At 59.9% G+C, this 211,857-nt stretch carries 184 protein-coding genes, 2 tRNA genes and 1 pseudogene (1 of these 187 only partly in view); 106 read left to right on the plus strand and 81 right to left on the minus strand.

Annotated elements, in window-relative coordinates; translation table 11 throughout:
• The 5 genes from glgA to ACQZ60_RS23220 form a co-directional block, all read left to right on the plus strand.
• A protein-coding gene (gene glgA, locus ACQZ60_RS23200) for a glycogen synthase GlgA (protein WP_035263405.1) crosses the window boundary here: on the plus strand, positions 1–1,227 show its 3' portion. Its footprint begins 216 nt before the window's first position; 1,227 of the gene's 1,443 nt are visible here — the last part of the coding sequence; its start codon lies beyond the left edge, outside the window; it ends in the stop codon at positions 1,225–1,227.
• Between the two features lie 4 nt (positions 1,228–1,231).
• The gene (locus ACQZ60_RS23205; RefSeq protein ID WP_020809756.1) at positions 1,232–2,860 is read left to right on the plus strand and encodes an alpha-D-glucose phosphate-specific phosphoglucomutase; all 1,629 of its coding nucleotides are present in this window, start codon (positions 1,232–1,234) and stop codon (positions 2,858–2,860) included.
• Positions 2,861–2,966: 106 nt separating this feature from the next.
• The gene (gene glgX / locus ACQZ60_RS23210) at positions 2,967–4,922 is read left to right on the plus strand and encodes a glycogen debranching protein GlgX (protein ID WP_448736207.1); all 1,956 of its coding nucleotides are present in this window, start codon (positions 2,967–2,969) and stop codon (positions 4,920–4,922) included.
• A gap of 54 nt (positions 4,923–4,976) precedes the next feature.
• Positions 4,977–5,465: a MaoC family dehydratase gene (locus tag ACQZ60_RS23215; protein ID WP_080853869.1), complete on the plus strand. Its 489-nt coding sequence runs from the start codon at positions 4,977–4,979 to the stop codon at positions 5,463–5,465.
• A 23-nt stretch (positions 5,466–5,488) separates the two neighbouring features.
• Entirely contained in the window at positions 5,489–6,532 is a 1,044-nt protein-coding gene (locus tag ACQZ60_RS23220; protein WP_448736208.1) for a DUF2332 domain-containing protein, read from the plus strand.
• Here the strand turns inward: ACQZ60_RS23220 and ACQZ60_RS23225 are convergent.
• From ACQZ60_RS23225 to ACQZ60_RS23245, 5 genes are read right to left on the minus strand one after another with little or no spacing between them, the layout of a single operon-like run.
• Positions 6,529–7,083, minus strand: a complete 555-nt coding sequence (locus ACQZ60_RS23225) for a sarcosine oxidase subunit gamma (RefSeq protein ID WP_196378915.1) — start codon at positions 7,081–7,083, stop codon at positions 6,529–6,531. The two genes, ACQZ60_RS23220 and ACQZ60_RS23225, sit on opposite strands and share 4 nt — an antisense overlap.
• Complete coding sequence (locus tag ACQZ60_RS23230; protein WP_448736209.1) at positions 7,076–10,036, minus strand: sarcosine oxidase subunit alpha; 2,961 nt, start codon at positions 10,034–10,036, stop codon at positions 7,076–7,078. Before ACQZ60_RS23230 ends, ACQZ60_RS23225 begins: the two co-directional genes overlap by 8 nt.
• A complete protein-coding gene (locus ACQZ60_RS23235) occupies positions 10,033–10,347 on the minus strand; it encodes a sarcosine oxidase subunit delta (protein ID WP_003508553.1) in 315 nt (104 codons plus the stop codon). The genes ACQZ60_RS23230 and ACQZ60_RS23235 overlap by 4 nt, the downstream gene beginning before the upstream one ends.
• 11 nt (positions 10,348–10,358) lie before the next feature.
• Positions 10,359–10,769 carry a hypothetical protein gene (locus ACQZ60_RS23240; RefSeq protein ID WP_448736210.1) on the minus strand — a complete coding sequence of 137 codons (411 nt, stop codon included), beginning with the start codon at positions 10,767–10,769 and terminating at the stop codon, positions 10,359–10,361.
• Positions 10,769–12,022: a sarcosine oxidase subunit beta family protein gene (locus ACQZ60_RS23245; RefSeq protein ID WP_003522141.1), complete on the minus strand. Its 1,254-nt coding sequence runs from the start codon at positions 12,020–12,022 to the stop codon at positions 10,769–10,771. Before ACQZ60_RS23245 ends, ACQZ60_RS23240 begins: the two co-directional genes overlap by 1 nt.
• A 316-nt stretch (positions 12,023–12,338) precedes the next feature.
• Here ACQZ60_RS23245 and rpsU point away from each other — a divergent pair, with 316 nt between their 5' ends.
• Together rpsU and ACQZ60_RS23255 are read left to right on the plus strand one after the other, a co-directional pair.
• Entirely contained in the window at positions 12,339–12,566 is a 228-nt protein-coding gene (gene rpsU / locus ACQZ60_RS23250) for a 30S ribosomal protein S21 (protein ID WP_003508541.1), read from the plus strand.
• A 133-nt stretch (positions 12,567–12,699) separates the two neighbouring features.
• Complete coding sequence (locus tag ACQZ60_RS23255) at positions 12,700–13,596, plus strand: tetratricopeptide repeat protein (RefSeq protein WP_003508539.1); 897 nt, start codon at positions 12,700–12,702, stop codon at positions 13,594–13,596.
• Positions 13,597–13,668: 72 nt separating this feature from the next.
• Here the strand turns inward: ACQZ60_RS23255 and ACQZ60_RS23260 are convergent, their stop codons facing one another.
• The gene (locus ACQZ60_RS23260; RefSeq protein ID WP_035239160.1) at positions 13,669–13,935 is read right to left on the minus strand and encodes a DUF6074 family protein; all 267 of its coding nucleotides are present in this window, start codon (positions 13,933–13,935) and stop codon (positions 13,669–13,671) included.
• Between the two features lie 340 nt (positions 13,936–14,275).
• On the opposite strand from ACQZ60_RS23260, the gene ACQZ60_RS23265 reads away from it, so the two are divergent.
• Together ACQZ60_RS23265 and ACQZ60_RS23270 are read left to right on the plus strand one after the other, a co-directional pair.
• Complete coding sequence (locus tag ACQZ60_RS23265; protein WP_059756990.1) at positions 14,276–14,554, plus strand: exopolysaccharide production repressor protein; 279 nt, start codon at positions 14,276–14,278, stop codon at positions 14,552–14,554.
• A gap of 110 nt (positions 14,555–14,664) precedes the next feature.
• On the plus strand, positions 14,665–15,654 hold the full coding sequence (locus ACQZ60_RS23270; RefSeq protein WP_448736211.1) for a glycosyltransferase family 2 protein: 990 nt from the start codon (positions 14,665–14,667) through the stop codon (positions 15,652–15,654).
• A 188-nt stretch (positions 15,655–15,842) separates the two neighbouring features.
• Here the strand turns inward: ACQZ60_RS23270 and ACQZ60_RS23275 are convergent, their stop codons facing one another.
• On the minus strand, positions 15,843–16,811 hold the full coding sequence (locus ACQZ60_RS23275; protein ID WP_448736212.1) for a polysaccharide pyruvyl transferase family protein: 969 nt from the start codon (positions 16,809–16,811) through the stop codon (positions 15,843–15,845).
• Between the two features lie 52 nt (positions 16,812–16,863).
• A complete protein-coding gene (locus ACQZ60_RS23280) occupies positions 16,864–17,829 on the minus strand; it encodes a glycosyltransferase family 2 protein (RefSeq protein WP_448736213.1) in 966 nt (321 codons plus the stop codon).
• Positions 17,830–17,947: 118 nt separating this feature from the next.
• Here ACQZ60_RS23280 and ACQZ60_RS23285 point away from each other — a divergent pair, with 118 nt between their 5' ends.
• From ACQZ60_RS23285 to ACQZ60_RS23330, 10 genes are all read left to right on the plus strand, one after another.
• Positions 17,948–19,426 carry a lipopolysaccharide biosynthesis protein gene (locus ACQZ60_RS23285; RefSeq protein WP_448736214.1) on the plus strand — a complete coding sequence of 493 codons (1,479 nt, stop codon included), beginning with the start codon at positions 17,948–17,950 and terminating at the stop codon, positions 19,424–19,426.
• A 372-nt stretch (positions 19,427–19,798) separates the two neighbouring features.
• Entirely contained in the window at positions 19,799–20,947 is a 1,149-nt protein-coding gene (locus tag ACQZ60_RS23290; protein WP_003522134.1) for an acyltransferase family protein, read from the plus strand.
• A 4-nt stretch (positions 20,948–20,951) separates the two neighbouring features.
• Positions 20,952–21,743 (plus strand): endo-1,3-1,4-beta-glycanase ExoK, encoded by a 792-nt coding sequence (gene exoK / locus ACQZ60_RS23295; protein ID WP_035260305.1) that lies wholly within the window; start codon positions 20,952–20,954, stop codon positions 21,741–21,743.
• 61 nt (positions 21,744–21,804) lie between these two features.
• Positions 21,805–22,986 carry a glycosyl transferase family 1 gene (locus ACQZ60_RS23300; RefSeq protein ID WP_448736215.1) on the plus strand — a complete coding sequence of 394 codons (1,182 nt, stop codon included), beginning with the start codon at positions 21,805–21,807 and terminating at the stop codon, positions 22,984–22,986.
• Positions 22,987–23,003: 17 nt separating this feature from the next.
• Positions 23,004–24,002 (plus strand): glycosyltransferase family 2 protein, encoded by a 999-nt coding sequence (locus tag ACQZ60_RS23305; RefSeq protein ID WP_060723808.1) that lies wholly within the window; start codon positions 23,004–23,006, stop codon positions 24,000–24,002.
• The gene (locus ACQZ60_RS23310; RefSeq protein ID WP_003508511.1) at positions 23,999–24,943 is read left to right on the plus strand and encodes a glycosyltransferase family 2 protein; all 945 of its coding nucleotides are present in this window, start codon (positions 23,999–24,001) and stop codon (positions 24,941–24,943) included. The genes ACQZ60_RS23305 and ACQZ60_RS23310 overlap by 4 nt, the downstream gene beginning before the upstream one ends.
• On the plus strand, positions 24,943–25,938 hold the full coding sequence (locus ACQZ60_RS23315; RefSeq protein ID WP_448736216.1) for a glycosyltransferase family 2 protein: 996 nt from the start codon (positions 24,943–24,945) through the stop codon (positions 25,936–25,938). The genes ACQZ60_RS23310 and ACQZ60_RS23315 overlap by 1 nt, the downstream gene beginning before the upstream one ends.
• 67 nt (positions 25,939–26,005) lie before the next feature.
• Positions 26,006–26,911, plus strand: a complete 906-nt coding sequence (locus ACQZ60_RS23320) for a UTP--glucose-1-phosphate uridylyltransferase (protein WP_003508507.1) — start codon at positions 26,006–26,008, stop codon at positions 26,909–26,911.
• 107 nt (positions 26,912–27,018) lie between these two features.
• Positions 27,019–29,367 carry a polysaccharide biosynthesis tyrosine autokinase gene (locus ACQZ60_RS23325; RefSeq protein ID WP_448736217.1) on the plus strand — a complete coding sequence of 783 codons (2,349 nt, stop codon included), beginning with the start codon at positions 27,019–27,021 and terminating at the stop codon, positions 29,365–29,367.
• A 246-nt stretch (positions 29,368–29,613) separates the two neighbouring features.
• On the plus strand, positions 29,614–30,558 hold the full coding sequence (locus tag ACQZ60_RS23330; protein WP_448736218.1) for a 2-hydroxyacid dehydrogenase: 945 nt from the start codon (positions 29,614–29,616) through the stop codon (positions 30,556–30,558).
• Positions 30,559–30,575: 17 nt separating this feature from the next.
• Here the strand turns inward: ACQZ60_RS23330 and ACQZ60_RS23335 are convergent, their stop codons facing one another.
• Complete coding sequence (locus ACQZ60_RS23335; RefSeq protein ID WP_448736219.1) at positions 30,576–33,551, minus strand: PAS domain-containing protein; 2,976 nt, start codon at positions 33,549–33,551, stop codon at positions 30,576–30,578.
• Positions 33,552–33,915: 364 nt separating this feature from the next.
• Here ACQZ60_RS23335 and ACQZ60_RS23340 point away from each other — a divergent pair, with 364 nt between their 5' ends.
• The 3 genes from ACQZ60_RS23340 to ACQZ60_RS23350 all read left to right on the plus strand — a co-directional run bounded on the left by ACQZ60_RS23340 (position 33,916) and on the right by ACQZ60_RS23350 (position 37,076).
• The gene (locus tag ACQZ60_RS23340) at positions 33,916–34,914 is read left to right on the plus strand and encodes an ABC transporter substrate-binding protein (protein WP_035263625.1); all 999 of its coding nucleotides are present in this window, start codon (positions 33,916–33,918) and stop codon (positions 34,912–34,914) included.
• A gap of 220 nt (positions 34,915–35,134) precedes the next feature.
• A complete protein-coding gene (locus tag ACQZ60_RS23345) occupies positions 35,135–36,022 on the plus strand; it encodes an ABC transporter permease (protein ID WP_035263623.1) in 888 nt (295 codons plus the stop codon).
• On the plus strand, positions 36,015–37,076 hold the full coding sequence (locus tag ACQZ60_RS23350; protein WP_448736220.1) for a quaternary amine ABC transporter ATP-binding protein: 1,062 nt from the start codon (positions 36,015–36,017) through the stop codon (positions 37,074–37,076). The genes ACQZ60_RS23345 and ACQZ60_RS23350 overlap by 8 nt, the downstream gene beginning before the upstream one ends.
• On the opposite strand, the gene ACQZ60_RS23355 is transcribed toward ACQZ60_RS23350, so the two are convergent.
• Complete coding sequence (locus ACQZ60_RS23355; protein WP_448736221.1) at positions 37,068–38,312, minus strand: TIGR03862 family flavoprotein; 1,245 nt, start codon at positions 38,310–38,312, stop codon at positions 37,068–37,070. The two genes, ACQZ60_RS23350 and ACQZ60_RS23355, sit on opposite strands and share 9 nt — an antisense overlap.
• Positions 38,313–38,365: 53 nt before the next feature.
• On the opposite strand from ACQZ60_RS23355, the gene ACQZ60_RS23360 reads away from it, so the two are divergent.
• The 3 genes from ACQZ60_RS23360 to ACQZ60_RS23370 all read left to right on the plus strand — a co-directional run bounded on the left by ACQZ60_RS23360 (position 38,366) and on the right by ACQZ60_RS23370 (position 40,397).
• Complete coding sequence (locus ACQZ60_RS23360; protein WP_448736222.1) at positions 38,366–38,953, plus strand: IMPACT family protein; 588 nt, start codon at positions 38,366–38,368, stop codon at positions 38,951–38,953.
• A gap of 140 nt (positions 38,954–39,093) precedes the next feature.
• Positions 39,094–39,762: a pseudouridine synthase gene (locus ACQZ60_RS23365; RefSeq protein WP_174058399.1), complete on the plus strand. Its 669-nt coding sequence runs from the start codon at positions 39,094–39,096 to the stop codon at positions 39,760–39,762.
• Between the two features lie 8 nt (positions 39,763–39,770).
• Positions 39,771–40,397 (plus strand): class I SAM-dependent methyltransferase, encoded by a 627-nt coding sequence (locus ACQZ60_RS23370; RefSeq protein WP_448736223.1) that lies wholly within the window; start codon positions 39,771–39,773, stop codon positions 40,395–40,397.
• Here ACQZ60_RS23370 and ACQZ60_RS23375 read toward each other — a convergent pair whose 3' ends face one another.
• The gene (locus ACQZ60_RS23375; protein ID WP_003508485.1) at positions 40,398–40,583 is read right to left on the minus strand and encodes a hypothetical protein; all 186 of its coding nucleotides are present in this window, start codon (positions 40,581–40,583) and stop codon (positions 40,398–40,400) included.
• A 185-nt stretch (positions 40,584–40,768) separates the two neighbouring features.
• Here ACQZ60_RS23375 and ACQZ60_RS23380 point away from each other — a divergent pair, with 185 nt between their 5' ends.
• On the plus strand, positions 40,769–41,995 hold the full coding sequence (locus ACQZ60_RS23380) for a PQQ-dependent sugar dehydrogenase (RefSeq protein ID WP_448736224.1): 1,227 nt from the start codon (positions 40,769–40,771) through the stop codon (positions 41,993–41,995).
• A gap of 104 nt (positions 41,996–42,099) precedes the next feature.
• On the plus strand, positions 42,100–43,116 hold the full coding sequence (locus ACQZ60_RS23385) for a DNA topoisomerase IB (RefSeq protein WP_448736225.1): 1,017 nt from the start codon (positions 42,100–42,102) through the stop codon (positions 43,114–43,116).
• 3 nt (positions 43,117–43,119) lie between these two features.
• Here the strand turns inward: ACQZ60_RS23385 and ACQZ60_RS23390 are convergent, their stop codons facing one another.
• Together ACQZ60_RS23390 and ACQZ60_RS23395 are read right to left on the minus strand one after the other, a co-directional pair.
• Positions 43,120–43,842, minus strand: a complete 723-nt coding sequence (locus ACQZ60_RS23390; RefSeq protein ID WP_448736226.1) for a response regulator transcription factor — start codon at positions 43,840–43,842, stop codon at positions 43,120–43,122.
• 1 nt (position 43,843) lies between these two features.
• The gene (locus ACQZ60_RS23395; protein ID WP_448736227.1) at positions 43,844–45,079 is read right to left on the minus strand and encodes a GAF domain-containing sensor histidine kinase; all 1,236 of its coding nucleotides are present in this window, start codon (positions 45,077–45,079) and stop codon (positions 43,844–43,846) included.
• A 304-nt stretch (positions 45,080–45,383) separates the two neighbouring features.
• Between ACQZ60_RS23395 and ACQZ60_RS23400 the strand changes: the two genes are divergently transcribed.
• The 6 genes from ACQZ60_RS23400 to recX all read left to right on the plus strand — a co-directional run bounded on the left by ACQZ60_RS23400 (position 45,384) and on the right by recX (position 51,476).
• Entirely contained in the window at positions 45,384–46,400 is a 1,017-nt protein-coding gene (locus ACQZ60_RS23400; RefSeq protein ID WP_448736228.1) for a substrate-binding domain-containing protein, read from the plus strand.
• 111 nt (positions 46,401–46,511) lie between these two features.
• Positions 46,512–47,975, plus strand: coding sequence for an ATP-binding cassette domain-containing protein (locus ACQZ60_RS23405; protein WP_448736229.1), 1,464 nt, complete (start codon positions 46,512–46,514; stop codon positions 47,973–47,975).
• Entirely contained in the window at positions 47,972–48,913 is a 942-nt protein-coding gene (locus ACQZ60_RS23410; protein ID WP_080838912.1) for an ABC transporter permease, read from the plus strand. Before ACQZ60_RS23405 ends, ACQZ60_RS23410 begins: the two co-directional genes overlap by 4 nt.
• The gene (locus ACQZ60_RS23415) at positions 48,910–49,857 is read left to right on the plus strand and encodes an ABC transporter permease (protein WP_059755932.1); all 948 of its coding nucleotides are present in this window, start codon (positions 48,910–48,912) and stop codon (positions 49,855–49,857) included. Before ACQZ60_RS23410 ends, ACQZ60_RS23415 begins: the two co-directional genes overlap by 4 nt.
• A gap of 35 nt (positions 49,858–49,892) precedes the next feature.
• On the plus strand, positions 49,893–50,813 hold the full coding sequence (locus tag ACQZ60_RS23420) for an SMP-30/gluconolactonase/LRE family protein (RefSeq protein ID WP_448736230.1): 921 nt from the start codon (positions 49,893–49,895) through the stop codon (positions 50,811–50,813).
• Between the two features lie 72 nt (positions 50,814–50,885).
• Positions 50,886–51,476: a recombination regulator RecX gene (recX, locus tag ACQZ60_RS23425; protein ID WP_448736231.1), complete on the plus strand. Its 591-nt coding sequence runs from the start codon at positions 50,886–50,888 to the stop codon at positions 51,474–51,476.
• 3 nt (positions 51,477–51,479) lie between these two features.
• Here the strand turns inward: recX and ACQZ60_RS23430 are convergent, their stop codons facing one another.
• The 6 genes from ACQZ60_RS23430 to ACQZ60_RS23455 all read right to left on the minus strand — a co-directional run bounded on the left by ACQZ60_RS23430 (position 51,480) and on the right by ACQZ60_RS23455 (position 58,648).
• Entirely contained in the window at positions 51,480–51,878 is a 399-nt protein-coding gene (locus ACQZ60_RS23430) for a c-type cytochrome (RefSeq protein WP_448736232.1), read from the minus strand.
• A 95-nt stretch (positions 51,879–51,973) separates the two neighbouring features.
• Positions 51,974–52,501: a DUF992 domain-containing protein gene (locus ACQZ60_RS23435; RefSeq protein WP_035263596.1), complete on the minus strand. Its 528-nt coding sequence runs from the start codon at positions 52,499–52,501 to the stop codon at positions 51,974–51,976.
• A 248-nt stretch (positions 52,502–52,749) separates the two neighbouring features.
• The gene (locus ACQZ60_RS23440; protein ID WP_035263594.1) at positions 52,750–53,559 is read right to left on the minus strand and encodes an ATP-binding cassette domain-containing protein; all 810 of its coding nucleotides are present in this window, start codon (positions 53,557–53,559) and stop codon (positions 52,750–52,752) included.
• A 34-nt stretch (positions 53,560–53,593) separates the two neighbouring features.
• Positions 53,594–55,558, minus strand: coding sequence for a Fe(3+)-hydroxamate ABC transporter permease FhuB (gene fhuB, locus ACQZ60_RS23445; RefSeq protein ID WP_020809225.1), 1,965 nt, complete (start codon positions 55,556–55,558; stop codon positions 53,594–53,596).
• Positions 55,555–56,457: an iron-siderophore ABC transporter substrate-binding protein gene (locus ACQZ60_RS23450; protein ID WP_448736233.1), complete on the minus strand. Its 903-nt coding sequence runs from the start codon at positions 56,455–56,457 to the stop codon at positions 55,555–55,557. The genes fhuB (ACQZ60_RS23445) and ACQZ60_RS23450 overlap by 4 nt, the downstream gene beginning before the upstream one ends.
• 28 nt (positions 56,458–56,485) lie before the next feature.
• Positions 56,486–58,648, minus strand: a complete 2,163-nt coding sequence (locus ACQZ60_RS23455) for a TonB-dependent siderophore receptor (RefSeq protein WP_448736234.1) — start codon at positions 58,646–58,648, stop codon at positions 56,486–56,488.
• A 157-nt stretch (positions 58,649–58,805) separates the two neighbouring features.
• Between ACQZ60_RS23455 and ACQZ60_RS23460 the strand changes: the two genes are divergently transcribed.
• The 5 genes from ACQZ60_RS23460 (at position 58,806) to ACQZ60_RS23480 (ending at position 64,157) form a co-directional block, all read left to right on the plus strand.
• Positions 58,806–59,717, plus strand: a complete 912-nt coding sequence (locus ACQZ60_RS23460) for a LysR family transcriptional regulator (RefSeq protein WP_059756184.1) — start codon at positions 58,806–58,808, stop codon at positions 59,715–59,717.
• A 242-nt stretch (positions 59,718–59,959) separates the two neighbouring features.
• The gene (locus ACQZ60_RS23465; protein WP_059755951.1) at positions 59,960–60,223 is read left to right on the plus strand and encodes a spike base protein, RCAP_Rcc01079 family; all 264 of its coding nucleotides are present in this window, start codon (positions 59,960–59,962) and stop codon (positions 60,221–60,223) included.
• Between the two features lie 187 nt (positions 60,224–60,410).
• Complete coding sequence (locus tag ACQZ60_RS23470; protein WP_448736235.1) at positions 60,411–62,078, plus strand: phosphoethanolamine transferase; 1,668 nt, start codon at positions 60,411–60,413, stop codon at positions 62,076–62,078.
• Between the two features lie 65 nt (positions 62,079–62,143).
• Positions 62,144–62,797 carry a response regulator transcription factor gene (locus ACQZ60_RS23475; RefSeq protein WP_020010073.1) on the plus strand — a complete coding sequence of 218 codons (654 nt, stop codon included), beginning with the start codon at positions 62,144–62,146 and terminating at the stop codon, positions 62,795–62,797.
• Positions 62,798–62,819: 22 nt separating this feature from the next.
• The gene (locus ACQZ60_RS23480; RefSeq protein ID WP_174058388.1) at positions 62,820–64,157 is read left to right on the plus strand and encodes a sensor histidine kinase; all 1,338 of its coding nucleotides are present in this window, start codon (positions 62,820–62,822) and stop codon (positions 64,155–64,157) included.
• A gap of 62 nt (positions 64,158–64,219) precedes the next feature.
• Here the strand turns inward: ACQZ60_RS23480 and ACQZ60_RS23485 are convergent, their stop codons facing one another.
• Entirely contained in the window at positions 64,220–65,524 is a 1,305-nt protein-coding gene (locus tag ACQZ60_RS23485; RefSeq protein WP_059755960.1) for an MFS transporter, read from the minus strand.
• 290 nt (positions 65,525–65,814) lie between these two features.
• Here ACQZ60_RS23485 and ACQZ60_RS23490 point away from each other — a divergent pair, with 290 nt between their 5' ends.
• The 5 genes from ACQZ60_RS23490 (at position 65,815) to ACQZ60_RS23510 (ending at position 71,470) form a co-directional block, all read left to right on the plus strand.
• Complete coding sequence (locus ACQZ60_RS23490) at positions 65,815–66,924, plus strand: RHE_PE00001 family protein (RefSeq protein WP_448736236.1); 1,110 nt, start codon at positions 65,815–65,817, stop codon at positions 66,922–66,924.
• A 250-nt stretch (positions 66,925–67,174) separates the two neighbouring features.
• The gene (locus ACQZ60_RS23495; RefSeq protein WP_020809209.1) at positions 67,175–67,405 is read left to right on the plus strand and encodes a helix-turn-helix domain-containing protein; all 231 of its coding nucleotides are present in this window, start codon (positions 67,175–67,177) and stop codon (positions 67,403–67,405) included.
• A 230-nt stretch (positions 67,406–67,635) separates the two neighbouring features.
• On the plus strand, positions 67,636–68,880 hold the full coding sequence (locus tag ACQZ60_RS23500; RefSeq protein WP_448736237.1) for an adenylate/guanylate cyclase domain-containing protein: 1,245 nt from the start codon (positions 67,636–67,638) through the stop codon (positions 68,878–68,880).
• 240 nt (positions 68,881–69,120) lie between these two features.
• Positions 69,121–70,113: an inositol 2-dehydrogenase gene (gene iolG / locus ACQZ60_RS23505; RefSeq protein WP_026363582.1), complete on the plus strand. Its 993-nt coding sequence runs from the start codon at positions 69,121–69,123 to the stop codon at positions 70,111–70,113.
• Positions 70,114–70,585: 472 nt separating this feature from the next.
• Positions 70,586–71,470, plus strand: coding sequence for a DMT family transporter (locus tag ACQZ60_RS23510; protein WP_448736238.1), 885 nt, complete (start codon positions 70,586–70,588; stop codon positions 71,468–71,470).
• 10 nt (positions 71,471–71,480) lie between these two features.
• Here ACQZ60_RS23510 and ACQZ60_RS23515 read toward each other — a convergent pair whose 3' ends face one another.
• Positions 71,481–72,536, minus strand: a complete 1,056-nt coding sequence (locus ACQZ60_RS23515; protein ID WP_448736239.1) for an ornithine cyclodeaminase — start codon at positions 72,534–72,536, stop codon at positions 71,481–71,483.
• A 13-nt stretch (positions 72,537–72,549) separates the two neighbouring features.
• A complete protein-coding gene (gene rocF, locus ACQZ60_RS23520) occupies positions 72,550–73,470 on the minus strand; it encodes an arginase (protein ID WP_035264543.1) in 921 nt (306 codons plus the stop codon).
• 129 nt (positions 73,471–73,599) lie between these two features.
• Between rocF and ACQZ60_RS23525 the strand changes: the two genes are divergently transcribed.
• Both ACQZ60_RS23525 and ACQZ60_RS23530 read left to right on the plus strand, forming a co-directional pair.
• Complete coding sequence (locus ACQZ60_RS23525; RefSeq protein ID WP_003508428.1) at positions 73,600–74,037, plus strand: Lrp/AsnC family transcriptional regulator; 438 nt, start codon at positions 73,600–73,602, stop codon at positions 74,035–74,037.
• Between the two features lie 123 nt (positions 74,038–74,160).
• Positions 74,161–74,234, plus strand: a tRNA-Gln gene (locus tag ACQZ60_RS23530).
• Between the two features lie 75 nt (positions 74,235–74,309).
• Here the strand turns inward: ACQZ60_RS23530 and ACQZ60_RS23535 are convergent.
• From ACQZ60_RS23535 to bioB, 5 genes are read right to left on the minus strand one after another with little or no spacing between them, the layout of a single operon-like run.
• A complete protein-coding gene (locus ACQZ60_RS23535) occupies positions 74,310–75,296 on the minus strand; it encodes a beta-ketoacyl-ACP synthase III (protein ID WP_448736240.1) in 987 nt (328 codons plus the stop codon).
• Between the two features lie 56 nt (positions 75,297–75,352).
• Entirely contained in the window at positions 75,353–76,648 is a 1,296-nt protein-coding gene (locus ACQZ60_RS23540; protein WP_035264539.1) for an adenosylmethionine--8-amino-7-oxononanoate transaminase, read from the minus strand.
• Positions 76,645–77,283, minus strand: a complete 639-nt coding sequence (gene bioD / locus ACQZ60_RS23545) for a dethiobiotin synthase (RefSeq protein WP_448736241.1) — start codon at positions 77,281–77,283, stop codon at positions 76,645–76,647. The genes ACQZ60_RS23540 and bioD overlap by 4 nt, the downstream gene beginning before the upstream one ends.
• The gene (locus ACQZ60_RS23550) at positions 77,280–78,425 is read right to left on the minus strand and encodes an 8-amino-7-oxononanoate synthase (RefSeq protein ID WP_035264560.1); all 1,146 of its coding nucleotides are present in this window, start codon (positions 78,423–78,425) and stop codon (positions 77,280–77,282) included. The genes bioD and ACQZ60_RS23550 overlap by 4 nt, the downstream gene beginning before the upstream one ends.
• On the minus strand, positions 78,422–79,456 hold the full coding sequence (gene bioB, locus ACQZ60_RS23555) for a biotin synthase BioB (RefSeq protein WP_035264533.1): 1,035 nt from the start codon (positions 79,454–79,456) through the stop codon (positions 78,422–78,424). Before bioB ends, ACQZ60_RS23550 begins: the two co-directional genes overlap by 4 nt.
• Positions 79,457–79,688: 232 nt before the next feature.
• Here bioB and ACQZ60_RS23560 point away from each other — a divergent pair, with 232 nt between their 5' ends.
• The 9 genes from ACQZ60_RS23560 (at position 79,689) to ACQZ60_RS23600 (ending at position 86,727) form a co-directional block, all read left to right on the plus strand.
• Complete coding sequence (locus ACQZ60_RS23560) at positions 79,689–80,135, plus strand: acetyltransferase (protein WP_035264531.1); 447 nt, start codon at positions 79,689–79,691, stop codon at positions 80,133–80,135.
• Between the two features lie 99 nt (positions 80,136–80,234).
• Positions 80,235–81,134, plus strand: a complete 900-nt coding sequence (locus tag ACQZ60_RS23565; protein WP_035264528.1) for an AraC family transcriptional regulator — start codon at positions 80,235–80,237, stop codon at positions 81,132–81,134.
• 85 nt (positions 81,135–81,219) lie between these two features.
• On the plus strand, positions 81,220–82,176 hold the full coding sequence (locus tag ACQZ60_RS23570; protein WP_035264527.1) for a hypothetical protein: 957 nt from the start codon (positions 81,220–81,222) through the stop codon (positions 82,174–82,176).
• A 134-nt stretch (positions 82,177–82,310) separates the two neighbouring features.
• Positions 82,311–82,721: a hypothetical protein gene (locus ACQZ60_RS23575; protein ID WP_035239141.1), complete on the plus strand. Its 411-nt coding sequence runs from the start codon at positions 82,311–82,313 to the stop codon at positions 82,719–82,721.
• Between the two features lie 87 nt (positions 82,722–82,808).
• The gene (locus ACQZ60_RS23580) at positions 82,809–83,039 is read left to right on the plus strand and encodes a hypothetical protein (RefSeq protein WP_448736242.1); all 231 of its coding nucleotides are present in this window, start codon (positions 82,809–82,811) and stop codon (positions 83,037–83,039) included.
• On the plus strand, positions 83,036–84,526 hold the full coding sequence (locus ACQZ60_RS23585; RefSeq protein WP_448736243.1) for a TolC family protein: 1,491 nt from the start codon (positions 83,036–83,038) through the stop codon (positions 84,524–84,526). The genes ACQZ60_RS23580 and ACQZ60_RS23585 overlap by 4 nt, the downstream gene beginning before the upstream one ends.
• A 14-nt stretch (positions 84,527–84,540) precedes the next feature.
• Positions 84,541–85,890 carry a multicopper oxidase family protein gene (locus ACQZ60_RS23590; RefSeq protein WP_035264521.1) on the plus strand — a complete coding sequence of 450 codons (1,350 nt, stop codon included), beginning with the start codon at positions 84,541–84,543 and terminating at the stop codon, positions 85,888–85,890.
• A 52-nt stretch (positions 85,891–85,942) separates the two neighbouring features.
• Positions 85,943–86,419, plus strand: a complete 477-nt coding sequence (locus ACQZ60_RS23595) for a cupredoxin domain-containing protein (RefSeq protein ID WP_003522074.1) — start codon at positions 85,943–85,945, stop codon at positions 86,417–86,419.
• Positions 86,420–86,442: 23 nt separating this feature from the next.
• A complete protein-coding gene (locus ACQZ60_RS23600; protein WP_003522073.1) occupies positions 86,443–86,727 on the plus strand; it encodes a copper-binding protein in 285 nt (94 codons plus the stop codon).
• A gap of 87 nt (positions 86,728–86,814) precedes the next feature.
• Here ACQZ60_RS23600 and ACQZ60_RS23605 read toward each other — a convergent pair whose 3' ends face one another.
• Positions 86,815–87,342 carry a phosphatase PAP2 family protein gene (locus tag ACQZ60_RS23605; RefSeq protein ID WP_448736244.1) on the minus strand — a complete coding sequence of 176 codons (528 nt, stop codon included), beginning with the start codon at positions 87,340–87,342 and terminating at the stop codon, positions 86,815–86,817.
• A 481-nt stretch (positions 87,343–87,823) separates the two neighbouring features.
• Between ACQZ60_RS23605 and ACQZ60_RS23610 the strand changes: the two genes are divergently transcribed.
• The 9 genes from ACQZ60_RS23610 (at position 87,824) to fhuB (ACQZ60_RS23650) (ending at position 98,658) form a co-directional block, all read left to right on the plus strand.
• Entirely contained in the window at positions 87,824–88,522 is a 699-nt protein-coding gene (locus ACQZ60_RS23610) for a response regulator (protein ID WP_003522071.1), read from the plus strand.
• The gene (locus ACQZ60_RS23615) at positions 88,519–89,676 is read left to right on the plus strand and encodes an ATP-binding protein (RefSeq protein ID WP_448736245.1); all 1,158 of its coding nucleotides are present in this window, start codon (positions 88,519–88,521) and stop codon (positions 89,674–89,676) included. The genes ACQZ60_RS23610 and ACQZ60_RS23615 overlap by 4 nt, the downstream gene beginning before the upstream one ends.
• Positions 89,677–89,806: 130 nt before the next feature.
• Positions 89,807–90,760 (plus strand): DUF535 family protein, encoded by a 954-nt coding sequence (locus ACQZ60_RS23620; protein WP_448736246.1) that lies wholly within the window; start codon positions 89,807–89,809, stop codon positions 90,758–90,760.
• Positions 90,761–90,931: 171 nt separating this feature from the next.
• Entirely contained in the window at positions 90,932–91,450 is a 519-nt protein-coding gene (locus ACQZ60_RS23625; protein WP_035264557.1) for an RNA polymerase sigma factor, read from the plus strand.
• On the plus strand, positions 91,447–92,424 hold the full coding sequence (locus ACQZ60_RS23630) for a FecR family protein (RefSeq protein WP_448736247.1): 978 nt from the start codon (positions 91,447–91,449) through the stop codon (positions 92,422–92,424). Before ACQZ60_RS23625 ends, ACQZ60_RS23630 begins: the two co-directional genes overlap by 4 nt.
• Positions 92,425–92,605: 181 nt before the next feature.
• On the plus strand, positions 92,606–95,011 hold the full coding sequence (locus tag ACQZ60_RS23635) for a TonB-dependent siderophore receptor (protein WP_448736248.1): 2,406 nt from the start codon (positions 92,606–92,608) through the stop codon (positions 95,009–95,011).
• A gap of 2 nt (positions 95,012–95,013) precedes the next feature.
• Positions 95,014–95,802, plus strand: coding sequence for a siderophore-iron reductase FhuF (gene fhuF / locus ACQZ60_RS23640; RefSeq protein WP_448736249.1), 789 nt, complete (start codon positions 95,014–95,016; stop codon positions 95,800–95,802).
• Positions 95,795–96,679: an iron-siderophore ABC transporter substrate-binding protein gene (locus ACQZ60_RS23645; protein ID WP_448736250.1), complete on the plus strand. Its 885-nt coding sequence runs from the start codon at positions 95,795–95,797 to the stop codon at positions 96,677–96,679. Before fhuF ends, ACQZ60_RS23645 begins: the two co-directional genes overlap by 8 nt.
• Positions 96,679–98,658: a Fe(3+)-hydroxamate ABC transporter permease FhuB gene (gene fhuB, locus ACQZ60_RS23650; RefSeq protein ID WP_448736251.1), complete on the plus strand. Its 1,980-nt coding sequence runs from the start codon at positions 96,679–96,681 to the stop codon at positions 98,656–98,658. Before ACQZ60_RS23645 ends, fhuB (ACQZ60_RS23650) begins: the two co-directional genes overlap by 1 nt.
• A gap of 22 nt (positions 98,659–98,680) precedes the next feature.
• Here the strand turns inward: fhuB (ACQZ60_RS23650) and ACQZ60_RS23655 are convergent, their stop codons facing one another.
• Positions 98,681–100,201: an MFS transporter gene (locus ACQZ60_RS23655; protein WP_448736252.1), complete on the minus strand. Its 1,521-nt coding sequence runs from the start codon at positions 100,199–100,201 to the stop codon at positions 98,681–98,683.
• Positions 100,202–100,331: 130 nt separating this feature from the next.
• Here ACQZ60_RS23655 and ACQZ60_RS23660 point away from each other — a divergent pair, with 130 nt between their 5' ends.
• Entirely contained in the window at positions 100,332–101,186 is an 855-nt protein-coding gene (locus tag ACQZ60_RS23660; protein ID WP_003522061.1) for a LysR family transcriptional regulator, read from the plus strand.
• Positions 101,187–101,206: 20 nt separating this feature from the next.
• Here ACQZ60_RS23660 and ACQZ60_RS23665 read toward each other — a convergent pair whose 3' ends face one another.
• Positions 101,207–101,818 carry a 3'-5' exonuclease gene (locus ACQZ60_RS23665; RefSeq protein ID WP_448736253.1) on the minus strand — a complete coding sequence of 204 codons (612 nt, stop codon included), beginning with the start codon at positions 101,816–101,818 and terminating at the stop codon, positions 101,207–101,209.
• Positions 101,819–101,900: 82 nt separating this feature from the next.
• On the opposite strand from ACQZ60_RS23665, the gene ACQZ60_RS23670 reads away from it, so the two are divergent.
• Genes ACQZ60_RS23670 through ACQZ60_RS23680 form a run of 3 tightly spaced genes read left to right on the plus strand, consistent with a single transcriptional unit; the run spans position 101,901 to position 105,352 of the window.
• A complete protein-coding gene (locus ACQZ60_RS23670; RefSeq protein ID WP_137396280.1) occupies positions 101,901–102,995 on the plus strand; it encodes a PspA/IM30 family protein in 1,095 nt (364 codons plus the stop codon).
• The gene (locus ACQZ60_RS23675; protein WP_448736254.1) at positions 102,995–103,654 is read left to right on the plus strand and encodes an OB-fold-containig protein; all 660 of its coding nucleotides are present in this window, start codon (positions 102,995–102,997) and stop codon (positions 103,652–103,654) included. Before ACQZ60_RS23670 ends, ACQZ60_RS23675 begins: the two co-directional genes overlap by 1 nt.
• A gap of 6 nt (positions 103,655–103,660) precedes the next feature.
• Positions 103,661–105,352 (plus strand): flotillin family protein, encoded by a 1,692-nt coding sequence (locus tag ACQZ60_RS23680; protein ID WP_448736255.1) that lies wholly within the window; start codon positions 103,661–103,663, stop codon positions 105,350–105,352.
• A 138-nt stretch (positions 105,353–105,490) separates the two neighbouring features.
• Here the strand turns inward: ACQZ60_RS23680 and ACQZ60_RS23685 are convergent, their stop codons facing one another.
• Positions 105,491–106,042, minus strand: coding sequence for a TetR/AcrR family transcriptional regulator (locus tag ACQZ60_RS23685; protein ID WP_448736256.1), 552 nt, complete (start codon positions 106,040–106,042; stop codon positions 105,491–105,493).
• 78 nt (positions 106,043–106,120) lie between these two features.
• Between ACQZ60_RS23685 and ACQZ60_RS23690 the strand changes: the two genes are divergently transcribed.
• Together ACQZ60_RS23690 and ACQZ60_RS23695 are read left to right on the plus strand one after the other, a co-directional pair.
• The gene (locus tag ACQZ60_RS23690; protein WP_448736257.1) at positions 106,121–107,002 is read left to right on the plus strand and encodes an alpha/beta hydrolase family protein; all 882 of its coding nucleotides are present in this window, start codon (positions 106,121–106,123) and stop codon (positions 107,000–107,002) included.
• 161 nt (positions 107,003–107,163) lie between these two features.
• Entirely contained in the window at positions 107,164–107,946 is a 783-nt protein-coding gene (locus tag ACQZ60_RS23695; protein ID WP_448736258.1) for a pyrroline-5-carboxylate reductase, read from the plus strand.
• A gap of 54 nt (positions 107,947–108,000) precedes the next feature.
• Here the strand turns inward: ACQZ60_RS23695 and ACQZ60_RS23700 are convergent, their stop codons facing one another.
• The 6 genes from ACQZ60_RS23700 to ACQZ60_RS23725 all read right to left on the minus strand — a co-directional run bounded on the left by ACQZ60_RS23700 (position 108,001) and on the right by ACQZ60_RS23725 (position 114,346).
• Positions 108,001–109,599, minus strand: coding sequence for an MFS transporter (locus tag ACQZ60_RS23700; protein WP_448736259.1), 1,599 nt, complete (start codon positions 109,597–109,599; stop codon positions 108,001–108,003).
• A complete protein-coding gene (locus tag ACQZ60_RS23705) occupies positions 109,596–110,036 on the minus strand; it encodes a DoxX family protein (protein WP_448736260.1) in 441 nt (146 codons plus the stop codon). The genes ACQZ60_RS23700 and ACQZ60_RS23705 overlap by 4 nt, the downstream gene beginning before the upstream one ends.
• A 196-nt stretch (positions 110,037–110,232) precedes the next feature.
• Positions 110,233–112,215, minus strand: a complete 1,983-nt coding sequence (locus ACQZ60_RS23710; protein ID WP_448736261.1) for an amidohydrolase — start codon at positions 112,213–112,215, stop codon at positions 110,233–110,235.
• Positions 112,215–112,505, minus strand: a complete 291-nt coding sequence (locus ACQZ60_RS23715) for a XapX domain-containing protein (protein ID WP_003523921.1) — start codon at positions 112,503–112,505, stop codon at positions 112,215–112,217. The genes ACQZ60_RS23710 and ACQZ60_RS23715 overlap by 1 nt, the downstream gene beginning before the upstream one ends.
• A gap of 72 nt (positions 112,506–112,577) precedes the next feature.
• Positions 112,578–113,270 (minus strand): hydrolase, encoded by a 693-nt coding sequence (locus ACQZ60_RS23720; RefSeq protein ID WP_448736262.1) that lies wholly within the window; start codon positions 113,268–113,270, stop codon positions 112,578–112,580.
• 143 nt (positions 113,271–113,413) lie between these two features.
• The gene (locus ACQZ60_RS23725) at positions 113,414–114,346 is read right to left on the minus strand and encodes a VOC family protein (protein WP_448736263.1); all 933 of its coding nucleotides are present in this window, start codon (positions 114,344–114,346) and stop codon (positions 113,414–113,416) included.
• 119 nt (positions 114,347–114,465) lie between these two features.
• On the opposite strand from ACQZ60_RS23725, the gene ACQZ60_RS23730 reads away from it, so the two are divergent.
• On the plus strand, positions 114,466–115,365 hold the full coding sequence (locus ACQZ60_RS23730; protein ID WP_080853932.1) for a LysR family transcriptional regulator: 900 nt from the start codon (positions 114,466–114,468) through the stop codon (positions 115,363–115,365).
• 103 nt (positions 115,366–115,468) lie between these two features.
• Here the strand turns inward: ACQZ60_RS23730 and ACQZ60_RS23735 are convergent, their stop codons facing one another.
• The 3 genes from ACQZ60_RS23735 to ACQZ60_RS23745 are packed head-to-tail and all read right to left on the minus strand — an operon-like array spanning position 115,469 to position 118,220.
• Positions 115,469–116,548, minus strand: coding sequence for an alpha/beta hydrolase (locus tag ACQZ60_RS23735; protein WP_448736264.1), 1,080 nt, complete (start codon positions 116,546–116,548; stop codon positions 115,469–115,471).
• Positions 116,549–116,571: 23 nt separating this feature from the next.
• Positions 116,572–117,036: a cyclophilin-like fold protein gene (locus tag ACQZ60_RS23740; RefSeq protein ID WP_448736265.1), complete on the minus strand. Its 465-nt coding sequence runs from the start codon at positions 117,034–117,036 to the stop codon at positions 116,572–116,574.
• Positions 117,033–118,220: an MFS transporter gene (locus ACQZ60_RS23745; RefSeq protein WP_448736266.1), complete on the minus strand. Its 1,188-nt coding sequence runs from the start codon at positions 118,218–118,220 to the stop codon at positions 117,033–117,035. Before ACQZ60_RS23745 ends, ACQZ60_RS23740 begins: the two co-directional genes overlap by 4 nt.
• 126 nt (positions 118,221–118,346) lie before the next feature.
• On the opposite strand from ACQZ60_RS23745, the gene ACQZ60_RS23750 reads away from it, so the two are divergent.
• The 6 genes from ACQZ60_RS23750 (at position 118,347) to ACQZ60_RS23775 (ending at position 132,907) form a co-directional block, all read left to right on the plus strand.
• A complete protein-coding gene (locus tag ACQZ60_RS23750) occupies positions 118,347–119,240 on the plus strand; it encodes a LysR family transcriptional regulator (RefSeq protein ID WP_448736289.1) in 894 nt (297 codons plus the stop codon).
• A gap of 757 nt (positions 119,241–119,997) precedes the next feature.
• Positions 119,998–122,940 (plus strand): ice nucleation-like protein, encoded by a 2,943-nt coding sequence (locus ACQZ60_RS23755; protein ID WP_448736267.1) that lies wholly within the window; start codon positions 119,998–120,000, stop codon positions 122,938–122,940.
• Positions 122,941–123,034: 94 nt separating this feature from the next.
• The gene (locus ACQZ60_RS23760; protein ID WP_448736268.1) at positions 123,035–124,000 is read left to right on the plus strand and encodes a glycosyltransferase family 2 protein; all 966 of its coding nucleotides are present in this window, start codon (positions 123,035–123,037) and stop codon (positions 123,998–124,000) included.
• A gap of 219 nt (positions 124,001–124,219) precedes the next feature.
• Positions 124,220–126,265, plus strand: coding sequence for an O-linked N-acetylglucosamine transferase, SPINDLY family protein (locus tag ACQZ60_RS23765; protein ID WP_448736269.1), 2,046 nt, complete (start codon positions 124,220–124,222; stop codon positions 126,263–126,265).
• A gap of 102 nt (positions 126,266–126,367) precedes the next feature.
• Positions 126,368–127,525: a UDP-galactopyranose mutase gene (glf, locus tag ACQZ60_RS23770; protein ID WP_448736270.1), complete on the plus strand. Its 1,158-nt coding sequence runs from the start codon at positions 126,368–126,370 to the stop codon at positions 127,523–127,525.
• A gap of 195 nt (positions 127,526–127,720) precedes the next feature.
• Positions 127,721–132,907: a beta strand repeat-containing protein gene (locus ACQZ60_RS23775; protein ID WP_448736271.1), complete on the plus strand. Its 5,187-nt coding sequence runs from the start codon at positions 127,721–127,723 to the stop codon at positions 132,905–132,907.
• A gap of 102 nt (positions 132,908–133,009) precedes the next feature.
• On the opposite strand, the gene ACQZ60_RS23780 is transcribed toward ACQZ60_RS23775, so the two are convergent.
• The 11 genes from ACQZ60_RS23780 to ACQZ60_RS23830 all read right to left on the minus strand — a co-directional run bounded on the left by ACQZ60_RS23780 (position 133,010) and on the right by ACQZ60_RS23830 (position 147,154).
• On the minus strand, positions 133,010–134,437 hold the full coding sequence (locus tag ACQZ60_RS23780) for an FAD/NAD(P)-binding protein (RefSeq protein ID WP_031234087.1): 1,428 nt from the start codon (positions 134,435–134,437) through the stop codon (positions 133,010–133,012).
• A gap of 183 nt (positions 134,438–134,620) precedes the next feature.
• Entirely contained in the window at positions 134,621–135,724 is a 1,104-nt protein-coding gene (gene sfnG / locus ACQZ60_RS23785; RefSeq protein WP_020811336.1) for a dimethylsulfone monooxygenase SfnG, read from the minus strand.
• Positions 135,725–135,746: 22 nt separating this feature from the next.
• Complete coding sequence (gene msuE, locus ACQZ60_RS23790) at positions 135,747–136,337, minus strand: FMN reductase (protein ID WP_020811337.1); 591 nt, start codon at positions 136,335–136,337, stop codon at positions 135,747–135,749.
• 307 nt (positions 136,338–136,644) lie between these two features.
• Positions 136,645–138,588, minus strand: a complete 1,944-nt coding sequence (locus tag ACQZ60_RS23795) for a methyl-accepting chemotaxis protein (protein ID WP_020811338.1) — start codon at positions 138,586–138,588, stop codon at positions 136,645–136,647.
• Positions 138,589–138,917: 329 nt separating this feature from the next.
• Positions 138,918–140,807 carry a M48 family metallopeptidase gene (locus ACQZ60_RS23800; RefSeq protein ID WP_448736272.1) on the minus strand — a complete coding sequence of 630 codons (1,890 nt, stop codon included), beginning with the start codon at positions 140,805–140,807 and terminating at the stop codon, positions 138,918–138,920.
• 8 nt (positions 140,808–140,815) lie between these two features.
• Positions 140,816–142,852 (minus strand): DUF4034 domain-containing protein, encoded by a 2,037-nt coding sequence (locus tag ACQZ60_RS23805; RefSeq protein ID WP_448736273.1) that lies wholly within the window; start codon positions 142,850–142,852, stop codon positions 140,816–140,818.
• 128 nt (positions 142,853–142,980) lie between these two features.
• Positions 142,981–143,307, minus strand: coding sequence for a hypothetical protein (locus ACQZ60_RS23810; RefSeq protein WP_448736274.1), 327 nt, complete (start codon positions 143,305–143,307; stop codon positions 142,981–142,983).
• Positions 143,308–143,427: 120 nt separating this feature from the next.
• Entirely contained in the window at positions 143,428–144,204 is a 777-nt protein-coding gene (locus ACQZ60_RS23815) for an ABC transporter permease (RefSeq protein WP_003523941.1), read from the minus strand.
• Positions 144,191–144,958, minus strand: coding sequence for an ABC transporter ATP-binding protein (locus tag ACQZ60_RS23820; protein WP_448736290.1), 768 nt, complete (start codon positions 144,956–144,958; stop codon positions 144,191–144,193). The genes ACQZ60_RS23815 and ACQZ60_RS23820 overlap by 14 nt, the downstream gene beginning before the upstream one ends.
• 63 nt (positions 144,959–145,021) lie before the next feature.
• A complete protein-coding gene (locus tag ACQZ60_RS23825) occupies positions 145,022–146,023 on the minus strand; it encodes an ABC transporter substrate-binding protein (RefSeq protein ID WP_448736275.1) in 1,002 nt (333 codons plus the stop codon).
• Positions 146,024–146,071: 48 nt separating this feature from the next.
• Positions 146,072–147,154 (minus strand): 4-oxalomesaconate tautomerase, encoded by a 1,083-nt coding sequence (locus ACQZ60_RS23830; protein WP_448736276.1) that lies wholly within the window; start codon positions 147,152–147,154, stop codon positions 146,072–146,074.
• Positions 147,155–147,259: 105 nt separating this feature from the next.
• On the opposite strand from ACQZ60_RS23830, the gene ACQZ60_RS23835 reads away from it, so the two are divergent.
• A complete protein-coding gene (locus ACQZ60_RS23835; RefSeq protein ID WP_003510199.1) occupies positions 147,260–148,156 on the plus strand; it encodes a LysR family transcriptional regulator in 897 nt (298 codons plus the stop codon).
• A gap of 107 nt (positions 148,157–148,263) precedes the next feature.
• Here ACQZ60_RS23835 and ACQZ60_RS23840 read toward each other — a convergent pair whose 3' ends face one another.
• A complete protein-coding gene (locus tag ACQZ60_RS23840; RefSeq protein WP_448736277.1) occupies positions 148,264–148,809 on the minus strand; it encodes a MarR family winged helix-turn-helix transcriptional regulator in 546 nt (181 codons plus the stop codon).
• A gap of 148 nt (positions 148,810–148,957) precedes the next feature.
• On the opposite strand from ACQZ60_RS23840, the gene ACQZ60_RS23845 reads away from it, so the two are divergent.
• Positions 148,958–149,293 carry a cupin domain-containing protein gene (locus tag ACQZ60_RS23845; RefSeq protein ID WP_003523945.1) on the plus strand — a complete coding sequence of 112 codons (336 nt, stop codon included), beginning with the start codon at positions 148,958–148,960 and terminating at the stop codon, positions 149,291–149,293.
• 27 nt (positions 149,294–149,320) lie between these two features.
• On the plus strand, positions 149,321–149,725 hold the full coding sequence (locus tag ACQZ60_RS23850; protein ID WP_020808394.1) for a VOC family protein: 405 nt from the start codon (positions 149,321–149,323) through the stop codon (positions 149,723–149,725).
• A gap of 83 nt (positions 149,726–149,808) precedes the next feature.
• On the opposite strand, the gene ACQZ60_RS23855 is transcribed toward ACQZ60_RS23850, so the two are convergent.
• On the minus strand, positions 149,809–150,651 hold the full coding sequence (locus ACQZ60_RS23855) for a LysR family transcriptional regulator (protein WP_448736278.1): 843 nt from the start codon (positions 150,649–150,651) through the stop codon (positions 149,809–149,811).
• An 89-nt stretch (positions 150,652–150,740) separates the two neighbouring features.
• Here ACQZ60_RS23855 and ACQZ60_RS23860 point away from each other — a divergent pair, with 89 nt between their 5' ends.
• Entirely contained in the window at positions 150,741–151,142 is a 402-nt protein-coding gene (locus ACQZ60_RS23860) for a tautomerase family protein (RefSeq protein WP_448736279.1), read from the plus strand.
• A gap of 64 nt (positions 151,143–151,206) precedes the next feature.
• Here ACQZ60_RS23860 and ACQZ60_RS23865 read toward each other — a convergent pair whose 3' ends face one another.
• Positions 151,207–151,980, minus strand: coding sequence for an SDR family NAD(P)-dependent oxidoreductase (locus ACQZ60_RS23865; protein ID WP_448736280.1), 774 nt, complete (start codon positions 151,978–151,980; stop codon positions 151,207–151,209).
• Positions 151,981–152,067: 87 nt separating this feature from the next.
• Between ACQZ60_RS23865 and ACQZ60_RS23870 the strand changes: the two genes are divergently transcribed.
• Positions 152,068–152,697 (plus strand): TetR/AcrR family transcriptional regulator, encoded by a 630-nt coding sequence (locus ACQZ60_RS23870; protein WP_448736281.1) that lies wholly within the window; start codon positions 152,068–152,070, stop codon positions 152,695–152,697.
• Positions 152,698–152,782: 85 nt separating this feature from the next.
• Here ACQZ60_RS23870 and iolE read toward each other — a convergent pair whose 3' ends face one another.
• The 7 genes from iolE to ACQZ60_RS23905 form a co-directional block, all read right to left on the minus strand.
• Positions 152,783–153,712 (minus strand): myo-inosose-2 dehydratase, encoded by a 930-nt coding sequence (gene iolE, locus ACQZ60_RS23875; RefSeq protein WP_196378834.1) that lies wholly within the window; start codon positions 153,710–153,712, stop codon positions 152,783–152,785.
• Positions 153,713–153,764: 52 nt separating this feature from the next.
• On the minus strand, positions 153,765–154,067 hold the full coding sequence (locus ACQZ60_RS23880; protein WP_425645641.1) for a MurR/RpiR family transcriptional regulator: 303 nt from the start codon (positions 154,065–154,067) through the stop codon (positions 153,765–153,767).
• Positions 154,068–154,122: 55 nt separating this feature from the next.
• Complete coding sequence (locus ACQZ60_RS23885) at positions 154,123–155,142, minus strand: Gfo/Idh/MocA family oxidoreductase (RefSeq protein ID WP_448736282.1); 1,020 nt, start codon at positions 155,140–155,142, stop codon at positions 154,123–154,125.
• A gap of 26 nt (positions 155,143–155,168) precedes the next feature.
• Positions 155,169–155,960, minus strand: a complete 792-nt coding sequence (locus ACQZ60_RS23890; protein WP_031233306.1) for a TIM barrel protein — start codon at positions 155,958–155,960, stop codon at positions 155,169–155,171.
• Positions 155,961–156,042: 82 nt separating this feature from the next.
• Positions 156,043–156,831 carry an ATP-binding cassette domain-containing protein gene (locus ACQZ60_RS23895; RefSeq protein ID WP_003523955.1) on the minus strand — a complete coding sequence of 263 codons (789 nt, stop codon included), beginning with the start codon at positions 156,829–156,831 and terminating at the stop codon, positions 156,043–156,045.
• The gene (locus ACQZ60_RS23900) at positions 156,831–157,952 is read right to left on the minus strand and encodes an ABC transporter permease (protein WP_031233308.1); all 1,122 of its coding nucleotides are present in this window, start codon (positions 157,950–157,952) and stop codon (positions 156,831–156,833) included. The genes ACQZ60_RS23895 and ACQZ60_RS23900 overlap by 1 nt, the downstream gene beginning before the upstream one ends.
• Before the next feature lie 127 nt (positions 157,953–158,079).
• Entirely contained in the window at positions 158,080–159,033 is a 954-nt protein-coding gene (locus ACQZ60_RS23905; RefSeq protein ID WP_003523957.1) for a sugar ABC transporter substrate-binding protein, read from the minus strand.
• Positions 159,034–159,214: 181 nt separating this feature from the next.
• Between ACQZ60_RS23905 and ACQZ60_RS23910 the strand changes: the two genes are divergently transcribed.
• Positions 159,215–160,225, plus strand: a complete 1,011-nt coding sequence (locus ACQZ60_RS23910) for a LacI family DNA-binding transcriptional regulator (protein ID WP_031233310.1) — start codon at positions 159,215–159,217, stop codon at positions 160,223–160,225.
• A gap of 191 nt (positions 160,226–160,416) precedes the next feature.
• Here ACQZ60_RS23910 and ACQZ60_RS23915 read toward each other — a convergent pair whose 3' ends face one another.
• Positions 160,417–161,316, minus strand: coding sequence for a LysR substrate-binding domain-containing protein (locus ACQZ60_RS23915; RefSeq protein WP_020808405.1), 900 nt, complete (start codon positions 161,314–161,316; stop codon positions 160,417–160,419).
• Positions 161,317–161,520: 204 nt separating this feature from the next.
• Here ACQZ60_RS23915 and ACQZ60_RS23920 point away from each other — a divergent pair, with 204 nt between their 5' ends.
• The 6 genes from ACQZ60_RS23920 (at position 161,521) to ACQZ60_RS23945 (ending at position 167,961) form a co-directional block, all read left to right on the plus strand.
• Positions 161,521–162,366, plus strand: coding sequence for a transporter substrate-binding domain-containing protein (locus ACQZ60_RS23920; protein ID WP_031233311.1), 846 nt, complete (start codon positions 161,521–161,523; stop codon positions 162,364–162,366).
• A 100-nt stretch (positions 162,367–162,466) separates the two neighbouring features.
• A complete protein-coding gene (locus tag ACQZ60_RS23925; protein WP_080850844.1) occupies positions 162,467–163,153 on the plus strand; it encodes an aspartate/glutamate racemase family protein in 687 nt (228 codons plus the stop codon).
• A 19-nt stretch (positions 163,154–163,172) separates the two neighbouring features.
• On the plus strand, positions 163,173–163,832 hold the full coding sequence (locus tag ACQZ60_RS23930; RefSeq protein ID WP_020808408.1) for an amino acid ABC transporter permease: 660 nt from the start codon (positions 163,173–163,175) through the stop codon (positions 163,830–163,832).
• Positions 163,833–163,851: 19 nt separating this feature from the next.
• Positions 163,852–164,628: an amino acid ABC transporter ATP-binding protein gene (locus tag ACQZ60_RS23935; RefSeq protein ID WP_031233313.1), complete on the plus strand. Its 777-nt coding sequence runs from the start codon at positions 163,852–163,854 to the stop codon at positions 164,626–164,628.
• A gap of 194 nt (positions 164,629–164,822) precedes the next feature.
• A complete protein-coding gene (locus ACQZ60_RS23940) occupies positions 164,823–166,076 on the plus strand; it encodes an NAD(P)/FAD-dependent oxidoreductase (RefSeq protein WP_031233315.1) in 1,254 nt (417 codons plus the stop codon).
• 130 nt (positions 166,077–166,206) lie between these two features.
• A complete protein-coding gene (locus ACQZ60_RS23945; protein ID WP_020808411.1) occupies positions 166,207–167,961 on the plus strand; it encodes a thiamine pyrophosphate-binding protein in 1,755 nt (584 codons plus the stop codon).
• Between the two features lie 196 nt (positions 167,962–168,157).
• On the opposite strand, the gene ydiJ is transcribed toward ACQZ60_RS23945, so the two are convergent.
• The 4 genes from ydiJ to hglS are packed head-to-tail and all read right to left on the minus strand — an operon-like array spanning position 168,158 to position 175,436.
• Positions 168,158–171,193, minus strand: coding sequence for a D-2-hydroxyglutarate dehydrogenase YdiJ (gene ydiJ, locus ACQZ60_RS23950; RefSeq protein ID WP_020808412.1), 3,036 nt, complete (start codon positions 171,191–171,193; stop codon positions 168,158–168,160).
• Between the two features lie 23 nt (positions 171,194–171,216).
• Entirely contained in the window at positions 171,217–172,452 is a 1,236-nt protein-coding gene (locus tag ACQZ60_RS23955) for a pyridoxal phosphate-dependent aminotransferase (protein ID WP_020808413.1), read from the minus strand.
• A gap of 9 nt (positions 172,453–172,461) precedes the next feature.
• A complete protein-coding gene (gene amaB / locus ACQZ60_RS23960; protein ID WP_020808414.1) occupies positions 172,462–173,994 on the minus strand; it encodes an L-piperidine-6-carboxylate dehydrogenase in 1,533 nt (510 codons plus the stop codon).
• A 47-nt stretch (positions 173,995–174,041) separates the two neighbouring features.
• The gene (hglS, locus tag ACQZ60_RS23965) at positions 174,042–175,436 is read right to left on the minus strand and encodes a 2-oxoadipate dioxygenase/decarboxylase HglS (RefSeq protein ID WP_020808415.1); all 1,395 of its coding nucleotides are present in this window, start codon (positions 175,434–175,436) and stop codon (positions 174,042–174,044) included.
• A gap of 108 nt (positions 175,437–175,544) precedes the next feature.
• On the opposite strand from hglS, the gene ACQZ60_RS23970 reads away from it, so the two are divergent.
• The gene (locus ACQZ60_RS23970; protein WP_031233316.1) at positions 175,545–176,468 is read left to right on the plus strand and encodes a LysR family transcriptional regulator; all 924 of its coding nucleotides are present in this window, start codon (positions 175,545–175,547) and stop codon (positions 176,466–176,468) included.
• 101 nt (positions 176,469–176,569) lie between these two features.
• A complete protein-coding gene (locus ACQZ60_RS23975; protein ID WP_196248057.1) occupies positions 176,570–178,933 on the plus strand; it encodes a response regulator in 2,364 nt (787 codons plus the stop codon).
• Between the two features lie 22 nt (positions 178,934–178,955).
• On the opposite strand, the gene ACQZ60_RS23980 is transcribed toward ACQZ60_RS23975, so the two are convergent.
• Complete coding sequence (locus ACQZ60_RS23980) at positions 178,956–179,639, minus strand: response regulator transcription factor (protein WP_020808418.1); 684 nt, start codon at positions 179,637–179,639, stop codon at positions 178,956–178,958.
• Between the two features lie 289 nt (positions 179,640–179,928).
• Between ACQZ60_RS23980 and ACQZ60_RS23985 the strand changes: the two genes are divergently transcribed.
• From ACQZ60_RS23985 to ACQZ60_RS24015, 7 genes are read left to right on the plus strand one after another with little or no spacing between them, the layout of a single operon-like run.
• Positions 179,929–180,870 (plus strand): ABC transporter substrate-binding protein, encoded by a 942-nt coding sequence (locus ACQZ60_RS23985; protein ID WP_020808419.1) that lies wholly within the window; start codon positions 179,929–179,931, stop codon positions 180,868–180,870.
• Positions 180,867–181,766, plus strand: coding sequence for an ABC transporter permease (locus ACQZ60_RS23990; RefSeq protein WP_020808420.1), 900 nt, complete (start codon positions 180,867–180,869; stop codon positions 181,764–181,766). The genes ACQZ60_RS23985 and ACQZ60_RS23990 overlap by 4 nt, the downstream gene beginning before the upstream one ends.
• 1 nt (position 181,767) lies before the next feature.
• The gene (locus tag ACQZ60_RS23995; RefSeq protein ID WP_020808421.1) at positions 181,768–182,592 is read left to right on the plus strand and encodes an ABC transporter permease; all 825 of its coding nucleotides are present in this window, start codon (positions 181,768–181,770) and stop codon (positions 182,590–182,592) included.
• Between the two features lie 17 nt (positions 182,593–182,609).
• Entirely contained in the window at positions 182,610–183,671 is a 1,062-nt protein-coding gene (locus ACQZ60_RS24000) for an ABC transporter ATP-binding protein (RefSeq protein ID WP_020808422.1), read from the plus strand.
• 36 nt (positions 183,672–183,707) lie between these two features.
• Positions 183,708–187,103, plus strand: coding sequence for a molybdopterin-dependent oxidoreductase (locus ACQZ60_RS24005; RefSeq protein WP_448736283.1), 3,396 nt, complete (start codon positions 183,708–183,710; stop codon positions 187,101–187,103).
• A gap of 10 nt (positions 187,104–187,113) precedes the next feature.
• Entirely contained in the window at positions 187,114–187,485 is a 372-nt protein-coding gene (locus tag ACQZ60_RS24010) for a recombinase family protein (RefSeq protein ID WP_059762667.1), read from the plus strand.
• Positions 187,416–187,847, plus strand: a complete 432-nt coding sequence (locus tag ACQZ60_RS24015; protein ID WP_323131567.1) for a zinc ribbon domain-containing protein — start codon at positions 187,416–187,418, stop codon at positions 187,845–187,847. The genes ACQZ60_RS24010 and ACQZ60_RS24015 overlap by 70 nt, the downstream gene beginning before the upstream one ends.
• Here the strand turns inward: ACQZ60_RS24015 and ACQZ60_RS24020 are convergent.
• The 6 genes and pseudogenes from ACQZ60_RS24020 to ACQZ60_RS24045 form a co-directional block, all read right to left on the minus strand.
• Positions 187,797–188,124, minus strand: a pseudogene (locus ACQZ60_RS24020) (class 1 fructose-bisphosphatase); the annotation flags it as partial. The gene ACQZ60_RS24015 and the pseudogene ACQZ60_RS24020 overlap by 51 nt on opposite strands.
• 247 nt (positions 188,125–188,371) lie before the next feature.
• Positions 188,372–189,334, minus strand: coding sequence for a sugar phosphate isomerase/epimerase family protein (locus tag ACQZ60_RS24025; protein WP_020808424.1), 963 nt, complete (start codon positions 189,332–189,334; stop codon positions 188,372–188,374).
• A complete protein-coding gene (locus ACQZ60_RS24030) occupies positions 189,331–190,335 on the minus strand; it encodes a Gfo/Idh/MocA family oxidoreductase (RefSeq protein WP_020808425.1) in 1,005 nt (334 codons plus the stop codon). The genes ACQZ60_RS24025 and ACQZ60_RS24030 overlap by 4 nt, the downstream gene beginning before the upstream one ends.
• A gap of 110 nt (positions 190,336–190,445) precedes the next feature.
• Positions 190,446–191,414: a sugar ABC transporter substrate-binding protein gene (locus tag ACQZ60_RS24035; RefSeq protein WP_448736284.1), complete on the minus strand. Its 969-nt coding sequence runs from the start codon at positions 191,412–191,414 to the stop codon at positions 190,446–190,448.
• A gap of 90 nt (positions 191,415–191,504) precedes the next feature.
• A complete protein-coding gene (locus ACQZ60_RS24040; protein WP_031233325.1) occupies positions 191,505–192,515 on the minus strand; it encodes an ABC transporter permease in 1,011 nt (336 codons plus the stop codon).
• Positions 192,515–194,086 (minus strand): sugar ABC transporter ATP-binding protein, encoded by a 1,572-nt coding sequence (locus ACQZ60_RS24045; protein WP_020808428.1) that lies wholly within the window; start codon positions 194,084–194,086, stop codon positions 192,515–192,517. The genes ACQZ60_RS24040 and ACQZ60_RS24045 overlap by 1 nt, the downstream gene beginning before the upstream one ends.
• Before the next feature lie 162 nt (positions 194,087–194,248).
• Here ACQZ60_RS24045 and ACQZ60_RS24050 point away from each other — a divergent pair, with 162 nt between their 5' ends.
• Positions 194,249–195,283, plus strand: a complete 1,035-nt coding sequence (locus ACQZ60_RS24050) for a LacI family DNA-binding transcriptional regulator (RefSeq protein ID WP_020808429.1) — start codon at positions 194,249–194,251, stop codon at positions 195,281–195,283.
• Positions 195,284–195,579: 296 nt separating this feature from the next.
• On the opposite strand, the gene ACQZ60_RS24055 is transcribed toward ACQZ60_RS24050, so the two are convergent.
• From ACQZ60_RS24055 to ACQZ60_RS24070, 4 genes are all read right to left on the minus strand, one after another.
• Positions 195,580–196,392, minus strand: a complete 813-nt coding sequence (locus ACQZ60_RS24055) for an oxidoreductase (RefSeq protein WP_020808430.1) — start codon at positions 196,390–196,392, stop codon at positions 195,580–195,582.
• Between the two features lie 232 nt (positions 196,393–196,624).
• On the minus strand, positions 196,625–197,212 hold the full coding sequence (locus ACQZ60_RS24060; protein WP_020808431.1) for a glutathione S-transferase family protein: 588 nt from the start codon (positions 197,210–197,212) through the stop codon (positions 196,625–196,627).
• A gap of 144 nt (positions 197,213–197,356) precedes the next feature.
• Positions 197,357–200,470, minus strand: a complete 3,114-nt coding sequence (locus tag ACQZ60_RS24065) for an efflux RND transporter permease subunit (RefSeq protein ID WP_020808432.1) — start codon at positions 200,468–200,470, stop codon at positions 197,357–197,359.
• Positions 200,470–201,579: an efflux RND transporter periplasmic adaptor subunit gene (locus tag ACQZ60_RS24070; RefSeq protein ID WP_020808433.1), complete on the minus strand. Its 1,110-nt coding sequence runs from the start codon at positions 201,577–201,579 to the stop codon at positions 200,470–200,472. Before ACQZ60_RS24070 ends, ACQZ60_RS24065 begins: the two co-directional genes overlap by 1 nt.
• Before the next feature lie 98 nt (positions 201,580–201,677).
• On the opposite strand from ACQZ60_RS24070, the gene ACQZ60_RS24075 reads away from it, so the two are divergent.
• The 4 genes from ACQZ60_RS24075 to ACQZ60_RS24090 all read left to right on the plus strand — a co-directional run bounded on the left by ACQZ60_RS24075 (position 201,678) and on the right by ACQZ60_RS24090 (position 205,036).
• Positions 201,678–202,265 carry a TetR/AcrR family transcriptional regulator gene (locus tag ACQZ60_RS24075; RefSeq protein ID WP_020808434.1) on the plus strand — a complete coding sequence of 196 codons (588 nt, stop codon included), beginning with the start codon at positions 201,678–201,680 and terminating at the stop codon, positions 202,263–202,265.
• A 162-nt stretch (positions 202,266–202,427) separates the two neighbouring features.
• Positions 202,428–203,723 carry a beta-ketoacyl-ACP synthase II gene (gene fabF / locus ACQZ60_RS24080; protein ID WP_080657418.1) on the plus strand — a complete coding sequence of 432 codons (1,296 nt, stop codon included), beginning with the start codon at positions 202,428–202,430 and terminating at the stop codon, positions 203,721–203,723.
• A 51-nt stretch (positions 203,724–203,774) separates the two neighbouring features.
• Complete coding sequence (gene ftsZ, locus ACQZ60_RS24085) at positions 203,775–204,782, plus strand: cell division protein FtsZ (RefSeq protein ID WP_020808436.1); 1,008 nt, start codon at positions 203,775–203,777, stop codon at positions 204,780–204,782.
• Between the two features lie 65 nt (positions 204,783–204,847).
• A complete protein-coding gene (locus ACQZ60_RS24090; RefSeq protein ID WP_020808437.1) occupies positions 204,848–205,036 on the plus strand; it encodes a hypothetical protein in 189 nt (62 codons plus the stop codon).
• Positions 205,037–205,071: 35 nt separating this feature from the next.
• Here the strand turns inward: ACQZ60_RS24090 and ACQZ60_RS24095 are convergent, their stop codons facing one another.
• Positions 205,072–205,548 (minus strand): MarR family winged helix-turn-helix transcriptional regulator, encoded by a 477-nt coding sequence (locus ACQZ60_RS24095; RefSeq protein WP_137396244.1) that lies wholly within the window; start codon positions 205,546–205,548, stop codon positions 205,072–205,074.
• Between the two features lie 165 nt (positions 205,549–205,713).
• Here ACQZ60_RS24095 and ACQZ60_RS24100 point away from each other — a divergent pair, with 165 nt between their 5' ends.
• From ACQZ60_RS24100 to ACQZ60_RS24115, 4 genes are all read left to right on the plus strand, one after another.
• On the plus strand, positions 205,714–207,129 hold the full coding sequence (locus ACQZ60_RS24100; protein ID WP_020808439.1) for an MATE family efflux transporter: 1,416 nt from the start codon (positions 205,714–205,716) through the stop codon (positions 207,127–207,129).
• A 306-nt stretch (positions 207,130–207,435) separates the two neighbouring features.
• Entirely contained in the window at positions 207,436–207,645 is a 210-nt protein-coding gene (locus ACQZ60_RS24105; protein ID WP_155246231.1) for a hypothetical protein, read from the plus strand.
• Positions 207,646–208,093: 448 nt separating this feature from the next.
• A complete protein-coding gene (locus ACQZ60_RS24110; protein WP_020808441.1) occupies positions 208,094–209,095 on the plus strand; it encodes a recombinase family protein in 1,002 nt (333 codons plus the stop codon).
• A gap of 430 nt (positions 209,096–209,525) precedes the next feature.
• Positions 209,526–209,885 (plus strand): hypothetical protein, encoded by a 360-nt coding sequence (locus tag ACQZ60_RS24115; RefSeq protein ID WP_432431252.1) that lies wholly within the window; start codon positions 209,526–209,528, stop codon positions 209,883–209,885.
• On the opposite strand, the gene ACQZ60_RS24120 is transcribed toward ACQZ60_RS24115, so the two are convergent.
• From ACQZ60_RS24120 to ACQZ60_RS24130, 3 genes are all read right to left on the minus strand, one after another.
• The gene (locus tag ACQZ60_RS24120) at positions 209,862–210,128 is read right to left on the minus strand and encodes a type II toxin-antitoxin system ParD family antitoxin (RefSeq protein WP_020808443.1); all 267 of its coding nucleotides are present in this window, start codon (positions 210,126–210,128) and stop codon (positions 209,862–209,864) included. The two genes, ACQZ60_RS24115 and ACQZ60_RS24120, sit on opposite strands and share 24 nt — an antisense overlap.
• Positions 210,129–210,337: 209 nt before the next feature.
• On the minus strand, positions 210,338–211,594 hold the full coding sequence (locus ACQZ60_RS24125; RefSeq protein ID WP_448736285.1) for a tyrosine-type recombinase/integrase: 1,257 nt from the start codon (positions 211,592–211,594) through the stop codon (positions 210,338–210,340).
• Positions 211,595–211,760: 166 nt separating this feature from the next.
• A tRNA-Met gene (locus ACQZ60_RS24130) sits at positions 211,761–211,837 on the minus strand.
• Between the last annotated feature and the right edge of the window lie 20 nt (positions 211,838–211,857).

Genomic DNA, 211,857 nt, shown 5'->3' on the forward strand with positions numbered 1-211,857 from the left:
GTGCGGCATGAGGGGCTCGACCTCCTCATTCTCGATGCGCCCGCCTATTACGAGCGCTCCGGCGGCCCCTATCTCGACCAGACCGGCAAGGATTATCCTGACAACTGGAAGCGTTTCGCGGCGCTTTCGCTGGCTGCGGCCCGCATTGCCGCCGGTGCGCTTCCCGGCTGGCGGCCGGATATGGTGCATGCCCATGACTGGCAGGCCGCGATGGCGCCGGTCTATATGCGTTATGCCGAAACGCCCGAGATTCCGAGCCTTCTCACCATCCACAACATCGCCTTTCAGGGCCAGTTCGGTGCGAATATTTTCAGCAAGCTTGCATTGCCCGCCCATGCCTTCGGCATGGAAGGCATCGAATATTACAACGATGTGAGCTTCCTGAAGGGCGGCCTGCAGACGGCAACGGCGCTCAGCACCGTCAGCCCGTCCTATGCCGAGGAAATCCTCACCCCGCAATTCGGCATGGGCCTGCACGGCGTCATCGGCAGCCGCGCCCATGTGCTGCACGGCATCGTCAACGGCATCGATGCCGATGTCTGGAACCCGGCGACGGACCATCTGATCCACGACAATTATTCGGCCGCCAATCTCAAGAACCGCGCGCTGAACAAGAAGGCGGTCGCCGAACATTTCCGCATCGACGATGATGACAGCCCGCTTTTCTGCATCATCTCCCGCCTCACCTGGCAGAAGGGCATCGACCTCATGGCGGAAGCCGTGGACGAGATCGTTTCCCTCGGCGGCCGTCTGGTGGTGCTGGGCGCCGGCGATGTGGCGCTGGAAGGCGCGCTTCTGGCGGCGGCATCCCGCCACCATGGCCGCGTCGGCGTTGCCGTCGGTTATAACGAGCCGTTGTCGCATCTGATGCAGGCGGGCTGCGATGCGATCATCATTCCCTCGCGTTTCGAACCCTGCGGCCTCACCCAGCTTTATGCGCTGCGTTATGGCTGCATTCCGGTCGTCGCCCGCACCGGCGGCCTTGCCGACACGGTGATCGACGCCAACCATGCCGCCATCGCCAATAAATCGGCGACCGGTGTGCAATTTTCACCCGTCACGCTCGATGGTCTGAAACAGGCGATCCGCCGGACCGTCCGTTATTACCACGACCCGAAACTATGGACACAAATGCAGAAACTCGGAATGAAATCCGATGTTTCCTGGGAAAAGAGCGCCGGTCTTTACGCCGCGCTTTACAGCCAGCTTATTTCGAAAGGCCATTGAAACAATGATCAAGACCGTTCAGACGAAGCCCTATCAGGACCAGAAGCCGGGCACATCCGGCCTGCGCAAGAAGGTGCCAGTCTTCGCCCAGGAAAATTACGCCGAGAACTTCCTCCAGTCGATCTTCGACGCGCTTGAGGGCTTTCAGGGCCAGACGCTGGTGATCGGCGGCGACGGCCGTTATTACAATCGCGAAGTCATCCAGAAGGCGATCAAGATGGCCGCCGCCGCCGGTTTCGGCAAGGTATTGGTCGGTCAGGGCGGCATTCTCTCGACGCCTGCCGCCTCCAACGTCATCCGCAAATACAAGGCCTTCGGCGGCATCGTGCTTTCCGCCAGCCATAATCCCGGCGGCCCGAACGAAGATTTCGGCATCAAATACAATATCGGCAATGGCGGTCCCGCACCGGAAAAGATTACCGATGCGATCTATGCCCGCTCGAAGGTCATCGACAGCTATAAAATCTCCGACGCCGCCGATATCGATCTCGACAAGGTGGGCAGCTTCAAGGTGGACGAGCTGACGGTCGAGGTGATCGATCCGGTTGCCGACTACGCCGCCCTGATGGAAGAACTGTTCGATTTCGCCGCCATCCGTGCGCTGATCGCCGGCGGTTTCAAGGTCGTGGTCGACTCCATGAGCGCCGTCACCGGTCCCTATGCCGTGGAAATCATCGAAAAGCGTCTCGGCGCGCCGAAGGGCTCCGTCCGCAACGCAACGCCGCTGCCGGATTTCGGCGGCCATCACCCTGACCCGAACCTTGTCCATGCCAAGGAGCTTTATGACGACGTCATGAGCCCGGAAGGCCCTGATTTCGGCGCCGCTTCCGATGGCGATGGCGACCGCAACATGGTGGTCGGCAAGGGCATGTTCGTCACCCCGTCCGACAGCCTCGCCATCATCGCCGCCAATGCCAAACTGGCCCCCGGTTATGCCGCCGGCATTTCCGGCATCGCCCGCTCGATGCCGACCAGTGCGGCAGCCGACCGTGTGGCCGAAAAGCTCGGCCTTGGCATGTATGAAACGCCGACCGGCTGGAAATTCTTCGGCAATCTCATGGATGCCGGCAAGGTGACGATCTGCGGCGAAGAAAGCTTCGGCACCGGCTCCAACCATGTGCGCGAAAAGGACGGCCTGTGGGCCGTGCTCTACTGGCTGAACATCGTCGCCGCGCGCAAGGAAAGCGTGAAGGACATCGTCACAAAGCACTGGGCCGAATATGGCCGCAACTATTATTCCCGCCATGACTACGAGGAAGTGGATTCGGACGCCGCCAACACGCTGGTCGCAACCCTGCGCGAAAAACTCGCCACGCTTCCCGGCACCAGCTATGGCAATCTGAAGGTCGCGGCGGCGGATGATTTTGCCTATCACGATCCGGTCGATCAGTCGGTGAGCAAAAATCAGGGCATCCGCATCCTGTTCGAAGGCGGTTCGCGCATCGTGCTGCGCCTCTCCGGCACGGGTACTGCGGGCGCCACGCTTCGCCTCTATGTCGAGCGTTATGAGCCGGATGCGGCCCGTCACGGCATCGAAACGCAGGAGGCGCTTGCCGACCTGATTTCCGTTGCCGATACGATCGCCGGCATCAAGGCCCATACCGGCCGCAACGCACCGAGCGTTATTACGTAAGGGCTTGCCGCCCGCTCATGAGGGACGCACTGAAAGCGTCCCTCACTCGGCCTTGCCTCCCTTTTCCATTCTGGAAGAGAAACACCGTTCCCCGGAGAGACAGACCATGCAGACACCTTCCGTTTTCCCCAAAGGTGCAATCCAGACGGAAAACGGAACGGAATTCACGGTCTATTCCCGGCACGCCTCGCAGATCGATCTCTGCCTTTTCGATACCAAGGGCGAAAAAGAAACGGCCCGTTTGCCGATGACGCGCGGTGAAGATGACGTTCACCGGTTGATCATCTCCGACGCCGGCCCTAGCACAAGATACGGCTTCCGCGCTCACGGCATTTACGCTCCTGAACACGGCCTCTGGTTCGATCCTGCGAAACTGCTGCTCGACCCCTATGCCACGGAGATCGACCGCCCCTTCCGGCACGATCCCGCGCTTTACGCCTTTGGTGCGGAAACCGGCGGGATCATGCCGAAGGCGATCCTTTCGCAGCATGAGCCGGTCCGGCGTCAACCGCCGTTTTTTGCCGAAGGCGGACTGATTTACGAACTCGCCGCCAAATCCTTCACCCGGCTGCATCCTGAAGTGCCGGAAGAGATCAGGGGCACCGTTGCCGCCCTTGCCCATCCCGCCATTGTCGCGCACTTGAAAAAAATCGGCGTCGATGCGGTGGAGTTGATGCCGATCACAGCATGGATCGACGAGCGCCACCTGCCGCCGCTCGGCCTTTCCAATGCCTGGGGTTATAATCCCGTCGGTTTCATGGCGCTCGATCCGCGCCTCTGCCCCGGCGGCGTGCGGGAATTGCGGGATACGGTTGCGGCACTGCATGCGCAAGGCATCGGCGTCATTCTCGATCTGGTCTTCAACCATACCGGCGAAAGCGATATCGAAGGTTCTATCCTGTCGTTGCGCGGGCTCGATAACCTCACCGCCTTCCGCCACCCGCCGGGAAAGCCGGGCGTGCTGATCAACGATACCGGCACCGGCAACACGGTCGCCTGCGATCATCCCTATATTCGCCAGCTCATCGTCGATTCCCTCCGGCATTTCGTTCTGAATGCCGGCGTGGATGGCTTCCGTTTCGACCTCGCGCCCGTGCTCGGGCGAACGGCCAATGGCTTCAACATGGCGAGCGAAACGCTCGCGGCCATGCATTCGGACGCCTTGCTTTACGACCGCCTGCTGATCGCCGAACCATGGGATATCGGCCCCGGCGGATATCAGCTCGGCAATTTCCCCGAGAGCTTTCTGGAATGGAACGACCGCGCCCGCGACGATATGCGCCGCTTCTGGCGCGGCGACGCCGGCACCACCGGGGCGCTGGCCGATGCGCTTTCCGGGTCTTCGCCGATCTTTTCCCGCCATGGCCGCTCGAACAGCCGCAGCGTCAACTTTCTCGCCGCCCATGACGGCTTCACCCTGTTCGACCTCGTCAGCCACGAACACAAGCACAATGAGAAAAACGGCGAGAACAATCGCGACGGCCACAATGAAAACCACTCCTGGAACAATGGTTTCGAAGGCCTGACGGATGACCCTGCCATTGTCGCCGCCCGCATTGCGGATGTGAAGGCGCTGCTTTCCACCCTGTTCGTCAGCCGCGGCGTCTTGATGCTGACCGCCGGCGATGAGGGCGGCCGCAGCCAGCATGGCAACAACAACGCCTATTGTCAGGACAATGACATCACCTGGGTCGACTGGTCTTCGCTTGTCCCCGAACTGATCGACCACACCGCATTTCTCGCAGCGCTTCGCAAACGCTTCGACGTCTTTTCCCAGACCAGCTTCTTTTCCGGCAGCGGCGATGTAACATGGCTTGCTCCGGGCGGGGAGCCCATGACGATTACGGACTGGGAAAGCCCGGATGGACCGGCCTTCGCCATGGTGCTTTCAACATCGGACCGGGAAACGGGCGACGAGGTCGAGCTTGCGGTTCTCATCAATCGCGGTCGCGAGGTCGTTCCTTTCACGCTGCCCGGCGATGGCTGGTGCGCCATCGGCACGGATTTCGGCAATCCCGCCTTCCTGCCCGCCCGTTCCGTGGTGTTTTATCTGCGCAGTTGATCCCTTCGCGTCGCCAGCCGTATAAGTCCCTGGAAACAATGCGGACGAGGTAACATGACAAAAGAAATTGCGCTGGCGGAGATGAAAAATCTGGTCGGCACGGAAATGGGCGTCTCCGACTGGATCACCGTCGATCAGACGATGATTGACGCCTTCGGAAAGGCGACTCTGGACGAACAGTTCATCCACACCGACCCGGAGCGCGCCAAAGCGGAAAGCCCCTTTGGCGGCACCATCGCACATGGATTCCTGACGCTGTCTCTGCTTTCGGCGCTGAATTACGATGCCCTGCCCCGCATCCGCGAACAGACCATGGGCATCAATTACGGCTTCGATGCCGTTCGTTTCGTTACGCCGGTCAAAAGCGGTGCGCGGGTGCGCGGCCGCTTCACGCTGGCGGAGGCGCGTTTTCGCGGCGCGGCCATGTTGATGACGACCTATGACGTGACGGTGGAAATCGAAAACGAGAAAAAGCCGGCGCTTACCGCCCGCTGGACCACCATCAGCCAGTTCAACCCGGAGGACAGGCCGGAAGACGCCTGAAACCGCCGCAAGGGAGAGACCGCATGCATGACGAAGCCGTAAGGAATGCGTTTCTCGTGCAGGCAAGAGCCTGCGACAGCCTCGGCTCGCCCTTTACCGCACGGCTCTGCCGCGCCATGGCAGCAAGGCTCGACCGCCATACCGAGGTGGGCGAGCGGATTTTATCCTGGCCCGGCGATGCCGGCCCCGCGGGCGATTCCGTTCCCCTGCGGCTGGCGGGCGCCCTGCATGCGCTCGCCATCGAGGAAAAGATCGCGCCGCTTGCCGAAATCCCGCCGGAAGACGAAGAAGCGCTCTGGCAGGCCTGCGCCAGCGCCCTGCGTTTTCATTCCCCCTTCATCCTCGAAAGGTTGAAATCACCGCCGCAGACCAACGAGGTTCGCCGTTCCGCCGTTCTGCTGCCGGGCTTTCTTTCGATTGCGGCACTGACCGGCAAGCCGCTGGTGCTTTCCGAAGTCGGAGCCAGCGCTGGCCTCAACCTGCAATTCGACCGTTACCGATATCGCCTCGGCGATCTCACCTGGGGTGAGCAATCCGATGTTTTCCTGTCGCCGGAATGGCGCGGCGACACCCCGGCCCATGAGCAGATCGAGGTTATCGAGCGCGCCGGCTGCGATCTCAACCCGCTCGACCCGTCATCCGCCGAAGATCGCCTGCGGCTGATGTCCTATGTCTGGGCCGATCAGACAGACCGGCTGGAGCGAACCGCCGCCGCCCTGCGGATAGCGGTGGAGCATGGCCTGCATGTCGAGAAGGCGGACGCGGTCGACTGGCTGAAACGCCGCCTTGCCACGCAATATGCGGGTGCTGTCCACGTCGTCTATCACTCAGTCGCCTGGCAATATCTGCCCGATGGACTGAAACAGGCAGGCGAGGCTGCGATTGCCGAAGCTGGAACCCGCGCCATGCCGGATGCCCCGCTTGCCCGGCTGCAAATGGAGGCGGATGCGACGCCGGGCGGTGCCGCCATTACCCTGCAGATCTGGCCGACCGGCGAGAAACAGGAAATCGGCCGGGCCGATTTCCATGGGCGATGGGTGGAATGGCGGGGCTGGATGGCAGGTTAAACCGCCACGTCCTCAGCCGCCTCCTGCAGCAGCCCGCCGACATATTCCGCAAAGGAACGCCAGCATTCCACCCGGAACGTATCGTCCGCCGTGCGCAGCAGCACCACTTCCGCCTTGCCGAAAACGGTGCGCGAGCAAGCGCCAACGGGGAACTTTGCGAGAGAAAGATCCTGCGGGCAGCCGGCATTGAGTGCCGCTTCCGCACCGGCGCCGGAGACGATGACGGCCGTGTTGCGGTGGGAAATATCGGTTGCAGAAAACAGGCCGGAAACGCCGGCGAGAGCCGCCATCAAGTCGCTCTCGCCCTGATCGATCACCAGCCATTCATCCGGGCCGAGCCACAAAGCGGACCGCAGGCCCGAGGTGACGGAGCTTTTCGGGCTGGCAGGCAGGGCAAGACCGAGCGCTTCCGAAAGTGCCGGCAGGGCGCTTTCCCGGGCGCGCAGCGACAGCCGCGATGCGGAAGCAGCGGGTTTCAGCGAAACGAAGGGAGAGCCGCCGTGAAAATCCTCGAGCACGGATTTGCGTTTTGCGTGAAGTTTGTCAGCCATTGAGACGGGCTCCTTCCTTGTCGAGGAAGACCATGTCGGTCACTTCGACGGCAATGGTTTTATCGGCGAGCGGAATATAGAGCGTTTCGCCCATGCGCGCCCTGCCATCCGCCACCAGCGCGAAAGCGATGGAATGGCCGAGATTTTCCGACCAGTAGGCGGAGGTGACATGGCCGAGCATGGTCATGGGTTTCGGCTGGTTTGGATCGACAACGATCTGGCCGCCCTCGTCCGGAACGATCAGCCGGTCTTTCGTCTTCAGGCCGACAAGCTGTTTGCGGCCGGAGCGCGTGAGATCGGGGCGTTTCAGCCCGCGAATGCCGACGAAATCCGTCTTCTTCTTGGAAACGGCCCAGGCAAGCCCGGCATCGTCAGGCGTCACAGTGCCGTCCGTATCCTGGCCGACGATGATATAGCCCTTTTCCGCACGCAGGATATGCATGGTCTCGGTGCCATAAAGGCAGCCGCCGACGGCTTCCGCTCTTTCGCGGATCGCGGTCCAGACAGCTGCGCCATAGTCCGCAGGAACATTGATTTCGAAACCGAGTTCGCCGGTAAAGGACACGCGGAAAAGCCGCGTCGGCACGCCGCAGAATGTGCCTTCGGCCACCGCCATATGCGGGAAGGCCTCCGGCGAGAGATCGATGCCCTCGACGAAGGGCGCGATAACCTCGCGCGCCTTTGGCCCCTGCACGGCAATCACGGCCCATTGTTCGGTGGCCGAGGTGAGCCAGACATTGAGATCGGGGAATTCGGTCTGGAGATAATCTTCCATGTGCTGGAGAACGCGCGGCGCACCGCCCGTGGTCGTCGTCACATGGAAACGGTCTTCGGCAAGACGCCCGACGACGCCGTCGTCGTAAACGAAACCGTCTTCGCGGGTCATGATGCCGTAACGGCAGCGGCCGGGTTTCAGCGTGTCCCAGGCATTGGTGTAAATGAGGTTCAGGAACTTCGCCGCATCCGGGCCGACCACCTCGATCTTGCCGAGTGTGGAGGCATCGAACACGCCAACGCTTGTCCGAACCGTCTTGCATTCACGGTTGATCGCCTCATGCATATCCTCGCCCGCCCGCGGGAAGAACCAGGCGCGTTTCCAGTTGCCGACATCCTCGAACACCGCACCGGCAGCCAGCTCTTCCTCGTGCATCGGCGTCTTGCGGGCCGGATCGAACAGCGCGCCGCGCGAATGGTTGATGAGCGTGCCGAAGGTGACCGGCGTATAGGGCTGGCGGAAGGTGGTGAGACCGACCTTGGGCAAATCCCGGCCAAGCGCCTCCGATGCGATGGCAAGGCCGTGCATATTGGACATCTTGCCCTGATCGGACGCCATGCCATTGGTGGTGAAGCGCTTGATATGCTCGACGGAATGCATGCCCTCGCGCACGGCGAGGCGGATATCCTTGGCGCAGACATCGTGCTGGAAATCGATGAAAGCCTTGACGCCGGTGCCTTCGCCCGCGCCTTCGGCCGCGCCGATCATGCCGCCTGTCCAGGTCCGCGCATTCTCGCCGGAAAACTCCACGCCGCCGCCACCGGCAGCCGCAGCCTCGGCAATCAGCGCGGAAAGATCGTCCGTGCCGTTGCAGGCGCCGATGGAGACACCGTTCTGCACATGGATATCCGGCAGGAAACGCTGGTTAGCCGCGTCAAACTTCAGCTTGCCGCGCGATTGCGAGAAGAGATGCACCGAAGGCGTCCAGCCGGCCGAAACCACAAGCGCATCAATGGCGATCTTGCGCTTGTTGGAGCCGCCATTGCGGCCAACGGTCATCGAGGAGACGCGCAGGCGGCCGGCGGTGTTGTAAACGCCATGGCCCGCCAGCACTTCGATGCCGAGCGCCCGCGCCTCATCCAGCAGGCGCTGATCCGGGTTCTCGCGGCAATCGACGATGGCGGCGATTTTCACCCCGGCCTTCTTCAGATCGAAGGCCGTCTCATAGGCCGAATCATGGGCGGTGTAGACCCCGACATTTTGGCCCACGGCGACGCCGTAATGGTTGAGATAGGTGCGTGCGGCCGAGGCCAGCATGATGCCGGGGCGGTCATTATTGGCAAAGACCATGTGGCGTTCAATCGCACCCGCCGCCAGCACGACCTTTTTGGCGCGCACCTGCCACAGCCGCTCACGCGGCTGGTGTCTGGCGGGCGTGGCGAGATGATCGGTCACCCGCTCGGCCAGCGCCACGAAATTGTGGTTGTAATAACCAAAAGCGGTGGTGCGGGTCAGAACCCGCACATTGGGCAGGGACTTCAGTTCGGCAAGAACCTTCTGCGCCCATTCGTAACCGGGCAGGCCGTCGATGACAGTACCGGTGTCGAAACGCAGCGCGCCGCCGACTTCGGCATTTTCATCGACCAGAATGACGCTGGCGCCGGTTTTCGCGGCAGCAAGCGCCGCGGTCAGACCAGCGACGCCGGCGCCGGCCACCAGCACGTCGCAATGGGCATAACGGCCGGAATAATGATCCGCATCCGGCTCGCTCGGCGCCTTGCCGAGACCGGCGGCGCGGCGGATCAACGGTTCGTAAATCCTGTGCCAGGCGGCCTTCGGCCACATGAAGGTCTTATAATAAAACCCGGCCGCGAACATCGGCGAAAGGAGGTCGTTGATTGCACTCAGATCGAAGGATAGCGACGGAAAGCGGTTCTGCGAGGCGATGATCGCGCCGTCGAACACTTCCTGCACCGTGGCGCGAACATTGGGCTGCTTGCGCAGGCTGTCCCGCGACACATCGATCAGCGCATTCGGCTCTTCCGGCCCGGCGGAAAGGAAGCCGCGCGGCCGGTGATATTTGAACGAGCGGCCGATCAGATGCACGCCATTGGCCAGAAGCGCGGAGGCGACCGTGTCCCCCTCCAGCGCCGGATAAATCTTGCCATCGAAGGTGAAGCGCGCGGTTCTGGCCGGGGTGAGACGACCGGCCCCCTTGATACGATAATCGCCGCTCATTGCCCGGCTCCCTTTTCTGCGGAAAGGACCGTCTCAGTATCGGGTTTCGGCTCACCCGCCTTGTAGGTCATCAGGAATTTGTCGCTGACCGAATCACGGGCGGCGTTGAAGAAGCGGCCGCAGCCGTGAATGTGACGCCATCGCTCGAAAACGAGGCCCTTGTCATTGTCGCGAATGAAGAAATATTCGGCGAAGGCCTCGTCGGAAATATCGGCGATGTTTTCCGGCCGGGCGATATGGGCTTCGCCCGCCCAGCGGAATTCCAGTTCGGAACGGTCTTCCCCGCAATAGGGGCAATGGATCAGAAGCATCGTCGCTCCACCTAGAGAGAATTTTCCGGAAGCGCTGTTCCGGCGGGTTGGTCACACAGCCGCTTTCCCATGGCTACGAAAGGGGAAAGCCGCTTTAAAAGCTGCTCGAAATTATCGAAAGGGCGTAGCGCCGAAGCCCGGCCCATATTGACGATGGCAACCGCCATCATGTCGGTGTCGATCGCAAAGGGGTAATCCTGCTCGCCATCCTCCTTCTCGCCGACAAAATAAACCATCTTGTTCGCGAGACTCGGAGCACAGAGAAGCAGGCCTTTTTCCGCCACGAAGGGCCAGTCTTTCTCACCGTGCATCTTCGCAATCTTCTGGCTGCGAAAATCCTTGGCCTCGGGAATGACGCTGCCGACGGGCACGGCGGCGGCCGCACCTGATATGTTGATCGCAAGCATGGCCGCCGCCAGCATCAATGCGCCACCGCGGCAGCGGCAGCCTCATCGATAAGACGGCCGGTGCGGAACCGGTCGAGCGTCAGCCCCGCCGCCAGACGATGCGGTTCGCCCCGCGCGATGAGATGCGCGAAAAGATTGGCCGAACCCGGCGTCGCCTTGAAGCCGCCCGTGCCCCAGCCGCAATTGACGAAGAGGTTCGGCACCGGCGTCACGCTCTGGATCGCCGAGCGGTCAGGCGTGTTGTCGGTAATGCCGCCCCATTGCCGCATCATCTTGACGCGGCGGAAGATCGGGAACAGCTCGCAGATGGCGTCGAGCGTGTGGGTGATGATCTGCAGGCCGCCGGTCTGGGAATAGGAGTTATATTGATCGGTGCCCGCGCCGATGACCAACTCGCCCTTGTCGGATTGCGAAATATAGGCGTGGACCGTGTTGGACATCACCACGCAGGGGAAGATCGGCTTCAGCGGCTCCGACACCAGGGCCTGCAGCGGGTTGGAATGCAGCGGAACGCGCACATCCGCCATTTTCATGATGACGGAGGAATGACCGGCGGCGGAAACGCCGATTTTCTTCGCACCGATGAAACCGCGATTGGTCTCCACACCCGTCACCGCCCCGTCCGGCCCACGGCGAATGCCCGTGACCTCGCAGTTCTGGATGATGTGCACGCCGCGGTCGGAGGCCGCGCGGGCATAACCCCAGGCCACCGCATCGTGGCGCGCCGTGCCGCCGCGGCGCTGGAGCGCTGCGCCATTGATCGGATACCGCGCATTGCCGGAAATATCGAGCGGCGGGCAATAGGCTTTCGCCTGCTCCGGCGTCAGCCACTCATTGTCGATGCCGTAAAGACGGTTGGCATTGATATGGCGGCTGAAGGACTGCCGGTCATGGATATTGTGCGACAGCATCATCACGCCGCGCGCCGAATACATGACGTTGTAATTGAGATCCTGGCTCAGGCCTTCCCACAGTTTCAGGGAATGCTCGTAAATATCCATGCTCTCTTCATAGAGATAGTTGGAGCGGATGATGGTGGTGTTGCGGCCAGTATTGCCGCCGCCAAGCCAGCCTTTTTCCAGAACTGCGACATTGGTAATGCCGTGTTCCTTGGCAAGATAATAGGCAGCCCCGAGCCCGTGGCCGCCGCCGCCGATGATGATGACATCGTAATCCTTGCGCGGTTCGGGCGAGGCCCATTGCGCATCCCACCCCTTATGACCCCTGAGCGCCTCACGCGCCACGGCAAAAACGGAATATTTGCGCATTCGCAATCTGCTCCTCAAGAACCGGCCAGAGGCCGGAAACATGGCTTCGGCCCTTATCATACACATGGCAAATCGGGATGGGAGGCAATATCCATTTTGCGACGCCGCAATGATTTTGTTTCGACATCGCAGGCAGAAATCCGGGCAAGCCGCATTTTGCTGGGTGATTATGCGCTACCGGCTGGACTTGCTGCAAATGATCTGTTATTGCACGTCACCAATCGCCCGGCTCGACAGCCGAACGAACGATTTTTTATTTGCGTGCGAATGCCTTATTCACATAGCAAATTAACCAAACCAAAGGAACGGGATTCACGTGCAGGTACTAGTCCGCGACAATAACGTTGATCAGGCGCTCCGCGCCCTGAAGAAAAAGATGCAGCGCGAAGGCATTTTCCGTGAAATGAAAATGCGCGATTACTACGAAAAGCCCTCCCAGAAGCGCGCTCGCGAAAAGGCTGAAGCCGTTCGCCGCGTTCGCAAGCTGGCACGCAAGCGTGCACAGCGCGAAGGTCTGGTTGCAGGCCCCCGCGCAGGCCGTTAATAGGCCGTCTTTTGGACGTTTTTGAATGCTTGTTGGGCGGGGGCGATCAATTCGCCGCCGCTCTTTGTGTTTGTGGCCGGAGAACGCTCTTGAAAACGACCGTGAGACCGGCCTGCGAGGGAACCCACACCGAATGATCGCTGTCGACGCCTGTGTTGTGAAAAACTCCGATGCCTCCACGCGCCGGGTGCCATTGAAAAACAACAGAGGGTTCCGCGCTTCTCTGGTCGTCTGTACCGTCCTTGCCGGTCTTTCCGGCTGCGCGACATCCAACCAGACGGAAGATGTATTCAGGATCGACCGTGCCCAGGGTTCGCAGGAAAACATCGCCTCGCTCACCTCGGTCATCAACGCCAATCCGCAGGATCCCGAAGGCTATAACGTCCGTGGCTCGGCTTACGGCCGCGCCGGCGATTCGCGCCGCGCCATCGAGGATTTCAACAAGGCGCTGCAGCTCAACCCGCGCTTTTATCAGGCCTATGCCAACCGCGCGCTGGTCTATCGCAACTCCGGGCAGCAGCAGCAGGCCCTGCAGGACTACAACGCCGCCCTGCAGATCAATCCGAGCTACGATGTGGCACTGATCGGCCGCGGTAATCTTTACCGCCAGTCCGGGCGTGTGAACGAAGCCTTCAACGATTTCTCCCGCGCCATCGAGCTTGAAACCACCGACGGACGCGCCTGGCACAATCGCGGGCTGATCTACCAGCTGCGCAACCAGCATGCCCAGGCCATCGAGGACTTCTCCAAGGCAATCTCGCTGTCGTCGACCTCGCCGGAGCCCTATAACGGCCGCGGCCTTTCCTATGTCGCCTTGAACGACGATGAAAACGCCTTCGCCGATTTCAACCACGCCATTTCGCTGGATGGCAATGTGGCGGAATCCTGGGCCAACCAGGCGCTTGTTTATGAGCGTCGCGGCGAGATGGCCAAGGCCGCCAAGTCCTATGGCCATGCGGCCCGGCTCGATCCGAAATACAAGCCCGCACTCGACGGCGTTGCCCGCACACGCGGCGCCGGCGCTTCCTGATCAAACGGGTATGAACAAAAAAGCCGGCAGGTTTGACACCTGCCGGCTTTTTTTATGGAAAACGCTGAGGCCTCAATGGCTGTCGCGGCGTGCCTCTGGCGTGGCATCGCCCGCCCACAATTCAGCCTGCACGGCGTTTTGAAATTCCATGACCTCGCGCCGCATGGCGGCGTCCTCATAACCAAGCGCCATCAGACGGGCGGCCAGCTCACGGCACTCCCTGCGCCAGAAATCATTCGCCTCCACACCATGCAGCCGGTCGAGCATGGTTGCACATCTTTTTACGTCGGCAATACGGTTCTTTGCCGGAAAGGCGATTACTTCTGAACTCGTTGTCACGCGGGCACCTTGCTCTTGCTGAGGAATCAATACCGACTTTTTAAAGGCGAGATGGTTAACGAAGTCTGCAGAGGGCGTAAGACAGCCGACAATGGCCGCAAGAGAACGATTTTACGCCTCTCAAAAGCAGGAAATCGCCTGGTAAGGCAGCCCCGATTGGGGGAAGTCATCGATTACCAAGGAATTTACCAATCAAGATTACCGAAATTTCATGCCGCAACCGTTAGAAGAAGTATATGTGTGTTGAAACAGCACCGGTCTCATCGTATATTTCTTGCAAAGAAGAAAAATGCCGCAGCGCAGTCAAAAATGGAGAAATCGTTCTCGGGAGGAGAGCACCATGTATGCACCTCGTGTTTTTTTCAGCATGATCGGTGCATTGCTTACCTTTGCGGTTGCGACATATTTCATCCACGGCTCGTTCTATACGGCATTCATCCAGACCCTCATCTGCGCGGTCATTCTGCAAGTCGGTTATTTTGTTGGGATTCTCGTTCTGGTCGCCCGGGAAAAGCGGCGCATGCGCGAAACCTTCGCGCGGGACCGTGGCGCCGAGGCAATGCAGGCGGACGCCGTAAAAAGCCCGCCGCCGCACGGTGCGAAACTGACCGATATGTGAGCTTTCACGCAGCTTCATTTATTGCGTCGCAAAAAAATCGCTTGCATCCATACCCGTGACACTTTCTGCTGGCCAAATCCTGACGGTTGGTCAAAGCAGAAGGACAATACATGGTGAGCGGTTCACAGCCCATTTGCGTCATCATCGCTGCGAAAAATGCATTCGAAACAATCGATATCGCCATACGTTCCGCCCTTGTGGAGCCGGAGGTCGGCGAAGTCGTGGTAATCGACGATGGTTCCACCGACACGACGAGCGATGTGGCGCATGCGGCGGATGACGGCACGGGCCGTCTGCGGGTCGTGCGATTCGAGGTCAATCGAGGCCCTTCGGCTGCACGCAACCACGCCATCTCGATTTCATCGGCGCCGCTCATCAGCATTCTCGATGCGGACGACTTCTTTTTCCGGGGTCGTTTCGCCGCCATGCTGGCCGATGACGACTGGGATCTGGTGGCCGACAATATCGCCTTCATCCAGCAATCGGTCCCCGGCGCATCATCCATGCAGCCGGCCCGCTTCGAACCGCAGGCACGATTTCTGTCGCTGACGGAATTCGTGGAAGGCAATATTTCCAGGCCCGGCGTCGAACGCGGGGAAACCGGGTTTCTGAAGCCAGTCATACGCCGCGCTTTTCTCGACAAACATGCTCTGCGTTACGATGACGGCCTGCGGCTCGGTGAAGATTACGAGCTTTACGTGCGGGCGCTGGCCGCCGGTGCGCGCTACAAGGTCATCCGTCATTGCGGTTACGGCGCGATCGTGCGCGGCAACTCGCTGAGCGGCCGCCATCGTACCGAAGATCTTCGCCGCTTATATGAGGCGGACAAGGCCATTCTCGCCGGTTGCCGGCTTTCGGCAGAGGAAACGTCGATCCTGCGCGAACATGAAAAACACATTCGCGCCAAATTCGAGCTTCGCCATTTTCTCGATGCGAAAAAGCAGAAGGGCATGGGCGGCGCGCTGAGCCATGCCTTTGCGCGGCTCCCCGCCCTGCCCGCCATCACACGCGGCATCTGGAGCGACAAGACCGCCCGATTCCGTAAATCGCCGCCGGTGCGGGATGTGCGTTATCTGCTGGACGGTACGCCGGTTTCGTAGGGGAAAAGACGACCTGCGACAATTCCTCTCCGTCATCCTCGGGCTTGTCCCGAGGATTTACTCACGTATCGTATGATCGGTCGGTTGCAGATGCTCGGGACAGGCCCGAGCATGACGATAGAGACCCTAGAGATGGCATCCTCAAGCGAAGGCGGCAGAAAATTCTCTGCCGCATTCACTCTTCGCCATCAGAGATAATCCCGCTTCACCGTTTCCAGAACGGCGGCAAAACGCTCCTTGCGCTCCTCCAGCCGGCCATCCGGGCTGAGACGCGGCTCCGCGCGGCTTGCCTGCCAGAGCGCCAGCGTGGAAGGCGCGGCCAGCACCTGCTTGGCCAATTTGCGCAATGACCGGGACTGCGTTTCCTGCGGCCGCACCAGCACGTCACCCTCATGCGCCGGGCCTTCATGCGCCGGAACAGAACCGGTCTCGGCAATGACGGGGCCGGGCGGTGGCGGGAAGCTCATGCCCCAGAAGCGCGAGCCCTTTTTCGCCGCCTCGGCGCGGGTCGAAACCGGCACATAGCGCGGCTGATATTCGACACCCACGCTGCCGGCCCAGTCGCTCCATTTGAAGCTGTTGATCGACGGCGAGGTGCTGACCGCGACCCATGGCACGCGGAAGGCATCGGCAAGGATTGCGCCATGCATGGATTCGGCAACGATGAATTCCGACTGGGCGATGGCGCGGATCACCGCTTTCGCCTCGCCGCGCGGGTCGAGATAGGTCAGTCCCGCCGGTTCGCAGACGGTTTCCCACATGCCGAATTCCGCCGATTCCCAGTGCGGAACGAAGGTCTTCTTGTAGAGCTTCGGCAGGCCTTTGAAATCGGGCATCTCGGTGACCATGACGGCCGGGTCGACAATGCCCTTTTCGGGCGCGAGCCCCAGCTTGGCGGCGGTTTTTTCGCCGCGCACGCAACGAATATCCCAGAACTCGGTGCTGGTATCCGGCACCGCGCCATAACCATAACCGCTGCCGATCACCAGCTTGCGCTGCTTTGCGGGCAAAAGAACGTCGTTCAGCACGGTGCCGACGCCGACGAGCATGACATCGTCATGCACATCGCGAAGGCCCGGAAGCAGAAAATCCCACAGCCACAGGTTGAGATCGTCACCGAAATTTCCGTGATGAGATTCCCAGTGGTAAGGTTTCATGAGGTCACTCCTGGGTGAAAAAACATATAAATTCTTGCGGGCGAGAATTCGCTCATCTGGAGCGGACGATTTTTCCAGCACCAAGCTCGAAAGCGGCGCGCAGCAGTGCCGGATCGCGCATCGCCCATTTCAGGAGCAGCCCGAATTCGGGCGCCTTGCGCCGTTTCAGATTGCCCGCCTGGCTCCACAGCGCCTGTTTACGCGCCGTGTTTTTATAGGAAGCGATGGAGGCGACATCGTCCGGCCGGCGTGAAAAACGCCCCTCCAGCGTATCGAGCGCCACCCAGGTATTGAACTGCTGGCGCAGGAATTCCGGCGAGGTGTTGTCGATGCTGTGGAAGATATTGACCCCCATGCCGCGCATCGCGCCGGCGTCGTCACAGAGAAGCGTGCGCTTCGATGCGAGGATGGAATCGCAGAAAAACAGCACGTCTTCCGCCGCCAGACGAAGCGCCGGGTCAAAGCGGATTTTCTCAAAAAGAGGACGGCCGATCACCATGCAGGAGAGATGCAGGAAGCTCCAGTTGCGCAGCATCACACTTGCCAGATCCGGCAGCTCGATCACCAGCGGCCTCTCGGAAAGCCTTGCCGCACCCTCATTCTTCTCGAGTTCGGAAATGGCAAAATGATAATAAAATTCGTCACTTGCCTGCATGGATGCCCAGTAGCACTCGCCGCCATAGGTCTGAAGCGCAAAGGCCGCATTCTGCAGATGATCGGGTGTCCAGATATCGTCGGAATCAAGAAAGGCGACATAGTCGGTGCCGTCAGGCACATTGTCCAGACCGGTGTTGCGGGCGCCGCCCGGGCCGGCATTGGCCTGTTTAATGACGAGAATCCGGTCTTTCTCACCCTGCGAAAGTTCCGCAAGTTCCTGATCGATCGGGTATGGCGATTCGTCATCGACGATGACAAGATCGAAATCCTGGTAAGTCTGCGCAAAAACCGATGCGAGTGCACGTCCCAAGACACCGTGCTGCTTTTGGTAGTAGGGAATGACGACAGTAAATCTTGCCATTGTTTCGCCCCTTGCGTTGATCAAGAAGTGTCGGGCCCGATCCTAAAAGCGGCCCCGATGGTATCGGCAACTCCCAACCGGCTTTCCTCCCGCCGGCCTCCAGAAACAGGATGCTTGTATGCCCCCAGCGCCAAATGTAAAGACCATCACCACGAATGTCGGCTGGAGCGTTTTATCAAAAACAGGGACATTCGGGCTTAAATTTGTCACGGTCCCAATTCTCGCAAGACTGCTTTCCCCGGAGGAATTCGGGGTGGTTGCGGTAGGACTAACGGTTGTACAGTTTCTGACCATGATCGCCGGCGCGGGGCTGACCTCTGCCCTGATCGTCGAAAAGGAAGAGGATATGGAAACGATCCATACCGTCTTCTGGGCCAATCTCGCCATCTCCTGCACCATGGCCGCCGTCCTCTACATCTGGGCGGAATTTTTCGGCGGGCTGCTGGGTGCGGTGGAGAGTGCCTATCTGCTGCGCATCATGGCCTTCCTCATTCCGCTGCAGCTCGCAGGCGATGTCGCCTATTCGCTGCTCGCCCGGCGCATGAACTTCAGCCAGGACGCGGTGTGGAGCATGGCGTCGGAAAGCATCGCGGCGGTCGTCGCCGTCGCTCTCGCCCTTCTCGGCTTCGGCGTCTGGGCGCTGATCATCCAGCTTTTTGCCGCGGCCCTCATCCGGCTTGTCGGGCTTTATGCCGTTTCCCGCTATTGCCCGCGCTTCGTCATGAAACCGCGCCGGCTGGTGCCGCTTCTCGGCTTCAGCTCGGGGCTGATGGGCTCGGAAATCGCCAATTTCGTTACCTTCCAGTCGCCGATGGTGGTCATTGCCCGGCATCTTGGGCTGGCGGATGCCGGCGCCTATTCCGCCTCCAACCGCTTTGCCAGCATTCCCAATCAGGTGGTTCTGTCGGCCGTCATGGGTGTCCTGTTTCCCGCCTTCAGCCGCATGATGGACGACCCGCAACGCCGGCGCGATGCGCTGATGTTCAGTACGCAGGTACTGACCGTGCTCCTGGCACCGATGATGTTCGGCCTCTGGGCCGTGGCGGAGCCGGCCATGCTAGTCATCTTCGGACAGAACTGGGCCTATGCCTGGCCAGTCCTCGGTCTGCTCGCCCTCTCCAAAGCCATTTTGACGCCGTGCAGCACCTTCATCCCGTATTTGAAGGGAGCAGGTTACGGCCGCGTGCTGTTCTGGTCGGCAACGATCCGCGCCATCGTCACCACCGTCGCGGTCTGGCTTGCCGCGCTTTATGGCACCCTTATCGACGCGATGGTGTGGCTCTGCATCGTCAATGCGGTAACGCTGGTCGCCTATTCCTGGGCGGTGTTCAAGGCGAGCGATACGCCCTTCTTCCGCGGCCTTTATGTCAGCAGCCGGCCGATGATCGCAGCGCTGGTGATGGCCGTTGCGGTGCGTTATCTGCTTCACCTTCTGGCTGAGCGCGTTCCCAATGCCACGCTTCAGGTTCTCATCGGCGCTGCCGTCGGCGGCGTCATCTATGCGGTGCTTATCCTGCTGACCGAACGGGCGCTGCTCGGGAAAATTCTCGGAATGGTCAAATCGCGGCGCATGCGGGATACTGCAACCCAAGGTTAGTTCAACCGAAGAAAAACGCGCCTCATTTCCGCCGTTAACCGGCCTTTTCCGCGGTGATTTTCCTCGCTGCGGCAGGGCCGGATGGCGGTTCTTTTTGCAGCGCAATATCACGACAAATGACAATTTCACACGCTTCGGCGATTTTTAACGACGACCAGATTTACAAAAATGTCAGTAATTTCAGATATTTGAATTTTCACAGCAACAGGAATGGCCGGAACGCCAGACATTCACCCGCAAAATCTAAGCTTGTGTTTTTCCCGCGTCGCCACATTTTATCCCAAAGTCGAAACCAGACTTTCCAGTGCGGGCTTAAGTTCGCTCTGGTTGCAACGCGGCGTGGGTGGACGCCGCCCAATAGGGGTGACTGATGTGACTGTCGATCAGAACCTATCCTCCCGTATCAATTTGATGCGCATATTGCTGATCTCCGGGATCGTGTTCGTCCATGTGCCGCACGATGCCGAAACCAGCCCTTTTCTTGGCCTTTACGGTTTCTTCGACTGGCTGCGGGTTTTCCTGGGCGATGCGCTGTTTCGCATCGGCGTGCCCTGTCTCAGCGCCATTTCCGGCTATCTGCTGTTTCGCCGCGGCATGAGCGGTTTCGATTATCCGGCGACGATCCGCTCCAAGTCGAAAACCGTGCTGCTGCCCTTCCTTCTGTGGAACGGCGCGCTGTTTGCCGCCGTATTGCTGATCCAGCTCTTCGATGTCGGCGTGGGGTATTTCCCCGATCTGTGGAATGCGAGCCCGCGTGAAATCATCAGCCACGGAACGGCGCTTGAGGAACTGCCGGTGAATGTGCCGCTTTATTTCCTGCGAGACCTCTTCGTCTGCATCCTGCTGTCGCCGGTGCTCGCCTTTCTGATGCGCCGTTTCGCCCTGCCGACGCTCGCCATCCTGCTCTTCATCACCGCCATGCCAGACCTGACGATTTTCATCGTCCAGAAGAAATCCATTCTTTTCAGCTTCTCGCTCGGCATCGCGCTCGCGCTTCATCGTATCGACGTCAAGGCGCTGGACCCCTATGCCGTGCCGATCATGGCGCTGACCTTTGCCGCCTCGGCCATATTGGCGACGGGACTTTATTTCACCGGCCCGGAATTCACCTTCTGGCTCAACATGTCGCGCAATCTGCTTGCCGTCTTCGGCGCGCTCGGTTTCTGGGCGTCTTCTGCGCTGTTGATCCGCAGCCGGCTTGGTCAGCGGCTTGCCGAAACCGGCAGCCTGAGCTTCTGGATTTTCTGCGCCCATTATCCGCTGCTCGTCATAATGTGGATGGTGTGGAACAAGGGCGGGCCGGATTTCTACCCCGCTTTTTATATCAGCGCGACGCTTTCCGCCTTCGTCATTCTGGTGGTCAGCAATGCCCAGACCCGCAAATACCTGCCGGCCGTCTATGCCGTGCTGACCGGAAGCCGCAGCGGCAAAGGCAAGACGAAGGCCGATTTTGCGGCAAAACGGGCCGCCATGATCGGTCCGCCGACATCCGAAACGCTTTATTCGCAACGACAGAGGTGAACCAATGACAACATTTGTCACCCGCGTTCAGACACGCATTCTTCTCGCCGCGGCCCTTCTGGCCGCACCTTTTGCGACGCCGGGCCAGGCACAGGAAGGCAATGGCGCATCCTTCATCGAGAACTTCGATTCCATGGACAGAAGCTTCTGGTACGTTTCCGACGGCTGGAACAATGGCGCGCATCAGAACTGCACCTGGTCGAAGAAACTGGCGACGGTGGAAAACGGCCAGCTGACACTCGGTTTCGAAGAAACCAAGGCTGGAGACCGCAAATTCGCCTGCGGCGAAATCCAGACCAAGGGCCGTTATCGCTACGGCACCTATGAAGCACGCATGAAGGCCGCCACCGGCTCGGGCCTGAACTCCGCCTTCTTCACCTATATCGGCCCGACCGACAAGAAGCCGCACGATGAAATCGACTTCGAGGTTCTGGGCAAGAACACGGGCAAGGTGCAGCTCAACCAGTATATTTCCGCCAAGGGCGGCAATGAGAAGCTGGTGCCGGTGGAAGGCGGCGCCGATGCCGGCTTCAACGATTATGCCTTCGTCTGGGAGCCCCAGCGCCTGCGTTATTACGTCAACGGCAAGCTCGTCCATGAAGTGACGGATGAGTCGAAAATTCCCCAGAATGCCCAGAAGATTTTCTTCAGTCTGTGGGGCACCGATACGCTGAAGGACTGGATGGGCGCCTTCTCCTATTCCGGCGCAACGCAAATGATCGTCGACCGGTTTGCCTTCACGGCGCTCGGCGACAAATGCCAGTATCCGGAATCCATTGCCTGCGCCCTCAACTGATTTTTTTGAACCAAACCGTCATCCGCGGCGTCTCTGACGCATGAACCAACCGGACCCTTGCATGACCCATGTTCTATATCTCGCGCATGATCTGTCGGACCCCGCCATTCGTCGGCGGGTGCTGACCTTGCTTGCGGGCGGGGCACGGGTCACGCTGGCCGGTTTCCGGCGTGGGCAGAACCGGCTGGCGGAGATTGAAGGCGTCGTGCCCGTTGTGCTCGGGGAAACCGCCGACGGGCAGTTTTTACAGCGCATGGCGGCGGTGGCGAAAGCCAGCCTCTCGCTGAGCAAGACCCTGAACGACATCCCCGCGCCCGATGTCATTCTTGCCAGAAACCTGGAAATGCTGGCTTTGGCAAAGCGGGCCATGTCGATCTATGCCGGGCAGCCGGCACTGGTTTATGAATGTCTCGACATTCACCGCCTGCTTCTCAACAAGGGCAAGCCCGGGCAGATGCTGAACGCCGCCCAGCGTTATTTCGCCCGCGACGCGAAACTGCTGATCACCAGTTCTCCGGCCTTTGTGGAGCATTATTTCAAGCCCGTGTCCGGCCTCGACCTTCCCGTCCTGCTGCAGGAAAACAAGGTGCTGGCGCTCGACACCGCCGTTGCCGCCGCACCGCAACCGCGCCCGCCCGCCCCCGGCGAGCCGTGGAAAATCGGCTGGTTCGGCGCGCTTCGCTGCCGCAAATCACTTGAAATCCTTGCCGAATTTGCCGGACGCATGGAAGGCAGGGTCGAAATCATCCTTCGCGGCCGGCCGGCCTATTCGGAGTTTTCAGATTTCGACGGTTTCGTAGCCGCCGCCCCGCATGTGCATTTCCACGGGCCTTACAAGAACCCCGAAGACCTCGCCGCCATCTATAACGAGGTGCAGTTCACCTGGGCGATCGACTTTTTCGAGGAAGGCCAGAATTCGAGCTGGCTTCTGCCCAACCGGCTTTATGAGGGTTGCCTTTATGGCACCCTGCCGATTGCACTTGCCGGCACGGAAACTGCGCGTTTCATCGAAAAGCGTGGTATCGGCTTTGTCCTGCAGAATGCCGACGCTGACGATCTTGCCGCCCTGTTTGCGGAGATGACCCCGCAAATCTATGCGGACGCCTTCAACACCCTCTCGACAACAGACAGGAAACAATGGCTGACCGACCGCGACGATTGCCGTCAGCTGGTCCAGCACTTGTCCTCTCTCGCCAAATCCGCCTCCGGCCACGCCCGCGAAGCGCAGTTTTCACCCGTGTAGTGCGTAGGGGGCAAATCATGGAAGGTCTTGGTCATTCCGGCATCAGAACGCTGATCGTCATACCCTGCCTCAATGAGGCGAAGACGATCGAGGGGCTGCTTGTCAAATTTACCGATGCGATGCAGGGGCGTCTCTTCCGCATCGTGGTCGCAGATGGCGGCAGCACGGATGGAACCCGCGATATCGTTTCCGCCTTTGCCGCAAAGGACGATCGCGTCACGCTTCTCGCCAATCCGAAGCGCATCCAGAGCGCCGGCATCAATCTTGCCGTCGCCACCTTCGGCGAGGATTTTGATTACCTCATCCGCATCGACGCCCATGGCGATTATCCCGATGATTATTGCCAGAGGCTGATCGAGGACGCCGAGCGCACCGGCGCGGATTCCGTCGTCGTCGCCATGGATACGGTCGGCCACGGCCTTTTCCAGAAGGCGACGGCCATCGCCCAGAATTCCAAGCTCGGCAATGGCGGCTCCAAGCACCGCGAAGGCGCCAAAGGCCACTGGATAGACCACGGCCACCACGCGCTGATGCGGATCGCCGCTTTCGATGCGGTGGGCGGTTATGACGAGAGCTTCAGCCATAACGAGGATGCCGAACTGGATTTCCGGCTACGCAAATCCGGTTTCCGCCTCTGGATGACCGACAAGACCCGCATGACCTATTATCCGCGCGCAAGCGTCATGCCGCTGTTCAGGCAATATCTCGCCTATGGCCGTGGCCGGGCAAAGAACCTCCTGAAACATCGCTCGATCCCGAAAATCCGCCAGATGATTCCGCTCGCCGTCCTGCCGGTTTTCATCCTCGCGCTGCTGTCACTCGTGCATTGGGCCGCACTTATTCCGCTCGGCCTCTGGATCGCCGCATGTGTGGGTTATGGCTTGTGGATGGCAATAGGTCAGCAAAACCCATACGGCCCGCTCGCTGCCTTTTCGGCGATGGTGATGCATCTGGCCTGGTCCACCGGCTTCTGGCTGGAACTCCTGAAATTCCGGGGAAGAAAGGCTGTCTCATGACCGACAACACCGTCACCGGCACGCAAAATCTCAAGACCGTCGATATCGGCATCTGCACCTACAGACGCCCGGCGCTCGTCGCCACACTTCTGTCACTCTTCGAGCTGGATGTGCCGGAAGGCGTGAAAGTTCGCCTGATTGTGGCGGATAATGATGAAGAGCCGAGCGCCAAGGCAAGCGTCGATCGCCTGCGTGAAACCGCACCCTTCGAGATCACCTATGTTCATTGCCCGAAATCGAATATTTCGATTGCCCGCAATGCCTGCCTGTCGGAATGCAGCGCGGATTATCTGGCCTTTATCGATGATGACGAGACCGCCCCGCCGCATTGGCTGGCCGCCCTTCTGGAAAAAGCCGACGAGACCGGTGCGGAAACCGTCCTCGGCCCCGTGACGGCGGTTTACCGGGACAATGCGCCGGGCTGGATGAAACGCGGCGATTTCCACTCGACAGTTCCGGTGTGGGTGAATGGCGAGATCATCACCGGCTATACCTGCAACACGCTGCTCAAGATGGATGCGCCCTCGGTGAAGGGCCGGCGCTTCGCGCTGGCGCTCGGCCAGAGCGGCGGCGAGGACACCCATTTCTTCTCGCATCTTCACGCCGCAGGCGGCCGTATTGTCTTTGCTGAAGACGCCGTCTTGTCGGAGCCGGTTCCGGAAAATCGGGCAAGCTTCATGTGGCTTGCCAAACGCCGCTTCCGCTCCGGCCAAACCCACGGCCGCGTGCTGGCTGAAAAGAAACCCGGCGCACGCCGTGTGGTTCAGGTGCTGAAGGCAGGTTCGAAAGTCCTGTATTGTGGCGTATTCGCCGCCTTGAGCGGCTTCAACGCCGTGCGCCGCAACCGTTATGCGCTGCGCGGCGCGCTGCATATGGGCTCGATGAGCGGCGCTTTCGGCGTGCGCGAAATCCGCCAGTATGGCGCGGTGGAGGCAACCTGATGGAAAATCTCACCTCCCCGCCCGATGTCAGCTTCGTCATTGCCGCCTATAACGCCGCCGATACGATCGAAGCCGCCGTTCAAAGCGCTCTCGACCAGCAGGGTGTGACGCTGGAAGTGATCGTCGTCGACGACCGTTCCGCCGATGACACCATCCCGTTCGTTGAGGCGATTGCCGCCATCGATCCCCGCATCCGCCTGCTTGCGCTCGAAGAAAACCGCGGTCCGGGTGGTGCACGCAATGCCGGCATCGAGGCCGCGACGGGACGCTGGATCGCCGTGCTCGATTCCGACGACGTCATCCGCCCGGAGCGTTCTGCCTGCATGATGTGCCGGGCGGAGGCCGCGAATGCTGACATCGCTGTCGATAATCTCGATGTGGTCTATACCGACGGCAGGCCGATGGAGACGATGTTTCCGGAAGAGTTTCTGGAGGAACGATCCACCCTCACGCTTGAGGACTTCATTTCCTCCAACATCCTGTTCCGTTCCACCTTCAATTTCGGCTACATGAAACCGATGTTCCGGCGCGATTTCCTCAATAGCGAGGCACTGCGCTTCCGCGAGGATATCCGCATCGGCGAGGATTATATCCTGCTCGCCTCGGCGCTCGCCGCCGGCGGCCTCTGCGTCATCGAACCGAAGCCGGGTTACATTTACAATATCCGCGAAGGCTCGATTTCGCGCGTGCTCGAACTTCATCACGTCGAAGCGATGATGCGGGCGGATCAGGAATTCCTGAGCCATTACACTCTGCTGCCCGCCGCCATGGATGCGCAGCAGGCGAGAGCCCGCAGCCTGCGGCTGGCGCATAATTTTTTGACATTGGTGGAAAACATCAAGCGCCGCTCGGTACTGGGCGCCTTGAAGACCACAATCCGAGATCCTGCCGTGCTGGGGCACTTAAGAATGCCGATTGCAGTGCGGCTGAGGAGGCTGCGGGACGCCATGTTTGCGCCCGGAGCGAATACAGGGGTGAAAAGACAGATTTCGTGAAATTTACGCGTAGACGAAATCTGCGCGGGGACTGGGGACAGATCAAACCTTGATGAAGGAGAACGCGATGGACCTGAACAAAACTGTCAGAAAAGCCGTCATTCCGGTAGCCGGCAACGGCACGCGGTTTTTGCCCGCCACCAAGGCGATGCCAAAGGAAATGCTGACGATCGTCGACCGTCCGGTCGTGCAATATGCCGTCGACGAGGCCATGCAGGCCGGTATCGAACACATCATTTTCGTCACGAGCCGCAACAAGACCGCCATCGAAGACTATTTCGACAGCGCGCCTGAACTCATCAATACCCTCACCCGTTCCGGCAAGACCGTGCAGGTGTTGCAGCTTGAAAAGATGCTGCCGGTTGCCGGCACCGTCAGCTATACGCGCCAGCAGGTGCCGCTTGGTCTCGGCCACGCCGTCTGGTGCGCGCGCGAACTGGTGGGCAAGGAGCCTTTCGCGCTGCTTCTGCCTGACATGGTGTCCTATGGCGCACGCGGCTGCATTGCCGGGCTGATGGAGCTTTATGACGAAGTCGGCGGTAATATTCTCGGCGTCGAGGAATGCCTGCCGGAGGAAGTGTCGTCCTATGGCGTCGTCGGCGTCGGCCAGAAGGTCAATCACGGCTTTGCGGTCACCGAAATGGTCGAAAAGCCGGAACCATCCAAGGCGCCTTCGAATTATTACCTGAATGGCCGTTACATCCTGCAGCCGGAAATCTTCGATATTCTCGCCAAGCAGGAGCGCGGCGCGGGCAATGAAATCCAGTTGACCGACGGCATGAGGCGGCTTGCGGAAAAGCAGTCTTTCCATGCGCAGAAATATAGCGGTCGCACCTTCGACTGCGGCAGCAAGCAGGGCTTCATTGCCGCAAACGTCGCCTTCTCGCTGCTGCGCGCGGACATGGAAGCCCAGGTTCTCGCTTCGGTGAAGGAACTGGTGGCGAACCACGAAAGCCGCGTCCAGGCGGCCTGACTTTAATCGCGCCGCCGGGGGAGGCGGCCGGCGCACCAATAACGGGGGGCGGGAAGGCGAGTTTATTCGGCTTCCCGCGTACCATTTTTAATTCACAAGGTAGGTCCATGCACCACAAGACCTTTAAATCCAATATCGGTTTTCCGGAGTCCGGCAAGGATTCCGACACGTTCATCGACCTCGACCGCCTGTGGGCCGCCGTGGTGCGTCGTGCCAATGTCATTGCCGCTTCGGTCATCGCCGCCGTGGTTCTGGCCGGCCTTTATCTGGTGCTTGCGACCCCCGTTTACACCGCGATGACGCAGGTGCTCCTGGATGAAAGCCTTTCCCGTTATGCGGAAGAGGAATCGCCGGTGCCCGCCGCGCAGATCGTCGACAACCGCATCGCCAGCGCCGTGGAAATTTTAAAATCCAAGGAAATGGCCCTGACCGTGGTCGACAAGGCAAGGCTTTACGAGAACGACACCATCGTCAATCCGCCGATGTCGCCGGTCGAACTCGTCAAATCCTCCGTGCGCGGCATTCTCGATCTCGTCCTGCCGGGCGATCCGCCGGTCTCCGAAGCCGCAATCCGCGCCGGACGCAGAGAAAAGGCCGCCGCCGTTCTGCAGCAGTCGCTGACGGTGGAACGTGTCGGCCGCAGCTCGGTCATCGCCATCTCCACCCGCTCGACCGACCGTCAGCTGGCCGCGCAGATCGCCAAGACCTATGCGCAGGCCTATCTCACCGAACAGCTGAACGCCAATTTCGACGCCAGCGAGCGCGCTTCGGTATGGCTGCAGGAACGCATGACGGACCTGAACCAGCGCGCCCAGGCAGCTGAACTGGCGGTGCAGAAATTCAAGTCGGACAACAACATCGTCTCTTCGCGCGGCGAGCTGATGTCCGAAGGCCAGCTTGCCGACCTGAACGGCCAGCTGATCGCCGCTCAGGCCGATGCCGCGACCGCCTCTGCCCGCTATAGCCAATATAAATCGATCATCGACCGGGGACCGGACGCGGCTGTCGACAATGCCGTGGTTTCGGCCCGCGACACCGATAATTCGGTCATTCAGGATCTGCGCAAACGCTACATCACCATTTCCGACCGACAGCAGGGCATCGTCCAGCAATTCGGCGCTGATCACCCGCAGGCGATCGCGCTGGATGCCGAGAAGAAAGAGGTTTCGCGGCAGATCTATCAGGAACTACAACAGCTGACCGGCAGTCTGAAGAACGAATACGACGTCGCCAATTCCCGCGTGCAGTCCCTGCGCGACAATATCGAAGGTGTTGCCGGCCGCAATTCGCAGGCCAACATCACCATGGTGCAGCTGCGCGAACTCGAGCAGCGGGCAACGGCGCTGCGCACCCTCTACCAGTCCTATCTCGGACGCTTCGAGGAGGCTTCGCAGAAACAGTCGCTGCCCATCGCCAAAGCACGCATCATTTCCGAAGCGGGCCTGCCGACATCGCCTTCCAGCCCGAAAAAGACCATGACCATGGCGCTTTCGGTCGTTCTCGGCCTGATGCTCGGTGGCGGTATCGCAGCGCTTCTCGAATTCCGGGATCGCTTCTTCCATACCGGCAACGATGTGCGTGACAATCTGCGCATGCGTTTTCTCGGTTACCTGCCCTTCATCGGTGAAAGGGGCGTGGAAAACGCCAAGGCGGGCAACAGCGCCGCCACCCCCGGCGGCGAGAACGCCACGCTTGACGAGAGCGGACAGGTCTCGTTCCAGAAAATGCTGCGCCTGGCCGTGGACAGCCCGCGTTCCAGCTTTGCGGAAACGCTGCGTAACGTGAAGCTGACGGCGGATGTCGTCATTCAGGAACGCCAGTGCCGGGTCATCGGCGTGATTTCCTGCCTGCCGAACGAAGGCAAGTCGGTCGTGGCGCTCAATCTCGCCGGGCTGATCGCCTCCACCGGCAAGCGCACGCTGGTGGTGGATGCGGATATCCGCAACCCCGGCCTCAGCCGCATGCTGACGACACGCCAATCCGCCGGCCTCGTCGAAGTGGTGCTCGATGAAGTTCCGTGGACGCAGGCGGTGAAGGTGGATACGCGCACGAAAATGGGCATCCTGCCGGTTTCCACTAGCAACCAGTTCGCCCATTCGAGCGAGCTGCTCTCCTCCTCCGGCATGCGCAAATTCATCGACTCCGCCCGCGAGGCCTGCGATTACATCATCGTCGACTTGGCGCCCGTGGTTCCCGTCATCGACGCCAAGGCCTTTGCGCCGCAGGTGGACGGTTTCGTCTTCGTCACCGAATGGGGCAAGACGCCGATCCAGATGGTGCAGAACCTGATGGCCAACGAACCGCAGATCGCCAACAAGACGCTCGGCATCGTGCTGAACAAGACCGACATGACGGAATTGCAGCGTTATGCCGGCCCCGGCGGTTCGGAGCATTATCACGAGAAATTCTCGGCCTATTACGGCGATGCGAAGCCGCCGGTAAAGGAAGATGCGTAATGGTGGAGATTTAACAGGCCGGTTGCATCCACACTCCGTCACCCCGGCCCCCGAGCCGGGGTCCAGCCAGCCCAAGTCCTTGGGCTGAAAAGAAGTCTTGGCGCCGCGCAGACGCGCGGCGGCTGGATGCCGGATCTAGTCCGGCATGACGGAAGAATCACAAATTCCCCCATTCCACCCATGGTATTGCCCGCCGAAATTGCGCATTGATGGCGCGACGCTAAAATCGCAAGCAGGATCAGTCCCATGCCATCACCCATCGCCTTTGTTTCACGGATGAATGCGGAAACGGAAGCCGTCTGGAAACAGGCGCTACGCGCCGCAATGCCCCAGGAGGAAATCCTTTCCTTCGCCGAATTGACGGGCGAGCAGCGACGGGCAGTGGATTTCGCCATCGTCGCCAATCCCGATCCGGCCGATATCGCGGCACTTCCGGGCCTCAAATGGATCCACAGCCTGTGGGCGGGTGTCGAGCGGCTGGTGCTGGAACTGGGCGATAAGGCTCCCCCCATCGTTCGCCTGAAGGACCCGGAGCTTTCCCGCGTCATGGCCGAAGCCGTGCTGGCATGGACCTATTACCTGCAGCGCGACATGCCCGCCTATCGCGAAAACCAAAAAAAGGCGCTCTGGCAGGAGCTGAACTATCGCCACCCCGGCGAGATGACCGTCGGTCTCCTCGGCCTCGGAGCGCTCGGCACGGCTGCGGCGGAACGCCTTATCCATGCCGGTTTCAACGTTGCAGGCTGGAGCCGCTCGGCCAAGGCGATAAAGGGCGTGGAAACACTGACCGGCGATGACGGACTGCAGGCATTGCTGGAAAAGAGCGACATTCTCGTCTGCCTCGTGCCGCTTACCGATGCGACGCGCGGTCTTCTCGATGCCGGCCGTCTCGCTGCAATGAAACAGGGCGCGGCACTCATCAACTTCGCCCGCGGTGCCGTCATCGTCGCCGATGAACTGATTGCGGCACTTGATTCCGGCAGGCTTTCGCACGCCGTTCTCGATGTCTTCGAGCAGGAGCCGCTGCCCGCCGCTTCCGCCTTCTGGCAACACCCCAAAGTTACGGTCCTGCCGCATATTTCCGCGCCGACAAGCCGGGAAAGTTCGGCCCGGATCGTCGCCGGCAATGTCCGCACATGGCGGGAAACGGGCGGGCTGCCGGAGACGGTCGACATGGCCCGCGGCTATTGAACAGGCGGCAAGGCGGCCTATTCGGCCGCCACCGACTTGCCCGTATGGGCCTGTTCAACGGCGGAGACGATCTGCTGTTCGTCATAGGGCTTGGTCAAGAGAACCGCGCTTGCCGGCGCTCCTTCCGGCAAATGGCTGTCTCCCGTCGCAAACACAATGGCAAGCCCCGGCTTGCGGCGCAGGGCCTCCACCGCCAGCTCGCCGCCCATCATATCGGGCAGGCCGATGTCGGTGACAAGAACGTCGATCTGATCCGCTTCGATAGCCTTCAGCGCCTGCGCCGCATTTCCAGCCTCGACGACGGCAAAGCCGCTCTCCGAGAGCATCTCCGTCGAATTCATCCGGATCAACTCATCATCCTCGACGAGAAGAACGCGTATGGACCGGTTTTGATTTTCGACCGCCCTGACCGGTTCGGAAAGTTTCGAAGGACCCGGCGCCGATGTCGGCCGCGCTCTCGACAGCGAAACCTGTTTGCGGTTGGCGATGACGTGGCGGATACGCCGCGCCAGCGCTTCGCGCGTATAGGGTTTGGAAAGCAGCTCCACCCCGGCATCCAGCTTGCCGCCATGCACGATGGAGTTTTCGGTGTAACCCGAGGTGAAGAGAACGGCGAGGTTGGGCAGCCGTTCCTGCGCGCGGCGCGCCATTTCCCGGCTTTTCAACGGTCCGGGCATCACCACGTCGGTAAAGATGACATCGATCGGAATGCCGCTTTCCACCACCGTCAAACCGGCCTGCGCATCGCGGGCGGTGAGCACGCGGTAACCGAGATCGCTCAAGGTCTCGACGACGGTGTTGCGCACTTCCTCGTCATCTTCCACCACAAGAATGGTTTCCGTGCCGCCCTCCACGGGGCCGGTCGGCATCACCACTTCCCTGTCCTCATCGGCGGCGGAGCGCGGCAGATACATCTTCACCGTCGTGCCCTGCCCCACCTCGCTATAGATGTTGACGTGGCCGCTAGACTGTTTCGCAAAACCATAGACCATCGAAAGCCCGAGGCCGGTGCCCTTGCCTTCCGGCTTTGTCGAGAAGAACGGCTCGAAGACCTTTTCGAGAATTTCCGGCGACATGCCCGAACCCGTATCGGTGACGGCGAGCATCACATATTGCCCCGCTGAAACTTCCGAGTGCTTGCGAGCATAATCGCGGTCAAGAACCGCATTTCCGACCTCGATGGTCAGCTTGCCCTGCCCTTCCATGGCGTCGCGCGCATTGATGGCCAGATTGAGAAGAGCGTTCTCCACCTGGTTGGGGTCGGCATAGGTGTTCCAGAGACCACCCGAGGTGATGACCTCCACCTCGATCGCCTCGCCGAGCGAGCGGCGAAGCAGATCGTCCATGCCGGTTACGAAACGGGCGATATTGATGACGCGCGGCTCCAGCGCCTGGCGGCGGCCGAAGGCCAGAAGCTGGCTGGCCAGCTTTGCGCCGCGATGAACGCCGGCAAGCGCGTTTTCCAGCCGCCGCTCCGCACGTTCATTGCCGATCACATCCTTCGACAGCAATTGCAGATTGCCGGCGATAACTTGCAGCAGATTGTTGAAATCATGCGCCACGCCGCCGGTGAGCTGGCCGATGGATTCCATTTTCTGCGCCTGCTGTAGCGCCTTTTCGGTCTGGCGACGCTCGGCCATTTCCGCCTCGACACGCGCCTCGAGGCTCTCGTTCAATTGCCGAAGCTGCTCTTCCGCCCGGATGCGGTGGCGAATTTCGCGCTCAAGATTGCTCGCATGTTCCTTGAGGGTGTTTTCGGCCCGCCGCTGTTCGGTGACATCCGTATGGACGCCGACCCATTCGGCAATGGCGCCGGCCTTGTCGAAAATCGGCACGCCACGGATCGCAAAAGTGCGGTAGACGCCGTCATGGCGGCGCACCCGATGTTCCCAGATATAGGTCGACTTTTCCGCGACCGCTTTGTTCCAGCTGTCGACAGACCCCTGCCTGTCCTCGGGATGGACCGCGTCCGCCCAGCCAAAACCCTGATAGTCTTCCGGAGTCTGGCCCGTCAAAGCGCTCCAGGCGGGTTGTTCGCCCAGCATCATTCCTTCGGCGCTGTTGGTCCACAGCACGCCGTGCACGGCATCCACCGCAGCACGGAAACGATTGTTGCTGATGAGGATTTCCCGCTCCGAGCGCTTGCGCTCCTCGATATCGATGATCAGCACATAGATGCCGTCGATGGAGCCATCGGCAATGTAACGCGGAACATAGCGGATTTCGGCGGCGCGCGTGCTGCCGTCCGGTCTGCTGATCACGGTATCCGAAACGATCTTCTCGCCGCTGAGTGCGCGGTCGAGATAGGCCCTGCGGGCCTCGAAAAACGCCTCGCCGACGATTTCGGGAACGCTGCGGCCGATCACCTCCTCGGCGCGGCGACCGAACCATTCCAGATAGCCGTCATTGGCGAATTTATAAACGTAGTCACGGTCGACATATCCGACCAGAATGGGCAGGGCATTGGTAAGCCGGCTCAGTTCCTTGCGGCTCTGTTCCAGCGCCTCCACGGCTTTCACCTTGTCGGTATTTTCAAGCACGGTGCATAAAACGCCGTCTACCGTGCCGCCTTCATTATAGATCGGCGTGTAGAACAGATCGAAGATCACCTCTTCCGGCAGGCCATGTCGCATCAGCGTCATCGGCTGGTCGCGATAGGCCATGACCTCACCGCGAAAACCGGCTTCGAGAATGCGGCTGTTCCAGTCCCATATTTCCGGCCAGATGCCGGGCACGGTTCCGCCCAGCGCCTGCGGGTGATAATTGCCGGCGATCTCCGCATAGCCGTCATTATAGATCATCACATGATCCCTGCCCCACATCAGCACCTGCGGAATGGGCGAGTTGACGACGGAATTGGCTTTTTGCCTCAGATTTTGCGGCCAGTCGCAAATAGGACCGAGCGATGTCTTCGACCAGTCGAAGCGGCGCACAAGCTCACCCGTTTCACCGCCACCGATCGGCCATACCGGCGCAGCACCAAGATTGGTCATTCAACATCACCACAAAAACCGAGAGAAAATCTCCCGTAATACAGAACAGGATAAAAGTCCAAGAAAACAGAAACTTCCGCTTATTGTTCCCAAGCTTTTCAGAAAATTGAAAAAGTTCCATCGCGGCGTAAATGTCGCAAGGCGAGTGCTAAACCATCAGACATTTCAGGACCTTCGTGCGAGAAATTTCTCCAATATATCCTTACGACCCCGCCTTCGTTTGACAATTGGCATCCTCAATACGCCAGAAATTGCCGCAAACGGGATGGCGACAAAGGAATTATTAAGCCTCAATAAGGGTGCTGGCGGTCGCGGTGCCGTCAGCGCCCGGGTCTTCGCCACACCGCGACCAGAGGGAACAACAATGAAAATACTTTTGGGTGCCACAATTCTTTCCGCCGGCTTCGCCTTTTCAGGCGGCGCGGCCTATGCCGCCGACTGTGGAAACGTGACGATCGCCAGCATGAACTGGCAATCCGCCGAAGTCGCCGCCAATCTGGACAAGCTCATTCTCGAAAAGGGCTACGGATGCTCCGCCGAAATCGTCACCGGCGATACCGTGCCGACTTTGACCTCCATGGCCGAAAAAGGCCAGCCGGATATCGCGCCTGAGGCATGGGTCAGCCTGCAGCCGGAAATCGTCAAGCAGGGGCTGGAAGGCGGCAAGGTCGTTGCAGCCGCCAAGATCCTCTCGGACGGCGCGGTCCAGGGCTGGTGGATTCCGAAATATGTCGCCGACGCCAATCCCGATCTCAAGACCATTCCGGACCTCTTCAAACATCCCGAACTCTTCCCCTCGCCCGAAGACAAGTCCAAGGGCGCCGTGTTCAACGGCCCGCAGGGCTGGGGCGGCACTGTCGTCACCGCGCAGCTTTTCAAGGCTTTCGGCGGTGAAAAGGCCGGCTTCACCCTCGTCGACACCGGCTCCGCCGCGGGTCTCGACGGCTCCATCGCCAAGGCTTACGAAGCCAAGCAGCCTTGGGTCGGTTATTACTGGGCGCCCACCTCGCTGCTCGGCAAATATGAGATGGTGAAGCTCGGCTTCGGCGCCGACTACGATGCGGCTGAATGGAAGCGCTGCACATCCGTCGCCGACTGCGCGGACCCGAAGCCGAACGCATGGCAGGTGGATGACGTGCAGACGCTGGTGAGCAAGACCTTCGCCGATCGTGCCGGCCCGGCCATGGACTATCTGAACAAGCGCGCCTGGACCAATGACACCGTCAACAAGCTGATTGCCTGGATGACGGACAACCAGGCGACCGGTGAAGACGGCGCCAAGCACTTCCTGAAGGAAAACGAAGCGCTGTGGACGGGCTGGGTATCTCCTGACGTCGCGGAAAAGGTCAAGGCCGCCCTTTAAAAGCCGGTCCCTGCATATCTGCCCGGCAAACGGCGTCCGCCAGCGGCGACGCCGCGCCCGCATCGGCCCTGGAATGCCTCCCGGCTTTCCGGTGACGATGCGCCGGTTCAACAGAGCGTTCCGCCCTGCGTCCTGACGGATGCGCGGCGCTCTGACGATTTTACTCCCGGAGTGCGGAGGATATCGATCCCCGCCTCCGGTTCGTCATGGAGAACAGGATATGGAATGGCTTTTCAAATTTCCGACCATGAATGACGATGCTCTGCGCGCGCTGAAAAAAGTCATCGACGAGGGGTTCCGGGCTTTCACCCGAACCTATGGCGGCGCAATCGAGGGGTTGTTTACTCCCCTTCAGAGCTTCCTCATCTGGGCGGAAAGGCTTTTGATCGGCGCACCCTGGCCGGTCGTTATTCTTATTGTCGGCGCGCTTGCCTGGTTCGGCAGCCGCAGCGCCACCATTGTTTCGCTCTGTTGCGGCATTCTCTTCGCCATCGGCTGGTTCGGCATGTGGGAAGACACGATGAAGACGGTCTCGATGATCTTCGTCTGCGCCGTGTTGTCCATCGTCGTCGGCCTGCCCATCGGCATCGCCATGGCGCGCTCCAACCGCCTGCAGAGCGTGGTCAATCCCGTTCTCGACGTGATGCAGACGATGCCGAGTTTCGTCTATCTCATTCCCGTCGTCATGCTGCTCGGCATCGGCCGCGTGCCCGGCGTCATCGCCGTCGTCATCTATGCCATTCCGCCGATGATCCGGCTTACCAATCTCGGTATCCGCATGGTCGACCGCGACGTGCTGGAGGCGGCCGATGCCTTCGGCTCTTCCAAGCGCCAGAAGCTTTTCAAGGTGCAGCTGCCGCTCGCACTGCCCACCATCATGGCCGGCATCAACCAGACCATCATGATGGCGCTCGCCATGGTCGTCATCGCTTCCATGATTGGCGTGCAGGGCCTCGGTCAGCCGGTGCTGAAGGCCATCGCCAACCAGTATTTCACGCTCGGCGTGTTCAACGGGCTTGCCATCGTCGGCATCGCCATCATCTTCGACCGCATCAGCCAGGCCTATGGCCTTCGCCTGCAAAAACACCGGGAAGTGGCGCATGGCTAGTCAATCGATCGAAATTCGCAGCCTCTACAAGATTTTCGGCCCCAGGGCGGCCGACTATGTCGAACCCGTCAAGGCCGGCATGTCCAAGGCGGATCTCAACGCCAAACATGGTCATGTGCTCGGCCTGCGGGATATCAACATCACCATGCCGGGCGGGCAGATCACCGTCATCATGGGCCTTTCCGGCTCAGGCAAATCGACACTGATCCGCCACGTCAACCGGCTGATCGACCCGACCGCCGGCGAAATCCTCTATGGCGGCACGGACGTGTGCCGCCTCAACGAAGCGGATCTGCTGGAGTTTCGCCGCCACAAGACGGCGATGGTGTTCCAGAAGTTCGGTCTGCTGCCCCACCGCAACGTGCTGCAGAATGTCGTCTACGGTCTCGAAGTGCAGGGCGTCGACAAGCGCGAGCGGGAAGAAAGGGCGGAAGTCTGGATCAGGCGCGTAGGGCTGGAAGGCTTCTCCAGCCATTATCCGAACCAGCTTTCGGGCGGCATGCAGCAGCGTGTGGGTCTGGCGCGGGCGCTCACCAACAATGCCGAAATCCTGTTGATGGACGAAGCCTATTCGGCGCTCGATCCGCTCATTCGCGTCGATATGCAGACGGTGCTGCTGGAACTGCAGAAAGAACTGAAAAAAACCGTGGTCTTCATCACCCATGATCTCGATGAGGCGCTGCGGCTGGGCGACAAGATCGCCATTCTGCGCGACGGCGAAATCATCCAGCAGGGCACGGCGGCCGAAATCGTCATGTCGCCGGCTGACAGCTATATCGAAGCCTTCGTGGAGGAGGTCAACCGCGGCCGGGTCATTCGCCTCGGCGCCATCGTCCAGCCGGAATTTTCCGGCCAGTCACGGCTTCAGCTCGATGCGGATATGACGGTCGAAGAGGGCCTGCGTGCGCTCGTCCGGGAAAATGTCAGCAGCGCCACAGTCGTCGGTGAAAACGGCAAATCGCTCGGCGCCGTCACCACCGATGCCATCATGCGCTGCCTCGTCAGAACCGCACATGGTGAGGAAGCAGGCACGGCTGAACGCTTGTCAGGCTGAGCCTTCAAGCCACGCGGCCATGCCCTTTGCGGCGGCCATGCCTGTGGCGAAACAGGCGGTCAAGAGATAGCCGCCGGTCGGCGCTTCCCAATCCAGCATTTCCCCGGCAGCAAATATGCCGGGGAGCTTTTCCAGCATGTAGTTCTCATCGAGACCGCTCCACGCGATACCGCCGGCCGATGAAATCGCCTCGGCAATCGGTCTCGTCCGCATAAGCGGTATCTCGGCATGTTTTATTCTCGCGGCGACGAAATCGTCCGGCATGGCCGCGATGTCGGGAAAGATTTCCCGCAGAAGCCCGACCTTCACAGCCGACAAGCCGGCCGCCTTGCGCATGCGGTTTGCAAAACTCTCCTTCCGTCCGAGTTTCGCCAGATCGCGGCTGAGGCGTTCGACCGTACGTCCCGGCGCAAGATCGATTGCGAGCGACACTTTGCCCGCCTCTTCCAGCCGGTCGCGCAGTGCGGCGGAATGGGCATAGATCACGCTACCCTCAATACCATGCTTCGTGATGACGAATTCGCCCTGAAAGGCTCCGGCCGGCGAAATGGTGATGGTGGATTTCACCGCTTCCCCCGCAAAACGCGCGCGGAAGACATCGCTCCAGTCAACGTCGAAACCGCAATTGGCGGGGCGGAACGGGGAAAGCACCACGCCTTTCTCCGCCAGCGCCGGAACCCATGCGGCGTCCGAACCGAGACGCGGCCAGCTTGCGCCGCCAAGCGCCAGAAGAACGGCATCGGCCTTGATGGCGACCTCGCCCTCCGGTGTCGCGAAAACCGGCTGCCCGCCGGAAAAACCTGTCCAGCGATGCCGCGTCCTGATGGTCACCCCCTGCACCTCCAGCCGGGCAAGCCATGCCCGCAGCAACGGCGACGCCTTCATGACGGAGGGAAACACCCGGCCCGAAGTGCCGACGAAAGTTTCCTGCCCCAGCCCCTGCGCCCAGTCGCGCAGCATATCCGGCGTAAAATCATCGAGAGCGGCGCGCAGTCTCGGTTCCGCATCGCCGAACCGGTGACGGAAGCTGTCGTAATCTTCGGCATGGGTGATGTTGAGGCCGGATTTTCCGGCCATCAGCAACTTACGCGCCACGGTCGGCATCGCCTCGAACACCGTCACGGCATGGCCTGCGGCCGAGAGCATCTCGGCCGCCATCAACCCCGCCGGTCCGCCGCCGATAATCGCGACCTGCCTCGCCTTTGCCAAAACCCTCTCCATCGCCATCTTCGCCATTCCGAGCCTTATACCGATTTCCGCACGCGAATATATGCGATATTGAAACGCCCATGTTCACGCTCGACCGACCCGTCACCTTTTCGCAGGATATCAAGAAAAGCCGCTTCATAGCCTTTGCCGCGCCGGTGACGGGCGAGGAGGATGCGAAAAACTTTCTTGCGGCGCATTCCGATCCCGACGCCAACCATAATTGTTGGGCATGGCGAAGCGGCCAGACCTATCGTTTCAGCGATGACGGCGAGCCTTCGGGCACGGCCGGGAAACCGATCCTTCAGGCGATAGACGGTCAGGCGCTGGACAATGTCGCCGTTCTCGTCATCCGCTGGTTCGGCGGCATTCTGCTCGGCAGCGGCGGGCTAATGCGCGCCTATGGCGGCACGGCGGCGGCCTGCCTGCGGCTTGGCGAAACCTCGCCGGTCATCGCCTATGTCAGCGCGACTTTGAGCTGCCCCTTCTCCGATCTCGCGCTGGTGAAATCGCGCCTTTCCGCCACACAGAACCTGCGGGTGGAAAAGGAAGATTTCAACGGAACCGGCGCGGATATGCTGCTTTCGGTTCCGGCAGAGGAAGCCGAACGGCTCAGCCGGCTTTTAAGCGACCTGACCAGCGGTCGCGTCAATCTCCACATTCCCGACTAGAGTTTTTTCGCTCTTCTTCGAATCGCGAAAACACTCTAACTCTTTGTTTTGGCGCATTTCCGGACGGAAAACCGGGCTCCACTTTTCCTGGAAATGCTCTAGCGCCTGTCCGAATGCGCAATTCGTGCTAAGGAAGCGACATGTCATCCGAGCTTTCCAACCCCGTCTATCATCCGCCACTCGACCCCTGGCTCACCATCGTGCACCGCGACGACGATCTGCTAGTGCTGGATAAGCCAAGCGGGCTTTTATCGGTGCCGGGACGCGATCCGGCGCTTTCGGACAGCCTGATGACGCGGGTGCAGAAACAGTTCCCGAAAGCGCTGATGATCAACCGGCTGGACAAGGACACCTCCGGCATCGTGCTGATGTCCCTGAACCGCAAGGCGCATGCGGCGATTGCGTCGCAGTTTGAAAACCGCCAGACGCGCAAATCCTATGTCGCCATTGTCTGGGGAGAGGTTGCGGGAGAAGCGGGAGAAGTGGACCTGCCGCTCGCCATCGATCCCGAAAACAAGCCCCGCCACCGGGTCGACCACGAGAGCGGCAAGCCGGCACAGAGCCTTTGGCGGGTGCTGGAGCGATTGCCGCTTCCGGCAACGCGGCTGGCGCTGACCCCGCTTACCGGCCGCACCCACCAATTGCGGGTGCATATGAAGGCGCTTGGCCACCCCATTCTCGGCGATGAATTTTATGCCGAAGGCGAAGCGCTCGCCGCTGCGCCGCGGCTGATGCTGCATGCGCAGGAGGTCGGGTTCCGCCATCCCGATGGCCGCGACGTCACCTATACCGTGCCCTGCCCCTTCTGAGGCCTGCGATGAAACAAAAAGCCGAAAGCTTCGTAGTAGATTTTGTCGGCGGTGCAGTTGGCCACCGTTTCCGCTCCGGCGAGGGGCGCGGACAGGCCCTGCCGAAAGCCGCGGGTTTCACAAAGGGCCGCACGCCAAAGATCGTGGATGCGACCGCAGGCCTCGGGCGCGACGCTTTTCTGCTGGCTTCACTGGGAGCGGAAGTGACCCTCATCGAACGCTCGCCGGGAATGCATGCCCATCTTGCGGACGGCATTCGCCGCGCATTGGAGGCTGGGGGCGCCTATGCCGAGGCGGCAGCACGCATGACGCTTCTTCACGGAGATTCACGCCAGTTACTGAAAGAGCTTTCACCGGAGGTGGTGATTGTCGACCCCATGCATCCGCCGCGCCACAACACGGCGCTGGTGAAAAAAGAGATGCGGGTGCTGAGGGAACTGGTTGGCTCCGACCCGGATCAGGTGGAGCTGATGGAGGCTGCGCTGGAGAATGCGACGAAACGGGTGGTTCTGAAATGGCCCCTGCGCGCCGAGCCGATGCCGGGCATTCGCAAGCCTTCGCATCAGATAATGGGCAAGAACACCCGTTATGATGTCTTCATGATCTTCGGAAAATCTCTCGACCCGGAGGAGTGATCAGCGGAAGCTCGGCTTGCGCTGCGCATTCATCAGAAGCTCGTGCCGCGAGGCGAACTCGCCGAACAGCTTTCGGAGCCGGGTTTCCTCGGCCTTGTCCAGCCGGTAACGCCTGCAGAATTCCGCGACGTTGAGGATCGGCTTGGTTCTGTTCCCGTCTATGGTCTTGTTGTCGATGATCTGCATGGCGCCCTCCGTGTAACAAAGGGGAAAACGTGACCGCAGGTCGGCGGTTCCTTATGAATTCGCATGGATGAGAAAAGAGCGTGCCGCCTGCACACGGCGTGATCAAGTTTTCTTGAAACTATCGCAGGAAACGAAATCCTCCCCAAATGGTTCTCTGCCTGACATAAACGACGGAAGGGAGACCCATGTTCCATAACAACCGATTTCTGAGTTCGACGATCCTGTGTGCGTTGCTCGCCGTGCCGCTCGCCGGCGTTGCACAGGCCCAGGCCCCGGCCGCCGAAACGAAACGGCCGAATGCGCCGGATCAGAAACCGGCTTTTGAGGGCCAGACCCGCGCGCCGCAGGCCGCCACCCAGCCAAGCATCGAAAAAACCGTGATCGCGGACGGCCTGCCGCATCTGTGGTCGATGGAGTTTCTGCCCGATGGCCGCATGATCGTCGCAGCCAAGGAAGGCGCCATCCATATCGTCGCCGACGGCAAGGCCGGCCCGGCGATCGCGGGCGTGCCTGAGGTGGCATCCGACGGACAGGGCGGCCTTCTCGACATCGCGTTGGCTCCCGATTTCGAAACGTCGCGCACCATCTTCTTCTCCTTCTCCGAACCGCGCGATGGCGGCAACGGCACGTCGGTAGCCTCGGCGAAACTGACAGAGGAGGGCAACGCGGCAAAATTGGAAGATGTCTCGGTGATTTTCCGCCAGATGCCGACCTATGACGGCGACAAGCATTTCGGCTCCCGCCTCGTTTTCGGGCCGAACAACGAGCTTTATGTCACCGTCGGCGAGCGTTCCGACTCAAAGCCGCGCGTGCAGGCGCAGGACCTGTCGAGCGGGCTTGGCAAGGTCTTCCGCATCGATACACAGGGCAAGGCCTTTGAAGGCAATCCTTTCGCCAGCCGACAGAACGCCCTCCCCGAAATCTGGAGCTATGGCCACCGCAACCTGCAGGCGGCAGCGCTGGACGGAGAAGGCCGGCTCTGGACCGTGGAACACGGCCCGCGCGGCGGCGATGAGCTGAACATGCCGAAAGCCGGCCTGAACTACGGCTGGCCGGTCATCACCTATGGCGTCGAATATAGCGGAAGGTCGGTCGGCGAAGGTGTTACCGCAAAGGAAGGCATGGAACAGCCGGTTTATTATTGGGACCCGGTCATCGGCCCCTCCGGCATGGCCTATTATGACGGCGACCAGATTCCCGAATGGAAGGGCGCCTTCATCGTCGGCGGTCTGGTAAGTCAGGGTCTCGTCATCCTGCATATCGATGGCGACAGGGTCGCGACCGAAAGCCGGTTGCCGCTGGAAGCGCGCATTCGCGACGTGAAGGTCGGTCCGGATGGCGCGATCTATGCCGTGACAGAAGAGCGCGGCGGCGGTGAATCGCAGATACTGCGGATCGCCAAGGCCGGCTGATTAAAAAGACCGGCTGAGAAAACTCACGACTGGAACGACAGGCCGCCGGAACGAAGGCGGCCTGTTTTTCGTTTGCCGCAGCGTGAAACCTGCCGGAAAAAACCATGCCACAGCCGCCCACCCGCCTTCTTGCCAAAATCGGACTTGCCTATGTCAACGATCAGGAGCCGGGTATTGCCCGCGAGAAACGCGGACGCGGTTTCTGTTACCGTCTGCCGGGCGGCGAACTTCTCTCCGACAGCGTCGAACTGAAGCGCATCAAAGCGCTCGGCGTGCCGCCCGCCTATAAGGACGTGTGGATCTGCATCGACCCCGCCGGCCATCTGCAGGCTACGGGTTTCGATGCCCGCGGGCGAAAACAGTATCGGTATCATCCCGACTGGCATGCGCTCCGGGGCGAGACGAAATTCTTCCAGCTCAAAAGCTTCGGCAGGGCGCTGCCCGCCATTCGCCGCCGCGCCATAGCCGATATAGAGAAACAGGATCACGGGCAGGAAATGACGCTCGCGGCGCTCACGCTGCTGCTCGATGCCGCCTATCTGCGCGTCGGCAACCGCTCTTATCTCGAAACCAACGGCACCTATGGCGCAACGACATTGCTCAAGCGGCACGTCTCCTTCGGTGAAACCATCGAGCTGCGGTTTGCCGCCAAGGGCGGGCAGAAGGTGAAACGGCAATTGCGCCACCCGCGCCTTCAGAAAATCCTAGAGGAGATCGCCGATCTGCCCGGCAAGGAACTCTTCGTCTGGCAGGACAGCGAAAACCGGGTGCATTCGGTCGATTCCAGCGATCTCAACGCTTACCTCTCCCGCATCGGCGGGCAAGGCATTTCCGCCAAGACCTTCCGCACCTGGGGCGGAACGCTCGCCGCCTTCTGCAACGCGATGGAACATGTGGCGGCGGGTGACAAGCCGAGCATAAAGGGCATGTGCGAGGCAGCGGCGGCGGAGCTTTCCAACACGCCCACCATCTGCCGCAAGAGCTATGTGCACCCGGCCGTCCTCGATATAGCCACGGAAGAGAAAGCGCAGAAAAAGCTTGGCCGTATCTTGAAGGTCGGGGCTAAGCCCGTCTCCGGCCTCAGGGCGGATGAAAGACGGCTGCTTGCCTACCTGCCCTGAGGATCAGCGGCTGCCCGCCCATTCCGCCAGTTCCCGCTCGGCCCTTTCCAGCGCGCTGTAATTCAACAGCTTGCGCAGGAAAGCGACGGTAACAGCGCGGGTGCGAAGATTATATCGGCCTTCCGTCTCGTCATCGCCGGCGGCCTGATGCACGTTCAGTTTCTCATAGAGGCTTTGCAGCCGGTTCTGCACGCTGCGCAGCGACAGGTTACGGCGCCGCGCAATCGCCTTGTCGGTGAGGCCGAGCGCGACGTCGACAAGGATTTCATATTCGGAATCGGTAAAGCCATGGGCCTTGCCGAGGCTCTTTTCCTGCAGGCCGCGCACTTCCCGGTCGATTACGCATTGCGCCTCGATGAAGATGCTGCGCAGCGCCAGCCGCAGGCGGTCATCGGAGGCGGATTTCAGCACGTAGCCATAGGCCGCCCCTTCCGGCACGATGCGGGAGACGCCGCGCACATAGGCCTCGTCGGAATAGTTGGACCAGAACAGGATACGGGTATCGGGCCTTTCCTTCCAGATGGTGCGCGCAGCCTCGATGCCGTTGCGCTCGTTCATCTGCAAATCCATGACGATATGGGCGGCTCGGTTTTCCCGCGCGAGCTTCTCGCCGGTTCTGCCGTTTGCCGCCTCCAGAACCTTGTCGCATTCCGGCAGCGCGGCACGCACCGCCTCGTTCAGATAGGCGCGGTGCAGCGCATCGTCCTCGACGATCAGCACGTCCATGTCACAACTCCTCCCGCCGGTCGAAAGCGCCTGCCGGCAAGGTTACGGTGATGCGGGTTCCCGCTCCCGTGCCATTGCCGCCAATATCGAATCTGGCTGAAATCAGCCGCGCCCGCGTCTTCATATTGCCGATGCCGAGGCCGCCGGACGCCCCGCCTTCGCCACCGCCGCTGCCATCGTCGCTGACCGTCACCCGCAAGCCGCCGTCGATTGCGGTCAGTTTCACGGCAATCGCTTCGGGCTGGGCGTGGCGAATGGCATTGTTCACCGCCTCCTGCACGATGCGGAACAGCGAGATCGCCACCGTCTTGTCTAGCCTTTCCACCAGCCCGTCCGTCTCATCCGTCACCGACCAGTCGATTGCCGATCCGCTATCGCGCACGGAACGGTCCACATAGGTCTCGATGGCCTCAACAACGCCGAACAATTGCAGGATCGAGGGTTTCGCCTCCTCGATGATCTCGCGCAAATCCTGCATGCAGTGCTGCAGGCTGCGCACCACCGGCTCCAGCATCTCGCCTGACAGGTCAGGGGAATGGCTCATGCGCTCGATGCGCCGCGCCAGCCGCGTCAGGTCCGCCAGCGTCTGGTCGTGCAGATCCATGCCGATGCGCTGCCGTTCGGCCTCCAGCGCCTCGGTCAATTGCAACGCGCCTAAACGCAGGCCCTCCTCGCGGGCATTGGCGCGCGCCTCCTCGATGGCAGAGCGTTTGGCCTGCTCGGCGGCGCGGATGGCGTAGAAATAGGGCGCCAGCAAATCCGCGACCGCGCGGGCATTCGCCACATCCTCCATCGTATAGGCGTCCGACTGGTGGGAGGAGCAACTCAGCGCGCCGATAATGTCGCCATGCACCTTCATCGGCACATGAAGCCGGCTATGCAGGTTGAGTTCGATGATCGGGCTTGAAAACGACCCTTCGAAATGAAAGCGCGGATCGACGCAGGCGTCGCCGCTCAAGAGGTATTCCACCTCGCCAGACAACAGCGAACGGATCGGGCTACCCGTCAAAAGGGCGGGCGGCTGCCGGCTCCAGGCGCTGACGAGGCCGCTCTCATAGGCGATGTGATATTTGTCATCCAGCTGCTTGATGCAGACATCCATATGGTCATGCGGGATGATGTGGCTGATCTCGGTGGCGACCGCCTGGATGATGGCATTAAATTCGAGCTGCCCGGCAAGCAGCCGCGAAATGCCCATATAATGATGAAAAAGAGCGCTTTTCGGCGTATCCAGCATGTGCGGACGCCCTCCCAAGCGCCTGCCTTCGACCATTGCGGCGAAGATTCAATCCCTTGGGCGCCGCATCATTCATTCTGCGCCCGGCAGTGGCGTTTCGTCCTGCGGGTTCCCGCATGCTTTCTGCGGAAACCCGCAGGAAGATTGCCGCGATCCGCCTATACAAGCCAAATCTTCTTGGTCATTCTCGCTTCTACTGGGGAAAGGAGCTCCAGTGCAAAGGAATTCCACCTGCCGCCGAGGAGATTTGCGGCGTGCGAGAATTCCGGGCTCGAAAAGGGCAAGCCACGAGGGAGGAAATCAAATGGCTTTCAGGAAGATGCTTCTGGCATCGGCCGCTGTCGCATGCGCAGCTTTGCCGATCACCGCTCATGCCGATACGTCGGCCAAAAAAATCGCGCTTTCAAACAATTATGCCGGTAATTCCTGGCGTCAGGCGATGCTGACGAGTTGGGACAAGATCACCAAGCAGGCGGTTGCCGACAAGCAGGTCGCCGCCGCTGACGCCTTCACCACAGCCGAAAACCAGGCGACCGAACAGGCCGCGCAGATCCAGAACCTCATTCTTCAGGGTTACGACGCCATCGTCATCAATGCCGCTTCGCCGACCGCGCTTAACGGCGCGGTGAAGGAAGCCTGCGATGCCGGCATCACGGTCGTATCTTTCGACGGCATCGTCACCGAGCCCTGCGCATGGCGCATCGCCGTCGATTTCAAGGCGATGGGCGAAAGCCAGATCGACTATCTCGCCAAGGCCATGCCGAAGGGCGGCAACCTGCTTGAAATCCGTGGCCTCGCGGGCGTTTCAGTGGATGATGAAATCCACGCCGGCATCGCCGCCGGTGTCGCCAAGAACCCGCAGTTCAAGATCGTCGGTTCGGTCAATGGCGACTGGGCGCAGGATGTGGCGCAGCGCGCCGTCGCCGGCATTCTGCCGAGCCTTCCAGACGTCGCGGCTGTCGTGACGCAGGGCGGCGACGGTTATGGCGCGGCACAGGCTTTCGCCGCCGCCAAGCGCCCGACACCCACCATCGTCATGGGCAACCGTGAAGACGAGCTGCAATGGTGGAAACAGCAGAAGGACGCAAGCGGTTACGAGACCATGTCCGTCTCCATCGCGCCCGGCGTCTCGACGCTCGCTTTCTGGGTGGCCCAGCAAATCCTCGACGGCAAGGATGTGAAGAAGGACCTGACCGTGCCCTTCCTGCGCATCGACCAGGCCAATCTCGAGGAAAACCTGAAGACGACCCAGAAGGGCGGCGTGGCGAATGTGGAATATTCGCAGGAAGACGCCCAGAAGGCCATCGCATCGGCCAAATAGGCCGGATCGGCCCAGAGCCTGACTATTGCGGCGCTCCCGGAACGGGCGCCGCAATAGTCACACGTTATCCGATTTTCACATCACTTTTTCACATCACTGGCGTAGTTGCTCATGAATGACATCATCGAGGCGGAAGAAGTCGTCGCTGCGCGCGGCGTGAAGGTCGTGTTCGGCGCGGTAAGAGCGCTGGATGGGGCCGATCTCGTCATCCGCACGGGGGAATGCCTCGGGCTCGTCGGCCATAACGGCGCGGGAAAATCCACCATCGTCAACGTCATCAATGGCGGGCTGACGCCGCATGAGGGTTCCGTTTCCTATGGCGGCAACGAAAACCGCCACGGCATTGCCGCCGCGCGCGCGAACGGCGTTCGCTGCGTGTTTCAGGAACTGTCGCTTTGCCCGAACCTGACGATCAGCGAAAATGTCCGCATCATGCATGCCGCCACGGGTGGGCGAAACTGGCGCGGCCGGGCGCTGACGACGATCCGGCAGACGCTCGACGAAATTTTTCCCGGCCACGGCATCGATTGCGAGCTGACCATCGCCGAACTTTCCATCGCCGAACGGCAGATGGTGGAAATCGCCATCAATTTCTGCCGCATACCGCACGCACCGAGACTGGTGATCCTCGATGAGCCTACGTCCTCGCTTGATGCCGGTCTTGCCGAGCAGCTGATGGATTATGTCCGCCGTTTCGTGCGTGAGGGCGGCTCGGTTCTGCTGATCTCGCATATTCTCGGCGAAATTCTTTCGACGGCCACCCGTATCGTGGTAATGAAGGATGGCCGGGTGGTGGCCGACCGGAAGGCCGCCGACTTCACCACCCGCTCGCTGGTCGAAGCCATGGGCAGCGTCGTCAAGGAACAGGACAGGCGACGGGGTGAAAGCCGCAAGGCAGGCGAGAAGGTGCTTTCCATGCCGGCACGCCGGGGCGAAGGCCTTGCCTTCGAGGCCTTTCGCGGCGAGATCGTCGGCCTTGCCGGTCTCGGCGGCCATGGCCAGACCGAAGCGCTTCTCGATCTTTACCTTGCCCGCAACAATAGCTGGCTGCCCGCGCGCAAGACGGATCTCGCCTTCGTGGCGGGCGACCGCAGCCTGAACGGCACTTTTCCGCTGTGGAGCATCCTCAAAAACCTGTCCATCGCCTCGCTCAGGGATATTTCAGCCGCAGGCATGGTGGACAGAGCCAAGGAAACCGAGCTTGGGGCGCAATGGAAAAAGCGCATAGAAATCCGCACGCCCGACATGGGCAACAAGATCCTCTCCCTTTCCGGCGGCAACCAGCAGAAGGTGCTTTTCGCCCGCGCGCTCGCCACCACCGCCAGCACCGTCTTGATGGACGACCCGATGCGCGGCGTCGATATCGGCACCAAACAGGAGGTCTATGACATCTTGAGAACCGAAGCTTCCCACGGCCGCACCTTCATCTGGTACTCCACCGAAATGGATGAAATCCGTCTCTGCGACCGGGTCTATGTGTTCCGCGACGGCGCCATCCAGGCGGAACTCGTCGGCGACGATATTACCGAGCAGAATGTGCTGGCGGCCTCCTTTGCCGGAGAAGACCACGCATGAAACTCTCGGCAAACGCGCTCCGCCTCATCATTCCCGCCGCCTCGCTCGCCTTCCTGCTCGCCGCCGTCTTCTACATGCAGCCGCGCGCCATGAGCTATACCGGCATGAACCTGCTGTTCAATCTGGCGGTGCCGATTGCGCTCGCCACCATTGCGCAGATGCTGATCATGTCGGTCAACGATCTCGATCTGTCGATGGGCACCTTCGTCAGTTTTTGCGCCTGTGTGACCGCCACTTTCCTGCAAACCACGCCGATCCTCGGAATTGCGATCTTTGCCGGTGCGATTGCGGTCTATGCATTGCTGGGCGCCATCATCCATATCCGCGCCCTGCCCTCCATCGTGGTCACGCTCGGCATGAGCTTCGTCTGGGGCGGCCTCGCCGTCCTCATTCTGCCCTCGCCAGGCGGCCAGGCCCCCGCCTTCATCCGGGCGCTGATGACGGCAAAACCGCCTTTCGTGCCGATCGCCATCGTCGCCAGCATCCTGATCGCGGTCGTCGCCCATTACATCGTCATGCGCTCTTCCTTCGGTGTGCTGATGCGCGGCGTCGGCGGCAATTTCCGCTCGGTCGAGCGCTCCGGCTGGTCGGTCGTCGGCATTCGCGCCGCCACCTTTGCGCTGGCCGGTTTCTTCGCGGTGCTGTCCGGTATCGCCCTTGTCGGGCTGACGACATCGGCCGACGCCAACATCGCGCTGCGTTACACGCTGCTCTCGATTGCCGGCGTCATTCTCGGCGGCGGCGAATTCGTCGGCGGAAGGGTATCGCCCATCGGTGCGGTCATCGGCGCGCTGACGCTGACGCTCGCCGGTTCGTTCCTCTCCTTCATGCGCATTTCGCCGGACTGGCAGATCGGCGCGCAGGGGGCGATCCTCATCATCGTGCTGGCGCTGCGCATCCTGCTCAACCGTCTTGAAAAGCGGGAGAAAAACCAATGAACGGGCTCTCTTCCCTCACCAGAAAACCATGGATTTGGTCTTTTGCCGCAACGGCAGTCGTCTGGATCGTCACCGTGCTCTTCACCGGCGGCGCGAGCTCCTTCGGCCTGTCGCACGCCGCACTCACCTTCGCAGCCTTTTCGGTCATCGTCGGCATCGGCCAGATGTTCGTCATCACGCTCGGACCGGGCAATATCGACCTCTGCGTGCCCGCCACGATGACGCTGTCAGGCACGCTGGCCTTGAAATTCATGGATGTGTCCGACGGTCTCATCCTGCCCGGACTGCTGATCGCCATTCTGATCGGCATCGCCATCGGCATCGGCAATTATGCGCTGATCAAGCTCCTGCGTATCCCGCCGATCATCGCGACGCTCTCCATGAGCTTCATCGTGCAATCCATCGCCATCTGGTCGAACCGCGGCCTGCGCATCAAGCCGCCGGAAACATTGGCCACATTCGCGACATCAAGCTCTCTCGGCATTCCGAATGTCGCCCTCGTGGCCCTGCTGCTCTCGGTCATCGCCTGGCTGCTGCTCGACCGCTCGTTTTACGGGCGCTGGATTTCCGCCATCGGCCAGAGCACCTTCGCCGCCCGCATGACCGGCATTCCCGTGGACGGCGCACGTTTCGTCACCTATGTGCTCTGCGCGGTGCTGGCGGCGATTGCCGGTTATCTGCTCGCCAGCTTCTCCGGCGGTGCTGCGCTCAATATGGGCTCGGAATATCTGCTGATGTCCATCGCCGTCGTCGTCATCGGCGGCACGGCGGTGGCGGGCGGCGATTCCAATGTTCCCGGCATCTGGGGCGCTTCGCTCTTCATGTTCCTGGTGGTATCGATGCTGAACACCTATGGTTTCGGCGCCGGCATCCGCCTCATCCTCACCGGCCTCATCATCATCTCCGTCATTCTTCTGGCAAGCGGCCCCAAAGCCACGCGCTGAACCCATAACGACAAGCCCCCAAGCGGATCACGATCATGACCACAGACAAGACCTCCCCTTACGAAATCCACGATGACCGCTTTCGCCATCTGATCGTCGGCAATGCCGAGCTGGAAGAGCTCTATTCCGGCTGCCGCTGGGCCGAAGGCCCGGTGTGGTTTGCCGATCTGAACTGCCTGCTGTTCAGCGATATTCCGAATGAGCGCATGTTACGCTGGGTGCCGGACGGCGGGATCTCGGTATTCCGCCAACCCTCCAATTTCACCAACGGCAACACGCGCGACCGGCAGGGGCGGCTCGTTTCCTGCGAGCATGGCGGCCGCCGCGTCACCCGCACCGAAGTCGACGGGTCGATCACGGTTCTTGCCGACAGCTACGGCGGCAAGCGGCTGAACTCGCCCAATGACGTGGTGGTCAAATCCGATGGCAGCGTCTGGTTCACTGACCCGACCTACGGGATTCTTTCCGATTACGAGGGCTACAAGGCGGAACCCGAACAGAAGACGCGCAATGTCTATCGGCTCGATCCCGCAACAGGAGAGGTAACGGTCGCTATCGACGACTTCATGCAGCCGAACGGCCTTGCGTTTTCGCCTGATGAGACGAAGCTCTACGTCGCGGACAGTTCCTACAGCCACGATGTCTCCCGCCCGCGCCATATCCGCGTCTTCGACGTGGTGGATGGCGTGAAGCTCACCAACGGCCGAGAATTCTGCAACCTCGACAATGGCCTGCCGGACGGTTTCCGCCTGGATACGGCCGGCAACCTGTGGACCAGCGCCGGCGATGGCGTTCACTGCTTTTCACCCGAAGGTACGCTCCTCGGCAAGATCAGGGTGCCGCAGACGGTCGCGAACCTCACCTTCGGCGGCCCGAAAAAGAACCGCCTGTTCATCACCGCGACGAAATCGCTTTATTCGGTCTATGTCGCCGCAACCAGCGCGCAAACGCCCTGAGCTACTGAAAAACCGGAGGAAACGGGCAGGGAAGGAACTGGCAAGACGGATTCACCGCGCTATAAAAGCGGAATGAACGACGATTCCAGCCCCTTCCTGACCGACGACATGGCCGAGGACGGCGACGCGCCGGCGATTGAACCCACCAGCCGGATGCTTTCCTGGGCGCGCAATTCCGCTCTTTACCGGCTGGAACAGCGCATGATGACGGAAAAGCAGCTGCGTGACGCCATCATGCGCAAGGCGCGGGAAAAATTCGAGGATATCAGCCCGGCGCAGATCAGGGCGCTCGGCGAATTTGCCGTAACCTTCGCTTATGGCATCAAGGCGCTCGACGACACGGCTTTCGCGGAAATTACCGTGCGGAGCGGCCAGCGAAGCGGCAAGTCGAAACGCGGGCTCGCGCAGAAACTTCAGATCAAGGGTATCGCCCGGGAAACGGCAGCCGTCGCGCTTCAGGAAACAAACGATCTCGTCGCGGCCGTCATCTTCGCCCGCAAGCGCGCCTTCGGGCCGTTTCGCCGTGCCGAACTGGACGAGAAGCGCAAGGCCAAGGAATTCTCCGCTTTCGCCCGCAACGGCTTCGGCTTCGAGATCGGCTCGAAGGTGATGGAGATGACCTTCGAAGAGGCGGAAGAGATTATCGCTGAAGCGCCGCTCTGACCGCTATTGCGGCATGGGATGCGTTTTCAGATAGGCGATCAGATCCGCAATATCCGTCTCGCTCCACAGCCCGAAAAAGCGCATCGCATTTCCCGGTATCGCCTTCTTCGGGCTGGCGATGAATTTTTGCAGTTCCTCTTCCGACCACACCCGGCCAGCCGCGCCGGCATCTTTCAGCGCCTGCGAATAGTGGCCGTAATCGGTCACGGAAGCCATCGGCCTGCCGACGACACCCATCAGATGCGGCCCCATGCGGGTGCGTGGCGTGTCGATGCTGTGACAGGTGGAACAGCGGCTGAAGACCTTCTCCCCATGGGCCGCATCGCCCTCGGCAAAAGCGGCTGTCGCCAAAAGGAAAGAACAGGCGGTCACTGCCGCGACACGTTTGAATGTGGAAATCATGGCCCGGATAATACAACGCCCTCTCCGTCTGACAACGAAGAGGGCGTGTTTTGAGATGCGACAGAATGCCCGGCCGGGGCCGGGCACTTTGCCGATCAGTTCATGGCCGTGAGCGTCACGGAGGTGCCGGTGGCGGCAAGGTTGAGACCAACCTGACCCGTCACGCTGACCGTCTGCAGCTGGATGGAACCGGACGTGCCGCCAACGAGAACGTTGGTGCCGACGCCGAGACCGACGGTGACTTCAGCCGTTGCGCCCTGATAAAGGCCGCCGAGCGAACCGCGGTGGTAACCGGCGGTCGGGGCGAAAACGGCCCAGACCAGACGGCCCTGCGTGGTGAAGCCGAGGTCGACACCCATCTTGCGGATGGCGCCGGTGTAATGGTCGGTGCGACGGGCGCCCATGGTGGACTGGAAGGTGCAATCCAGTTCCTTGGCCGAGCCGAGAACGTAACCGACGCCGCCGCCGATATCGCAGGTGAGGTAACCGATCTTGACGCCGTTGCGATCGTCCTGCTCCTGCGGAGCCGGCTCATATCTTGCAAGGTCGGCAGCGAGGACGGATGCGGTTCCGCCGAGGCCCATCGTCAATGCGGCAAAAGTTACGGCAACAGCCTTTTTCATCTGATTTTCTCCTGTTTTATTCCTACCCGCAGCAGCCCTTCTTGCCCTCTCCGGATATTGAATTCCGCACTGTTAACGTTTGTTCCCTGAAATCGATCCAAAACAACTTAATTGGAGGCGATGAAAGCGGAACGGTTAACAATGTCTGATGGCGGTAGGACGCCATTAAGACATTGTTAGGGCGGGAAATGCGTGCGGAATCGCCATCGACAGCCAGCGTTGCCGGCCGTTGTTTTGCTGCAACAACCTCAAAGCGGCAGGGCGACGGGAAAGCCGGTGGCGGCATGGGTCATGACATCCATGCGAACGCCATAGATGCGCTGCAGCGTCTCCGGCGTCATGATCTCCTGCGGCGTTCCCCGCGCGATAAGCTGGCCGGAATGAAGCGCGACGATCTCATCGCAGAAGCGCGCCGCCATGTTGACGTCGTGCAGCACGACGATGACGCCGAGACCCTTTTCGCGCGACAGTCTCTGCACCAGCGAAAGCACCTCGATCTGGTGTGCCATGTCGAGTGCGGAGATGGGTTCGTCGAGAAGCAGGCTTTCGGCATTCTGGGCCACCAGCATGGCGAGCCACACGCGCTGGCGCTCACCGCCCGAAAGCGTATCCACCAGCCGGTCGCGGAAGGCGACGGTGTCGGTGAGTTCGATGGCTTCGTCCACTTTCTCCTGATCGGCTTTGGTGAACTGCCCAAGCGCGCCGTGCCAGGGATAACGGCCGAGCGCCACCAGTTCCTTGGCCAGCATGCCGGAAGCGGCCGGCGTATATTGCGGCAGATAGGCAAGCTTTCGCGCAAATTCCCGATTGCCCCAGGCGCCGAGCGCCTTACCCTCGAATGAGACCCTGCCCGCCGTCGGCTCCTGAATCCGCGCGAGAATCTTGAGCAGCGTGGATTTTCCCGAACCGTTATGACCGATCAGACCGATGGTCTTGCCGGTCGCAAAACTGGCCGTCAGCGGCTGCAGCAATGTCCTGCCCGGCACTTCCATCGTCACGCCGTCGAGAGAAAAAAGCGGAATATCGTCATAATCGACGGCAAGTGCTGCCTGACCCATGGTTCTCATCTCCGTACATCGTTCAAAAAATTCATCATCGCCTGCCTGAAAGCCAGATCAGATAGGGCGCGCCTGCGAGCGCCGCAAAAAGCCCGAGCGGCAGCTCATAAGGAAAGGTGACTGTCCGTGCGCCAAGATCGGAAAGCGCCATCAGCACCGCGCCGAACAGGAAGGAGGCGAAGAGATGGTCGCGCGGCGTGGTGAAACCGGCGCGAAGCGCAATATGCGGCGCCATCAATCCGACGAAACTCAATGGACCGACGAGCAGCGAGGCAGCCCCGGTGGCAATGCCCGCCACCGCGATGACGGCGATGCGCGCCGCGCCGAGCGGCAGTCCGAGGGAGAGCGGCACATCGCGTCCGAGCGGCAAGATCGTCAGCCAGCGCGTGACCGATAGCGCGCCCGCCAGCAGCACGGTGGAAAGAATGGCGAGAAAGATCGCCGAAGCCGGCGTCGCCGTCGAACCCGAGCCGCTGAGCCAGGCGAGGATCTGCCATGCCCGCTGGTCGCCAATCGCAAGCAGCGCCGAGAGAACGGCCGAGCAGAGCGAACTGATGGCAATGCCCGCGAGCAGGATTTTTTCCGGCGCGAGGTGCCGGCGCATGGAAAACAGCAGGACGAGGATCATGACGGCCGCAGAGCCGATGCCGGCGCCGCAAAACAGTTCGAAAAGACCGGCGGCCGGAAAAATCGTGATGGCGGCGGCAAAACCGAGACCTGCACCGCCGCTGACGCCGATTACTTCCGGGCTTGCCATGGGATTGCCGGTAAGCCGCTGGAGAAGCGCTCCCGCCATGGCCAGAAGACCGCCTGCGGCCACGGCCGCCACCAGCCGCGGCCAGCGGAACGGCAGCAGGCTTTGCAGATCGTCAGCCTTCAGCACCGTCCAGCCATCGGGCCCCTTGCCGATGGCGAGCACTGCAAAAACCAGCCCCGCCATGACGGCCAGTACCGGCAGCAGGGCCGTAAGCCGGCGTCTTGTCGCCAGCTCGACGCCTTCACCGCGATGCACATCGGTCGGCCGGATTTTCGGCAGCAGCCACAAAAGCAGCGGGCCGCCGATCAGGGCCGTTACCGCGCCGGTCGGGAAAACTTCGGCCGTCGTGCTTGCCAGAAGCTGCACGAGACCGTCGCAGAACCACAGCAGCAGACCGCCCAGAAGCGGGGAAACCAGGAGCACCGAAGACGAACGCCGCACACCGAGCGCCCGGGTGAGCGCAGGTGCTGCAAGGCCGATGAAGCTGACGAGACCGACCGCCGAAGCAACGAAGGCGGCCAGCATGACTGCGACGGCGGCGACCGCCAGCCTGATCGAAAACAGCGAGACGCCGAGCGATCGCGCACCGGCATCGCCGAGACCGAGGACCGTCAGCGGCTTAATCAGCAGGCCGGTCAGAACGAGCCCGGCAACAAGCTGAAACGCGAGAGACAAGGCGTTCGACCAGTCCTGCTGGCTGAGCGAGCCGCCGTTCCAGACGACCAGCGACATCAGATATTCGCCCTGTGCCAGCGTCAGCGCGGCGGAAACGGACGCGGCGGTGATGCCGACCAGCAGCCCCGACACCACCATGGTCACCGGTTCGAAGGAGCGTCGCCAGCCAAGAAGAAACACGATGCCGGCCGCACCGGCCGCGCCAGCGAGCGCCACCAAGGCGCGGTTGCCATCCAGCACCGAGGGAAAGAACAGCGTGGCGATGACAATGGCCAGTTGCGCGCCGGCCGAGATGCCGAGCGTCGAAGGATCCGCAATCGGATTGCGCAGCAATTGCTGGAACAACGCACCCGACAGGCCGAGCATCGCCCCCGCCAGAATGGCGACCGCCACGCGCGGCATCAGGCTGAAGGCGAAAATCACCTGATCCATCGACATGGTGGCGGCATCGAACGGCAGGCCGGGCCATGCACCGAAAGGCAGCCGCAACAGCCCGGCATGCAGGGAAAGCCCGCAGGCCAGAACGAACAGCAGCCCGAAGAAAAGCTGGAGAGGCCGCGCCGTCACAGGGCTTCTCCCTGCGCCGAGAGCGCTTCGCTCAGAAGCCGCGCAAAGCGCATGCCGGCGGTGATGCCGCCATAGGGACCGACATTGCCGAGCGTGACCACCCGGTTTTCCCGCACGGCAGGCAGCGCGCGCCATATGGCGCTGCTGCGCAGGGTTTCCCGCGCCTCGACCGGAATATCGGAGACGATGACGATGCGCGCATCGGGCGACGCGGCGAGGTTTTCAAGCGGCACCGGGGCCGCGAAGGTGAATTGCGAACGATCCACCCAGGCATTGGCGAGCCCCAGTCGGCCAAGAACATCCCCGAACATGCTATCTGCACCGAAAGCGCGAAAATGCCGGGCGTCGCCGATATTGATCACATAGGTCGGCCGCGCCGCAAAACCGGCAAGGCGGCTCCGCATGGCTTGCAGCGCCGCTTCCGTTTCGCCCAGCACCCTGCGCGCCTCGTCTGCCCTGCCGAGCTTTTCGCCAAGGGCGGAGACCGCCGCCAGCGCCTTTGCGAAAGGCGGTTCGCCCTTCACGTAAAAGGGCAGCGAGAAGACCGGAGCAATCGCTTCCAGCCTGCCGGTATAACGGGTGTAGAAGGGCGAAATCAGAATGAGATCGGGCCGGCTCAGTTGCAGAAGCTCGAAATTCGGCGCACCGCGCAGGCCGAGATCGGCGACGGTTGCAGGGATTTCCGGCTCGACCGCATCCACCCGGAACTGGATGAGCTCGGTCGCCGCCACCGGCATGACGCCGAGCGCAACGGCGGTTTCCAGCATGGCCCAGTCGATGGCGGCGAGGCGTGGCGTGACCGCCGCCTGCGCCTTGCCAGCAAGAGCCGAAGCAGCGAGCAGGCCTAAAAATTCCCGCCGCCCCCAAAGGGGGGACATCCATCGATCCTTGCGCGTCATGCCCCTGCTGCTTCACTTTGATATGGCGTCACCAACGGTAGGTCAGCTTGCCCATCACCGTTCTTCCGTCACCGTAATAGCATCCGAAAGTGGAGCAACTAGAAATATATTCTTTATCAGTCAAGTTTTGCACCAGAAGCGAGGCGCGGTAGCCGTTTTTCTCGTAATGCACGCCGAGATCGAGCAGGGCGAGGCCCTTCATCTCGAAGGTATTGGCGGCATCGCCATAGCGTTTTCCGACATAACGCACACCGCCGCCGATGCCGAAACCCTCAAGGGCGGTATCTTCCGGGAAAGTGTAATCCAGCCAGAGGCTTGCGGCGTGCCGGGGCGTGCTGTCTAGCTCCTTGCCGTTATTCACGCGGCCGGAGACCTCGCTGTCCATGTAGGTATAGGCCGCGCGCAGGTCGAGCCCGTCGGCAAGGCTTGCGACGCCTTCAAGCTCGAGGCCTTTCACATGCGCCTCGTCCATCTGCTGCGTCACGCCGCCCACCGTCGTCGTGACGTTTTTCTGTGTCAGATCGTAGATCGCGGCGGAGAAGAAACCGTCGAAACCCTCGGGCTGGTATTTGACGCCCGCTTCCCATTGTTCGCCGGTGGTCGGTTTCGGCGCATCGCCGACAGCCGGCTGCGGCACCGGCTCGAAGGAGGTCGCGTAGCTGACATAGGGCGCGATGCCGCCATCGAACAGATAGCTGACGCCGACGCGGCCGGTCAGCTTGTGATCGTCCTTGTCGAGCGAGCGGTAGGTGGTGCCGTTGAAGGTCGTGCCGCTGGTGCTTGCCCAGTCCTGCCGCAGGCCGGCGGTGACGCGCCAGTTCTCGAAAGCCATCTCGTCCTGCGCATAAAGGCCGATCTGGGAAATATCCGTCTTCACATCGGCATAAAGCGTGCGCGAGGTGAGGCTGATCGGCCCGCCATAGACCGGATTGACGGGATTGAGCGGCGTCGCGGCCCAGAATTCGGTTTTGACGTTATTGTCGAAATAACGGTAGTCCAGCCCGACAAGCAGGGTGTGGTCGATTGGCCCCGTGGAGAACTCCGCCTGCAGGCTGTTGTCGATGTTGAATGTGTTCAGCAGCTCGTCCTGGAACGTCGCATTGCGGCGGATGAGATTGCCGATCATGCCGCCGCTGGTCGAAGACATGCCGAGCGCGCGGTAGGACCAGTCGAAATTGGAATAACGCGCATTCTGCCGGAAGGTGAAGGTCTCGTCGAAACGGTGCTCGAATTCATAACCGATATTGGTGAATTTGCGGCTCGACGTATCGAAGGACGGATCGCCGACATAAAAGCTGCGGTCCAGCATATTGCCGGGTCTGAGATAGGTCAGCGCCGGTGGCAAGCCGGAGGGCGAACTCGGATTGTCGTGCTGATAGGAGGCAAGAACCGTCAGCTTCGTATCCTCGTCCGGCTGCCAGGTCAGCGCCGGTGCGATGAAATAACGGTCGTTCTGCAAGTTGTCCGTCTGGGCATGGGCGTTGCGCGCAAGGCCTGTCAGGCGATAGGCGAAACTGTCGCTATCCGCCACCGGGCCGCCAATATCGAACATCGACTGGTAATAGTCGAAGCTGCCGATCTGCACACCGACTTCGCCGAACCGTTCGAAGGTCGGCCGCTTGCTGATGAGATTGATGAGGCCGCCGGGATTGCCCTGGCCGAAAAGAACGGAAGCAGGCCCGCGAATGACTTCCACGCGCTCCAGACCGTAAACCTCATAGGAGGGCGCACCGGCGGTGCGCATCAGCCGCAGGCCGTTCAGGAACTGCAACTGGTTTCCCTGGAACCCGCGAATGCGCGGCGCATCGAAACGCGGATCCGCCCCAAACGGCTGCGCGACGACACCCGGAACATAATTCAGCGCCTCGCTGAGATTGCGAACGTTCTGAGCATCCATCTGGTCCTTGGTGATGACGGATACGGATTGCGGCGTCTCGATCAGGGATCGCCCCGTCTTGGTAGCGCTGGCGCTGGTTTTCGCCACATAGCCCTTCACGGGCGCCTTGGGATCCTGATTTTTGGCGCCCTCCACGGTGATGGTCTGCAGCACCGTCGTACCGGCCTCCTGCGCAAAGGCGGAAGCCGGGGCCAAAAAGGCCACATAAGCGACGACGGCGCAACCGCCAGCCAGAATGGAAATGTGTTTGGTTTTTCCCTGCACCCCAAGACCCTTCATCACCCGCGCCACCATAAGGCGGCATTTTTCTGGAGAATTTAAGTCATCTTATTACGCAAGGGACGGATTGCGATCCAATAAGCGCAGCCGGTTTTTTTCAGAACTATTGATTATGAAAACTCACAGCGATAATAGCTTGGAATTATTCAAATCTGCCGGAAAGGCCGTGACGATGGGCAGGAAACCGGCAAGCCGGGCAGAAACATTCGAATTGCGCCACCTGCGCTATTTCACCACGCTGGTGGATGAGCGCAATTTCGAGCGCGCCGCCGCCCGCCTCGGCATTGCCCAGCCGGGCTTGAGCCAGCAGATCATGGCGCTCGAACAGATTGTCGGCATGCCGCTTCTCGACCGCACGCGCCGCTCGGTGAAGCTGACCACGCCCGGCCAGCTTCTCTACGAGGATGCCCGGAAAATCCTCGCCAATGCCGAGGCGACGCTTGCGGCGCTCAAACGCGTCGACCGCGGCGAAACCGGGCGCATTTCCATCGGTTATGTCGCCTCGGCCGCCTATTCCGGCCTGATGATCCGGTCCATCGCCAGTTTCCGCGCTTCCCATCCCGATGTGGAGCTGCAATTGATCGAAATGGAGATGCGGCTGCAACTGGCCAAGATTGCCGACGGCAATCTGGACTTCGCCTTCATCCGCCCGCCCGCGCCTGTTCCGGAAGGTGTGACAACCCATGTGGTACTGCGCGAACCGCTGATGGCCGCACTTCCTGAAAACCATCCTCTGGCCTTTGCGCTGCAGGTCGATCTGAAAAACCTTGCCGGTGAGACCTTCATTACCCCGCGACAGCCGCCGGATGTCGGCTTTCACTACAATACGATAGAGGCCTGTAATGAAGCCGGGTTCCAGCCGGCGATCACCCCGGAAGGCAGGGACTACACCACGATTGCCAGCATGGTGGCCATCGGCCTTGGCGTCGCGCTGGTGCCGCGCTCGCTTAATTGCCTGAGGCTGCCCGGCGTGCGCTACGTGCCGCTTGCCGCCAGTTCCACGACCTCGGACCTCGCCATCGCCCACCGGAAAACGGAAGCCTCTCCCGCCGTCAGGGCCTTCATTCTCCATATGCGCAATTGAAGCGGCAGCACCCGCCCGCCTGTCGATCCCGTGGACGAAAAATCCGCCATCACCCGTTTGCGCCGCATCGGTAGCAACAGGCGGGGGCGGCGTAACCGCATGGGATTGCGAAAAGAATGACGCGCTTGCGGGCCGGCCGAAAACAGGAACGAAATCCTGTCCGGATATTTCCTGTCCCGCTTTTCCCCGCAGCCGCAGCGCACCCCATAATCGCGGCAGATTTTAATTTACGGGAGACAGCAATGGCTGAGACTTACGAACACCACGCCGCCGGCCTCGAATCCCCGGCGTCCCACGCTTTCGATGTCGTTCCGGACGATACGAGCCCGCTTCCTTCCCCCACCCGCGCCATCTATGTGGGCAATGGCGGCCATCTCTGCCTGACCCTGCTTTCCGGGGCAACGGTGACCTTCCAGAACCTGCCCGCAGGCAGCCTGCTGCCGGTCAGGGCCACGCGCATATTTGCAACGCGCACCACCGCCACAGGCATCGTAGGCCTCAATTAAGGGCTCTATCGTCTCGACTATCTGAAACACCACCACCGAGCGGCCACGACGGAGTGTGACACTTTCATGACAAGCTTTCAGGTTGATGTCAGCAAAATGACGCATCCGCCATTGATCGGCCCATGCGGCAGCCTGGACGGCGGCGTTTTCGCCCCGTCTCCGTTGCCGCCGGCCTATTGGAAATCTGGTGGATCTGACAGTGGCTCTTTTTACCGCGAAAGCGACGGGAACAGTAACATATCGTCCGGAAATCGGCAGCGTGCCGCTCAGCCTGCTGACGGCGGCCTATCTGCTGTTTTTCACGAACCGGACATTCTGGTCGAAGGTTCACACCTATCTTTCCGCCTATCCGGTCGCCATTGTCGCGCTTTATGCCGCCATGGCCGCCTTTCTCGGCGCCCTCATCATCATTTTTTCCGCCAAATATCTCATCAAGCCGTTTTTGATCTTCCTGGTCTTCGCGGCGGCCGCCGCTTCCTGGTTCATGGATCGCTACGGCATCGTCATCGACAGCGACATGATCCGCAACGCCATGGAGACGACACAGGCGGAAGCCGGCAATCTGATCACGCCCGGCTTTCTCTGGCACATGGCGATTTACGGACTGGTGCCGTCCCTCCTCATCGTTACCGTGCGTGTGCGCCACCGCCCGATCCTCGACAAGCTTTTGTGGAACACGATCAGCATCCTGATCTGTCTTTCCATCGCCGGTATCATCAGCTTCGCCAATTCCAAAACCTTCACCACCGCCGTGCGCCAGCACAAGGATATCGTCAAAAGCGTCAATCCATTGTCGCCGATCATGTCGGCCATTCATTATTTCACGCTGGCGGGCAAGGAAGTCGATATTCAGGTCAGCCCGGTCGGCGGGGATGCAAAGGTCCTGCCTTCATTGGGCGGCGTCCGCAAACCCCGCATCACCGTCATCGTTGCGGGCGAGACGGCGCGGGCCACGAACTTTTCCCTGAACGGCTATGGGCGCGATACCAATCCCGAACTCGCAAAACGCGGCGTGATCTATTTTCCGAACACGACCAGCTGCGGCACCGCGACGGCGATTTCCATTCCCTGCATGTTCTCGAAGTTCCCGCGTTCGCAATATAGCCACAAAAAGGCGCTCGCCAATGAAAACGTCATGGATGTTCTCGTCCATGCCGGGATCAGCGCGACATGGCTGGACAACAATACCGGCAGCAAGAACGTGGCCGACCGCATCCCTTATTTCGACCTGCCCTCCACCAATGACAGCCGCTTCTGCACCGGCGGGGAATGCCGCGACGATATCTTCTTCGACAAGCTCGACTCCTGGCTCAACAACGTCACCAGAGACAGCGTCATCGTGCTGCACCAGATGGGCAGCCACGGGCCGACCTATTATCTGCGCTATACCGACGAATTCCGCAAATTCACCCCGGATTGCCGCACGGCCGAGCTTGGCAACTGCTCCGACGCGGAGATCGTCAACTCCTACGACAACACGCTTCTTTATACCGACCATTTCCTCTCCACCGTGATCGACAAGCTGAAGGCCCGTTCCGACAGGCTGGCGACGGGCATGATCTATGCGTCGGACCACGGTGAGTCGCTTGGCGAGAACGGCGTCTACCTGCATGGCGCGCCCTATCTTTTGGCGCCCGACCAGCAGACCCATGTGCCGTTTCTCGTCTGGTTCGACGACGACTTTGCGAAATCCATGGGGCTCAACAAAGCCTGCCTCGCAAAAACCGCGGCGGAGGGCGGGCGCTCGCACGACAATTATTTCCACAGCATCCTTGGCATGATGAATGTCTCCACTTCGGTCTACGATCCCTCGCTCGATGTATTCGGCGGCTGCACCCAGCGCCAGAACAGCTGAAACACCGTGCTTGACGCTTATCCGGAGAAAGAGATACGCAGGACGAAGCGATAGAGGGAGCTGTCTTGCGGGTTCTGCTTGTTGAAGACGATCATGTGCTGGGCGAAGCGCTGCGGGACCATGTCGCGGCGGCGGGTCATGCTGTCGACTGGTTCAAGACGCTGGGCGACGCCATGGCGGCGACGCTGACGATGGGTTACGGCCTCATCCTGCTCGACATGCGCCTGCCGGATGGCGAGGGCATCACCCTTCTGCAAAGCCTGCGCCAGCGCGATGACGCAACGCCGGTGATCATTCTGACGGCCCATGACCAGGTCTCCGACCGGATTGCCGGGCTGAACGCCGGTGCGGACGATTATCTGGTCAAACCTTTCGATCTCAACGAGCTTTCGGCCCGCATGCTGGCGGTCTCGCGCCGTTACGAAGGGCGTTCCGCTCCCGTCATCCGCCTGCCCGGCATCGAGATCAACCAGGTGGCGCGCAATATCACGGTCGATGGAACGGCGCAGACGCTGAGCGCCCGGGAATGGGCGGTGCTGGAAAAACTCGTCGAACATCCCGGCGCGGTCGTCTCGAAAGCGCAATTGCACGACACGCTTTACGAATTCGGTGCGGAAATAGAAAGCAACACGGTCGAGGTCTATATCAGCCGGCTGCGCAAGAAAATCGGCCATGACCGCGTCGAAACCGTGCGCGGCGTCGGCTACACCATCCGATAGTCAGAATTAAAAGCAGGCAGAAATGGCCAGACCGACCAGCATGACCCGCAAGCTCGTGACGGCGCTGACCAGCGTTGTCGCCATATCCTGGCTTCTCGCCTGCGGGCTGGGCGTCATGGTGATGCAGGACGAATTCGCCGAGATTTTCGACGCCGGCGTTGAGGAAACCGCCGAAAGACTGCTGCCGCTGCTGGTGGACGACCTCAGGGAAAACAATACCGCGCCTGCCGCGCAAAAGCTCAACCAGACGTCGGAACGGGCGGAATATCTGACCTATCAGGTCCGCGACCGGGAAGGACAGGTGGTGCTGCATTCGCATGACAGCTCGACGGAGCCTTTCGAGGTTTCGCTCGAACCCGGTTTTTCCGAAACCGCGACCCAGCGCATCTTTACGGTTGCGACACCGGACGGCAATTATTTCCTGCAGGTCGCCGATGCCTTCGCCAATCGCCGCGAGGCGATCGAAGAGGCGGGCACCGCGCTGCTGCTTCCCGTTCTCATCCTCATTCCCGCCAGCATTTTCGCCGTCATTGTCGTGGTGCGCAGAACGCTGCGACCGATACAGACCCTGCGCGACGACATCGGCAAAAAGGACGGCGGCAATCTCGCGCCGCTGCCGACGCAGCCCTTTCCGGGCGAACTCCATCCCATTGCCCGTTCGGTCAATCTGCTGCTCGGACGATTGAGATCGGCAATCGAGGCGGAACGGGAATTCACCGCCAACAGCGCCCATGAATTGCGCACGCCGATTGCCGGCGCGCTGGCGCAGGCGCAGCGGCTGCATGCCGACATTCCGCCGGAACTTGCGCCGCGTGTGGAAAACATCGAAAAATCCCTGCAGCATCTCGCCCATCTGGCCGAAAAACTGCTTCAGATGTCGCGCGCGGAAGCGAGGATCGGGGTCACCGACACGGCAAACGATCTCATTCCCGTTCTCGAACTGGTTATCGACGACATGATGAGAACGGCCATCGGTTCATCCCGCATCCGCTTCAGCAATCGCTGTGAAGGCGGCCTGTCCTGCAGGATCGGCGCGGATGCCTTTGGTATCATCGTCCGTAACCTCCTCGAAAATGCGCTGATCCACAGCCCGGCGGAAAGCCCGGTGCAGGTCGTCGCCGAAGCGGACGGCACGATCCGCATCGTCAATTCCGGGGCGACAATCGATGCGGCACTCCTACCCAAGCTGACGACGCGTTTTACCAGGGGCCAGACCACGGCGGACGGAACCGGGCTTGGCCTTGCCATCGTCAAGAGCCTGGTGGAGCAGGCCGGCGGAGAGCTGGTGCTTTCCTCTCCGGCGCCGGGCCGGCAGGACGGTTTTGAGGCCCGCATCGTCCTTCCCGCCGAAACCGCCTGAATGCCGAAAACAAAAAGCCCCGCCGGAAGGACGGGGCTTTTTCCGGTCTGGATGGCGGCCGCTCAATCCTCGTGGATATGGCTGTGATCGCGCGTGTCGCGCATCTTCACATAAACCACCAGCGACAGGGCGATCATGATCGTCACATACCAGAAGAACCAGTTTTCGTGGCCGATCTGCTTGAACTTCAGGGCCACGAATTCCGCCGTTCCGCCGAATATGGTATTCGCCAGCGCATAGGGCAGAGCCACGCCAAGCGCGCGGATATGGGCAGGGAACATTTCCGCCTTCACCACCGCATTGATGGAAGTATAGCCGGTGACGATCAACAGGCCGACCAGCACGAGAGCGAAAGCCATGATGGGATCGGTCGTCGTCGCAAGCGTGCTGAAGATCGCATAGGTGAACAGCGTTCCGAGAATACCGAAGCCGACCATCAGCGGCTTGCGGCCGATCTTGTCGGACAGCGCACCCGCAATCGGCTGGCACAGCATGAAGACGAAGAGCGCCGCCGTGGTGATTTCCGTGGCGCTTTCCTTGCTGAAGCCGGAGGTGTTGACGAGGAATTTCTGCAGATAGGTCGTATAGGCATAAAAGGCGAGCGTGCCGCCGGAGGTGAGCGCCATAACCATCAGCGCTTCCCTTGGATAGTGCTTGAACAGTGCCCATCCGCTGGACTTCGGCTTGTCGGCAGCGCCGGTCTTGGCATTTTCGAAGGACTGCGTCTCGACAAGGCCGCGGCGGATATAAAACACCGCAATCGCCAGAAGGCCGCCAATGAAGAAGGGAATGCGCCAGCCCCAGGAGCCGAGCTGTTCCGGCGTCAGAACCCGCTGCAGCACCAGAAGCACCGCCAACGCCAGAAGCTGACCGGAAATAAGCGTCACATACTGGAAGCTAGAGAAGAAACCGCGGCGGTTCTTGCCGGCCATTTCGCTGAGATAGGTTGCGCTCGCGCCATATTCACCGCCGACGCTGATGCCCTGCAGAAGCCTTGCGAAAACCAGAATGGCCGGCGCGGCAATGCCGATCGCCTCATGACCGGGCGTAATCGCGATCAGCAGCGAACCGAGACACATCAGCGTGACGGACAAGGTGAGACCGGCCTTGCGGCCCTTGCGGTCGGCATAGGTGCCCATGAACCAGGCCCCGATGGGCCGCATCAGAAATCCGACGGCGAAAACGGCGGCTGCACTCAGGAGTTCGGCGGTCTGGTTTCCGGAAGGGAAAAACACCGGCGCGAAATAAAGGGTGAAGGCCGAATAGACATACCAGTCGTACCATTCGACGAGGTTGCCCGCCGATCCGCCGATAATGGATTTCAAACGGGTTTTCTGGTCCGGCGCGGTGGCGGGACCATTTGCCATAATATTCACGGGTAAACTCCAATTCATCTTCGTCTGGAGATGGAAGGGCGAACGGAAGGTGTGATAATTTGTCGCTCTCGGTGGGGGTATATACCCGTCATGTTGCAGTGCGCAAGTTTATACCGCATCGCGATATTGCCGAAAAACCAGCCATGGCGGCTGAAACCCTGCCGATTCCCGGCCTTCCGCCACCCTTTTTTCATCAGATTTTCGGGTGGAAACCTCAAAAGTAAAACCGCCCGACTGTGATCCGCCTTGTAAGCCGCCCGCGCTCAAACTAAAAAATATCAATGATTTACGATATATCGGACGTCCAGATCGAAAAGCTCCTCATTGCCGCCGCCCGTGCCGGCGAGGCGCTGGCGCGGCTGGACGAGCGGATCGACCAGTCGCCGATGAAACACGGCTTCATCGAAAGACAGGATTTCACCGATGCGATTTCCTCCATGTGGGTGGATGGCGAGCTCGTCCACATGGAAGATCTGGTGCTGCATGACGCGCATATGGATGTGCGCGCACCAACCCATGAAATGACGGCGGCGCACCGGATTCTCCGCTCGAGACGGCTGATCTTTTCCAATGCCCCCGGCTGGGCCTTTACCGCGCCGGGCCTTTCAAGGCTACGCGGCAGGGCGGCACTTGCCGAAGAGCCTACGCCTCCCAGACAAACGCTCGACCACTCCCGCGATGAAGACACCGACGCGGAGGAGGAAACATCGCTGGATGGCGCTTTTTCCGAGCTGGATGCGCTTCTGGCGCGAAGCGCCGCAACGCTCGATGCGATCACCACCGGCAGCGCGCTTCCGCCAATGCACAGGGAGGAAAGCCATGCGATCATCAACGAACCCGACTGGGACGAGGATGAGCGGCTGAAAGAATGGTGGGACGTCCATGCGCGGACGGAGGAACTGCCGGCGATTCTTCGCACCGCCATCCTGCTCGACGCCTGGAACATGATCGAGGTGCTGCAACGCAGCCCCTGGCTCGGTCGGCTTCTGGCCTCCGCCTTTCTGCGCGACGGCGCCGTCACGCCCGATCACCTGCCGGCCCTCAGCGCCGGTCTCCGCGCGGTCCCACGGGAGCGCCGGCACGCCCGAAACCAGACGCAGCGCGTTCTCGCACTTCTCGACAGCTTTTACGAAGCGGCGCAGGCCGGCATGAAGGAACATGACCGGCTGGCCCATGCGCGAGAACGCATGATGCGCAAGCTCGCCGGCCGGCGTTCCTCCTCGCGCCTGCCGGAACTCGTGGAGCTTGTCGTCTCCCGACCGGTGGTTTCGGCGGCGATGATCGTCAAGGAACTTGGCACCACGCCGCAGGGCGCGATCGGGCTCGCCAACCAGCTGGAATTGCGGGAAGTGACGGGTCGCGGCCGGTTTCGCGCCTGGGGCATGCTGTAGCGAAAGCCGCCCTAACCCCCGCGGAAACCCCGAAAAACGGCATTTTTTCGGCCTTTTCCCGGCAAGACGCGCCGCAAGAATGCAGCGATCACGAATCTTAACAAAATTTAACTATTGCGTAGGTGGATGAAGCCGCTATGTTCCTCGCTGCGTTGCAACACCGATTTCTTCTCCGGCAACGCGGTCGCATTCGGCCCGGCAACTTTTCTTTGCCGCCCGCATTTAAGTGTCCACCATCAGGGAGATGCAAATGACAATTTCAGTCTCACAACCCGATTCCGATCACGAAACCGATGCTCCTTTCGCCAAAAAAGTCCTCACCGCTCGCAATCTCGCCGGATATACGGTCGAACAGCTTGCCGTGACCTGCGGTCTGACCACCAGCGAAATACGCGCCCTGGAAGACGGCACGGACAGCGATCCGCTGCGCATCAGGCGCGTTGCCGCCGCACTGCATATTCCCGTCGAAACCGTTATCTGATCCCTCTAGCGATCACCAAAAATCTCAGCGCCGCCGGTGGACAATGTTCCCGGGAACATCCGGGCGGCGCACTTGGCCTGATGCCGCCAATCCCCTCCGGAACATTTTCCGCGCCCCTCTTAACATTTTCGTTATCCGGCACCACATGGGGTTCACGAGCGACCATGTTCGGCCGAGTTCGACATGTGCCCTGCCCGTGCGAGAGCAGCAACAACCTCCGGAATCCTGCCATGACACTAAGTCTCGACACCGAAGAACGCGTTTCTTCAGCACTGGATGAATTGTGGCCAGCGGAAAAGACGGAAATTCTCGACTGGCTGATCACCGGCACCAAGGACGAACGCTTTATCGACGAGATATTCGTCGAGCTCTGCAACAGGCTGCGGGCGAGTGGAATTTCCGTGGCCCGGGGCGTGCTCGCTTTCCGCATTCGCCATCCGCAATGGCTTGGCGCGCGCATTCTGTGGAAAGCCGGCCTGTCCTCCGCCGAGATCGCCACCTATGGCTATGGGTCTGAAAATACGCCCGAATATCTGAACAGCCCGATCAACGACATTCATCAGGGCGCTACCGAAGTCCGCCACCGGCTGAACGGAGAGGACATCGATGAGCCCGGCTATACGATCTACGAAGACCTGCGGGCCGAGGGGCTGACGGATTATTGCGCCTGGCCGATCGAGCACACCTTCGGCAAGCGCCATGTCGCCACCTTCTCCAGCGACCGGCCCGGCGGTTTTTCCGACAGCGAAATCCTCGCCTTGAAAAACCTGCTTCCGGCGCTTGCGCTGGTCAGCGAAATACGACTGAAAAACCGCATGACTCGCACCCTGCTGGAAACCTATGTGGGGCCGCATGCGGGCGAAAAGATTCTCAATGGCGCAACGACACGCGGCAGCGGCATGACGGTCGGCGCGGCGATCCTGATCTGCGACCTGCGCAACTTCACCCATATTTCCGACCTCTGGCCGCGCGACGATGTCATCGAGCTTCTGAACGGTTATTTCGACGCCATGTGCGATCCCATCGAGGAATTCGGCGGCGAGATCCTGAAATTCATGGGCGACGGGCTGCTGGCGATTTTCCCGCTCAGCGATCCCAAGGCCTGCGAAAACCTGCTGAAAGCCATCGCCAGCGCCCAGAAAAGCCTCGTTGCGCTGAATGAAATCAATCGCCGGAAGGGCCACGATCCCCTGGGTTACGGCATCGGCGTGCATGTCGGTGATGTCATGTATGGCAATATCGGTTCGAAAACCCGCCTCGATTTCACCGTCATCGGCCCCGCCGTCAATATTGCCTCGCGGCTGGAAACACTGACCAAGGAGACCGGGCGCAACGTGCTTTTCTCCGAAGAATTCGTCCGCATGGCAGGACATCAGGAAAAGCTCGAAAATCTCGGCCCATGGCTGCTGCGCGGACTGGAAACCCCGGTCGAGGTTTACGCGCTTCCGCCAGAGACGAACATAATCTCCGACTGAACGGGTCGCCTTCACCCACCTTGCTCCACCCCGCACGGCTCCTTCTGACGGAGGTGACGCTTTGTTGCGGGCGCCTTTTCGGCGATGCCGTTTCCGCTGTTCCGTCCCCTCTCAAAACGCTTGACACATCTGCGATGTCGATCTAGCAAAATAGAACATATATTCCATATCGAAACATTGCTTGCATTCATATTCTGTCTTTCCGGGAGTGAGGGACGGGTGTGAGAAACCGGAGGAAAGATGGTTACGAAATTGGCACTGCTCGGCGCTGGACGGATCGGCAAGGTCCACGCCAAGGCGATCACCACCGACAGCCGTGCGCAGCTGGTGGCCGTTGTGGACGCCATGGCCGGTGCTGCGGAAGCAATCGCCCGCGAAGCGCAGTGCAAGGTCAGCACGATCGATGAGGTTCTGGCCGACAAGACGATCGATGCCGTCATCATCTGCACGCCGACCAACACCCATGCCGACCTGATCGAGCGTTTCGCCCGGGCCGGCAAGGCGATCTTCTGCGAAAAGCCCGTCGATCTCGATGTTGCCCGCGCGGAAGCCTGCGCGAAGGTGGTTGAGGAAACCGGTGCAAAGGTGATGCTCGGTTTCAACCGCCGTTTCGACCCGCATTTCCAGGCCGTTCACAAGGCCATTGAAGATGGCCGCATCGGCAAGGTGGAAATGGTGACCATCACCAGCCGCGACCCCGGCCCGCCGCCGGCCGAATATATCAAGGTCTCCGGCGGCATCTTCCGCGACATGACCATTCATGATTTCGATATGGCCCGCTTCCTGCTCGGCGAGGAAGTGGAAAGCGTGTTTGCAACCGGTTCGGTTCTCGTCAATCCGGAGATCGGTGCGCTGGGTGATTTTGACAGCGCCAGCATCATCCTGACGACGAAAAGCGGCAGGCAGGCGGTCATTTCGAACTCTCGCCGCGCGACCTATGGTTACGACCAGCGCATCGAAGTGCACGGCTCGCTCGGTTCGGCAGCAGCCGAAAACCAGCGCCCGGTTTCCATCGAAATCGCCAATGCGGAAGGTTACACCCGACCGCCGCTGCATGACTTCTTCATGACGCGTTATACGGCGGCCTATGCTGCGGAAATCACCGCCTTCATCGACAGCATCGAAAACAATGTCGCGCCCTCGCCTTCCATCAAGGACGGGCTGGTTGCGCTGAAGCTGGCCGACGCTGCGCTGAAATCCACCGCCTCGAAGGCGGCCGTAAAGATCGGCTGAAGCCACAATCGGGACGCTCTGCGCCTTGCCGAACCCTCTGTCCGCCGCGCACTTGTTGACGGCGGACAGCCGTGCCTGTGCCAAGCCCCTCGGCAGCAGGCCACATCATCCAGGCTCCACGTCGATCTGCATCGCGCCGCACCTCTCAGATCTGACAACAGGCCGGCGCACCCACCGTCCTCCTGTGCTCGTCACGGGAATCCAGCCGATGCGCGTCGACGCCGCGGGACGCATCCCTTTCGGTCAATGACTTGGGCTGGCTGAAATCCCTGTGGCAAGCGCGCCGATGAGGGGAGAGCACCGCAAAGCACGTTCCGGCAATCAACCTTGGAGAAGGCAGCTTCCGGACTTGCATGGCAGCTATTCGGAAAATAAGGTTGTCTGACAAGGTACGGCCGTAACATATGGCTGTTACCCACCTCATTCACCCCGAATACTCTTTTGCCGGCGGCAGTCGGATAGCGGTTTTTTCATGCCATCACCCAGGACCGGCTTTCTTTATGCGCTTGTCGCTTTCACGATCTTTGCGGCGCAGGATGGCATATCGAAACATCTGGGCAGCGCTTATCCGCCGGTTTTTATCGCCATGCTGCGATACTGGGCCTTTGCCGTCTTCGTTCTTTTGATGGCCGCAAGGTCGGCGGGCGGCATTCGGGGTGCCGTCATGGCCAATCGTCCCTGGCTGCAGATCGGCCGCGGCGTGCTTCTCGCCGTGCAGATCGTTATTTCGATCTTCTCCTTCGCCGTCGTCGGGCTGGCGCACAGCCATTCCATCCTTGCCTCCGCACCGCTGATCGTTGCAGCGCTGTCCATGCCTTTGCTGGGAGAACATGTGGGCTGGCGGCGCTGGAGCGCCATTTTTGTCGGCTTCATCGGCGTTCTCGTCATCCTCAAGCCGGAGGGCGACGGTTTCGACAACCGGCTGATGATCACCTTCGTGGCCACCTTCATGCTGGCTCTCTACAGCGTCCTGACCCGCCTCGGCAGCAAAAGCGATTCGGCGATGACAAGCTTCTTCTATACCGGCGTAGCCGGTGCGGCGGCCCTGACGCTGGTCGGTCCGTTTTATTGGGTCAGCATCGAGCCGCAGGATTGGGGCTGGATACTGGCGCTGTGCATCACCGGCATGAGCGGCCATTATTGCCTGATAAAGGCGTTCGAACTGGCGGATGCAGCCTCCGTACAGCCCTTTTCCTATTATCAGCTGGTGCTCGTCTCCATCATTGGCGTCACCGTCTATGGTGAAGTGGTGACGTCCAATATGGTCATCGGTGCGGCGATCGTCATTGCCGCCGGCCTCTTCACGATCTGGCGCGAGCATGTGGTTGCCCGCAAGAGCCGCCGGGAGACGAAATAGGCAGAAAACCCTAGACGAGCGCCGCCTCACACCGCAGCAGCATCCCGAACAAGTCACGCGGCTCATCCGGGTCGGCCAGCAGATCAAGCTCCGTATAAAGCCCGGTGGATGGCAGCTTCGAGCGCACGTAACGCAACGCCGAAAAATCTTCCGTCGCGAAGCCGACGCTGTCGAACAGCGTGATCTGTCGATCACTTGCCCGCCCCTGCTTTTCACCGGTTATAACCTGCCAAAGCTCGATGACGGGATAATCCGCCGGCAATTGCTGGATTTCACCTTCAATGCGCGTCTGCGGCGGATATTCGACGAAAATATCCGACCGCAACAGGATGTCCCGGTGCAACTCCGTCTTGCCGGGGCAATCGCCGCCAACGGCGTTGATGTGAATGCCAGGCCCGACCATGTTGTCGGTCAGGATCGTCGCATATTGCTTGTCGGCGGTGACGGTGGTGATGATATCCGCCCCTTCGACCGCTTCCTGTGCGCTCTCACAGATCTTGATGGCAAAACCCTGCCCGGCGAGATTGCGGGCGCATTTTTCGCTGGCGGACGGGTCGATATCGAATAGCCGCAGCGTGTCTATGCCAAGAATCGCCTTGAAGGCGCGCGCCTGGAATTCGCTCTGGGCGCCATTGCCGATGATGGCCATGGAGCGGGAATTCTTGCGGGCGAGATATTTTGCGGCGACGGCGGAGGTGGCGGCGGTGCGCAGCGCCGTCAGGATGGTCATCTCGGTCAGAAGCAGCGGATAACCATTGCCGACATCGGAAAGCACGCCGAAAGCCGTCACCGTCTGGCGACCTTCCTTCATGTTCTTCGGATGGCCGTTGACATATTTGAAGCCGTAAAGCGTGCCATCGCTGGTCGGCATCAGTTCAATGACGCCTTCCTTCGAATGCGAGGCGATGCGCGGCGTCTTGTCGAAGCTTTCCCAGCGGCGGAAATCCTCTTCCACCGCATCGGCAAGCTCACGCAGGAACGTATCGATGCCCACGCGCAGCACGAGTTTCATCATGTGATCGACGCTGACGAAGGGCACGATATTGAGGTTCGGTATCACGGTCATCGCATCACCCCTTTCAGCCGGCCCGTGTCGGGCGGTCCATAACCCGCTTGCCCATCAGGCTGGCGGCGAGATCCACCATCAGCGTCGCGGTTCTGCCGCGCTCGTCGAGAAACGGGTTGAGCTCCACCAGATCGAGACTGCAGACCAGCCCGCTATCATGCAACATTTCCATGACCAGATGCGCCTCGCGGAACGTCGCGCCGCCCGGAACCGTGGTGCCGACGGCCGGCGCGATGGACGGTTCGAGAAAATCGACATCGAGGCTGACATGCAAAAGCCCGTTTGCCGCCTGAACCCGCGCCAGAAACGCCCGCAGCAGAACGGCGACGCCATGCTCGTCGATCGAGCGCATGTCGTGCACGGTGATGCCGCTCTTTTCCAGTGCGGCCCTCTCCGCCGGATCCACACTGCGGATGCCGATCATGCCGATATTGTCTTCCGGAACCGCATGGGAAAGCGGCGGGAAATAACCGGCAAATCCCTCACGACCACTGAAATAGGCGACCGGCGTGCCGTGCAGATTGCCGCTGCGCGTCGTCTCAAGCGTATGATAATCGGTATGGGCATCGAGCCAGAGCACGAAAAACGGCCGGCCGGTCTCGGCCACCCGGCGCGCCATGCCGGCGACCGTCCCAGCGGAAATCGCATGGTCGCCGCCGAGAAAGATCGGCACGGCATCCGCGCTTTCACGATAGGCAGCCTCCGTCAGCGCCTCGGTCCAGGCCACGGTTTCAGACAGATGGTGCACGGCGGGATTGGGATGGTTAAATTCGCGGAAGGTCGCCGGCGTCACATTGCCGGTATCGACAACGCGATGCCCCAGTTCTTCAAGGGCATGAGCAAGCCCCGCGACGCGATAGGCGCTCGGCCCCATTTCGCATCCCAATTGCCCGGCCCCGATCTGCAGCGGCGCACCGATCAACCTGATTTCCATTCCCGTCCTCGCTTTCCTGCCAACAAGCCCAGTTCACCACAGTGATCTGGCGAAATGAACATCAAATATTGGCAATATTATCGAAATAAGCTATCGATCTGGTAAAATTGATTTATCGAATTGGTCATCATGGATAATCTCGACGAACGGCTCATCACCCTTTTGCGACACAATGGCAGGCGCAGCATTTCCGATCTCGCAATCGAGACGGAAACCTCGCGCGCCACGGTGCGCTCACGCATCGAAAGAATGGAGAATGACGGCACCATCATCGGTTACACCGTCATTTTGCGCGCTGATGCGGTGGAGGCCGCGATCCGCGGCATCATGATGATCGAGATTGAAGGCCATGTGACGGACCGCGTCATCCGCACCCTTGGCGGTTTTCCGGAAATCTCCGAAATCCACAGCACCAACGGCCGCTGGGATCTCATTGTGGAACTCAACGCCGCCACGCTCAGCGATTTCGACGCGGTATTGCGCCGCATCCGCCTGGTGCCCGGCATCACCGGCAGCGAGACCAGCCTTTTGCTCTCCACCCCGCGCTCCACCCGGGCACGGCTCTGAACCGGGGAGCAAAACGCAAAACAGGGATAAAACGCATTTTTCGATTTTTTCGACTTGCGCCCCGGAATAAATCATCTATATGACGACCCACCAAAGCGAACGCGCCACGCGCTTTAAAGCTTTTGGGGAATAGTTCAATGGTAGAACAGCGGACTCTGACTCCGTCGATCTTGGTTCGAATCCAGGTTCCCCAGCCAAATTTCTCCAAATGAAATCAGCTTCTTGAGTTTTGAATATTGTACGGCATCGGGACGTCCCGTGCCCGGCATCGTTCACCCACGATAAACGATCGCTCCACCCGTCATACCAGCGCCGGCGGCCGTCAAAAGCAGGGTTTCGCCTTCCGCGAGAGGCCTTTCGGCATTGGTGACGGAGAGCGAAAGCGGAATGGTGGCGGCGGAGGAATTGCCGAAGCTTTCTATGGTGCGCACTGTCTTTTGCCTGTCAATGCCGAGATTGCCGCAGACGGCGTCGAACATGCGGGCATTGGCCTGATGGGGCACGAAACGGTCGATATCGGCTGCCGTCATTCCGGCTTGATGCAGCACCCTTTGCGAGGTCTCGGTCATCAGCGTCACGGCACGGGAGAAGACTTCGCGGCCGTCACGCATCGTCATCAGCGCCTCCTCGGCGGATGTCTCGGCTGAGAAGGGCTGGCTGCTGCCTCCTGCCGCTATCTGGATCAGATCGTAACCGCCGCCATCCGCAACGAGATCGGCCGACAAAAGCCCGCGCTGCGCCTCGCGGCAGGGCTTGAGTACGACGGCGCCGGCGGCATCGGCGAACAGGACCGCGCTTCCCCTTTCCGCCGGATTGATACGACGGCTCAATATATTGGCGGCAACGATGAGGACGGCGCGGCCGTGGGTGCGGACAAAGCCATCCGCAAGGGTGAGCGCATAAAGAAAGCCGGAACAGGCCCCGGCGAGATCGATCGCACCGGATCGGGCGAGGCCCAGCCTGTGGGCGAGCAGCGGCGCCGAGGGCGGCAGAAGGTGATCCGGCGTGGAAGTCGCAAGCAGCGTCAGCGCGATCTCGTCGGAGTCGATTTCCGCATCTTCCAGCGCCATGCGGCCGGCTCTCACCGCAAGGCCACTCAGAGTGTCACCCTCTTGCGCCCAATAGCGCGTGCGGATGCCGGTGCGCCGCTCGATCCAGCCGGCTTCCAGCCCGAGGCTGTTCTCTATCTCGGCATTGTCGACGCATCGTGACGGAACGGCATGACCAAAACCGGCCATGCGGGAAGAACGGGTCTGCATTGTCAGGACTTTCGGAGACGGTTCTGGAACAGGCTGAACATGACCGCACCCCGTTTTCACGCGATGCCGAGCGCGCGCGATTTTAGCGAAGCGGTTTCGGTGACGATCCCGGCCACTTCATCGATGGTGTCAAACGCGCTGGCCAGATCTTCCGCCGTCGAACAATAGGGCGGCATCAGGTAAAGCACATTGCCGAGCGGGCGGATGACGAACCCGCGCTCGCGGAACAATTGCCGCATGCGCGGCCCCGCCTCGGCGAGATAACCGCCGGCGGGCACCACGAGATCGAGCGCCGCGATGGTTCCCATTTGCCGGATGCCGGTGAAACGCCGGTCCTCCGCAAATCGCCGGAGATTGTCGCACAGCACCTGTTGCAATTGCCCGATGCGTTGAAGCACGGGCTCATCCCGCCAGACCTGAAGATTGGCGACAGCGGCAGCACAGGCAATCGGATTGGCCGTGTAGGAACTGGAATGGAAAAAGGTCTTGCGGCGATCCGTCGAAAAATGGGCATCAAAGATTTCCGCGCTGCACAGCGTTGCCGCCAGCGGCAGGGAGCCGCCGGTCAGGCCCTTGGAGGTGCAGAGAATATCCGGTGAAATGCCGGCCTGTTCGCAGGCGAATATGGTTCCGGTTCTGCCCCAGCCCGTCATCACCTCGTCTGCAATGACGAGGCAGCCATGGCGTTCGGCGATCTGTTTCATCCCGGCTAGAACATCCGCGCGGTAAGTTCTCATGCCGCCCGCCCCGAGCACCAGCGGCTCGACCAGCAGGGCGGCGATACGGCCTGAACGGCAGAAATTTTCGAACATGTCCAGCGTGTGCTGTTCGCTGCCCGCTTCCGGAAAAGCCAGCCGGTCGACGCCGAAGAGCAGCGGTTCGTAAGCGGCATTGAAGACACCGCGCTCACCGGTCGACATGGTGCCGATAGTGTCGCCGTGATAGCCATGCTCCATCACCACGATACGGTCGCGCTTTTCTCCGCGATTGTGGAAATATCCCAGCGCCATTTTCAGCGCCACCTCAACCGCCGTCGAGCCGCTATCGGAATAAAACACATGGCTTAGCCCGGCGGGCGCAAGCTCGATCAGCCCGCGCGCCAGCGTTTCGGCGGGTTCATGGGAGAACTCGGCGAAAATGATCTGATCGAAGGCCTCTGTCGCGGCGCGGATGGCCGCCATGATCGCCGGATGCCGGTGCCCGTGGGTGATGACCCACCAGGAGGAAATGGCGTCAAACAGGCGATTGCCGTCCTCATCGACGAGAAATGCGCCTTCCGCAGAAACGACGCGTTTCATCGGCAGTTCCAGCCCATGCTGGGTGAAGGGATGCCAGACAGGGGAACGGCTCATGCCGGCGCCTCCAGAAAATCAGCGAGATTGAAGTGTCGGGCAAATGCCCGATGCAGCGCCTCTGATGTCATCTCCGGCAGGCGCGGCAGGCGGCCGAGCGGGCGAACGGCGCCGATATTGGCGATGACGCGCTCATTTTCCCGGTTCTCGTCGCCGATGAAGACCACGCCCTGCACGGGAACGGCGCGGTGCCGCAACGCCTCAAGCGAGAGCAGCGTGTGGTTGATGGTGCCAAGCGATGTCCTTGCGCACAGCACAAGCGGAATTTGCCAGATGGCGAAGATATCGGCGAAGAGCACCGTGTCCGTCAGCAGCACCAGAAGTCCGCCCGCCCCCTCGATCACCAGCGGTCCATCCGTTTGCGGCGGCAGCAGCAGCGTGGGATCGATCGTTACATTCTCGAGGCGGGCCGACAGATGCGGCGAAGCCGGCATTTTCAGGCGATAGGCCTCCGGCAGAATGCGCCCGCGCGGCACGCCACCCAGCCGTTCCACCGTCTCGCTGTCTGTTTCTTCCTCCAGCCCGGATTGCACGGGTTTCCAGTAACAAGCCTGCAGGGCATGGGTCAGCGCTGCGGAAAAAACCGTCTTGCCGATGCCCGTATCGGTGCCGGAGATGACGAAACGAGGGCTCATCTCCGCTCCTCCGCCAGCGAAAGGGCAAGCAGCCCGATCATATCGGCGATCTGGCTCTCATCCACATTGAGCGTGATGGCGATGCGCAGCCGCGCCGTGCCCTCCGGCACCGTCGGCGGGCGGATCGCGCGCACATCGAAACCGCCCTCCCGCAGATGCGCGGCGATACGAAGCGAACGGGCATTGTCGCCGATCATCACCGGCAGGATCTGCGAACCGCTGGGCGCAACGCCGAGCCGGGAGCGAAGCTCCTCGCCGGCAAAGTTTACCAGTTCCGCCAGCCGCAGGCGTCGCCATGGTTCATCGGCAACGATGCGCAGGGCTTCCCGCACAGCGGCCGCCATCAGCGGCGAAGGCGCGGTCGAATAGATGAAACCGCGGGCGCGGTTGACGAGGTAATCGGCAAGCACCGCCGGCAGGCACAAAAGCGCGCCTGAAAGACCGAGCGCCTTGCCGCAGGTGTGCAATGCCACCACATTGCCCCGGCCTTCCAGCTCCGCGGCAAGGCCACGCCCGCCGGGCCCGAAAACACCGGTGGCATGGGCCTCATCGACGACAAGGAAACCTCCGTGTTTCCCGGCAAGATCAGCCAGGGCCGAAAGCGGCGCACGGTCGCCATCCATGGAATAAAGGCTTTCGACGGCGATCCACGGACGGCCCCGGCCACCCTCCTGCCGCCAGCGGATTATTTCCCGTTCGAATGCCTCGACCTGATTATGCGGCACGGCGATCGCCTTCGCCTTGCCGGCTGCAATGCCGTCATGGACGCTGGCATGGATCAGGGCGTCGTAAAGGACAAGGTCTTCCCGCAGCGGCAATGTGGAGAACAGCGCGACATTGGCGGCAAAACCGCTGCCGAAATAGATCGCTTTTTCCGCCCCGAAAAGCGCCGCCGCTTCCGCTTCCAGCGCCTCATGTTCGCGGTGGTTGCCACGCAGCAGCCGCGAGCCGCCGGCCCCCACCGGCACGCCCCTTCCGATGGCGTCGGCAATTGCCGCCTTCAGCCGGGGCGAATCGGCAAGGCCAAGATAGTCATTGGAGGTGAAATCGATCCCCTGTTGAGGAGCGAGCGCGCGCAGCCGCGATTTACGTTGCAGGCCGGCAAGCTTCGCCTCATAGGGGGAGAACGCCGCGAGGTTCACCGGCACCCTCCCGCCTCCCCAGACTGCAATTCCGTGGACTGCAGTTCCATCGGCTTCAGCCCCAGACGGCGGAAAAGCGCCGTGTCGTGGTCCTCACCCGGATTATCCGCCGTCAGCAGCGTCTCGCCGATGAAGATGGAGTTGGCGCCGGCCAGGAAACAGAGCGCCTGTGTCTCATCGCTCATCTCCGTGCGTCCGGCCGAAAGCCGCACATGCGAACGCGGCATGAGGATGCGCGCCAGTGCGATGGTGCGGATGAAATCGATCGGATCGACGGGATCGGCCTTGGCCAGCTTCGAGCCGGGGATCGGGATCAGCATGTTGATCGGCACGCTTTCCGGCGGTACCGGCAGATTGGCGAGCGTCACCAGCATCGAGATCCGGTCTTCCACCGTTTCCCCCATGCCGAGAATGCCGCCGGCGCAGACCTTGATGCCGGCATCGCGGACATTGGCAAGCGTTTCCAGCCGGTCCTCGAAGGTGCGGGTGGTGATGATCTGCGAATAGAACCGCTCGGAAGTGTCGACGTTGTGGTTGTAGTAGTCGAGGCCGGCATCGGCCAGCCGTTCGGATTGCTCCGGCGTCAACATGCCGAGCGTCATGCAGGTTTCCATGCCGAGCGCCTTCACGCCCTCGACCATGGCCACCACGGCCTCCATGTCGCGCTCCTTGGGATTGCGCCATGCAGCACCCATGCAATAACGCGTCGCGCCGCCCTCCTTCGCCTTGCGCGCTTCAGCCAGCACCCGCTCCACTTCCATGAGTTTGGAGGCCTTGAGGCCGGTGGGGTTGCGGGCGGACTGGCTGCAATAGCCGCAATCCTCCGGGCAGCCGCCGGTCTTGATGGATAAAAGCCGGCTCATCTGGATGGCATTGGGATCGAAATGACAGCGATGCACCTGCTGGGCGCGGAACAGGAGATCGTTAAAAGATAAATTATAGATAATTTTGGCTTCTTCGAGCGACAAGCCGTTGCCGAAACCCGCAATCGGAGCTGGATTTCTGTCTATTTGCGTGACGATCTGGTCCATCTGTCGATCTTTCCCTCAAAATAAATAGATAGAAGTTCTTTTTATCTATTTTTCGAACTGCTTTTTGCAAGCGTTTTTTTCGAGAAAAATTTTCTGACAGGGGAGATGGCGGCATATGCGGGGATCGGAATCGCCGGCTTTAAACGCTGAAATTCATTGAATACGCACGTGCTCACGGAAAAGATCGGGCCGGCCCATGGCGTGAAAAGTCCGCACTTGCTAAGGGTGAGGCATGATCACACTTCGTCCCTCCGAGAGCCGCGACGCTTCCCGCATCCTCGACATATGGAGCAGAGCAGTCGACGCCACCCACGGGTTCCTTCTGCCGGCGGATCGCGTCGCGATCGGGGAGGAAGTCGAAGCTTTTCTGCCGCAGGCGTCGCTCACGCTGGCGGTCGATGTTTCTGACCGCCCCCTCGGTTTCATGTTTCTGCATGAAGGGCATATGGAGGCGCTTTTCATCGATCCGGACCATCATGGCCAGGGCATCGGCAAGGTTCTGGTCCGGCGGGCGCTTGCGCTCCACCCCGCATTGACCACGGACGTCAACGAACAGAACGCCGGGGCCATGGGTTTTTATCGCCGGCTGGGATTCGAACCGACGGGACGCTCCGACCTCGACGGACAGGGGCGACCCTATCCGCTCGTCCATCTTCGATTTCGCGCAACGGAAAAATAGGCCGCCGGGATCGTCGGGGAGGATCAAGCCACGAACACCATAGTCCGCTTCGCAACCGACGATTTTCTGCCCAAACACCGCTTCGACCAATGGCGCGAAGTGCGTGGCAAAAGCCTGTTTGGTGTGACGATCGAGCTTGCGCGGGACCTTCGCCACAGCTTCCGGGGTTCGTTTCAGGCGCGCGCCGTCGCCGGCGCCGTGGTGACCGAGATGCGCGCTTCCTCTTACCGGGTGAACCGCACCGAAGCAGATATTGCCCGCATTGCCGGCGACAGCCTCTGCATCGGCCTGCAGGTCAGGGGCTCCGGCTTTCTGCATGCCGGCAAAAATCAGGTTCACGCGGTCGGCGGCGGCGATATCACCATCAACTATTCCGACTTGCCCTATGATGCGATACCGGGAAACGAGGCGGATTTTCACTACAGGATGCTGAAGATTCCCGTGGATTACGAGGTCATGCTCGGTCAGGCCACCGATGACCTGTTTGCGACGCGTTATGCGGAAAACAACAGTTTCTCCCTGCCCTTCCGGGCCCTTTTCAACGCGCTGAACGCCGACCCCGGCAGACTCATCGATCCCGCCCGCGATGTCACCCATATCGCCCGGCTTGCCATGACGGCGCGCGGGCGGCTTTCGTCCGCCATGCCGGAGGTGCGCGCCGCGCTGAGGACCGGGCTCTGTTATGCGGCACAGGACATCATGATACGGAAAAAATCCCGGCAGAACCTCACCCCTGCCGCCGTCGCAAGGGAACTGGGCATTTCGCTTCGGCAATTGCATGTGGTTTTCGAGGGTGCGGAACTGTCGTTTTCCCGCACGCTCTCCTCCATGCGGATCGAGGAGGCGAGACGGTTGCTGCTGGCATTCCCCGCCCTGCCGGTCACGCAGATCGCCTATGGCTGCGGCTTCGACAGCCTCGCTACTTTCTACAGGATCTTTGCCGGCACCTATGGCATGACGCCCGGCGACGCCCGCGCTGCGGATATGCCGCCGGCTTAAAATTTCACCTCTGCGCGCAATGAGAAGACGCGCCATTTCAGCTCCTGTAAGGCCGATTGGATCATCCCATCCCGGAGCGCGGCCCATGACCAATTTTTTCGACTTTGCGATTTCCCGGTTGCCGACCGCGACAGCCGATTGCCGCAGGCCAGCGCCCGGCGAAATAGAGGCGATGCTGCAAAAAGAACCCTTCGCGGCGGCGCTGCGTCTGCTGGCGGGAAGTTTCATCGCCCTCTACGAAGGCTCGCCCGAGATGACCGCGCTTTTTGCGACGCGCCAGAGCCGGCTTCTGTGTCACGCGCTTCTGGCGCTCTATTTTCAGAAATGCGGCGCCTGTGAAACAGGAGAGGGAGAAGCCGTGCTGACGCGGGAAGATTTCGGCCATCTGGCGCTTCGGCATGGCCTCGCCAGCCATAGTGTCGCTCATGCCTTCTTCAGAGAGGCGCTGAAACGCGGAATGACACGCCCGGCAGACCGGTCCAGCGACGGGCCGGACAATGGGCCTGGCAATGGGCCCGGCAAAGGGATCGTGCCGTCAGCCCCGGCGCTGGCGATGCTCGCCCAATGGTACGACGTGCATTTTCAGGCGCTGGATCTGCTGGATGAGGGCTTCAGGGCATCACGTTTCATCAAGCGGTCAGAGGCCATGCTTCCCCATATCCACCCCCGCGTATCGCAGGCGTTTCTGTCGCATCCGGAGGTGCGCTGTCCCGGCCCGCTTTCCATCATCTTCAACTGGTTCGATGCCGGCGGACTGTTGATGGACCGCCTTATCGCCGGCATCGACTGGGAAAGGCCGGCCGAACAGGGCAGGCGCCTGACCGATGTGGAAACCGTGACGCAACTGGCGACATCCCTCTCCCTGTCGCGTATCCACATCGGCCGCAAGCTTGCGGCGGCCGAACTGATCGGCGGCATCGGCTGGAGCGGACGACGCGGCCGTTCCGCACTCTGGATTTCGCAGGGTTTTTACGAGGAATATGCCCGCATGCAGGCCCGCAAGCTCCTTATTCTCGATGAAGCCTTCATCGACTTCGTGTGAGGTGCGGGCAGGCTGCAGGCCCTGCCGTTACGCGTGCCGGCGTCGCTACGCATGAATGCGACATAACGGCTTTCGTCGATGGTTATGAGGGATATCCATTGACAAATCACAGGACTACAGCTTTTCTACGCAACATGCGTGAGATGTTGCGAACATCGAAATTGCTGGCCCTGTTGTTTAGACTGGTGATGATACTGTCACTGGCTGGCTATAGTGTTTCCACTGTCAATGCCGCAATGCATCCTGCCGAAGCCGGTGGAATGCAGCACGATCAGTCCGCCATGATGGATCACGGCGCGACGATGGACCATGGCGCCTCAGCCATGATGTCTGACAGTCACGATCACAACGATATGGCCGAACAGGACGGCGGCGTCAAAAAGCCCGTCAAGCCGCAATGCTGCGGCGATTTCTGTCTCGGCATGGCGGTTCTGATCAGCCACGACACCATTGGCAGACCCGTCGTCAACAGCATCCGTTCCTTCCTCGACGACAGCAAGGCGCTGGGCCAGACCCCGCTCCTTCACCGCCCCCCGAATATCTGAACAGGCAAAGCCCGCCTTTGGGCAATGACCGTGCGTGAGCGGCTTTAGCGCCGTCGCGCCGTTGCATCTCCTGTTCGGAAAATACCCATGAACCCAATTTACATTGTGGTTGCGGCGCCCCTGCTTCTGGGCGGCTGCACAGCCACATCCATGATGAACGACGCCGCCTCCTATGACGACGCGGCAAACCCTTCGCTCGGCGCGGACCCCATCCGCTATCAGACCCCGGTCGCGGGTTACACGCACCGCGCGCCGGTGGACCCGAAGCCCTGGCGTAACCAGAACGATGCGCAGGCTCCGAAAGGAGACGCATCATGACGATACTTACCTTCAAACTCGGAGCGAAACTCGCGACCACCCTTTGCCTGCCGTTTCTTCTCGGCGGCTGTGTCACGGCCGCCCAATATGCGTCGCGTGACGCCGGTTTCGCCAATGTTTCGGCCAGGACATCCGAGGCGACAGGCAAACAGGCGGTCTGGGTGCAGAACCGGACCGAGGCGCAGGCGACGCAGGCCCGCGTCAAATCGCTGATGGCCGCCGGCAAAAGTCTCGATGTCGAGACGGCGGTGCAGGTTGCGCTCCTGAACAACAAGGGCCTTCAGGCAGCCTATGCCGATCTCGGCGAATCCGCCGCCACCGCATGGCAATCGACCATGCTGGTCAATCCGCGGGTCGGCATCGGGCTGACGGGGATCGGCACCCCGGGGCTCAGGGCTTATCAGGCGATCGAGGGTGTCGTCGTCACCAATATTCTGGCGCTGGCTACCCTCAAGAAAAATGTCGAGATCGCCGATACCGGCTTCCGCAAGGCGCAGCTTGGCGCCGCGCTGAAGACGCTGCAACTGGCGGCCGATACCCGCCGCGCCTGGATTACCGCCGTGGCGGCATGGGAAAATGTCGGCCAGCTGGCGCAGGCACAGACCGCGGCGGATGCCGCCTCGGAACTTGCCGTGAAGCTTGGCGAGGCGGGTTCGCTCAACAAGGAGGGCCAGGCCCGCGAGCAGGTCTTTTACGCCGAGTTGACGGGCCAGATCGCCAGGGCGCGGCTTGAGGCCCGTCTTGCCAAGGAGGAACTGACCCGGCTGATGGGACTGTGGGGAGCGGATATCGAATATACCATTCCCAACCGCCTGCCCCCGCTTCCGAAGGCGCTTACCAAACGGGACATGATCGAGGCCGAAGCGCTGCAGCGCCGCGTGGATCTGCAGATGGCAAAGCTCGATCTGGAGGCGACCGCCCGGTCGTTCAAGCTCACGGAGGCCACCCGATACGTGACCGATCTCGAAATCCGTTCCGGCTTCGAGACCGAGCGCGAGCTGGAAGACGGCGAAATTCACAAGCAGACCACCGGCAATGCCGAGCTGGAATTCGTCATTCCGATCTTCGATTCCGGTCAGGCGCGCATGCGGGAATCCGAACTCGCCTATATGCGCGCAGCGAACCTGCTGGCGGAAAAGGCGGTCAATGTCCGCTCGGAAGCCCGCTCCGCCTATCAGGCCTATCGCTCGAACTATGACATCGCCCGGCACTACCGCAACAGCGTGGTGCCGCTGCGCACCAAAATCGAGGAGCAGTCGCTGCTGACCTATAACGGCATGATCACCAACACATTCGAGCTTCTGGCCGACAGCCGGGAAAAGGTCAATTCAAGCCTGCTCGCCATCAATGCGAAACGTGACTTCTGGCTCGCCGAGGCCAGCCTCGCTCCCGCCATTTACGGTGGCGGCACGGGTGCTGCGGCGGGCGCGGAGACCGAGGTTGCCGCCGCTGGCGGCGGCGGTGGCGGTGGCGGTGGCGGACACTGAGAAAGGAAACGACCATGTTTAACAGAAGAAACTTTCTGGGTGTCGGCGCCGCAATGGTCTCCTCGGCGGCCTGGGCGAAAACATCCAACACCAGCCTGCCGGAAGCGGCAGTGATGGAAACGGCTGCGACCCAGGCCCCGGTCAAGCCCACCACCGGCCCGGATTACAACCCCGTCGTCACCCTCAACGGCTGGACCCTGCCCTTCCGGATGAACAACGGCGTCAAGGAATTCCACCTTGTCGCCGAGCCGGTGGAGCGCGAAATGGCGGAGGGCATGACCGCTCGCCTCTGGGGTTATAACGGCCAGTCGCCCGGTCCGACCATCGAGGCCGTCGAAGGCGACCGGGTGCGTATTTTCGTCACCAACAAGCTGCCGGAACATACGACGATCCACTGGCACGGCATGATCCTGCCGTCCGGCATGGACGGCGTCGGCGGGTTGTCGCAACCGCATATCCCGGTTGGCAAAACCTTCGTCTACGAGTTCGATCTCGTGAAATCCGGCACCTTCATGTACCACCCGCATTCGGACGAGATGGTGCAGATGGCGATGGGCATGATGGGCTTCTTCGTGATCCATCCGAAGGACCCGGCCTTCATGCCGGTGGACCGCGACTTCGTGTTCCTCATCAATGCCTTCGACATCGACCCCGGCTCCTATGTGCCGAAGATCATGACCATGACCGACTTCAATCTGTGGTCATGGAACAGCCGGGTGTTTCCGGGCATCGATCCGCTGGTGGTTTCCAAGGACGACCGAGTGCGCGTGCGCGTCGGCAACCTCACCATGACCAACCACCCGATCCACATGCACGGTTACGATTTCGAGGTGACCTGCACGGACGGCGGCTGGGTGCGGCCCGAGGCGCGCTGGCCGGAGGTCAGTATCGATATTCCCGTGGGTGCGATGCGGGCCTATGAATTCGACGCCAAATATGTCGGCGACTGGGCGATCCATTGCCACAAGTCACACCATACGATGAATGCGATGGGACATGACGTCCCGACCTTCATCGGCGTCGACAAGAAGACCGTCGCAGAGAAAATCCGCAAGGTGCGGCCGGAATATATGCCGATGGGCACCGCCGGCATGGCCGATATGGGCGCGATGGAAATGGAAATCCCCGAGAATACCGTACCCATGATGACGGGTTGGGGTCCGCACGGCCCCATCGAGATGGGCGGCATGTTCTCCGTGGTGAAGGTCCGCGAAGGCATCTCCGCGGGCGATTACTCAGATCCCGGCTGGTACGAAAACCCGCCCGGAACCCAGGCCTGGGAATGGACCGGCGAGTTGCCGGATACGACCAAGACCAATGACCCCAAAACGCAGATCACGCCGAAACCGATGAAACACGGCTGATCGCGCAGACCCAACCCCACAAGAACCCCTACCAAAATCAAGGAAATATGGAATGACCAAACTGAAAATTGCACTGCTTCTCACCGCTCTCGCCACGCCCGCCCTTGCATCGGGCACCCACGGCGGCGGCCATGAGGCGATGGCGATCGGCGAACCGGGCGACAAGGCCAAGGTGACCCAGACCATTCAGGTGACGATGAAGGAAACGCCTGACGGCAAGATGGTGTTCACGCCCGCCAAGTTCGACTTCAAGAAAGGCAAGACGGTTCGCTTTGTCGTGAAGAATGTCGGCGAACTGGACCATGAATTCATTCTCGACGAGCAGAAGGCCAATCTGGAGCACAAGGCCGCCATGGAGAAGGCTCCGGAGATGGAGCACGACAATCCGAACGCGATCAGCCTCGCGCCCGGCGAAAGCGGCGAAATCATCTGGAAATTCACCAATGACGGCATGTTCGAATTCGCCTGCCTGAAACCCGGACATTACGAGGCCGGCATGCGCGGCGATCTCAAAGTTTCTGCAAAGTAACCCGGCAACAAAGGAATCTGACCATGAAGACCATCGTTAAAATCACCGTTGCAGCAGCACTCCTGCTCACCGCTCCCCTCAGCGCATTCGCAGAGGAATTCACCAAGGGAACGGTAAAGAAGGTCGATGCCGCAGCCAAGAAGGTCACCATCATCCATGAAGAACTGAAGAACCTCGACATGCCGGCCATGACGATGGTGTTCCGCGTCAAGGACGATGCGATCCTCGCCAAGCTCAAGGAAGGCGCCAATATCGAGTTCGTCGCCGAACGCGCCGACGGCAAGCTGGTCGTCGCCCAGGTGAAATAAGGCCTCCGGTCGCTCGGCAAGAAACAGCAAGGGCAGCGGTTTTCCGCTGCCCTTTTTGATATTGGGCGGAGGGGATTCCCCTTAGCCTTATTGTTCCGCAAATGGCCTTGTTTCCGCGACAGGCCGCGTCCCGTCGACCTTGCGCGAGAAGGCGGCGTCTATCGCCTGCCGGTTGTTCATGAACGGCCGCTGGAGCAGAAGGAACACCGCGAGCATCAAAGGCCATGCAATCAGGACATCGGAGAGGAAGTGAGCGCCCATTGCCACCCTGTTCAGGGAGACAATCACGATAAATGGCGCCAGTATCGCAATACCGATCAGGCGAAATTTCTCTGGCAGAAGAATGGTGAAGGCCAGAAGAGCGGCTGCGGAAGCGCTTTCACCGGAAGGAAAAGAGCAATTTCGGGCGCAGCCACCGTCAAGGGAAAGAACCGGTGTAAACAACAGGTCTCCCCCGAACTCGCCAAGATGGCGCGGTCTTGCCCTGCCAAACGCGTTTTTCAGTATATGAACCGAGGCGCCCGGTCCGAGAGCAAAAAAGACACCAATAAGCAGCAGCTTGTGCGGTGGAAAAAGCCGGTGCAGGCCGCCCGAAAATGGCATGAGGACAAGCATGCATACCAGCCCCGACAATAGAACCGGCGGAAGCATGCGGTTCAGATCTCGGACGGAAACGAGGAACTCGTCCTCGCCAAGGTGAAAACGGTCCGTCCAGAATTGCCGGCTCACCTCAAGATCGATATCCGACCTGACCGTGAAGACGATCATCATCGCAAGAGCGACCAGAAGGGCCAGCAGGGAGGAACTGCCGGAGGCACGTAAAAAAGCCTGACGGGCGACATGGATGGCGCCTGCGCGAAATTTCGACCTCTGGGTCCAATTCCGCTTTTTCCGGTCGGTTTTACTGGCGAGAGGCTGGTGCATGGCCAGTTCTCTTCCGCAGAAATGTCAAGGCTTTGCGGAGAAAGAGACAAGACTGCAAGGAAAGCGGCACCGATAGTGTTTATTCGGGGATGGAGGCTCTTGCCCGATGTTTCGCATCCGCTTAGCGTCCCGGCGTTACCACGGCTTACAGAAGCAGATTTGCGGATCGAGTATGGACAAAGGGCTTATTCTGATCGTCGAAGACGACCCCGATATTATTCAGATTCTGGACGCCTATCTCATTCGCGAAGGATACAGAACCGTCAGGGCGAGCGACGGAGAAATAGCGCTGACGCATTTCTCCATGTTGAGACCGGATCTGGTTCTGCTCGACATTCGCCTGCCGAAGTTCGATGGCATCGAGGTGTTGAACCGCATCCGGCGGGAACGGGATACGCCTGTCATCATGGTCACCTCTCTTGCGGAGGATATGGACAAGCTGACCGGCCTTCGCCTCGGCGCTGACGATTACATCGTCAAACCTTTCAATCCCCACGAATTGATCGCGCGGGTGAATGCCGTGCTGAAACGCACGCGACAGCCGGCCGCCGGCGGGGTCTTGCGCTTCGGGGCCATCGAAGTGGACACCGAAGCCTATGTCGCGGCCGTTTGCGGCGATGGGGGACGGACCGTTCTGCCCCTGACGCTGAGCGAGTTCAGGATACTCGCCCATATGACGCGCCGCCCCACCCACGCCTTTCAGCGCGCCGATATTCTGGATGCCTGCCTGCCGGAAAGCGATGCGCTGGCGCGCACCATCGACACGCACATCGCCAATCTGCGCAAGAAACTGGCGGATCATGGCGCCTGCGGTTATCTGGTCTCGGTGCGCAGCGTCGGTTATCGGCTGGCCGGGGAGCAGAAACCATGAAACTCTGGCGACTGCGCCTGCGCACGATGACGGCGATCACGATCACCACGATGCTCATCTTTGCCGTCGCGTTGGTCTATTTCGGCGTTTCCTGGTATGCGGACAATATTGAAGAGCGCATCATCGCCCAGCTTTCGCCCGATGCCTCCAAGGCCTTCTCGGATATCGACCGGGGCGTGATGCCGGACCAGCGCCAGCTTCAGGCCCTTATCGAGGTTTTGCCGGGCCTGGAGGACGAGGCGGATAACGAGCTTATCAAATCGGTGTTCGTCTTCGGATTGCTCGGCGTCCTTCTGTGCAGCTTGCTCGGTTACTTCATCTCGCGGCGCATTGCAGCACCTCTCGGCGAACTTGCAGACGCTGCACGGCGCATGGCGACCGGCGATTTCAGCGGAGGCGCAAAGATCAAGGCGAGCCCCATCGCCGAAGTCGCATTTCTGGTCGACAGTTTCGAGAGTCTGACGCGGGAACTTCAGATGATGGAGCGCCGGCTGAAGTTCAACACGATGGCGGTGGCCCACGAATTGCGCACCCCGCTGACGATCCTGCAGGGCCGTTTGCACGGCATCGCGGATGACGTCTTTCCCCTCGACAAGCAAGCCATTCGCCACCTCATCGTCCATGTGGAAGGGCTGGCGCGTCTTGTCGATGATTTGCGCACACTTTCCCTGGCGGAAACCAACAGCCTCGTCAAAGACACGCAGCCGCTTGATCTTGCCGCCGAATGCGCGGCCGTGGCTGAAGCGGCGCGGCCGCTGATGGATGAGGCCGGCATCGATATTGATATGTCGCTGGAGCCCGCTCCCATTTGCGGCGACCGCCAACGCCTTCGGCAGTTGCTGCTGATCCTGATGGACAATGTGCGCCGCTACGCGGCGAGTGGCAAGTTTCTGCGCTGTTCGACCGGGCTTCAGGATGGGCGTCCCTTCGTCACGATCGAGGATAAGGGACCGGGCTTTCCCCCCGGCGTCGAGGCGCACGGCATCGAACTCTTCTGGCGGATGGAACCGTCACGCGCGCGCAAAACCGGTGGCACGGGGCTCGGCCTGTCGATTGCCCGCGCAATCGCACGGGCGCATGACAGCGATCTGCAGATAAAGACACGACCGGACGGCGGAACCATCGTGACGGTTCTCTTCGCGCAAACGCCCTGAAAGATTTCCGCGGGCAATCCGTTGCGGCAACGAACCGGTCTTCATGGAAGACAGGCTGTTTCCCGACAGAATCTCGACAATTCCGGCGCATGCCCCGGCTGAACGCTCATGTTCTGCCGGAAGCCCATGTATGTCGCGCATTCAAGATGCTGCCGTTCTGGCAGAGAAACGCCCGGTCACCGATGAGGTGGTCCAGACGGTTTCGGAAACACCTCATTTTTTGTTGATCCGGAGAATTATGACCTTTGCCGGACGTGCCCACTGGAAGCGGACCGTCCTTTTCTGGCTGCGTTTTGCAGCCGATCCATTGGTCACCTTTCGATGGTGGTGGTTTCTGGCCGGGTTTTCAGCGGAGCGAGAATTACAGCTCCCGCATGACGACCTTCTCCAAAAACCGCTGTCGAAATTCCTGATCAATAAAGTTTCCCGGAAGAGACGGCTGGCTTTTCTCATGGACAATTTCGCAATTGCGGACCGGCATTTTCCCAGGAGCACCACGGCCGGGCTGTGGACGGGAAAAACCATGGACATGGGCACCCTTCGCGGCCGGAACGATGAATATCGATGCATTCTGGCGTTGGCGGATCGTTGCGGCGGCCGGCACGAGGGCGCTTTTGCTGTCAGGCTCGTGCGCGACCATGACAACACCGTTTTGTGGACGGCGACTTTTACTTTTCTGGAAGGATGCGAAACGCAGCACCACACGATTGTCGTTGGAGGCATGCAGGGTCCGCGCGCCGCAAAAGAGCAAATGGTGTCGGTGACGCGCGATCTCTCGGGACTTCGCCCCAAGGAAGCAACGCTGATGGTTCTGCAAGGTCTCGCCTGCGAGGGTGCGCTCAGCTACTTCGCTGTCGCCCATTCCAGACACCCCATCCGCTACCGTCGCGCCCGGCGGCAAAAAATGATGGTTTCAGACATCGATGCCTTCTGGCGGGAACGCTCCGGCGAACCGGACAAGACATTCGGTTTCGAAGTGCCATTCTCCAGCCTCGAGGGGAGAGACAAGCGCAGCCACATGAAATTGTCTTTTTTCAACCTCGGCAAACGCTTCCGCGAGAGCAAGGCAAACGAAAGCGCCTAGGGACATCGTGGAGAAAGTCTTGCGGGGAAGGGTCGGGAGGCTCCACCCGTGCCCATATTTTCGCACCGCATCGTGGTGCGAAAGTTACAGCTAATAAATATGATAAAAAAAATCATCTTTATCGGCTCGGCCGTCTTGCTGCGCGCGGATGGCCGGTGTTATCCAGAGACCATGCAGCAAATTGACAGCCCGGATCTTCTGGACGCGTTTTTGAATGTGAAGAGCAAGCTTGCCGCGGCGATCTATCACCGCGTGCGTTGCCACGCGACCACCTTCGATCTCGTGCAGGACACGTTCCTGCGATTGTGGGAGCGGCGGAAACTGCTGGGCCTCACGGGCGATCTTTGCGGTTATGTCATCATCACCGGCAGAAACCTTGCCATAGACCATGAGCGGCGCAAGCGTATCGCCCCGGTCTTTACCGGCATCGAACATCTTGCTTTCGTCGCCGATCCCTCGCCTACGCAGGAAACCTGCATGATCGGGCGGCAGGAGCTGGAACGCCTGCAAATGCTCGTCGATGCCCTGCCGCCGCGATGCCGGGACGTGTTCCTGCTTTCGCGCATCGAAGGCCTGACCTTCGTGGAAATCGGCCAGCGGCTGCATATTTCGCCGAAAACCGCTTTCGGCCATATGGTCACCGCTCTTGAAAAGCTGAAGACCGGCATGACGCCGCCGGGCGAGAGATGAAGGTGGCCGCGGGCAAGGATGCGAGCGCGGAGACGCCGGCCGGCCGCGAAACCGCAGCCCAAGGTGACGAAGCCGCAATAGCGCATGCGGCGGCAAGCTGGTTTGTGCATTTTCTGGAACCCGGCGCCACCGCAGCCGACGAAAGCGAATTCCGGCGCTGGATCGAGGCGGATGAGCGGCATGCACGCGCCTATGCCGATATCGAGCGCATATGGCTCGGTGCCGGCATGGCGCCGCAGCTTGGACAGGCGCAGCCGCTTGGCCGCCGTCGGTTGCTGAAAAACGGCGCGGCGGGACTTCTGCTGATCGGTGGCGTCGGAGCCGCAGCCTGGCAGGCGACGCGCCCGGCGGGTGACTATGAAACCGCGATTGGCGAGACCCGCAGCATCGCACTTTCCGACGGTTCGACCGTCGAGCTTTCCACATCGAGCGCCATTTCCGTGAATTTCACCCCGCAGCGGCGGCAGATCACGCTGCTGTCGGGTGAGGCGTTCTTCCGTGTCGCGCCGGATCGGAACCGGCCATTTTCCGTCATTACGGAAGACCTGGTGACCACGGCGCTCGGCACCGCCTTCTCCGTCTGTCGCGCGGGTTCCTCCGTCTCGGTTTCGGTGGCCGAACATGCCGTCGAGGTCGCCGCCAGACAGTCGCGGCAGGCGGTGGAGGCCGGTTACAGCATCTCCTACCGGGACGGTGTTCTCTCGCGACCCGAAGCAACCGATATCGAAACGCGGCTTGCGTGGCGGCAGGGCAAGCTGGTCTTCATCTCGACGCCCCTCAAAGAGGTCGTCGCGCGACTGGAGCAATGGCGTCGCGGCCGCATGATCGTTCTGGGCGATGCGCTCGGCAGACAGCCGGTGACGATGATCGTCGATGTCAGACGCCGGGAAAAAATCGGGCAAATCCTCGAAGAGGGCCTGCCCGTCACGGTCACCGATTATTCCCCCTGGCTGTCGGTCATCCGCCAGCGCTAGAGCATTTCAAGGAAAAGCGGCGCGCGGTTCTCCGTCCGGAAATGCGAAAACACTTCAGGGGCGTCGCCTGCACACGCGCTAAAAAAAAATTGTCCGGGGACCGAGGTTTTGCGCAAACGGAATCGTACTCGTGTTTTGAGGCCGTCATTGCGGCAACAGGAGCAGGGGAAGGTATATTACCGTGTCTAAGCGTAAAAATCATTTCAGCCACCGTCATTCAGCAACCGGATCATTTCGTATCCTGCTTCTCGCCACCGTCGCCGGCCTTGCCCTGACTGGCCCTCTGCCGGCGGCCGCGCAGACGGCGACGCAGGCAAGCGCGCTGCAATTTTCAATCGCGCCGCAGCCGCTCTCGACCGCGCTGGTGCGTTATTCCTCCATCACCGGCGTCGATGTCGTGTTTAACGGCGAAATTCCGGCCACGGTGAGGACGGCGGGTGTCACGGGCGCATTCAGCCGCAAGGATGCCCTCACGCGCCTGCTTGCCGGAACCGGCCTTTCCTACACCTTCACCAGCGCCAACACCGTGCGGCTCAGCAACCCTGGCGCCGCCGCAGCGCCGGTTGCGGGCTCCACCCTGCTCCAGCCCATCGAACTGACAGGCAACAGGGGCGGCGGTGACAACGCCACCGTGGCGGCCAAGAACAGCTCCGGCGCCACCAAGCTCGATACGCCGCTCATCGAGACGCCCCGCTCGGTTGCGGTCGTCACCAAAAAGGAAATGCAGCAGCGCGGCGTGCAGGACATCATCGAGGCCGTGCGTTATTCCGCCGGCGTCACCACCGGCACCGCCGCCGGCTTCGACCCGCGCTTCGACCAGATCTATATTCGCGGTTACGACGCCACCACCATGGGCGACTACAAGGACGGGCTGCGTCAGCCCTATTTGAACTACGGCATGTTCCGCACCGATCCCTATTCGCTGGAGCGTGTAGAAATCGTCCGTGGCCCGATCTCCGTGCTTTATGGCGCAGGCACGCCCGCCGGCATCGTCAACAAGACGTCGAAGCTCGCAAACGGCACGCGCATCCGCGAGGTTGAGGCGCTTTACGGCACGGAAACCCGCAAGCAGGCCGCCTTCGATGTCGGCGACACGATAGACGCTGACGGCACATTGTCATACCGCGTGGTCGGACTGGCGCGCGCCGGCGACACCAATTTCGATATTGCCGACGACCGTTATTTCCTTCAGCCGTCCTTTACCTGGAAGCCGTCCGACCAGACCAGCCTCACCGTTTACGGGCTCATCCAGTCCACCGAAACCGACGCTTCGGTCGCGGCACTGACCGATCCGGCCGGCAATGTCCTGCGGCTGCGTGGAAGCGATCCCGACTACGACTACCAGAAGATCCGCCAGCAGCAGGTGGGCTATAATTTCGAGCACGAATTCAACGATACCCTGACCTTCAGGCAGAATCTGCGTTATTCGCATATGGATCTGCGCAGCCGTTATCTCAGCGTATCGAGCTGGACCGGCACCGTCGCCCATCGCGATCCCTGGGCGATCCGCGACGACATGAAGGCCTTCCAGGCCGACAACCAGCTTGAATGGAGCTTCGATACCGGCCCCGTTTCCCATACGTTGCTGACCGGCCTAGACTACAGCAATGTGAAGTCTTCATTCGCCTATGGTTATGCATCCGGCGGCTCCGCCTTCGACTTCGATATCGCCAATCCGCGCTACGGTTTCTCCGGGCCAACACCCGCCTACAGCGCCTATCAGTCGGAAGCCGATCTGCGGCAGATCGGGCTTTACGCCCTCGACCAGATGGAACTGGACAAATGGCGTTTCACCCTCGGCGGCCGGCAGACCTGGGTGGACCAGACCCGGCAGGGGCCTGTGACCGAAGACGTGCAGAAGGACGCCTTCACCGTTCAGGCAGGCGCACTCTATGCCTTTGACAACGGCGTTTCGCCCTTCTTCAGCTATGCCACCTCCTTCGATCCGGTTACCAAACTTTCCGCCACCGGCGAAACGCTCAAGCCCACCGAAGGCGAGCAGTTCGAACTGGGCGTGAAGTATCAGCCGCCCGGAACAGACATCATGCTTTCGGCGGTCGCCTATCATCTGGCGGAAAAGAACAAGCCCGTGGCGATCGATCCCGCCGGCCTGATATTCCGCTCGCTCGGCGAAGTGACCAACAAGGGCTTCGAACTGGAGGCGAAGGCCAATATCGCCGCCGGCTGGGATGTGATCGCCGCCTATAGCTACACCCACTCCAGGATCACGGCGGGCGACGACGCCGGCAATACACCTTCCTCGGTGCCGACCCATGTGGCCTCTCTCTGGGCGAACTACACGTTCCAGGAAGATACGCCTCTCCATGGCCTCTCGGCCGGAGCGGGCCTGCGCTATGTCGGTGAAAGCTATACCAGCACCAAAAACATCGCGAAGAACGATGCCGCCATCTATCTCGACGCCGCTCTTTCCTATGATTTCGGGGCGCTCGACAAGGATTATGACGGCCTCGTCGCGTCCTTCAACGTCCGCAACATCGCCGACGACCGCAACGTCGCCTGCACGGACGGTTATTGCTATCTCGGGCAGGGCAGGAACATCACGGCGTCCCTGAAATATCGCTGGTAACCGTGGCGACCGCAGGCTGCAACCCGGTGGCGGGGCGCGTGGCGAAGACCATGGCGCCCTGCCTGCAATCGGCGCATGAAGGGCTGCCGGACTTCGCGTCCGTCGGCTCTTTCGGCTATTGCACGGACAAGTTCCTGCTTGCACCGCCCTGCGGTGCGGAGGTTCTGCCCTGCCGGCAGCTTGCCTGCGAAGATGTTTTTTGCGGCTTGATGACCCGCCACAACGCTGCCCATCCGGACGCCGACCCGAGGGCCGCGGCATCGCTCTGGACACTTTATTATTTCAGCCTGCTGACCATCACGCCCACCGTCTGCCGCCTCGTGCACGGCCGGCGCCTGCCCCTGGATCTCGGCGATCTGAGCGTGATCATCGATCCGGAAAACGCCCTTCCCGTCGCATTCCTGCTCCCCCATGCCGGCGATCAGGTCGGCGAAGCATCCGCGCCCGAAGATCTGCATGGGCTTCTGCGCGATCACCTCGCGGCACTCATCCCCTCCATCGCCAGGGCTGCGAAACTTGCTCCCAAATTGCTGTGGAACAATGCCGCCGTCTATCTGTCGTGGATCATCGGGGAAATCGAGGCGCAGGCCGATCCGGCGCTCGCACGCGCCTGCCGGGCGGTTATCGACGATGCCCTGTGGCCGGATGGCAGCCGTAATCCCATGTCCGGCATGGTGGTTAAGGGCAACAGGCGCGTTTGCTGCCTGCGATACATGATCCCCACCATTGGCGGATGCGGCGCAAGCTGTCCTCTGCCCTGCGGACAAACCCGGGACACGCACGATGCCTGACCATTCGCCCACTCGCCGCCTGCTGATGGCCGCAGCGCTTACCCTGCCATGGCAGAGCGTGGCGAAAACGGCGATGCCGAAGGGTGGCATCGTCTCGCTCGATTACGGGCTTGCCTCCACCCTGCTCGCGCTCGGCACCGCGCCGGCGGCCATCGCCGCACGCGCCGACTGGGACACATGGATGGTGGAGCCTGCCATGCCGGAAGGCGTGGCCGACCTCGGCTTGACCGCCGAAATCAATTTCGAAGTGCTGGCGAGGCTGAAGCCCGACGTCATTCTGTCAACGCCTTTCCTTGCCTCGCTTACCCCGAAACTACAGTCGATCGCTCCGGTGATGGAATTTTCCATCTATACACCGGAGAGCGACGCCCTGACGGCCTCCTACGCCGCGACCCGCAAGCTTGCCGCAGCCCTCAACAGGGAACAGCGGGGAGAGGATTTCCTCTCACGGGCCGAAGCCTGCTTTGCCGATTGCCGCCGCAGGCTTGAAAAATTGCGGCCGCCGCCGGTCGCCGTCATCAATTTCATGGATGAGCGCCATGCGCGGGTCTATGGCGGCCCCGGTCTTTATCAGGGCGCCATGGAAAAGATCGGTCTTGCCAATGCCTGGCCGGGAAAGACCAATTATTGGGGGTTCGAAACCATCGCGCTGGAGGCGCTGGCCGTCCTTTCGGCGGATGCCCGGCTCATCGCCTTCGAACCGCTGACGCCGCCCGACATTCTCTCGCGGCTCGATCAAAGCCCGCTCTGGAGCAATCTACCGTTCGTCCGGGCGGGCCGGGTCTCCACCCTTCCCGGCGTGCTGATGTTCGGCATGGTGCAGGAAGCCATGCGGTTTGCCCGTCTGGTGACCGAGCATCTGGAAAGCCACGCCTGATGCCGCCGGTCCTCCTGCGCCTCCTCACCCCCGCTGGTGTTGCCGCCAGCCTCTTCCTCCTCGGCGCCATCTTTGCCGTCAGCGATATCTGGCCGGATCTGCATCGATTGAGCGGCGACGGTGCGCAATATGATGTTGAGCGGCTCATGCTGCTCTATTCCACCCTGCCGCGCATGGCGACGGCGCTTCTGGCGGGCGCTGCACTGGCTCTGGCCGGCGCATTGTTGCAGCAGGCCTTGCGCAACCCCCTCGCCTCGCCCTCGACGCTCGGCATTTCAGCGGGCGCCAATCTTGCCGTTGCCGCAACCATGTTCGCCTTTCCCACCCTGGAAGGCATCAGCCGCGATGTGGTGGCGATGGCAGGCAGCGCATTGGCCGCCCTTGCGGTGTTTTCCATCGGCGCAAGACGCGGATTCTCACCGCTGTCGCTCGTCCTCGCCGGCCTGATGATCGGCATCTGGTGTGCCGCCGCCTCGGCCATTCTCGTCCTTCTCAACGAACGGTATCTGAGCGGCCTGTTCATCTGGGGTGCGGGGTCGCTGTCTTTGCAAAGCTGGGCCGTTCCCGTCACCCTCTTTCCGAAAATTGTGGTCCTGGCCGCGCTTGCCGGGCTGATCATGCGGCCTTTATCGCTGATGGAACTGGGGGATGTCAGCGCCGGAGCGCTCGGCCTTTCCGTCGTGCGGCTGCGGGTTCTTGCGGTATCGATCGCGGTCTCCTTGGCCGCGCTTGTCACCAGCGCCGTCGGCGTCATCGGTTTCGTCGGCCTTGTCGCACCCGCCATAGCGCGGCTTGCGGGCGCCCGGCGCATCGCCCAGCAAATCCTCTGGTCTCCGCTCATCGGCGCAGGGCTGCTGCTTCTGACGGACGAAATCGTCAAACGCCTTTCGGATATCACCGGCGGGCTGATACCGACCGGCGCCATGACGGCCCTGTTCGGCGCGCCGCTGGTGCTGTTTCTGCTGCCCCGCCTGAGAGCCATGCAGAGGGAATTGCCCGCTCCGCCGCCGGGCATCGTTAAACAGCGTCGCCTTTCCCCCATCATGGTCCTGTCTTTCGTTAGCCTGCTGGCTGCGGGCGTAACGGCCGCCATTCTTTTCGGCCGCGCGCCGGATGGAAGCTGGGGTTTGCTGCCCGTCGGTGAATGGAGCGAAATCCTACCCTATCGCTGGCCGCGGGTCGTCGCGGCCTTCGCAGCCGGGAGCCTGCTTGGTGCAGCCGGCGCCATTCTCCAGCGCCTGACCGGCAACGAGATAGCAAGCCCGGAAGTGCTTGGCGTTTCAGCCGGTGCAACGCTGGGCATGGCCGTCGCGCTTTTCGCCTTCACCGCCTCCGGGCCGATGCTGCAACTGGGTTTTGCGAGCGCCGGCGCCGCCGCGGTTCTTTTCGCCATCCTGTCGCTCGGCCTCAGGTCCGGCTTCACGCCCGAGCGGGTTCTTCTGACCGGCGTGGTGCTGACGGCCATGCTTGACGCGGTGATCGGCGTGCTGGCGGCCGGCGGCGACCCGCGCGCCATGATGATCATTCGCTCGATGGGAGGCTCGACCTATCTCGTCGATGGTTTCACCGCCCGGATCGCGGCCGTCTGCGCGGTGGTTTTCGCAACCATGGCCATTCTGGCGCATCGGTGGCTTACTCTGCTGCCGCTCGGCGCGGGCGCGGCGCGGGAGCTCGGCGTCCATGTTCCTTCGGCACGGGCCGCGCTGTTCATTCTCGCGGCCGCCATGACGGCGGCGGCGACGCTCATCATCGGCCCCTTGAGTTTTGCCGGGCTGATGGGGCCGCACCTTGCCCGCGAAATCGGATTTCGCCGCGCCGGCCCGCATCTCATCGCCGCAGCACTCGCCGCCGGCTGCCTGATGGTGCTTGCCGACTGGGTGGGGCGAATGGCAGCCTTTCCCTACCAATTGCCCGCCGGCCTGGTTTCCGCTCTCGTCGGCGCGCCGCTGCTCATGATCCTGCTGGGGCGAAGGAAATAGCCTTCCCTTTGCAGCCATCGCCCTAACCTTGGGCAGGCTTTCGCGCCGGGCCGAAGATCATGAAGCTGATGGCGGCGAGCAGCCAGACACTGATGCCGGCATAGAGCATGACGAGGCCGAACCCATCCGCAAGCGCCCGATGGACGAGTTCTTCCGAAACGCCCTGCGCCGAGGCGCCGGCAGTTCCCGCCGCGATCTTTTCCGCCAGCGACTGCAATTCATGCACATCCGCACCGGACTGCAGGTTCGCCCGAAGCGAAGCCCGGACGCCCTCGACCAGAATAAAGCCCATGATCGGGATGTTGATGGCGAGCGAAATCATCCGTGCGCTCATGTCGATGCCCGAAGCCATGCCGGAACGGGCGGCGGAAACCGCTCCCGTGGTGGTGTTGGTAACAGGCGTATTGGTCAGCCCGAGCCCGATACCGGCGAGGATGCAGCCGGGCAGCATGGTGAGCCAGCTCGCATTTTCGATGCCGCTTCCCAATTTCATCAGCATGAAACCGAGGCCGATGGTGAACAGCCCGGCCGGAATGACGAGGCGCGGCTGGTAGCGCAGCGACAGGCGCTCCGCCAGCGGCGGCATCACCAGCGCCGGCAGCGTATAGGCAAGCAGGCCGAGGCCGGCGGTGACGCTGTCATAACCGAGGCCCGCCTGAAACCAGATCGGCAGATAGATCATGAACGGCCAGAAGCTGATATTCATCGCCGCCGAACCGATGATCGCCCCGGAAAAAGGCCTGATGCGGAACACGGAGAAGTCGAACATCGGTCTTGAACTAAGCTTTTCAGCAATCACGAAGGCGATGAAGCTCGCAGCCGCGACGCCGAGGATCAGAAGCGCCGCCGGGCTCACAAAACCGAGCGCAGGTCCCTGCGTGATGAAAAAGGCAAGGCAAAAAACGGCGGCCGAAAGGGTCACCATGCCGGCAAGATCGAGACGCGCCGCTTCCGGATCGCGCGATTCTCCGACGCCACCCACGGCAAGCAGCCATGTTCCCGCGCCAAGCACGACGTGAACGAGGAACACCCATTCCCAGCTCCACAGCGCAACGATGGCGCCGCCGATGATCGGGCCGAAACCAAGCCCAACGCCCGAGACGATGCCCCACCAGCCGAACGCCATGCCGCGTTCGCGGGCCGTGCGGAACTGATGCGACAGGATGGAGATCTGGCACACCAGCATCGCCCCGCCGCTCAGCCCCTGAAGGAAACGGGCGCCGATCAGCACCGAGACGTTTTCCGTCATTCCGCAGGCCAGAGAGGAAAGCGCGAAAGCGACGATGCTGGCGATAAAGACACGTTTGCGGCCGAAGCGATCTGCCAGCGCCCCCGTCGCCATGAGCACCATCGTCACGCCGATGGTATAGGCGTTCATGATCCACTGAAGCTGGCGGAAATCCGCATGCAGCACCTGTTCGAGTGTTGGCAGGATCGCCGGAACGCTGGAAATTTCCAGTCCGAACATCAGGGCGGAGAGACAAACGGCAGCAAGCGCCATGGCGCTTCTGCTGCTTGCTGGTGCGGTAACGACAACGGTCATTCTTCAGCCTTTCATGGGTCGGCCCGCAACTGCGAAAACCGATCTGTGGAGGAGGCACGCTAGACAAAGCTTGACCATAACTGAATTGGATGATTGGCTATTTCAGAGACAACAAATTGGAATAATCGATATGAGCACGCTGGATGTGGAGGCCGTCGAAGCCTTCGTTACCATCGCCGATATGCAGAGCTTCACCCGTGCTGCCGAAGCGCTCGGCACCACCCAGGGCGCTATCAGCGTCAAGCTCAAACGACTGGAAGACAGGCTCGGCCAGCGGTTGCTCGAACGCACGCCGCGCTCAGTACGGCTTTCAGCGCAGGGCGCGGTATTTCTGGCGCCTGCCCGCGAGTTTCTCGCCGCGCATGACCGGGCGCTGGCGGGTCTTTCCTCCCCGCGCCGCCGCTTCGGCCTTGGCATTGCCGCCCATGTGGCGGGACCGGAGGTTCCGACCCTTCTTGCACGTCTCAACGACCACGACCCCGGGCTTACGATCGAAGTGCGCATGGATCATTCCCGATCCCTGCTGGACGCCTTCGACCGTGGGGAGATCGATGCGGCAATCATCCGGCGCGAGGACGACCGGCGCGACGGCGAGGTGCTCGGGCCGGAACATTTCGGCTGGTATGCAACCCCGCAATTCGAACACCGCCAGGGTGAACCGCTGCGGCTGGCGGCGCTCTCGCCCGCCTGTGGCGTGCGTGACATCGCCACCCGTGCCCTCGACGCGGCTGCGATTGCGTGGACGGAGGTGTTTCTTGGCGGCACATCGTCGATGGTGACCGCCGCCGTCTCGGCCGGGCTTGCGGTTTCCGCCTTCTCTTCCCGCCTTGCACCGCCCGGCACCGTGGAGGTCAGCCAGCGTTTTGGCCTGCCGCCCCTGCCCTCCACGGAAATCATCATGTTCTCCACCCTGACGGACAGCAGATCCCGGGAAGCCTTGCGCACGCTCGCCGCCGCCTTTCGCGAACATCGGCCGGGATCGTGACGCAATCCGTCTGACACCGGCTAAACGCCGAACGCTTCCGGCGTCAGTTTTCCGCCCCTCAGCAGATGTTGCAGCGTATAGGAAACCGAAAGCGCATCGTCGAGCGCATCGTGCCCCTGCAATGGCGGATGCTCGACGCCGTAATAGTCGGCCAGTCTGTTGCTCGGCGTTTTTGCCAGATCCTCCACCGGCATTCCCGCTGCAAGCAGAAGTTTGACGGCATTGTCGAAACACCCGGCAGGGATGGGCGGCTGGATGCCGGCGACATAACAGCTGATCGCCACCATATTCAACTCGTCCTTGCCCCATGACCAGCATTGGGCACCTTCCGTGAAGCTGTCGAAGCTTGAAAGGGCCTCCTGCAAGGGAACGCCTTCCGCTTCGATGATCTCCCCGGTGATCCCCGTCAGCCCGGTGAAGAACGGATCGATCGCATATCTTTCGCCATGACGGTCGACCGGACATATGTAGGTCTTATAGGTCCCCAGAAGCGGAAAATCGCCCTCCAGCCCAAGCCTGACGGCACCAATCTGCGCAATAACCGGATCGGGATCATGAGCCGCACACCAGAACCTGCGCTGGGAACCTTCCAGGCAGAGGAACTCGCAGTCGAATAGGATTGCTTTTTTCATGAACCAGCCTTTCATTTCGCATGGGCCGCATCTTGAAAGCACAAATGAAGTGCTTTATATATTTCGTATGAGCACGAAACTTTTGTCCAACGTTGTCCTGGCACTGAATCTCTCGGAGGGAAACCGCTCTTCTCTCGAAGAGACGCTCCTTGCCTATCGGCGGGCGATGGCGATCCTTGACCGGACTGAAGGCGCCAATCTCGTCGCCTTGCATGCGGCAGCTTATGAAGAGATCAGGGTCAAGACCAGCCTTCCTTCCCGCATGGTGACGCTGGCTCTGCGCGACCATAGCCAGCGCGATCCACAGGAACCGGTGCGGGACATTCCGCTCGACAGCAAGCTCTTTTCGGTCAAGGGGCCGGATACGGTGAGCATCGCCACCCTCTCGGGCCGCGTCGTGGTGCCCTATACAGTTCGTGGCTATCACGACGGCTGGAATGACTTTTCAGAAGCGCGCCTCGTGTTCGAGGGCGAAACCATCAGCATCCATGCCGGAATAAAAACCGGCTTTCAACCAAACAGGGAGGCTTCGATGAACAATGAAGGTATTCTTGGGCGACTCGGGCGTGTCATCGCCGGTGTCATGAACAACGCTGTCGATGCGGCGGAGGCGTCCAATCCGGTTGCGGTAGCGCAGCAGGCGGTGCGGGAAATCGCTCAGATCGCCGATGAGGCCCGATCCGCGCTTGGCGTGGCGGTCGCAGCCGGCCATCGCCTGAAAGCCAAGGCCGCCGATCTAGACGAAGAAATTCGCGACCTCGACGACAAGATCAGGATCGGACTTGAAAACGGCCGCGAGGATTTGGCCCGCGCGGCAACCGGGCTGCAGATCGATCTGGAAGCGCAACGGGAAGCGCTGAACAAGGCGATTCTCGAGAACGCTGCCGAAATTGCCGAGGCGGAAACTACATTGCGCAGCATCGCTTCCGCAAAGGCGGATGCGCAAAAGCGGCTTGAGGACGCCAAGCGCGCCGAACGCATCGCACCGGCAACCGATACGACCCCGTCCCAGCGCAACGACCGCCGTCTGGCTGACGCGCTCGACGCCATCGAAAGAGTAACCGGCACCCCCGCCAAGCCCAATAACGGAACGGCGGAGGTTGAAGAACTCGGCCGGATGCAGCGCCAGAGCGCCATCGAAGCACGACTCAAGGCATTTCGTGAGGGGCAGCGCTGATGGAGAGCATTGTCCAGCCAGGCACTGCTCCCTTCTGGATCGCCTTGCTGACGGTCTTCGGCCTCGGCATCGTCGAACTCCTCTCGGTCCTTCTTGGTGTATCGGCTTCGGGACTGCTTGACGACAACTTCAGTTACCACGCGCCCGGCGATGCCGAGGCGGGGTTACTCGGCAGCTGGATGTCCTGGCTTAATGCGGGCGGCGTGCCGCTTCTTGTTCTGGCGGTCATCCTGCTCTCGGCTTTTTCCGTCGCCGGGTTCTTCATTCAGGGGATCGCTTCCGCAACGCCGCTCGGGCCCTTGCCGCCCTATCTGGCCATGACCGGTGCCTTTGCCGCCGCCCTGCCGGCCACGCGGTCACTCAGCCGCACCGTTGCGAAGGTCATTCCACGCGATGAGACAAACGCGCTCGAGCAGACCGATTTTCTGGGACTTGTGGGCACTGTCACCATCGGGCCTCTCGATCAGGGCAAGCCCGGCACCGTGCGGGTCAAGGACCGGCACGAGAATATTCACTTCCTGCGCACCCAGGCTGCATCCGGTCACACGATCGATACGGGTGCGCAGGTATTGATCGTCGACGGTGCGGATGGGCTTTTTCAGGCCATTCCCGTACCGCCGGACCTGGAAACTCACCATAGCGGGCATCATAGGGGCTAACTCACCATGGATTTCTTTTCTTTGAGCCTGATTGCGGGGGCCATCGTCACGGCCATCGTCGTCATCGGCATCATCATGACATCGCTCTACACGCGGTCGACACGCGACAAAGCCTATGTAAGGACCGGCCTCGGCGGTAAGAAAGTCGTTCTCGATGGCGGCGCCATCATCCTGCCGATCTTCCATTCCTATTCCTGGGTCTCTCTCAGCACATTGCGACTGGAAGTGAAAAGATCCGAACATGAATCCCTGATCACTAAAGATCGCATGCGGGCCGACATCACCGCCGAATTTTACGTGCGGGTTAAACCCGATGCAGAAAACATCGCACTTGCCGCCCAGACACTCGGCGACCGGACAAATGATGCCGATGCGCTGAAGTCACTGGTCGAAGCGAAATTTGTCGATGGTTTGCGCTCGGTTGCAGCCACCATGTCGCTGCGCGATCTTCAGGAGCAGCGTGCCGAATTCGTCAAATCCGTGCAGGCGGCCGTCGCGCACGATCTGCAGTCCAACGGTCTGGAACTGGAATCGGTCTCGCTGACACGCCTCGATCAAACCGATATCAAGCACTTCAACCCCAACAACTCGTTCGACGCGGAGGGCCTGACGGCGCTCACCCGGATCACCGAAGAGCGTAAACGCGAACGCAACCAGATCGTCCGCGACAACGAAGTCGAAATTGCCACGAAGGACCGCGAAGCGGTGCTGCGACGCTTGACCATCGAACGCGAACAGCGCGATGCGGAACTGACGCAGGAGCGCGATATCGCCAACAAGACGGCGGAAACGCGGGCGGAAGCGGCAAGGGCCGAGCAGGCGGCCCGCCTCAACGAGGAAACGGCAAAGCTCGATACGGAACGCGGCATCGCCGAACGGGATGCCCAAGCCCGTCAGGCGCGTGAAACTGCCCGCATCGAAGCCGAGCGCGGTATTGCCGAACGCGAGGCGGAAGCGCGCAAAATCACCGAAACGGCGCGAATCGAAGCCGCTATCGCCGTGGCGCAGAAGGTGGAGCAGGAACAGGCTGCCCGCGCCAAGGCGGACGAAGCCAAGGCTTCCGCCATCACTGCGGAAGAACAGGTGGCAACAGCCCGCGAAGTGGAAATCGCCGAACGCGCCAAGCGCATCGCCGTGATCGACGCCCGCAAGGCGGCAGAGCAGGAAGCGACGGCCATCACGGTAAAGGCGGAAGCCGAACGGCAAGCCGCCGAAAACCTGGCTGCCGCCACCAAGATCGGCGCCGAAGCCGAGGCACAGGCCGCGAAAATCCGTGCCGAAGGCGTCATCGCTCTCGGCGATGCAGAGGCGCAGGCGGAACGCGCAAAGAACGATGCACGCAATGCGCTATCGGGCGACATCATCGCATTCGAACTCGCCCGTGCAAGGATCGCCATCATTCCCGAAGCACTTTCCGAGGCGATGAAACCCATCGAAAAGATCTCCGATATCCGCATCTTCAGCGCCGGTAATCTGGCCGGCGCCCTCGGTGGCGGCGGCGACGTCAAAAACGGCAATGGCCTCGGCGATCTTTCAAGCCAGCTTCTCAGCTTCACTGCGCAAAAGCCGGTTCTAGACGAAATCCTTGCACAGGCCGGCTTCAAGGGTACGGACCCGACACAGGCTCTGTTGGCTGCATCAATCGCGAACGCCACGGATCAGCCGACACCGGGAAAGCAGCAGACTAAAGAGACGTAAAAGTCCTATTCTCTTCTACGACAACAAGCGCGGTCAGCCTGAAGGCGGCCGCGCTTTTCATTTACTCCGCAGCATTCAGTAATCAGAAGCACCGATGGCTCCGATCAGGCCTCTGCGTGAAAACGCACCGGCATACGCCTAGGCAGACTGTAGCAGGCTGCTCTCCAGCGTTTCGAACGATGTCAGGTTCTGACGGGCCAGCGAAACAACCCACGCGCCCTGCAGCCCGATCACTAGTCTTTCGGCATCGGTCTGCGGATCGTGACTGCTCAGGCGCCTTGCCTGAGCTGCGATCCTTGTGGTCCAGTCATTGAGCACATCCGCACCGATCTGGCGCAAATCGGGCTTTTCATCGCCGGCCTGAATGATGCTGAGCACCGGACAACCCATGATGCGGCCATTTTCCTGCGAGAGGCGGGCTATCGCACGGCACAGCGCCACCGAGCCCGAAGCGAAGCTCTCCGCGTCCTCGAAACTCGCGTCGATCAGCTCAGCCACCTTCCGGCCCGCCCAGCGCGTCGCCTCGGCGGCAAGCTGCTCCTTGCCACCGGGAAAATGATAATAGAGAGAGCCTTTCGGCAGGCCCGTCTCCGCTAGAATTTCAGCCAGCCCCACACCCGCATAACCGCGCCGCCGAAACAGCGCGGAGGTGGCCCGTATCAGAGCGTGGCGGTTCTTGCTTTCGTCCATTCGCCTGTTTTAAGCGCTGTAGACCGTTTGGTCCAGAGATGTTATTAGACCAAACGGTCCAGGAGGAGGAAGGGATGGATGACTGATATTGCAGAGAGCCGGGAGATCGACATTGTTTCGGAAGGGCACAGGCTCGCCGGCCGGTTCTTTCCGCCCAGGGGGCCAGCCCGCGCGCATCTTGTCCTTCACGGCGCAACAGGTGTTCCGGCGCGTTATTATCGCGCCTTCGCCACATGGGCGGCCGCTCAAGGCATCGGTGTCCTGACCTATGATTATCGCGATTTCGGCGCATCCCGACAACGCCCCGTCCGCGAAAGCCGGGCCACGATGGCCGACTGGGGAGTTGCCGACCAGACGGCAGCCGAGGCCGCACTTTGCGAGATAGCACCGGAAGGCCCCCTCTGGCTGCTCGGCCATTCCCTCGGCGGACTGACATTTCCTTTTCGACGCCATGACGAACGGGTTGAGCGTGTCATCACCATCGGTTCGGGCTTTGCCCATGTCAGCGATCATCCATGGACCTATCGGCCCACGGTCATCGCCTTCTGGTATCTGCTCGGGCCTGTCAGCACGACACTCGCGGGCTATCTTCCCGGCCGAAGGCTGCTGCTGGGTGCGGATCTGCCCGCCGGAATCTACTGGCAATGGCGGCGCTGGTGCACGAGCAGGGATTTCTTCCGGCGCGATATCGGCAAATCGCTGCCAGAACCGGATTTTTCCGCCACCCGCTTCGATCTGCGCATGATGACGATGGCGGACGATGTGGTGGTGCCGCCCGCCGCCGTCTGGCGTTATGCCGATGTTTTCCCGCAGGGAAGCGTCAACCGCAGAACCCTGCACCCGGAAGAATTCGGTCTCACCTCGCTGCGCCATATCGAGGTCATGTCAGAGCGTGCAGCACCGGCATGGCCGGCGATACTGGGACTGGAAGAAACGCACACCGGGAAGGATGCGCATTGATTTTACGGCGCCTGATTGGCCGTGTTCCGGTCCATGACCGTATCGATCAGCCGGCATTCAACGGGTCCCGGCTCCGCCTCGACCGCAAATTTACCCCTCTGCTTGTCGACAATTCCGGACGGAAAAATTAGCATCACGCGAAACGCCGTAGTGGAGCAATCATGTCACTTCCCCAGAAAATCGGTTTTATCGGAACAGGAGCCATCACCGATGCGATGGTCAGGGGCCTGCTCGCCAGACCTGCCGCCGTGCCGCATGTCATGGTGTCCCAGCGCAGTGCCGATATTTCCGCGAGGCTTGCCGCCGATTTCCCGCAGGTGATCGTCTCCGGCGACAATCAGGCAATCGTCGATGGCTGCGATACCGTCATGCTGGCTATCCGGCCGCAGATCGCTGAAGAAGTCATCCGGCCCCTGCGGTTTCGGGACGGGCAGAAGATCGTCAGCGTCGTTGCCGCAACCGGCCGCGAGGCGCTTCTGGAGTGGATCGGCGCGGATTTGCGTCTCAGCCAGGCGATCCCGCTGCCCTTCGTTGCCCGGCGCAAGGGCGTCACAGCCATTTATCCTGCCGATACGGATACGGCTGCCATCTTCAACGTGCTCGGCAATGCGGTGGAATGCGAAACCAAGGCGGAATACGATCTTCTGGCCGCCGCCAGCGCTTTGATGGCCACCTATTTCGGCATCATGCAAACGACGACGGAATGGCTTGCCGAGAAAGGTCTGCCGGAAGAAAAGGGGCGCGCTTATCTCGCGCCCCTCTTTGCCGGCCTGTCCGAGGTGGCCCTGCTTGCCGGCAGCAGGACGGATTTCATCGATCTCAGCCGTGAATTCGCCACCAAGGGCGGCCTCAACGAGCAGGTGCTGCTGGATTTCGACGGCAAGGGCGGCTCAGGGGCGCTGAAAGATGCACTGAGCCGTGTGCTGGAGCGGATCACGCAATAATCGGACAATCGCATGGCAACAACGAAAAAGGGGCCTTTTCGGCCCCTTTCCGTTTTACGCCTTCCCCGGCCGGTTGATTGTGAGGAAGTGCCGCACCACCGGCTTTTCCAGCCCAGAATGATAAGCCAGCACCTTGCCCTGCAAATCCGCATCCGCGTGGGAAACCCGCTTGTGCTGGCGCAGGTGCTCGGCCCAGGATTCCACCATGAACCATTCGACGATCTTCTGCGGATCGGCGGAGTCCTCCGTCACGCCCCAGCCATAGGCGCCGTCGCGGCGACGCTCCTGGGAAAGCTCATCCAGTGCATGCAGGAAAGCGGAGCGGTGATGTTTTTCGACATTATATTCGATGAGGATCAGAACCGGGCCGCGATCATGGGCTACCGGCTCGGCCACGAGCGGTTCGGGCCAATGGTTGGACGGCACCATATCCGCATCGCCGGCAGGCAGTTTCAGGCGGTGCATGATGAGACCGGCAATGAAAAGGCCTGCCGCACCGATGAGCAGCGTGCCGGGCACGCCCGCCGCTTCACCCACCGCACCCCAGCCGATGCTGCCCGCTGTCATCGCGCCGTTGAAGACGGTGAGATAGACGGCGAGACCGCGGCCCCGCACCCAGTTCGGCAAGATCGCCTGGGCCGCGCCATTCAGCGTCGTCAGCGCCGTGATCCAGGCACCGCCGAGAAACAGCAGGATGACGATTGCAAGCCACTTTGGCGGCGCGAAGGACAGCCCGGCCATGACGAGAGCGGTGGTGAGAGCCGCACCCAGCAGCAGGGCATCGGCATCGAACCGTTCGCGCAGCTTCGGCATGACCAGCGCACCGCCGATGGCGCCGGCCCCGACAGCACCGAGCAGGATACCGTAGAAGCTTGCATCTCCGCCGAGCAATTGCCGGGCGATCAGAGGCAACAGCGCCCAGACGGCACTGGCGAATGCAAAGAAGATCGCAGCCCGCAACAGGACGACATGCAGCGGCCGGCTGGCGCGGGTATAACGAAGGCCCGCCCGGAATGCGCCGAAGAAACCTTCCGCCAAAGCATCGTTGGCGTTCTTTGCCCGCGGCCACCATAAAAGGGCGGCAATGACCACGAAATAGCTTGCGACATCGGCGCCATAGGTGAAGGCCGCCCCGAAGGCCGCAAGCAGAATGCCGCCGGCGGCGGGACCGATGGAGCGGGCGATATTGATGCCCAGCGAGTTCAGCGCCACGGCGCTCTTGATATCCTCACGCTTCACCAGTTCCGGCACAATGGCCTGCCAGGTCGGCCCCATCAGCGCAGCGCCGATGCCGCCGAGGAAAGTAAGCCCGATCAGCGCGCTGACGGACAACAGGCCGGTATGGGAAAGAACCATGAGGGTAACGCTGACCGAGGCCAGCAGAAGCTGCACGGCGATCAGGAACTTGCGGCGGTCGAGAATATCGGTCAGCACGCCGGCCGGGATTGCCAGAAGAAAGATCGGCAGGGTTCCGGCCGCCTGGACCATGGCGACGGCCGCCGGCGAGGCCGAAAGATCGGTCATCAGCCATGAACTGGCGACATCGCGCATGAAGCTGCCGGTATTGCCAAGCACCGTCGCCGCCCAGAGGACCGCGAAAACCGGTTGTGCAAGGGGAGCAAAGCTGCTCGCGGAGGATTTTGCAGCACTCATTTGCCTGTTCCTTTCGTGAGATCGATTGCAGCGACGATGATGAAGGCACCGGCAAGGCCAAGATGCTCGAAGAAGGCGTTGGTGGCCATCATGCGGTCCATGCCGGGCGCCATTTCCCAGAAGCGGAGAGCGATGAAGGTGGCGAGAAGCGTGAAGCCTGCAAGCGCCAGAGCACCGGCCCAGCGCAGGAAGCCCGACACCACCAGAGCGGAGGCGGTGAGTTCGAACAGGATGACGACGACAGCGAATGCGACCGCCGGCTGGAGGCCAAAATGGTTCATCTCGGCAATCGCGCCGGAAAAGTCGAAAATCTTGGTCAGCGGCCCCTGAATATAGGCCGAGCAGAGCGCCAGAAGCGCAAGGGTTTTTGTGACGGGTGCGGCAACGATATCCGCGAGAAGCCCGCGAAGGCGAAGGGTTGAAGATGGCTCGGTCATTTTCTGCTCCTGCGATCTGGCCGGTCGGTTCGAGCGGCGCTGCGTTCATCTGATGGAGCGATATTGGCGCAAAGGATTGCCGCCAACAATTGCATCAATAGTTTCGATATAATTGCGTAATTTGCAACATAATCCCGTTCCCGGGAGGCCGGGCAGCGGCGATCCGCTGCCCGGTGGATCTTCTGCTGGCCGCAGCTCAGACTGCCCAGCAGGAGCAGCCCAGCGCTCCGAAAAAGCCCTTCAGATCGGCAATCGGCAATTTCGACGTCCATGCGCCGGCATGGTCGTGACCGTGAACGCCGCAATCATTGGCGCAGCCGCAGGAGGTGATGGCTGCGCGTCTGAGCGAGTTCTTTCCAGCGCCCTGCGGCTCACCCCAGGCGGCATAACCGCCGAAGGTTCGCACAGGCGACCAGTCGGGCATCGCCGGCGGAATATTGCTTTCATCCAACGTTCTGAAGTCACCGGCGCCATAAACGACCTTGCCGCCCACCATGGTCAGTTCCGAGGTGAGGAAGGAGATTTCATCTTCCGCGCAGGAGAAATAATCCTTGTCCGGCACCACGAGATCGGCGAACTGGCCTTTTTCGATGCGGCCCTTCTTGCCTTCCTCATTCGAGAACCAGGTGACTTTTTCGGTCCACATGCGCAGCGCCGTCTCGCGGTCGAGGCAATTGGCGCGCGGATAAAGCTGCATGCCGCCGACCGTCTTGCCCGTCACCATCCAGAACAGCGACACCCATGGATTATAGGAGGCGACGCGCGTTGCATCCGTGCCGGCCGAAACGTTCACGCCCTTTTCCAGCATCCGCGCAATCGGCGGTGTGGCTTCCGCCACGCCCTGACCGTAACGCTCGACGAAATATTCGCCCTGATAGGCCATGCGGTGCTGGGTGGCGATGCCGCCACCGAGGGCGGCAATGCGGTCGATGGAGCGGTCGGAGATGGTTTCGGCATGATCGAAGAACCAGTTCAAGCCTTCGAGCGGGATATCCCGGTTGACCTTTTCGAAGACATCCAGCGCCCGCGAAATCGTCTCGTCATAGGTGGCGTGCAGACGCCACGGCCAGCGGTTTTCCGCCAGAATCCGGACGACGTCTTCGAGCTCACCTTCCATTTCCGGCGGCATGTCCGGCCGCGACTGGCGGAAATCCTCAAAATCGGCAGCGGAAAAGACCAGCATTTCGCCTGCGCCATTGTGCCGGAAATAGTCGTTGCCCTGCTTGTATTTGACCGATGACGTCCAGTTGAGGAAATCTTCCTTCTCCTGTTTCGGCTTCTGCGTGAAGAGATTGTAGGCCAGCCGAACCGTCATCTGGTTCTCATCCGACAGTTTCTGGATCACCTCGTAGTCATCAGGATAATTCTGGAAGCCGCCGCCCGCATCGATCACGCCGGTCACACCCAGCCGGTTCAGCTCACGCATGAAGTGGCGGGTGGAATTGACCTGATAATCGAGCGGCAGCTTCGGCCCCTTGGCAAGCGTCGAATAAAGAATGCCGGCATTCGGCTTGGCGAGCAGCAGGCCGGTCGGATTGCCGTTCGCGTCGCGAGTGATCTCGCCGCCGGGCGGGTTCGGCGTGTCCTTCGTGTAGCCGACGGCGCGAAGGGCTGCGCCATTCAGTAGGGCCCGGTCATAAAGATGCAGCAGGAAGACCGGCGTATCCGGCGCTACCGCATTGATCTCCTCGATGGTCGGCAGGCGCTTTTCGACGAATTGATGTTCGGTGAAGCCGCCGACGACCCGCACCCACTGCGGCGCCGGGGTGATCGCCACCTGACGCTTCAGCATGTCCATGGCATCGGCAAGCGAGCGCACACCGTCCCAGCGCAGTTCCATGTTGAAGTTCAGGCCGCCGCGCACGACGTGGGTGTGGTTGTCGATCAGGCCGGGCAGAACCCGCTTGCCCTTCAGGTCGATGATCTTCGTGTCCGGCCCGGCAAGGGCCATGACTTCGGCATCGCTTCCCACCTCCAGAAACAGGCCGTCCTTGATGGCGACTGCCGTTGCATTCGGATTGCCGCGGTCGAGCGTCGTGAAGCGGCCATTGTGCAGGATCGTATCTGGATGCATGGAAGAACCTCCGGTCTTGATGGGATCAGCGGCCTTAGCCGGTGAAAACAGATTCGGAAAGGCAAGGCTCGAAGCCGCGCCAAGGAAGGTGCGTCGTGTCGGCATCAGCTTCTCTCCCGCTCGGTCGGCTGTTTGACTTCGGCGAGACCCGTGGTTTCAGCGCCACCCTTCGGCATATGGCCGAACATGTGCGGCTTGATCTGGTTGATCCACGAAACGACGGCCGGTTCCTTGCCGGCGATCGTCTTCGCGAAAGGAATGATCTGCTCCCCAACCAGGATGCCGAGCAGGCCGACGAGAGCGATGACGGGCGGTGCGGGAGAACGCACATTGAGCAGGCTGTAAACGATGCCGACCAGCAGGCCGGCGCCGAGGGACAGAAGATAGACTTTCATGGGAACCTCCTCGATGGGTGAAAGCCGCACCGGGCTGGATGGCGATCCTGCCGGTGCGGCGCGGTTGAAAGCTTATTTCTTGGCCGGGTTGGGGCCGATGCGCTTGCCGTGCTTGACGCGCTCTTCGCCGCCATGGACATGGGTGACGGCATAGTCGATGCCCATGCCGTAGGCGCCGGAATGTTCCTTCACCAGCGAGGTGACGGCGTCATAGGTTTCCTTGCGTGCCCAGTCGCGCTGCCATTCCAGCAGCACCTGCTGCCAGGTGACGGGAATGATGCCGGCCTGCACCATGCGGTCCATGGCATATTTATGCGCATCGACAGAGGTGCCGCCGGAGGCGTCCGCCACCATGTAGATCTCGTAGTCTGCGACATCGTGGAGCGCGGAGAGCGCGAAGGTGGTGTTGCACACTTCCGTCCAGAGGCCGGAGACGACGATCTTCTTGCGGCCGGCCGCCGCATTCTTCGCCAGCGCATCGCGGACATTTTGGTCATCCCAGGAATTCATCGAGGTGCGCTCGAGAATGTCGTTTTCCGGGAAGACCGCGAGCAGTTCCGGAAAGGTGTTGCCGGAGAAGCTTTCCGTTTCGACCGTGGTGATGGTCGTCGGGATACTGAAAATCTTTGCCGCCTTGGCGAGGCCGACGACATTGTTCTTCAGGGTTTGCCGGTCGATAGACTGCACACCGAAAGCCATCTGCGGCTGCTGGTCGATGAAGATGAGCTGGCTGTTGGCGGGGGTAAGGACTTCGAGCTTGGACATTTTCAGTTCTCCGTTCAGGTGGTGGTTGCCGATCTGCGGCGGTGGAAATTGAGAAGGCTTCGCCGGCCGGCTGCCCGGCAGGGGCAGCCGTCTTGAAAAGCGAGAATCTATCTTGGTCAGTGAATGCGGATCAGAGACCCGCTTTATGCCGCAAGCGGCGCGAGGTTCGCCTCGATCTGATTGCGGAAAGGCTCGTAGCGGTTCGGCAGCTTGAGCGCTTCGCCCAGATGCGCGGTATCCTCGTCACGGTCGAAACCGGGTTCATTGGTGGCGATCTCGAACAGGATGCCGCCCGGCGTGCGGAAATAGATTGCCCAGAAATAATCGCGGTCGATGACGGGGGTGACCTGATAACCCGTATCCATCAGCGCCTTGCGCACTTCCAGCTGCTTCTCGCGGTTTTCGACTGCGAAGGCGATATGGTGGACCGAGCCTGCTCCCGAACGGGCAAAGGGTGTCTTGGGCAGGGCCGCAAGATCGATCGTATCTGCCCCGTTGCCGCCGGGAATGACGAAGCGTGTCACATTGCCTTCAACGTCAGTCCGCTCATAACCCATGAAACGCAGGAGTTCTTCGGTTGCGGCAGTGTCATGCAAATTGAACCGTGCGCCGGTGAAACCGCGTATGGCGTTGTCTTCGGAAATTCCCTCGACCAGCCAGGCAGCACGGGCGTCATCGCCTGTTTCGATCAGCGCAAGGCCATCGCCATCGGGACCGGTGAAGCGCAGGCGATTGGCGCCGAAGACCGTGTCGGCCTGAATGCCGGTGGCGCCTTTGGCAAGGAGACGCTCTTTCCAGAAACCCAGCGAACCCTTCGGGATGGAAAACTGCGTCTCGCCCACTTCGCCGACGCCGGGACGACCGGCCATCATGTTGGCGAAGGGAAAATAGGTCATGACCGTGCCGGGCGTTCCCTTTTCGTCGCCGTAATAAAGGTGATAGACGCTGGGTTCGTCGAAGTTGACGGTTTTCTTCACCCGACGCAGGCCGAGCGTATCGGTGAAGAAACTGTTGTTCTGCCGCGCATCCGACGCCATGGAGGTGACGTGGTGCAGGCCCTTGATATCCTTGATCATCGTCGGCGCCTTTCGTCTTTGGTGTGTCCGTTTCGATGGACAAAGATGTAACCCGCTTGAATGCATCGCGGAATTGCAATATTTTTCTCGAATGAATTGCGATTTTTGAAATAATGGCGATGAACGATCATAAAGCTCTCAAAACCTTTCTGATGGCGGCCGAAAAGCGCAACTTCGCGCAGGTCGCCCGCGAACTGGGCATGACGGCGGCTGCCGTCACCCGTGCGATTGCCGCGCTTGAAGATGATCTCGGTGTGCAATTGTTTGTCCGCACCACCCGCCAAGTGTCGTTGACGACCGACGGCGCCGTCTTCGCCGCACAGATCCAGCCGGCGGTCGAGGCGCTGGAGAATGCCCGGCGCGATGTCCGCAACGCCCATAAGGCCGATGAAGGGCGTCTGAGGATCAGCGCGCCGACATGGCTCGGCAAGACGGTGCTGCCGCCGATCCTGTCCGGCTTCCGGGAACTCTATCCGAAAATGTGCTTCGAGATTTCGCTCTCGGACGGCCTGATCAATATCGTGGATGACGACTACGATCTGGCGATCCGCATTTCGTCGGCCCCATCGGACAAATTCACCATCTGGCGCAAGATCAGGGCCGTGCCGCGAATATTGGTGGCGGCACCGGGCAGCCGGTTTACGCAGATGGAACATCCAAGCGAACTGACCCCTGACGATTGCCTTGCCTATAGCGGTGAAAGCCGGCGGGAGAACTGGGTGCTGTCGGACGGCGGATCGAGCATCGCCATCTCGGCCGGCCGCGCATTCAGCGCCAATAGCGGTGAGGTTCTGGCCGATATGGCGGCGGAAGGCGCCGGCGTGGCCATGCTGCCGGGATTTCACATCGCCGAACATATTCGCAGCGGCCGGCTCGTTCATGTGCTGCCCGGCTGGGCGCCGCCCGAACTCTGGCTGACACTCTATTATCCGCCCTATCAGGCGCTGCCGCCCCGCATCGCGACGTTCTCGAAATTCTTCGAAGAGCAGTTGCCGGCACATATGGTGATGCTGGACTAGAGCCGGCAGCACTGACAGTGCCGACGCGCACGAGCGCGCCGGCCTGAGACGTAAAATAATATGACGGCAGCCACGGCTGCCGTGACATCTTTATGGTCGTCTTCTACGCCAGATGCTGATTGAAGAAAGCGGCGATCCGGTCGAACGGGATCTTGTCGGCGCGGTCATAAAGGTCCGTGTGGTTGGCGTCCGGAATGATCACCAGCTCCTTCGGTTCGGCAGCCGCAGCGAAGGCGGTCTCGCTGAAATAGCGGGAATGCGCTTTTTCCCCATGGATGAACATCACCGGCCGCGGCGATATTTCGGCGATATAGGTCAGGATTGGCATGTTCATGAACGACAGCGGTGTCGTCTGCGTCCAGGCATTGCCGGAGTTGACGGCGCGCGCATGGTAACCGCGCGGTGTCCGGTAATAGTCGTGATAATCGATCAGGAACTGCGCTTCGCCACCCTTGAGATCGTTATAAGGGGGTTGATAGGCGGGGCTTCCCTTTTCCGCATCCTGCCAGCGCTGCCGGCTCATTTGCTCCAGCGCCTGCGTGCGCTGTTCGAGGGTAATGCTGTCGTTGTAGCCTTTGGACATCACCCGCGTCATGTCATACATGGTGCTGGCCACGACTGCCTTCACGCGCTTGTCCACCGCGACGGCATTCAGCGCCATGCCACCCCAGCCGCAGATGCCGATGACACCGATGCGCTCGCGATCCACATAGGGTTGCAACCCGATATAGTCGACCGCGGCACTGAAATCCTCGGTATTGATATCCGGCGACGCGACGTTCCGGGGCTCACCGCCGCTTTCTCCGGTATAGGACGGATCGAACGCCAGCGCGGCAAATCCGCGCTCTGCCATGGTCTGTGCATAAAGGCCGGACGACTGTTCCTTCACGGCACCAAAGGGACCGCTGATGACAAGAGCAGCCAAAGGCGCAGCTCCGCGGCTCTTTGGCAGGTAGAGGTCGCCTACGAGAGTGATGCCGTATCGGTTCCTGAACGAGACCTTCTGGTGGTCGATATTATCGCTCATCGGGAAGACCTTGTCCCAGCTGGAGGTTTGGGCAAAGGCCTGTGTCGCGCTCGCCACCTGCACCATGCCGATTGCGGCGACGGCGATGCCCGTTGCCTTCATCAGGTTGCGCCTGCCGGTATTGCAGGTTTCACTCGTTTCGATTGGCTTGCTCATGCTGGAAACTCCTGTGGTTCGGTTCATTGGACGCGTTCGATGCGCAGCGGAAATTCCCCGGGGATATGGAGCGCTTCATAGCCTTTATCGAAGCGTCCCAGCCGGATGAGGCCGGGATGCCTGTAGTCGGCATAGAACATCGCGAGATTGCCCCAGGGCATGTAATAACAGAGGTCGTAAGGCCGCTCGTTGTCGAACGGGCCATGGCCTTCGACTGTCAACTTTCGAGGGAGATAGGCGATCTTCTCGTTGGAGCCGAAGTCGGCGATCTTGAGATCGAGCGGAAGCATGGATGCAAAATCGCGCGCCGACGGATTGTCGTAGAGCGTCGCCATCATCGTGTATTTTCCGAAAGTCAGTTTGATCTTCAAATCGGTCTTCTCCTGATTGTCGGCACCGCTTTTGCTGAGGGCTCGCCCGGGCAAGATGAACGCAGTGGCCATCGCCAGCAGGGTGCGTCGGGCAGGAACCAGCGGGCGAACATTCATGATGGCCTCCGCGCCAGCCGCCAGGCGATAAAAGACGCAAGCGAGGAGCCGCAGAGCAGCAATGCGCTCAACGTGAAGGCGGACCACCAGCCGAAACTGTCGAATAAAATTCCACCGATCGAGGCCCCCGCTGTGATCGCCAGTTGAATGACCGCAACCTGCAGGCCGCCGCCGGCCTCGGCATCATCGGGCAGAATGCGGCTCAGCCAGGTGCCCCAGCCAACCGGTGCGGCGGTTCCAAGAAAACCCCAGCCGACAAGGGCGGCGACGACTGGACGTTCCGCTTCGCCAAAGACGACCATGGAGAGCGCGATACCGGCCATCATCATCGGAATGACCACAAGAATGCTGAAGAGACGGCGTTGCAGCAGTCGACCGATGACCCATGTTCCAACCGCCCCGGCCAATCCCATAATCAGCAGCAGCAGTGACAGCACCGTGATTTCGACCCGCGTGACCTGTTCGAGAAAGGGCCGCAGATAGGTGAAAAGTGCGAACTGGCCCATGAATAACAGCAGGATCGCGATCATGCCCGCTGCGACGGCTGGACGTCCAAGCAGCCTGAAGACATTCGTGGATGCGCGGTTGCGCCGCGGCGGGAGTTCCGGCAGGACGATCCATTGCCATAGGAGTGCAAGCAGGCCGATCGGCACGACAAGAAAGAAGGCGCCGCGCCAGCCGATATAGATGCCCAGCAGGCTGCCGAGCGGGGCGGAAACCGTTGCCGCAACCGCATTGCCGGCATTCAGCAGGGCAAGCGCCTTCGGCACCTGGGCATGGGAGACAAGACGCATCACGATGGCGGTAGACATCGACCAGAAGCCGCCAATCGAAATGCCGAGCAAGGCGCGGCCAAGCATCAAAACCGGGAAAGACGGTGCAAGGGTGACCACGATTCCGGACAACATCAGCAGCGCCGTCAGGCCGAGCACGACAAGGCGCCGGTCGAGCCGCCGGGTCAGGCCGGCAATGAACAGGCTGGTGATGACCGCAAAGATGCCGGAGACGGAGATCGCCTGCCCCGTATTGCCTTCCGAAACACCGAGATCGGCGGCGATCGGCGTCAGCAGGCTGACGGGCATGAATTCCGAAGCGATCAATACGAAGGCGCAGAGCGTCATGCAAAGCACGGCGCTCCATGCCGCGCGCCTGCTGCCCATCTCTTCGTCATAGGTGAGTGCCATTCGCCCAGATCCCACTAAAATCCCGGTTTATTTCAATGGCGGCAAGATATTGCCGGGCGACTTTGCGGACAATCCGTGCTAATCCGCATGAACTTATCGAAATTCAATATTAATCAGGGAGGTTTGATGCAGCGAGAGGACATGAAGGATCTCCTCTGGTTCATGGAGGTTGCTAAAGAGCGGAGCTTCACAAAGGCTGCGGCAACGCTTGGAACATCGCAGTCGACATTGAGCTACACAATCAAGCAGCTGGAAGCCCGGCTGGGCGTGCGGCTCCTGACGCGGACGACACGCAGCGTGGCCACCACGGAAGCCGGCGAGCGCCTGTTTTTGTCCATCGCTCCGCGATTTCAGGGGATCGAGGCGGATCTGGCGGACCTCGTCGCCTTTCGTGAAAAACCCTCAGGCACCGTGCGCCTCACATTGTCCGATCACGCCCTGCAAACGACCGTCTGGCCGAAGCTGAGCCGCGTGCTCACCAACTATCCTGACATCCATATCGAACTCTATAGCGACAATGGCATGCGCAATATTGTCGAGGAACGCTTCGATGCCGGCGTGCGACTGGGCGAGAGCGTCGACAGGGACATGATTGCCGTTAGGATCGGTCCGGACTGGCGTCTCCGGGCCGTGGCTTCGCCGGACTACTTCGCCAGACACGGCATCCCTGCCACACCCCAGGATCTGGTCGGCCATGTCTGCATCAATACGCGTCAGGCCACCTGGGGTGGATTTTACACCTGGGAGTTTGAAAAGGACGGGCGAGAACTGCGGGTCAGAGTTGACGGGCAACTCAGCTTCAACTCATCGATCTCCCAGATCGACGCGGCGATGAAAGGCTACGGGATCGCATATATTCCTGAAGACCTTGTCGAGGAGCACATCGCCGAAGGAAGATTGCAGGCGGTTCTGGACAATTGGAGCGCACCCTTCACCGGCTATCACCTCTATTACGCCAGCAGGCGCCAGATGTCTCCGGCGATGAAGGTAATAATCGACGCCCTGCGCCATCATGCCTGATACCGGGGATTGGAGTCTTACCAGGGCAACTGGGTCAAACCAAACCAGCCCGTCATTGGTGGCGGGTCATTGCGCCTTGGACACCAGTTTTCCCCATCGGCACATCGCCGAATCATCGCGCGACCCGTGCCCGTCCGCCCAAAGCATTGCCATGGCCCGGAAACCGGAAATAACAGCTTCCACTTCAAAAAACCAACTACACGGCACGCGAAATAAAAGCGACAAAGCAAAGCATTGTCCGATTCTGGCAGCCGTTACATAGGTGGGTCAGCTCCCGGCAAGAATCGCAGGACAGTTTTAGACGAAAATAACGGTCAAACCCTTGCGCTCTCTCCCCTCCAAACGGATACTACTTATCCGGGAGCGGTCACGTATGATTGCCCGCAGTGGAAGCTGATCGAATCGATAGTTAGCTTCGTAATTTTATACTCTATAAGACTCTAAGATACGCAAACATCAAGAATAAAATGCACCGCCTCCAAATATTAACTAGGCTTTAAATGTTGGCCTGATATGACACGCACGTCGCGAAAATCTTAAGCGGCAGAAATTATTAAGCGGCATTCGCACAAGCTAGCGTGGAAAATCCGGGCCCCCTTCTCCGGCTCGAATTGCATGATGCGTTTCCAGCGCAGGTTCACATGAGCCATGTTCTCCACAATTTCGCTTTATTTGCGGATGTCGGACCGCTGTCATCACGGGCAGTGTCTGGCAGCAGATAGGCGTGACCAGTCGCCATCCGGTAAAGGACACGTTCATGACTTCGATTCTTTCCTCACTGTCTGCTGTGCAGATTTCCAAGCTTTCCACCTCCACGATCGCCAGCCTAACCTCGGAAGACGTGAATGCGCTGGACAGCACCAAGATCAAGGCCCTCTCGTCGTCTCAGATCGCTTCTTTGAGCACAGATAACCTTGCTCTTTTCAGCTCTGAAGATCTCCGGGCCATTTCGGTAAGCGCCTTCAAGGGCTTGACGCTGACCCAGATCGCAAAGCTGAGCTCGGCTCAGATCAGCGGCCTGTCGGCGTCTCAGGTTACGGCGCTTTATACCAGCCAGATCGACGCCCTCTCGACCGACCAGATCAAGGCTCTCAACTCGGCTCAGGTCGCCGGTCTCAGCTCCGCACAGGTTGCGACCCTGAACAGCAGCGAACTGGCACTCTTCTCCTCCGACGAGATCAAGGCCATCAGCGCCAATGCAGTCGCCGGCCTTTCCGCAGCAGCGCTCGCTGCTCTCAGCACCGAAAACGCCGCCGCCCTGACAAAGTCTCAGATCGCCGCCCTGTCTTCGACGCAGCTTAACGCCCTGTCTTCCGATAGCCTTGCCACTTTCTCCGCCGACGAGATCAAGGCCATCAGCACCAAGCTCCTCGCCGGCCTCGACGTCACCAAGCTGAGCACCGGCAACGTCGCCGCCCTGAGCAGAACGCAGATTTCGGCGCTTTCTTCCGCACAGTTCGCAGCCCTGTCGACGGACCAGATCAAGGCCCTCAACTCCGATCAGGTCGCCGGTCTCAGCTCCGCTCAGGTCGCAACCCTGAGCAGCAGCGAGCTGGCATTGTTCTCGACCGATGAAATTAAGGCCATCAGCGCCAACGCCATCGCCGGTCTTACCCTGGCCGGTCTCGGCACTGAAAACGCCGCCGCCCTGACCAAGACGCAGATCGCCGGCCTGTCTTCGACACAGCTGAACGCCCTGTCTTCCGAGAGCCTTGCCACTTTCTCGACCGATGAAATCAAGGCGATCAGCACCAAGGCCCTCGCCGGCCTCGATGTCACCAAGCTGAGCACCGGAAACATTGCCGCCCTGAGCAGAACACAGGCCGCAGCACTGTCCTCCGCACAGTTTGCAGCCCTGTCGACCGACCAGATCAAGGCCCTCAACTCCGATCAGGTTGCAGGCCTCAGCTCCGCGCAGATTGCGACCCTCAGCAGCAACGAGTTGGCACTCTTCTCGACCGACGAGATCAAGGCCATCAGCGCTAACGGCGTTGCCGGTCTTTCCGCAGCAGCGCTGGCTGCTCTCAGCACCGAAAACGCCGCGGCCCTGACAAAAACGCAGATCGCCGGCCTGTCTTCGACGCAGCTCAACGCCCTGACTTCCGATAGCCTTGCCACTTTCTCCACCGACGAGATCAAGGCAATCAGCGCCAGAGCCCTTGCCGGCCTCGACGCCAGCAAGCTGAGCACCGGCAACGTCGCCGCCCTCAGCAGAACGCAGGCCGCAGCACTGTCTTCGGCACAGTTCGCAGCACTGTCGACGGACCAGATCAAGGCCCTCAATTCCGATCAGGTCGCCGGCCTCAGCTCCGCTCAGGTCGCAACCCTGAACAGCAGCGAACTGGCGCTGTTCTCGACCGATGAAATCAAGGCGATCAGCGCCAACGCCGTTGCCGGCCTTTCCGCAGCAGCGCTTGCTGCTCTCAGCACCGAAAATGCCGCTGCACTGACCAAGACGCAGATCGCTGGCCTGTCTTCGGCACAGCTCAACGCCCTGACTTCCGATAGCCTTGCCACCTTCTCGACCGATGAAATCAAGGCGATCAGCACCAAGGCCCTCGCCGGCCTCGATGTCACCAAGCTGAGCACCGGTAACGTCGCCGCCCTCAGCAAAACACAGATCACGGCACTGTCCTCGGCACAGTTCGCGGCCCTCTCGACCGACCAGATCAAGGCCCTCGGCTCGGAGCAGGTTTCCGGTCTCAGCTCCGCTCAGGTCGCAACCCTGAGCAGCGCCGAACTGGCACTGTTCTCGACCGATGAAATCAAGGCCATCAGCGCCAATGCTGTCGCCGGCCTTACCCTGGCTGGTCTCGGCACTGAAAACGCCGCCGCTCTGACCAAGACGCAGATCGCTGGCCTGTCTTCGGCACAGCTTAACGCCCTGTCTTCCGAGAGCCTTGCCACTTTCTCGACCGATGAGATCAAGGCGATCAGCACCAAGGCCCTTGCCGGCCTTGACGTCACCAAGCTGAGCACCGGCAATGTCGCCGCCCTCAGCAAAGCACAGGCGACAGCGCTCTCTTCGGCACAGTTCGCGGCCCTGTCGACGGACCAGATCAAGGCCCTCGGTTCGGAGCAGGTTTCCGGCCTCAGCTCCGCTCAGATTGCGACCCTGAGCAGCGCCGAACTGGCTCTGTTCTCGACCGATGAGATCAAGGCCATCAGCGCCAACGCCATCTCCGGTCTTACCCTGGCTGGTCTCGGCACTGAAAACGCCGCCGCTCTGACCAAGACGCAGATCGCCGGCCTGTCTTCGACGCAGCTTAACGCTCTGTCCTCCGACAGCCTTGCCACCTTCTCGACCGACGAGATCAAGGCGATCAGCACCAAGGCTCTCGCCGGCATCGACGCCAGCAAGCTGAGCACCGGCAACGTCGCCGCCCTCAGCAAAGCACAGGCGGCAGCGCTCTCCTCGACGCAGTTCGCAGCCCTGTCGACCGACCAGATCGCAGCCCTCAACTCCGATCAGGTCTCCGGCCTCAGCTCCGCTCAGATCGCGACCCTGAACAGCACTGAACTGGGCCTCTTCTCGACCGATGAGATCAAGGCCATCAGCGCCAATGCCATCGCAGGCCTCTCCACCGCTGCCATCGCTGGTCTCAGCAGCAGCCAGGCCGGTGCGCTCTCGGCCCAGCAGCTGAAGGTCATGAACGATGCACAGGTCGAGGCGGTCATCAAAGCCTACAAGGCAGTATAAGCCTTAAACGACCCGACAAAACCTACGACGCGGCTCAGGCCGCGTCGTAACATTTTAATTGCAGAATGCCCCAGAAGGACATTCAGTATCTGTCATGGCAAAAATATCCGTCATCATCCCGGCCTACAACATGGCCAGTCTTATCGGCGAGACACTCGACAGTGTTCTGCGCAATGAAACCGAGATGGATATCGTCGTCGTCGACGATGCCTCCACCGACAATACCTGCGACATCGTCGAGCAATACATCGCGCGGCACGCCAATATAAGGCTGATGCGCAGCGAGACGAACACCGGGCCGGGCGTTGCCCGCAACAGGGCCCTGGCGACCATCGACAGCCAATATTGCCTGTTTCACGATGCTGACGACCTCCTGCATGAGGGAGCCATCGATACCGTTCTGCCCTTGATGGATGAGACGAATATCGATGTCGCCGCATTCAGATATAGCGTGCTGAGAACGGCCGATGGCCCTGCCGGCGAAATGGCGCCTATCGACAAGAATATCTGGGATAGCGTCCTCGGCAGCCGCGACAGCGCAATGATCGACCTCGACTCGACCGCGCAATTCCTGGTGACGATCAATTACCCATGGAACAAGATACTGCGGACATCTTTCATTCGCCGGACGAACTGGTGCTTCTCCACGGCGCGGATCAACGAAGATATCCTGCCGCACTGGGCGGCCTATATGAATGCCGGACGGTTTCTGGCCATTAACACCAGCCTGACAACACACCGCCTCGTCCCGGGGCGGGAGCAGCATACGAGCACGTTCGACGAGCGCCGGCTTGAGATGTTCGCGGCGCTGAAAGACATCGAGAAGCTTTTCCTGAACAATCCGATCTTCAGGGCAAAATATTACCCGATCTTCATCGTCTTCAAGGCGGGTTTGCTGGAATGGGCGGCCAAGCAGATGCGGCAGGACCTGCACGGTCTTTTCCGCGAATATGTCGCACATTCATATCAATACTTCACGGATGAAGACTTCGACAGTGTCTATCGGATCAACCCGTCGATCGCTCTGGCGAGCTACAGGATGAAATACTCTCATCGTTAGACATGAGAGCGAGCCTTACTGCGGCATGACAGCATCAATCTCCCGGAAGCCGACGCCTGATCGGGAGGAAACTTCGTCCGGCCACACTACCGGCTGATCCGGGCAAGCAACCCCGCTTCAAACACATCCAGCCACAGGCAAGTTACCTGCGATAGCTAAGGACGGCCCATCAACAGGCTGTTCTTATCTTCGACCCTTTGTCGCTTGCCGCAGGATGTCATGACCGCCAATCCCGTCTCACCTTCAAACGACGCCGCCGCTCCCAGCGCCCTTGATCTTGCGCGGAACCAGCGGATGAGTCTCATGGATCTGCTGAGCGTAACCGAGGCGCTCAGTGCTGCCGGTCAGCGAACCGCGGCTGCGGAACTCTACAAGACCTGGGTTGCGTTCAACGACAACAATCCCGTCATCCATCTCGCCTATTTCAACTATGCCGTTGCGCTCAGCCAGCTTGGCGACCGCGCGGGCGCCGTGCAGGCGTTCCGCGCCTGTTTGAAGGCCAATCCGCAATTCGCTCCCGGTTACATCAATCTCGGTCGTGTCCTCGAAGATAGCGGGTTGATCGGCCAGGCCGTGGAACAGTGGTCGCATTATGCCGAAACGACGAAGCACCTCGACGCCGAAGCGATCGGCCATCGGCACATGGCCCTGCAGAACATCGGCCGGGTTCTCGAAGGCGCCGGAAAGCTCGAGGACGCTGAAACCGCTCTGCTGCAGGCGTTCGAGCTGCGGCCGGAATTGCCGGAGGCAGGCCAGCACTGGGTGTCGTTGCGGCAGCGCCAGTGCAAGTGGCCGGTGCTTGCTCCTTCAAACCATGTCCCTGCGCGCAAAATGCTCGATGCGATGTCCTCGCTGACGCTGAGCTGTTATGCCGACGATCCGATGTTCCAGCTGGCCAAGGCATATCGCTACAGCAAAACGGTGGTCGGCACGCGGCCGGACCTCAGCCGTTTTCCGCGCAGGTCGCCGAAGCTGAAGTCCGGAACCGGTGAGCGGCTGCGCGTCGGTTACCTCTCGTCGGATCTTCGCGATCATGCCGTGGGCTTCGCTCTCTGCGAGGTTCTGGAGTTGCATGATAAGGACAGCCTTGAGGTCTTCGCCTATTATTGCGGTAACGTCCGCAACACGGACAGCACGCAGGAGCGGATCAAGGCAGCAGTCCATTGCTGGCGGGATATCCACGGCCTGGACGATGCCGCTGCGGCATCGCAGATCATCTCCGACGAAATCGATATTCTGATCGACGTGAACGGCTACACCAAAGACGCGCGCACGAAGATTTTCGCCTATCGCCCCGCGCCGGTCATCGTCAGTTTCTGCGGTTACCCCGGATCGATGGGAAGCCCGTTCCATCAGTACCTGATTTCGGACGGTTACATGATCCCGCCGGAGAACGACATCTATTACTCCGAAAAGGTCCTGCGCATCGCCTGCGACCAGCCGCTCGACCGCAAGCGGCCCATCGCCGCCCGGCCAAGCCGGGCCGAGGTCGGATTGCCGGAGGATGCGTTCGTCTATGCCAGCTTCAACGGCATGCAGAAGATTACCGAAAGCTGCTTTGCGCGATGGATGACGATCCTGTCGCAGACGCCGGGCAGCCTGTTATGGCTGCTGGCGGGCGATGAAGACGTCAATCAGCACCTGCAGGCCATCGCCGAAAGAAGCGGTGTCTCACCTGATCGGCTCGTCTTTGCGCCGAAGGTTCCGAACCCGCAACACATCGCCCGTATCGGCGTTGCCGATCTGTTTCTGGACACGTTCCCCTATGGCGCGCACTCCACGGCCGCGGACGCCATAACATCCGGCCTGCCCGTCCTCACCATGTCCGGCAAGACATTTGCGGCGCGCTTCTGCGGCAGCATCGTCACCGCAGCGGGTGTTCCGGAAATGATTTGTTCTTCGCCGGAAGACTATGTCGCCCGCGCCATCGGTTTCGAACGCGACAGGAAGAAGCTTCTGGAGGTCAGAGAATCAATCGCCCGGCAGCGGGATACCAGCGTATTGCGGGATATTCCCGCTCTGGCGCGCCGTCTGGAAGAGCTGTTCTGGCAAATGCAGGGCGAATGCGAACGCGGCGAGACGCCGGTGCCGGATCTTAGCAATCTCGATCTTTATTACGAGCTGGGCGCGGAAGCCGTGTTCGAGAACGTGGAGTTTGAAGACGAGCAGAGCTATCGCAATCGCTATCTCAAGAAGCTCTCTCAATGGCACGACTATTCGCCAATTCCCTATGACAATCGCCTCTGGCGGAAACCGGATAACTGAGCACGGGATAGTCTCGGCCGGCCGGGGCATGCGCTGCGCGGCACCTCTTCGATGCAAATCTCGACCGCCCACCGGGCGACATATGAACGGGACTGATTACCAATGTTCGCGGACGAAAGAATTGTCATTGTGGGCGCCGGGCTTTCCGGCGCGGTCATCGGCCGGGAGTTGGCGCTGGCAGGCCACAGGGTCGATATCGTCGATGCCCGCGATCACATTGCCGGCAATTGCCACACCGAACGCGACGGTGAGACCGGCGTTATGGTGCATGTTTACGGTCCGCATATTTTCCACACCGACGACAAGGAAGTCTGGGACTATGTGAACGGCTTTCAGACCTTCATGCCTTACAAGAACCGGGTCAAAACGACGAGCGGCGAGCGCGTCTATTCGCTGCCGGTCAATCTACACACGATCAACCAGTTCTTCGGCAAGAATTTCCGGCCCGATGAAGCCAGAGCCTTCATCGAGGAAAAGGCCGACAAGTCGATTGCCGATCCACAGACCTTCGAGGAGCAGGCGTTGCGTTTCGTCGGCCGCGATCTCTATGAAGCCTTCTTCAAGGGATACACCGAGAAACAATGGGGCTGCTCGCCGACGGAACTGCCAGCCTCCATCCTGAAACGTCTGCCCGTGCGCTTCAACTATGACGACAACTACTTCTTCCACAAATATCAGGGCATGCCGGAAACCGGTTATACGGACATGATCGAACGCATCCTCGATCATCCGAACATCAGCGTCAAACTTGGCACACATTTCCAGCGCGCCGAAGCGCCGGCCTCTGCGCACGTCTTCTATTCCGGTCCGCTCGACGGCTATTTCGACTTCGAATTCGGCCGTCTGGCGTATCGGACACTCAACTTCGAACGCTTCACCTATGACGGCGACTATCAGGGTTGCGCGGTGATGAATTATGGCGACGCTTCGGTGCCCTTTACCCGCATCACCGAACACAAGCACTTTTCTCCGTGGGAAGACCATGCCGGCTCCGTCTGCTACAGGGAGTTCTCCCACGAATGCGGCCCGCAGGACATTCCCTATTATCCCATCCGGCTGGTCGAGGACAAAGAACAACTCGCCGAATATGTGGCGCGCGCCGAACGGGAAGCATCGGTAACCTTTGTCGGGCGGCTCGGGACCTATCGTTATCTCGACATGGATGCGACCATTCGCGAGGCACTCGACACCGCCCGGCTCTATCTCGCCCGGCGAGCGGAGGGCGCTCCCATGCCGGCATTTCTGCATTCGCCCGTCTGAGACGGGCCCGTCCGTTCTCTTCCATAAATGCAGGCACTTAACGTGACGGCGGGCGAAGCGTAGCAACTTCAGGTTCAGGCAAGCCCGATTGCGTACTCAACATCTGAAAAATGGTGGACCTGCGTAACCGATGCCCCTCCGGGGGCTCGGGCGGAAAATCCACCTGTTGGGCCTGGACTTTAGGATTTTTCAGACATGACGTCGATCATTTCTTCCCTGAACGTCAATCAGATCAGATATCTTTCGACAGAGGCGGTCGCAGCCTGGACAACCGACGACGTGGCGTCGCTTTCCACAACGCAGATCAAAGCGCTTTCGTCGGCCCAGATCGCGGCACTGGATGTGGAGGATGTCAAAGTCCTCAACTCACAACAGTTGAGCGCCATTTCGCAGGGCGCCATCGTTGGCCTGACGCTGGATCAGCTCAACATTCTCGATCAGTACGCCATCAAAAGCCTGAATTCGAGCCAGATTTCTGCGCTTACCACCACCCAGCTCCATGCCCTGACGACGGAACAGGCGGAGGCTTTGACCTCATCTCAGGTGCGCGCCCTCAATGCGACGCAAATTGCCGCCCTGAGCGCGGAAGATATAGCGACGTTCTCAACCGCCGACATCGCCGCAATCACGAGCAAAGCCATGCCGGGCTTGAGCACAGAGGTGATCGCAGGGCTGACCCCGGATCAGATCGCGGCCCTGAGCACGAGCGCCGTTGCGAGCCTGACAACCGACCAGATCGCGGTCCTGAACCCGGATCAGGCCGAAGCCCTGTCGCCGGCGCAGGTCAAAGTGCTGAGCTCGATGCAACTCGCTGCGCTCGGCACGGACGATATAGCGACATTCTCGACCGCCGACATCGCGGCGATTACCGTCAAGGCGATGCCGGGTCTCAGCACCGAGGCAATCGCGGCGTTTAGCCCGGATCGGATCGCCGCCCTCAGCGCAAGCACGATTGCCGGCCTGACGATCGACCAGATCGAAACCCTGAGCACCGCCCAGATCGCCGCATTGACCACGGCGCAGATTGCCGCACTCAAGACGACGCACATTGCCGCCCTGAGCACCAGCCAGGTCGAAGCCCTGTCGCCGGAACAGGTGAGGTCGCTGAGCGCGGCGCAATTCGTGGCCCTCAGCGCGGAGGACATCGCGACATTCTCAACCGCCGATATAGCGGAGATCACCGGCAAAGCCATGCCCCGTCTGGGCACAGAGACGATCAGCACGCTTACCAAAGAGCAGATCGCCGCATTGACCACAGCCCAGATGAACGCCCTCGGCGTAGCGCAGTTCCAGGCCTTGAGCGCTGCTCAGATCGAGGCCCTGTCAACCGCTCAGATTGCCGCCCTCAGCACCGGCGTGGTCGCAAACCTGATAGCCGACCAGATCGAAGCCTTCAGCACCCAGCAGGTCGAGGCTCTGTCCTCGGCACAGGTGAAGTTGCTGAGCTCGATCCAGCTTGCGGCCCTGAGCGCCGAGGATATAGCAACATTCTCGACCGCCGATATCGCGGCGATCCCCGGCAAAGCCATGTCCGGCCTGAGTGCGGACGCAATCGCGGCGCTGTCCACCGCTCAGATCGCCGCCCTGACCACCAGCGCCATTGCCGGCCTGACGGCCGATCAGATCGAAGTTCTGAGCACCGAGCAGGTCGAGGCCCTGTCTCCGACGCAGGTGAAGTCCCTGAGTTCAGCGCAGCTTGCAGCCCTGAGCATCGAGGACCTGGCGACATTCTCGACCGCCGATATCGCAGCGATCACGAATAAAGCCATGTCGGGCTTGAACACCGATGTTATCGCGGCCTTCACCACGGCTCAGATCGGCGCCCTCACCACCAGCGCCATTGCCGGCCTTACCTCCGATCAGATCGAAGCCCTGAGCGGCAATCAGGTCAGCCTTCTATCCACCGCGCAGATCAAGGCGTTGAGCTCGGTTCAGGTCGCCGCCCTGGGCAACGATGTGGCCGCCCTGTCCACCAGCCAAACGGCCATGTTGAGCACGTCGGGCATCAAGGGCCTGACCAGCGATCAGGTTGCGGCCCTCAGCATCGATCAGTTCGCGGCCCTGACCACAGCCCAGATCGCGGCTTTCGGCTCGGGGCAGATTGCGGCATTGAGCACGGACAATATAGCATCGCTTTCCGTGGCCCAGCTTGCGGCAATGAGCACCTCCGGCGTCCTGGGACTTTCGACCGGCCAGATCGCCGCCCTCAGCACCGATCAGGTTTCCAGGCTGTCGACCAAGCAGATGGCGCGGTTGAGCGCGGCACAAATTGCCACCCTCGGCACAGACGACATAGCCGCTCTTTCGACAGCCCAGATCGCCTCCCTGAGCGCTGCGGGCATTACGGGACTAAGCGCGCAGCAGCTGGCGACCCTCACCACCAGCCAGGCCGAAGCCTTAACGAGCGCGCAGATCGTCAATCTCGGCTCCACACAGATTTCGCAGCTGGGGACGGACGATCTGGCGAAATTCACAACCAAGGACATCGCCGCGATCACTTCCAGCGCAATCGCAGGACTGTCGGCAGAAACCCTCGCTTCCCTGACGACATCCCAGATTGCCGCCCTGAATGTACAAAGCATCGGTGCGTTGAGCACCGCACAGATCGCCGCCTTGAGTATCGCCCAGGTCGAAGCCTTGACCACCGCCCAGGTCGGCGCTCTCAGCTCGAAACAGATCGCCGCCTTGAGCGCGGATAACATTGCGACATTCTCGACCAAGGATATCGCCGCGATCAGTTCCAGTGCGATCGCTGGATTGTCGGCAGAGACCGTCGCCTCCCTGACGACAGCGCAGATTGCCGCCCTGAACGTGCAAAGCATCGGTGCGTTGAACACCGCGCAGATCGCCGCCCTCAGCACCGCGCAGGTCGAGGCCTTGACCAGCGCCCAGGTAAGCGCTCTCAGCTCGACACAGATAGCGGTCCTGAGCGCGGAGGATATGGCGACGTTCTCGACCAAGGACATTGCCGCCCTCAGTTCGAATGCCATCCCGGGCTTGTCCGCGCAAACCATAGCGTCGCTGACGACAGCGCAGATCGCAGCGCTGAGTACGGCTGGCATTGGTGGGCTGAGCACCGGACAGGTCGCAGCACTGACAGGCGATCAGGTGGACGCCCTGACCAGTACCCAAATCGCGGCACTCACCTCAAAACAGGTTGCGGCCTTGAGCGTGGCTGACATCGCCTCGCTTTCAGCAGCCCAGATAGCCGCCCTCAGCACGGCGGGCATAACGGGCCTGACCACTGACCAGATCGCAGCGCTCGACACCGCGCAGGTCGAGGCTTTGACCGATACACAGGTCGGTGCTCTCAGCTCGAAACAGATTGCGGTCTTGGGCACGGACGACATGGCAACGTTCTCGACCAAGGACATTGCCGCGATCAGTTCAAATGCCATCCCGGGCTTGTCAACGGAGACCATAGCGTCGCTGACCACGGCCCAGGTCGCAGCCTTGAGTGCGGCTGGCGTTGGAGGGCTGAACACCGGGCAGGTCGCAGTCCTGACAAGCGATCAAGTCGACGCCCTGATCAGTATCCAGGTCGGCGCCCTCACCTCCAGACAGGTTGCCGCCCTCAGCGTGGCCAGCATCGCCTCGCTTTCGGCAACCCAGATAGCCGCTCTCAGCACGGCGGGCATAGCGGGCCTGACCACCGATCAGATCGCCGCTCTCAACACCGCTCAGGTCGAGGCCTTCACCAGTGCTCAGATCGGCGTCCTCAGCGCAAAACAGATTGCGGCCCTCAGCGCCGGTGGCCTTGATACATTCACTGCCGCCGAGCTGGCTGTCATCAGCTCGAGTGCGATCTCGGGCCTGTCGACAGCGGCGATCGCTTCGCTGACGACGGCGCAGATCGCAGCCCTCGGCGCGGCGGCGGTACCCGGCCTGACCACCGCCCAGATCGCGGCCCTCGGCACCGGTCAGGTAGATGCCCTCACCAGCGCCCAGATCGCCGCCCTCACCTCCAAGCAGGTTGCGGCTCTGAGCGTCGCCAGTATCGCCTCGCTCTCGGCAGCCCAGATAGCCGCCCTCAGCACGGCGGGTACGGCGGGCCTGACCACCGATCAGATCACGGCCCTCGACACCCTTCAGGTCGAGGCCCTGACCAGCAGTCAGATCGGCACTCTCAGTTCGAAACAGATCGCGGCCCTCAGCGCCGGCGATCTCGATACATTCACTGCCGCCGAGCTGGCCGCCATCAGTTCGAATGCGATCTCGGGCCTGTCGACAGCGACCATCGCCTCGTTGACGACCGCTCAGATCGCCGCGCTCGGCGCGGCGGCAATACCGGGCCTGACCACGGATCAGATCGCGGCTCTCGGCACCGATCAGGTAAGCGCGCTGACCAATGCCCAGATCGGCGCCCTCACCTCCAAACAGGTTGCGGCCCTGAATACGGCCGACATCGCCTCCCTTTCCGTCAGCCAGATAGCGGCTCTGGACGCCAAGGCGATTGCAGGCCTTGGCAGCGCACAGACCGGCGCGCTGAACATTGAACAGGTCCAGACATTATCCACCCGGCAGATAGCATCGCTGAATTCGGATGCACTCAAGGGCCTGTCCGCGGAGATGCTGGAGACCTTCTCGACGGAGGAACTCGCGGCTATCGGCTCAAGCGCGATAAAGGGACTGTCCACGGACTTTATCGCCGCTCTTTCCACCGCCGAGGTTGCGGCCCTGAGCACGGCTGGCGTCGCCGGATTGACCGGCGATCAGATCAATGCCCTCGGCAAGGACCAGATCGAAGCACTCTCCACCAGCCAGATCGCTGCATTGAGTTCGGCTGGACTTGCGGGATTGACGGCGGATGATCTGGATACATTCTCGACCGGGGAACTCGCCGCCATCAGTTCGACGGCGATAAAGGGACTGTCCGCCACGGTCGTGGCCTCCCTGTCTTCTCAGGAGATCGCCGCTTTGACGACAGGCCAGGTGGCTTCGCTGAGCTACGGTCAGGTCGCGGCCATGGGGTCCGCGCAAATCGGAGCGCTGTCACTGTCACAGGTCAGCGTCCTCAACGCGCTGCAGGCAGCCGCGCTTGGCGGCGACGACCTGACGGCATTTTCCACCGAACAGATCATCAGCCTGAGTTCGAGCGCGATCTCGGGATTGGGCACCGGTACGCTCGCTGCCCTGACGGCATCCCAGGCGGCAGCCTTCACGCCAGGTCAGGTCGCCGCCATGACATCGGCGCAGGTTACGGCCTTGAACAGCGCCAAGACCACCAACAGCTCTGTCCAGGATATCGCCTCCCTGATCTCAACCACCGATGAGACGACTTCGACCCAGGACAGCGCGACCAGCACCTCAGTGGAGGCTTCGAGTGAAACGCAGGAGGCGTCCGACGTCGCTGCAACCATTTTGTCCTATCTGGACGTCTGACTTTAGCCTGCGAATAGAGGGAAATAACCGGGCCGGGATAGCTGCCATCGCCTGATGGCAGCTGCCATTTCGCCGGCTCATCAACGCCGCGTCAGTGTGCGTTCAGACCGGGGCCGGGCTGCTCGTCACTGGCGCAAGGCTCCGTGCGATTTCTCCGGCAACGAAGATCGCGTGCTCGGTAACCTGGGGCAGGCCCATCAGCTCACCGAAGGTTCCGCGCGCCAGCGGACCGCCGATCAGCAGCGTTTCAATGGTCTGGCCGCGGCTGTCGATGGCGCGCGATCGCTCGTCGCAGTGGATGCCAAGCCCTGTCGGGCAAAAGGTCAGAAGACCCGCCTGCTCCAGACCGGAAAGAAAAGCCTGCGATTTCAGAATTCCACCATGGGCGGGACCGGTCGTCACGATAATCGCATCGACGTCGAGCCGCGCGATGTCCCTTTTGCCACGAAACCGCAGATCGACATGCAACGAACCGTCTTCGCCAGCCTTTGCGGACACAAGCGATCCGGCGACGATCTGTAGCTGGCCCGAAATTATGGCCTCATCCAGAAGTTTCTCCACCTGCGGCGCGATCCTGAACCGGTGCGCGTCCCAGAAGGGCCGCAGCCACCGCACCACCCTTCGCTTTTCGATCAGCGGAAGGTTCCGCCATATGTCGCGTCCCTGCAGGCGAACGGCGTCCAGAACGCCATGCCAGCTCGCACCGCCCGCTTGCGACACTCGCACAGCCTCTCGAATCCGCCGTAGCAGTTCCGACGCGCTTTTGGACGGCGGATCGACAAAATCGCCGTAGGGTTCCTGCGGCAAGGCCGGATGGCCACGCGACCGCAAGCCGCGGCGCGACAGCGAAACGACCCGCGCATGATGGCCGCGCCGGTGGAGCGCGGCAAAGGCATCAGCCGCGGTCAAGCCATTGCCGACGATCAGAATGCGGTCACCCGCGACGATATTTTCCAGCGCAGCGTCCGCATTCAAGTCCGCCACCAGTTTCGGATGACCGGCAAGCGGTTTCAACACCTGCGGAAGCGCCGGCGGCGGATGGCTTGTCGCAACCACCACGATGTCCGCGAAGTGGCTATCGCCGTCTGCGGTTTGCAACTCCCAGCCATCCGCATGGCGGGCCACATGTTCCACCGTGCTGCGCCTGTGCTCAACGATGCCAGCATCCAGCAAAGGCGCGATTTCGGCCGCGACATAGGCGCCGAAGACCCTGCGTTGCGGATAGGCCTGCCCATCAGGCAAAACCGCTGCTGCATCGCCCGCAAGCGCGTTCGACCTGTCGAGATAATGGAGGAAATTATCCGGATCATCAGGATAAAGCGTCATGCGCCCGGCCGGTACGTTGATCCGGTTGGCCGGCTCCGGCGTGGAATAGGCAAGCCCCGCACCCAACACCGCTCTCGGCTCGAACACGACGATCCGCACATTTTCGAACGCCCCAGCGGCTCGATGGAGATGAAGGGCAATCGCTGCCCCGCTAAATCCACCGCCTATGATGGCGACAATGGCATTCTTCCGGCTCACTGACATTTCAACTCACGCGATCTCGGCGGCACGCCCCGAATAACGTCCAATTTTAGCAGCCGGGATGAAAAATTGACAGCGATGCGTGTCAGGCCGCGCAGGTTCGAACGCATGCGTCCAGTCCGGTTCGGCTGCGGCACTTTCGGCGGATCAGCGGCAAAGGCCGCCGCTCCACCTTTTCTGCCTGCGTTATTCGGCTGCAATCGCCGCGCTTTCTTCGGCCTCTTCAAGTGCGCGCACCAGCGGAATGACGTGCTTGCCGAAATACTCGACCTCCTCCTGGAAATGCAGGAAACCGAGCAGGATGAGATCGGCGCCGGCGCGCTTCAGGCGCACGATGCGTTCCGCCACCTGTTGGGGGGTGCCGATGAGGTTTGAGCGGAAACCGTCATTGTACTGAACGAGATCTTCGAAGCTGGATTTCGCCCAGTTGCCCTCTCCTTCCGGGGAGGCCTTACCGGCATTCTTCACCTCATGGCCAAAAGCGTTGACCGCTTCCGGATTGGCCTTCTCGATGATTTCGGCAAGCACGGCCTTTGCCTCTTCCTCCGTCTCACGCACGATGGCGAAAGCATTTACGCCGACCTTGACCGAATGATTGTTCTCAGCCGCCTTGGCACGGATGTCATCGACCTGCCTTGCGATCTCTTCCGCGGTGTTACCGTTGGTGAAGTACCAGTCGGAAACGCGGGCCGCCATATCGCGGGCTGCGCGCGAAGAACCGCCCTGAAAGATTTCAGGCTGCGGATCGATCGGCTTCGGCTTCAGGGAATAATTGTTGAAGCGATAGAAATCGCCGCGGAAGGTGAAGCTGTCTTCCGTCCAGATGCCGCGCAGTGCCCGGATGAACTCCTCCGAGCGGCGATAGCGCTCGTCGTGGTCGAGCCACGGTTCGCCAATGGCATGGAACTCGCCGCGAAACCAGCCGCTGACAATGTTGACCGCAACGCGACCATTGGTGAGGTGGTTAATCGTGGCGATCTGTTTTGCAGCGAGCGCCGGGTTCCACGGCCCCGGCAGAATGGCGGCGATGACCTTCAGCGTCTTTGTCGACTCCAGCAGGGAATGGCTGAAAGACACGGATTCATGCTGGAACTCGGCGCCGTAACCAGCCGTGAAGCGAATCTGGCTCAGCGCATAGTCAAAACCGCTCGCCTCAGCGATCTGCGCGAGCTTGCGGTTATAGTCGATGGTCCAGCTGGTGCGTTGCTCGATATTCGAGATGACGAGGCCACCGGAAACATTCGGTACCCAATAGGCGAATTTAACGGGCTCGGCTGTGCGTGCGGTCATGATAAATTCCTCTCTTGCAATCTCAGTTGGCAGCCGCTTCGCGTGAAACGACGGAAAGGGTCGGATGGTGATCGCCGCCACCAAGCGCTTTGGCGGGCAGAAGCTCGAACAGATCGGCGACGGCGCGCTCAATGCGCGCTTCGACGGCCGGGTTTGAAAGCGTGTATCCGGTAAAATCCGCCTCGACGGCATAAACCGTGGTCGGCACGGTGACAGCACCGAAGAAGCCAAACAGCGGACGGAACTGGTGTTCCAGCATCAGGCCATGCAGCGGCGAGCCGCCGGTCGCGGCAAGGATCACGCGTCGACCCTGCAGGGCACGGAAATCGACGAGATCGAATAAATGCTTGAGCGCGCCCGTATAGGAGGCGCGATAGACCGGCGAACCGACGACGAGCACATCGGCAGCCTCGACGGCATCGACAATCGCACGCCCGGCTTGGTCGAGCTCATCTGCGCGCAATGCCCGAAATAGAACCGGCGCGGCATCGGCAAGATCGATGAGGTCGGTTTCAACCTTCGCCGTCCGCCCGATCGCGGCAACAATTCGTTCAACGACATGCGCCGTGCGGGATGGCCGCTTCACGCTACCGGAAATGCCAAGGATCTTCATATCCGTTCGCCCTTCTTTTGTGTGTATTTTCTATGTTTTTAATAGGCTATCAAAGACGCTCATTCCAAAAGCCGCATATTTTGAGAAATGCTTTCGCGTATTTGGGCCAAAGCGCCGACTGTTTCACACGGGGCAAGGCGGTCGCTGCAAGTGCCGAAGGGGAAAGCACTCATGCCCTCAACGGGCGGATATTGCCAAAAAGCAAGACACCGGGGATCGGAGTCCAAAACCTCCGATCCCCGGTGCCAATATTTAGAGCGATGCTTTCAGCGCCTCAATTGAAGGCGACGTAAAGGCAGGGCAAGGATCAAAACTCCTCCCAGTTGTCGGGGGCGGTATTCAACGCGGCATTCCCTGAAAACGCCGCCCTTATCCTGCCGCCAAGCGCACGCGCGGGAGATGCTGCGGGCCTGTCGGCAACCGATGCCGTGCGCACGGGGACAGAAGCCTCGCCATAACCGCCTTCGGACAGTTTGAACTGTGCGATCAGCCCGTTCAGCGAAGACGCCTCGCGTGCAAGCCCGTGGCTGGCGGCCGTGCTTTCCTCCACCATGGCGGCGTTCTTCTGGGTGTCCTGATCCATCTGGTTCACGGCCGTATTGATCTGCTGAAGACCGGAGGATTGCTCCTGTGCCGATTCCGCGATGGCGGCGACGTGCCGGTTGATTTCCTGCACTTCCGTCACGATCAGTTCCAGCGCCTTGCCGGTTTCACCAACCAGCTGCACGCCCTGCTGAACCTGACCGTTGGATGTCGTGATCAGGTTCTTGATCTCCTTGGCCGCACCGGCGGAGCGTTGCGCCAGTTCGCGAACCTCCTGCGCAACGACGGCAAAGCCCTTGCCCGCCTCACCCGCACGGGCAGCTTCAACGCCGGCATTCAGCGCCAGAAGGTTCGTCTGGAACGCGATCTCGTCGATCACGCCGATGATGTTGGAAATCTCATTGGCGGATGTCGCGATCTGCTCCATTGCCGCGACGGCCTGCTGCACCACTTCTCCGGATTTTTCAGCGCCGACTTTAGCACGGCCGACGAGGTGACCCGCTTCCTGCGCCCGTTTCGTGGCGTCCTTCACCGTCGTGGTGATCTCTTCCAGCGCAGCCGCAGTCTCTTCAACGGCGGCAGCCTGCTGCTCCGTGCGCCTCGCCAGATCGTCCGCCGCAGACCTTATCTCGTTGGCGCCGGCGTCGATGCCGCGCGCGTTCTGCGCCACCTGGCTCAAGGTCGACTGCAACTGTTCCGCAGCCCGGTTGAAATCGCCGCGGATACCGTCAAGACCGGAAACGAACGGCTGAACGATCCGGTAAGTAACGTCGCCCTGGGCGATCTTCGAAAGGGCCGTGGCAAGATTGTCGACGGCAAACTGCACGTCGGCAGCTTCCCTGGCCTTCTGTTTCTCGCGCTCGATCCGGTCCTTTTCGGAAGTCGACCGGTTGGCCTCCGTTTCATTCTCAAGCCGGAGGCGTTCGATTGCGCTTTCGCGAAACGCCTGAACCGCAGCAGCCATCTGGCCGACTTCATCCCTGCGATCCATCCCGGAAATTTCGCTTGCCGTATCACCGGCCGCGAGCGACTCCATGCGCGCGCGAAGCCGCGCAATCGGGGTGGTGATGCCCCGGGAGGAAATGAGCAGGCCAAGTGCGATCACGGCCAGCGAAACGAGCGCGAGCGTAATCAGGCCCGTCCAGATCGTCGTATTGGTGCTGGCTGTAAGGCGTTCTCTCCCCTCATTCATCACCTGGATGAGCTGCTCATTGCCGGCGCTGATCTTTGGCGAGACTTCGGCAATTTTCCGAAGCACGTTGAGCGCCATCTGTTGCGCTTCAGCGCGTTGCCCTGCCTGCATGAGGGCGATGACCTGATTGCCGATCTCCTCGACTTCGACAACACCCTTGAGGATATCGCGGGCGGCATCCGTGCGCGCCGGCACCAGCTCCATGATCTTGTTCTGGCGTTCCTCGAGCTGCTTACGGTCGGCTCTGAAGGTCTTGACGGCAGCTTCGAAATCAGCGCTGGCCGGATCGTTAAGGCTGGCGCGAAGCATCTGCATGCCGAGTGCATTGAGGTTCCCGCTGGTTCTGGCGTTCAGAACCGCAGCAAGGGCCTCATGGCCGATGAAATCGCTATAGACGCTGTCGGTGCCTTTATATTGCAGGCTGACGTAGCTTATTCCGGAAAGCGACATCAGGCTCATCAGAGAGATGACAAAAACGACCTTCGTTTTTATCTTGGTATTGTTCAGGAAAGACATGAATGGCATCAAGGCAAGCACTCCTCCAGCCGCCCTCTCGGGAGGCCGGGGAATATATAATGAAACATCGCGGGTAGCTGTTGCCCCTCCTCATAGGGCGGCAAGCGGATGCCTTTTTCGAGCCGCCGCCGGGCGGGTCGTCATGGGTCCGCTTGTTCTACCGGCTCCGCCGATGAAACCTTGGAACCTGCGTATTTTAGATTTCACAAAATCACTAAATGAAGTGTTACCCGGGATAGGCAAGTGCTGACAATTCGCCGCGCCGCAGACCGGTTCGAGCATCGTTTTCAAGCCTGGCAGCAGCCGGTGCCGTTATGCAAACCTGTAACCTACGCGACAACGGCCGTGCCCGCTCGGGCAATCAGGCTATCATGCCTGCAATGGGCCGGGACTGGATCGTTCGGCCCGATAAAACGAAGCTGCAGATGAAGATGCAGCCGCGCCTGCAAACGCTCAAACAGCCGCTTGCAGGCGGAAGCGTTCCTGTCCTCCTCGCCGGTCAATTTGCCGACGAGGCGCATGAACCAGCCGTCATAGGCCTGCACATAAAGGAACCATCGTGTCGGGTCCGGCGCACCGGGCGGCGTGTCGCGGCAGAGCCAGATGGCATGCGCATGCTGAAACAGCGGATGAAGGGTGCCTTGCAGCAGGGTGAGTTCGGATGCTTCCAACCCGTGAGGATGGAGACCGGTATGGTTAGCGGCGGATCGGACGGCATCTTCGCTTGTCCACAGGCGGTCGGCGATCTGCCGATGCTGTTCTGCCGCCGGCCTGTCTCCCACTCGCAGGCAGAGTTCGCAGAGGTGGCGATGGAGCCGATACCTGGAGAAAGAGGGATTCCGGCCGATACGGTGCCACAAGGACATTGCTCCGTGTATGTCTCCGGCTTTCTCCATATCCTCTGCCCGTAGCTGTAGAAGCGTCGCCTCTTCAGGCGAATACCGCAATCCTTCCGCGATCGCCTCGGCGCGCAGCATGCCTGACGGATCGAATTTCTCTGAAAGCAGCGCCAGTTGCAGCCAGTCCTGCTCGTCGAACATCTGTTGTTCGCGACGCTGCAGGAGCCTTGAGAAGTCGCTGTGCTGACGGATATGCCAGTCTTTTGCGTCCTGCCAGCCTCGTGCGGCATTGTCGCGCCAGTCTGCATCAAGCCGTGCAGCGATGCCGGGGGCTTCTTCCCCCAACCATTCGGCGGCGGCGGAAGTCTCTTCGAGACGCCAGGGCAGATGATCGGGAAGCGGGCCTGCCGGATCAAACCCCGTCGCGGCAATGCGCTCCGACAAAACGGGATGGGTGCTATGACTATCCGGTTTCTGGCAGAGGTCTTCATGCAGCCAGACGGCCGCCTGCGCGCTATCTCGCGGGCGGCTGTTCTCCGGTTCCGCCAACATCAGGGCAAAGGGTCGCGCCTGGGCGATGTCATCCTTGTCTGCCCCGGCAAACATATCCGGCCAGAATTGGCTGGACAGGGCTCTTTGCCGCAATGTGAGAGCGATTTCCGTCTCAAATGCGATGTCGGCGCCGCAAACCGTGATCGCCCGAGCATCGGCAACCGCCTCGCAGCGACGGGAAAACTCCAGCGTCTCGCGCATCATGCTCGGCACATACCAGGCAAGAAACAATCTGAGCGGCGCGGTGACCAGCCGATGATTGCGCTCATGCAATTTACCGAGTGCCGCCCAGCGTTGGCGAGCCACATAGGCCCAGCGCGCGAAATGACCGTGCAACCGGGAAATATGGGCGTATTCATGCACGATGACGGCCGCGGCCTGCCGTCCCGTCAACAGGGCGAGAAGCGGCAGGCCGAGCACCAGAACATGCCTCGGCTGGCCGCCACGGGAGCCCGTCTGATAGATCGACGCGTTAAGCTCTGCATTGATATAGACGGCCGTGAAGGCTGGCGCATCGCAAGCGAGGCGCAGTCGTTCAAGCTCTTCGGCAAGGGCGGGAACCTTGTCGGCCTCCAGCAATATTCCATCCGAAACCGGTGGGGGCGGCACCGCCGCATAGGCTCGCAGGACCATCAGCCCGTAAAAGACCCATGACAGCGCCGGCAAGGCAAGAAGCACCAGCAGAAGCCGCGAAGGCACCAGCAACACAAACAAAAGAGGCGACAGGATCAGCGCAAGGCTGCAGGCGAGTAAGAACATGTCGCCAAAGGCGAGCCAGGCCAGGGCTCGCCATCTGCCTTCGCGCGGTGACTGGAGGGGGCTCGCCATGCCGACGCTTATTTCGGTGGGAGATGGTCGCTTGAAAGTTTCTTGCCGAGGAAGAAGGCCTTCAACGCCCGCCCGGCCATCTGCAATCCGCTCGATCCATAAACTTGCGTTTCCATCCACTCCAGTGACGAATGATCGGGGAAGAGTTCCTTGTAACGGTCGAACCATTGCATGGCGATAAACTCGCTTTTGGGAACGCCATCGCCATATTTATAGGCGAGAACGACCTGGCCATAAGCCTCTCCGGCAATGTGGTCGTCATGATAGTCGATGAGGGATTTCATATTGGCGACGGCCTGCTGTTTTTCCTCCGCAGTGCCATGCCGGCGATCAACGCTCGCCAGTCGAATGAGGGATATATCCACGCCGCCTTCCATCGCGCCACGGTAATATTCCTGAACCCGTTCGAAATTTTCCCGCAGCGACAGATCGAGATTGTCGACATTTTCCAGCCGCCAGGCATAGTTATAAAGTGCGACCGGTTCACCCTCTTCGACGGCCTGCTGAAGCCAGCGCCCCGCTTCGTCGCCGTCGAGCAGTTGCGGGTCTGTATCGGGCCGGAAGCCCGTTGCGATGTCATACATGCTTGCCGCGGCCGAATAGACGCGCCGTTCAGCGAATGCGCGGGTCAACCAGGCCGACTCCTGCTGGAATCCTCCATCCCAGATCATCCGGCAGGCATGCATCGGCGTGAACTCATCGGGCTCGTAGAGCGGTTCGAGTTGCGCGACCCGGTCGACCAGCTGCGTGGCGATGGCCGGGTTCGCCTCTATTCCCCACATGCCGAACTGCCAGGCAAATGCCGCCATGGTCAGCATGGTCGGCTCATCAAAACGACGGACGGCGGTTTGCAGCACGTCTGCATAGGCGCCGTCGTGATCCTCGAAATGCTGGATCAGCATCAGATTGGTGAAGTCCCGGAACGGGCCGTCAATGGCCGGATAGGTTCCAGGCGCCTTACAGTAACGGATGGATTCGACATGGCGCTGGTGCGCCAGTTTTTCGTCCTGGAGAGAATAATGGGTGAAATTGGCGTATTTTCCGAGGGAAACGAAACGCAGGCGATCGGTGAGATCCCGCGCCAGCCAATTCTTGAAAATCCTCTCCCGGGCGGCAATTTCGCGGGTATCGCCGGGTTCGGGATAATCGGGTATGGTCAATGCATCCTGCACCCCCGGCCAGCGCACGGAATTGCGCTCCTGTTCGCTCAGCGCGGAACATAAGGGACCTTTGGCGAATTTTTCGACCTCGCCATCATCGCCACCCCATCGCGGGCTCAAATATTGCGCGTAAGAAACCAGAATTTCCGGCCACCGGGGCCGAAGCGAAAGGCAGTAGCGCAACCAGTAATAGCCGGGATTTTGGGCGTCCCCGTGCTGCAGGGGTGGAAGCGAGGCAGGAAGCGTCGCCGTTACGATACCGGGCGGCATCAATCCGTGTCTGGCAAGCCGGGCGCATGCGGCTTCGTAAAGCTCCGGTTCGAACTCATCGCGCGCTACCGTCTTTTCAACGGGCGTACCCAGAAACAGCGCATCGACGAAATCCGGCTGCCCGAGATACTGGCTCATCTCCATCATGGTTTCTGCGGCAAGAGCAGGCCGCGCGGAAAGGGCCATCGCCTTCAGCAAATGCTCTGCCGCAATTATGCAGGCCATGTGGGCGGCGGCCCACTGGTCTTCCCCAACATCCGATGCCCAGGTCGCCGTTCGGATGTCGCAGGCCCGGCGGAAGTAATAGTGACCCGCGACCTGCCTTGCATGATATGAAGCCGGGTATGCCTGCCTCCAGGCATCAAGAAGTTCCAGTCTGAGAGCCGCGTCGACGCTGGCGCTGTCGAACAGGCCCGTGTCGGTCGAAAGATGGATATAGCGATCGTCCGCCAGATCGTTGGACTGCCACCATGCCGCCTCAAGCGCCGCGAGTATACGCTCCACCTCGTCGAAGCGCCGTTCAAGCATCGCCTTTCGCAATTCATCCCGCTGACGGAATCTGCCCCATTGCGGGCCATCCAGTGGCAGGGGCGACGAACTTGTGACTGTTTTCATGAATGGCTCCTCAGCGGATACGTCCTTCCTTGGAGCACCAAAGAACCCCCTGTGTCGAGATATCTCAGGAGACTTTTCCCGGCACTTTTACAAATCTCACCGCCAGAAACACAACAATGCACCAACGCTCAATCAGCAAAAGCCACGAGCCCCACGCCTCGCTTCGCAGCCCGTTCCAGGAGATCACGCATCGAATTGAACGCGGCCAGCGCGTGTTCGTTACCTTCAAGAACATGTTCGTTTGCCATGAGAATGTTCAGCAATATCGCGACCTGCTTCGTTTCAAGCAGCGTATCTTCGAAATATCTGAGATCGACGCCGGCCTGCCGGGCCTTGTCGAACAGGGCCGCAAGTAAACGGTGCGCATCAAGATCGACGGAGCCGGCGAGTTCCAGGCAGCCCGGGTCCGAGGGTATGACGGTGGTGTTGAAATCAGCGTAGTAGATGTCCAGCATGTGCAATTTGTCCGACGAATGAAGGATTTGGACGTCCCCATTTCGCTTGCAAGGCTCAGCCATTTAAAAAGGGGCGATCACGGACCGCCCCAACGGAAATAGTCTCTTGTTGCAGTCCGCTTACGCGGGACGCTCCTCGCCTGCATTGGGTCGCCAGGTAATCAACCTCTTCTCCGCAAAATCCAGAATGAGGTCAATAACAAGAACGAAGACCGCCAGAATGATGATGCCCGCGAAGACGCCGACCGCATCGAAGTTGCCTTCCGAGCGGGCGATCAGATAACCGAGGCCGGCGGAAGCTCCCAGATATTCGCCGATGATTGCGCCGACCACTGCAAATCCGACGGAGGTGCGCAGCGACGACAGAATCCAGCTCGCCGCCGCCGGGAAATAGACGTGACGCAGCAGATCCGAACGCTTGGCGCCAAGAATGCGGGTATTGGAAAGCACGACCGGGTTCACTTCGCGCACGCCCTGCATGGCGTTGAAGAAGGTGACGAAGAAGACGAGCGTAACCGCAAGCGCAACCTTCGACCACAGGCCAAGACCGAGCCAGAGCACGAAGATCGGAGCCAGAACGACACGCGGAATGGCGTTCACGGCCTTGATGAACGGATCGAGCACCCGCGCGACGAAGGGGCTGAGGCCCAGCCAGACGCCGGCGCCGACGCCGAGACCTGTACCGATGAGATAGCCCAGCACCGTTTCGCTCAGCGTGATGCCGACATGCTTGTAAAAACCGGCATCGGCAACCCAGTCAATCACCTGTTTGACGATGTCATAGGGTGCCGGAAAGAAGAAGCGGTCGATGGCGCCCGAGGTCACACCGAGCTGCCACCCGCCCAAAAGCACGACCAGAAGAGCGATCTGGATGATACGAACATTAACGGCTTGCATAGCTTTTCTCCACTTCGCCACGCAGGGACGCCCATATATCGCGATAGAGCGTCATGAATTTTGGATCGAGTTTGATTTCCGCGACGTTGCGGGGCCGCTCGAGATCGACAGGGAAGCTCTCGATGACGCGGCTCTTCGGGCCGGCGGCGAGAACGATAACCCGGTCTCCGAGTGCAATCGCCTCTTCCAGATCATGGGTGATCATGACCACCGCACGGCGGTCCTCCTGCCACAGGCGCAGCAACTCGTTCTGCATGAGATGGCGGGTGTGGATATCCAATGCCGAGAAGGGCTCGTCCATCAGGATGACCTTCGGCTCGGTGATGAGCGCCTGCGCCATCTGCACGCGTTTGCGCTGTCCGCCGGAGAGCTGGTGCGGAAAGCGGTCTCCGAAGCCCTTGAGGCCAACCTTTTCAAGCCAGGCCTGAACCTTGGCGCGCCGCTCATTTTCGGGAACGCCGCGGAACATCAAGCCAAGCTCGACATTCTGAAACGCTGTCTTCCAGGGAAGAAGCGCATCCTGCTGGAACAGATATCCGATGTTGTTCTGTACGCCCTTGACGAGCGAACCGTCGATGGAAACCCTGCCCTGCGCTGGCTTCAACAGGCCCGCAATCGCGTTGAGAATGGTGGACTTTCCGCATCCCGTCGGCCCGACGATGGAGAGAAACTCACCATTGCCGACCTTGAGATTTACGTTTTGCACGGCAACGAACGAACCGAACGCCATGGTCACGTCGTCGATTGCCACCATCGGCTGGGGTTCGAGTTCCGTCACGGGTTCTAGCTTTCTGGCTGGCGAAGACATGGCGGCCTCTCAGTTTGCGGCCTTCGAGGCCGCAGCCTCGATGAACTTGTTGGTGTAGGTGGTGTTGAGATCGATCGTCGCCTTGGCGACCGCGTCATTGAAGCTTTTCAGAACGGCCAGCGGCGTTTCGAGATCGGCAGGCTCAAACTTGCCATCTTCGGAGAAGATCGCCTTGGCCGCTTCAACGGCCTTGATGTAGGTCTGCTTGTCGCCGGACACGAAATCATCGGGAAGCTTTGCGACGATTTCCTCCGCAGAATGCTGCTTCATCCAGTGCAGCGCCCGAACCGTCGCATTGGTGACCTTCTGGATCACTTCGGGATTGGCGTTGATATAGTCCTGCGTGGCGTAAAGGACCGAGGTGGGATAGATGCCGCCATAGACATCCCTGGCGCCCTGGTCGCTACGGGCATCGATGAGGATCTTGCCCAGCCCGCGCTCCACGACGATGGTTGCGGCAGGATCGTAATTGACGAGCAGATCGATCTTGCCCTGCTGCAGGGCGGCAACTGCCGCAGCGCCCGAACCGACACCGATGATGGAGATGTCGTTGTCGCTGAGATTATGCTGCTTCATGTAATAGCGAATGAAGAAGTCCGAAGAGGAGCCAGGCGACGTGATGCCGACCTTCTTGCCCTTGATCGTCTCGGGCTTGGCCGGGTCGAAGTCCGTGTCGTTCTTGCCGGCGAGAACCAGGCCCGAGTTGCGGGCAAGCTGCACGAAGCCGACCACGTGCTTGTTCTGCGACTGCATCTGGATCGTATGATCGTAGAAGCCCACGGCAACGTCCGTGGAACCGGCAACAAGCGCCTGCAGAACCTTCGATCCGCCCTGGGCAAAGTTCTCGGTCGTTACATCAAGGCCCTCCTCCTTGTAGAAGCCAAGGCTCGCCGCCACGGGGAAAGGCAGGTTGTTGAGGTTGTACGAGCCAACGCTCATCCTGACGGATTCGGCATTGGCAGATGCCGCCAGCGCACAGAGCGCCGCGGTTGCAAGCAGATATTTACGCATAAGGGTCTCCTCCCGGTTTGACTATATTTTGCGCCACTATGGCCGCGTCTAGGCTGCGTCTTCAATCGCAGCGGTTGGTTTGGCGAAGGCGAAGCCTTCGAAAAGCCTGCGCGCCGTTCTTACGAGTCCGGCCGTTATTGCGCCGTTTCGCATCTCCAGCTGAACATCGAGGCAGCCTGCGGGATGTTCGATGCGGATCTGGGTCGGCACCGAAAGGCCTCCGGCGGCATCATAAGCGATGGAGCCTGTGGTGACAGCCGCGGTTGCGATGCCAACGGCACCGGTCGTCGCCAGTGCAGGATGACACTCGTTGGGCATGAAATACCGTACAGAGAGAGTGCCGCCTCTGCGGGCCGGTGCAATGAGCACCGGTTTCGGAATGACCATGTCTTTCACATCACCCATTCCCATCAACTTTCCGGCCTCGATGCGGATGCGGGTCATCCGTGCGATGAGATCCTTGTGAGCGCTCAGGGTTTGCGGATCCTCGTACCCCGTCACGCCGAGATCGGCTGCGCGGATGAGAACCATCGGAATGGCGCAGTCTATGGCCGTCACATTGACGCCATCGATCAGATCGACCGGCTTTCCGGTGGGCAGCAGCTTGCCGGTTTTCGCACCCGCCGCATCCATGAATGTCAATGCGATGGGCGCCGCCAGACCCGGAACACCGTCGATCGAGGCGTCGCCGAGATAAATAACCTCGCGGCCGCGTGTCGGAACCTTCGCCTCGATCAGCTTGCCGGTATTCACGTTATGGATTCGCACAAGAGTATCGTTGCCCTGCGCTTCGACAAGCCCCGCTTCGATGGCAAAGGGCCCGACGGCGGCCAGCATGTTTCCGCAGTTTGGCGAATAGTCGACATACTGCCTGTCGGTGCGAACCTGTGCGAACAGATAGTCGATGTCGGCGCCCCTGACCGTGGAAGGGCCGATAATCGCAACTTTGGACGTGACCGGATTGCCCCCGCCAATGCCGTCGATCTGCAATGGATGGCCAGACCCCATGATGGAAAGAAGGGCCGCGTCCCGGTCTGCCCGATCACGGGGAAGATCGGATGCGAGAAAGAACGGTCCACGCGACGTTCCACCGCGCATCAGCACACAGGGTATCTTCAGCAGATCGTTCATGGGTTGCCTCAATATTGCATTTGGCGGATCAATGCGCCGTGTTGTTGCAATATGAGCAAAAGAGTCTAATCTGTTAAATGCAATGTTTTGGAGTTTTATTGCGGTATGAGCATCAATTGTGAAATTCTGGATCTGCGGGCGTTTCAAGCGGTGGTTGAACTGGCCAGTTTCCACAGGGCCGCCGAGGCGCTGCATATCTCGCAACCGGCGCTTACCCGCCGTATCCAGAAACTGGAACAGGCCATCGGCGCGCCACTTCTTGAAAGAACGACGCGCCACGTCGCACCCACCGCCATGGGGCAGGAAGTCATGCCGCTCGTTCGGCGTATGCTCGAGGAATTTGACGGATCGCTTTTTGCCATGAAGGACGGCGCGCAACGGCGCGGGCTTATCACCATGGCCTGCGTTCCCACCGCCGCCTTTTACTTTCTTCCCACCGTCATCAAGACCTTCAGCCAGCAATATCCCCATATAAGGCTGCGGATCAGGGATTTGACAGCCAATGAGGGTCTGCAGGCGGTCGCCAGAGGCGAGGTGGAATTCGGCATCAACCTGATGGGCAATTCCGATCCCGAGCTTTCATTCGAGCCCCTCATCGATGACCCCTTCGTGCTGGCAATGAGGAAAGACCACCCTCTGGCAGCTTTCGAAACGATCGAGTGGGACCAGCTGGAGGCCTATCCGCTGGTCGTCGTGGACCGCTCGAGCGGCAACAGGACGCTTCTCGACAGCGCGCTTGCACGGCACAATCTAAAATTGAACTGGTTTTATGAGGTGACGCATCTCAACACGTCGCTCGGTCTGGTCGAAGCCGGACTTGGCATTTCCGTCCTGCCGCGGCTGGCAACGCCGCAGGACGATCACCCATTCCTTATCACCCGGCCGATCGTCAACCCGGTGGTCTCCCGTACGATAGGCATCGTGCAAAGGCGAAGCAGCGCTCTTTCCCCAGCCGCCGAAAAATTTGTGCGGATGCTGCTCGAGACCTGGAAAACACAGTGATCGCTTGAGAGAGATGCTGCTACGGCCGCCGCCGGCGCAAGCCGCAGATGCCCGGTAAACAGTTCAGACCTGCAGGTTCGCTCGAATGAAAAAACCTGCACCGGAGCCTACGCACGGGCCTCGATCTCCAGCACCAGCTTTTTCAGCAGCGCCGCGAGGGTATCGCGCTCCTCCGGAGTGAGGCCCTGCAGGAAACTCAGTTCGCTTTTCATGTCCTGGCGAAACGCCTTTTCCGCCAGCTCTATGCCGGCCGGCATGAGGCACACAACGACGCTGCGCCCATCGAGCTTCGATTTTCTGCGCTCGATGAGGCCGGCCTTTTCCAATCGATCAAGCCGGTGCGTCAGGCCGCCTGAGGAGAGCATCAGCGTCGTATACATTTCCGTCGGCGTCAGCTGGTAGGGCGGCCCGGACCGGCGCAATGTCGCGATAACATCGAACTCGCCACGGTCGAGACCGAAGCCGGCAAATGTCTCTTCGATTGATGGCGCGAGAAGGTTGCTGAGCCGTTTGGCGCGCCCGAAGACAGCCATCGGTTCCGTATCGATATCAGGCAGTTCCCGCGCCCACTGGCCACGGAGACGGTCGACATGATCTTCCCTGTCAGCTTCCATCGTCCGATCCGTCGTCGTGTCCGGCATCAACTGCTTCATCTCATCACCCCATCAGCACTTCGAAAACCATATACGGCTTTGCCCGCTCCGTGAATATATCTTTGCGAGAAGATAGATATCTTGACAGGAAGATAAATTGCACATATATCTTCTCGCGAAGATAGTTTTGTCTCAGGGAGGAGACCAGATGTTTTCCATCCGCCGTCATCAGGAACCGAACCCCGGCCAGAGCCGGACGGTGCGTTATGAAGGATGCGAATACGGAAGCGCCGTATCCATCTTTCTCGTCAATGCCGATCCGGGTCGCGGCCCTGATCTGCATGTTCATCCCTATGCCGAAACCTGGGTGGTGCGCAAAGGCGAGGCCGAGTTCACAATCGGCGATCAGCGGGCGCGCGGCTCGTCGGGAGACATCGTCGTTGGGCCTGCCAATATCCCCCATCGCTTCGAAAATATCGGCACTGACCGGCTGGAGATCATCTGCATCCATCCGAGCGAGACCTTTCAGCAGACCTTCCTGTAACCCCGTTCCACCATGAGGAGAAAGACAATGGCCAAGATGATTTTTCTGAACCTGCCGGTGAAAGACCTGGCCGTTTCGACCGCCTTCTATGAGGCGATCGGCTGCGTGAAGAACGAAGAGTTTTCCAACGAAGACGCAAGCTCGATGGTGTGGTCGGAGACCATCACCTTCCAGCTTCTGCGGCACGATTATTACAAGACCTTCACCGCCAAACCGATCGCCGATGCCCATACGACAAACGGCATGCTGATCGCCCTTTCGCGCGACAGCCGCGAAGAGGTCGACGCCATGGTTGGCGCCGCGGCAAAAGCGGGCGGGCAAGCGGATGTCCGGGAACCGCAGGATCTGGGTTTCATGTATCTCCGCACCTTCGCAGATCCCGATGGCCACGAATTTGAACCCGCTTACATGGATTTGAGCAATGCGGGCTGACGTCATCATTCACGCGCGCGACGAGGCGAACTTGTTGATGGGCTGGAGCGGAACTGCCCAAAAGCGGCGGGGAACCACTCAACCTAGTCGCCGGTGCCGGATACGGCTGCGGCCAGGGCTCTGATCGCCGATGCATGTGCGGGCGTTCTTGCGCGGGAAAGAAGAACGATATCGGAAGGCGGCAACGAAGGCAGCCCCAGTTCCACACCCCTGTCAGGCAGGCCACGGGCGCTAATATCGCCCATCGGCGCTACACCCGCGCCTGCAAGAATTCCTTCATGGAGCACCGAACAGCTTCCGGCGGTGAAAGCATCGCGCCACTCCACGCCGGCTCTTCTAAGCTCCGACACCGCAATTTCCCGGACACCGCACCCGGACCCCAGCGACATCAGCGGAATGGCGCTGTTGGAGCGTGGCCGCCAGCCCGGGGCGGCCCGCCATCCCAGCCTGTCGGTACGCAGGATTTCGCCGTCTGAGCCACCGCCGTTACGCCGGATAATGGCGGCGTCGGCCTGTCCGGACGCGAAACTTTCCTTCACGTACCGGGAAAATCCGATATTCACGTCAATCACCGCATTGGCGGGGAGTGCCGCGCGCATCGCCCGTATGGCCATCGAAAGGCGGCCCCCGATCGCATGGTCACTAGCGGCCAGGCTAAAGTGCAGCGGCGATTCATGACCGAAGGTCAGTGCTTCCTCGTGTTTGGCGAGCAGCTCGCGAGCCTTCGGCAGGAACACCTGGCCATCCTCCGTGAGCCGCAGATGCCGCGGCGAACGGTCGATCAGCCGCCTGCCGACACGCTGCTCCAGCATCTTCAATTTTTGGCTGACGACCGGTTGCACGGTTCCTGCCGCCTCCGCCGCCTTTGTCAGGCTGCCGAGTTCGACAGAGAAAATGAACAGGCGAACGCTTTCGAGGTCAATCATATAAAATCGCTATGTATGGAATATCCAATACCATATTCTCATTATGAATAAATTTGCGCAAGGTGTCTCTGCAACAAGGAGACAAGACCATGCCCATGATCAAAGCGCGCTACACCAAACCCCGGAACGGACGCGACCCAAAGCTGGAAGTCGCGGCTCTGCTTTCTCGCCTCACGGCGGAAATCCTGCACAAAGACCCGGCTGTCACCGCGGTTCTCGTCGAGAGCGCCGATCCCGATGACTGGATCATCGCCGGATCGAGCGTCGCCGACCAGAAGGTCGGAAGCTTCTATGTCGAGGTTTCGATTACGGAACACACCAATATAAAGGACGAGACGACCGAATGGGTCCGGCGGATCTATAACGAGATGAACGCCCTGCTGAGCCCCGTGCACGAGGCGAGCTATGTGCTGGTTCACGCCGTTGATGGCGATGCCTATGGTTATGGCGGGCAAACCCAGAATCTACGGTGGGCGGGCAAACACGGCTAGTATCGGCAGGCGTCAGGCGAAACTGCCCGACGCCGCTCGTCCAGGGATATTTGCTATGGCTGGATCAAATCCGCGCACCGCCCGTCGCATCGATCATCTGTCCAGTCGTCCAGCGGGCATCGTTCGAGGCAAGGAATGTGATGACGTCCGCAATATCGTCGGCGCGACCGATACGTGAAAAGACGGACAGGGCTTCGGCGCCTGCGCGGGCCTCCGGCGCTGCCAGCCATCCGGCGTTCATGTCGGTTTCAGTAACACCCGGCAGAACCGAATTGACCGTAATTCCGCGTCGCCCGAATTCCGGGGCGAGCGCCAGCGTCAATGTCTCAAGCGCACCCTTGGACGCCGCATAGGCGGGATGCGTCGGCGCCGCGATGCGCGTGAAACCGGTCGAGACGTTGATGATGCGGCCATTGTCGCGGAGATGATCGGCAACCGCCTGAATGAGAAAGAACGGCGCCTTGAAGTTGATCGTCATCAACTCGTCGAAAGCGGCTTCCGTTGTTTCTTTCAACGGTGTCGCCGGGGCAATGCCCGCATTATTGACGAGAATATCAAGCGATGGCGAGCCGGTGAAAGCGACCGCGGCTTCCCTGAACTGCTCCCACAAGCTGTCCGTCGCCGCTTTCCCGGCCCGCAGATCGGCGTTGAGAGCGACCGCCTTCGAACCGAGAGCCTCGATCTCGCGGATCGTTGCCTGTGCCGCCTCGGGGTTCGCGCCATAATGGACGCCGATAAGACCTGCACCCTCTTTCGCAAACGCCAGAGCCACGGCACGGCCGATGCCGCGTGAACTGCCCGTTATGAGGGCGACTTTGTTCGATAGTTTCTGAGGCATGGATCACTCCGTTGCGATTTAACTAGCGATCGTTATAATAAAACCTGGCCATGACCTGTCAATATTTTTATAGTGATCGATATAAAAATGTCTGAAATGACGCGAAAACAACGCGGTAGACCGCGCCTGCTTGATCGGAATGCCGGGCTCGACGTCGCAGCCCGGCTGTTCTGGGAACACGGCTATGAGGGAACCTCGATAGCGGACCTCACCCATGCGATGGGCATCACCCCGCCGTCCCTCTACGCGACCTTCGGTTCAAAGGAAGAATTGTTCCAGCTGGCGCTTGATCATAGCATTGCGCAGCAAAGCGAACGCCGCGCCGAAGTGCTGCAGGCGCAAATACCCGCCTATGAGGCGCTCGCCTCTTACCTTTACGATATTGCTGAAGGACATACCCAGCCCGACAAGCCGCGCGGATGCATCGTTTCCACCGCCGTTCTCCAGCATTCGGAAGCAAACGCCTCTGTCGCCCGCACAACGGCGGGATTGCGCGAGGCGGCAATACAGATTCTCAAGACGCGGTTCGACCGCGCCGTCAGCGAGGGCGAACTACCCACGCAAACCGACACGGATACGCTCGCGCGCTTTTACGGCGCCATCATTCAGGGCATGTCTGCGCAGGCTTGCGACGGTGCGTGCAGGGCTAGGTTAAAGGCTTTGGTCGATGTCGCGCTGACAGCCTGGCCCGGAAAGCGTGGGGCCGCTGGTCCTTAATGTCGAATCGGAACCTCTTGAACAGATCGTCCGAGGACCGGAGACGAGCAAAACGGCATTCGATCATGGGGACTTAGGCGTATATTTACACATCATGCGGTGTTGACCCAGCCGTCCAAAAGTTCTCGACATGCCTGAATGCGCGTGTCACCGCATCTCTCGGCGGCGCTGCGGCCGGGTCCTGTTCGGCTTCCACCACCAGCCATCCCTGATAACAGCTGTCCCGCACGAATGCAGCAACGGGCTGGAAATCGATCACGCCGTCGCCCGGAACGGTAAACATCCCGCTTCGCACCGCGGCATTGAAACTGAGATCGTGGTTCCGGACATTTTCCATGACAGCGCCGCGGACATCCTTGAGATGTATGTGAGCGACACGGTCACCGAAACGCTCGATGAGACGTTGATAGTCAAAGCCCGCAGCAACAGAATGGCCGGTGTCCAGAAGGAGCCCGGTCTCGCGACCAACCCTGTCGAACAGAAGAGAAATCTCATCGAAAGTTTCAGCAACCATCATGAGATGATGGTGATAGGCGAGCTGCAGGCCGAAATCCCCCGCCAGGCGTTTGGAAAATTCCGTGAGGCGCAGGGCATATGCCGGAAAATCCTCTCTGGGCATGACCAAGCGCTGTGACATTGGCGTGTCCAGCGGTGAGCCTGGAGACATCATCGCCACCTCTCCGTAAACCATCACCTTGCAACCCATCAGGCGCAATAATTCCGCATGGGAGAAAACGTCCAGCATCTCCTCTCCGGCGCTTTGCTCGGCAAGCTTGCCCGAGTACCAGCCAGACGCCAGAGCCAATCCGTGATGCTGAAGCAAAGGTCGCAGAACAGCCCCATCACGCGGAAATTTCCGCCCGAGTTCGATGCCCTGATACCCCGCATCCGCAGTGTCCGTCAGGCAGCTCTCCAGTGAGATGTCCGCTCCAAGATCCTCAAGAACGTCATTCGACCAGGAAAGTGGGCTGACGGCGAGCCGAACCCCCGCCGGCAAAATCTCGGTAATATTCATTTTTCTTCTCCACCGCGCAAAACCCGCGACGTTCACTTTCACAGGGCAAAATCTATAGAAAATTCTTTATGTTACGCCCCTTTCCTTCCGACAGTACGTGCGTGCGAAAAATCCGCCTGAATTGGCTGAACCTATCAAAGCCCAGCGAGTTGGCGACACGGACGACGGTGGATGGAGACACGGCGCATTCGCTGGCGAGGGAACCGATCGTTCCAAAGGCGACGATATGCGGACGAGCCAGAATGGTTCGCGCGACATGGTCCTGCTGCTGCGACAATCGCAAGCTCCCCGTTACGATCAGACCTTTCATGTCCTGAATGCTGGTCGGCGTTTTAAAGGTCTGCCGCGTACGCATGGAGCCTGCTCCTCGTCGATCGAAAAGCACGCCGGCAAGCCAGCGCGCATGGGGTTCAGTTCAGGGCAACCGGCTGTTTCCGGGATACCGATTGAATAGCGGCAAGGGCGACCGCCAGTGCGTTGCGTGCATCCTGGCCCGTCGGCCCTTCACTCATTGCCCCCTGACGGACGGCGGTTATGAAAGAGGCGAGTTGCGCCGTGTAACCATGGACAAAGTGATCGGTATCGCGACGCCAGGTCTCATTCGAGACGCCGCAGCCATCGAACAGCGTCATGCTTGAACGACGCACATCGCCCATCGTCACCATGCCGGCCGATCCAAAAACCTCACCGCGAATGTCATAGCCGTAGAGCGCCGAAAAATTGGCTTCCGCAACGGCTATGGAGCCGTTGTCGAAACGGATATTGACCACCGCCGTATCCAGAAAGCCTTCACCTTTTGCGTCAGGGCGGACAAGCGCATCCGCCATGGCGAAGACTTCGACGGGTCTGGCGCCGGGGTTCAGCCATAACAGCGTGTCGAAATCGTGGATGAGGGTCTCGTAGAAAATCGTCCAGAGCGGAATACGGCCAGGGTCTGCGGCGAATGGGCCGGGATCACGCGTCAGCGAGCGGATGAGCTGCGGCGCGCCGACCTTGCCGGCGTCGATCGCGGCCCGGCCTTCCGCAAAGGCCTGATCCCACCGGCGGTTAAAGCCCACCTGGAGGGAAACACCGACCGAGCGTGCCGCGGCAATCGCCCGATCGGCATCCTCCAGCGTTAGCGCCATCGGCTTTTCGCAGAAAATCGCTTTTCCCGCCTCGGCAGTCTGAACAAGAACATTGGTATGGAAACGGGCCGGCGTTGCGATGATGACGGCGTCGAGACCGGGATGTGCAAGCAATGCAGCAATGTCGGTATAGGCGGCGTCGACGCCGAGTTTTTCCGCAAGACCTGCTGCCGCACCCGGTGCGGGATCGGCAATGGCGACGAGTTCGGCATCGACCAGTCGCCGGGCGACGGTTTCACCGTGGAAAGAGCCGATGCGGCCGGCGCCGATGAGACCGACATTGACGGGTTTTATCTTGGGCATGGGGATCGTCCTATGGGTTTATGTTGTCAGATTGTGAATGCAGCGCGGAAAGCCGAGAGCGCTGCGTCGGCATCGCTGGATGCCCAGGCCTCCATGCCGACCGGCCCGGCATAGCCCATCGCTTTCAGCGCCCGGGCAATGCCGTTCCAGTTGACTTCGCCCGTACCGGGCTCGCAGCGGCCGGGCACGTCGGCAACCTGAATCTCCCCGATCCACGGCAGGGCCCTGCGGCAGAGTTCGATGAGGTTTCCTTCGCCGATCTGGGCGTGGTAAAGATCGAGATTGAGGCGCAGACGCGGGTGGTTGATGCTGGAAACCAGCGCCAGCGTATCTTCCGCGCGCGCAAACGGAACGCCGGGATGATCGACGGGAAGGTTGAGGTTCTCCAGGGTGAAAACCACATCCTCTTCTTCCGCCAGGTCAACGATACGGCAAAGCGTGTCACGCGCCTTGAGCCACATGGCGCCCGTAACCACCTCGACAGGCTGCACCGGCAGCCCGCGATCTCCAAGGCCCGTGCCATGCAGGTTCAGCCGCTGAACGCCAAGGCGTTTGCCCACCCGGGCGGTCTGGCGGGCCGTGCTGAGCAGTTCCTCCGCGCCTTCGTCATCCGTAAGCCGGCCGGTGAGATAGCCGTTCATGATGGTGAAGGTCGCACCGGTCGCTTCAAGTCTGCTGATATCATGTTCCGGCCAGTTCCACAGGCCGACACCGAAGCCCAGATCCTTGAGCCGGGAAGCGCGCCATTCGATGGGCTTGTCACGCCACAACATCTCGGCGCACGCCGCCAGTGGGAAGGAGTTCGCAGAAGCGCTCATGGGTAATACCTTGCTGATGAGTATGAGGGGTCGTGGCGCGGCGCGATCGCGCCGAACCGGATATTCGTTCGGGAATGTCTAGTCAGATGGTTCCGCCCAGCTCCTCGGAGATAGACTGCAACTCCTTGCCGCCTGCCATCAGGTTCTGCAGATCGTCGATGCCAATTTCACTCTTCGAATAGGTTCCGAGGGTCTTGCCGCGATTCAGCGCCGTGAAGCGGTTACCGACGGCATAGGCGTGGCGGACATTATGCGTGATGAAAATGACACCGAGCCCGTTATTGCGGACCTGGTTGATATATTTGAGAACCATCGAGGTCTGCGCGACGCCGAGCGCCGACGTCGGCTCATCGAGGATGAGCACCTTCGCCCCGAAATAGACAGCGCGCGCGATGGCGACGCATTGCCGTTCACCGCCCGACAGGGTGCCCACCGCCTGATCCGGCTCACGCACATCGATGCCGATCTTGCGCATCTCCTCACGCGTGACCCTGTCGGCAAAATCCATGTCCATGCTTTTGAAGGGGCCGAAACCCTTCAGAGGTTCGCGGCCCATGAAAAAGTTCCGCGTCACCGACATCAGGGGGATCATCGCAAGATCCTGATAGACAGTCGCGATGCCAGCATCGAGCGCATTCCGCGGACCGTCGAATATGCGTGGCTGACCTTCGACGAGGAATTCTCCCGATGTCGGCTTGAACACACCGGACAGGGTGTTGATGAGGGTGGATTTGCCGGCGCCATTGTCTCCGAGAAGGCAGAGAACCTCGCCGGCATTGACACTCAGCGATACACCGTTGAGCGCGATGATGGAGCCGAAATATTTGACGAGGTTCCTTACCTCGACGATTGGCGTCTGAGATGTGCTCATCAGCGTTCTCCCGTGACGCGTTTGCGGATCACATTATTGAAAATGACGGCCGTCAGCAGCATGCCGCCGAGGAACACGAGATACCAATCCTGATCTATCGACGTGTAGGTAAGACCGATCAGCACCATGCCAAAGACAATCGAGCCGAAGAACGCGCCGATCGCCGAACCGTAACCGCCTGTCAGAAGGCAGCCGCCGATGACGGCCGCGATAATGGCCTCGAATTCCTTCTGAAACCCACGGCGGGCATCCGTGGAGCCGGCATCCAGCACGGTGAGGATCGCTACGAGCGTGGCGCACATGGCCGTTATAATAAAAAGGGTGGTTTTCACGCGCGCCACTGGCACGCCCGACTTGCGCGCCGCACGCGGGTCACCGCCGGCGGCAAATATCCAGTTGCCGAAACGCGTCCGCAGAAGCATCCAGGTAGCAAGCAGGGCGATCAGGACGAACCACAGGATCTCCACCGGAATGCCGGGGACCTTCGGTGTTCCATTTGGAAATGTCTCGATGATGCCCCGGCTGCCGAGCCAGGAGAACAGGCCGGTAAAGGCGTCGCCGGAAAAAATCGGGGCAAGCGGGCTGTCGGCGGCGGCTTCCTTCATGCCGCGAAGCTGTGTCGCTCCGCCGCTTGCCCATTTGAGGCCAACCAGCGTGAGGCCACGCAGAATGAAGAGGAATGCAAGCGTGACGATGAATGAGGGAAGACCCGTTCGCATCGTGAGCTGGGCATTCGTGACGCCGATGACCACGGCAAATCCAAGCGCAATCAGGATCGCCACGCTGAGCGGAAGATTGAGAACCACCAGCGCCGTGCCAAATACGAGACCGGCAAAGGCGACCATCGATCCGATCGACAGATCAAATTCACCGCCGATCATCAATAAAGCGGCGCCGATGGCAAGAATGCCGAGCTGGGCAGCCGGGGCCATGAAATTGACCACGCCGGCCAGCGTGAACATAGCCGGATTGGCGGTGAAGAAAAAGAAGATGGTGACGAGCACCAGCCCGGCAACAGCGCCGAGTTCCGGACGACGCAGGAGAGCGGTCATCATCGAAACCTTTTTTAGCCGCTCGTCGGATCGGGTCTGGGACCCGTTCTGTTCGTTGGCCAGCGTCATGGGTTCGTTCCTCAGATTGGGTGTCAGCTTTGCGCGCAACGGCGTTCGGCCGAAAAGATCGCGCATCGAGGCAAAAGTTGCGTTCGGAGTGGTTCCCGCTTTGGCGGGAGCCACGCTTCCATCCGGCCTAGCGGATGCCCTGGGAGGATTTTTCGATGACTGCGGCGGCCGTGTCCTTCTCGACGAAGCTTGGGCCGGAGGCAACGTTGCCCGCCGGAATGGTGCCGTAACGTGCGTTCAGCGCAAGAAATGTCACAGGTAGATAACCTTGCAGGAAAGGTTGCTGATCAACCGCAAAGAGTGCCTTCCCGTCCGCGACCGCCTTCAGAAAACCCGCCGACAGATCGTAGGATGCAACCTTGACCTTGTCGCCGACACCCAGCTTTTCGACGACTGCAACCGCGCGTTCGCCGACCAGCGGCGCAGAAAGGCCGAGAACAACGTCCACCGAGGGATCTGAGGTGAGCGCCGCCTGAATCTTGGCTTCGATTTCCGCCGGGTCGGCTGTCGTCGGCAACACCGTTACCTTGCCGCCTGCAAAACCCTTTTCCGTTCCAGCGCAGCGCTGGTCCAGAGCCGCATTGCCCACCTCCTGGTTGACGCAAAGAACATGCTTCAAACCGAGAGACTTCAGCTTCTCCCCAACCTTGACACCGGCAGGCAATTCATCCTGACCGACATGCAGCCTGATGCCGAGCTTTTCCGTGGCCGAAATGCCGGAGTTCATCGAAATGACCGGAATACCCGCGGCAACTGCTTTTTCAATCGCTGGACCAAGGGCATCTGGGTCCGGATTGGAAATCACTATCCCTGCCGGGGTCTGGTTTGCAGCCGCATCGATGAGTTGACCCATCGCGACCATGTCGAAGGTCTCGGGCGCGCGATAATCGACCCGGACATTGCTGTCCTTGCCCGCCTGCATCATGCCATTTTTGACGATAGACCAGAAAGGATCGGACGCCTGACCGTGGGTGACCGCGATGATGGTCAACTGATCCTGCGCCCTGGCCGTTGCAGAGCATGACACGGCTATTCCGGCGACGAGCGCGCCATGGGCGAGTTTCCTGAGAATAGATTTCATGTGGTTCCTCCTCCTTGCACCGGCCCACTCCTCAAGCCGGCAAAATGTGAATGCTACCGGGTGCAAATATCTTGCTACCGGGTGCAAGCAGGTGCATCATAGCCGCGAATGGGTTAAAAGCAAGCGTTCATTTCATCGGAATCCAAAATGGAATGTTCGTTCCATTTCGGTTGGAGGCACTATGCGCAAGCGGGAAACTACCAGGAGAGCGACGGCGAAAGAGGTGGCGACCGCAGCAGGCGTATCGAAATGGACCGTTATCCGGGCTTTCACACCCGGTGCGTCGATCACCGAGGAAAGCAAACGGCGCGTGCTGGAATCGGCCGCTGCCCTGAATTACTCGCCAAATCTTCTTGCCCGGAGCCTTGCCACCAATCTGACTCATCAGGTCGCCGTCTTCGTCGATGATTTCGCCAATCCCCAGAAACTACCGTTTCTTGAAACACTGACGGAGCGTCTGCAGGCCGCCGGCCTCGTTGCCATGCTCATCAACATCAATAACCACTTCGATCACGTGCACGCCCTGCTGCATGCCGACCAGCGTCAGGTTGACGCCATCATTCTTTTTGGCACCGCATTTCGCGATGAAACGCTGACGGACCGCCAGCTTGGCCACGGACTGCCGCCCATGTTCGTTCTGGCACGAGATAGCCAGATCGACGGCGTGCCCGCCGTCGTATGTGACGCCGAACTGGCGCTGAGAGACATCGTCAACCATTTATACGAACGGGGATATCGAAGGCCCGGCTTCATGAGCGGCGCGACGGCGCTTTCGACGGCGCTCAGACGCCGGCAGCACTTTACAGATTCCTGGGCGGAAAAAGGCGTCGGCGAGATCGAGCTCCTGTCTGCCGAAAAATACAGCGCCGCAGCGGGAGCAGCCTCCGTCCGCGAATATCTCTCGCAAACTGCACCTTCCGAACGCGTCGACGTCCTTATGTGTGAGAACGATATCCTGGCTTTCGGCGCCATGGATGAAATTCGCGGTAACTTCGGCCTGAGAGTGCCTGAAGACATGGCTATCGTCGGCTTCGACAATTATGAACTCGGAGGTTCACCCGCATACGGTCTCACCACGTATGAACAACCTCGCCACGAAATGATCGAGGCCATCATCGGAATGATCACCGGAGCCATTGAAGCCGAAACAGTCACCTTGCCCGGTAAAATGATCGTCCGGAATTCCACGTGACAACAAAAAAACTCCCGGCGCGTTTGCTCCGGGAGTTTTGGATGTTTGGTTGCAGGCGCCTGAGTCCACAGAGACTTGTGAATTCGCAGCGAGGGCTCAGATATACAGTCGCTCTAATGAATTGCGGTCGGAAACGGCAAACTAACCATGCAAAAAATAATCCCATCGGAGGCAGAACTCAGCAAATCGGCTTATTGATCTGCGTGTTTTCGGGATTGCCTGATCAGCCAATCCCTGAACAACACGACATTGGGGTTGTTCGCTTTTCTTTCCGGGTAAACGACATAATAGGAATCGTCGGAATGCGTGGCATCACCGAAAGGCATGTGCAATAAGCCATTTTCAAGTTCGTGCTCGATGTAAAATGTTGGTACGACAGCGACGCCAAGTCCGTTTACGGCTGCATTGATGATCGTCTCATAGTGAGAAAATCTTATTCCCTGAATGCGTCCGCTATAGGATAGTCCGGCAAAACGCAGCCAATTCAGCCAGAGGCTGGGCCGGCCGGCATTTTGGATCATCGGGAAATTCGAAAATTCGAGTGGTTCAAGTTTCTCACCCAATGGGATAAGGCTCGGTGCGGCCACAACAGCAAGTTTCTCAGGGAAGAGTTCAATTGCACGGGCATGGAGCCACGTACCAGCCCCCCGCAATACCGCAATGTCCAAACGTGTCGTTTCGAAGTCGGTCGCGGGCGTTGCTAACGTGAACTCCAAGGGTATGTCCGGAAATGCCGAAATGAAAGTATAAAGCCGTTGAGGCAACCAACGAGATGCAAAAGTTGGATGCGTTCCCACCATCAAGGAGGAATCAACACTACGGCCACGGACCGCATCGATAGAGATTTCTTCAAGCCGGTCCAGCGTGAAAGCAAGATCGCGATAGTAGTTGGCTCCAACTTCTGTCAGCACCAAACGTGGGCCTGAACGGTGAAAAAGGGTAGTCCCCAGAAAATCCTCCAGATTACGAATCTGCCGACTGATCCCGCTCTGCGTGAGACCGAGATCATCAGCGGCGCGCGTGAAGTTCATATATCGGGCCGCAGCTTCGAAGGCATGCAGCGCCGAAAGTGATGGAAGATACCGCCTCATTGCCCAAACCCCTCATCATGACTAAAACTCATGCAAGGCGGATTATTCGATGTTTTGTTTTAAATGCAAGATCGTCAAGACTGACTCATCCGGCGAACGTGCCTGTAACCCGAAGGGAAAAGGCAATTGCCGAGACTGCGACGCGGATAACTGGGAACCCGCAGAAGCAAGAGTACCGTCAAATAATGTAAAAAAGGGGATGACATGAACAGACGTAATTTTGGAAGCCTCCTTGGACTCGCCGGCGCGGGCGCGGTTGCAACCGCTCTTGCTACACCTGCAGTCGCTCAGGCACCCGCTGCTGGTTCGACATTTGAACGCATACGCAGCAGCAAGAAACTGCGTGTCGCCGGGATCGTTGGAACCGAACCATATTATCATAAGGATATCGCGACTGGTGAGTGGTCTGGCTTTTGTATGAGCATGGCCCGCGATCTCGCGAAGTCGCTCGAGGCTGAAGTCGAAATCAGCGAAACCACCTGGGGCAATGCGGTTCTCGATCTTCAAGCCAACAAGATCGACATCATGTTTGGCCTTAGCCCCACACCGTCACGTGCACTGGTGGTCGAATTCACCCGTCCGATCATGCAGAATACCTTCACCATCATCGCCAAGCCGGGCCTTGAACCGAAGACCTGGGAAGAGCTGAACAAGCCGGAGGTCCGCATTGCGGTCGATATCGGATCGACACACGATCTTTTCGCCCGTCGCGTTCTGCCAAAGGCAACACTCGTCGCGCTGAAGACTCCCGACGAGGCAACGCTCTCGGTTCAGACCGGTCGCGCTGACGCTGTCATCCAGGTCGCAATGCTGTCACTGGTAACTGTCAAGAAGAACGCGAATGTCGGCAAAATCGTTGTCCCCGGACCAATCGTGCGTCAACCGACCTGTGCTGGCGTTCGTGCAGAGGACAGCTCACGATTCCGGACTTTTGTAGACAACTGGCTTGAATTCAATCGCTCTTCCGGCGTGGTGACGAGCTGGATTACCTCAAGTCTCGATCTGGTCGGCGTCCAGAAAGAGGATATTCCGGCCGATATTCAGTTCTGATGATCGGGTGTGGACAGGGTCACCCGTGATCCTGTCCCTGTTTCCAACAGGAGCTACCGTTGCGTGACGCACGGCGGCCATTGTATTTTTCGGTGAAACCATGGCCAGCTCGCTTGGTATCATGATGCTTGACACGACGTTTGAGCGTCCTTTGGGTGACGTGGGTAACGCTGGCAGCTGGCCGTTCCCCGTCGTCTACAAAACTGTCAATGGCGCAAGCGCCAGAACGATCGTCAATGGCGAAGACGATGCGGTTTTGCTCGATGCCTTTGTGGCTGCCGGTGAAGAGCTGGCGAGAGAAGGCGCCTGTGCATTGACGACATCATGCGGTTTTCTGGTGCTGCGGCAAAGCGCACTCGCAAGCCGCCTCACGCTTCCTGTTGCAACGTCCAGCCTGCTGCAAATTCCGCAGATCACCGCCTTTCTTCCCGCTGGAAAGAAAGTCGGAGTGATTACATATGATTTCAACTCTCTGACGGACCGTCATTTCCGGGAAGCGGGCGTCATGGATGTCCCTCCGGTTGCCGGACTGCCCAAAGGCGGAGCGCTTCACCAGTTGATCGAGGGCGACAAGCCCTATGACCGCGAGGCCCTCAGCAACGAGTTATTGCAGACCGTTCAGGATCTCGTCGACAAGCAGCCTTCCATCGGCGCGCTCGTATTTGAATGCACGAACTTGCCGCCTTTTTCAGCGGAGATATCGAAGCGTTTTGGCCTTCCGGTGTTCGATATCCTCACACTTGGCCGGTGGCTTCATGCAGGAGCCTCGATTGGTGAAGCGCGATAAATAAAAAAGTGGGAACGATATGCAATATCAATGGGATTTCAGTTTTCTCATACAGTACCAGAGCCTGATCTGGACGGGTGTACTTTATACAATCGGGTTTACGATTGGCACTGCGGTTTCAGGCTTGATTGTCGGTTGTCTGGTCGCCCTTGCTCGCCTCTCAAACGTAAAAATCCTCGGCGCGCTTATCACGGGCTTCATCGAGATATTCCGTTGTACGCCGGTCCTGGTCCAGCTTGTGTGGTGCTATTATGCGTTGCCGATCCTGACCGGAATAGAATTGTCTCCGGGTTCGGCAGCCTTCATCACGTTGACGCTTTACGGCGCATCATTTTTCGGCGAAATCATCCGCGGAGGCATCATTTCGGTTGATCTTGGCCAATGGGACGCGGGACGCGCACTCGGCATGAGGCGACATCAGCTCATGGCGCGCGTGGTTTTACCCCAGGCATTTCGCCGCATGATCCCGCCCTTGATGAACCAGACAGTTCTACAGCTGAAAAACACTTCGCTTCTGTCGGTTCTGGCCGTTCCGGATCTGCTTTACCAGGGCCAGTTGATCACGTCCGCAAGTTATCGGCCGCTGGAAACCTACACGATGATCGCAGTCATCTATTTCATCCTCCTTTTCCCGCTGACACGCTTCGCTCACAGGCTTGAAGCGCGTGCAGGCCGCTGATCACGAAAGGCTTATCATCATGTCAGAACACAATATGATCGAGCTTTCCGGCGTGAAAAAATCCTTCGGCGACTTCGAGGTCCTGAAGGACATCACGCTGAACGTGAAGAAAGGAAACGTCGTTGCACTCATTGGCCCCAGCGGCTCAGGAAAATCGACGTTGCTGCGAAGCGTCAATCTGCTGACGGTTCCGGAGCAGGGCTTCATTCGCGTGGGTGATCAGGCAATTGACTTTTCCAGCACGCGGAAGCTGCCCGGGGACAAGGCGCTTGCCGCCTTCCGCGCAAGGACAGGGATGGTTTTCCAGAGCTTCAATCTTTTCCCGCACATGAACGTCGAGCAAAATGTGATGGAAGGGCCGATCACGGTTCTGCGAAAATCCAAAGCCGAGGCGCGGGAGATCGCCCGCGGACTGCTGGAAAAGGTAGGGCTCGCCGATAAGTCAACGGCTCCCCCCGACAGTTTGTCCGGTGGACAGAAGCAACGCGTCGCAATCGCTCGGGCATTGGCGATGAAGCCTGAAGTCATGCTGTTCGATGAAGCGACCTCGGCGCTCGACCCCGAGTTGGTGGGAGAGGTTCTATCCGTCATCCGCTCTCTTGCCGCCGAAGGCATGACGATGCTGCTGGTCACGCATGAAATGGCATTTGCCCGCGACGTGGCGGACCGTGTCGTCTTCATGCGTGATGGATGTGTCGTTGAGGAAGGCGAGGCGCGCCAGGTGATCGACAATCCCGTTCAACCGGCGACGCGATCCTTCCTGAGCCATTTCCATAATGGTCTTGGTCCGAACTGATTGTGCCGACCGCCCCTCCTGCCGGGTCCTGGTTGGTACGTAAACTGAAAAACAGGTCATCCCGGTTCTGCCCCGGGGTCCATTAAAGTGATCGACAAGCGATGAACCCAACTCCCGCGTCACAGCAGGAGACGAATTTTTGCGCCCATCGATCAGCAATCGTCTAACCGTTGTAATGCTCGGGAATGATAGACATGCACGTAATCGTAATTGGCGCAGGCATAGTGGGTGCAAGTACGGCGCTGGAATTAATCCGTGACGGCCATCAAGTTACAATTCTGGAAGCCGGCGAGCCGGGCGGGCGTCAGAGCGCCAGCTATGGACACGGCTGCTGGATCAGCCCTGCGTCGGTCGTACCCATGTCGATGCCGGGTCTGTGGAGACAGATTCCGAGCTATTTGTTGAATCCCAAAGGCCCACTCGTCATCCGTTGGCGGCATATTCTCAAGCTCCTGCCATGGCTGGTGAGATTTCTCATCGCAGGCTCGACGGTCGCGCGGGTCGAAAAAACCGCGCATGCGCTGGCAACCCTCCTTGGAGACAGCCCGCAACGACACCTCAAACTGGCTGAAGAACTGGGCCTCAGCCATCTCATTCGTCAGGAAGGCCTGCTGTATGCTTATCCGGGCAGACAGGATTTCGAGGCGGAGAAATTATCATGGCATCTGCGCTCCATGACAGGCTTGCGCTGGAAAGAACTGGATGCTGGGCAACTGCACGCACGGGAACCACAGCTTTCCCATCGCTACAACTTCGGGGTTCTGGCGGAAGATGGCGCCCATTGCGTCGATCCCGGCGCTTACGTTGCAGCGATCGTTTCGACCGCAATCGCCCGTGGGGCCACTCTTATGAAAGCGCAAGCCAACGGTTTCGTTTTTGACGATAACAGTCTGATTGCAGTCGAGACGGATAACGGCCGCCTCAACTGCGACAGGGCCGTGATCGCATCCGGTGTCTGGTCCAAAGCCCTCGCACGCGAGGCTGGCGACCGTATCCCGCTCGAAGCCGAGAGGGGCTATCATGGCGTTGTTGTTTCCGAGGAGAACGGGCCTTCGCATCCAGTCATGCCAAGCGACGGCAAGATGGCGAATACGCCGACCTCGAAAGGTCTGCGCCTCTCCGGACAAGTCGAACTGGCATCGGTGGAGACTCCCCCCAACTGGAAGCGCGTCGACATTCTGATCGAGCACGCCATTGCCACATACGATCACTTGACTCCACGCACGGAGATGAAGCTGGACCGCTGGATGGGCCATCGCCCGTCCACACCGGACGGTTTGCCGGTCATTGGCACGTCCTCCCGCTCGAATAACGTTTTCTACGCCTTTGGACACGGACATGTCGGCTTTGCATCCGGTCCGATCACTGGCCGGATCGTCGCAGACATGGTTAGCGGCAAAACACCCACCTCTGGTATCGAGGCGTTTTCGCCAAGGCGTTTCGCCTGAGTGAGGCCGGCTCATGAAAGTTGGGAGAACATCCCATCATGCTTCCCGCAGCATGGGCCGGTCACAGTGATCATCCTCAAAACCACTGTCAGGTTGTGATTGAATTTTAAAGTAACGAAAGGAGACCGTCGTGCGCGGCGCAGATATTCTGGTGGACATGCTGATCGGATATGGGGTCGAAGTGATATTCGGCGTACCGGGGGACACCAACGTTCCTTTTTATGAGGCCTTGCAGGAGCGAGAAGACAGGATTCGCCACGTTATGGCACGCGACGAACGCTCTGCCGGTTACATGGCGGATGCCTATGGGCGCTTTACCAGCAAGCCCGGCGTCTTCGAGTGCCCATCGGGCGCAGGCGCCATGTATTCACTGCCTCCGGTAGCTGAATCGAACTCCTCCTCGGTTCCGGTCATTCTGCTGACGATCGACATTCCCCTCCCCGGTGAAGGCCGTGGCGTCTTGACCGAGCTGGATTGCGCTCGCCTGTTCGATCCGATCACCAAAATGTCAGTGCAAGTGAAATCGGCGGAAAAATTGCCGGAAATCATTCGTCGTGCATTCCGCGTTGCGTGCTCTGGCAAGCCAGGTGCGGTCCATCTCCAGATTCCAGAGGACATGCTTATCGCTGAGGTGGATCCGGCACGTGTATCGCTTCACGTCGAGGCCGAATGCAGGCAGTTCCCTGCATATCCTACGCTTCCGCCTCAGGACAAGTTGGATGCCGTGATGTCGATGCTGACGAGCAGCAAGAAGCCGTTGATCGTTTCGGGTGGTGGCGTCAACCGCTCTTGCGCCGGACCGGAGGTGACGGAGCTGGCTGAACGGCTGAATATTCCGGTCTGCACCACGATGACGGGCCAAGGTACAATGCCTGACGATCATCGGCTGGCGGTCGGCGTTATTGGCGACAACGGATTTCATCCACATGCCAACTGGTCTCTGGAACATGCCGATTTCGTCCTTTTTGTAGGATCAAGGATGGGCTCGGTCGTTACCATTGGCTGGACCTTCCCGAAAATTACGCTCAACAAGCGTGTGGCCCAGATCGATATCGATCACGAGATTATGGCCAACAACTACGAGAATGTGCTGTCGGTTCAGGGCGACGCCCGCCTGGTCCTTCAACGCCTCATTGAAATGGCACCTGCTGATAATGATGCGGCCCGGACACAGGAATGGGTCGATGAATTGAACGACTTGCGCGCTAACTTCTGGGAAAATGCCGAGAAGCTTTTAAGCTCTGAAGCCGCCCCGTTGCGACCCGAACGCGCAGTTCGATGCTTCAACGAAGCGCTCGAAGCTTACGGCAAACCGGCTCATATTTATTCTGACGCCGGAACGCCAACGCCGCATATGACACGTTTTCTGAAGTTGAAAGATCGCAGAATCCGCTTCGCGATACCACGCGCTTTCGGCGGATTGGGTTCTGCGCTGCCCGCTACGGTTGGTGCGTGGTTTGCCAACAAGGATCGCCGACCTATCGGCATGTTCGGCGATGGGTCATTCGGGATGACGGTCGGCGAACTGGAAACACTCGTTCGCCTTCAGGTTCCGGCCATTCTCCTGCTGTTCAACAACGGCACCTTCGGCTGGATCAAGGGGCTGCACCGGCTGAAGGGACATAACCAGTGCTTCGGCGTGGATTTCATGCCACCGCGTGGGCAGGCAATTGCGGAAGCATTTGACGTCAAGGCCTGGACCGCCACCAATTCGAAAGAGCTCGACAGGGCGCTCGCTGAAGCCTTTGCCTACACATCCGGCCCATGCCTGATCGACATTCACGTTGAATCAATTGCCGATCGCGTACCGCCGGTCTATTCGTGGCTGACCAAGCGCGGTAAAGACCCGCTGAGCATCGAGGCCGAGGAAGTTCGTTACTTTTGAGCGAATAACAATAATGGAGCGTCAGCTTTTCGCTAGCGCTCTATCAAGGTGATGTATTCACGGTCAAAGAATGGTCGAGGACAAGCTCGCGCCTTACGCCCTTCCCACATCAATCTGTGCACAACACCTCAAGAAAAACCGAAACGCCCGGATGAGCGCATCCGGGCGTTTCGCGTTACAGTTCGTCAGCCCAACTTTATTGGTCGGTCAGACGGTCTATGACTTCAAGCGGGTGTGGCAGGAATTTCCCGTCTATTGCCTTCGCCTGCGAACGACAGGAATAGCCAGTGGCCATAACCACGTTATCCCCGTTTGCCTTCGCTACGGGCGCGGCCCAACTCATGTCATAGAGTTTTTCCGAGGTGGCGCGGTTGCGAGCCTCATGACCAAACGTTCCCGCCATGCCGCAGCAACCGGCATTGACGATATCCAGCCTCACGCCTAGCCGTTCGAACACCTGTTTCCAATGACCAGCCGATGCCGGAACGTTGCTGCGCTCCGTACAGTGGAGCAGCAGCCCAAAGCTGGCATGTTTTATTGGCGATATGCTGGCGGAAAGCCGCTCCGACTGCGTGGCCAGCCACTCCTGTGGCAGCAGGACGGTCGCTTTCAATGGCGCATCAGACAGAGATTTGTATTCGCTGCGAAATGTCAGGGTCATCGAGGGATCAAGCCCCACAAGGGGCACGCCAAAATCGGCAATGGACTGGAGACTATGGGCCGTGCGCGCTGCCGCCGCCTCGAAACGCCGCAGATACCCATGCACATGCAGCGCCTTGCCATTGACATGCGGCTCGGCCAGAAGAGGCACCAGCCCTATTTTGCGGGCCAGCCTGATAGCGGCAAGTGCTACAGCCGGTTCGAATGAGGCGGTAAACGCATCGGTTACGAAGACCACCGCCCTTTCACGCTCGGATTGCGTCATCTTTCGGATGTTTTCAATGGTTGCTATGGTGGCACCAAGCTTGCGCGCATGGTCGGCAAGAGAAACAGCAGGCAGCAATGGCAATGCCGTCAACCCGGCAACACGCATCAGCCTGCGACCCGGTCCTGTTCCTGCAAGGAGATTATAGAGTGGCCTTGCCCGCCTCATGAGCGGCAATGTGGTCTCGATAGCGGCAACCAGCGGGTCTTTCAGCGGGCGCAGATAACGACCGTAATACATCTCCAGAAATCTAGCGCGGAAAGCAGGAACACTCACTTTGACAGGACATTGACCTGCACAGGCTTTGCAAGCCAGGCAATTGTCCATCGCCTCTCGAACTTCATGGGAAAAGTCGTACCTGTTTGCCGGATCGAGCGAGTTCAGCACCCGACGACACAGCGCCAACAGACGTTTGCGCCCGATACGCAGCGCCTCCGCCTCGTTGCGTGCGTCCCTTCCATTTTCTGCAAGCAGCCGCAACCATTCACGCATCAGCATCGCCCGGCCTTTGGGCGAATAGCGTCTGTCGCGTGTAGCCTTGTAGGAAGGACACATCGGACTGGTTTCATCGAAATCAAAACAGGCACCATTCCCGTTGCAATAGGCGGCATTGTCGAAGGCGGAACGAATGTCGTTACCGATGATCCTGTCAACTCCCCCTCTCAGTGGCACCTCGTCAATTTTCAGCAGGGACTTTGAAGCCGGAGCCGCGATCTTGCCCGGATTTAGACGATAATCGGGGTCAAAGACCTGTTTTATACGCTGCAAATCCGGGTAAAGATCCTGAAAAAACTCCGGCACATATTCCGAGCGCACGCCCTTGCCGTGCTCTCCCCATAATACGCCACCATATTTGCGGGTCAGCGCCACCACCGCATCACTGATATGACGGACCATAGGTGTGTGGTCATCACGGCTGAGGTCGAGTGCCGGGCGTACATGCAGAACGCCCGCATCCACATGACCGAACATGCCATAGGACACACCTGCATCATCAAGCAAAGCGCGAAACTCACGAATGTATTCCGCAAGGTTCTGCGGGGGTACAGCGGTATCTTCCACAAAGGCCACTGGCCTCACCGGCCCTTCGACATTGCCCAAAAGGCCAACAGCACGCTTACGCATGGCCCATATTGCTTCCGCATCGTGATGTCCACGGGCAATGGTGTATCCACGGTGACTGCTATCTGCGTCTAGCGCTGCGATCACCTGCGCCAGATGACGCTTCAACTCATCCTCGTCGTCGGCAAGCAGTTCGACAATATTGATACCGTTGGCTGAACCGGCTGTATCGTCCGGAAAGAAACGGGCGATGCCGTTCCAGACAATATCGCCCTTCGCCAGACCCAAAACCTTCTCATCAACTGTCTCGACGGAGGCGACTTTAAGTGCCGTCAACGCACGTGCGTGTTCCAGCGCGGTGTTGAAATCGCCATAGCGGATATTTACCAGCGCCACATGGCCAGGAATGGGAAGCAGGTTGAGTTCCGCCTCGCCGATCATCGCCAACGTACCTTCCGAGCCGCACAAAATAGCGTTGAGGTCGAAATCACCGTTATCACGCCGCACATGAGCGAGGTCGTAGCCGGTCATATAGCGATTGAGATCGGGAAAAATCTCGCGGATACGATCTGCCTTTTCACGGGTAATCTTCTCGACCGTGCGGTAAATTTCTCCTGTAAGGTCACTCCGGGCCATGGCCTCATTCAACGCCGCGCTGTCCAGCGGGCGTGACCACAGGTCCGAGCCATCCATCAGCAAAACGCGTAGGCCAAATACGTGGCCGGAAGTCTTGCCATAAAGGCATGAACCCTGACCGCAGGCGTCGGTGGAAATCATGCCACCGATCGTTGCGCGGTTCGATGTTGAAAGCTCAGGCGCAAAAAACAGGCCATAAGACTTGAGTGCGCGGTTCAACTGATCCTTGACCACGCCCGCCTCGACACGGGCCATCCGGCGGACCGGATCGATTTCGAGGATACGGCACATGTGCCGGGAGCAATCGACAACTATGCCGGTTGTCAGCGACTGGCCGTTGGTGCCGGTGCCTCCGCCACGCGGAACAATGACGACTTTCCGAAATGCAGGCTCCGATAAAACCCTTGTAATTGTCTTCAGATCATCGGTATCTTGTGGAAAAAGCACCCCGGCAGGTTCCATCTGATAGATGGAATTGTCGGTAGCGAGAACGATGCGCGAGGCCGCGCGTGTCTCGATGTCGCCCCTGAACCCAGCCTCGATGAGACGCTCAAAAAAACCGGGTGACAGGCATGGTTCTCCGCAAGATGACTTCAGACGGGGGATCATCGGCTTTTAAATCCCATGCCTGATCAATCTTGCAGGGCAGCACATGCCCGCGCGATGCGGTCAAGCGCCTCTGTCAGTTCCGCCTCTGAGGTCGCGTAGGAAATCCGGAAGAACGGCGAAAGACCGAATGCCGAGCCGGGAACCACCGCCACATGGACCTCTTCCAACAGATAATCCGTGAAGTCGTGATCGGCCTCTATCCGTTTGCCCTTCGGTGTTACCTTGCCGATGACACCCGCACAGCCAGAAAACGCGTAAAAAGCTCCCTCCGGCGTGCGGCACTCCAACCCCTCGATAGTGTTTAGACGTGACACGACGAGATCGCGGCGGCGGCGGAAACTTGCCTGCCTTTCCTTCAAGAATTCCTGAGGGCCGTTAAGCGCTTCGACAGACGCCGCCTGTCCAATGGACGAAGGGCATGATGTCGCCTGACTTTGGATAACGGCCATGGCCTTTATCAGCGCCTTCGGGCCACCGGCATAACCGATCCGCCAGCCGGTCATGGCATAGGCTTTCGATACGCCATTTATCGTCAACGTCCGTTCCTTCAGGCGCGGCTCCATCGCCACCGGCGTCACGAAGCGGAAATCGTCGTAAACGATGTGCTCATACATGTCATCGACCATCAGCCAGACATGCGGGTGGCGCAAAAGCACATCGAGCAATGGCCGGTAATCGGCTTCGCTATAGGCTGCACCCGAGGGATTGGAAGGCGAGTTGAGAAGTACCCAGCGGGTTTTAGGCGTAATCACCCTCTCAAGCTGCTCTGCCTGCAAACGGAACCCAGCGCTTGCATCGCAGGGGATCAGGACGGAGGTGCCGCCGCAAATTTCGACGATATCGGAATAAGATGTCCAATAGGGCGTAGGGATAATCACCTCGTCGCCCTTATCGAGCGTCGCCATGAAGGCATTGAAGAGTATCTGTTTGGCCCCCGTCCCTACCGTCACCTCGTCAACAGCGTAGTCAACGTGGTTTTCACGGCTGAATTTCGCAACGATCGCCTTTTTTAGAGCCGGCGTTCCGTCAAGTGCCGTGTATTTCGTCTCGCCCGCATCGATGGCTGCCTTGGCGGCATCCTTGATACTCTGCGGCGTATCGAAATCCGGCTCGCCGGCACCGAGCACGATGACCGGGTGCCCATCGCGCTTCATCGCCGCAGCCCTTGCACCGATCTGAAGAATTTTCGAAACGCCGACCGAGGCGATCCGCGAGGCGGGTCTGAAGCCCGCCTCCACTATGGCGGTGGAAATTGTCATGAGCACACCTCAGTCGATATCGAACGAAACGCCCTGCGCGAGCGGCAGTGATTTCGAATAGTTGATGGTGTTGGTGGCGCGGCGCATGTAAGCCTTCCACGAGTCCGAGCCGGATTCACGTCCGCCCCCGGTTTCCTTTTCGCCGCCGAAGGCTCCGCCGATCTCCGCCCCCGATGTGCCAATATTGACGTTGGCGATACCACAATCTGAACCATCGGCCGCAAGGAAGCGTTCCGCTTCGCGCATGTCGAGCGTGAAGATCGATGACGAAAGACCGGCGCCAACGGCATTATGGTCTTCGATCACCGCATCGAGATCGCTATATTTCATGACATAGAGGATCGGTGCGAAAGTTTCTTCCAATACCGGGCCTTCGTGTTGCGGCATTTCGACCAGCGCAGGCTTGACATAAAATGCCTCCGCGGAATCGCAATCGACGCGCTCGCCACCATGAACCACGCCGCCATGCTGGCGGGCCTCGGCCAATGCCTTCCGCATTCCATCAAACGCCAGCCGGTCGATCAGCGGACCGACAAGGGCAGAACCATTCAGCGGATTACCGACAGAAACACTGCCATAAGCCCTTTTCAGACGCGGAACGAGCTGGTCGTAGACGCTTTCATGTACGAACAGGCGGCGAAGCGTGGTGCAACGCTGACCGGCCGTGCCCATGGCACCAAAAGCGATGGCCCGTAGCGCCATGTCGAGGTCGGCGGAGGGGCAGACGATACCGCCATTGTTGCCGCCAAGCTCCAGAATGGCGCGGGCAAAGCGCGCCGCCAGACGCGGACCGACAGCCCGCCCCATACGCGTGGAGCCGGTGGCGGAAACCAGTGGCACCCTGGGGTGATCCACGAGGATTTCACCGATTTCGCGATCACCAATCAGCACTTGGGAAAGACCCTCCGGCGCGTCGCCGAAACGGCTGATCGCCCGCTCCAGCACCGCATGCGCCGCAAGCGCGGTCAGCGGAGTTTTTTCCGAGGGCTTCCATACGACGCTGTTACCGCAGACGATGGCCAGCGCCGCGTTCCACGCCCAGACGGCGACCGGGAAATTGAAAGCCGAAATAATGCCGATAACACCAAGCGGATGCCAGGTTTCCATCATACGGTGACCGGGGCGCTCGGTGGCAATCGTCAGGCCATAAAGCTGACGGGACAGCCCGACGGCGAAATCGCAGATATCGATCATTTCCTGCACTTCGCCAAGGCCCTCAGAGGGGATTTTCCCGGCTTCGATGGAAACGAGGCGACCGAGATCGGCCTTGGCGGCACGTAGTTCCTCGCCCAGCAGACGGATCAGTTCGCCGCGCCGTGGGGCCGGGACCAACCGCCATTGGCGGAATGCTTCATCAGCCGTGTCGATTGCCGTCGCCGCTTTGGCCGGCGTTACGGTTTTCAGCTGACCTGTTTTCTCGCCGGTTACCGGCGAAAACGAATCCATGTCGCCTGCGGTGTACAGCGACTTTTCGACACCAAGGCGTTCGAGAATGGCGGCGGCTTCTGCTGCAACGGATGTGGATTTCACGGTGATGTTCATGGTTCAAAACTCCGGTTCGGAAATCTGGAAACTGCGGGCGCGGCTGGTCAACCGGCCATGGCACGTCCCGCCAATGCGGTAAGGCAGGCATCGACAGACGCCCTTTCGATGCCTGCGTAATGGTCAAACTCGTTGAGCACGCTTGCCCCGAGGTCGGCCTCAAACCGTGTCTGGTTGGGGCTTGCGACAAATTCCTGCTGCGCACCATCGCCGAGATTGGACTGGAATATACCCGCCGCGCTCACCGGCAGAAAGTCTTCATAGACAATCGGGTCGAAGCGAACGAGCCCGTCTGCGATGAGCGTCTCAAGATCAGGCGCGGAGGCAGACACGGCATCTGTTGCCCTGGGGGCCAGAGAGTAGCTGAAATATCCCAGACCGTCCTTGCGGATTTGTGCCCAATTATCGGGGAACGCCTCAAACGTCTTTGCCAGGGCAGCCTCGTATTCGCGCGCGTTGGAGCCATCGGCAGCCGGGCGAACCACTTTTCGCGTTTCATCGAGCAACCGGTCGTAGAGCCCTCGTCCCTTCGGGGTCAGCGCAATACCACGCTGCTCTATCTCGCCGAAGCGTGCGGTATGCGAACCGGTTTTCCACGCGCCCTTGCCATCGGGGAACGAAACGGCCTCTTCGAGCGCCTTGAAAGACGTCTGGCGCAGCAGAATGGGGCATTCGCGGGTCGGCGGCCCCTCGACAACGGCCTTGGGGGCGATATCGTAGGCCGGCATCAGCGCCTGCACCGCATCAATATCCAGCGTGCGTGGCGTGAGATGGTTGATGTGCGGTCCCCGGAAGGAAACCACGTCTGCAATCAGGCGATGCGCATCGTGCAGTCGATGGTACATGTCCACATCGACATTGGCCTTGTCATGCCAGCGAAATGTTTCCAGCACTTCCGATACGAAACGGTCTGCATCCTCTTTCGACAGGCCGCCGTCACGCTCCGCCTTCTCCGTAAGTGCGATAGCTCCGACAGTAAATATCCGGCGTTGCTCCAGAATACGGGCGGCTTCAGTGCGTAACACCTCATCGGGTATCAGGTCGAGCCGCAGCAGCGAGGTGAATACACGAAACGGGTTACGCTTCAGCGCCTCGTTACCGACCGGCCGAAAAGCGGTGGAATGAACCGGCACACCCGCCGTCGAAAGGTCATAATAGCCGACCGGATACATGCCCATGACAGCGAAGACGCGGCGCATGGTCGCCAGTTCCTCTGCGCTGCCAAGGCGAATTGCCCCATGGCGCTCCTCGGAAATGCGCTCGAGACTATCGGTTGCAGCAAGGCGCTCCTTAAGCTCCGGCTTCTTCGCCAGCGCCTCATTATTGACCCGGGCAACCAGTTCCATCAGCGTGCCGTAGGCCGGAACCTCATCACGGTACATTTCCGACATGGCGCCCGAGAAGATTGCGCGGATTTCGTTGGTAGAGACATAACTGGACATGCTGGCACGATCCTCTGAAATTGTGCGACATCATTCTTGAAATGCACTATAACCGGTTAATTCTTGCCGCAGTTGTGAGAGATTTCGCTAAGTTGATGCTAAATTGGAATAGATATGCGTAGAAGCTTGATACCGGACATCGTCAATCTCCAAGCGTTCGAATGTGCCGCACGCCATCAGAATTTCTCCAGGGCTGCGCAAGAGCTGAACCTTACGCAAAGCGCTGTGAGCCGCCAGATTGCCGAACTCGAACAGCAGACCGGCTTACAGCTCTTCGAGCGCATTCGCCGCCGGGTGATCCTTTCGGAGGCGGGGCAGCGTTTTTTACCGGAAGTGAAGGAATTACTGCTTAGATCGGAACGGCTGATGATCGGCGCAGTCGCTGCGGGACAGATGAAATCCTCGCTGCGGATAGCCACATTGCCGACATTCGGCACCAAGTGGCTGGTGCCCCGCCTCGGCCGCTTCCTGCACAAGTACGCTGACGTGGCAGTTACCATAGAATCCCGTTCAAAACCTTTCAGCTTTGCGGAGGACAATTTTGATTTGGCTATTCACTACGGCCAGCCAGCCTGGGCGGGTGGAGTTTCTACATTTCTCTGTCACGAAACGGTGATGCCGATGACAAGTCCCGAACTTGCACGCGCGATCAGCGCCGATAGCCGCCCGCCGCCGGGCAATGCCCGGCTTCTACATCTGACGACCAGGCCGAAACTATGGGCGGAGTGGTGCCGGTTCCATGATGTTGCGGTGGACAACGCCTATCCCGGACCGCGCTTCGACCAGTTCTCGATGCTCACAGCCGCTGCCGTCGCCGGGCTTGGCGTCGCCCTGTTGCCGACATATCTGGTGGAACACGAAGTCCGTTCCGGAGCGCTGGCTCCGATCACAGATGCGCCCATGTCGACAGAGAACGCCTACTACATCGTGCGCCCCGAGCAAAAGCAGACCCACCCGAACGCCGATCTTTTCCAACAGTGGCTTGAATCCGAAGTGGGAACCGCTGCACCATCATCGGAACTCCTGACATAAAAACGAGCTTCCTCTCAAGTACAGAGCCTATGGTGCCGAATGCCCTGGAAAGAGATGCGCCGCCGGCCGGAGCCGGATCATCGAATTTAGGAGCTATGAAAGTGGATCAGATCCTTCTTTGGAGTTTCAATCTATCTGACAGATCAATGCACTGGCAAATGCCGAATAGGGGCATCGAGGGAATTGACCTGCTGGATTATCTTGGAGTTACCGAACCCGAGCCCGTAATAGAGACAGGTGATGGATTCGGGGCGATCAAAATCGGGGCCTTATTATCATCGGCATACACTCGAAGGCATTTTTCCGGAAAGATATTAACATGGTCCGGTCAGCATATATTCGATGGAGCTGTGATCATAGGCTGCCTGGACGGGAACATGGCGAGCGGTGCCGTGCACTACAAAGCGCCGGCTGGAACTCACTTGAATGATCCAATCGCCTCTCACCCAATTTACGCCGGCGATCCGGACAAGCCCGAACCCAGTGGGGACCAGATAGCAACGCTCGAAAAAGCGCAACAAACGGATCCGAATTTTACCCGCGTCCTCATCGAGGCAATTGAAGCATTGCCGGAGGCTTTCGTACTTTATGGCCCAGATGACCGGATGGTCGTCTGTAATGAACAATATAGAAGACTTTATCCGACGGTGGCCGATATGATGGCTCCGGGTTTGAGTTTTCACGACGTCATGCGCGAAAGCCTGCGACGCGGCGTTTTCCAGTTGAACGAGGATGCCGAACAATGGTCTCGAAAACGCCTGTCATTTCATCACGCGAATATCGGTTTCTTCGAGCAGCACCTTTCCGATGGGCGGTGGATACAGGTCAGTGAGCGAAAAACACCGTCGGGCGCGATCAGCAGTATTCGCGCCGACATCACCATATTGAAGGAGAGGGAAGCCGATCTTCGTGCGGCCCTGGATGAGGCAAAGAACGAACTCGCCGCGCGTACCCGCTTCGTCGCCAAAGTTGGCCACGAGCTGCGCAATCCTCTAAATATCGTCTATAACATTGCACAGCTGTTGAAGGACGAGAGAGGCTCGGCATCGCAGCAGCAAACATTCGACACACTGTTTGGCGCAGCCAGTGCAATGCGCGATGTGCTGGGCGATTTTCTGGACGTTACCAGTTTGCGTTCGGGACAGTTCAACATTGACACAAGGCCAACGGACACCCGCGCCCTCCTGCGGGAAATAGTGGATTTCGCTCGTCTGATGGGACGACAAAGCATGGTCTCGTTTCGGTCGCACACGGCGCGAGACATTCCCCGCCAGGTGCTGACGGATCCGCGTCGGATTCGGCAGATCATGTTCAATCTTCTAGGTAATGCCTTCAAGTATGCACCGGGCGGTTCGGTCGTGCTGGATACCTTCACACTGGAGGTCGATGACCTGCCAGTCCTGCGCGTGAGCGTGACCGATACTGGCAAGGGAATCGGTGGTGAGCTGGGTGCACAGTTATTTACCCCCTACACACGAAATCGCGAGCATCGTTTGTCAGGAATAGAAGGGCTTGGTCTCGGCCTTGCCATAAGCGAGGAGCTGGCGGCGGCCCTTGGCGTCTCACTCGGCGTGGCGCCTGTTGTGGAAGGTGGCACCCAGGCATGGATCGATATTCCGATCGTCAGCGCTGACCGGCTCGTGCAATCGGCGCCGCGCGGTTCGGAGCCACCAGTTTCGACAGGTATCGGGCCGACGATGGACGTCCTCGTGATCGATGACGAACCGGCGAACCTGATCGTCGCCGAATCGGTGCTCAAGCGTCTGGGACACAAGGTAATGACGGCTCAAACCGGGCAACATGCACTGTTCCTGTTGACGGAGCATAACTTCGATGCGGCCTTGCTGGACATATCGATGCCAGAAATGTCCGGGGTGGAACTCGCTCATGCGATCATTGCCGGAGGCTTTGCCTCGAACGGCATGGGGATAATTGCAATGACCGGCAATGTGATGCCGAATGACATACGGCACTACTTTGATGCCGGCATTACCGGATTTGTAGAGAAGCCCGTGGATATCCAGTCGCTCGCGGAAGCCTTGTCCGCGGTGCGCAAGGGGGGCGGAGGCCAATCCTCGCTCGAGCCGCAGGAGCGCGTTCGGTTTTCGCGGCGAGAAAAGACCAGCACGTTCGATCGAGGTGGGCTCGACCGCATGCTCGAGGACATCGGTCATGAGAATGTCATGGCGATCGTTTCGTCGAGCGTCGTGACCATGCAGGCGGCCCTTGCCATTGTGAAGCGCGGCAGTTTCAGCACCGACGAACTCTATCGGGCGCTTCATAAAGTCGAATCTGTTGCGGGCCTGCTCGGCTTTGAACAGTTGGCACGGTCGACTCATACCGAGACGCCGACAGCTTCCCCCGGAAGCTTGCAACTGGCGGAATTGCGAGAGGAACTGGCATCTGCGATCATGCAACTCAAAAGTTATACCGGAGAGCTTGGTTCCGAACCCATAAGCCGTTAATTCAACAAGGCGGCGGGGCCTCTCAGGACGCAAGCTTGTAGCCGCTCCCATGAACGGTCCGCAAATCCTCCGGCTTCAGGCCGATCATCGCGAACCTCTTGCGCAGCCGTGAAATGCGAATATCTATGGCCCGCTCGGAATCGGGAGGCTCCGATCCGGCGATCGCGTCGATAATCTGTGCGCGGGTTATGACGCGATTTGGGTTTGAGGCTAGAAGACGGACAAGTCTGTAGTCCTTGGCTGCCAGCTCTAGCATTTGGCCCGACGGCGATACCAGTGTGTGGCCGGCAATATCCAGTACACCGCCAGCGATGGGAAGATGTGTTCTATCCGTACCATCCTGGCGACCGCTGCGGCGCGCGAGATTATTCAATCGCAACACGAGTTCCTGAGGCTCGAAAGGTTTGAGAATGAAATCGTCAGCTCCGATCTCGAGAGCGGCCAGCCGATCTTCGCGGGCGTGGCGACCGGTCACCACAATGATCGGTACCATCGTTCTGGCTCGCAACATACGTATCAGTACCAATCCGTCTTCATCCGGAAGAGTAAGATCAACGATGATGGCCACCCAGCCCGAGGTGGACAAATATTGCAGCCCATCGCGCGCGGAGGCAACGCGGACCGTCACATAGCCTGCCGTGCGAAAATAGGCGGTGAGCAACACTGAAAAGGTCTCGTCGTCTTCTATCAGAAGAATCTTTTTCATACCACCGCTCCAAACACCGGCATATAATCGCATGAAATATAGATGAAACATTTTTGAAACAACACGGAAAAACATTGCTCATATAGAAGGCAGTGCCCTCGAAAGGGCAAAATAAACAGAAGTGCGGCCATCGACTCCTGGCTGCTAGAAAACAAAGAGGTGGACATTGAGCGAGCATAATAAATTCGGCTTTCAGCCGACCCGCCGTCAATTCATGGCCAGCACTGCGGCATTAGGGGCCGCGGCGCTGATGCCATCCCTGGCTGTTGCAGCGCCGTCCGGAGATTTGGTGGTCTCCAACTGGGGCGGCGACTGGAACAATAATATCGTGACGGGTTTCGAAGCGCCAGCCTTCGGCACGTCTGGCCTGAACATCATTCACGATCTGGCACCCGCGTCAGAGCGCAAGACCAAGCTTCTGGCCGAGCGTCGCCTGCCACGCAGCAGCGTCGATGTCACCTGGCTTACGGATGCCGATGCCTTCGAGATGAACAGCCAGGGCGTTCTCGAGGAGATTGACGCCTCCCTGATCCCGAACAGCCCCCACGTGCTCGACAAGCTCAGGACCCCATACATGGTGCCTGCGATCTACGGTGGCCTTGTCATCCTCTACAATCCGGCGAAAATTCCTGAGCCGCCGAAGAGCTTCGCGGAACTCTGGAACCCGGCCTATGCCGGCCGCGTCGGCGTTATCGATGCTCTCCACTTCAACTATATCTACGCGGCCTCCCTTTCACATGGCGGCTCGATGAGCGATGTCAGCAAAGCTTTCCCTGCCCTGCTGGAGATGAAGAAAACCGTGCAACCGCGCCTATATCCATCGCATCAGGCACTGGCAGCAGGCTTCCAGTCCGGCGAAATCTGGATTTCCGCCAACTACAGCGCGCGTGCGATCCAGTGGGGCAAGGATGGTCTGCCGATCAAATGGTCCTACCCCGACGAAGGTGCGGTATTCATCGCTTTCGGTGCAGCGATCACCAAGCGTGCCCGCAACCGCGAAGCGGCCTATGCCTATCTGAACGCCATGCTGGAACCCGCGCATATGGGGGCGATCGCCGAATCCACGTCCTATACCGTCTCCACGGATAACGCCGCTCTCTCGCCCGAGAGCAAGCGGTTGCTGGAATTCACGCCTGAACAGATCGATAAGCTACATATGGTCGACTATCCCTATGCCGCGAAGAGCGACCCTCAATGGCTCGACTGGTGGAACAAGGAGTTCAAGGGGTGATCGGGCTGGCCACGACATCGAAAGGAGAGCACCGGAATTCCGGTGCCTCCCCGCTCCTCCGGTCAGCCGAACTGCTGCTCCCCTCGATGCTGCTCATTCTCTTCGGCCTGGGGCTCCCGCTCGTTCTGATGGCGCGCTACAGTCTGGCGATCTTCGAGCCCGGCGCCTACGACATTTCCGGCTACAGTCTTATAAACTATACTTCCTTCTTCTCGGACCCGTTTTATCTGCAGATACTTGGGCGCACATTGCTCGTGGCCTTTTGTTGCACCGTGCTCTGTCTGGTTTTCGGCGTTCCGGCAGCCTATCTGATTTCGCGCATCGGAAGTCGGTTCCTGCGCACGATACTGCTTCTGGCCATGATCATCCCGCTGTTGCTTGGCAACGGCGTCCGTTCCGCCGGCTGGATGATGCTTCTATCCGACGGCGGTATGATCAACTCGCTGCTGCGAGGGATCGGACTGGTCGATGAACCTATCCGCATGCTTTACACGGGTTACGCCGTCGTCATAAGCCTTCTTGCCCTGACATTGCCTTTCATGATCATCAGCCTGCAAAGCGTCTTCGAATCGCTCGGACGGGCCTATGAGGAGGCGGCGCTGACAATGGGTGCCGGACCCTGGCGCACGTTTTTCCGCGTGACCCTGCCGCTGGCCATGCCCGGCATTTTCTCCGGCTGTCTGCTGTGTTTCGTGCAGGGCATGAACGCCTATGCCAGCCCGGTTCTCCTTGGCGGCCCGCAGTTTCAGATGATGGCGCCGAAAGTCTATGAGCAGGCCATCAAGATCAACAACTGGCCGCTTTCGGCGACGCTCGCTTTCGTCCTGATGGGTGTAACGCTGATCCTCACCGTCATCTCCAGCCTGCGCCTGCAAAAACGCTACGGAGCCCTGTGACATGAACGGGAATTCCTATTTCTCCGCCCGGATATTCTGGCCGATCATGATTGTAGTGGCAGTGGTAGCCGTCGTGCTTGTTCTGTTGCCACTCGTGACGATCATATGGGTGAGCTTCTTCGACAACGCAATCATCAGCTTCCCGCCACAGGGCTATACGTTGCGGTGGTACGAGGCCGCCTGGACTATGACGCGTTTCAGGGAAGGCCTGATCGCCAGTCTCGAACTCGCGATCTCAGCCACCGCTATCAGTCTGCTGGTCGGCATTCCGGCATCCTTCGTTCTGGCGCGCGGGCCTTTTCGCGGACGCGAGATGATCCAGTCGATACTGATCGCTCCGCTGATTGTACCGGGCATCGTCGCCGGTGCTGCTCTCTACATGTTTCTGATCGAGGTCGAGATCACAACTGAATGGCCGCTCTCGGGTTCGTTCCTTGGCTTGTTGATCGCGCACAGCCTGATCGCCGTGCCGTGGACCGTCCGCCTGGTGACCGCATCTCTCATCGGCATGGATCGACAGCTGGGGGAAGCCGCATCCACCATGGGCGCACGTCCTTGGACGACCTTCCGCCGCGTGACATGGCCGATCATTCGTCCCGGAGTGATGGCAGGCGCGCTGTTCTCGTTCATCATATCCTTCATCGACCTGGAAAAATCGCTCTTTCTGGTGGCACCCGGCGAGACGACACTGCCCATTGAGATCGTAAACTATCTCGAATGGAGCGTGGACCCGACCATCGCAGCAGTTGCCGCGGCGCAGATCGCGTTGATTACCGCGGCACTGCTCGTCACCAATCATTATTTCAAGCTTACTCGCGCGTTCTGACGCGTTCGGAGTCAAACATGTCTGCAATCACTCTTGAAAACATCGTCAAGCGGCACGGGGCGCTGACCACCGTAAGCGACGTATCGCTCGACATTCGCCAAGGCGAATTCATCGCTTTCCTCGGCCCGTCCGGTTGCGGGAAAACGACGACGCTGCGGATGATCGCCGGCCTTACGGATGTCAGCGAAGGCCGCATCTTGTTCGGCAATCGCGACGTAACGGCCATGCCACCTTACCTGCGCAATGCGGGGCTGGTGTTCCAGGGCTACGCGCTCTTTCCGCACATGACCGTCGCGCAAAATGTCGCCTTCGGCCTCGAAATGCGCAAGGTCGACAAGGCCGATACCGAAAAGCGGGTGATGGATGCGCTGAAGCTCGTCAAGCTCGACCATCTCGCCACCCGCATGCCCTCGCAGCTTTCTGGCGGCCAGCAGCAGCGCGTCGCCCTGGCACGCGCTATCGCCTACGAGCCGGATGTCCTCCTGCTCGATGAACCGTTGTCGGCGCTTGATGCCAAGCTGCGCTACGAAGTCCGCACCGATCTGCGTCGTCTGCAGTCCGAACTCGGCCTGACGACGATCTTCGTAACCCACGACCAGGACGAAGCACTCAGTATCGCCGACCGTATCGTGGTGATGTCTTCAGGTCGTATCGAACAGGTGGGCACGCCGGAAGAAATCTACGACCGTCCCGCAACCCTTTTCGTGGCGGAATTCATAGGCGCGACCAATATCTTTACCGGCAGCCTCGAAAGCACGGATCTGTTCCGCACCGGAGACGGCATGACCTTTGCCGTGCCGGCAGGCACTCGCACCCACGCCTCGGTTGCCAACATGGCGGTGCGCCCCGAGCATGTGCGCCTGGTACCGGTCAGCGATACCGCGCCGGACGCACCGTCGATCGAGGTTTTGGTGGAGGACATCGTCTATCGCGGCGCGCTGACGGAATATGTCCTGCGTAGTGCCTCAGGCGCCTCGGTTCTTGCCCATTGCCAGAATGTCGAGGGCGGTCGATCTGACTTCAAGCGGGGAGATAAGGCCCTCGCCAGCTGGCCGGCCTCGGTCACCATGCTTTTCTGAAATTGGTGGCTCCTGGCGGAGCTGCGGATAGCGACAATGGAACGACATCCAGGTTACTGTACCCTATGCCGCTCGCGGTGTGGATCATACACGCTCGTCGAAAATGGCCGGATGGTCGGTGTGGAACCCCGCCCCGACCACCCGACCGGTGGAGCACTTTGCGCCAAGGGACGCGCCGCACCGGAAATGGTGCATAGTCCGCGCCGCCTGACCGTGCCGTTGAGACGGACAAATGGCAGGACGGAGCCTGTTGCAGAATGGAAGGAAATCGGCTGGGACGAGGCGCTTGACGAGATCGTAGAAAAACTCCTGGGCATCCGTGGCCAGTCGGGTGCGGAGGCCGTCGCCTTTGCCCTCACCACACCCAGCGGTACCCCGATCATTGACAGTTACGAATGGGTCGAACGGTTCATCCGCGTTTTCGGCAGCCCGAACCTGCTTTATGCGATTGAGGTCTGTGGCTGGCACAAGGATTATGCCCATGCCCTGACATTCGGTCGGGGACTCGGTGTTCCCGAATACGACAAGGCCGATGTCATCGTCCTGTGGGGGCACAACCCGGCGCGCACATGGCTGGTGCAGGCCGGACGTGTGGCTGATGCGAAGGCCCGCGGCGCCAAGGTGGTCGTTATCGACCCAAAACCCGATGGCTCGGGGCAGCAATCCGACCTGTGGATGCGCATCCTGCCCGGCACCGACGCGGCATTGGCCATGGGTGCCATCCGCCATCTTCTCGAAACCGGCCGGTTCAACGACGCCTTCGTGCGCCATTGGACGAATGCCGCTTTCCTCATCGACAGAGCGACCGGGCGTTTCCTGACCGCAGCCCAGCTGGCTCCGTCTCAAATCGATGGCGACTTCCAGCCCTCCGACTGGCTGGTTGCCGGCGAAGACGGACGAGTCATAGCCTGGGATACGCGGCGCGCCATGCCCTCCCCGGAACGGATTGGCTTACAGGCCGAGCTTGCCCTTGAAGACAGCGACGGAAAACCGCGCCAGGCGGCAAGCGCGCTTGCCCTTCTGCACCAGCGGGCGGCAAGCTTCACGCCGGAACGTGTGCGGGACATAACCGGCGTGGCGGAGCCCGAGCAGGCGGCATTCTATGCCCTGCTCGAGAACGCTCCAAAACTTGCCTATTACAGCTGGACGGGGGTAGGCCAGCAGACCAATGCGACCATGACCGAGCGCGCAATCGGCAGCCTGATGGCCCTGATCGGCTCATGTGACAGCGAGGGCGGCAATATCTGGACTGTCGCACCACCCTGGCGTTCGTTGGGCGACTATTCACTCCTGTCAGATACCCAAAAGTTCAAGGCGCTCGGCTTGCGCGATCTTCCGCTCGGCCCACCGGCATATGGCTGGATCAATGGCCGCGACTTCGCGCGCGCGGTCTTGCAAAAGGAGCCCTATCAGGTGCGCGCCCTGATGAGCTTCGGTACCAATTTTGCCGTGTCGCAGATCGACACGCCGCGCAATCTGGCGGCACTGCGAGCGCTCGAATTTCATGTCCATGCGGACATGTATATGAACCCCACGGCCGAATGCGCCGACATCGTTCTCCCGGTCAACATGCCCTGGGAACGCGATGCATTACGGCCAGGCTTCGAAATCACTCAGGAAGCGGCGGAAACCGTTCAGCTGCGACGCCAGATGGTGAAACCGGCCGGAGAGAGCCGCGCCGACTACGACATCGTCATGGCCCTTGCCCGGCGGATGGGCATGGAGGACGCATTCTTCGGCGGCAACGTGGAAGCCGGCTGGAACTGGCAGCTTGAACCGCTCGGCATCACCGTCGATAATCTTCGTGATCTGCCGGATGGCATGCGTTTTCCCCAGGCCTTCTCCTACCACAAGTTTGCGGCAGAAAATGCCGATGGTGACATCAGCGGCTTCAACACCCCGACACGCCGGGTGGAACTTTATTCACAACAATTGCTCGATCATGGTTACGATCCGCTTGCCGATTTCATCGCGACGGCGGATGCGCCGGGTGGCATGAATGCACTGCCGCTGGTGCTGACGACGGCCAAAAGCGGCTGGTTCGTGCACACGTCCCACCGTCATATCGCCTCGTTACGCAAGAAGTCACCGGAACCTTCGGTGGAAATCTGTGGCGAGCTGGCCCGCGCGCGCGGGTTGGCGGAAGGTGAATGGGCGGACGTACGCACCCATCAGGGTGTCGCTCGGCTCCGCGTCCACATCAACGACCGGCTCGATCCGCGCACCGTGATCGCCGAATTCGGCTGGTGGGAGGCTTGCGAGCCGCTCGGCCGCGACGGCAAGCCTGCCGAGGGTAACGGAACCGCCAATATCAATGCGATCCTGAGCGACGAGGCGCGCGATCCGATCAGCGGTTCGGTCCCCCTGCGAGCAGTCACCTGTGACATTGCCCGTGCTGTGTCCGTCAATAACGGTCTCTGGAATGGCAAGAGGCGCTTTCGCGTGGCCGAGATACGCGGAGAAGGGCTCGATACCTCGGCATTATCCCTTTCACCCTGCGATGGCGGTCATGTGCCAGATTTCCTGGCCGGCCAACATGTCTTGTTCGAAATACCGGGAGTGGCAGTTAGCCGGGCCTATTCCCTGACGGCGTCGCCGATCTCTGCATCCATGCTTTCGGTTGCCGTCCGCTGGGACAGCTCGCGCGGCAATCCGCCAGTCTCCCTGTCGCGTGAAATCCAGCAGCTGAAGGTCGGTGATGAGGTGACGCTTGCGCCTCCGGGCGGTAATTTCACCATTCCACTCAAAAGCAGCCGGCCCATTCTGCTGCTTGCCAACGGCATCGGCATCACGCCTTTCATCAGTTATCTCGAAGGGCTCGCCAAGCTCAAGGGAGAAGCGATACATCCGGTATGGCTCATGCATGGGTGCCGCAATGGCCACGAACATCCGTTTGCCGGCCGTCTCGCAGAACTGGCGTTGCACATCCCCTCCCTTAACTGGATCACCGCCTATTCCGCGCCCACCGAGGTGGATCACCGAAACGCAAACTTTCAGCAGACCGGGCGCCTCAATCTATCGCCTCTCGAAGTGGCTGTCGCCCAACGTCCCCTCGCCTATCTCTGCGGCTCACCGTCCTTCAACAGCACGATGATCGCCCGGCTGATCGCAATGGGGATACCGCGCTTCGACATTTTCGCAGAGTCCTTTTCCGCAGCCGCATCCGTACCGCAAAAACTGGAAGCACAGACAGTGACCGTCGCCGGCAGCGGCCAGAGCTTCCGTTGGGATGCATCGCAGGGTTCCCTTCTCGATGCCGCATTGGCCGCTGGCGTGGCACTGCCCAGTGGCTGCCGTGTTGGCCAATGTGAAAGCTGTGTCGTGCGCGTGGTTGAAGGACATATCGTCCATCTGGTGGAAACCGAACTTGAGGACGGGCATTGCCTGACCTGCCAAGCCGTACCACTATCCACCCTGAAGATTACCGTTTAGGGAAACGAAGTTGCCCGCGGCATCTTCACCGCTGGAAAATAAGGTGTTGGTTTTCACGCGACATCGCCCAGCTTTTGAACAAGGAGGGCGTCCGGGCTCGCGCGGCCGTAAGTGGCGTGACATCGCCATCCGCGGCCACGTCAGCCGTGGCACCGGAATTCTCAACAACGAGAGCTACATCGGCCGCATGGTCTGGAACAAGCGTAACTACCGCAAGAACCCGGAGACCGAACGCCGCACCACGCGCGTCAACGATGCAAGCGAATGGGTGCTGATTGATGTGCCCGAGATGCGCATCGTCTCCGACGACCTATGGCAGCGGGTGAAGGAGTGTCAAAGGAGATCGGTGAGCTTTGCGATTTCGGGCAGAGTAACCGGCTGAACGCAACGCACCGCCCAGGATACCTGCTCAGTCGCCTGCTTGAATGCGCGGAATGTGGCGGCCCCTACGCCATCAGCGACAAGGATCGCTATAGCTGCACCAACCGCAAGAAGCGCCTCCCGATTGACGAGCTTGGTGGCTCCTACTGCGGCAACAGCAAGACGATCACCCGCCAGGAACTGGAGAGCCGCGTTCTCGATTGTCTGCCGGTTTCCGTAACTCGCACGATGCCACTACGTCTGGTCGGCGAGATAGCCGCGTACTTCAGAGACCTCCGTGCGCGAATCCATGATCACGCCGACCCGCTGGTGAATCCCGGTCGGATCGATGGCCAGGATGCGCTTACCTCCATCGAACGCTAATCCTCCAGCGGCCTCTAGGATCATGCTCATGGGGTTGGCTTCGTAGAGCAGCCGAAGTTTCCCTGGCTTCGCATCCGAGGTGCTTGGGTACATAAGCAAACCGCCACGGAGTAGAATTCGGTGAACCGACCATGGAGCCGACCCAACGCATGTTGTATCGTCTTCCAAGCGGCCCGGCTTCACCAAGCTCGCAATCGCGGACAAAGTCCTGGATGGCTTGTGGCCACTCTGATCTACGGCTGCCATTGATCGAATATTCGCCGTTGCTTTCCGGCATGATGTGCTTTCGGCTGTGCTCGTCCCCCCGCGGGTGATCAGCCCGCTCCTTAGCCCCAGCCGGCCGCCGACCTGAGCGCCGTAAAGGTCTACTCCAGCACGGCCGATGGTGATGACGTCGAGCGCTTTCTGCATGTTCGCGTCTCTGATACGTGTTGAACCGCGCCCGCCTAGGCGCAGACGACCTTCTGACGGAAGCGTGCCGCCGGCAGCGAATTGATCTTGAGCAGGGGCCCGATTGGCGGCTACTAGATCGCCTGCGGTTTGAAGTCGCTCTTGGCGACTGGCATGACGGCTTGGAGCAGCGCCACAGACTTCTCCAGACCCTCGAGGCTGTTCAGAAGCACGTCCTCATGCTCGATCGACAACCAGCCGTCGTCGTAGCCCGCCATCTTCAGCCGGTAGCAGAACTGCCGCCACCATTCCTCGCCGTGGCCGAAACCGAGAGTGATATAGGACCAGCTCCTGGCGGGAATGTCCATCAGGCTCCCGTTCTCTAGGAGGCTGCCTACGGCCTGTTTCGGGGAGTTCAGGAATGTGTCCTTGGCATGGACGTGATAGACGGCCTCGCCTAGCGCTTCCGCCGCCACAAGAGGATCGGCGCCCATCCAGAAAAGATGGGAGGGGTCCAGGTTTGCACCGATGACCGGGCCCACCGCCTCCCGCAGTCTGAGCAGGGACGGAACGTTGTAGACACACTGGTTGCCATGAAGTTCCAGCGCGATGCGTTCGACCCCGTGTTCCTTTGCCAGCGCAGCGATCCTCGTCCAGTACGGGATAAGTTTCTCCTCCCATTGATACCGGAGTATGGCCTGCGTTTCGGGAGGCCAGGAGGAAACCACCCAGTTCGGCATGGTGTCCGTTGCGTTTCCGGCGGGGAGCCCCGACATGGAGCAGACAGTACTAATCCCGAGCTCGCCGGCCGCTCGGATCGTATCCTCAAGGCCCTGCCCTTGCGCGGGGTCAGTCGGATGCAACGGGTTTCCGTTGGCGTTGAGGCTGATGACCTCCAGTCCACGGTCGGTGAAGGACGCGAGGAAGTCCTTCCGCACGTTGCCGTCCTTCAATATCCTCGGCAGGTCAAAGTGCGGAGCGGTGGACCAGCCGCAGGTGTTGACTTCCACTCCGGAAACCCCGAGCCGGCGGGCATGGTCGAGCATCTCGTCGAACGGCAGACCACCCAAACTGTCTGAAACAAAACCCAGCTTCATGCGTAGAACTCCGGTTTCATGATCATCTCCACGGGCATCTTGTGTCCCTTGTTCAGCGCTTGCACTCCCGCCTCGGCGACGACTGCGGCGCAGTACCCGTCCCAGCTGCTGGACGCCGTCTCTGGGAACAAGCCGCTCTCCGCGAAGCGCAGGAATGCCCTGTTCTGACGCCGGTAGGCCTCATGGTAGCGGCCACGCCAGTCGGCCTCGTAACTCGTGCTCTGTCCCAGATCGCGGTCCACCCGCGTGTAGTTCACCGGGTTCATCGCTATGGTCGCCTTTTCGCCCACCAGTTCGGCACGAACATCGTAGCCATAGGCTGCGTTGTTGTTGATCTCGATGTTGACAAGCTGGCCATCCGCCGTCTCAAGCACCATATGAACGGGCGCGACGAGGGAGTCGGAGCGCTTCGGCTGGAACGCAGAAATCGAAATGTATTCGGTGCCAAGGACATGGCGCACCACGTCGAATTCATGGGGTGCCGAATTGGTAATAGCCATCGCACCGGTAAAGTCGGCAGCCGGGGTCGCCACGTTGCGGTGGAAGTTGTGCATAATGAGGGCTCGGCCGATCGCGCCATCCTGCACGGCTCGCTTCATCTCGACATACGACTGATCGAAGCGGCGCATGAAGCCAAGCATGATGAAACGTTCGCCAGCCTGCTCCTCCGCCTTGAGGATATCGAGGCACTCCGATGACGATTGTGAAAGAGGTTTCTCACAAAGGACCCGCTTGCCCGCCTTGATGCAGGACAACGAAAGGGTCGCGTGGGTAAAGTCCGGGCTCGCGATGATGATCGCATCGACGTCCGGTCGTGCCGCGATACGATCCGGGTTTACGTCCACATCCTGAGCGCCGTAGCGGTCAGCGACTTTCCTCGCCCGATCAGCGTCCATGTCGCACACGACCTGGAGCGTTGCGCCCGGCAGATCTTCCGCCACGATCTTTGCATGGTCTGCCCCCATCAGTCCCGCCCCGATGATTGCGATCCTGGTACCCATTTTCTATGATCTTCCTGTAACTGATGAAAGGGATGGCCTGCGCCAGCAGAGCACCGGCCTGTGTCGTTGCGTGCCGGGCCTCGTTTCCCGACACGCTTCCCTTGGGAGGGTTATTTCTTTGCGTACTGATCGACGTTTTCCTTTGTGATCGAGGCAAACGGAACCAGCTTTTCCGCCGGCGCCTGTTCGCCCTTCTTCAGACCCTCAACAACCTCAAAGGCAGCCTTGGCCTGCCCTGCTGCGTCCTGGAAGATCGTCTGGGACATCGTGCCGGCCTTGATGGCGTTGAGCGCGTCGGCCGTGCCGTCGACGCCCGAGATCAGTACGCCCTTAAGGCGATTGGCTCCCTGGAGTGCTTCGAGAGCACCAAGCGCCATCTGATCGTTGGCAGCAACGATGGCATCGAAGTTCGGGAAGCTCTGAATCCAGTCTTCCGTGACCTTCATGCCCTCGGCGCGATCATAGTTGCCCGAGAGGCTTGCGAGCGTCGTAACATCCGATCGGCCGAGCGCATCCTCAAACCCCTTCTTCCGCTCCTGCGTGTGGGAGAGACCCGGCGTGCCTTCGAGATAAAGAATCTTCGCATCTTTCGGCAGATTCGCCTTCATGTATTCGCCCTGAAGACGGCCAGCATCGATGTTCTTTGAGCCCACAAATGTATATTTGCCGCCAGCAGACTGGATCCCGAGAGCGATCACGGGAATGCCCGCCTCATTGGCCTTTTCAACTCCAGGCACAATGCCCTGATAGTCGACCGGCACGACAACGATGGCATTGACCTTCTGCGCGATGAAATTATCGATCTGGTCGAGCTGCTTGCTGACATCGTTATTCGCGTCAGAGAAATTGACCATCACTGCCGGGTCAGATTTGGCAGCCTCGATGAAAGCGTTCTTACGTGCCATGACGAACACGTCGGTGTCGGCCATGTTGGCATAACCAACGACGAACTTGTCGGCTGCTGTTGCGGCGGTTGCGGCGGTTGCGGCGGTTGCGGCGGTTGCGGCGGTTGCGGCGGTTGCGGAAAGCGCGGCCAGAGAGACTGCGCAGGCGAAAGCAAATTTTGCGATAACTTTCATGGTTTCCTCCCAATGGGTGTGTGTTGGTGCAGGGGCGGAAATCCCGCCGACACAGAGTTATTTCCGGGACCGGAGGTCCCTGGAACGGGTTTATGCCTTCTTCTTGCCGCGGGCTGATTTCGTCCAAACATCAAGGATCACCGCGATCGCAATGATCAGGCCCTTGATGATCTGCTGCCAGTAGGAGCTGACATTCATGAGATTGAGGATGTTGTTAATAACGCCGATGATCATGGAGCCAATGATCGTACCGGTGATGGTTCCGGTCCCCCCCATCAGACTGGTGCCACCGACAACCACGGCCGTGATCGCGTCAAACTCGTAGCCAACGCCGCCTGCGGGCTGGCCAGAATTGATGCGCGACATCAGAACGATGCCGGCAACGGCACAGAGGACGCCATTGAAAATGAACGCCTTGATGACGATGCTGTCGGGGTTGATTCCGGAGGCAAGTGCGGCGCGCTGATTCCCGCCGACGGCATAGACGTATCGACCAAACTTGGTTTTGTTGAGCAGAAGCCACGACAGGACGACCACTACCGCCAGAATGAGCACGGAGATGGGGACTGGGCCTAATGTACCCTGTCCTATGACCTTGAAATCACCGAGGCCAGTTACGGGCGACCCGCCCGTATAGAGCAGAACGGTTCCGCGTGCGACCGTCGTCATGGCAAGCGTCATAATGAACGAGGGGATTCGGAAGAACGTGATTACGAAGCCGTTGATCGTGCCGGTTATGACACCCACGACAAGACCGGCTGCCACCGCAAGTACGATGCTGCCGGTCATCGACATCACACTTGCCGCGATTACCCCGCAAAGAGCAAGAACCGAGCCGAGGGAAACGTCGATATGCCCCAGGATGATGACGAAGGTGATGCCACACGCCAAAAGACTGACAACGACCACCTGTCTCAGGACGTTAGTGAGATTTGCTTCCGTCAAAAACGTCGGGCTCAACATCGAGGCCAGGATGCAGATGCCGACGAAGATCAGGACGGTGCCGTACTTGCGGTAGATCTGGGAGAAGCTCATCTCCCGCACACCCCGCAACACCCGTCCCTCCCGCTTTTCTGCTCCTGCTACTGGATCTATACTCATCAATGTCCTCCCGTGGCGAGGCGCATGATGCTTTCCTGCGTCGCCTCGCTCCTTGTAAGTTCACCGGTCAGCCGGCCTCCGCTCATCACCACCACGCGGTCGCTCATCCCAAGAATTTCAGGCAGCTCGGATGAGATCATGATGATCGCCAGCCCTTGGCGGGCGAATTCGGTCATGAGCCTGTGAATTTCCGATTTGGATCCCACGTCGATCCCGCGCGTAGGCTCATCGAGAATGAGAAGCTTCAGATCGCCCAGCAGCCATTTCGCAAGAACGATCTTTTGCTGGTTGCCGCCGCTCAAGTTCTCCACAGTCATCGCTGTGTTGGGCGTCTTGATCTGCAGCATCTTGATCATGCGCTGCGCAGCGCTTTCCTCCTGCCGTTCGCTGATGAACAGCCGCGAGGTGAACTTCTTGAGGTTTGCCAGAGAGATATTTTCGCCCACAGACCGGCACAGAACCAGGCCCTCCGACTTGCGATCCTCCGACACCATGGCAATGCCGCTGGCGATCGCGTCCCTCGGCGAGCCAAGCTTCAAAGCAGCGCCGTTCAGTCGGACCACTCCGGCGTCGGCGCCATCAAGTCCAAAAATCACGCGCGCGACCTCGGTTCGGCCGGCACCTATGAGACCCGATAAGCCGACAATCTCGCCAGCACGAACATTGAAGCTCACGTTTTCGAAGACGCCGTGGCGAGTCAGGTTTTCGACCGACAGGACGACCTCGCCGATCGTCACTTCTTCTTTGGGAAATACCTCGGAAATCGTCCGCCCGACCATCTGAGAGATAAGCGTGCCTGTATTGTATTCGCTAGCCGGTCCCGCAGCGATATATTGACCATCGCGCATGACGGTAATGTCGTCGGCTATCTGGAAGATCTCATCCATCTTGTGCGTGATATAGATGATGGCAACACCAGCGGCTTTCAGCTCGGCGATCTGCCGGAAGAGCATCGCGACTTCGGTGTCGCTGATTGCTGATGTCGGCTCGTCCATGATGACGAGAGAGGCTTCGCGCGAGATTGCCTTGACGATCTCGACGAGCTGCATGGTCGCGATCGACAGTTCGCGCATTTTCGTTTCGGGGCTGTAACGCAGGCCTACACGGGCGAGCAGGACCTTTGTTTCGTTGTTCATCCTGTCGAAGTCGACGAACTTGGAAAGGAGCCCGGTTTCGGCGCGGACAGGTTCGCGACCGAGAAAGATGTTTTCGGCGATCGTCATATCGAGCACCGGGCTGAGCTCCTGATGAATCATGGAAATACCGCGATCGAGTGCCGCTGCGGCATTCTGATGATCGAGCTTTTCACCCCGAAAATAGATCTCGCCGCCATCGATCGCGTACATACCGCTCAGAATCTTCATAAGGGTCGATTTGCCCGCGCCGTTCTCGCCAACGAGCACGTGCACGGTGCCGGCACGGACTTGAAGGTTCATCTCGTCAAGCGCGAGCACACCGGGGAAGGCCTTGGTGATCGACCGCATCTCAAGGACAAAGTCGTTTTCGTCATTTATAGGCGCGCGAGCGCCGTCGCCGCCCGATAGCGGCGCCACCTTCAAGGTTGCGGACATGAAAGGTTTTCCTCCAAATGAAAGGACTCTCCCAAGTCCTCTCTGCCTTAACGGCCGTATTTCATGAGGAACAAATCACTAAAACTGGCCTAGTTGTCAACTTAGGGATGGATTTTACTCTCAAATACTCTCATAATTAATTTCATTTTATGAGAGGCTTCGATGTCCCGACCGACTATCCCAGATCTTGCGAAAGCTGCCCGCGTGAGTATTTCAACGGTCGATCGCGTTTTGAATGGCCGCGACCCAGTCCGCTCGCAGACCGCCGAACGGGTTCTCAATGCCGCCCGGGAGATAGGCTATCACGGAGTCACGGCGATTGAGCGGCGGTTGGAACACGACAAGCCAGTTATCAAGTTCGGTTTCCTTCTCAAGCAGTCGCATCGAAAGCTTTACCAGATGTGGGGGGAGCTGCTGACGGCGGCCGTAGAAGCTTTTCCGGATGCGCATGGGCGACCGATCGTGAGGTTTATTAACGATCTCGCACCAGACAAAGCTGCAGAGGCAATTTACTCCCTCAGCCGGGAGGCAGACGTGATTGGGATAATTACGTCAGATCATCCGCAGGTGAACCACGCCGTAGACGGTCTTGCCGCCGAAGGCATTCCCGTCGTGACGATGATCTCTGACCTCTCAACTGCCGCGCGCGCGGCCTATGTCGGCAACGACTGCGTCAAGAAGGGCCGGACCGCCGCTTGGTTCATAGCGGGACTCAATGCCAACGGCGGCAAGGTCGCTGTCTTCGTTGGCAGCCATCGGTATCTGGCCCAGGAGCTCAACGAAATGGGATTCCGGTCGTATTTTCGAGAAAGCGCGCCCGGCTTTCAAATGCTGGAAACGGTCGCCACTCTTGAGGAACCCGAGATCGCATATGAAGCCACTTGCCGTCTTCTCCAAACCGAACAGGATTTGGTCGGACTTTATGTCGCCGGCGGCGGCATCACCGGCGTGATGCAAGCCCTTCGCGAGAACGGCGGGCCTGTGGCAAAACGCCTTGTCGTCATTGCTCACGAGTTGACGAACGAGACGAGGGCAGGTCTTGCGGAGGGGTTGATCAAGGTGGTCCTATCCCATCCTGCAAGGTTACTTGCGGAGACTCTGGTCCGAGCCATGGCAGAAGCGCTTGACGCTGATAGACCAACTACTCTTTCTCAGCACATTCTTCCCTTTGAGTTTTATTCAGCGACAAACATCTAGTGCAACATTCATTGCTGGCGCCGGCGATGATCCGTCCGCGTTGCAATCCGCGGGATGCATGGGAGACTTTTTTTATGCAAGCGCGTGACCATCGACGCCAAAGCGGTAAACCGGGCCCTTTGGGCCGATCGCCTCGACGTTTCAGGGTCCGATCGGTGTCTTGCCCTTCAGGCGCACAGTCATCGACTCTCCGCCCTCGGAGCTAAAGGTAAGCAAATGTGTCCGAGACAAGCCGTGAAGTTTCCGAATACCGTACGCACTACTTTCTGTTTGTGGCGCGCAAGCTCCGCGAATGCTTACAGCCTGGAGAGCCCAAACGTCTTCCTGATGCCGCTATCCAATGCCTTGGCTGGAACAAACCGCTTCAGGCGACTGAGAAGCGTAGCCTGTTTTCCAACCGGCCTGCGCATTTTGTGAGGGCCTGTGATTGCTGCCATGATTTCGGCAGCGACAGTCTGAGGACTGCTTGCTGTCTTAATGGCGGAAAGAACGGCCTGATTGGATTTGGCTAATTGATGAGCGTAGTCGTCAATGCGCGTCTCCGTCTGCTTCGCATTGACATCGAGACTTGTCCTCGTGAACGTTGGCTCGACCAGGACAGAGCGAATATTGAATTGCCGAACTTCATGGTCAAGCGTTTCAGATAGTCCCTCCAAGGCATGCTTGCTGCTGGCATAAAGGCCCATATAAGGTGCGGGGAGGAAGCCGAGGACCGAGCTGACATTGACGATCAGACCGGACTTTTGCTGCCGCATCGCGGGCAATACCGCTCGTATCATGCGCAGTGGGCCAAAGAGATTGGTTTCAAAAAGGGCCTTCGCCTCATCGTCCGACGTGCTTTCGACCGGCCCGACAAGAGAGACGCCTGCATTGTTCACCACGACATCAATCCGGCCTGAACGGGACAGAACCCAATCGACGAATTGCCTCACCGACTCGTCATTGTCCACATCGAGACGTCCGTACTCGACACCAGGTACCGGTCCACTTTTGTCCGGATTGCGCGATCCTGCAAATACCTTGAACCCATTCTGTGACAGCAACCTCACGGTCGCCTGCCCTATACCGGAGGATGCTCCGGTCACCACAACAATCTTGTCTGTGGACATCTACGCTCTCCAAAATTAGCGTTGGATTAGAAATCAATTTAGATTTCGTTTGTAATCTATAAATCCGTTAGATTGCAAGCGAAATAAAACGTATTTGCAGAAATTGAGGAGGCGGATGGTCAGTCCCCACGACACGTGGGTTAGTCGCCTCGACGCGGGAAACATCGGTTGAGTTAATGCGGCGGTTCTTGCCTGAGGAGTGACAGGTGTGACGGATGCTTATGCCGTCAAGTCACGCCGTTCGCCTGTCCGCTGGTGGATTGCCGAGCGCGCGCTGGAATGCGGATCGTTGCTCGCCTCTTTCGACGTAATCCTGCAAGCCTGGGCTATCCAGCAGGATATCCGAGTGCTTGAGCGGCCGCAGTACGCTCACCATCATAAGATCACCGGCGCCGAATTGAGCCCCCTCAAGCCACTCTTTCCCTCCAAGCGCATAGCTCAGTTGCTGGAGCCGCTGACTGAGATGACCCACGCTGCCAGAGGCGATACAGGGTTCGATCGTATTGACCGCTGCAAACATCCACATGATGGAACGCGAGCGCGCATTCGCTTCATCGGGAAGGAGGCCGGCGAAACGCTGTGCTATGTGAAGCACGATCGCACCGGATTCGAAAAGAATGAGATCGCCCTCCTGGTAGATCGGCATCTGGCCGAATGGCTGCATTTCCAGATATTCGGGGCGGCGCATCTCGGAAAAAGTCAGGTGCCGTAGAGTGTAAGGCTGGCCGACTTCCTCGAGAGCCCACCTGACGCGCATATCCCGGTGATATCCTCTACCCCCGTCCGGAGGATGTTTGAAAATGGATACGACAGGGTTCATGTCAAGGCCTCCTCATTGGCAGGATTGAAGCGGGACGAAGGCATGGCTTCCGGAAGGGTCCAGTAGACACGCAAAACACACGCCACCGCTCGCCAAGCAGTATGATCCCTCCGCAGCATCATCTGCTGCGGAGGGACGAGTTGGCTATTCCGCAGCAAGCGAATGCTGAGCTGTTTCCGCGTTTCCGTGCTCCGTCGAATCCATGTCTGTCTTGGGTGGCTTGATGCGGAACCATGCAACATAGAGTGCCGGCAGGAAGAGCAGGATGATGAGCGTGCCCACCGCGGTTCCGCCAATAAGTGTGTAGGCCATCGAACCCCAGAAAACCGAATGCGTCAGAGGAATGAAGGCGAGGACCGCGGCAAGCGCCGTCAGGATGACGGGCCTTGTTCGCTGCACCGTAGCCTCAATCACGGCATGATAGTCGTCCAGACCCGCGGCCTTGTTCTCCTTGATCTGCTCGGTGAGGATCAACGTGTTGCGCATGAGGATGCCCGCCAGGCCGATAAGACCCAGGATCGCGTTAAACCCGAAAGGCTGGTTGAACAGGATCAGGGTGGGCACGACGCCTGCAAGACCGAGCGGTGCTGTCAGCATCACCATCGTCATCGTCGACAGACTGCGTACCTGAAGGATGATGACGATCAGGGTCGCTGCGATCATCAGTGGGAACACCTTCACCAAGGCAGTATTCGCCTTGAGGGACTCCTCGATATTGCCGCCCATCTCGATTGTGTAGCCAGCAGGCAGAGATGCAACGAGTGGCTGAAGAGCGGTCATCACCTGTTGCGAAACCTCCGGCGGTTGGGTCGCCTCGTTAATGTCGGATCGGACCGTCACCACAGGCGTTCTGTCACGACGCTTGAGGATCGGCTCTTCGAAGCGCACCTCCGTGTGGCCGATCTGATCGAGCGGGATCGCACGGCCGTCTCTTGTCACGAGCGAGAAGTCGGCGAGTCTTGCAGGATCGAGGCGGATTTCACCGGCACTTCTCGCCACGACAGGAACGTTTCGGATGTTCTCACGAACTTGCGTGACGGGAACACCACTTAGCAGGAGCTGTATCTGCTGGGCAGCCTCGGCGGACGACATGCCGATGAGGTTCAGGCGATCTTGATCAGGAACGAACCGGACAACGGGTGTGCGGTTACCCCAGTCACGGTTAGCATTTCTGACGTCAGGTACCGAGCTCATGAGAGCAAGTGCCTGTTCGGAGATTTTGTACAGCTCTTCGGCGTCCGGTCCTTTGATCCGAAACTCGACGGGGAATGGAGTGTAGGGGCCAAAGACGAGTTGCGTCACACGGACGAATGCCTCGGGCGCCAGCCCTTGCGCAACGGCTTCCCGCAGACGAAGTTTCAGCACCTCACGCTCATGTGCGTCAGATGTCAGCACAACGATCTTCGCAAAGGCAGGATCGGGTAGTTCTGGCGCCATGGCGAAGAAGAAGCGGGGCGCACCCTGGCCGATGTAGCTGGTCGCGATCTTCGTTTCAGGCTGCTGCTTCAACCACGCCTCGAGCTTCTTGACCGTGGCTGTCGTCGTTTCGATGCTCGTGCCTTCTGGCATGCGGACTTCGACAAGAACCTCAGGACGGTCCGATGTCGGGAAGAACTGCTGCTTCACCGCGCCCATTCCGACAACGGAGAGAGCCATGACAACGCCGACAATGGCGCAGGTCAGGAACTTATGCTTGACGGTGAATTCGATCGCACCGCGCAGGCGTCTGTAATTCGGCGTATCGTAAATCGCATGATGGCCGCCTGCCACCGGCTTGATATCGGGCAACAGCTTTACGCCGAGATAGGGCGTAAAGATCACCGCCACGAACCAGGAAACAATCAGTGCGAAACCGACGATCCAGAAGATATTGCCCGCATATTCACCCGCTGCAGAGGCGGCAAAACCGACCGGCATAAGGCCGATAATGGTCACGAGCGTCCCCGACAGCATCGGTGCCGCAGTGTGGCTCCAGGCATAGGCAGCCGCCTTGATGCGGTCCATACCCTCTTCCATCTTCACGACCATCACCTCGATGGCGATGATTGCGTCGTCGACAAGCAGGCCAAGTGCCAGGATCAATGCACCGAGCGTGATGCGGTCGAAGAAGCGCCCTGTCTCGAGCATGATGATGAAGACGACAGCCAGCGTCAGCGGAACGGCCAGAGCCACAACGATGCCCACCCGCCAGCCGAGCGCAATGAGGCTCACAAAGAGCACCACGCCGAGGGCCATGGCGAACTTCACCATGAATTCACCCACCGCCGCGTCAATGTTGACAGCCTGATCACTGACCTTCGTCAGCGTTATGCCAAGGGGTAACGACTGTGCGATCCGGCTGGAGCGCTCCTCGAGAGCCTTGCCAAGCTCCAGACCATTCCAGCCCTGTTGCATAACCACACCGAGCATAATGGCAGGCTCGCCGTCATGACGGATGACATAGCTTGCCGGCTCCTGATAACCCCGGCGTACCTCAGCAATGTCGGAAAGCTTCAACGCACGACCGGAAGCGACGATGGGCGTATCAGCGATAGACTGAACACTGTCATAGGCACCATCGAGACGAATAAAGACCTGCGGACCCTGCGTATCTATCGAGCCAGCGGGCGTAACGGTATTGCGCCGTTGAAGGGCTGCGGCAATGTCCTGAGGAGATATGCCGAGCGTGGCGAGCTTCTCATAGGAGAACTCTACGAATATCTGTTCCGGCTGCTCACCCAGAATATTGATTTTCTTTACGCCGGGAACATGAAGCATGTCCTGCCTGATCTTTTCGGCTTCCCGGACGAGATCGCGCATCGGCATGCCCTGCGCCTTGAGAGCGTAAAGGCCGAAGCTGACGTCGGAATATTCATCGTTCACGAATGGTCCCAGAACACCCTGCGGCAGGTTTCTGGCTTCATCGCCGAGCTTCTTGCGCGCCTGATAAAATTCTTCGGCGACGGCGCTTGGCGGCGTATTGTCCTTGAGCGTGACGGTAAGATAGGCGAAGCCCGGGCGCGTCGTTGTCTCGACACGGTCGTACCAGGCCAATTCCTGAATGCGCTTCTCCAGCGGCTCGGCAACGAGATCCTGCATCTCGCGTGCGGTTGCGCCCGGCCAGACAGTCGTGACAGTCAATGTCTTGATGGTAAAGGAGGGGTCTTCAGCGCGTCCCAGCTTGACGAAGGCATAGACGCCGGCGAGAGACAGAAGGACGATAAAGAACAGCGTGACGGCGCGTTCGCGAACCGCAAGGGCGGACAGATTGAGGTTCATCAGTTTGCCGCCTCTCTTGTCCCAACACTGGTGCGAACTTGCGCTCCATCCTTCAGAAGATGTGCGCCAAGCGCAACGACCTCCTCTCCCGGCTTGACGTTAGTGACGACCACTTTCTCTTCGCTTACCCGCTCTACTTTCACATCACGAAACTTCACGACGGACGATTGCTGATCGATCACCCAGACGCCAGTGCGCGCCCCGTCATCCAACAGAGCACCTATCGGCAGTTCGGCATGATTCTGCACATCCCTGTTCTCGATTTCGATGGTGACGGTCGCCCCCAGGGGCGCATTTGCAGCCCCCCCTTCAAGCACCCAGCGCGTTTCATAGGTGCGGGTCTGCTGATCGGCAGAATCGGAGATCTGGCGCAGCTTGGCCTTTTCCGCATTGTTTCTGCCATAAACCGATGCGGAAGCCTGAACTCCAATGTCAGGACGCATGGTTTCGGGAAGCCAGACAATGGCTTCGCGCGGACCAGACTTCGCGAGCCGGACAACCGGCTGCCCAGCGGTTACCACCTGGCCCGGTTCACCGAGCGTCTCGACAATGGTTCCATCTGCATCGGCAACAAGAACCGTATATCGGGCCTCGTTTTCGGCAACATTCGCCTCAGCCTGAGCGGCGGCCAACTGTGCCGTCGCCGTATCCAGCAGGGCTTTCGATCGTTCATATTGCTGCGTCGAGGCAGCAGAGGTCTTCACCAGAATGGCAAAGCGTTTCTCATCGGCTTTCGCTTGGACAAATGTCGCCTGTGCTGCAATGACAGCGTTTCGCTTGGCGGTCAGAGCAAGACGAAGGTCAGTCTCGTCAAGCCTCATCAATGGCTGTCCAGCGCTTACCTGCTCCCCGACGTCGACAAAACGTTCAACGATCTTACCGGGCACGCGAAACCCGAGATTGCTCTGGACCCGGGCACCAACGGTTCCCGTAAAGCTGCTGCTCGAATTGCCAGGAAGCCTGGCCGTCGCGAGGTTGACCAGTGGCGCCAGGGTCCGGGGATCGGCAGCCTTTGCCTCAGGCGCCTGCGCCGGAAGCAGCAGTGCTGCGGCTCCGCCTGCGGCCAGCGCCAGCACTGCTGCTGCAGTGACAACAAGTTTCCGTTTCATTTCATCGTCCCTTCTTGACGGCCTATCCAAAAATATTAGATTGCATCTTAACTCTAAAAGACATATAGATGTCAAATGAAATCTAATTGGAGGTCCACATGAGAGTGAGCCGCGTGCAGGCAGAGGAAAACCGGGAAAGGGTGATCAACGTCGCCAGCCGGTTGTTTCGAGAGCATGGTTTCGACGGAATCGGCCTGAAAGACCTGATGAAGGGTGCGGGCCTCACCCAGGGTGGGTTCTACAAGCAGTTCGCATCCAAGGACGATCTTGCGGCGCTCGCATCACGGCGTGCTCTCGAGAGCGCCACCAGGAGGTGGTCTGATGCCGCAGCAGACACGTCAGATCCGCTGGAATCGATCATCAGCTTCTACCTCTCCAAAGATCATAGCGGCGAGAAGGCAGAAGGATGCCCGCTTGTTGCTCTCGGCTCCGACGCTGCGCGTCAAACTGCCGAAGTTCGGCGCCCGTTTGAGGATGGTACCCGGGCGCATTTCCAGGTGCTCGAAGAACTCATCGGAGATGGTGACGATAGAGCTCGAAGCGAAAAGGCCATGGCAATATTGTCCATGATGGTCGGTGCGGTGACGCTGTCCCGGATCATCGAGGATGAACTGCTGTCGACGAGTGTACTCGATGCGGCAGCGAGCGAGGTCCGGCGCATTGCTGGCCGCGATGGCAGCGACTAACAGGCAGTTTTGGATATTCGTCGCCGATAGCTGGCAAAGCTCAGCGCCGCACGCGTATCAGAAGAGAATAGCGCGAACCGCATGTCCAAAGTTCACGACCAGTCATTCGGTCGGACGCCGAAGGCATGCCAAATTTTTGATCCTAAACAGGTGGAAATGCAAATGCGTCGTGTCGTTGTCACGGGAATGGGAGCCGTCAGCCCCCTTGGTGCGAATGTCGATATCTCCTGGTCCCGGCTCCTTGCTGGCAAAAGCGGGATCCGGCGACTGGGTGACGACATCGTCGGGGATTTGCCTTCAAAAATCGGAGGCGTGGTCCCGTCACTGGCAGAAGATCCTGAAGGAGGATTTGATCCGGACAAGACCCTGCCCTCGAAGGATCAACGTAAGGTTGACCGCTTCATCATCTTTGCGCTGGCAGCGGCGGAAGAGGCTCTCGCGCAGGCGAACTGGAAGCCAGCTTCCGAAGAAGAAAAACTGAGAACGGCGACAATCATCGCATCGGGCATTGGTGGCTTTCCCGCGATAACGGAGGCGGTGCGTACCGTCGACCAACGCGGCGTCCGCCGCCTCTCGCCCTTCACCATTCCATCCTTTCTCGTGAATCTCGCTGCCGGACAAGTCTCTATCCGGCATGGCTTTAGAGGCCCGCTGGGAGCGCCGGTGACGGCATGTGCTGCCGGCGTTCAGGCGATTGGCGATGCAGCGCGACTGATCAGGTCCAATGAAGCCGACATTGCGGTTTGTGGTGGCACTGAGGCCTGTATGAACATTGTCAGCCTTGGTGGTTTCGCAGCGGCAAGATCACTATCGACAGGCTTTAACGAGACCCCGGCCAAAGCGTCACGTCCTTTCGACACCGCCCGCGACGGCTTCGTTATGGGTGAAGGCGCAGGCATCCTCGTCATTGAAGCGTTAAGCCACGCCCTTGCTCGTGGTGCGACGCCGATAGCAGAACTCGTTGGATACGGAACGACGGCCGACGCCCATCATATTACCTCCGGCCCGGAGGACGGAAGCGGCGCCCGCAGGGCAATGCAAATAGCCATCACCCAGGCGGGTATCGCGCCCCACGAAATCGGCCATCTGAACGCGCATGCGACATCGACCCCGGTTGGAGATCTCGGAGAGCTCAGAGCGATCAAGAGCCTCTTCGGCCAAAGGAAGTCGATCGCGGTCAGCGGGACGAAGTCGGCGACGGGGCACCTGCTGGGGGCCGCCGGCGGCCTTGAGGCTATTTTTACGATCCTGGCGCTCCAGCACCAGATCGCTCCCCCGACCTTGAATCTCAGTTCACCGGACCTTGAGGCCAATGGCATCGACTTTGTCGCAAACGATGCCCGACCCCTCGATGTTGAATATGCGATATCCAATGGCTTCGGCTTCGGTGGCGTCAATGCCAGCGCAGTGTTTCGACGCTGGCCGAGGAGAGGCAGTCGTACGCCACTAGCTGATTAACCCCCGCGCGTGGTCCCCTTTGAACAAAGTCTCCACCAGGACGCTCCCACTATGCAACCAACGACTGTCGTTTCACCGCCCAGCATAACACTTCTCAAGCCAAGGATTGCCGTCATCGGCGTCGGCGGTGGCGGCGGCAATGCTGTCAACAACATGATCATGCACGATCTCGAGGGCGCGGAGTTTATCGTTGCGAACACCGATGCCCAGGCTTTGTCCATGTCAAAAGCGCCACGGCTTATCCAGCTTGGCCCGACCGTCACGGAGGGACTTGGTGCCGGATCATTAGCCGATATTGGACAGGCGGCAGCCGAAGAGTCGATTGACGAGATCATGGATCACCTCCACGGAACCCATATGTGTTTCGTGACGGCGGGCATGGGGGGCGGAACGGGAACAGGTGCCGCACCCGTTATCGCCCATGCTGCGCGCAAGGCAAGCATACTGACGGTCGGCGTCGTCACCATGCCCTTCACATTCGAAGGTACCCAGCGAATGCGAACAGCTCGGCAGGGGATCGAGCGTCTTAGCGAATGCGCAGACACGGTGATCGTCATCCCCAATCAGAACCTGTTCCGGGTTGCCGATGCGAAGACGACCTTCGCGGATGCATTCGAAATGGCAGATCATGTGCTGCATGCCGGGGTCAGTTCCGTCATAGATCTGATCGTCAAGGAAGGATTGATCAATCTCGACTTCGCCGATGTAAGGTCAGTCATGCGTGACATGGGCCGAGCGGTCATGGGCACGGGCGAGGCAACGGGAGACGCCCGCGCCCGACATGCCGCCGAGGCAGCGATTGCCAATCCGCTGTTCGATGAAGCGTCCGTCAGGGGAGCGAAAGGCCTTCTCGTCTCGATCTCCGGCGGACCGGACATGACCCTTTTTGATGTCGACGAAGCTGCAACACGTGTTCGCGAGGAAGTCGATGACGACGCCAATATCGTCGTCGGCGCGACATTCAATGACGCGCTTGAGGGGCGGCTGAGAGTCTCTGTTGTCGCCACCGGATTGAGACAACCGGCAGAGGTGATCCACCTTTCGGAGCGAATGGCGTGATGCTCGCTCATACTGTGGGGCCTGCAAGCGCCGATTTGTAAAATTGATGGCCATGGAGATTTGAAATGTTGAAGCGTTTTCGAGAAAAATGGCGATCGTGGGAAGATGCCGTCCTGGGTATCGACGATCCGCAGGGAGACTACCTCATCGCGCTGGAAAAACGGCTGGATCGGCTGGAGACGGAAGTGGCTGGATTAAAGGCACAGCCCCGCGAAGAGGTAGTGTGGGAAGAAAGCTCCGAAAACAAGGGGTGATGGCTGTATCCTTGCAGTCGGCCGCGCGGCCTACGTCAAGCGCACGCTGTTGATAACTCGCTAAGCGTCCGGCACAGGCTAAGAGTATTCTGCGTCCCGCCAACCTTTTTCATCAGCGCGTCTCCAAGTTCCTGAAGACGCTCAAATGCCATTCCAAGCCGCGCGCTCCCGTTGTCGGTGAGCAGAAGTCTTCGTGCCCTGCGATCATAGATATCCACGGACATCGTCACCCAGTTCTTCCTCACAAGGGGTTTAATATTTGAAACGACGGTTGAGTGGTCGAGGCCAAGAAGTAGCGAAACCTCCGATATTCTAGGGGAACCTGCCTCACCAATCGCTGAAAGAAGAAATATCTGCTCCGCGGTTAGTCCTATCGAACGCAATGCATCGTTGATCTGGCGGGAAATGATGCGGTTTGTCCGCTGCACAGCAAAGCATAGATTCCCGGCAAGCGGGTTTTCCACCATTTCAGCTTTTATCGATCCTTGATCGGAAACATGGGTTTTGAACACCTGCACGGGCTCCGGTCTCACGCTCGGAAATGATATTTTAGATTGCGTATGAACTCTATATAATTTAGATTTTAAAAACAATCTATTTTCAAATTCTGAGAACCGGTTGCGAGCCCATGGCCTTGGGAACGGAGCAGAGCCTCGGAGAACTTTTTAGGATCAGCCATGGCCGATATGCCTGACAGCAAAAATTCTCATGTCTCAACAATTTCACAGAAGACACCACATGGAATTCTTTATGGACCAATTACAGCCACGCTGTTCCGGCTGGCATTGCCCACAGTCGTCGTTCTCGTCGTCCAGACCTTTGTTGGGGTCGCCGAAACCTACTTCGTCAGTTTCCTTGGGACTGAGGCTTTAGCAGGTGTGACCCTCGTCTTTCCCGTCCTCATGCTGATGCAAATGATGTCGAATGGCGGGATTGGAGGCGGAGTTTCCTCGGCTGTGGCCCGAGCGATGGGAGCCAACCGCCACGCTGATGCCGATGGGCTTGTCTGGCATTCGATTGTTCTGGCTACGGCATTCGGAGCCATTTTCTCAGTCGCTGCAATCCTCTTTGGACCCCTGCTCTACCGCTCAATGGGAGGGACTGGAGAAACCCTTAGGGCCGCCCTCATCTATTCAGGAATTGTGTTCGCAGGCTCTATTCCCATCTGGATCACGGCTTTGCTTTCGGCAGCCCTGCGGGGCGCTGGCAACGTGAACGTGCCTGCTCTCGTCATCATCTCCGGCGCGTTCCTTCTCCTCGTCTTGTCGCCGCTGTTGATTTTCGGCTGGGGCCCCTTCCCGGAGCTCGGCGTGGCAGGCGGAGGCGCTGCGGTCTTCATTTATTATCTCATCGCGGCACTGGTGCTTGCCCTATACCTGCGCTCGTCAAGCAGCCCGCTAAAGTTCAAAATTGTTCCGCTGCAAGGTCGACTGTTCAAGGACATTCTGGGTGTCGGCCTGCCTTCCGCAGTCGGCACGATCCAGGTCAATCTGACGGTTACGTTCGTAACGGCAGCCGTCGGCCATTTCGGCGCAGACGCGATTGCGGGGTTCGGCATTGCATCGCGGCTTGATTATCTGCAAATTCCCATCATCTTCGGTCTTGGAACCGCTATCGTCACCATGGTTGGGATTAATATCGGAGCGGGCCAGATCGAACGCGCCCGCCGGGTCGCCTGGGTTGGCGCAGGTATCGCATTCGGCATCACGCAGACAATCGGCATTCTCGCCACTCTGTTCCCCATGACCTGGATGAGATTATTCACGGCGGACCCGGATGTGCAGCAGCTAGGCTCCCAGTATCTGCAAATTGTCGCACCGGCTTATGGCGCAGTTGGATTGGGACTGGCGCTTTATTTTGCAAGCCAGGGACTGAAGCGCGTTTTACTCCCGGTTCTTGCCGGAACAGTCAGGATGATCCTGGCAGCTTTTGTCGGATGGGCTTCGGTGATCTGGTTTCAGGCAAGTCTCAATTCCCTTTTCCAGATCGTGGCGGTGGCGGCCATCGCATACGGGGCACTAACGGCCCTTGCCGTGCTGCCACGCCGGATATTCCATCGTGGCAGGCAACAGAATGCTCAAACTGACGGGTAGAGACTTCGACTGTCCAAAAAATCGCCGTCGCACAGGCATCAACCGCCTGATATCCCCGAGGATGTCGAAAATCGTATCGAGATAAACGGAATTTCACCGCTGATGAACTGTCGACAACACGTGCCACCCCAGTCAACGAGCTTGCCTGTACTGCTCCGCCTGCGCCAGGCAAACCGCTACGTAGTTGTCGTTCGGAAAGACGAACGCACGATAAGCTCGAAACCGTTCTGGAACGAGTTGCAAGCGCTTTTGACATTGGGAATATCCAACGAATTTTGGCCATACGTCCGAACGGAGGTGCTCTCAATGATCCACCACAACGACCTACCGCCTGGAACGGTTCTCTTTGCCAGAAAAAACAGGCGCGGCGATGTCCTTAGCGCCGTCGCCTGGCTCGCTGAAGGCATCGATACTGAGATTTACACTTCAATTGAAGAGGCTTTGGCTGCCGTGAATGTTAAAGATGCCGCGAAGAGGCCATACGCCAAGACTTTGGCCAACGATATTGTCCGGTGAGAATGTGTGCTTCTATACGAGCGGCGAGACACGGGCCAAAAAATTTGGCAATAGCAGCTTCCCCTCGCGGTAGGTGCGCGGCGAGAATCAAGAATTGATACCCTATCTGTGGGTTGCGTTGACTTTCACGTGCTGCCAGAAAACGCGTCTGAACTCGCGATAACTCTCAAACCCAAGAGAGATTGCCAACCGAACCACCGTCGACTGGGTGACGGAACAACGAACAGCAAGGGAATTGGCTGTATCGAAGGCGACGACTTCCGGGCAGGCGACAGCAGTTTGAACTGATCGGGTGGATGCCCTCCCCCTCCCCCAAGCTCGCACAATCATTAAGGAAGTAGCTACCTCCACAGCGTCAAACCACAAAGGCGCCCGGTACGCGTCCAGTTGAGATCAACCGTATGGCCAGTACATTCGAGCACGATGATTTGCAGCGAGCGCGAGCCTTGTGACGAAAACCTTCCTCGACAGTTTCGATTACCAGCTCCGCCCCGGCATCCAGAACTTGATGGCGCATGTGAAGCGCGACCGCATTGATGTCGTGCTCTGCGTGACCGTCGATCGACTGTCGCGCGACATCGAGCACAGCCACAAGATTCTCAAGGATTTGCGCTATCGCGATGTCGACCTCTGGACGGTCCACGCTGGCTCGCCGGTAACGGACATGGAGATGTCGTTCCGCGCAATGCTCAGTCACGAGCTTGTCGGGCAGATCCGCTACCGGACCCGGGAGGGAATGAAGACCGCCGTGCGCAAGGGCAAGGCATCCACTTGCCTGGCCTATGGCTACATGATCTCGCAGCAGCGCGATGTGAATAGTGATCGCATCAAAGGCCTGCGCGAGATCGATCCTGCGAAGGCCGATATCGTTCGCCGCATCTTCACGCTTTATGCCGACGGCATGTCACCACGCGACATCGCCCAGCTTTTGAACAAGGAGGGCATCCCGGGCTCGCGCGGCCGCAAGTGGCGCGACACAGCCATCCGCGGTCACGTCAGCCGTGGCACGGGCATTCTCAATAACGAGAGCTACATCGGCCGCATAGTCTGGAACAAGCGCAACTATCGAAAGAACCCGGAGGCCGCCGGGTTTGAGGACGCGGTACATCTCGGCAAAGGCGGGTTTCAGCCAGTCGCCGTTATCATCGTTGGCGACGGTTCGCCCCCGGCGATCCTGATAGCGGACAACATACGGCGGGTCGGTCAGGATGAAGTCCACGGCCCCGCCCGGAAGGCGCTGCATCAGGGAGACGCAGTCGCCGTAGAGGACGGTGTTGCGAACGGGACGCATTACGCGTCATCCCGTTCGGTTTTCGGCTTACGAATGGTCAAGCGCCCGTTGAGCGGCACGGCTGCAAGCGTGATGTTAAAGCCCTCGCCATCGCTGTGTGACCAGCCCGCGCCTATTTTCGTCCAGTGGGCTTTGTCGCCCTCGCCTTCCACGACGTAAACGGCGTAATCGGGTTTGCTCTTTTGGGTCGGTTTCATGATCGGTTCTCCCGTTGGTTATCCGGCTGCGCCTGTCGCGGCCGGTCGGGGGATTTTTGCGAACGTGTTTGCGAGCCGAAGGCGACCGCAGGCAACGGCAACACGGGAGCGCAGCGAAGGAGCGGGCAGCCGATTGCCGGCGGCGAAAACCGGGCGCATACCCCGACCGTTCCGGCCGTGTAGCGCAGCCGGTAACGGGGACCGACACGAACACGCTCAAGGCAAACGCGCGTGTCTTTAGGCTGGGAAGAGCACCAACGACAGTTACCCATCTGGCCGGAATACCGCCGGATTTGTCAAAAGCACGGACTGATGTACAGCCCTTCTGTCAAAGACACTAATGAATGGCGTCTTCTGCCGTGACGGCTGAGAGAGCATGCGCGGCAACATCAATGTTCAACGCCATCGACAGAACCCTAAACGCGGTCTTCGAGCAGGCTTTGGGCATCACGCCCGCCATAAAAGACACCGAGGATGTGAACCACATCCTTTTGCACCACAAAAGCGATGCTTACGCGCCGACGGTATCCGATGATACGAAGGTCCGGTACTTTGCCTTGGCGGAGACTGCCACGCTCGGGAAACATGCGAAGCCCGTCAATCAGATCGTAAATGCCGCCGACGTAGGTTCCGGCAATGGCGGGACCAGCCTTGTCACGGAGCAGCTCATAAAGTTCATCGATCTCGGCTTCGGCTCGCGCGTGGAATGCAATGCGATGAACCATGTCCTACTTGGCTTTCGCCAAGTCTGATTTGTGCTTCGCCTCGAACCGGGCACGAGACGTCTCAAAGGGGATGCCCTTGGAAGGGTCACGCTTCAATTCCTCGTACCGGCTCGGAATCTCCTCGTTCAGCCACTTCTCGCGGGCATCTTCGTAGTCTTCCAGCATTCGCAGTCCAGCACGGACAACCTCGCTGGCATTGTTATAGCGGCCGGATTCGAGCTGCTTTTGAATGAACTTCTCATAGTGTTCGTTGAGCGCATAACTTGGCATGGCATGGGACCTCCTGTTACTAGGATTATAAGTCTCGCCATCAAAATTAACAACTGTTATCAATTATTGATACTTTTCTTGTTACTAAAACCGGCCGACCACGCCGGAGGCGTGGCCGGTCTTGAGAAGGCTAAACCTTCTATGAGCGCCCCGCCAAGCGGGCGCTTCGAACCGCCAAGCGGTTCGTTTGGACACCCGCTCGGGTGTCTTTACGAGGCTGTGGTGCCTCGTGTCCGTGGAGGGGCGGCGGTGCCGCCGCCCTTGGGCATCTTCCGTGCACGGCCCGCCCGCTGCTTGGGCTTGCGGGCGTTGATCACGGAAGCGTCCAATGTGGTCTTGATATGCGCCGCATAGAATTTCTCGATCATCTCGACGCTCGTGCGGCAGTTTTTGGCAATGGCGTAAACATCTGCCCCTTCCATGAGCCGAAAGCAGATATAGGTGTGACGTAGGCTGCATGCTGTTCGGGGCTTGCCGTCCCGGTCCAGCTTGAGATGTTGTGCTTCAAGAAGATTGTTGAACATCTTGAGATAACTGCCGGGGAACAACAGATCGGTCGGAACAGGAAGCGTCGCGGCCACCTCACCATCCCCTTTCCCCCGCACAGGCTTCGCCCGCTCACACAGACGCTCATAGGGTTTCACCGCGCCGGGCATGGATTTGCACCAGCCGATGCCGCGCTTACCACGCACTTCGATCTCAAGGATGCGCTGACGCGACTCCGGGTCTTCCACGATCGTCACGTCACGATGCTGGAGCTGCTTGGCCTCATCCGGCCGCAGGCCGGTATTGCCCATGAACAGCACAAAATCGTGAAGTTGCTCGGCCTCCCACCGGAAGTAAGGGTTCTTCGGCTCCTTGGCGTTCTGGCGGGTAGCCTCGTAAAGCTGCTTGTACTCGGCCGGGCTGAACCACGGCCGACGGGTAATCTTGCCTTGCGTCTTGTAGGGCGGCGACAAATCAGGAAGGTGGCCCAGCCACTTGTGGCGGATGGCGGTTTTGAGAACCTGCCGGAGCGTGCCAACCTCATCATGAAGCGTGCTGCGCGCGGGAGCTCTACCCGTCGTGGACGTGCTAATGCGGTGAACGCGGTAATCCTGCACGGTCCCGGCCGTAATCTCGGAGAGCCCCATCTTGCCGAAGAACGGGATTAAGTGGAGCCGTAGGCGGATACTGTGGCCCTCAACCCATTTGGGACTGCGCTCACCTTCAGTGATAACGGCGTACTCCTGCTCGAACTTCTTGGCGGCCTCGGCAAGGGTCTTTTCGGTTTTCAACAGCCCGGCGGCCAGCTTGCCGCGAAGCCCGAGATACCAGTCTTCCGCAAATGCCTTGGCCTGCGCCAATCCAGTTTCCTTGGTGCTGGTGCGGTACTGCTGGCCATTTACCGATGCCGAGCAATGCCATGTGAGACCCCCGCGCCGGTAGACATTGACCTTTCCTCCGAGGATTTCATGGCTCACCATACCGGCCCCCTGTTTGTTTCCCATTTCGATATGGGAACAGGGAATCACGACCTCAAGGGATCAGTCAAATCGGCCCCAGGTTTTGTGCTAGCGTTGTGCTAGGGGTAAAAACGACTTCGGCCTCCACTTGGGAGGCCGATAAAGTCTTGATAATCTTGAAAGATATTGGTTGCGGGGGCAGGATTTGAACCTGCGGCCTTCAGGTTATGAGCCTGACGAGCTACCGGGCTGCTCCACCCCGCGTTGATTGGTTTTATTATAGC

The organism is Agrobacterium sp. 22-223-1, assembly GCF_053522385.1.

Excerpts from the sequence above, each read along its gene's own strand:
- ACQZ60_RS23845 (WP_003523945.1), top strand. The coding sequence starts at position 148,958 with ATGTTTTCCATCCGCCGTCATCAGGAACCGAACCCCGGCCAGAGCCGG.
- ACQZ60_RS23225 (WP_196378915.1), bottom strand. The coding sequence starts at position 7,083 with ATGGCTGACAAACTTCACGCAAAACGCAAATCCGTGCTCGAGGATTTT.
- ACQZ60_RS23675 (WP_448736254.1), top strand. The coding sequence starts at position 102,995 with ATGGAGAGCATTGTCCAGCCAGGCACTGCTCCCTTCTGGATCGCCTTG.
- ACQZ60_RS23320 (WP_003508507.1), top strand. The coding sequence starts at position 26,006 with ATGGACCTGAACAAAACTGTCAGAAAAGCCGTCATTCCGGTAGCCGGC.
- ACQZ60_RS23590 (WP_035264521.1), top strand. The coding sequence starts at position 84,541 with ATGTTTAACAGAAGAAACTTTCTGGGTGTCGGCGCCGCAATGGTCTCC.
- ACQZ60_RS23630 (WP_448736247.1), top strand. The coding sequence starts at position 91,447 with ATGAAGGTGGCCGCGGGCAAGGATGCGAGCGCGGAGACGCCGGCCGGC.
- ACQZ60_RS24075 (WP_020808434.1), top strand. The coding sequence starts at position 201,678 with ATGAGAGTGAGCCGCGTGCAGGCAGAGGAAAACCGGGAAAGGGTGATC.
- ACQZ60_RS23455 (WP_448736234.1), bottom strand. The coding sequence starts at position 58,648 with ATGGTGGCGCGGGTGATGAAGGGTCTTGGGGTGCAGGGAAAAACCAAA.
- ACQZ60_RS24120 (WP_020808443.1), bottom strand. The coding sequence starts at position 210,128 with ATGCCAAGTTATGCGCTCAACGAACACTATGAGAAGTTCATTCAAAAG.
- ACQZ60_RS23515 (WP_448736239.1), bottom strand. The coding sequence starts at position 72,536 with ATGACCGTGATACCGAACCTCAATATCGTGCCCTTCGTCAGCGTCGAT.
- ACQZ60_RS24030 (WP_020808425.1), bottom strand. The coding sequence starts at position 190,335 with ATGGGTACCAGGATCGCAATCATCGGGGCGGGACTGATGGGGGCAGAC.
- ACQZ60_RS23825 (WP_448736275.1), bottom strand. The coding sequence starts at position 146,023 with ATGCGTAAATATCTGCTTGCAACCGCGGCGCTCTGTGCGCTGGCGGCA.
- ACQZ60_RS24055 (WP_020808430.1), bottom strand. The coding sequence starts at position 196,392 with ATGTCCACAGACAAGATTGTTGTGGTGACCGGAGCATCCTCCGGTATA.
- ACQZ60_RS23720 (WP_448736262.1), bottom strand. The coding sequence starts at position 113,270 with ATGTCCAAGCTCGAAGTCCTTACCCCCGCCAACAGCCAGCTCATCTTC.
- ACQZ60_RS23880 (WP_425645641.1), bottom strand. The coding sequence starts at position 154,067 with ATGCGTACGCGGCAGACCTTTAAAACGCCGACCAGCATTCAGGACATG.
- ACQZ60_RS23430 (WP_448736232.1), bottom strand. The coding sequence starts at position 51,878 with ATGATTTCCACATTCAAACGTGTCGCGGCAGTGACCGCCTGTTCTTTC.
- ACQZ60_RS23895 (WP_003523955.1), bottom strand. The coding sequence starts at position 156,831 with ATGAGCACATCTCAGACGCCAATCGTCGAGGTAAGGAACCTCGTCAAA.
- ACQZ60_RS23390 (WP_448736226.1), bottom strand. The coding sequence starts at position 43,842 with ATGGACGTGCTGATCGTCGAGGACGATGCGCTGCACCGCGCCTATCTG.
- ACQZ60_RS23235 (WP_003508553.1), bottom strand. The coding sequence starts at position 10,347 with ATGCTTCTGATCCATTGCCCCTATTGCGGGGAAGACCGTTCCGAACTG.
- ACQZ60_RS23480 (WP_174058388.1), top strand. The coding sequence starts at position 62,820 with ATGGCCAGACCGACCAGCATGACCCGCAAGCTCGTGACGGCGCTGACC.
- ACQZ60_RS23405 (WP_448736229.1), top strand. The coding sequence starts at position 46,512 with ATGAATGACATCATCGAGGCGGAAGAAGTCGTCGCTGCGCGCGGCGTG.
- ACQZ60_RS23580 (WP_448736242.1), top strand. The coding sequence starts at position 82,809 with ATGAACCCAATTTACATTGTGGTTGCGGCGCCCCTGCTTCTGGGCGGC.
- ACQZ60_RS23835 (WP_003510199.1), top strand. The coding sequence starts at position 147,260 with ATGAGCATCAATTGTGAAATTCTGGATCTGCGGGCGTTTCAAGCGGTG.
- ACQZ60_RS23840 (WP_448736277.1), bottom strand. The coding sequence starts at position 148,809 with ATGAAGCAGTTGATGCCGGACACGACGACGGATCGGACGATGGAAGCT.
- ACQZ60_RS23370 (WP_448736223.1), top strand. The coding sequence starts at position 39,771 with ATGAAACAAAAAGCCGAAAGCTTCGTAGTAGATTTTGTCGGCGGTGCA.
- ACQZ60_RS23365 (WP_174058399.1), top strand. The coding sequence starts at position 39,094 with ATGTCATCCGAGCTTTCCAACCCCGTCTATCATCCGCCACTCGACCCC.
- ftsZ (WP_020808436.1), top strand. The coding sequence starts at position 203,775 with ATGCAACCAACGACTGTCGTTTCACCGCCCAGCATAACACTTCTCAAG.
- ACQZ60_RS23815 (WP_003523941.1), bottom strand. The coding sequence starts at position 144,204 with ATGCAAGCCGTTAATGTTCGTATCATCCAGATCGCTCTTCTGGTCGTG.
- rocF (WP_035264543.1), bottom strand. The coding sequence starts at position 73,470 with ATGGAAATCAGGTTGATCGGTGCGCCGCTGCAGATCGGGGCCGGGCAA.
- ACQZ60_RS23715 (WP_003523921.1), bottom strand. The coding sequence starts at position 112,505 with ATGAAAGTCTATCTTCTGTCCCTCGGCGCCGGCCTGCTGGTCGGCATC.
- ACQZ60_RS23300 (WP_448736215.1), top strand. The coding sequence starts at position 21,805 with ATGACCCATGTTCTATATCTCGCGCATGATCTGTCGGACCCCGCCATT.
- ACQZ60_RS23485 (WP_059755960.1), bottom strand. The coding sequence starts at position 65,524 with ATGGCAAATGGTCCCGCCACCGCGCCGGACCAGAAAACCCGTTTGAAA.
- ACQZ60_RS24090 (WP_020808437.1), top strand. The coding sequence starts at position 204,848 with ATGTTGAAGCGTTTTCGAGAAAAATGGCGATCGTGGGAAGATGCCGTC.
- ACQZ60_RS23920 (WP_031233311.1), top strand. The coding sequence starts at position 161,521 with ATGAACAGACGTAATTTTGGAAGCCTCCTTGGACTCGCCGGCGCGGGC.
- ACQZ60_RS23685 (WP_448736256.1), bottom strand. The coding sequence starts at position 106,042 with ATGGACGAAAGCAAGAACCGCCACGCTCTGATACGGGCCACCTCCGCG.
- ACQZ60_RS23490 (WP_448736236.1), top strand. The coding sequence starts at position 65,815 with ATGATTTACGATATATCGGACGTCCAGATCGAAAAGCTCCTCATTGCC.
- hglS (WP_020808415.1), bottom strand. The coding sequence starts at position 175,436 with ATGTCCAGTTATGTCTCTACCAACGAAATCCGCGCAATCTTCTCGGGC.
- ACQZ60_RS23280 (WP_448736213.1), bottom strand. The coding sequence starts at position 17,829 with ATGGCAAGATTTACTGTCGTCATTCCCTACTACCAAAAGCAGCACGGT.
- ACQZ60_RS23915 (WP_020808405.1), bottom strand. The coding sequence starts at position 161,316 with ATGAGGCGGTATCTTCCATCACTTTCGGCGCTGCATGCCTTCGAAGCT.
- recX (WP_448736231.1), top strand. The coding sequence starts at position 50,886 with ATGAACGACGATTCCAGCCCCTTCCTGACCGACGACATGGCCGAGGAC.
- amaB (WP_020808414.1), bottom strand. The coding sequence starts at position 173,994 with ATGAACATCACCGTGAAATCCACATCCGTTGCAGCAGAAGCCGCCGCC.
- ACQZ60_RS23450 (WP_448736233.1), bottom strand. The coding sequence starts at position 56,457 with ATGACGCGCAAGGATCGATGGATGTCCCCCCTTTGGGGGCGGCGGGAA.
- ACQZ60_RS23655 (WP_448736252.1), bottom strand. The coding sequence starts at position 100,201 with ATGACCGTTGTCGTTACCGCACCAGCAAGCAGCAGAAGCGCCATGGCG.
- ACQZ60_RS23215 (WP_080853869.1), top strand. The coding sequence starts at position 4,977 with ATGACAAAAGAAATTGCGCTGGCGGAGATGAAAAATCTGGTCGGCACG.
- ACQZ60_RS23440 (WP_035263594.1), bottom strand. The coding sequence starts at position 53,559 with ATGGGTCAGGCAGCACTTGCCGTCGATTATGACGATATTCCGCTTTTT.
- ACQZ60_RS23575 (WP_035239141.1), top strand. The coding sequence starts at position 82,311 with ATGCGTGAGATGTTGCGAACATCGAAATTGCTGGCCCTGTTGTTTAGA.
- ACQZ60_RS23610 (WP_003522071.1), top strand. The coding sequence starts at position 87,824 with ATGGACAAAGGGCTTATTCTGATCGTCGAAGACGACCCCGATATTATT.
- ACQZ60_RS23900 (WP_031233308.1), bottom strand. The coding sequence starts at position 157,952 with ATGACGCTGGCCAACGAACAGAACGGGTCCCAGACCCGATCCGACGAG.
- ACQZ60_RS23660 (WP_003522061.1), top strand. The coding sequence starts at position 100,332 with ATGAGCACGCTGGATGTGGAGGCCGTCGAAGCCTTCGTTACCATCGCC.
- fhuB (WP_448736251.1), top strand. The coding sequence starts at position 96,679 with ATGCCGCCGGTCCTCCTGCGCCTCCTCACCCCCGCTGGTGTTGCCGCC.
- ACQZ60_RS23930 (WP_020808408.1), top strand. The coding sequence starts at position 163,173 with ATGCAATATCAATGGGATTTCAGTTTTCTCATACAGTACCAGAGCCTG.
- ACQZ60_RS23745 (WP_448736266.1), bottom strand. The coding sequence starts at position 118,220 with ATGGCACTCACCTATGACGAAGAGATGGGCAGCAGGCGCGCGGCATGG.
- ACQZ60_RS23525 (WP_003508428.1), top strand. The coding sequence starts at position 73,600 with ATGGATAATCTCGACGAACGGCTCATCACCCTTTTGCGACACAATGGC.
- ACQZ60_RS24045 (WP_020808428.1), bottom strand. The coding sequence starts at position 194,086 with ATGTCCGCAACCTTGAAGGTGGCGCCGCTATCGGGCGGCGACGGCGCT.
- ACQZ60_RS23885 (WP_448736282.1), bottom strand. The coding sequence starts at position 155,142 with ATGCCCAAGATAAAACCCGTCAATGTCGGTCTCATCGGCGCCGGCCGC.
- ACQZ60_RS23870 (WP_448736281.1), top strand. The coding sequence starts at position 152,068 with ATGTCTGAAATGACGCGAAAACAACGCGGTAGACCGCGCCTGCTTGAT.
- ACQZ60_RS23910 (WP_031233310.1), top strand. The coding sequence starts at position 159,215 with ATGCGCAAGCGGGAAACTACCAGGAGAGCGACGGCGAAAGAGGTGGCG.
- ACQZ60_RS23335 (WP_448736219.1), bottom strand. The coding sequence starts at position 33,551 with ATGACCAATCTTGGTGCTGCGCCGGTATGGCCGATCGGTGGCGGTGAA.
- ACQZ60_RS23810 (WP_448736274.1), bottom strand. The coding sequence starts at position 143,307 with ATGCTGGACATCTACTACGCTGATTTCAACACCACCGTCATACCCTCG.
- msuE (WP_020811337.1), bottom strand. The coding sequence starts at position 136,337 with ATGAAGATCCTTGGCATTTCCGGTAGCGTGAAGCGGCCATCCCGCACG.
- ACQZ60_RS23605 (WP_448736244.1), bottom strand. The coding sequence starts at position 87,342 with ATGCTTGTCCTCATGCCATTTTCGGGCGGCCTGCACCGGCTTTTTCCA.
- exoK (WP_035260305.1), top strand. The coding sequence starts at position 20,952 with ATGACAACATTTGTCACCCGCGTTCAGACACGCATTCTTCTCGCCGCG.
- ACQZ60_RS23380 (WP_448736224.1), top strand. The coding sequence starts at position 40,769 with ATGTTCCATAACAACCGATTTCTGAGTTCGACGATCCTGTGTGCGTTG.
- ACQZ60_RS23435 (WP_035263596.1), bottom strand. The coding sequence starts at position 52,501 with ATGAAAAAGGCTGTTGCCGTAACTTTTGCCGCATTGACGATGGGCCTC.
- ACQZ60_RS23795 (WP_020811338.1), bottom strand. The coding sequence starts at position 138,588 with ATGTCTTTCCTGAACAATACCAAGATAAAAACGAAGGTCGTTTTTGTC.
- ACQZ60_RS23310 (WP_003508511.1), top strand. The coding sequence starts at position 23,999 with ATGACCGACAACACCGTCACCGGCACGCAAAATCTCAAGACCGTCGAT.
- ACQZ60_RS23345 (WP_035263623.1), top strand. The coding sequence starts at position 35,135 with ATGGAATGGCTTTTCAAATTTCCGACCATGAATGACGATGCTCTGCGC.
- ACQZ60_RS24105 (WP_155246231.1), top strand. The coding sequence starts at position 207,436 with ATGATCCACCACAACGACCTACCGCCTGGAACGGTTCTCTTTGCCAGA.
- ACQZ60_RS23625 (WP_035264557.1), top strand. The coding sequence starts at position 90,932 with ATGCAGCAAATTGACAGCCCGGATCTTCTGGACGCGTTTTTGAATGTG.
- ACQZ60_RS23305 (WP_060723808.1), top strand. The coding sequence starts at position 23,004 with ATGGAAGGTCTTGGTCATTCCGGCATCAGAACGCTGATCGTCATACCC.
- ACQZ60_RS24035 (WP_448736284.1), bottom strand. The coding sequence starts at position 191,414 with ATGAAAGTTATCGCAAAATTTGCTTTCGCCTGCGCAGTCTCTCTGGCC.
- iolE (WP_196378834.1), bottom strand. The coding sequence starts at position 153,712 with ATGAATATTACCGAGATTTTGCCGGCGGGGGTTCGGCTCGCCGTCAGC.
- ACQZ60_RS23245 (WP_003522141.1), bottom strand. The coding sequence starts at position 12,022 with ATGCGCAAATATTCCGTTTTTGCCGTGGCGCGTGAGGCGCTCAGGGGT.
- ACQZ60_RS23830 (WP_448736276.1), bottom strand. The coding sequence starts at position 147,154 with ATGAACGATCTGCTGAAGATACCCTGTGTGCTGATGCGCGGTGGAACG.
- sfnG (WP_020811336.1), bottom strand. The coding sequence starts at position 135,724 with ATGACCGCACGCACAGCCGAGCCCGTTAAATTCGCCTATTGGGTACCG.
- ACQZ60_RS23285 (WP_448736214.1), top strand. The coding sequence starts at position 17,948 with ATGCCCCCAGCGCCAAATGTAAAGACCATCACCACGAATGTCGGCTGG.
- ACQZ60_RS23275 (WP_448736212.1), bottom strand. The coding sequence starts at position 16,811 with ATGAAACCTTACCACTGGGAATCTCATCACGGAAATTTCGGTGACGAT.
- ACQZ60_RS23465 (WP_059755951.1), top strand. The coding sequence starts at position 59,960 with ATGGCTGAGACTTACGAACACCACGCCGCCGGCCTCGAATCCCCGGCG.
- ACQZ60_RS24065 (WP_020808432.1), bottom strand. The coding sequence starts at position 200,470 with ATGAACCTCAATCTGTCCGCCCTTGCGGTTCGCGAACGCGCCGTCACG.
- ACQZ60_RS23775 (WP_448736271.1), top strand. The coding sequence starts at position 127,721 with ATGACGTCGATCATTTCTTCCCTGAACGTCAATCAGATCAGATATCTT.
- ACQZ60_RS24040 (WP_031233325.1), bottom strand. The coding sequence starts at position 192,515 with ATGAGTATAGATCCAGTAGCAGGAGCAGAAAAGCGGGAGGGACGGGTG.
- ACQZ60_RS23585 (WP_448736243.1), top strand. The coding sequence starts at position 83,036 with ATGACGATACTTACCTTCAAACTCGGAGCGAAACTCGCGACCACCCTT.
- ACQZ60_RS23385 (WP_448736225.1), top strand. The coding sequence starts at position 42,100 with ATGCCACAGCCGCCCACCCGCCTTCTTGCCAAAATCGGACTTGCCTAT.
- ACQZ60_RS23805 (WP_448736273.1), bottom strand. The coding sequence starts at position 142,852 with ATGAAAACAGTCACAAGTTCGTCGCCCCTGCCACTGGATGGCCCGCAA.
- ACQZ60_RS23495 (WP_020809209.1), top strand. The coding sequence starts at position 67,175 with ATGACAATTTCAGTCTCACAACCCGATTCCGATCACGAAACCGATGCT.
- ACQZ60_RS23540 (WP_035264539.1), bottom strand. The coding sequence starts at position 76,648 with ATGAGCCGTTCCCCTGTCTGGCATCCCTTCACCCAGCATGGGCTGGAA.
- ACQZ60_RS23595 (WP_003522074.1), top strand. The coding sequence starts at position 85,943 with ATGACCAAACTGAAAATTGCACTGCTTCTCACCGCTCTCGCCACGCCC.
- ACQZ60_RS23780 (WP_031234087.1), bottom strand. The coding sequence starts at position 134,437 with ATGTCAGTGAGCCGGAAGAATGCCATTGTCGCCATCATAGGCGGTGGA.
- fabF (WP_080657418.1), top strand. The coding sequence starts at position 202,428 with ATGCGTCGTGTCGTTGTCACGGGAATGGGAGCCGTCAGCCCCCTTGGT.
- ACQZ60_RS23725 (WP_448736263.1), bottom strand. The coding sequence starts at position 114,346 with ATGATCAAGGATATCAAGGGCCTGCACCACGTCACCTCCATGGCGTCG.
- ACQZ60_RS23325 (WP_448736217.1), top strand. The coding sequence starts at position 27,019 with ATGCACCACAAGACCTTTAAATCCAATATCGGTTTTCCGGAGTCCGGC.
- ACQZ60_RS23645 (WP_448736250.1), top strand. The coding sequence starts at position 95,795 with ATGCCTGACCATTCGCCCACTCGCCGCCTGCTGATGGCCGCAGCGCTT.
- ACQZ60_RS23560 (WP_035264531.1), top strand. The coding sequence starts at position 79,689 with ATGATCACACTTCGTCCCTCCGAGAGCCGCGACGCTTCCCGCATCCTC.
- ACQZ60_RS23230 (WP_448736209.1), bottom strand. The coding sequence starts at position 10,036 with ATGAGCGGCGATTATCGTATCAAGGGGGCCGGTCGTCTCACCCCGGCC.
- ACQZ60_RS23735 (WP_448736264.1), bottom strand. The coding sequence starts at position 116,548 with ATGAGCAAGCCAATCGAAACGAGTGAAACCTGCAATACCGGCAGGCGC.
- ACQZ60_RS23710 (WP_448736261.1), bottom strand. The coding sequence starts at position 112,215 with ATGCCGACACGACGCACCTTCCTTGGCGCGGCTTCGAGCCTTGCCTTT.
- ACQZ60_RS23680 (WP_448736255.1), top strand. The coding sequence starts at position 103,661 with ATGGATTTCTTTTCTTTGAGCCTGATTGCGGGGGCCATCGTCACGGCC.
- ACQZ60_RS23765 (WP_448736269.1), top strand. The coding sequence starts at position 124,220 with ATGACCGCCAATCCCGTCTCACCTTCAAACGACGCCGCCGCTCCCAGC.
- ACQZ60_RS23955 (WP_020808413.1), bottom strand. The coding sequence starts at position 172,452 with ATGACAATTTCCACCGCCATAGTGGAGGCGGGCTTCAGACCCGCCTCG.
- ACQZ60_RS23535 (WP_448736240.1), bottom strand. The coding sequence starts at position 75,296 with ATGCAGACCCGTTCTTCCCGCATGGCCGGTTTTGGTCATGCCGTTCCG.
- ACQZ60_RS23600 (WP_003522073.1), top strand. The coding sequence starts at position 86,443 with ATGAAGACCATCGTTAAAATCACCGTTGCAGCAGCACTCCTGCTCACC.
- ACQZ60_RS23360 (WP_448736222.1), top strand. The coding sequence starts at position 38,366 with ATGTTCACGCTCGACCGACCCGTCACCTTTTCGCAGGATATCAAGAAA.
- ACQZ60_RS23400 (WP_448736228.1), top strand. The coding sequence starts at position 45,384 with ATGGCTTTCAGGAAGATGCTTCTGGCATCGGCCGCTGTCGCATGCGCA.
- ACQZ60_RS23420 (WP_448736230.1), top strand. The coding sequence starts at position 49,893 with ATGACCACAGACAAGACCTCCCCTTACGAAATCCACGATGACCGCTTT.
- ACQZ60_RS23800 (WP_448736272.1), bottom strand. The coding sequence starts at position 140,807 with ATGGCGAGCCCCCTCCAGTCACCGCGCGAAGGCAGATGGCGAGCCCTG.
- ACQZ60_RS24070 (WP_020808433.1), bottom strand. The coding sequence starts at position 201,579 with ATGAAACGGAAACTTGTTGTCACTGCAGCAGCAGTGCTGGCGCTGGCC.
- ACQZ60_RS23860 (WP_448736279.1), top strand. The coding sequence starts at position 150,741 with ATGCCCATGATCAAAGCGCGCTACACCAAACCCCGGAACGGACGCGAC.
- ACQZ60_RS23315 (WP_448736216.1), top strand. The coding sequence starts at position 24,943 with ATGGAAAATCTCACCTCCCCGCCCGATGTCAGCTTCGTCATTGCCGCC.
- ACQZ60_RS23205 (WP_020809756.1), top strand. The coding sequence starts at position 1,232 with ATGATCAAGACCGTTCAGACGAAGCCCTATCAGGACCAGAAGCCGGGC.
- ACQZ60_RS24100 (WP_020808439.1), top strand. The coding sequence starts at position 205,714 with ATGGCCGATATGCCTGACAGCAAAAATTCTCATGTCTCAACAATTTCA.
- ACQZ60_RS23750 (WP_448736289.1), top strand. The coding sequence starts at position 118,347 with ATGCAGCGAGAGGACATGAAGGATCTCCTCTGGTTCATGGAGGTTGCT.
- ACQZ60_RS23695 (WP_448736258.1), top strand. The coding sequence starts at position 107,164 with ATGTCACTTCCCCAGAAAATCGGTTTTATCGGAACAGGAGCCATCACC.
- ACQZ60_RS23510 (WP_448736238.1), top strand. The coding sequence starts at position 70,586 with ATGCCATCACCCAGGACCGGCTTTCTTTATGCGCTTGTCGCTTTCACG.
- bioD (WP_448736241.1), bottom strand. The coding sequence starts at position 77,283 with ATGAGCCCTCGTTTCGTCATCTCCGGCACCGATACGGGCATCGGCAAG.
- ACQZ60_RS23940 (WP_031233315.1), top strand. The coding sequence starts at position 164,823 with ATGCACGTAATCGTAATTGGCGCAGGCATAGTGGGTGCAAGTACGGCG.
- ACQZ60_RS23270 (WP_448736211.1), top strand. The coding sequence starts at position 14,665 with ATGGTGAGCGGTTCACAGCCCATTTGCGTCATCATCGCTGCGAAAAAT.
- iolG (WP_026363582.1), top strand. The coding sequence starts at position 69,121 with ATGGTTACGAAATTGGCACTGCTCGGCGCTGGACGGATCGGCAAGGTC.
- ACQZ60_RS23760 (WP_448736268.1), top strand. The coding sequence starts at position 123,035 with ATGGCAAAAATATCCGTCATCATCCCGGCCTACAACATGGCCAGTCTT.
- ACQZ60_RS23890 (WP_031233306.1), bottom strand. The coding sequence starts at position 155,960 with ATGAGCGCTTCTGCGAACTCCTTCCCACTGGCGGCGTGCGCCGAGATG.
- ACQZ60_RS23415 (WP_059755932.1), top strand. The coding sequence starts at position 48,910 with ATGAACGGGCTCTCTTCCCTCACCAGAAAACCATGGATTTGGTCTTTT.
- ACQZ60_RS23330 (WP_448736218.1), top strand. The coding sequence starts at position 29,614 with ATGCCATCACCCATCGCCTTTGTTTCACGGATGAATGCGGAAACGGAA.
- ACQZ60_RS23665 (WP_448736253.1), bottom strand. The coding sequence starts at position 101,818 with ATGAAAAAAGCAATCCTATTCGACTGCGAGTTCCTCTGCCTGGAAGGT.
- ACQZ60_RS23820 (WP_448736290.1), bottom strand. The coding sequence starts at position 144,958 with ATGGTGGCAATCGACGACGTGACCATGGCGTTCGGTTCGTTCGTTGCC.
- ACQZ60_RS23755 (WP_448736267.1), top strand. The coding sequence starts at position 119,998 with ATGACTTCGATTCTTTCCTCACTGTCTGCTGTGCAGATTTCCAAGCTT.
- ACQZ60_RS23925 (WP_080850844.1), top strand. The coding sequence starts at position 162,467 with ATGGCCAGCTCGCTTGGTATCATGATGCTTGACACGACGTTTGAGCGT.
- ACQZ60_RS23980 (WP_020808418.1), bottom strand. The coding sequence starts at position 179,639 with ATGAAAAAGATTCTTCTGATAGAAGACGACGAGACCTTTTCAGTGTTG.
- ACQZ60_RS23240 (WP_448736210.1), bottom strand. The coding sequence starts at position 10,769 with ATGCTGGCGGCGGCCATGCTTGCGATCAACATATCAGGTGCGGCCGCC.
- ACQZ60_RS23855 (WP_448736278.1), bottom strand. The coding sequence starts at position 150,651 with ATGATTGACCTCGAAAGCGTTCGCCTGTTCATTTTCTCTGTCGAACTC.
- ACQZ60_RS23995 (WP_020808421.1), top strand. The coding sequence starts at position 181,768 with ATGAACGGGAATTCCTATTTCTCCGCCCGGATATTCTGGCCGATCATG.
- ACQZ60_RS23730 (WP_080853932.1), top strand. The coding sequence starts at position 114,466 with ATGAACGATCATAAAGCTCTCAAAACCTTTCTGATGGCGGCCGAAAAG.
- ACQZ60_RS23355 (WP_448736221.1), bottom strand. The coding sequence starts at position 38,312 with ATGGCGAAGATGGCGATGGAGAGGGTTTTGGCAAAGGCGAGGCAGGTC.
- ydiJ (WP_020808412.1), bottom strand. The coding sequence starts at position 171,193 with ATGATCCCCCGTCTGAAGTCATCTTGCGGAGAACCATGCCTGTCACCC.
- ACQZ60_RS24025 (WP_020808424.1), bottom strand. The coding sequence starts at position 189,334 with ATGAAGCTGGGTTTTGTTTCAGACAGTTTGGGTGGTCTGCCGTTCGAC.
- ACQZ60_RS24115 (WP_432431252.1), top strand. The coding sequence starts at position 209,526 with ATGTTCAACGCCATCGACAGAACCCTAAACGCGGTCTTCGAGCAGGCT.
- ACQZ60_RS24015 (WP_323131567.1), top strand. The coding sequence starts at position 187,416 with ATGGCAGCGGGTGAAGGAGTGTCAAAGGAGATCGGTGAGCTTTGCGAT.
- ACQZ60_RS23220 (WP_448736208.1), top strand. The coding sequence starts at position 5,489 with ATGCATGACGAAGCCGTAAGGAATGCGTTTCTCGTGCAGGCAAGAGCC.
- ACQZ60_RS23700 (WP_448736259.1), bottom strand. The coding sequence starts at position 109,599 with ATGAGTGCTGCAAAATCCTCCGCGAGCAGCTTTGCTCCCCTTGCACAA.
- ACQZ60_RS23740 (WP_448736265.1), bottom strand. The coding sequence starts at position 117,036 with ATGAATGTTCGCCCGCTGGTTCCTGCCCGACGCACCCTGCTGGCGATG.
- ACQZ60_RS23905 (WP_003523957.1), bottom strand. The coding sequence starts at position 159,033 with ATGAAATCTATTCTCAGGAAACTCGCCCATGGCGCGCTCGTCGCCGGA.
- ACQZ60_RS23395 (WP_448736227.1), bottom strand. The coding sequence starts at position 45,079 with ATGCTGGATACGCCGAAAAGCGCTCTTTTTCATCATTATATGGGCATT.
- ACQZ60_RS23570 (WP_035264527.1), top strand. The coding sequence starts at position 81,220 with ATGACCAATTTTTTCGACTTTGCGATTTCCCGGTTGCCGACCGCGACA.
- glgX (WP_448736207.1), top strand. The coding sequence starts at position 2,967 with ATGCAGACACCTTCCGTTTTCCCCAAAGGTGCAATCCAGACGGAAAAC.
- glf (WP_448736270.1), top strand. The coding sequence starts at position 126,368 with ATGTTCGCGGACGAAAGAATTGTCATTGTGGGCGCCGGGCTTTCCGGC.
- ACQZ60_RS24060 (WP_020808431.1), bottom strand. The coding sequence starts at position 197,212 with ATGAACCCTGTCGTATCCATTTTCAAACATCCTCCGGACGGGGGTAGA.
- ACQZ60_RS23615 (WP_448736245.1), top strand. The coding sequence starts at position 88,519 with ATGAAACTCTGGCGACTGCGCCTGCGCACGATGACGGCGATCACGATC.
- bioB (WP_035264533.1), bottom strand. The coding sequence starts at position 79,456 with ATGGACCAGATCGTCACGCAAATAGACAGAAATCCAGCTCCGATTGCG.
- ACQZ60_RS23255 (WP_003508539.1), top strand. The coding sequence starts at position 12,700 with ATGATCGCTGTCGACGCCTGTGTTGTGAAAAACTCCGATGCCTCCACG.
- ACQZ60_RS23935 (WP_031233313.1), top strand. The coding sequence starts at position 163,852 with ATGTCAGAACACAATATGATCGAGCTTTCCGGCGTGAAAAAATCCTTC.
- ACQZ60_RS23620 (WP_448736246.1), top strand. The coding sequence starts at position 89,807 with ATGTCGCGCATTCAAGATGCTGCCGTTCTGGCAGAGAAACGCCCGGTC.
- ACQZ60_RS23265 (WP_059756990.1), top strand. The coding sequence starts at position 14,276 with ATGTATGCACCTCGTGTTTTTTTCAGCATGATCGGTGCATTGCTTACC.
- ACQZ60_RS23850 (WP_020808394.1), top strand. The coding sequence starts at position 149,321 with ATGGCCAAGATGATTTTTCTGAACCTGCCGGTGAAAGACCTGGCCGTT.
- ACQZ60_RS23410 (WP_080838912.1), top strand. The coding sequence starts at position 47,972 with ATGAAACTCTCGGCAAACGCGCTCCGCCTCATCATTCCCGCCGCCTCG.
- ACQZ60_RS24125 (WP_448736285.1), bottom strand. The coding sequence starts at position 211,594 with ATGGTGAGCCATGAAATCCTCGGAGGAAAGGTCAATGTCTACCGGCGC.
- ACQZ60_RS23500 (WP_448736237.1), top strand. The coding sequence starts at position 67,636 with ATGACACTAAGTCTCGACACCGAAGAACGCGTTTCTTCAGCACTGGAT.
- ACQZ60_RS23460 (WP_059756184.1), top strand. The coding sequence starts at position 58,806 with ATGGGCAGGAAACCGGCAAGCCGGGCAGAAACATTCGAATTGCGCCAC.
- ACQZ60_RS23340 (WP_035263625.1), top strand. The coding sequence starts at position 33,916 with ATGAAAATACTTTTGGGTGCCACAATTCTTTCCGCCGGCTTCGCCTTT.
- ACQZ60_RS23375 (WP_003508485.1), bottom strand. The coding sequence starts at position 40,583 with ATGCAGATCATCGACAACAAGACCATAGACGGGAACAGAACCAAGCCG.
- ACQZ60_RS23705 (WP_448736260.1), bottom strand. The coding sequence starts at position 110,036 with ATGACCGAGCCATCTTCAACCCTTCGCCTTCGCGGGCTTCTCGCGGAT.
- ACQZ60_RS24005 (WP_448736283.1), top strand. The coding sequence starts at position 183,708 with ATGGAACGACATCCAGGTTACTGTACCCTATGCCGCTCGCGGTGTGGA.
- ACQZ60_RS24000 (WP_020808422.1), top strand. The coding sequence starts at position 182,610 with ATGTCTGCAATCACTCTTGAAAACATCGTCAAGCGGCACGGGGCGCTG.
- ACQZ60_RS24050 (WP_020808429.1), top strand. The coding sequence starts at position 194,249 with ATGTCCCGACCGACTATCCCAGATCTTGCGAAAGCTGCCCGCGTGAGT.
- ACQZ60_RS23350 (WP_448736220.1), top strand. The coding sequence starts at position 36,015 with ATGGCTAGTCAATCGATCGAAATTCGCAGCCTCTACAAGATTTTCGGC.
- ACQZ60_RS23865 (WP_448736280.1), bottom strand. The coding sequence starts at position 151,980 with ATGCCTCAGAAACTATCGAACAAAGTCGCCCTCATAACGGGCAGTTCA.
- ACQZ60_RS23690 (WP_448736257.1), top strand. The coding sequence starts at position 106,121 with ATGACTGATATTGCAGAGAGCCGGGAGATCGACATTGTTTCGGAAGGG.